Origin of the sequence: Corynebacterium sp. KPL4035, from assembly GCF_037908325.1 — a bacterium.
Lineage (GTDB): Bacteria > Actinomycetota > Actinomycetes > Mycobacteriales > Mycobacteriaceae > Corynebacterium > Corynebacterium kefirresidentii.
In genome coordinates this window covers 112,901-339,939 of the sequence record NZ_JBBMGF010000002.1, presented here as the reverse complement: position 1 = coordinate 339,939, position 227,039 = coordinate 112,901, and the positions used below count along the sequence as shown (strand labels likewise).

The following is a 227,039-nucleotide window of genomic DNA, read 5'->3' as shown; positions in this document are numbered from 1 at the left end:
GCTGCTTAACACCCGCCCCAACGCTCCCGGGGGTACACCCCCACCACGGGAAGGTCGCGCACGGAAGCTTTAGCCAAGCTCCTTAGCCTTGTCGGAGCAGGCCTCTGCCGCGCGGTAGAACGCTCCGCGCAGGCCGGACTCCTCCAGCTCGCGAACAGCGGCCGCGGTGGTGCCGCCCGGCGAGGTCACTCCGGCACGCAGCTGGGTGGCCGAGCGGCCAGAGCTGGCCAACATCTCGCCGGAGCCGACCGCGGCCTGAGCGGCAAGCTTCTCAGCGACGTCGCGGGGAAGGCCGAGCTGCACGCCGGCGTCGACAAGCGCCTCTGCCACGAGGAAAAAGTATGCCGGGGAGGAGCCCGCCAGCGCGGTGGCGGCGTCGATATTCTTCTCTGGGATAACCGCAACCTCGCCAACGGCTTCGAGCAGCTCGCGCACGCCGTCCATCTGGGCATCGCTCACATGCTCGCCGGCCGCGCAGGTGCACATGCCGCGGCGCACCAACATGGGGGTATTGGGCATGACGCGCACCACCGGCTGGCCTTCGCCCACCGCACCCTGCAGCTGCTCTAGCGTTAGGCCTGCGGCCATGGAAACGACCACGGCGTCCTTCGCCGGCGACAGGCCTTCGAGCAGTTCCAGGATGGCGTAGGGCTTCACGCACGCGAAGATATAGTCCGCGCCGTCTACCGCGGCCGCATTATCGCTGGTGGTATTCACGCCATAGGTCTGTTCGAGTTCTTGGCTGCGCGATTCGGTGCGATTGGTAACCGTGATATCCGAGCCCGCAAAGCCCGATGCCACGAGTCCCGAGGTCAAAGCCTCACCGATTTGTCCGCCGCCTAAAATTGCAATTTTTGTCATAGTCTCCACCATGCCAAAAATGTGGAACCCCGGCTACCACGTGGGGTAACCGGGGCATCGACAAGCGCGGGGTTAAAGCATAACCAATAGCAGCGGGCCGAAGGTAAGGACGAGGCCGGTAAAGCCGGCCAGGAACATGGAGAAACCATCGCGTGCGGTGCGCAGCGCGTGGGTCACACCGACCATAATCGCGGTGACGCACAGCGCTAGGACAGCCACGACCAGGCGTGGGAAGTTATCCCACAGAATCTCAAAGCCCTTGAAAATGACAATCGCCAGCAGGATGCCCGCGACAATCATCAGCAGGATGGATACCGGATTGAGCTTCTCGTGCTCTTCTTCCACCCAATCCTCGTTGTCTTCGACCTTGGGTAGGTTGCCGGTTTCCTCTGCGCTCTTGGCGACGCCCGCCTTCTTCGACGTCGGCACCGCCGCCGCGGCCGCTCCAGCACCTGCCGCTCCAGCGCCCGCTGCCGCAGCTCCTGCTCCGGCTGCCTTCGCGCGCTTGTCGTCCTTAGGCTTTTCAGCAGCAGGCTTCGCTGTGCCCTGCTTTTCAGCACGGGCCTTGTCTGCGGCTGGCTTCTTTGCCGCTGGTGTGTCCGCAGCAGACTTTGCCGCAGCAGGTTTAGCCTCGCCCGCCTTATCCACCCGCTGGATTACGGCGGTGTCATCGGCTGAAGGCTGGTTCTTCTTCGCCGCGTCCTGTGCCGCGCCGGTGGCAGCAGGCTTCTGTGCGGCCGGAGCAGCGGCAGCCGGAGTAGCGGACGAAGCAGCTGCAGTCTTTGTGGTGGGCTTTGCGGCAGGCTTGGTAGTCTGCGCCGCCTTAGCTGCGGGCTGTGCCGCGCGCTTTGCCGCCGGCTTTGCGGCTGGGTCCGCGGCGGGCTTCTTCGCGGAATCGGCACCGGCCTGTTCGGCTGACTTGGGGGAACGGATGACGGGGGCGTCTTCGTCGATAGAGACGGAGGTGTGCTTGGCCTCAGCAGGAGAAGCCTTGACCTTTTTGAGGTTGCCGGTCAGCTCGGCAACGGAAATGCCGCCTTCATCCAGGCTGCGGCGGTGGCGACGAGAACGGTTGTCTTTCTTGCTTTCCTTCTCGCCGCGGGCTTTGTTATTGCGAGCCAGCAGCTCTGCCACGGTCAACTTATTCTGGTCAGCCATGATCTCTTCCTATTCCAATCCCTTGTCGGTCCGGCGCAAAATGACGCCCTCACGCAGCGCCCATGGGCAGATTTCCAGCTTCTCGATTTCCAAGGCTCGCATGGATGCCTCGGCCACCAGAGCGCCGGCAACGATTTGGTGCGATCGGTTAGAACTTACACCTTCTAGGTCCGCTCTGTCTGCCGCAGTCATGCGGGAGATGAAGGAAATCAACTGACGCAGACCCGGTGCAGTCAGCGTGCGCTTGACGTATGGGCCGGCAGACGAGGGCGCAGAACCGGTAAGTCGTGCAAGCGTACGGAAGGTTTTAGAGGTGCCCACGGCGAGGCCGGCGGGACCCATCGCCTTCATCTGTGCGGCAACGTCCTCAAGCTCCGCATCAATAAAATCGCGCAGCGCACTTACCTTCTTCTTCTCTGGTGGGTCGGTATCGAACCAATTATGGGTCAACCGGCCGGCACCTAGGTCGAGGGAGAAAGCAAGGTCGGGGTGCTCATCAGTACCGGTGGAAAGTTCCAGCGAGCCGCCGCCGATATCCAGGTTAGTGATACGGCCAGCGGACCAGCCATACCAGCGACGAGCGGAGAGGAAGGTCAGCTGGGCTTCTTCCACGCCGGAGAGGATTTGCAGGCGCACGCCAGTATGCTTTTCCACCTCATCGAGAACCTCCTCCGAATTGGGCGCGGAGCGCACCGCCGAGGTAGCAAAGGCAATGAATTCAGCGCAGCCCAGCTTTTCACCCAGCTCGCTAGCTTCAGCTACGGCACTGACCAGCTTCTTTACACCCTTTTCATGGATGTTTCCCTTCTTATCCAGCTGTTCTACCAGCCGGAGCGGGGTCTTCCAATCACTCATCGGAGTCGGTCGTCCGCCCGTCGCGGCATCGACCGCAACAAGGTGGACAGTATTGCTTCCGACGTCTAATACACCTAATCGCACACTAATAGCGTAGTAGGTCTACCGTGGTTAGGTGTGAATCGCCCAAAATCTGACACGGTATATCTAGGTTTTCCCGCGAGCTCGCCCGCGGCGGCGTCGATAAGAGCAGGCCGCGAAGAGGCCCCCGATTTCCCGCGGGAGTGGTTTGAATTTACCAATCCTAACGACCCGCACCACGTCTTTTCCATCGACCTGACATGGGTGGAATCGCACTACAGCTGCCAGTTTGGTACTTCGGCATGCCGGGGCATCGACAAGCGCCAGCCCGAAGTGGGCTGCTGCGTGCATGGAGCTTATATGGCCGATGAGGAAGACCGCGACCAGCTTTATGACGCCGTCGCGCGCATGCCCGCCGAATATTGGCAGCTGCGCCCAGCGGGGGTAGATGAATTCCTCGCGCAAGACGATACGGATGAATTAGAGCCGTGGCTGGAATGGGACGAGCTCGACGGCGAGGACGGGGAACCGGAGCCGGCCCTTAAGACGCCGATTGTGGATGGCGCGTGCATTTTTGCCAACCGCACCGGTTGGGCAACGGGCACGGGCTGCGCGCTGCACCAGTGGGCGGTGGATGCTGGCGAAGAGCTCACGGTGGTCAAGCCGGAGGTGTGCTGGCAGCTGCCGCTGCGCCGGTACGAGGATTATGAAGAACGCCCGGATGGGCAGGAGATTTTACGCACCCAGATAGGCGAGTATGACCGTCGCGGTTGGGGCAATGGCGGCGAAGATTTTGATTGGTATTGCTCAGCCGATTCCGCCTGTCACGCCAACCCGCTGCCGATGTGGCAGTCGCACGAGGACGAGCTGGTAGCACTAATGGGCCGCGAGTCTTATGAAATTTTGGCCGCGCACTGCAAGGCCCGAGCGGCGGCGGCCGAACACGGCGTTCAGCTCACGCAGCACCCGGCCAGTGTGAAGGCTGAGAGCCTGCAGGCGGAAGATTAGAGCTCGAATTTATAGCCCAGACCGCGCACCGTAACCAAGTGCTTCGGGCGGGAGGGCTGTTCCTCAATCTTGGAGCGGAGACGCTTGACGTGGACGTCGAGCGTCTTGGTATCGCCGACATAATCAGCGCCCCAAATGCGGTCAATGAGCTGACCGCGGGTGAGCACGCGGCCGGCGTTGCGCAATAGGTACTCCAGGAGGTCGAATTCCTTGAGAGGCATGGATACCGGCTCATCGGCAACGGTAACGGTGTGGCGCTCCACGTCCATCTTGACGCGGCCGCCTTCGAGGATCTGCTCGGCAACCTCTTCCTCGGCCTCGGCCTCGGCACCGGCTCCAGAATCATGGCCACGGCGCAGTACCGCACGGATGCGGGCGATAAGCTCGCGGGAAGAATAAGGCTTGGTGACGTAGTCATCGGCGCCCAGCTCGAGGCCGACGACCTTATCAATCTCGGAGTCGCGCGCGGTGACCATGATGACGGGCACGGACGAAGTAGTGCGCAGTTGTTTGCATACCTCGGTGCCGGACATGCCGGGCAGCATGAGGTCCAAAAGGACGATATCGATGTCGTTTGCGGCAAACTTTTCCAGCGCGGTAGGGCCATCATGCGCGATGATGGGTTCAAAACCTTCCTTGCGGAGGAGGAATGCCAGCGGATCTGCCAGCGACTCTTCATCTTCAACGATGAGGATGGTGGTCATTGTGCTTTATCCTTTCGACGTGCTGCAACGCGTGCCACTGCACGCGGGAGCCCAGGCGCCGCCGCGTCGACGGCATCCCTTTTCTCATTATCCTTCATGCCAGCTTCCTGCGCTGGCTTTTCTTCCCTGTAGATGGGCAATTCAATGGTGAATGTAGAACCCGTACCCGGCCGGGACCATAGTTTGATATTGCCACCATGGTTGGCCACCACGTGTTTAACAATTGCTAATCCTAGGCCAGTGCCTCCGGTCTGCCGCGACCGGGCTTGGTCTACACGGAAGAAGCGTTCAAAAACACGTTTCTGGTCATCCGGTGCGATGCCAATGCCACGGTCCGTGACGCGGATGAGTACGACCCCACCATCCACCACCTTTTGGGAGACGGACACCGGCATTTTCTCCGGCGAGTAGTTAATCGCATTGGAGACCAGGTTGGATAGTGCTGTTACCAGCAGGGATCGATCGCCTTTAACCTGCACGCCCACAGAGGCGCCGCGGTTGAGCTCGATGGAACGGGCCTCGGCAGCAAGGTGGTTGCGCGAGAGGGCTTCATCGATGAGATCATCTACGGCCAGCGGTTCCATCTCCGGCAGGGCCTCGGCGCCTTGCAGCTTGGACAGGGAGATAAGTTCGCTGACCATATCGGCCATGCGGTTGGCTTCCTTATAGACCTTATTGCCAAAGTACTCCACGGTCTCTTGGTCACCGGGATCTTGTAGCAGGGCCTCTGCCAGCAAGGCAATGCCGCCGACGGGTGTCTTGAGCTCGTGGGAGACGTTCGCCACGAAGTCACGGCGGGCGGACTCCATGCGGACATTTTCGCTTTCATCGGTGCCGTAGACGATGACAAAGCGGCCGTCATTAAGAGTCAGTGGCTTAATCACCGCCCTGACCTGCGTGACGCGGTGTCCCGTGCGCCGCTTGGGAATAGCTATGTCAACGGTGCGGGTCTCCTTGTCTTCGAAGACCTCCTGCGCGGTCTCCCATACCTCTGGGTTAACGGCGCGGTCATGCACCAAGGACATCTCATGCGCGGCCGGATTAGACATGACGATTTCCTGGCTGCGGTCCAGCACCGTCAGCGCCGTCGGCGAGCCTTGCACGGCCAAGTGCAGCACCTGGCTAACCGTCGTAACCTGATTGGCCCCGACATCGGTAGCCTGGCGGTAGCGCGCAATGCGCCCGCGCGCCCAGGACATCGCCGGCAGCGCCAACCCGCAGGCCACCACGCCGGCGGCAAAGGAAAGAATCAATTCCACGTGTCTAGCCTATCCATCACAAAGTCCCCAGGGAATACTCCCCGGGGACTTTAGCGCAGTTACTTACTTACCGCCCTGCGCAGCAACGTCGGCGGCACCGGCAGCAGCAGCTTCCGGATCCAGGTAGGTACCGCCTGGGTTTGCTACCGAGCCGTCCTCGGTAATCTCATAAACCAGCGGGATGCCGGTGGGGATATTCAATCCGGCAATATCATCATCAGAAATATTGTCCAGGTGCTTGACCAGTGCGCGCAGGGAGTTGCCGTGAGCGGCGATGAGCACGGTCTCGCCCTTCTTGGCGCGCGGGAGGATTTCCTCTTCAAAGTACGGCACAAAGCGGGCGACAACATCCTTGAGGCACTCGGTCTGCGGGACCTTATCTAGGTCTGCGTAGCGCGGGTCATTGGCCTGCGAGTATTCGGAGTCATCGGCCAGCTCTGGCGGGCGCGTGTCATAGGAGCGGCGCCATGCCATGAACTTTTCCTCGCCGTACTCTTCCTTGGTCTCAGCCTTATTCAGGCCTTGCAGGGCGCCGTAGTGGCGCTCGTTGAGACGCCAATCGCGCACTACTGGGATCCAGTGACGATCGGCGGCATTGAGCGCGATATTTGCGGTGCGGATGGCGCGGCGCAGAAGAGAGGTATAAAGGACGTCCGGCAGAATGCCTTCCTGCGCGAGCAGCTCGCCGCCGCGCTTGGCTTCCGCCTCACCCTTTTCGGTCAGGTCTACATCGACCCAGCCAGTGAACTGGTTGGACTCGTTCCACTTGGATTGGCCATGGCGAAGGAGAATTAGCTTTCCGTTAGTCATGTTTCCAGCATGCCACGAAATAGCTTCCGGCGTAGGAGGTTTAATCTCCACTTGCCCGCCGTTGATGGCAGTCTGGAACCTCGATATGGCTGGCCTCGTCATAGATTTCCGCGAGCGCTGCGGCGGAGCTGGCCCAGCTAAAACGCGCGGCGTGGGCGACGGCGGCTTCGCCCATGGCGATGCGCATGGGGTCGTCGTCAAGCAGGCGGGCCAAGGCATCAGCCCAATCCTCCGGATCGTGCGAGTGCACCAGCAAGCCAGTTTCCCCGTCAGCCACGGCAATGGGCAGCCCGCCGACGGCGGCAGCAACCACCGGCGTGCCAGAGGCTTGGGCCTCCAGAGACACCAGGCCGAAGGACTCGTTATAGCTGGGCACCGCCACAATATCAGCCGCGCGGTAGACCCCCACCAGTTCCTCCGGCGGGCGGGCGCCCAAAAAGCGCACCCGCTTATCGACGCCCAACTCACGCGCCAACTCCCTATATGCCTCCGGCGCTGTATTGGCCCCCGACGGGCCACCGCAGATAACCACCCGCAGGTTGCGGGCCGGCTCGCGGCGGAAGAGCTCGGCCGTGGCGCGGATGAGTACCTCCGGGCCTTTGAATTTTTGTAAGCGGCCGACAAAGGCCACCACCTTGGTGTGCAGCGGAATGCCCAACTCGCGGCGGGAGCGCTCGGTATTGCGGTCCGTGCCAGGGGTAAAAAGCTCTACGTCGGCGCCGGGCGAGACCACGCGAATATTGGCTCTCTCGGCATCATAATGTTCGGCCAAGTCGCGGGCTTCTTGCTCGGTATTGACCACCAGCAAGTCCGCGTTATCCACCAATTGCTGTTCGCAGATGCGGCGGGCTTCGGACTCCAAGGTGTCATCCGCCGTCCGCGAGGCGTTTTTCACCGCGGCCAAGGTATGCGCTGTGTGAATAAGCGGGATACCCCAGAGATCCCGCAACAGCCAGCCCACCTGGCCAGAAAGCCAGTAGTGGGAGTGAATAAGGTCATATTTTTTACCCTGCCATTTGGCAAATTGCACCATGCCGCCGGCGAAAGCGGCCAGCTGGGTAGGGAGATCCTCTTTATCTAGCCCCTCGTACGGGCCCGCGACGATATTGATAACGCGCAGGCTAGGCTCAACCGCAATGATTTCGCCTTGGCTGGGCCGGGTGGCGCGGGTATAGACGTCTACCTCGATTCCCCGGCGGGCCAATTGGCGGGCAATATTGAGGACGTAGACGTTCATTCCACCCGCATCCCCTGAGCCAGGCTGCTCGATAGGGGATGTATGCATAGAAATCATGGCGATGCGCATGGCGCTCCATTCTAGCGGCGCTATACTGGCCCCTGCCAGAAACCTACGCTACCGAAAGGTCACGTTTTGTCCGCATACGAATCACAGGCTTGGCTCCAGTATTACCCGGAATGGACACCGCACCACCTTGAGTACGGCGATACCACGCTGCTGGATATCTACGACAACAATCTTGAGGTCAACGCCGATAAACCAGCCACCTACTTCTTCGGACGCACCCAAACGTATGCTGAGCTAGACCGCCAGGTTCGCGCAGCGGCCGCGGGCCTGAAGGCCTTCGGCGTGCGGCCAGGTGACCGCGTAGCGATCGTCGCGCCCAACTCGCCGCAGTACATCGCAGCGTTTTATGCCATTCTGAAGCTCGGTGCGCAGGTGGTACTGCATAACCCGCTCTACACCGCCCATGAGTTGGAAGGACTCTTCCAAGATCACGGCGCGCGCATCGCCATCGCTTGGGACAAGGCCGCGCCCACGCTGGAGAAGCTGCGGGCAACCACCAATCTGGAAACGGTCGTGTCCATCAACATGATCAACGCCATGCCCACCCTGCAGCGCGCCGCTTTGCGCCTGCCTATTCCGCCGCTCAAGTCCAAGCGCGAGCAGCTATCTTCCCCGGCGCCAAATACCGTGCCGTGGGAAACTTTGGTGGGCAACGCAATCGGTGGCGACGGCAGCGATATCACCACGCCGGAAGACGTGGACAAGGACACCATCGCGCTCATCATGTACACCTCTGGTACCACCGGCGCCCCGAAGGGGGCCATGCTCTCCCATGGAAACCTGTTTTCCAACCTCCTGCAGGGCAAGGCGTGGGTACCGGGCTTGGGCGATAAGCCCGAGCGCATGCTCGCCGCCCTCCCCTTCTTCCATGCTTATGGCCTGACCATGAACGTGACCCTGGCGCAGTTTATCGGCGGCGAGCTGGTTATCCTGCCTAAGCCAGATATGTCGCTCATTATGCAGCTGATGAAAAAGCACACCCCGACCTGGGTGCCGGGTGTGCCGACGCTCTACGAGCGAATCGTCAAAGCCGCCGACGAGCAGCAGATTCCTATCAAGGGCGTGCGCGCAGCCTTCTCCGGGGCTTCTACCTTGCCTTCGGACACGGTCAAGAAGTGGGAGAACTATACCGGTGGCCTCTTAGTGGAAGGCTATGGCCTGACCGAATGCTCGCCCATCATCGTGGGCAACCCTATGAGCACCGACCGCCGCCCTGGTTACGTCGGCATCCCCTTCCCGGATACCGAGGTGCGCATCGCCAACCCAGATAACCTCGATGAAACCCAGCCCGATGGCACCGAAGGCGAAGTTTTGGCGCGGGGACCACAGATTTTCAAGGGGTACCTCAATAACGAGGAGGCCACCGAGGCCGCATTCCACGGCGAGTGGTTCCGCACCGGTGACATGGGCGTCATGGAAGAAGATGGCTTCATCCGCCTGGTTAGCCGCATCAAGGAGATCATCATCACCGGCGGCTTCAACGTATATCCGGGCGAGGTGGAAGAAATCTTGCGCGAGCACCCGAGCATTGATGACGTCGCCGTGGTAGGCCGACCGCGCGAAGATGGCTCCGAGGACGTCGTGGCCTGCCTCGACCTCGCCGATGGCGCCGCCCTGGACCCGGAGGGACTCAAGGACTACTGCCGCGAGCGCCTGACCCGCTACAAGGTCCCGCGCACCTTCTACCACTTTGAGGAGCTGGCCAAGGACCAGATGGGCAAGATCCGCCGCCGCGAGGTCCAGGCAGACCTCATCCGCCGCCTCGAGACCGAAAAGAACTAGCATGTTCCGCCTAATCGATAGCCCCCTCGGACCCCTGCGTTTGCAGGCGAGCCCGCGGGGGGTTTCCCGCGTCGAATTCACCGCGGCCAGCACCCTGCAGGAAGCGGTGGGCGGTGTAGAGGAAGGGGGCATCGAAAAGCGCAGCGCGGACGTGCTCGACGCCGCCCAGGCACAGCTCGCGGAGTATTTCGCCGGCCAGCGCCGCGCCTTCGAGCTGCCCCTCGACCCGCCTGCGACGACCGACTTTAGCGCCGCAGTGCATGCGCAACTGGCCGAGATTGGCTATGGGGAGACGGTCACCTACCGCGACGTCGCCAAGCTGCTGGGCCGGCCCGGCGCGACGCGGGCCGTGGGCAGTGCGTGCGGTGCCAATCCCCTGCTCATCGTGCGGCCATGCCACCGGGTGCTGCGCAGCGACGGCGGGCTCGGCGGCTATGCGGGCGGTCTGGAAGCCAAACGTTTTTTGCTGACACTGGAAGAAAACTAGAGGGCTTCTTCACGTTTTCTCTATACTGATTTTTTAAAACTAATTATTTACCCAAACGAAAGGTTTTTGCGTGTCCGCTTCCACCTCCCGAGCTTGGCTCGATCACTACAGCGAATGGACCCCTCACACGCTGGACTACGGTAATAAAACCATCGTCGACTATTACCGCGATAACCTGCGGGTCAACGCCAATAAACCCGCCACCTATTTCTTCGGCCGCACGCAGACCTACGCGGAGCTCGACGCCCAAGTGCGCGCCGCCGCGGCCGGGCTCAAGGCTTTTGGTATTCGCCCAGGCGACAAGGTGGCCATCGTGCTGCCCAACTGCCCTCAGCACGTCGCGGCCTTCTATGCGGTGCAGCTACTTGGTGCCACCGTGGTCGAGCACAACCCACTTTATACCGCCCACGAATTGGAAGGCCTTTTCCGAGATCATGGTGCCCGCGTAGCAATCTCTTGGGATAAAACCGCCTCCACGCTGGAAAAGCTGCGCTCGACTACCCCGCTAGAGACCATCGTCTCCGTCAACATGGTCGATGCCATGCCACCACTCAAGCGCCTCGCGCTCCGCCTGCCTATCCCACCGCTAGCTGCTAAACGCGAGCAGCTCACCGAGCATGCACCAAACACAGTAGCGTGGTCTACCCTGATCGGCTCAGCTATTGGCGGCGACGGCAGCGCCCTAGAAATGCCACGCATCAGCCAGGCTGACGTCGCGCTCATCCTTTACACTTCCGGCACCACCGGAAAACCCAAAGGCGGAATGCTCTCGCACGGTAATCTCATAGCTAATTGCGTCCAAGGCCAAGCTTGGGTTCCAGAAATGGGAAAGCACAAAGAGCGCTTCCTCGCCGCATTACCGATGTTTCACGCCTACGGCATGACCACACTGTGCATTTTTAGCGTGTACATGGGCGCCGAGCTTATCTTGCTTCCTTCCCCACAAATGCCGCTCATCCTGGACATCGTGAAAAAGCGCACGCCTACCTGGCTGCCAGGGGTTCCCACCCTCTATCAGAAGATCATGGACGCAGCCGAAGACAAAGACGTGGACTTAAGCGGCATCCGCAACGCTTTTTCCGGTGCCGCTACACTGCCCGTAGAAATCGTGGAACGGTGGGAGTCCATGACCGGCGGACGACTCGTAGAAGGCTTTGGCATGACCGAGTGCTCCCCCGTGTTAATTGGCAACCCAATGAACGGAAAGAATCGCCCTGGCTATGTGGGGCTCCCATTCCCAGATGCCGAGGTACGCATTGCCAATCCGAAGAATCTGGATGAAACCCAGCCTGATGGCCAGCCAGGCGAGTTGCTCGCGCGTGGTCCGCAAATTTTCCAAGGCTATTTTGGCAACCAAGAAGCAACAGAGGAGTCCTTCCATAACGGCTGGTTCCGCACCGGAGACATGGCAGTCATGGAAGAAGACGGCTGGGTCCGCCTAGTCAGCCGCATTAAGGAAATCATCATCACCGGCGGCTTCAACGTCTACCCCGCAGAGGTAGAAGAGGCAATTGCAGAGCACCCCGACGTGGTGGATGTCGCCGCCGTGGGCCGCCCGCGCCAGGATGGCTCCGAGGATGTCGTCGGCTGCGTTACCCTGCGCGATGGTGCCGTGCTCGATCCCGAGGGCTTGAAGGAATTCTGCCGCGAGCGCCTCACCCGCTATAAGGTGCCGCGCACCTTCTATCACTTCGAAGATCTAGCGCGCGACCACCTGGGCAAAATCCGCCGCCACCAGGTGCGCAAGGACCTACTCGAGCTGTTGGAGGCAAAGGCCTAAACTTATCGGCTATGGCAGAAATTCACTATGGCGCTACCTTGACGGATTTCCTCGCGGCGGCCGTCGCGAGGTTTCCGCAGCGCCCCGCCACCTACTTCGCCGGCCAGACACTGACCTATGGCGAGCTCGATGCCCAGGTGGCAGCCGCGGCTGGGGCCCTGCGCGAGATGGGCGTGCAGCCCGGCGACCGCGTGGCGCTCCTGCTGCCCAATTGCCCGCAGCATGTAGTGGCATTCTTCGCCATCCTGCGCGTGGGCGCGGTGGTGGTGGAGCATAACCCGCGCTATACCGCGCACGAGCTCACTCCGCTGCTCGCCCACCATGGCGCCCGCGTGGCTATCGCCTGGGAGGACATCGCCCCCACCGTCTCCGCGCAGGTAGAGACCACCATCTCCGTCTCCCTTAGCGCACCGCTTCCGCTAAACGGCACCCCCGTGGAGGCGCACCCAGCCACGCTTGCCGACGCCGCCCTTATCCTCTACACCTCCGGCACCACCGCCCGCCCCAAGGGCGTGGTCTTAACCCACGGCAACCTCGCTGCCAACTGCTTGCAGCTAGAAACCCAGGCCCCGCTGCGCCGCGGTAATGAGCGCTTCCTGGCCGCGTTGCCCATGTTCCATTCCTATGGCCTGACGATGAGCGTGCTGCTTGCGGTGCGCTGCGCGGCCGAGATTATCCTGCTTGCCGCTCCACACACCGACGCAGTGACGGAAGCGCTTGCCACCCGCCGCCCCACCTGGATGCCGGGCGTGCCGACCATCTACGAGCGCGCCATGAACTACGCTGCCACTGCCGCTGATTCCGAGTCTCCCTCGGATCTCGGCGGGGTGCGCTATTCCATCTCGGGCGCGGCCTCGCTGCCCTCGCGCATCATCGACCCGTGGGAGGCACGCACCGGTGGCATGTTGGTGGAAGGTTATGGGCTTACAGAAACCTCTCCTGTGCTGACCATCAATCCCCTTGATGACACCCGGCGCGCCGGCACCATCGGCCTGCCTTTGCCGGACACACAGCTGCGCATCGGCGATCCTGCCGATCTCAGCCGTACCCAACCGGATGGCGTGGCCGGCGAGATCCTCGCCCGCGGCCCGCAGGTTTTTGGCGGTTACCTTGCCGACGCCCCCGCTACCGCAGCCGCCTTCCATGAAGGTTGGTTCCGCACCGGAGACATGGGCGTGCGCGAGCCCGATGGCCATATCCGGTTGGTGGGCCGCATTAAAGAAATCATCATTACCGGCGGATTCAATGTTTATCCCGGGGAGGTGGAGGAGGCTTTAACATCCCACCCCGATATCGCCCAAGCCGCCGTCGTAGGCACTCCCCGCTCCGATGGTTCTGAGGACGTCGCTGCCTGCGTGGTCCTGTCTCCTGGTGTCCGGCTCGACGAAGCCGCCTTGCGCGAGCACTGCCGCGGGCTGCTGGCGCGTTATAAGGTACCGCAAAGATTCTTTGCCATGGATAAGCTTGCCGGTGATCAGCTAGGCAAGCTGCGCCGCCGCGATGTCCGGCGCGATCTCCTTGCCCGCCTTCACCGCGACTAGTCTGCGTCGTTTTCTGCTTTGCGCACCGCTTGTTTGTAGATGCGCTCGGACCGCTCTTCCAGGTCATGTTGGGCACGGGCTTGGGATTTGGCGGCGGCATCGGAACGCGGCGGGGCCTGAATATGCCGCGCGGCGTGCAGACCCAGTTGCAATTCTTTGGCGCGCAAGACCTCCGCATCGATTTTGATGCCCAAAATGAGCATCGTATTAGATAGCCACACGGCCATGAATACGGCCATGATGAGGCTGAAGGCTCCGTAGACGCTGGCCCCAGCAAAGCGCTGGGTATACAGCGCGAAGGCTCCCCACACCACGACATTGGTGCTAAGCGCCACCACGGAACCGAGAGTTATCCAGCGGAAGCGCGCCGGCCGCACATTCGGGGAAAAGTGGTACAGGATGGCAATCAACGTCAGCACAACCACCACGGTGAGTGGGAAGCGCAGCCAATTCCACACCGGCATAAAGATGCCGCCCAAAAAGTCCGCGGTGCCTTGCATCTCTAGCTTGCCAGCCAGCGGTTCGACCACACCGCTGACAATGGTATCGCGCAGCAGGTTAGCAAAAAGCACGATAACCGCGCCGATGACCAGGACGATAGTAAGCCCCCACATGAGTGCCCAGGTGCGGATAATCCCGCGGCCCTCTACCCGCCCGTAGACGGTATTGGCGGTGCGCGAGAAGGCACGCACATAGGCCGAGGCGGCAAAAAGAGAAACCAGTACGGATACCACCAGCGCGAAGGTGCCCTGGGCTGTGGAGCCAATGATGGAGCCCACGAGGTGCTCGGCCTGCTCCGTCATCGAACTCGGCACGTAATCCGCAATGAACTGCGAGGTTAATTCATGTACCTCGGCGCGCCGAGAGGAAAAGATGAGCGTGGCTATCGAATAGGCCGCGAGCACCGTAGGAGCAAAGGCCATGAGCGTGAAATACGTCATCGTGGCGGCGCGATCCATCAAGGCATCGTGGAAGAAGTCCGCCCACACGCGGCGGAGCACCAGCCCCCAGCTTTCCTTGCGCAAGCGGTTACCGCGGGCCAGCGGGTCCACATTTTCGGTGTGGCCTTCGATCTTGACCACGGTGGGCGCGGTACTCGGCACGATTTTATCCGCGCCCTCATAGACGGATTCTCTTACCGGAGTGGCTGAAGCGCTCGGCCGTGCAGTGGCGGACGGGTCGCCAGCAGACAGATCGTCGGCCGCCATGTTCGCGGCGCCAGGAACCTCGGCGGAATCGTCCAGTGTGCTCATATTATCCCAGCGTATGCGGTAAAGAATCTATTTCAGGAAGTGACACTCAGCTGTGATTACACTGGAGAAGCATGACTGAACAGAATGATAAGAAGCTCAACGTGAAGTCCTTCGAACTCGACCACCGCCTCGTCAGCGCACCGTATATTCGCGTGGCCGACCGCACGGATTTGGGTGGCGGCGTCGAAATCATTAAGTACGACTTGCGCTTCTGCCAGCCTAATCAGGATCACCTTGATACCAAGGCGCTGCATTCGGTAGAGCACATGATGGCCAACTTCATGCGCAATTACACCGATAAGCTCATCGGTTTTGCCCCAATGGGCTGCCGTACCGGCTCCTACGCCATCACTAATGGCATGGAACAAGACGAGCTGCTGCGCGCGGTAGAAGGCGCGCTCAACGATATTCTTAACGCCACCGAGGTACCCGCGGCCAACGAAGAGCAGTGCGGTTGGGGTGCGCACCACAGCCTGGAGGGTGCGCAGGAGGCGGCCCGCGCATTCTTGGGTGCTAAGGATGAGTGGCTTCAGGTCATGGCGGTCTAATCCAGAAACCTTCGCGGCGCGACAAACGCGACAGGCGCCACGCCCGCAAAGCGGCCACGATAGACCCGAAAACCGTGTGGTTTAGGGTGCTATCGTGGCCGCTTTATAGGTTTTAGGCCCCGGTGTGAAGGGACAACCTCGCGCTACTCGTCGAGGGCGAGGCCAATCCAGACGGGTTCGGGCACGAGCTCCACGCCGAAAGCATCGCGGACGCCATCGCGGATGGTGCGGGCAAGGTCCACGATATCGGCGGCCGTAGCCTCGCCGCGGTTGGTAAGCGCCAGCGTGTGCTTTGTCGAAAGCGTAGCCCGGCCAGAGCCTGGGTAGCCCTTGGCAAACCCGGCGCGATCGATGAGCCAGGCCGCGGAAAGCTTTTCCCGGTCGGCCTCGGAGGAGGGGTGGCGAGGCATGGAGTCTGCGGTGGCGTCGCCAAGCGAGGCACGAACCTTGGCCTGCACGGCGTCAGCAAGAGCGGAGTCCACCACCGGGTTGGTGAAGAAGGAGCCGGCAGACCAGGTGTCATGATCGGTGGGGTCGAGCACCATGCCCTTGCCGCGGCGCAGCTTTAAGACCTCCTCGCGGACCTCGGCCACGGGGCGGCGCTCGCCCGGGTTCTGAGTAAGTTGGCCAAAGCGCAACGGGCGGGATAGGCCATCGTTGTTGAGTTGGAGTTCTACCTCGAGCACGACGGCGCGGCCGGTGAATTTCAGGTTGGAATAGCGATAGGCCAGCTCCAGATCGGAGGCAGGGACCCACTCATCGGTATCGGTGCGGCGATTATAAAGGCGCACGCGGGTAAGCACCTCGGAGATTTCCGCGCCATAAGCACCCACGTTTTGCACCGGAACCGCGCCCACCGTGCCGGGGATGCCGGACAGGCACTCGATGCCACCCAGGCCAAGCTGAACGGAGCGAGCCACCACATCATCCCAGTTGGCACCCGCCTGCGCGTGCACCAGACCGGATTCGGGGTCCATGGACACCTCATCAGAGTCGAGGATGACGGCGACGACATCCACGGAGCCATCGGCCACCAAGAGGTTGGAGCCGCCGCCAACGACTATGAACTTCACCGCAGCGCGATCCAGGGCGCGGACAACGGACACTGCGGCATCCGGCTGCGAGCAGCGCAGTGCGGCCTGCGGTTTTCCACCCACACGCAGCGTAGTCAGATCCGCGAAGGTGGTGGTGGAGTCCAGTTCCACGCCGTCGATCGCTGTGAGCTGTTGCGTCAAAGATTTATCAAGCACGCCTACCAAGGTAGTCTGTTAAGCATGTCAACCCGTAGTGAAAACACCGTAACCATCAATCAGCCCATCGAAAAGGTGCACAAGGCGCTGCTCACCAAGGAATACTGGGAGTACATCGTGGCCAACCTCTCCCCTGAGGCGGGTCAGGTGCATGACTTCAGCGATAACGTTGCTACCCTTTTCGAGGTTCTGCCGACCACCCTGCTGCCAGAGGCAGTGCGCGCCATGGTTTCCCAGGACCTCAAGGTCAAGCGCGTGGTCACCGTAGGCGAGCTCAACGGTGAAGCCGCTGATGTTAACTACACCGCAGATGTCAAGGGCACCCCGGTGGACTTCAAGGGCGATATCTCCCTGGCTGGCGAGGGCGAGATGACCAAGCTGTCCTATGTCAACGAGATTTCCGTAAATATCCCGATGATGGGCGCCGCCATCGAGCCGAAGGTGGGCGAATCCCTGGCTGAGCTCTTCGATAACGAAGGAAAGCTCACCGAGCAGTGGATTTCTGAGAACGCCTAAGTTCTACAGCACCGAAATTTATGGCCGACCACGCACATAATCTGCGCGCTAGCGCAGCTGCGGGTCGGCCTTTTGGCGTTATTACCCGCGGCACCACCAATCACAATCGCCTGCGCCGCTGCGATAGATGGATGCTCGCGCACCCGGAGATTTCCACGCTGCTGCGGCACGTGGAAAAGCCGCTCGCGCTCGACGTAGGCTACGGGGCCTCGCACGCCACCACCGTGGAATGGGCAGGGTGGCTGCGCCGGGCGAATCCGCAGGTAGACGTCCGCGGGCTCGAAATCCACCCGGACCGGGTCCTGCCACCGCGCGACGGCGTGCGCTTCGAGCTTGGCGGCTTTGAACTGGCCGGCTACCGGCCACAGCTGGTGCGCGCATTCAATGTGCTACGCCAATACGACGTGGACCAGGTCCAGGAGGCCTGGCAGACGGTGTGTTCTCGGCTTGCCCCCGGTGGCTTCTTTGTGGAAGGCACCTGCGATGAGCTGGGCCGGCGCGCGGCCTGGTTGCTGCTGGATGCCCACGGCCCACGGACTCTCACCCTGGCGTGGGACCCGTTCGATGTGGCGCGGCCCTCAGACATCGCCGAGCGCCTGCCCAAAATCCTCATTCACCGCAACGTTCCCGGCGAGCCCATCCACGAGCTGCTTAAGGCCGCCGACGAGGCCTGGGACCACGCGGCGGGGTGGGCGCCCTACGGCCCGCGCGTGCGTTGGCGCATGGCACGAGCCGCGCTTGCCGACGCCCCCTTTACTATCCACCCCATCCGCCGGCGCCTGCGCGATAATGTGCTGACCGTGGACTGGGAGTCCGTCGCGCCACGGGACTAACCGCGCCGCGCGGTGATGACAGCTGGGGCAGCTGTGAAGTGCCTAGCAATGTGCCCGAGAACTCCCGCAAACTTTGCTCCGCGCCGTCTCATGCGCCACACTGGTACGCATGGCTTCGAAGAAATCGGCAGGTTCACTCGCCTGGAAAATCATCATTGGCATCCTCGTAGCACTACTCGTGCTCATCCTCTTGGCCGAATTCGGCCTGCGCTGGTTCATTGGTCACCAGATGACCTCGCAATTTAACCAGGCTGCCGAAGAAGAAGGTATCCAGGTCAAAGAAGATCCCTCCGTCAGCTTTGGCGGCAGCCCACTGCTCGTAGGGCTGTTTAAGGGCTCCATTTCTCAGATGGATATGACCACGCCGTCCACCCTGCAAATCGACGGCACTGATATCAAGGGCCAACCTGCCTCAGAGATCCACGTAGAAGATATGAGCACCGACCAGGAGAATCCGGTGGCCGGCAAGCTGCGCGCTTCTACCACCGTGCCGGATGACTACCTGCTGGCGTCTTTCCAGAAGGGCATTTCCGAGCAGGCCGGCAGCGAGAAGGTGGGCAATATGGTGGTTACGGAGATCACCGCCAATGAGCAAGACCACGTGCTGGACGTGAAGTTTGCCGGCGGCCTTGCCAACCTCTCGCTAGAGCCCACCGCCCACGATGGCAAGCTCGATATCCGCGCCACCGAGGCCTCCATCTTTGGCCTCGAGCTGCCGGATCAGGCCACCGAAGCCATCTCCTCCGCCCTGCAAAATGGCATGTCGGATCAGTTCGTGGGTTCTGACATGAACGTCGATTCCGTAGAGGTGCTCGATGGCGAGCTCAAGCTCACCATCACCGGCACCGATGTTCCGATGAAGGACATGGATAAGTTCGCCGGCGGTGGTGACTCCGCGGGCCAGGGCGGCGCCACGGGCAATGGCGCGCCGCAGCAGGACGCGCAGGAGAAAGCCGCCTAAACCGCGGGAGCGGGAAACTCGAGGACCGGAAGTGTGGCAGCGGCCAACTCCGGTCCTTTTTTCTTGCCTTCTTCACCGGCCGCGGATTCCGCGTAATCCGCGGCCTTGCGGCTGCGCACAATGAGGCGCTGGTAGCCGGCTTGATGGGCGGCTTTAAGGGTGGCGTCGGCAAGCGGGGCGTCTGGCACAATGAGGCCCAAGCGGGCCGGATCCGGGCAGGCCTCGCGGATGGCAATGAGCTCGGAGAGCACAGCATTGGCATCCGTTAAGGTCTCATCGAGGCTGACCCATACCTCGCTGGCGCCCGATTGGATGGCCAGGCGCGCCTCGGAGGCCTTGATAAGAGTGTGGTGGCGGCCGGTAGGATACCCCGCGACAGAAATAATATCGGCCGCACCTGCGCCTGCGGCAAGGGAAACATGGTGCGGGGAGACAAGGACGGTGTTATCGGCGGCGCGCTCCTTGACCGTCGCGGCCGGGGCGTCAAGCAAATTAAGCATTAGTAGCTGTAGTCGCCGTTGATAATGGCCTTGAGCTGCGGGCGCACATCAAACCAGTACACGCCGGTAATGACCGCGCCGATCCAAGACAGGAAAGGCATGCCGGTGGCCATCGCTACCGCCGAGCCCGCCAGCAGGCCTACCCACACCCACTTACCTTGACGGTCGCCGGCTCGGAAGGCATCCTCGCGCGTGGTGGCAGCGAGGATCGCGCCGATGATGGCGGTCAGGGCGAGGACCTGGAAGAGGTAGCTGTCTAGATGCAAGGCAAGATCATAAAGAAAATACATGTAGTTTAATTCTGTGGATCGTCAGTCTCGATTACTTCGCCATCGATAATATTATCGCCCTGCGAAGGAGCCGAATCCTGGCCAGGGCGCGCCGCATTCTTCTTTTCCGCGCGGCGGGCCTGAGCGGAATTATAGGCATCCATGACACCCTCGCGGGTCTCGTTATAGGCGGTGGAGAACTTGCCCTTAGCGGCGTCGAAAGCAGCGGACTCACGGGTGCCATCGGCGGCCTTCTTCACAGTGGCACCGAGCTCCTTCGCGGTGGCAGTGGCCTTATCCACCAAGCCCTCCTTGCCGGAGGCGCCATAGGGGCTTTTGGCCTCGGCGCCATGAGCGTGCTGGGCGCGCTCCTCCTGCAGGCGACCGCCGAAGTCCTTGGCTACGTCAAAGGCAGCGCTGCCAGCATCCTTCAGGGAATCAAAAATCTTCTTATTATCGCTCATTGTTCATTACTCCTTTTTTCTAAGCGCCAAAGATAAGGTGATTGACCGCGAATATCACCAATCCTGCCAGGGAACCGACGACGGTGCCGTTCAAACGAATAAATTGCAGGTCCTTGCCCACCATGAGCTCGATATTTTGGGAGGCTTCCTCCGCATCCCAGCGCTTGATGGTCTCGGGGATAATCGCAATGATTTCCGGGGCGAATTTCTCCACGGCGTAGCGCGCGGCCTTGTCCACCAGGGCATTGGCCTGGGCTAAAAATTCGGAGTCCTCGAGCAGGCGGTGCGCCAGCTCCTTGACCTTGGCCGTAATTTTTTGGCGCAGGAAGGACTCCGAGTCATTGAGCTGGTCAATGAGCGTGGTGGAGACCGTACGCCACATGGCGGCTGGCGCCTGCTGTGCTTGGTCAGAGGCGAGCATCTCCTGCTTGATGCCCTCGATGCGCCCGCGCATGTCCTCGTCCCACTGCAGATCGGAGGCAAGCTTGGACAAGTTGCGGCGAATGGCCAGGCGGGCCTCGTGGTTGCCATTGCGGCGGACCTCATCGGCGAATTCTACGAGCTCAGTATAGACCTTCTCCCCCACCATCTCGCGGGCAAAGCGCGGCGCCCAGCCGGGCATGCGCTCATCGATGGCGGTGACCACGGTGGACTCCATGCTGAGAATCTTGCCGTGTGCCCAGTCGATGAGGTCATCCTCCAAGGGGCGTGCCTTGCCATCTGCAATATAGCCCTCCAGCAACCTGCCCAGCGGCGGGCCCCATTCCGGCTCGGCTAGGCGGTCCATGACCTGGGTGCGAATAAACTGCTCCGCCTCTTCCGCATCCAAATCCGACACCACGCTGGCCGCACGCTCACCAATCCACGCGGAGACCTCCTCCGCCTTGCCGGGCTTTACCCCCTGGCGCGCCAGCCACAAGGGCAGCTCCGCCTCGCGCACCTTGGCGCTCAGCGCATCCGCGGTGAGGAAGTTTTCCTCCACAAAGTCACTCAGGGCATCGCCCACTCGGTCCTTATTATTCGGAATCAGCGCGGTGTGGGGAATGGGCAGTCCCAAGGGTCGGCGAAAGAGCGCAGTCACCGCAAACCAGTCCGCAAGGCCACCCACCATGCCGGCTTCGGCCGCTGCACGCACGTAGCCCACCCACACAGGTGCCCCGCTTTCCGACGCCTGCCACCACGAACATCCCAAAAAGATCACCGCCGCACCAATCAGGAACGACAGCGCAATCGCCTTCCACCGCCGCAAGTCCGCCCGCCGGGCCTCCTGGTTACCAGCCTGCGGCACGGGAGCAGCACCCGACGATGCCAACTCCGGTGCCGACGCCGATGCGGCTGCCGATTCGAGGCCTTCGTCCGCGCGGTGGGTCATGAGTTCTCCTTGGGGTTGTGAAGGTGCTTTCGAGCTTCATTCTCTAACACTAGTGCCAGCAACGAACATGCTCGGTGGCAGTCGTCGTTGCAATGATGTCCTGAATCGCCGGCTGGTCCATCTGACATTGCCACTTGGGTACTGAGAGATCACGCAACCCCCGCCTCCTTGCATGGATTGCATGCTGTGGAGACGGGGGTGACGTCGAGTCAGTACAGAAACTTAGGCATTGCCTGGTACAGCAAGCGCCTTAGTTAGCTCGGCCAGTTTCCTTGCGGTACTTGCGGTAGTAGCGGCGGCCATAGTGGACGGTGCTGAAGGCGGCGATAGCCACAACGGCTAGAGCGATGATGCCGATGATGGTGGTCAGGGTGTAGTCACCCTCGCCGGCGGTGCCCAGCGGGGTATCCCACACGCCGAGGCCCCAGATGAGGATTCCGGCAGCCGGGAGGCAAGACAGGATCAGACCCATGCCCACCCAGGTGGAGGTGCGAATGAGGGAAGAATGAGGAGCACCGAAGGAAACTGGGTCGTAGCCTTCAATGTAGGTGTCCTGAATCTTTCCGGAGAACTCCGGGTAAGTCTCGCTGGTGTAGTCAGCGACTGCGTGGGTGTTATCGCTCATGGCGGAGTCTTTCTGTCTTTCTCTCGTTCCTTGTATTCCTACGGAATAACCTTAGCTTAGTCGTCCTTGCCACGGAAAGCAGCACGTGCACGTTCGCGGGTAACCGCGGATACTGCGGTCAGGGGAACGCCGGCCGGGCAAACATCAGCGCACTCACCGTAGAGGGAGCAGTGGCCGAAGTTGGCTTCCAGGTCATCGACCATGTTGCGGGCACGGCGGCCACGCTCTTCCTTACCCAGCGGCATGAGGGACAGGTGCACCAGCTTCGCACCGGTAAACAGGTGTGCAGCACCATTCGGGCAAGCAGCAACGCAGGCGCCGCAGCCGATGCAGGCAGCGTGGTCCAGCGAGTACTCGGAAGTCTCATGGTTGACGTGCAGGGTATCCGCATCCGGAGCGGTACCAGCATCCATGGAGACGTAGCCGCCCTGCTCCATCACGTGATCCAGTGCCGCACGGTCGACGATCATGTCCTTGATAACCGGGTAGGCAGCGGAACGGAATGGCTCCAGCTTGATGGTCTGTCCTTCGGTGAAGTTGAACAGGCGCTGCTGGCAGGCCGGGGTGTTCTGTCCAGGGCCGTGTGGACGGCCGTTGACGGTCAGACCACAGGTACCACAAATGCCCTCACGGCAGTCAGAGGCGAAGGCGAAGGGCTCCTCGCCGCGCTCAATGTAGCCCTCGTTGACGTGGTCCAGCAGCTCCAGGATGGACATCTGCTCAGAGGCATCGTCCACCTGGACGGTCTCGAAGTGGCCTTCTTGGGTCGGTCCGGCTTGACGCCAGATCTCAAGTGTCAGTTTCATTACTTGTAGTTCCTTGTCATCAGCGGGATCGAATCAAAGTACAGCGGCTCAGCGTGGCGGATGAACTCGTTCTTATTAGCGCCCGGCTCCCAGGCGGAAACGAAGCACCAGTTCTCGTCGTCGCGTTCTGCCTCGCCGTCCTCGGTGAGGTGGTCCTCGCGGAAGTGGGCGCCACAGGACTCGTCGCGGTCCAGAGCGTCAACACACATGAGCTCGCCCAGGTCCAGGTAGTCGGCAACGCGCAGGCCGTATTCCAGCACCTGGTTCATGTCGTTGGCCTCGCCCGGGATGCGGACATTAGCCCAGAAGTCCTCGCGCAGCTCACGGATCTTGGTGATGGCTTCCTTGAGGTCTTCCACGTTACGGGACACACCGCAGCCGTGGTACAGGATGTCGCCTAGCTGGCGGTGGTAGTAGGAAGGACCGTGCGGGTTCTCGCCGCGCACGCCCATGAGGCGGTCGATGCGCTCTTGGGACTGGGCCAGGGTTGCCTGTGCCTCTGGGGAATCCTCCGCCAGCTTCTCCTCATTGAGGTGGTCAGCCAAGTAGTTCGGGATGGTAAACGGCAAGGTGAACCAGCCGTCAACGGAAGCCGAAAGCAGGGAGTTAGCACCCAGGCGGTTAGCACCGTGGTAGGTCCAGGAGCACTCACCGGCAGCAAAGAGGCCGTCGATGGAGGTCATCTCGTTGAAGTCGGTCCACAGGCCACCCATCGTAAAGTGGCAGGTCGGAGCGATGCGCATCGGAGTCTCGTAGGCGGACTCGCCAATGGCCTCTTCGTACATCTCGATGAGGTTGGAGTAGCGCTCGCGGATCTTGTCCTTGCCCAGGCGCTCGATGGCGTCGCGGAAGTCCAGGTACACCGAGTTGTGCAGCGGGCCAACGCCCAAGCCAGCGTTAATCTGCTGGGAGATGGCGCGGGAAGCAACGTCACGCGGAACCAGGTTGCCGAATGCCGGGTAGCGGCGCTCCAGGAAGTAGTCGCGCTCTTCCTCCGGAATGGTATTCGGGTCGCGGTCGTCGCCCTCCTTCTTCGGGGACCAAATGCGGCCGTCGTTACGCAGGGACTCCGACATCAGGATGGTCTTGGACTGCCAATCGGAGTTGACCGGTAGGCCCGTCGGGTGGAACTGCACGAAGGCTGGGGAAGCCAGGTAAGCACCGCTGTCGTACGCACGCATCATGGCGCTGGCGTTGGAGTTCTTAGCCAGGGTGGACATGTGGTAGACGTTGCCGTAGCCGCCGGTACCCAGCACGACTGCGTGGCCGGTGAAGGCCTTGAGCTCACCGGTGATCAGGTTGCGGGTAACGATGCCGCCAGCGCGCTTCTTGCCATTGTCGTTGTAGACGATGATGTCCTGCAGGTCGTTGTGAGCGAAGAGCTCCACGTTGCCCAGGCCAATCTGGCGGTAGAGCGCCGAGGTGGTGGACAGCTGCAGCTGCTGGCCTGTTTGGCCACGGGTGTAGTAGGTACGGGAGACCTGCACACCACCGAAGGAACGGGTAGCCAGGGTGCCGCCGTATTCGCGAGCGAATGGTGCACCGATGGCATTCATGTGGTCAATAACGCGAACGGATTCGTTGGCCAAGCGCCAGCAGTCGGACTCGCGGCAGCGGTAGTCGCCACCCTTGACGGTGTCCTTGGTGTGGCGGTAGGCGGAGTCATTGTCCACCTTCTTGGCACGGGAAGCGTTGACACCACCCTGCGCGGCGATGGAGTGCGCGCGGCGCGGGGAGTCGTGGTAGGTAAATACCTTTACCTTGTAGCCCAGCTCGCCCAGTGCGGCCGCAGCGGCGCCGGCGGACAGGCCGGTACCAACCACGAGGACCTCAAACTTGCGGCGGTTCAGCGGGGAAACCAACTGCATGTGGTCCTTTTGGTGGGACCACATATCCTTCATTGGCACGCCGTGCGGCTCATTGGATTCCAGAATGTTGCCGGCAGATACGCCCGGAACGATGGACTGCGGATGCGAGAACTTGGGGTGCTCGCGCTTGAGTTCAGTATTAGTCATGGGTTTCTAACTCCTTTAGCTGACCAAGCCCAGGGCAACGGACAAAGGCATAACGATGTTGCCGATGCAGACAACGGCCGGGATGACGTACGCCAGGATCAGGAAGGTCTGACGCCACTTCGCACCGGTAATACCCAGGTCAGAAGCGGCGAGGCGAATGCCGTGGGTGAGGTGCAGGAACAGGAAGCACATGGCGATCACATACACGATGGTGACCGGCCAGCGGCTAAAGGTTGCGATCATATTGGCCTTCACCGCACCCTCCACAAAGTCACCTGGGGCGATGGGCTGTACGCCCAAGGTCAGGTCCAGCAAGTGGAAGATGATGAACAGCAGCAAAACGATGCCGGTAACCAGCATGGACTTGGTGGCGAAGGAATCAAGGCCGCCCATCAGGTTGCTACGGCGGAACTTGCCGCGGGACGCCTTGGAACGTGCGGTGAGAGCAAACGCGCCATAGATGTGGGCGATGATGGCAACCAGCAGGACTGCTCGGATGATCCACAACGCACCCTCATGCGGGAACAGTGGCTCGCCCATGGAGCGCAGGAATGCACCATATTCATCAAGAGCCTCGTCGCCATCCTCAGCCGGCAAGTACAGCTTCAGGTTGCCGGCCATGTGGCCGACGACGAAAAGTGCAAATAGCAGGCCGGTGACGGCCATGATGAGCTTCAGAACCCAGGAGGGCACTCCCGGCTTCTGGCGGATTGGTTCGTTAGTAATGTGGCCGTGAGCTACTGCCTCACGGTCGGGATTTCTTAAAGTCATGACACCTCCATTGTCGTCCTCACCTTAACTGGGCTTAACCGCTGGTTACCAGTCAATTCCGGCGGCGTTTCATCTAACGGTACGGCGGTACGGTTAAACTCAGAATTCTTTTAGGTAAGGGTTGCCTTAGGTGGCCGGATTCAAAACGTCACTACCTTGGCTGCTCGCAATTTCGCAATATTGACGTTGCGTAAATCTTCCTCCAGTTGTGAACTTGGTCACCCAGTGTTACGGGAGTGATCCCCTTACCCCTTTATGTGTCAAACTTTCGCATGAAACCCACATATCCCCCACAGGAGGGTGAATATTCTTCACAAGATCTTTGCGATTAAGGTGCACACGCGCAGGCCACCCAGTAACCTTTCCGGCATGAGTAAGACGTATGTGGGATCCCGCCTTCGCCAACTTCGCCGTGAGCGCGATCTCAGCCAGGCTTCCTTAGCCGCCACGCTGGGCCTTTCGGCCAGCTACGTCAACCAGATCGAGCACGACGTTCGGCCACTTACCGTTCCGGTCCTCCTTCGCATCACCGAAGTCTTCGGAGTTGACGCCACCTTCTTCTCCCGCGACGATGACTCGCGCCTCCTCGCGGAGATCCAGGACGTCATCCAGGACAAGGAGCTGTGCCCCTCCCCCGTCGAGCTGCAGGAGCTCTCCGAGCTGGTCTATAACCACCCCACCGTCGCCCGCACGCTGGTGGATGTCCACCGCCGCTACCGCAATGTGCGCGATAAGCTCTCACTCGCCACCGATACCCGCCGCACCACCGAGGCCACCCAGGCACTGTCCATGCCGCACGATGAGGTGCGCGATTTCTTCTATGCCCGCCAGAACTACTTGGACGGCCTGGACCACCATGCGGAGCAGCTTGCCGACGCCCTCTCGGTCACCCAATTCGGCATCCGCGACACCGAACATGCCCTAGCCCAGCGCCTGCGCGATCTCCACAACGTAGACATTCACATCACCTCACAGATGGATGGCACGCTGCACAGCTTCGACCGCGAGACCGGCGAATTTCGGCTCGCCTCGCGCTTAAGCGAAGGGCAACGCGCCTTCCGCATGGCCGCGGAGCTGAGCTTCCTCGAGGCTGGCGAGGAGATCGTATCTTTGGTAAAAAATGAGCCGTTTACCTCGGATGCCTCGCGTAACCTAGCGCAACGCGGATTGGCCAGCTACTTCGCCGCCGCCACCGTGATGCCCTATACCCTGCTACATTCTGAGGCTGAACGCTCCGGCTACGACGTGGAATACCTCTGCCAGGTCTTCGGAGTGGGCTATGAATCCGTCGCCTCTCGGCTGTCCACCCTGCAGCGCGATAACCTGCGCGGCATTCCTTTTACCTTCGTCCGCGTCGACCGCGCCGGAAACATGTCCAAGCGACAATCTGCCACCGGCGTGCACTTTTCCAATAATGGCGGCACCTGCCCGCTGTGGAATGTCTACGAGACCTTCACCCAGCCGGGCATTATTTCCCGTCAGTTGGCCCAGATGCCCGATGGCCGCAATTACCTGTGGATCTCCCGCGCGGTACAGCACCATCAAGGCCGCTTTGGCGATACCAATAAGCTTTTCGCCATTGGCCTGGGCTGCGAGGCTCGCCACGCCGACCGCACCGTCTACGCAGAAGGTCTCGACCTCAAAGATCTCTCTTCTGCTACCCCTATCGGCTCCGGTTGCCGCACCTGCCCGCGCGAGAATTGTGCGCAGCGCGCCTTCCCACCCATTAACGAGGTCATCAGCATCGATGCCCACCGCTCAGCGGTGGCACCGTACTAGTTACACATCACCACGACGAGCCTTTTCGGGGGCGTAGACATACAAAACGGCACCGCGGTCCCTTTGCCCGGTGGGCGGGGGACGGCGCGGTGCCGTGGGTGTTGCGCTCAAGGCGACGTCGCCAAGCGCCCCTGCTTAGAGGTTAATCATGTGGCCGCCGATGCCCTCGGCAGCTTCCTTCATGGCCTCAGAGAGGGTCGGGTGGGTGTGAACGTTGCGGCCGATTTCCTCAGCGGTGAGGTCGAAGCGCTGCGCCAAGGTCAGCTCCGGCAGCAGCTCGGAGACATTGGAGCCCACCATGTGGCCGCCGATGAGCTCGCCATACTCGCCATCCGCAATGAGCTTGACAAAGCCCGCGGTCTCGTTGAGACCGGCAGCCTTGCCGTTGGCGGAGAATGGGAAGGTAGCGACCTTGATATCGCGGTCCGCGAACTTCTCCTTGGCAGCCTCTTCGGTGTAGCCGAAGGAAGCGACCTGCGGGTTGCAGAAGGTAGCGCGCGGCATGTTCATGTAGTCACCCAGAAGCTGGGTCTCCACGCCGGCGATGGTCTCTGCGGCGACAACGCCCTGTGCCTCAGCAACGTGTGCCAGCTGCAGCTTCGCGGTGACGTCACCGATGGCGTAGATGTGGTCCACGTTGGTGCGCATGGTGTCATCGATGGCAATGGCGCCACGCTCGGTGAGCTCAACGCCGGTGTTCTCCAGGCCGAAGCCCTCGGTACGGGGGGCGAAGCCGATGGAAATCATGGCGCGGTCCACGGTGAGGGTGTCCTGCTTGGAGCCATCCTTGGACTCGACCTCAACGGTGACATTATCGCCGTTGTCCTTCACGGAGGTGGTCTTGTAGCCGGTCAGGAGCTTTACGCCAAGCTTCTTGTACTCCTTAGCAATGGCCTTGGAGACGTCCTTGTCCTCGTTCGGCAGCACGCGGTCCATGAACTCCACGATGGTGACGTCCACGCCGTAGTTGGACAGAACATAAGCAAATTCCATGCCGATGGCGCCAGCGCCGACGATAACCATGGACTTCGGGGCCTCATCGTTGAGGATCTGCTCCTCGTAGGACACGATGTTGCCGCCGAGCTCTACGCCCGGCAGGGACTTGACCACGGAGCCGGTAGCGATGATGCAGTCATCGAAGGTGACGGTCTTGCCCTTGTCATCGCCGTCAGTGATTTCAATAGTCTTCTCATCTTTGAAGGAGCCAAGGCCGTTGATCTCGGTGATCTTGTTCTTCTTCATCAGGTAATGAACGCCCTTGACGATGCCCGCGGAAACCTTGCGGGAACGCTTGTGGGCTACACCGAAGTCGAAGGAAACATCGCCGGAGATGCCGAAGTCCTTTGCTTCATGGTTGAAGGTGTGGGCAACCTCAGCGTTCTTCAGCAGTGCCTTGGAAGGGATGCAGCCTACGTTGAGGCAGACACCACCCCAGTACTGCTTCTCGATTACGGCAACTTTCTTACCAAGCTGAGCTGCACGGATGGCGGCCACGTAGCCGCCAGGGCCCGCGCCGAGTACTACTACGTCATAATGTTCATTAGTCACGCCCTACAGGATACGTAACTTTCCCCTCCATGTCGCGCATTGGGTCACACTCTTTTGCCCGTGTACCCCACGCTTCGGGGGTAAAACGCACAAAGGCCCTGCACGGTGGCGTCGGCAAGCGCGCGACGCCGTGCAGGGCTATGGGCTCGGTGTTTTAGAACAGGCCGAGAGCCAGGGCAGCGTTGGAGGACATGGAGGAGCCCATGTGCAGGAACTGGCCCAGAACTTCGTTGATGGATACGAGGATGGAATCGAAAACGTTCATTTTTCTTCTTTCTGTTTTTGCCTAGAGCGAGGGATGGGCCCGCGGATGGGACCGCACTATTCACACGTTTAGAACTAACGGGAATTGTAGCGCCGCCGTTACATACGCGCTGCGTTCAGAATTATGACACACAAACCACATGCGTCACAGGTTTTGCTACATTAAAAGGGCTATTAAGGCATAGAGTCTTGCTAACACTCCCGCTATGCGGAACGATACCTACTGAGGAAATTCTCTTAACTCGAGGAAGCTAAAAATATGCATACTTTGCGCTCTATCGGCTCCAGCGTCGCAGGCATCGCCATCGCGGCAGGAGTCCTCTCCGCCCCTATCGCCTCCGCCGTCGAGCCGGCCAAGATTCAGGGGGACGCCACCCCATCCACCATCCGCGAGGTAAACCTCACTGACTCGGCAGATCCGGAAAATATCAACTACGCCATCACCACCGAGGGCGAAAACCGCGTGGTAGATATTGCCGGACTAAAGGACAAGGACAAGTGGAAGGGTTATGCCTTCGGCCACAAGAGCGCCCAGGGCAACCACTACGGCAACCACGTCAAGGTCATGACGGCTACCTCCGCCGCCATGGGTGGCCGCGAGGTCCCGCTTGCGGTCATCTCCCCAGACGGCAACTTTGAAAAGAAGCGCCCCACCCTGTACCTACTCAACGGCGCGGGCGGCGCTGAGCAGGGCATGGACTGGATCACCGCCACCGCGAAGCGCGACGTCAACCCAGAGCAAGAGGGCGTGCAGGACATGGTGGATTTCTACACGTCCAAGGACGTCAATGTGGTCATCCCACAGGCCGGTGCCTTCTCCTACTACACTGACTGGGTTTCTACGCCGGATGCCGGCTACCTCAAGGGCCCACAGAAGTGGGAGACCTTCCTGACCAAGGAGCTGCCAGGCGCTCTAGAGGATCATATCGGAGGCAATGGCAAGCGCGGCATCGCTGGCATGTCCATGGCCGCTACCTCCTCCCTGCTGCTGGCGGAGCACAACCCGGGCTTCTACAACGCGGTGGGCTCCTTCTCCGGCTGCGCGGCTACCTCTCGCCCGCTGCCGCGCCTGTACACCCAGCTGACTGTCAACCGCGGCGGCGGCTCGGCCGATCAGATGTGGGGCGCTATGGGCAGTGAGTACAACGTGTACAACGACGCATTGGTCAATGCCACCCCGAAGAATTTGGGCCCATCCGAGACCTACGTCTCCGTGAATAGCGGTTTGGGCGGTGCCAATGACTGGGGCGCTAAGGGATCGTCCACCCTCATCGTGGAGGGCGGCGTCATCGAGGCTGCTATGAGCTCCTGCACCCACGATCTCAAGGCCAAGATGGATTCCCAGGGCATGAAGGCGGATTGGAACTTCCGCAATACCGGCACCCACTCCTGGCCGGGCTGGCGCGATGACATCTTCTCCTCGTGGAAGACCTTCGAGCGTGGCTTTAACAAGGACGCCGCAGAAGCTCCGGCCGAGCCGGAAGTAAAGCCCAACGAGCTTTCCATCGATGCGCCGCAGGCTCAGGAAAATGCGCAGATCAAGGACGCCCCGAGTGCCGCTGACCAGTCCCCTGATAAGGACTTCGTCGAGGGCAAGGAAGCCGAAGCTCCAGAGGCTGCCGGCGCTGCGGAATAAGTAGCGCAGAAGTATAATCAACGAGTTCATTAACTACAGGAAAGAAGCACAATGAAGCGTCTTAGCTCCATCCTGGCCGCCACCGCAGTGTGCGCAGGCTTGGCTAGCGCCCCGATGGCGGGCGCCGCACAGCTCACCCCGCAGCAGGTAGCAGGCAACGCCGCCCAGTCCACCCTGGCCCCACTGGAGGTCACCCCGGAATTGGAGCAGCAGACCTGGTACCAGAAGTACAAGGACGATCCGCGCGTCGATAAGCTGCAGGCCACCTCCCCGGCCATGAACGGCCGCAAGATTCCGCTGGCTGTCATTCGCGCGACGGATGAGAACCGCCCGACCATCTACCTGCTCAATGGCGCAGGCGGCGCGGAGCAGGACATGGACTGGCTGAAGCTTTCCGATGCCGTGGATTTCTACCACTCCAAGAATGTCAACGTGGTTATCCCGCAGGCTGGCGCCTTCTCCTACTACACCGACTGGGTATCCGACCCGAACTCCCAGTATCTTAAGGGCCCACAGAAGTGGGAAACCTTCCTCACCAAGGAACTGCCGGGCGCTATCGAGGGACACATCAAGGCCGATAGCCACCGCGCCATCGCGGGTATGTCCATGTCCGCTACCTCCTCCCTGCTGCTGGCAGAGCACAACCAAGGCTTCTATGACGCCGTTGGTTCCTACGCCGGCTGTGCGGCTACCGCCTACCCGGTAGAGCACAAGGCCGTTGAGCTCACCGTTAACCGCGGTGGCGCTTCCGCAGAGCAGATGTGGGGCCCCTTCGGCTCCGCCACCAACCGCTATAACGATGCGATGATGAACCACGAGAAGCTGCGTGGCACGGATCTGTACATCTCCTCCGGTTCCGGTCTGGCCGGCAAGGAGGATACCTTCTCCTATAACGTGGCTAAGGGCTACAACCCTGCCGCCGCTGCTTTGGGCTCCGCTAAGCTGCAGGTGGAAGGCGGCGCCATCGAGGCTGGCGTGAACTACTGCACCCACAACTTCAAGGCCAAGCTGGACCAGGCTGGTATCCCGGCAACCTACAACTTCCGCAATACCGGCACCCACTCCTGGCCGCACTGGATTGCGGACCTCAAGGATTCTTGGCCGGTCTTCGAGCGCGCTTTCAATAAATAAGCTCGTTTCTTTCCGCGGCTAAAAGGGCGGTAGGCTTGCAGCATTATGAAGTTGCTTCCTACCGCCCTTTCGCGTTCCCATACCGATCCTTATACCGGCGTGGATTTTAACCTCGGATTTGAGGTGTCCCACTACACGCTGGATCTGACCTACCGCGTGGAGCCCAACTTGCTCCACGGCGAGGCCGTTTTAGCAATCCGAGCGACCGCCGATTTAACGTCTTTGACCTTGGATTTGGGCGGGGCGATGGTGGCCCGTCGCGTGACCGCGAAGGGTGCACCGCGGGTGGCAAAGTTCCGCCAGTCTTCCGGTAAGTTGCGTCTTCGTTTCGCTGCAGAAATCGCCGCCGGTACGGAGTTTGAGCTGGTTATTCGCTATGGCGGTAGCCCTCGCCCCATCCGCACCACCTGGGGCGAGATTGGTTGGGAAGAAACCGAGTCCGGCTCGCTGGTAGCCAGCCAGCCCAATGGCGCGCCGAGCTGGTTCCCCTGCGACGATACACCGTCTGAAAAGGCGCTCTATGACATCATCATTACGGCCGATGATCCCTTTATCGTTGTGTCTAATGGCGACCTCGTCTCCCGCAGGGCGGGCGGCTCCACCACGCGCTGGCATTACCGTACCCGCCAGCCCATGGCCACCTACCTGGCTACGGTGCAGGTAGGTGAGTTTTCTAGCTTTGCCTTGGGCCCTTCCACTCGGGCTTGGGCTCCAGCCACGCTGCGCGAGCGGGTGCTGAATGAATTTGCCCAGCAGCAGGAGATGGTGGACTTCTTTACCTCCATTTATGGCCCCTACCCGTTTGCGGATTACCAGGTGGTCATCACGGAAGATGAGTTGGAGATTCCGCTCGAAGCGCAGGGGCTTTCTATCTTTGGATCCAACCATGTGAAGGGAGACCACGCCTTCGAGCGCCTTATCGCGCATGAGCTTTCCCACCAGTGGTTTGGCAATTCCGTGGGCCTAGGCGAGTGGAAGGATATCTGGCTCAATGAGGGCTTTGCCTGCTACAGCGAGTGGTTATGGGCCGAGCACAAGGGCGAGACCACCGCGCGCGAGGCAGCACGGTCCCACTACAACGTCCTAGGCCGCAAGGCGCAGAACCTCACCGTTTCCGATCCGGGTGCGCGCGATATGTTCGATGACCGCGTGTATAAGCGCGGTGCTTTGACCGTGCACGCCATTCACCGCCTGCTTGGCGACGCCTTCTTTAGCACCCTCCGCAGCTACCTCACCGAGCACCAGCATTCGGTGGTGGAGCCTTCCATGTTGCTAAATTCCTTCCGCGCCGCCGCTCCTGATGCCGCGCTTTTCGACGCCACCGTAGACGCTTGGCTCAACCACACGGCCCTTCCTTCATTCCCGAGTTAGTGGTTTTGGCCCTGCGTTTGTTTGGGGATTGTCTAATCTATTGACCAATCCCTTCTTTCCTGTTGACGGGGTGTTTTATCTAGGTAGAATAGAACATGTAAACGAACAGGAGGGGAGGGATTATGCAGACCACCAAGCACGCGGAGATAGACTCCGCCATCGCCCAAGTTGCCGCCGGGTTAACCCAACTGCGCGGCCTCATGCAGGATCCCTCCGACCTCTCTTTCGAGCTTCTTCACCCTCATTTCGAGCACTTGGAAAGGGCGCTGGGCAACAAGGCCGCTATTGACGCTGCCTTCGCCTTCATCGCGGAGCGCGATGACGCCGGCCGCCGCGTGGGCTCCTCCAAAGCCAAGGACTACCTGACCGCCCGCCTAGGTCTTAGCGAGTCCGAAGCCGCCGCCCGTCTGCGCAATGGGCGCAACCTATTTGCCCCTATCCCCGAACCGGAGCCCACTCCCCCACCTGCTGATCCCGATGCTGATGACGCCACACGCGCACAGGCCGAGGAAGAAGCCCGCCGCCGCGCCGACCGCGAGCGCCGCGAAGAGGAAAAGCGCCGCAAGAAGCTTTTCGAAGAAGAGCCTATCCCTGAGCGCATCCTTAACCTCATCGAGAATGAGCTGCGCAGCCTCAGCAAGTACGCCATCCCCGGCCCAAGCGAGCTGCGCAACCAGGCCCTCGAGCAGGCCAAGCGCCGCTCCTTCGATTCCTTACGCGAGTGGCTGCGTAAGGCAGTTCGCAAGGCGAATAAGCACGCCCTCAATCCTGCCGGCGAGCCCGATCCGCACGCCGCTACCCGCAAGCGGCGCTTTAGCATCTCCCGCCAAGATGCTGACGGCGGTGTGCATATCTCCGGATACCTCGACGCCTCCGCGGCCGCCATCCTTGCCAGTGCCTTTGCTCCCGCCAAAAATAAAGGCAGCGCCGATCTCAGCGCCGAGGATGATACCCGCACTTATGCCCAGCGCATGGCGGACCAATTGACCGCTGCCTTGTCGAGCTACCTTTCTGCCATCCAAAAGGACTCAGCGGGCCTTGGTTCTTTCTTCGTCGCCACCACCTTGGAAGAACTGGAGGCGATGGGCGGCGATACCCGCTTCGCCACCAGCACCGGCATCGAGCTTTCTCCGCTCGATCTCCTCCGCTTGGGTGCCGCGCAGCACGATTTCTTCTGTGCGGTGGATGAGAAGGGCTTTCCCCTCGAACTTGGCCGCACCAAACGCACCGCTTCCCTCTGGCAGAAGCTCGCCCTCGCGGCCTCCGAGCTTGTCTGCACCCACCCCGAGTGCCACCGCCCCTGGCAGGACTGCGATGTCCACCATCTGCAGGCTTGGTCTCACGGTGGCGCCACCGACCTCAAGAACCTCACGCTGCTGTGCCGGCGCCACCACGTAGACAATAACGACTACCGCGATGGCCGCAACGGAATGGGTCACGCCGAGCGAGACCCCGCCACCGGCCGGGTAGGCTACCGGGCCGCGCACGCGAGCGGGCTATCGCCCACAGTAGAGGTCAACGACCACCCCGCCGCGGAACAAGCCCCGGGACGCAGGCTCACGGATCCGCCCTCGCCACCACCGTCTCCGCCGGGCGCGGCCTGACCTCTTGCGCGCGGGCCCGCGGCCTGCCACAGCAGCCCGTCCGACTGCCCTACACTGGATAACCATGCAAACGATGCTCGTCACTGGCGGCGCCGGTTTTATCGGCGCCAATTTCGTGCGCCTCATGCGCCAGGCGCGCCCCGATACCCGCGTTACGGTGCTTGATAAGCTCACTTACGCCGGAAACCGCGCCAACCTCGCCGATCTGGATATTGACTTCGTCGAGGGTGATATCGCCGATTCTGCGACGGTAGAACCGCTCGTCGCTGCCGCCGATGTAGTAGTTCACTTCGCCGCCGAATCCCATAACGACAATTCTTTGCGTGACCCCTCCCCCTTCCTCCACACGAATATCGTGGGCACGTTCACGCTGTTGGAGGCGTGCCGGAAGCACGATACCCGCTTCCACCATGTCTCCACCGACGAGGTTTTCGGTGATCTCGAGATTGGGGCAGAAACCAAGTTTGACGAGAACACCACCTACGCCCCCTCCAGCCCGTACTCCGCCACCAAGGCAGGTTCTGACCACCTCGTGCGCGCATGGGTGCGTTCTTTTGGGCTGCGCGCCACCATCTCGAATTGCTCCAATAATTATGGGCCGTATCAGCACATCGAGAAGTTCATTCCCCGCCAGATCACCAATATTCTCTCCGGCCGCACACCCAAGCTTTATGGGACGGGCGAGCAGGTCCGCGATTGGATTCATGTCGATGACCACAACGAGGCAGTGCTCGCCATCCTAGAGCGCGGCCGGATTGGAGAGACCTACACTATCGGCGCGGATCAGCCGGATATCAGCAATAAGCAGGTCATCGAGCTTATCTGCGAAATTATGGGCCACACCCGCGATGGGCGCGCCCTCTATGAGCACGTGGCGGACCGCCCCGGCCATGATCAGCGCTATGCCATGGATGCCACCAAGCTTCGCCGCGAGCTGGGCTGGGCCCCGCGGTTTACGGATATCCGCGCCGGCCTCGAAGACACCATCGCGTGGTACCGCGATAACGAAGACTGGTGGAAGCCCGAGAAAGAAGACGTAGAGACCCGCTACAAGCAGCAAGGACAGTAGACATGCGCATAACTGAAACCGCCATCCCGGGACTACTCATCATCGACCTCGACGTGCACGGGGACAATCGCGGCTGGTTCAAAGAAAATTGGCAGCGGGAAAAGCTCACCGGTCTCGCGCCCGAACTCGCGAGCTTTCAGCCGGTGCAGAACAATATTTCCTTCAACCACGCCGGCGCTACCCGTGGGCTGCACGCCGAGCCTTGGGACAAGCTCATCTCGGTGGCGCAGGGCAAGATTTTTGGTGCGTGGTGCGACCTGCGCGAGGGGTCGGAGAGCTTCGGCGAGGTTATTACCCACGAGATTGGGCCGGAGACTGCGGTGTTTGTGCCGCGAGGCGTCGCCAATGGCTTTCAAGCGCTGGAGGATACCTCTTATAGTTACCTGGTCAACGAGCACTGGTCGTCCGAAGCGCGCTATGCCGCGGTGAACCTCGACATCGTGGACTGGCCGATGGTGCCCACCGAGGTTTCTGAGAAAGACAAGCAGCACCCCAGCCTCGAAGAGGTGAGCCCGATGCCCGCCCGGCGCATCCTCGTCACGGGTGCGAATGGGCAGTTGGGGAGGGCGCTGAAGCGCCTGCTTGGCGACGCCGAATTCTGCTCCCACGCCGACTTCGACATCACCAATCCGCCGGAGCGAAATTGGAAGCAGTACTCGACCATCATTAGTTGCGCGGCGTACAACGACGTCAACGGCGCCGAAAACGACCGCGCCGCTGCCTGGGCCGTCAACGCGGAAGGGCCGGCAAAGCTGGCACGCATCGCCGCAGAAAACCAGATCACGCTGGTGCATGTCTCGAGCGACTATATCTTCGATGGGGCGAACGAGGTCCACACCGAGGCGGAGTTGCCGTCGCCGCTCAGTGCGTACGGGGCGTCGAAAGCCGCGGGTGATACCGCAGCACAGACCGCGCCGCAGCACTACGTCATTCGCACCTCGTGGGTCTTTGGCGATGGGGAAAATTTCATGTCCACCATGCGCCGGCTGGCTAATAAGGGCGTGGAGCCGAAGGTCATCCATGACCAGCGTGGCCGCCCCACGTTTGCCGAGGACCTAGCCAAGGGCATCGTGCACCTGCTCAAGTCCGGCGCGGACTACGGCGTGTATAACCTGTCCAATTCGGGCGATACCGTGGGCCGCGATGAGATTGCCATGGCGGTATTCATCGGGCTCGGCCACGATCCGTCCGAGGTCACGCCAGTGACGACCGAGCAGTACCGTGAGATCGCGGGGCCCGAGGCGCCGCGACCTAAGGAATCGACGTTTGCGCTGGATAAAATCGAGGCCACCGGTTTCAAGCCGCAGAATTGGCGCGCCGCGCTGGCCCTGTACCTGGCGCTCTACCCGGAGGATTAAATGAAGGGCATCATCCTAGCCGGCGGTTCCGGCACGCGGCTCTACCCGATTACCAAGGGCATCTCGAAACAACTCATGCCCATCTATGACAAGCCGATGATTTACTATCCGCTGACCACGCTCATCCAGGCGGGTATTCGGGAAATCCTCATCATCACCACCCCGGAGGATGCGGGGGCCTTCCAACGCCTCTTTGGTGATGGCTCCCAGCTCGGCCTCATGATCGATTATGCGGTCCAGCCGCGGCCGGAGGGGCTCGCGCAGGCCTTTTTGATTGGCGAGGATTTCATTGGCGATGACAGCGTCGCACTCGTGCTCGGCGATAATATCTTCCACGGCTTCGGCGGCGAGCTCACCCACTGCCAGGATCCGGAGGGTGGCATCATCTTCGCCTACGAGGTCTCGGATCCGCAGCGCTACGGCGTGGTGGAATTCGATGCTGCGGGGCATGCGCTCAGCATCGAAGAGAAGCCGGAGGTCCCGCGCTCAAACCACGCGGTGGTGGGCTTGTATTTCTATGACAACTCCGTCGTGGAGATTGCCAAGGGCATCGAGCCCAGCGGCCGCGGCGAGCTGGAAATCACGGCGGTTAACGAGGAATACCTGCGCCGCGGCGAGCTGAATGTCCAGCGCCTGCACCGCGGTAGCGTCTGGCTCGATACCGGCACGGTGGACTCCATGAGCGAGGCTTCTGCCTATGTTGAGGTGATGCAAAAGCGCACCGGGATCGTTATCGGATCGCCCGAGGTTGCTGCCTATGAGGCGGGCTTTATCGACCGCGCCCAGCTAGAAGCACTCGCCGAGCCGCTGCTTAAGTCCGGCTACGGCGAGTACCTGCGGGCGTACTAACAGCTAGTAACCGCGCTCGATGTATTCGTCGAGGCGTGCGGCCTCGGCACCCACCGTGGTGGCGTCGCCATGCCCCGGCAGGACCTTGGTGTCCTCCGGCAGGGTGAAGACCACGTTCTTCAGCGACTCGATGATCACATCGAAGTCGGAGTACTTGCGGCCAGTGGCACCAGGGCCGCCATTGAAGAGCGTATCGCCCGACAGAAGCGTCTCGCCCACGTGCAGCACCACGCAGCCCGGCGAGTGGCCTGGGGTGTGGTAGACCGTGATTTTCTCGCCGCCGATATCGAATTGACCGCGATCAGCCAGCGGCGTATATGGGGCATCGCCGTTGGATTCCTGCCACAGCATGTCATCGTCCGGGTGCAGGTAAACCTCGGTATCGAAGCGCTTGGCGGCCTCGGGGGCGAGCTCGCAGTGGTCATTGTGCGCGTGGGTGAGCAGGATGCCTTCCACGTGGCGATCGCCTACCAGCTCCGCTACGGCATCGAGATCGTGAGAGGGATCCACCACATAAACATTGGAGTCATCGCCCACGACGTAGACGTTATTATCCACGTCCCACTCGCCGCCGTCGAGGCGGAACTTGCCAGAAGTAACCGTGCTATCGATGCGCATTAGAACTCCACCACCGAACGCAGGACCTTGCCGGACTTCATGGTGGCGAAGGCCTGCTCGACGTCGTCAAGCGCAATGCGCTCGGAAACGAACTTTTCTAGCGGGAAGTTGCCGGCCTTGGATAGCGCTACATAAGCGGGGAAATCGCGCTCCGGGAGGCAATCGCCGTACCACGCTGGCTTGATGGAACCGCCGCGGCCGTAGAGGTCGATGGCGGGAATGTCCACGTGGTCGGTGAGGTTTGGCACGCCCACCATGACCATGCGGCCGGCGTGGTCGCGGGAGTAGAAGGCCTGGCGCCAGGTGGGCTGGATACCCACGGCGTCGATGGAAACGTCGGTGCCGAAGCCGCCGGTGAGCTCGCGGACGGCGTCGATGACTTCCTGTTCCGACAGGTCCTTGGAGCAGATAGTATCGGTCGCGCCGAATTCGCGGGCGGTTTCCAGCTTGGATTCGTCAATGTCCACGGCGATGATCTTTGCCGCGGCTGCCAGCTTGGCACCCGCAATGGCGGCCATTCCGACGCCGCCGCAGCCGAAGACGGCTACGGACTCGCCGAGCTGGATGTCACCGGTATTCACGGCTGCGCCGAGGCCCGCCATGATGCCGCAGCCCAACAAGCCTGCAGCGGCTGGGTCAGTGTCTTCCACCTTGGTGCACTGGCCCTCGTGGACCAGGGTCTTTTCCGCGAAGGAACCGATGCCCAGCGCAGGAGTGAGCTCGGTGCCGTCCTCGAGGGTCATCTTCTTCGAGGCGTTGTGGGTATTGAAGCAGTACTTTGGCTCGCCCTTCTTGCAAGCGCGGCACTCGCCGCATACGGCGCGCCAATTCAAAATGACGAAGTCGCCCTCCTCCACGTGGGTGACCGCAGAACCTACGGTCTCCACCACGCCTGCGGCCTCGTGGCCGAGCAGGAACGGGAAGGCGTCTTCAATATCGCCATCGCGGTAAGCAAGGTCGGTGTGGCATACGCCGCAGGCCTGCACGCGCACGATGACGTCATTAGGGCCGGGGTCGGGGACAACAATATTGACGGTTTCGACTTCCGCGCCCTTGGAACGGGCAATAACAGCTTTTACAGTCATGCGCCCGAGCGTACCGATATTTTCAAAATCGGCACATTAATGAAAATATTTTTTAAGAGCGGGTAATGACATTGGCCGCATGCTCGTGGCCGCGCTGGTTCATGTGGATGGGCAGGTTGCCGTCGCCTGCGCTAAAGTCCACTAGACCAGCCCACATGCGCTGGTTTGCATCGGCGCACATGCCGTTATTGCGGGTGGAAGGTTTCATGTCCAGGAATTGCACGCCGGTACGTGCCGCCAGGTCCACCTGCATCCACTGTGCCTTATTCTCAAAGTCTTGAATGCCGGGCAGGAAGGTGGAATCAGCCGGGCGCGGACCGAAGTGGAAGAGGCAATAGTACGGGCCAGAACCGATGGTGGGGTAGCCAACGATCTGCACGCGCGCATTCGGAGCCGCACGCTTGATGCGCTCAATCTGCGGTGCAGTGTGGTCCGCAAACTGCTTGCGAATCTGCGGCAGGTTGAGCTCGCGGTGGTTATAGGTGTCATTGAAACCGGTAGTGATTACCACACGGTTGGTAGCCGGAGTCAGCGCGCCGCTACGAATGGCCGCATCCACCTGCTGGGAAACCTGCGGGCCGCGAGACATGGACACGGCACCGGAGCAGGAGAAATCACGCACCGGAAGGCGCAGCTTGGCACCGGCACGCTTGGCGTAGTTATTGGAGGTAGGGCAATCCACGCCCACCCCCTTAGAGGGATCGAAACGGTGAGCAAAGTAGGAGCCGGCATCTGGATCCGCGAGGACAGAATCGCCGAAGGCTACTAGGTTGCGCTCCGCGGCGGTGGCCTGCGGCGCGACTGCCACGCCTACGACGGCCAGCGCGGAAGCCACCACGGAGAGGACTTTGAGCTGCAGAGATTTCATGAGATCCTTTTCTAGAAACACCAGTAACTTCAGGTAACTGTAGTCACTTCTGTAACATATTTCGAGTTGGCGGCTACACCGCGCGCCTCTCTCACGATATCGTCCATGGTTACCTTTTTGTTATCTTCGCTTTTTGGAGCTACCCCAACCGTGAATTTTTCTGATTTCACATTCCACGCTGCAGCCCTCGGCCGGTTCGTGCCGGCACTTTATAACGCCGGACTCATCAGCCACCAAGGCGGCGCGAAGGCCCAGCTCAGTTTGTTACCTAACCTGGCCCGCTACCGCTTCACCACCGCGCGTGAAATTGAGCAGGGATACCTCACCTGCCCGGAGCGCCTAGCGCTTATCGACGACGACGGCACCCTCACCTACCGTTAGCTGCGCACCCACGCCTAGGGCTTCGCCTGCTACCTCCGCTCGCTGAACCTGCCCGAAATCCGCCTTGGCGTAATGGCGCGCAACGGCCGCGGCATTATCATCCCGCTCGGCGCCAAGGGCTATGCGGGCGCTTCCATTTACCTGCTCAACGTGGGCTCCTCGCCGGAGCAGTTGGCTGGATGTATCGAAGAAAACGGCATCAACGTGCTCGTGGTAGACGATGAGTTCATCGACCGCGTGGATACCGATATCCCCGTCATCATCGCGCACGATACCGGGGCAAGCGAGCTGCCGAAGCTAGACAAGATTGTGAAGAATCCACCGGCCGTGGAGCTAACGCGCTTCCCCAAGCACGGCTCCATCGTGCTCATGTCCTCCGGTACCACGGGTATTCCGAAGGGAATTGTCCGGCCGGAGCCGACCCTGCCGGTGGTGCTGGCCTCCATCGTGGATACGATTCCGTGGCGCGCCGACCAGCGCCTGCAGCTGACCGCCTCTATCTTCCACACCTGGGGTTGGGCCTGCATCAATATTGCTCTCGGCCTGCGCAATACCATCGTCACCCGCCGCGTATTCGACGCGGAGCAGGTGCCTGACGATGTCCAGCGCTACCGCCTCGATGGTATGATCTCCTCCCCTATCTTCTTTAAGCGCTTGGTAGAGCGGGATCCGGCCGGTGAGTTCGATGCCTCGAGCCTGAAATTCATCGCCTCGGCCGGCAATGCGCTGACCCCGGAGGTGGTCAAGGAGACCAATGCGCGCTTCGGCGCCATCCTATGCAACGTATACGGATCCACTGAGCTCGCGCTCGCGACGACCTCCACCATGGATCAGGTGGCCGCCAACCCCACCATCGCCGGGCGCGTGGCCTCGGGCACGAAGCTGCGCATCCTCGATAAGGAGGGCCACCCGGTTCCGCGCGGCGAGGTGGGAGAGATCTACCTGACCAACTCCACTGCGATGACCGGCTATACCAACCCGAACCTGCGGCTCAATAAGGTGGACGGGCTCATTTCCATCGGCGATTTGGGCTACATCGATGAGCACGACTTCCTGCACGTGGTCGGCCGCGCCGATGACATGATCATTGTCGGCGGCGAAAACGTCCACCCGCAGTCCGTCACCGAGGTCCTCGAGGCCATGCCCGGCATCCACGAGGTCCATGCCGGTGGCGTGGAAGATAGCGAGACCTTCCAGCGCATCGCCGTGTGGGCGGTGCCTACTGCCGACGCCACCGGAAAGGCCCTCACGGCCGACGCCATCCGCGAGTGGGTCCGCACCAAGCTCGCCGTTCACTCCGTGCCGCGCGATGTGCACTTCCTATCCCAGCTGCCGCGCAACGCCACCGGCAAGGTGGTCCCGCGCCTACTGCACAACCACGGCGAGGCTTAACGCTCTGCACCCACTGCCGTGCCCACAACGGCGAAAGGCCGCAGGCTAGATAACCTGCGGCCACTGTGGAGCCGCCTGCGAGAATCGAACTCGCGACCTTTTCATTACGAGTGAAATGCTCTACCGACTGAGCTAAGGCGGCACGCTGCTTGGCATATGCCAGTGCAGCAAGAGAAAGTTTAACCTAGGGGCGCCGCGGAATAGAAATCGGCCCCCGACTACGCACCCGCTTATAGGCACGCGCGACGCAGCCGGCCCACCAACCCGTCGAAGGCAATCTGCGTGCCGACGTTTTGTGTGAGCTGCTCGCGGCACAACGTGATGGCGGCCTGGCAGTCCAGCAGACCTTCCTCACTCACGCGTTGCGCTAGCTCGCCAGAAAGACCGGCGAAGTCCGGGTGGGTCAGGTCCACCTGCGCGCCAACTTTCTGCATGAGCGCATCGCGGTACACACCGGAGAGATCGATAAGAACTAAGTCCAAGTTGTCGATAACTCGGCGTTTCGCTCGCTTCTTGTGTTGGTCCTGCAGATCCTTAATGGCGGATCGGGCATCGCGCTGCGCTTTAGCCGCGCCTTTGCCCTTCGCACCTACGCCGAGGGTCTGCTCCAGCTTCGCCAGTTCGGCTTCTTCTTGTTCCTTATGCGATTCCTTCGCTTCCGAATCGACCAATTTCAGCAGCGAGGTGACCGCCTGGAAGCCTTGGGAGCCGTGGAATACCTCTTCTGCCAGGTTGATGGCCACCGCGCGACGCTTTTGCACCGCCGGGTCGTTGACGAGGCGCCGCGCCCTGCCGACGTGGCGGAGGGAGGTGAGGGCAGCCAAGTGGGCGTCGTGATCCGAGGCGCCCTCGCTGACCAGCTGGGCGGTAATGCTCTCCACCGACGGGGAGGGAATGTAGAGGTGGCGGCAGCGCGAGCGGAGGGTCTGGGAGAAGTCCTCGGGGGCGTCGGAAGGAGCGCACATGATGATCACTGTGCGCGCCGGCGGTTCTTCCACGGTCTTGAGCAGGGCATTCGCGCCGTTGTTATTGAGGCGGTCGGCATTGTTGAAGATCACTACGCGCCAGGGCGCCACCGTGGGCAGGCTCGCGGCGCGGCCGATGACCTCGCGCACCGTATCCACCGGAATGTTGACTTCCTGCGGGTCCACCAGCACCAAGTCAGTATGCTGCTTCGCATCCAGCACCGCCTGGCAGGCCTCGCACCGGCCGCAGCCCGGCTCTTCCGGGTCCGTGCACATGAGTGCGGCCGCAAAATCGAGGGCGGCCAGGGAACGGCCGGAGCCCGGCGGGCCGGTAAATAGCCAGGAATGGCTCATTGCCCGCGGGTCTGCTCCCGGCATCCCCCGAGCTGCCCGAGCGGCATCCAGGATGGTGCGGGCCACGCCTGGGGTATCTGCCAATCTTTGCGCAACGCTTCCGGTATTCACTCGCCCTAGCCTACTGGTCTTACTAAAGTATGAAGACATGAACAGACTACTGCGCGGCGCACGATGGCTCATGGGAACCCAATGGCCGGTCTACGCTGCCTTAGTCCTCGGTGCGAACCTCATCGGCGCCATCGCGATCATGACATTCGTCCTCTATTTCCTTCCCATGCCGGAAATCGAGGACTTTGCCGCCGAGCTGCCGAGCTTGATGGGTGTCGCCGCGGTGTACCTCATCTTCGCCGTGATTATCGGAATTGCCGTTACCCTGCTGCTCTTCCGCCCGGTGCTGGACTGGCAGCGCAACCCAGACGAACACGATCCGAATATGGTGCGCAACCTCGTGCTGCGCATCCCCGTCTACCAATCCGCAGTAGCGGCCGCGGTATGGCTCATCGGCATCATTTTGGCCGTGGTCATTTCCGCGCGGGAGTCCGGCAGATTGGGGCTTGTCGTAGGCGTATCCGCTACCCTGGCTGGCTTGGTGGTTATCATCCTGACCTACCTGCAGGCAGAGCGCCTCGTGCGCCCGGTTGCCGCCCAGGCGGTGGCACGGCGCTTTGAGGATTCCACGCTCGAGCCACCCATCAAATACCGCCTGATATCCACCTGGCTGATGACTTCCGGCGTGCCGCTCATCGGCATCCTCCTGGTATTGATTGCCCAGCTGACCGGGCTTTTCCCGGGATCCGCCGGCGCTCTTGTTCCCGCCATCACCGCCCTGGCGCTTACCGCCCTGGCTACCGGTTTTATCGGCACCAGTTTTGCGGTGATGAGCGTCGTGGACCCGATTGTGGAGCTACAAAACGCTATCAATCGGGTGCGCCGCGGTGAGACCAATGCCGAGGTCGATATCTATGACGGATCCGAGCTAGGCGTGCTGCAGGCCGGTTTTAATGAAATGATGCGTGGCCTGCGGGAGCGCAACCGCGTGCGCGATATTTTCGGCCGCTACGTCGGCAGCGAGGTGGCCCAACGTGCGTTGGAGGAGCGCCCAGAATTAGGCGGCGAGGATCGCAAAGTGGCGGTGCTTTTTATTGACGTTATTGGATCCACCACCTTCGCCGTTAACCACTCCCCCGAAGAAGTTGTGGAGGAGCTCAATAAGTTCTTCGAGCACGTCGTCAAGGTGGTGCACCGCAATAAAGGAATTATTAATAAATTCCAGGGCGATGCAGCCCTCGCTGTTTTTGGCGCTCCCCTCAACGTTTATGATTCCACCTCCATGGCCCTGCAGGCCGCCCGCGAGCTGCGCAGTGAATTGCGCGGACTCGAGTTGCAAGCCGGCATCGGCGTGGCCGCGGGGCACGTTGTCGCCGGGCACATCGGCGGCGCCGATCGCTTTGAATATACCGTCATCGGTGATGCCGTCAACGAGGCCGCGCGCCTGACCGAGCTGGCCAAGGACACCCCGGGCCAAGTATTGACCAACGCCGCCACGCTCAAAACCGCTAACGAAGCTGAGCAGGCCCGCTGGACTATGATGAAATCCATTGAGCTGCGCGGCCGTCACCGCATGACCCAGCTGGCTCGCCCTATCCGCGCTACCCTGGCAGAACGTTCCGAGGTATAACGAGGTTTTTTAAGTGAGCTCAGCTCCCCGGCCCCGCATGATCGTGCCCGATGTGGCGCGCGGCATGGCCCTTCTAGGCATCGCCATGGCCAATATGACCACGGCGTGGATCATCACCACCGACCGGCCAGCAAGTTATTTCGGCGGCATCATCGATGGCAGCGTGTGGGATAAGGCGGCCGTCGTCTTCGCCGCCTTCTTTGTCCACAACCGCGGCCTGCCCATGTTTTCCACCCTGCTGGGTTTTGGCGTGGGGCTCATCGCGCTGAGTCTGTGGCGGCGCGGGTTTCCGGTGCAGGGGGCGCGCAGGGTCATCGCCAAGCGCTATGCCTTCTTGGCAGTGATGGGAGCGGCGCACATGGTGCTGCTGTTTTGGGGCGACATCATGTTCTTCTATGGCGTGGCCGGAATCGTGATTGCATTCCTGCTGCGCAAGCGGGATTCCTCCCTCATGCGCGTGGCCTATATTCTATTCGCACTATGCGCGCTGGGCGGGATTGTGGCCTTCATTTCCGGCGCGCTGGATCCCCTCGGCGTGGTGGCCACGGAGGGCATCGGCACCATCGAGTCCTACCCCGATTTGCTGCTCAGCCAGCTTGTCACCCTAGGCAGCCAGGCCTTGGCCACGCCGATCATTTTATTGATGTACCTGCCCGTCATGCTGGTGGGCTTTGTGTGGGCGCGCCAAGGCGTGCTTGCCGACGTCCCCTCTCACCGCCCCACCCTCCTGCGCTGGGTGGCCGTCGCGGTGGTCATTACCGTGGTTATCGGTACCTTGTGGTCTTTGAGCACGCTTGGGGTCATCGAGCAGCGCTGGGCGAATGCAGCCAATAATGCCAACTCTTTCCTCGGCGTCTTCACTGGCCCCGGTATCCTGGCCGGACTCGCGTTGGTGCTGCAGCCAGCACAGGAGCGACTTTCGGCCGGCGCACCGCTGCCCGCAGTATTATGGCCCTTTGCGGCGCTGGGCAAGCGCTCCATGAGCGGCTATGTGGGGCAGTCCATCCTCTTTTTCTGCCTCGTGCACCCGTTTATGCTGAACTTCGGTCACGAGCTGGGCGCCTTCGGCCAAGCGGCGATGGCCTTCGCGGTGTGGTTGGCCACTCTCATCTTCGCCTGCGTGCTGGAGGCCTGCGGCCGCCGCGGCCCCTTCGAGGCGGTGCACCGCCGCCTTTCCTATGGTCCGACGATGCAGCCGCAGTTACCGCGCTCGGGTGCGGCTAAGGCCGTCAATCAGCAGCAGATGGCCGATAACTAGGGCGCCGGCTTCGGCCGCGCGCACTAGCCGCGCCTTGTGTTTGCGCTGCTTCAGCGCCACACGCAAGGCGGTTAGCCCCTCGGCCGCGACGAGCACATTAGCGCCGTGACTCATGCCCTTGCCGGCGTCGGTGCGCAGCACTGGATCGCCCGCCAATGCCGAGGTGGCAAGCACGGCCGCGCCACCCACCGCGACTGCGGCGGACGTCGGCTGGCTACGGGTAGCGGCAACGCTCGCACCCCATGCGGCCGCGCGCAGGCCCCAACCTAAGGCATCGTTGCGCGCGCCGCGGCGATATAGGCCCCATGCATAGGCGGCGTGGTTCGCCGTTAAAGCCGCCACGCCCAGCACCGAAGGATGGGTCAGGGTGCGGGCCTTTTCCACTTGGGCAATGATCCCGGCTAGGACACCTGCGCCAACGGCGGGGTCTTCGCGGACCGAGGCGATAAGCTGCGGCTGTGCGCTGATATCGGATACGGCGCGCCGCAGGGCCGCAGCGCCTTCCTGGGTGCGGGCAAGGAAATCGTTCATGTCCGCTACCTTACGCGGTTATTTCTTGCGCGAGCCGGCCTTTACCACGTTCTTCGTGCCGGGCGATGGTTTCTTGGTTGCCTTCTTGCCGGCCTTCTTCGTGGACTTTTTGGTGGCCTTCTTAGTCGCCTTCTTCTTGGTCGTCTTCTTAGAGGACTTCTTGGTGGACTTCTTCTTGGTTTCGCCGGATGCTTCCTTGGCGCGGCGCTCGGAGAGGAGCTCGTTCGCGCGGGCGTCGGTAAGCTGCTCCGGGTCATCACCGCGGCGCAGGGAGGCATTGGTAGTGCCGTCGGTGACATACGGGCCGAAGCGGCCATCCTTGACGGTCATGGGCTTGCCGGAGACGTCATTATCGCCTAGCTGCTTGATCGGCGGCTGGGCCGCGGCGCGGCCGCGACGCTTCGGCTCGGCATAGATGCGGCGGGCCTCGTCCAAGGTGATGGTGAAGATCTGCTCTTCCTTGGCCAAAGAGCGCGAATCGGTCCCCTTCTTCAAGTACGGGCCGTAGCGGCCATTTTGGGCGGTGATCATCACGCCGTCATCCTCGCCCACCTCGCGCGGCAGGGACAGCAGCTGGAGGGCTTCTTCGAGAGTCACCGTAGAGGGTTCCATCGAGCTAAACAGTGAGGCCGTACCCGGCTTCAGCTTATTCTCGATGTACTCCTTGACGCGCTTTTCCTTCTGCTTTGCGGCCGTCTTGGTCTCCCAATTCTTGGCGCGCTTGCCCTCCTCGGCGCGTTGCTTATCCTCCTCGGCCCGCTCTTTGGCGACGATCTCTTCGGCCTCGCCCTCGGCCTTCTCCCGCTCATCATCGCGGACCACCTCGGTGACATACGGGCCGAAGCGGCCCTCCTTAGCCACAATCATGCGCCCATTTGCCGGGTTTTCACCCAGTTCGCGGCCGCCCTGTGGGGTGGCAAAGAGTTTTTCCGCCAGCTCCTCGTTCAAGCCGTCCGGAGTGACGGTTTCAGAGAGGTTAGCGCGCTGGTACTCGATGCTGCCGTCGTCATTGGTGCCGACGGCGCGCTCGATATACGGGCCATAGCGGCCCACACGGACGAAGACATCGCGGCCCTCGGTATCGGTGTAAAGGCGCAGGGAGTTGACCTTGCGGGCATCGATGGCTTCTAGGTTGACGTCGATAAGCGATTTCAAGCCACCGTGGCGGGCAATGGAGGCCGCCTTTTGCTCGTTGGCCTCGGCGTTGCCGAAATAAAAGCCATTGAGCCAGGCGGTGCCGTCCTCGATACCGGTAGCAATCTGGTCCAGCTCATCCTCCATAGAAGAGGTGAAGTCATAGTCGACCAGCTCGGTAAAGTTCTCCTCCAACAGTCCCACGACGGCAAAGGCAACCCACGATGGCACCAGCGCATTGCCGCGCGAGACCACATAGCCGCGGTCCTGGATGGTCTTGATAATGGACGCATACGTGGACGGGCGGCCGATACCCAAGTCCTCCATTTTCTTGACCAAGCTGGCCTCGGTATAGCGCGCCGGCGGGTTGGTGGAGTGGCCCTCGGCGGAGACCTCCTTGGCGTTCAGGGCGCGACCCTCTTCCAAATGTGGCAGGTGGGTCTCGCCCTTCTTGTCACCCTTGGCGTCATCTGCGCCATAGGCCTTCAGGAAGCCCGGGAAGGTAATGGTGCGGCCGGTGGCGGAGAATTCCACGTCATAGCTGCCATTATCCGTGGTGGCGGTGCCGGCCACGGTGACCTTCATGGAGGTTCCCTTGACATCGGCCATCTGGGAGGCGACGGTGCGCTTCCAAATCAGGTCATAGAGCTTAAACTCCTCCGCGTCCAATTGACCGGAGAGCTGGCCCGGGGTGGCGAAGGACTCGCCGGCTGGGCGAATCGCCTCGTGAGCCTCCTGGGAGTTTTTCACCTTGCGGTCATAAACACGCGGGGAATCAGAAACGTACTCTGCGCCATAGATGCCGGTGGCGGAGTTGCGCGCAGCTGATAGGCCCTGCTTGGACAGCGAAGTGGAGTCAGTACGCATATAAGTAATGTGGCCGTTTTCGTACAGGCGCTGCGCAATGCGCATGGTGCGCTCGGAGGTAAAGTGCAGGCGGCGGCCGGCCTCCTGCTGCAGCGTAGAGGTCATAAACGGCGCATAAGGCTTGCGCGTATAAGGCTTGTGCTCGACGCCAGCGACCTGCATGTCCGCGCCGCTCAGTGCGGTTTCTAGCGCCTTGGCCTGCGGCTCGGTGATGACGATGACGTCCTTGCTCTTCACGTTTCCGCGGTCATCAAAGTCGCGGCCCAGGGCCACGCGCTTGCTATTGACGGCCGTGAGGCGGGCGTCGAATGTAGCGGGATTATCCGCATCCGCAGCACCGGTATCTAGCGTGGCGGCCAGATCCCAGTAATCCGCGGGGATAAACGCCATACGCTCGCGCTCGCGCTCGACGATGACGCGGGTAGCCACCGACTGCACGCGGCCGGCAGAAAGCCGCGGCATGACCTTCTTCCACAGCACCGGGGAGACCTCATAGCCGTAGAGGCGGTCGAGGATGCGGCGGGTTTCCTGGGCGTCGATAAGGTTGTAATCCAGATCGCGCGTATTGTCCGCCGCCTCCAGGATGGCCGATTTGGTGATCTCGTTGAACACCATGCGGCGTACCGGAACCTTGGGCTTTAAGACCTCAAGCAGGTGCCAGGCGATGGCCTCGCCCTCGCGGTCGGGGTCTGTCGCGAGGTAGAGCTGATCGCACTGCTTCAGCTTGGACTTTAGGTCCGCGACTTTCTTCTTCTTATCGGGGCTCACCACATATAGCGGGGCGAAGTCGTCCTCTGGGTTCACGCCAAGGCGCGCCCAGGATTCCTTCTTATACTTAGCCGGTACGTCCGCAGCGCCGCGGGGAAGATCGCGGATGTGGCCTACGGAGGCCTCCACGATGTACTTATCTCCGAGGTAAGGCTGAATCTTCTTCGCCTTCGTCGCCGACTCGACGATCACCAAGGTCTTTCCCGGCCCGGCTGCTTCTGCCACTTCGACTTCATCCCTTTCGATGATGCGAACAATAAGGTATGCACGCTTTCAGCAATCGCCCCTAGCGTACACAGTTGATCTGTGTTTCCTTTCTCGCACCATATACGCGGTTCTGCCAAAAGGTCGTTTTCAGGGGCACTATGTACCCCCACGGAACGGGTCTATACTGGCCTACTTAGAATGCCCAGTAACTGTGAAAGCATTGTGGGGCACGATAGCACACCTAAGCCGACACCCGGGGAGGATTCATGGTCGACACAATCACTATGTGGATCGAAACCGTCATGTCCACAGAGTGGATCTACCCGCTGGTCGCCGCGCTGATCTTTGGTGACTGCTTCTTCCCCGTCCTGCCGTCAGAAATCCCGCTCAATATGGCCGGCGCCTGGTCCGGCTCGCAGGGCTTCCCCCACCTGCCCACCATGTTCTTCGTGGCGCTCATCGCCGCCATGATGGGCGATAATCTCTGTTTCCTGCTAGGCACGCGGTTTATGCCCTTGCTTAAGCGCGTGCCAAAGGGATCTAAGGCCTACGAAGGGCTGAACTGGGTCAAGCGAAATATGCGCCGCGGCGGAGGGGCCGCCATTATTATCGCCCGCTTCATCCCTTCAGCACGCTTGTTTATGACCATCCTGCTGGGGTCCATGAGGTTCCCGTGGATCGTCTTTGTTTTCTTCGACACCATCGGCGTCGCCCTCTGGGCTGGCGAGGCGCTGGCCATTGGTTATCTCGGCGGCATGGCCTTTTCTAATTCGCCAGTACTCGCCGTGGTGGTCAGCATCGTCGCCGCCATCATCATCGGCGTAGGCCTGCAGAAGCTGCAGAATAAGTTCACCGAGTGGTGGGATACCCGCCGCGGCTACGCCGAGACGCCGTAGCGGGGAGAACAGGCCGCCTAGATGACGGACACGGACTGAGCCTGATCGCCCTTCGGCCCGGTACCCACCTCGAAGGTAACCTGCTGGTTTTCCTCTAGGGTGCGAAAACCGCTGCCCTGAATCTCGGAGTAGTGGACGAAGATATCGCCGGCGCCATCCGCGCGCTCGATAAAGCCGTAGCCCTTTTCAGAGTTAAACCACTTAACGGTTCCCTGTGCCATGGTGTGCAGTCCTTTTCTTGCTTATCGGTGCAGCGATTCCGCACCAAGGGGGTTCGGTAAATGCGTCCTTTAGCAGTACCTTAAAGTGTAAACACCGCACCAAGACATCATTGGCCTTATATCAGTGTGACACGTTCCACGCCAAAGCGATAGACCAAACCCACGAGGGGGTAAAAATTGTCTCACCCGGAAACAGATAATCCCCTGGGAACAGAGCTCCTCGAATTCATCCAGCGCCGCCTCGATGAGTCCACTCTCACCTTTCACACCACCCTGCCCCCTAAGCGCGCCCAGTATGCGCAGTGGCCGGAATGGGTATTGCCGCAGTTGCGGAAGAAGCTGGTAGAAGGGGGCGTCGGCAAGCTGTATCGGCACCAGGCTGAACTCGCACAGGCCGCCTGGGAGGGCGAGGATGCGGTGATTTCTACCGGTACCTCCTCGGGCAAATCCCTGGGCTACCAGCTGCCTATTTTGAGCCGGTTGGCACAGGAACCGACCGCCTGTGCGCTCTATATCACCCCCACCAAGGCGCTGGGCTCGGATCAGCTGCAGGCGGTGCTGGAGCTGTGCCAGGGGATTCCGGCGCTCAAGACCGTGGTGCCCGCGCCCTATGACGGCGATACGCCGCAGGAATCCCGCGCGGGCGTACGCGATCATTCGCGGTTCATTTTTTCCAACCCGGATATGGTGCATATGTCCCTGCTGGCGGCGCATGCCCGGTGGGCGCGACTGCTGCGGCACCTGGAATTCATCGTCATCGATGAATGCCATTCCTACCGGGGCGTATTCGGCGCCAATGTGGCGCTCGTGTTGCGGCGGCTGCTGCGCTTGTGCGCGCACTATGGCTCGCGGCCGACGGTTATCTATGCCTCGGCCACCATGAAGGACCCGGGCCGGCATGCACAGCGCCTCACCGGCCGGCCGGCCCGCGCAATTACGGAGGACACCGCCCCCACCGGTGCGCGCACCGTAGCCCTGTGGGAGCCAGGCTTCATCGAGGGCGCCGAGGGTGAGCACGGGGCGCCGGTGCGCCGCGCCGCCACCACCGAAGCTGCCGAGATGATGGCCTCTTTCATCGCCGAGGGTGCGCGCACCATGACCTTCGTGCGTTCGCGCCGCTCGGCCGAGGTGGTGGCCATGCGTGCGGCCGAGGTGCTCTCCGGTAGTTTGGGCCGGCCCGATTTTGCCCAGCGCATCGCCGCCTACCGCGCGGGTTACCTGGCCGAGGACCGCCGTGCATTAGAGCGCGCGCTTGACGACGCCTCCTTGCTCGGCGTCGCCACCACCTCCGCGCTCGAGCTGGGCATCGACGTCGGTGGGCTCGATGCCGTGGTCACGGCCGGCTTCCCGGGGACCGTCGCCAGTTTTTGGCAGCAGGCCGGGCGCGCCGGCCGCCGCGGGCAGGGCTCGCTCGTAGTACTCATCGCCCGCGATGAGCCGATGGATACCTATCTGGTCCACCATCCCGAGGCGCTGCTGGGCAAGCCGGTGGAGGCCAGCGTATTCAACCCCGCCAATCCCTATATCCTTTTCGGCCATGTCTACTGCGCTGCGGTAGAAAAACCACTGGATGATGCCACGATTGCTGCCTGGGGAGCCCAGGACGTGGTCCATCAGCTGGCCGAGTCTGGCCTGCTGCGCCGCCGCGAGCGAGGCTGGTTCGCCGTACCCATTCCTGCCCACTCGCCGGAGGAGCTCTCCCCGGAGACGGCGCATACCGCCGTTTCCTTGCGCGGCGGGTCAGGCGAGGAAGTGATGATCGTGGATTCTTCCGACGGCCGCCTGCTCGGCACCATCGATGCCGCTCGCGCCACCAGTCAGGTGCACCCCGGCGCGGTGTACCTGCACCAAGGCGAAAGTTTTGTCATCGAGGAACTCATCCTCAGCGATTACCTGGCGCTGGCCCGCCCCGAGGCCCCGGATTATTCGACGACCCCGCGCTCCACCACGGATATCCGCATCCTGCGCGAGGCCGATAACCTGGTCAATTATTCCCCGGGCCTGTGGGTAGCCGACGTGGAGGTAGAGGTCACCGATCGCGTCACCGGTTACCAAGTGCGGCTTGCCGATGGCACCATTGGTGACGACATCCCCCTCGATCTCCCCGAACAGCGCCTGGTTACCCGAGCCGTGGCCTATACCATCGATCCGCTGGCACTTTCCGCCATGGGCGTGACGGCCTCCGATACGCCCGGCACCCTACACGCGGCCGAGCACGCCGCCATCGGCTTACTGCCGCTTATCGCCACCTGCGACCGCTGGGATATCGGCGGCGTATCCACCGCACTGCACCCCGATACGCAGCTGCCCACCGTTTTTGTCTATGACGGCCATCCGGGCGGTGCCGGCTTTGCTGAAGAAGGCTTCCGCCGCTTCCCCGAATGGATAGAGGCCACCTTCGAGGCGGTGCGCTCGTGTCCTTGCGAATCCGGTTGCCCGTCGTGCGTGCAATCACCGAAGTGCGGCAACGGAAATAATCCGCTCAGCAAAGATGGTGCTATCAAGCTACTCGGCGCGCTGGTCACCATGACGCAGGGCTAGCCGCGCTGCCTCCTTCCGCTGGCTCACACCGGCCCGGCCTTGGCCTGGGTAGAGCGGCCGCGCACTGCCGCGGTGACGATGACGTCGCGACCGGATTCGGTGCAGGTTTCTAGGGTGGCGCCATTCAGGGCGGCGGTATCGCCCGCGGCGGTGCAGGCATCCTCGCCAGTAGCAAGTGCCCAGGCGCCAGCGACCGCAGCGAGGTCGGCGGCCACTTGCGCCTCGTGGCGTGCGGCTACGCGCGAGCCCACCGCCGCCACGATAAGCAGCAGGCTCACGATGGCGACAATGATGCCGGCCGCAGCGATGGTGGCATAGCCTTCCTCGTCCCAGCGTTGCGGCTTACTCATTTCCGCCCACCTCGGCGGGAAAGACTGCCTCGGAGCGCATGGTGCCGATGGGGGCTTCCACGCTTACCGACGCCTTCACCAGCCCACCACTTTCCTCCACGCTGACTTGGGCATCTTCGCGCGCGGGGTGGTATTCGACGCCGATGGCATGCGCACGCGCGGCCGCGCCCGCCATGTCCACAGCGGCGATATAGGATGCCAGCGTGGCAATAGCACCCACGATTCCCGCCGCGACCAAGACTAGGGAGCTTAAAGCTAAGGCGGCCTCGATGGTCACGGAGCCATCGTCATCAAATACCTTGTGCATTATTCCTCCTTTCTGCCGGCGGGAATGGTCCCGCCGGCTGGGGTTAGGTAGAGCTGCTAGCTGGGGGTATTAGAGAGGGCGTCGGTTATGATGCCTTCGATGGCATCCACCACGCCGCCGCCGTTGATGACCATGTAGAGCACCCCGGCAAGCGCCGCTGCTGCTAGAGAGCCCATGGCATATTCGATGGTGCTCATCCCCTCGTCATTGCGGATGAGCTGGGGATACTTAGTAAGTGCGTGCATGATTAGTGTCCTTTCAAGTGAGGTTTAGAGAAGTTGCGCGCCCAGGCTGATTACTACGGGCGCAAGGCCTAGAACGATGAATGCCGGCAGGAAGCACACCGCCAGCGGGAGGGCAATGAATACTCCTGCGCGCTCCGCCTGTGCTGTGGCGTGGGCGGATGCTTCCGCGCGCAAAGAAGTACAGATTCGATGACATCCGGCCGCAATGGTGGCGCCGGATTGGCCCGACATGATGACAAGCTGTGCTAAGTCCTCCAGCCCCGCCTGGCCCTTCATATGGCCCCACGCGGACTGCGTGGAAACTCCAACGCCTAGCAGCGCGGAGACGGTCTCCCACAGGTCCTGCGTCTGAGCGTCCGCGGTGCGAGCGACCGCGGTGGCGGCTCCGTGCACGGACAGCCCTGCGGCCAGGCACGCTGCGAAGAGTTCGACGTCACCTGCTACTACCAGCGGGTCCAGCGGTGCTGCGGGCTTGAGCTTGCTTATCAGTCCCCCACGCGCTTTCGGGCCATCGCGCGGGGTCTTGGCGGTGGTCTCAGTCGCACTGGTAACTGCCAGCCGGCCAGTGTGCGGTGGGAGGCCAACGAGGGCGGCCAAGGCCACAAAGATGAGCGGGGTCATGCAGCCGCCTTCCGAATAATGACGCGCGACCAAGCGAAGCCGCCGCAGGCCAGCGCCACGCCTACCACGAGAAGGACACCGCCCAGCCCGCCGCCGAAAAGAAAGCCGAGCGAGTTAGCGCCCATGGCCCCGCCCATGGCGATGCCGGCTATTGGCAAGCACGCGAGCACCGTGGCGGTCGCTTGGGGGCCTTGCAGACTAGCGGAGGTGGATTGCTGGTGGCGTCGAGAAGCATCGAGGCGGCTTTGGGCTTGGTCGAGCAAGCTGGCCACCGCAATACCGTGGTAAGTGGAAAGCTCCAGCAGGTGGCCTAAGCGGGAAAGCTCCGGCAGGGCCTTTGTATCCTCCGCATCCGTGAGCGCCATGTGGGGCGGCGCGCCACGCGCAGCGAGGGCGGCCGTTGCTTCCAGTGCGGCGGATACCTCCCGCGGGGTAGTTCCCGGCAGGGCCTCCACCCCGCGGGCAAGTGCCCCAGCCAGGGTCGCCCCTGCCCGCAGGTCCGCGGTGACCACTCCCAAATAGGCGGCGAGCCCTTCGCGGCCGCGCCGCTGCGTACGCGCGGCCACCATGTCTTTGGTGTACCAGGACACGCACCAGGCGATTATGGCGGCGGCGATAGCGATGCTGATGCGACCCACCGAGTAGAAGACCAAGCTGCCGCAAAACACCGCCCCCAGGATGACCACGGAGCTGGCCTGTACCTGGCGCGTGGCCGATGCCAAGCGGCCTGCAATCGAGGGCGCGGGCAGGAGCAGCGCGGCGGCGAGCAAGAGGAAACTAAGCATGGCTGGCCTTCCCGGCGCGCTCGCCCAGAAGTTGTGCGGAAAATTCCGCAAAGCCATCCGCCGGTCCGTCTTCGGCACTCCAGATGATGCGCGGGGTAACCGGGTTTCCCTCGAGCACGCCAATATGGGCAAGGCGGCGGCCCTGCGGGGTGCGTTCCATGGTCAGCACCATGTGTACGGCCGCTGCCAGTTGTGAGTGCAGTGCCACGCGGTCCAGGCCGCCAAGGGCGGCGAGGGCCTCCATGCGGGCGGGGACTTCAAAGAGCGAATTGGCATGGAGCGTACCGGCGCCGCCGTCGTGTCCGGTGTTGAGGGCGGCGAGGAGATCGACCACCTCGCGGCCGCGGATCTCGCCTACCACGATGCGGTCTGGGCGCATGCGCAGCGCTTGTCGGAGTAATTGTGACATCGTGACCTCGCCGCTTCCCTCCGCGTTGGCCCGGCGCGAGACCACGCTAACGCAGTGTGGGTGGTGCGGGGAGAGCTCGGCGGTGTCTTCGATGACGAGGATGCGTTCGCGCTCGGAGACGGTTCCCAAAAGTGCGGATAGCAAGGTGGTTTTGCCGGAGCCGGTTCCACCTATAACCAGGAATGAGACTCGCTTGTCCACCACAGCGCGCAGCAGCGTAGCGATATCTTCTGGCAGCGTGCCGTTGTCTACTAGTTGGGGCAGGGTGGTCTGGGCTTGGCGCAGTACGCGCAGGCTCAGGCAGGTTCCGGCCACCGCAGGCGGGCTCAGCAAGGCATGGACGCGCAGGACGACGCCATCAGGGCGGCTAACGCGGCCATCGGCATAAGGTTGAGCATCATCGAGGCGCGTGCCGGAGGCTGCCGCCAGCCGGCTGGCCAGTTGGCGGACTTCGCCATCATCGCAGAAGGTGATGTCAGTGCGTTCGAGGCCCTCGCCGCGGTCCATGAATACCGCATGCGGCCCGTTAACAACGACATCGGTAACCCCCTCTCGCCCCAGCAATGCATCAAGCGGGCCCATTCCGGTGGCGTCCTGGCGCAGGCGGCGTAGTAGGTCGAGTACCGCGACGTCACTAATCACGCCGGCTTCTGCACGGATGCGCCGAGCCAGGGCTGCCGCATCATGCACCAAGTCGGGCTCGGCGGCGATGATACGCTGCATCTTTTCCAGCGTTTCCTGTGCTACTTTCTGCTCACTCACGCGCCTACCTCCTCGAGGACCGCGTGTGCAGCCTTGCGCAAGGGTGCCGGGAGGCGCTGCGGGAGGCCGCCTATTTCCACCGCGCGCGTAAGGCCCCGGGCCGTTGGCAGTTCTGCCAACACCGTGCTGTGGATGATGCTTTCTACTTCCGCCGCGCTTAACGATGCCCACTGGCGTTGCCGCAGCACCACCACACAGCTGCGCCGCGCGGCTCCGAAGCGCGCAATTAGTTGCGCGGCCGATGCAGCCGAGCGCACTTCTGCGGCCACCACTATGACCACGTGGGTACACGCATCCGGAACGGTCTCCGGGGTGCAATCCACCACGCATAGCCCTTCGCCCGCGTGGGCCGCGCCCACTACTCGCGCGAGCAGGTCCTTTTCCAGGCGGAAGGGATCCGCGACGGTACTGCGCGCGGTCGAAAGCACCGCTACCCCATCCGGCGTGGTCGGCAGCGCGCGGTAGAGATCGGTGGCATCGATACTGCCATCGCCTACGGTAAGCTCCGGCCAGCGCGCCCCCGCTTCGGCCTCTACGCCAAGCAGGAGGTCGAGGCCACCGGAGTATGCGTGGGCGTCGATAAGCAGGGCGCGCCCATCCGCAGCGCACTGGGTGCGGGCCAAGGCGGCCGCGAAGGTAGAAGCCCCCACCCCGCCGCTCGCCCCAACCACGGCGATGGTGGCGCTACCCGGTCGCGTGTCCTGCGGGGTGCCCGCGGCCGCAATGCCCGCGAGCAGCTCCTTAACCTGGGCGGGAATGATAAAGGCGCTCTCCGCGTGACAGGCTAATGCCGCTTCATAGTCAATCGGTCCAGGGTCCGCGGCAAGGAATAGTACTGGCACAGGCGCGGTGTGGGGGCGTTGCGCTGCCGCCACCACGCGGGCCATGAGGGAATCAACCAGGACCGCAAAGGCGCCTGGCAGACTGCGTGGGACGTCGCGGGGATCGGTTACGGTAAGCACATCGTGGCTGGTAGCAGCCGCGGCATGGATAGCCTCGGCGCGCAGTGCTTCGTCACCGACGGCAACGACGATGGCAGCGGAATCAGGATGTAATGCGTTCATGCCTCATAGCCTGAAGCATCCGTGCAACCGCAGCGAGGGCTCTCCGGTGGCACTGTGGATAACCCGCGATAAGTCACCGTGTGGTCCTGATTTGGTTGCCACTTCAACTAAAAACCTGTGGATAACCTCGTATCACATGGCACTAAATATAGGTGACGGCCCGTGCATCGGGGGGTGTGCGCACGGGCCGTCAGTAACCCGGCCTCGGGGGGGTGAGCCGGGGCAGGCCGCACAGTATATCGGGGCCTTGCACGCATTATTATGACATGTTCGCCACCCAACCACAACAGCTAACAGCAGTTTTTCAACGGCCATGGCGCTGACCTGCACCGAATGCGTGTTCACTACTTTATCCCCCGCACGGGCTGCCAATCCCACATTATTGACTCGCCAACCACCATTAACTGCAGCCACTTCTACACCACTAAGCGCGAAGGGCAGCTACACTCGGCAGCACACCATGACGAATTCCCGCGAATCCTTTCCTCCCCGCCCCGCTAGCACGAGTTGCGCCGGCGGCGAGCACACACGCACCGCGGCGTTTTTCGATCTCGATAAAACCATCATCGCCACCTCCTCGGCCTATGCCTTTGGCCGCGAATTTTTGCACAACGGGCTCATCTCCCCGGCCGAAGCACTGCAGCTCTCCCTGGCGAAAGCCAGCTATATGTTTTCCGGCCTCTCCAGCGAAGGCATGGACGCTAGCCGCGATCAGCTCACCGCAATGGTCACGGGGTGGTCCGTGGAGGAAGTGCGCTCCATCGCCCGAGACACCATGCACCACGTGGTCACTCCCTCCATCTATGCCGAGGCCCGGGAACTTATCCGTGCCCACCGCGCCGCGGGCGACCACGTGGTCATTGTCTCTGCCTCCGCTGCCGTGCTGGTAGACATCATCGCGGAGGAGCTCGGCGTCGAGCACGTCATCGCCACCGAATTGGCAGAAAAAGACGGACGCTTTACCGGCGAGGTGCTCTTTTATTGCAAGGGCCCACATAAGGCGGAGGCACTAGAGCGCACTGCCGCCGCAGCAAACATTGATCTTAATGCCAGCTATGCCTATTCGGATTCCGCTACGGATATCCCGATGCTGGAGAAGGTTGGCCACCCCGTCGCGGTCAACCCGGACAAGCAATTAAAGCGCCACGCCATCAGCCATGAGTGGGATATTCGATCCTTTAAGGACCCAGTGCCGCTCCTGCCTGCGCCAACCGCTAAAGAAATCGGAATCGGCGCCTCCGTGCTGGCGGGTACCGTGGCGGCTATCGGCGCCGGGCTGTGGCTTGCCCAGCACCCTGACCGCCCCAGCTTCCCCAAGCGCGGGCCACGGCATACCTCTTAAGCGGCTCGCGCAATCGCGTCGGCCTCTGCACCACCGGCTGCCCAGGCAGCGAGGTGGGTAAGGAGGGCGTCGGCAAGCGCGGTGCGGTAATTATCCACCGCATCGGCATACTCAGCGCGGTGGCGGGTGTAGTAGACCTCGGGTACGGCGAAACCACGCGGGTCAAACCCCGTATGCACAGCGGCAAGGCGAGAAGCAACGCGGGCGACGAGACCGCTGCGAGGGCCGAAAAACTGCCCTGCGGCTATCTCGGCATGGACCACGCTCGGTAGAAGGAGATCAAAGGCGGGACCATTACCCTGGGCGATAAGCCGGCCCAGCCCTTGCAGCCGCGCGCTTTCACCGGTGGGGATACCGGTGCCACCGGCCGCGACGTCAATGCGCGCTAGAACCTGCAGCGGCGCTCGGGCAAAGGAGCGCACCGTGGTGTCCAAGAGCTCCGGCGCGGCCACAGAGTAGGCGCTTACGGCGCTGGCCAACGGCCCTTCTTCCACATTCTCTGGGCCCGGATGTGGGGGGATGGCGTAGCCATCAAGCGCCACGCTAGAACGGGCGCCGCGAATAAGGGACTCGGCGGAAATGACCTCAAACTTTCGCAATCCTGCAGGTCGGCGGTGTGCACGGGCAATGGCAGCGGCGGCTTTTTCTGCACTTTCTTTCACCCCCGGCAGGCGAAACAGCGGGGATAACGCGTCAATTTCTGACATATACATTAGGATAGCCGTGGAAGTCCCTACGTATGCGTGGCACCATGGGAGAATAGTGATTCCATTATTATTAGGGACATTACAAGGTTTAGATAAACGCGAGGAGAATTAATCGTGAGCAACGATGGACTGTATACCGACGGTACTGATCAATTTGCACCGAAGGTGAACTCGATCCCATTGAGTGACGTGGATACGTCCTCGTCCGAGATCTCGGTAGGCCAGCTGGTCTCCAACGCCACCGAGCAGATGTCCCAGCTCGTACGCTCCGAGGTGGAGCTGGCTAAGACCGAACTGGCAGAGTCCGCAAAGAAGGGTGGAATTGGTGCTGGTCTCTTCGGCGGCGCTGGCACCATCGCGCTGTATAGCTCTTTCTTCTTTTTCTTCTTCTTGGCAGAGCTCCTCGCCATCTGGCTGGACCGTTGGGCAGCGTTCCTGATCGTCTTCTTGATCATGATCGTCCTCGCCGGCATCTTGGCCTTTGTTGGTCTGAAGAACGTCAAGCAGGTGAAGGCGCCGCAAAAGACCATTGACTCCACCAAGGAGCTCAAGAACCTGGTTCCGGGCAAGGCACAAAAGTCTCTGGACCGAAAGACCACCCACGGCCTCTACACCTAAACCGGCAGGCGCCACGCACACGCAGCACGCCACGCACACGCAGCACGCCACGCAGTCGTGCTCCCCTCTATCCGCCCTAGCTAGCCTGGGGCGGATTTTGTGTACTTTCCCCTATCCTCTACCGTTTCTGCCCCAACTATAGAAAGGCGGCACCATGGCCTTTGCACCCCTGCCTCCCTCAACGGTGGAGCTGGAGGGACCTTATGCGCATGACTTCGTCCATACCCGCGGCATCCGCCTGCACGTGGCCACGGCGGGAGAGAGCACGCAGCCACTAGTGGTACTCATCCACAGCGCCTTTGGTGGGTGGTTCGACTATCAAGACGTCATTGCGCCGCTTGCACAGCGCGGCTTCCACGTCGCGGCGGTAGATATGCGCGGCTTTGGCATGTCCGATAAGCCACCTATTGATGCGGGGCAAGATATTCGTACCTTGGTGGGCGATATCAGCGGGCTCATCCAGGCCTTGGGCCATGACGACGCCTTTGTGGTCGGTGCCGATACCGGCGGCGCGGTGGCTTGGTGCTTAGCCGCTGAGCGCCCCGAGCGGGTGCGCGGCTTGGCTTCCATCTCCGCCGCCCACCCGGTGGATCTGCGCCGAGCGATTGCCGCCCGGCCGTGGGATTTTGGGTGGATTAACCTGCGCTCGCTGCTGTGCCGCCTACCCCGCGTTACCCGCGCCCAGAACCTGCTACTTAGTCCGCGCGCCTACCGCAAGGAGTTGGAGCTGGATACGGGGCCTTCGCTTAACGGAGCCACCTTTGACCGCATCCTCGATCTACGCCTGCGCGCCTCCCGGATCGGCAGCGTTCGGCGCGGAATCTTGTGGAACCACCGTATGCGCACCGCCGTTGTCCCCCTGAACTGGGTGGAACTGACAGTGGAACGACCCGTCCTTTTCATCCACGCCCAACAACGGCTGTGGAATCCCGTGGTCCGTCGCGCCGCCTTGCGCGCCCGCCACAGATTTACCGCCACGACCGTGCCCGGTGCGAAGAACCTACCGCACGTGGAAGCACCGGCGGAGTTCGTCTCTACGCTGGGGGCGTGGCTCCAAGAAAATACCTAGTGGGCCACGCACTCACCGGTATCGACTGGGTGGGTAAGCTGCGCGACGTCCCCGATCTGACTGTTGACTTCATCAGCGGTGAGCGCATAGCCCGTTTCAGAGTCATCCACCGAGGCGCCAAAGACCACGCCTAGGACCTCGCCAGCCGTATTGACCAGTGGGCCGCCGGAATTTCCTTGCTGGATATTGCCGCGAACGGTGTAGGAATCGCGCTCCACATGCCCGTGAGAGTAAATATCCGGACCAGAAATGGTGATGCGATCGCGCACGCGCGCCATCTCGGTGTCGAAAGGCCCAGAATGTGGGAAGCCCATCACCATGGCATCATCGCCCGTCTGCGCTGGGGTTTGGGCCCATGGCAGCGGATCGATGCCTAAGTCTCGCGAATGCAACACCGCCACGTCCACGTCTGGGTTGTAATAGACCACGGTCGCATCCTTAAGCCCCAGCTTGGTATCAAGGCGCACGGTCTGCGTGCCGGCCACCACGTGGGCATTGGTGATCACGTAGTCATCGGCTACCACGAAGCCGGAACCCATGAGGCGGCGGGAGCACTCTTCGGCGTCGCCAAGCACGTGAATGATGGAGGGCCGCATGCGGCGCACCAGCTCCGGATCCTGCACGTCTGGGTCCGGCTCTTTTACTTCCTCATTGCTAATGGAGTTTTGCCAGGGCGAAACCAACGGCGGCAGGCCGGACTCATTAAGCATTGCCGCCACGCCATTGGGCAGCGCCGCTACCCGCGCCGGCGCGGCCGAGTTGAGGTTGCCCAAGATACGCGAATCGCGCAGGCCCTGACCGGCCGCACCACCCAAGTTGGTGGCCACAGGGATAGAAATCAGCCAAATAACCACCAAGGCGGCAAAGGCTTGGAATACCGCACCCACCGCAGAATCGAGGCGCTGTGTCTTGCGCGCCTTCATGCGGTCGCGCACGCTGCCGCCCAGAGAGGAGCCGATGAGCTGCCCGATGCCCACGAATAGCACCAAAATTCCTACCAAGAGCAGCAAGCGCAACGAGGGCTGATCCACCAGGCGCAATGCGGCAGGTGCCACGGCAATGCCCAGCACTACCCCAGCACCCACTCCGATGGAGGCCAAAACTGCCGCGAGGGCACCATTGCGCCACCCACTAAGTAGCGCCAACAGGACGGCGACCACAATCAGGCCGTCAACGATAAGCGCAGGAGTCATGGCTATGGATTCTTTCTATTTGGGGGTTAAGACGTACACGTACCGCGGCACAAGCGGTTAGGACATCTTCTCATTATTGCGGGAGTTTTTGAGGGAGTCACGCAGGTCCATGACTGAATTGTTATCCCAAGGAACGCTCCACCCAGAGTGCTGCAAGAGAGCCGAAAGCACGCCGGCGGTAAACCCCCAGATGACATAGCCATTGGCATGAAATGCTGGTCCTTGCCATTTTCTAAAGCCCACCACGAAGCGATTGCGTGGATCGACCAATTCCCGGATGGGAACGAGAAAGACATCATCGGTTTCATCAGGGCTGGCGGGATAGACCTCCCCCGGCTGGTTCCAATGCGCCAGGATCGGGCTCACGGGATTGCCGGTGGCACGGATATGCAGTTGGCTCCACTGCTCTAATGGGGTCACGGAATTACGCTGCAGGTCCGTTTCTTCCCAGGCTTCCCGCAGCGCAGTATCCACTAGCGAGGTATCACCGGGATCTCGGCGGCCGCCCGGGAAAGCAATTTGTCCGGAGTGAGAACGCATGGACGGCGAGCGGTGTGTGAGCAAAATGCTGCCCTCCTCCGCGCTTTCGCCGCTAAGTAGCATAAGCACAGCCGCCTCCCGTTTGACCGGCACCTGCGCAGTAGTGCCATTGAGGGACGAAGCCTGCCGGTTGCCTATGAGCTCTTGCACCTGGCTCGGATCTACCCCCAACGCTGGCTTGAGCCATTCTGGTGTGCACTCGGGACGAAGTTGGCTCATGCCGCAATCGCCTCTTTCACGGCCCGTTCAATCTCCGCTGCGGAGCTAAAGGGCTGCGCAAATTGCTTGCGCACTTCGCCGTCCTTGAGCACCACTGTCACCGGAACTACGCCTGGCAGGCTCAACTGACCGGCAAATTTATTATCCGCATCCTGGAAGCTCGGCAGATCCACTCCCACGTCATTCAAGAAAGCTGCACCGTTTCCCGCGTTCTTATCCGCGTGCACACCCACGACCTGCCAGTCTGGGTGCGTCTCCGCCACCTTTTGCAGATAGGGAAGCTCCGCGCGGCACGGCTCGCACCACCACGCCCACACGTTGACCACGCTCACACCTTCATCGGCACGCTTTCCGGTGGCCTTACCGCCCAAGCAATCCAGCTCTACCCCAGCTACGGTGCCGGCTGGACAGTCTGGACGCTGCGGGACTTCTTGCGGAGCAGCCTCGGTTGGCACTGCCTTCTCGGCTTCGTCCCCACCCCGCAATTGCGAGACCCCCACTACCGCGATAACGGCGATGAGGATCGCGGCAATCACCGTGCCAAGGACGTAGTTCTTCATGCCTTAAGCCTAGCGCCCACTAGCCGCTGGACACATATCCCGCAGCACGCATGCACCGCACTCCGGCGTGCGCGCATGGCATACCTGGCGCCCATGAAAGATGACGCGGTGAGAAAACATTGTCCACTCTTCTTCTGGCAGGAGCTTGGCGATGTCCCGCTCAATCTTTAGCGGCGTCGTCTCCCCTGTGAGTCCGAGCCGCTGCATAAGGCGGCCGAAGTGCGTATCCACCGTCAGCCCCGGAATCCCAAAGGCATTTCCAAGCACCACCAGCGCGGTCTTACGCCCCACGCCGGGCAGGCTGGTGAGCTCCTTAACCGTGCGGGGAACCTCGCCTTGAAAATCTGCCACCAGCTTCTCCCCTATGCCCAAAAGGTGTCCCGCCTTAGCTCGTTGAAAACCCAACGGGCGCAGGATGCGCTCCAGTTCCGACCGCTGCGCTGCTGCATAATCCGCGGCCTCGGGGTAGCGGGAAAAGAGTTCAGGGGTCACCGAGTTCACGCGCTCATCCGTGCACTGGGCAGAAAGCACCGTGGCTATCAAAAGCTGCAGCGGGGAGTCATAATCCAAGGCACAACGCGCATCTGGATACTCCTGTGCCAAACGCCTATTTATCTCCGGTGCCCGTAGCTCCGGCGCGCTGGCCGCTGACAGTGCTGAATTCATGGCATAAAGCTTAGTAGACTAGGAAAACATGATTTCACTTGTGATTCTGGTACCGCTTGCGATCGCCCTTTTCGCCCTCCTGATGGAAAAGCTCGAGGCAGTTGTTTTCGCTGACTAAGCCGCAAACTCGCTGGCCGGAGTTGTGCCTCTAGCACGATCAGAGTTTCTATAGTGTGACAAAAATTCACTGAAGTACCAAAAGTGACCAATTACACTGTAAGATGAAACGCGTTACACAGTGACCCCGCTTGTTCCGCATTGTCGAGTGCATGAAAGACCGCACCCAGATGTGGCGCAGGCGCATCTATGGACTTTCGTAGTCGACATCCAAGGAGTAAAACGTGGAAGGCGTACAGGACATCCTCTCCCGCGCCGGAATCTTCCAAGGCGTTGATCCCGTTGCAGTGCAGCACCTCATCGAGCAGATGGAGACCGTGCGCTATCCGCGCGGAACCACCATCTTCGACGAGGGCGAACCTGGTGACCGCTTGTACATCATCACCTCGGGCAAGATTAAGCTCGCTCGCCACGCCCCGGACGGCCGCGAAAACCTCCTGACCGTCATGGGCCCATCCGATATGTTCGGCGAGCTGTCCATCTTCGACCCGGGCCCGCGCACCTCTTCCGCAGTATGCGTGACCGAAGTTCAGGCGGCCACCATGAACTCCGAGCTGCTCAAGAAGTGGGTTGGTGACCACCCCGAAATCGCACAGCAGCTGCTACGCGTCTTGGCACGCCGCCTGCGTCGCACCAACGCCAACTTGGCCGACCTCATCTTCACGGATGTTCCCGGCCGCGTGGCAAAGACTTTGCTGCAGCTGGCCAATCGCTTCGGCGTCCAGGAAGGCAGCGCCCTGCGCGTAAACCACGATCTCACCCAGGAAGAGATTGCCCAACTGGTCGGCGCCTCTCGTGAGACCGTCAACAAGGCGCTCGCCACCTTTGCCCACCGCGGTTGGATCCGCCTCGAGGGCAAGTCCGTGCTCATTGTCGATACCGAGCACCTCGCCCGCCGCGCTCGCTAAGTAAGCGCGAGCTCGCCACACCCCCGCTTAAAGCGGGGGTTTCGCTGGTTTTCGCCCCCTTGCCCAGCATTACGTGAAGGCCAGCCCCACTTCCCTGGTGCACCAGCGCAGGGGCTAAAACAATTAAGCCCCTTTTCCTACTAGGAGGAAAAAGGGGCACATAGGAGATACGGCTTATTTAGTCTTGCCGTCCAAATACTTCAGCGCGGTGCGAGTGGACTGCTCCGCAGCGTGGCGCAGTACCGGATCCACATCATCGTACATCTCGTTGACCAGGGTATTCAGATCTACATCCTCACCCAAGCGGGAGCGGATCTCCTTAATCTGATCAAGGCGGTAGTGGCGGCGGTCGATATACTTGCGAGCTACCTGGGACGTGTCATCCAAATCTGGGCCGTGCCCTGGGAACAACGCGATATCCTTACCGCGCTCCTCTAGGGTATCCAAGGTGTGCAGATAGTCGGCCAAGTTTCCGTCCGTCTCCGAAAGCAAAACGGTGTGACGGCCTGCGATGGTGTCACCGGAAATAATGCCTTCGAGACGGGAGTTTCCTACTTCACCGCTCCACACAAAAAAGCAGGTGGAGTCCGCGGTATGGCCAGGGGTGTGAACAACCTCGAGGCGAGGGGTGATGCCGTCGAGGGAGATATGCTCACCATCCTGCAGCGCCTCGGCACCGTTGCAGTAACTCGGATCGAATGCGCGGATGGGGGCGCCGGTCATCTGCCGCAGGCGCTGCGCGCCAGATGCGTGATCATCGTGGCGGTGAGTAATCAAAATCAATGCCACCTCACCTGCGTTGCGGTGCACAACGTTGAGATGGCCTTCATCCTCTGGACCCGGGTCTACGACGATCGCCCGGGAGTCTTCAGCGGCGCGAATAATCCACGTATTCGTACCCTCAAGGGCGGTGTAGCTGGGGTTATCACAAAGGACTACGCCAACGGATTGGCTGACGGGACGCAATTGACTATATGCAGGGTGCTCCATAGTTACTAGCCTATCCGATCAAGCAGCAATTTCTACGATTAGTTCGATCTCTACCGGCGCGTTTTTAGGCAACGCAGCCACACCAACGGCGGAGCGAGCATGCGTTCCGGCATCCCCAAAGACTTCACCAATGAAATCCGAGGCGCCATTGATAACTGCTGGCTGATCTGCATAGCCCGGATCAGAAGCCACGAACCCCACAATCTTTAGCACGCGGGAGATATTATCTAGGCCCACCTCAGCATCGATGGCGGCGAGCGCATTGAGCGCCGCGATACGGGCCTGTTCTTGGGCTTGTTCCGTAGTGATTTCGGCACCAACCTTGCCGGTCAGCGGCAAGGTTCCCTCCACGAGGGGAAGCTGACCGGAGGTCCAGACCTGATTTCCTACGCGCACGGCCGGCACATAGGAAGCTAGCGGCTTGGCGACGCCCGGTAGCTCGTACCCCAGCTCCCGCAAGCGAGCATGAAAGCCCATTTACTCTGCCACCTCGCGCTTGAAGTAGGCCACGACGTTTTCTGGGTTCGGGCCAGGGGTGACGGTAACCAGTTCCCAGCCGTCTTCACCCCAAGAATCGAGGATCTGCTTCGTAGCGTGGGTAAGAACAGGTGCGGTTGCGTATTCCCATTTAGTCATGGGTCCCATTCTAACTATTAAATACGCCCCACGCCGTCAAAATTCTTAAATCCCGACGAGTTCGCCGCCCTCAGCCAAGTAGTGCGCCCAATCCGTGATGTGAGGGTTCTTGCGCAGCAATGCACGGCGCTGACGCTCGGTCAGCCCGCCCCAAACACCAAACTCGACGCGGTTATCCAAAGCATCGGCACGGCATTCGGTCAACACCGGGCAGTGGCGGCAGATGACCGCCGCCTTGCGCTGTTCTGCACCGCGCACAAAGAGGGCATCCGGGTCACCCTTACGGCATTTAGCCTGGGTAACCCACTCACCACGCTCGGGATTTCGGGCTGTATTAGACATTCCAGCAGTCTTCACACGAACGGTCATGGGTGAGTGTGCTCCTTCCCAGACGGAATACTATGTAACGCGCCTAAGTCTATTCACCCAGGTAGAAGATTGTCTAACACGTCACACTTTAGGGGGTGCGAGTGATCTTCCACCCACCGAGGGCGACCACGTAGTGTATGGGGCGTGACTGTCATCAAATCTTTGGCCAAGATAGCCCTGTCTACGGTCTTGGTAGGCGCGCTGATCGCCCTGGCCCTTGCCCCCTTCGCGGGCATTTCCGGGGTAGCGATTGCCCGTACTAACGAAACCATGCAATCTGACCTGCAAGATCTGACGGCCGGAAATATCCCTGGCGTCACCACCATTAAAGATGCCAAGGGCAAGGACATGGCCTATGTCTTCAGCCAGCGCCGCCACCCAGTGGAGGGCAAGAAGATTTCTAAAGCCATGAAAAACGCCATCGTCTCCATTGAGGACGAGCGCTTTTATGATCACGAAGGCGTAGACTTCCAGGGCAATTTCCGCGCACTGTGGACCAACCTGACCTCGGGTGGTGTCTCCCAGGGTGCTTCTACCATCGATCAGCAGTACGTAAAGAACTACTTGCTGTTGGTTTCTGCTACCACCGATGAAGAGCGTGCCGCGGCCACCGAGCAATCCATAACCCGCAAGCTGCGCGAGATGCGCATGGCTACCAAGATGGATGAGGAGTTAGATAAGGATGACATCCTCACCAACTATCTCAACCTGGTGTCTTTTGGTAACCATGCCTATGGCGTCGAGGCCGCAGCCCGCACCTATTATGGCACCCACGCCTCTGAGCTCACGGTGCCACAAGCAGCAATGCTGGCGGGCATGGTCCAATCCTCTGAGCGTCTCAACCCCTATACCAACGCCGGCGAAGTAACCGAAAGGCGCAATCTCGTCCTGCAATCCATGGCGGATAACGGCTATATCAAGCAGCAGGAAGCGGATAAGTATAAGGGGGAAAAGCTGGGCGTCGGCAAGAAGCCCCAAACGCTAGCCAATGGCTGCATCGGCGCGGGTGACCGCGGTTTCTACTGTGATTATGTCCTGAAGTACCTGGATAAGAAGGGCATTAGCGAAGAACAGCTGGCGCGCGGTGGCTACACCATCAAAACCACGCTGGATCCAACGGTGCAAAATAAGGCCCTTCAGGCCGTGCAAAGCCACACCAACCCGGACGCCCCAGGCGTGGCGGAAGTCATGGACGTCATCAAACCCGGTAAATCGGATCGCAAGGTGCTGGCCATGGTCTCCTCCCGTGACTATGGCTTGGACTTGGACAAGAATGAAACCATCCTGCCGCAGCCCTATTCCCTGGTAGGCAACGGCGCCGGCTCCGTGTTTAAGGTCTTTACCGCCGCGGCCGCGCTTGAGGCAGGCTATGGCATTAAAAACACCGTGGATGTGCCCACCCGCTACGAGGCGGAAGGCCTTGGTCACGGCGGCGCCGCCGGCTGCCCGGCGGACCGCTACTGCGTGGAAAACGCTGGCGCCTATAAGGCCACCATGACGCTGCAGGAAGCACTGGCCCACTCGCCCAATACGCCATTTATCAAGCTCACCGAGCAGGTAGGCGTAGCCCCCATCGTTGATATGGCCGTGCGCTTGGGCCTGCGCTCCTACGATGACAAGGGCAGCTTTGATAAGGACACCTCGATTGCCCAGCACACCAAGGAAGCCAATTCGGGTTCCTTTACCCTGGGCCCAGACCAGGTCAACCCGCTGGAGCTAGCCAATGTGGGTGCCACGCTGGCCTCGGATGGCAAATGGTGTGAACCCAACCCCATCGCCCAGATCACCGATAAGGAAGGCAACGAGGTCTACCTTAAAGAAACCCCGTGTGAGCAGGCGGTGGATAAGGACGTGGCCCGCGCCATGAGCAATGCTTTGTCCGAAGATGCCAAGCAGGGCACGGCCAAAGATGCCGCCCAGGCGGCCGGCTATTCCAGCCCTATCGCGGCAAAGACCGGCACCACCGAGTCCAACCAATCCTCTGCTTTCTTGGGATTCAATGAGGGCATTTCCGCCGCTCCTTATATTTATAACGACGGCACCTCCACCGTCCCGCTGTGTACTGGCCCGGTGCGCCAGTGTGCGGGTTGGGGCAACCTCTACGGCGGCTTGGAGCCGGCGCAGACCTTCTTCAGCATGGCCTCCCAGCTGCCGATAGCAACCAAGGCTGGTCTGCCGAACTACAATAAGAAGTACGATAACGGCACCACGGCCGATAAGACCCTAGATGGCCTGCGCGGCAAGTCCGAAGCCGAGGCGCGCCAGGCCTTGGAAGCTAAGGGCTATGTGGTCAAGACTTCCCGCGTCATCGGCGGCGATGTGCCTTATGGCCGCGTAGTTCGCGCCATTACCGGCAAGGATGGCAAGAAGAAGGGGGCAGAAATTACGCTGCAGCTTTCCGACGGCGCCGGGGCCTCCCAATCTCCCTCCTCCGGCGTGGCCGATGCTAACTCCACCGGCACACAAAACAGCACCGGCGGCGCTAATACCGACGGTGCTACTAGCCCGGGCCGCTCGACTGGCGGCACAGGCGGTGACGGTGGAGGGGGCGGATTCTCGCCGGAAGACTTTGGCATCCGCCAAGAGGACATCGATAACTTTGCCAACGATATCCGCAGCCTGCTTGGCCGCTAGGCTCCGCCGCCCAGTGTGGTCTCGCCCGCTCTAGCTCAGCTGGGCTTTGACCTCAGCGGACAGGCGCTTGCCGTCCGCTTGGCCGGCGGCCTTGGCATTGGCCACCTTCATTACGGCACCCATCTGCTTCATGGTGGGTGCTTCGCCGTTTTCGGCTTCGACCTCGGCGATGGATTCCTTCACCAAGGCCTGCAGCTCGGACTCGTCTAGCTGGCGGGGCTGGTAGGCCTCGAAGAAGGGGACATCAGCAAGCTCGGCTTCAGCCAACTCCGGACGCCCATTTTCCTCATAGACCTCGGCGGACTCGCGGCGCTTTTTGATTTCGCGCGCAATTACCTTAAGGATATCGGCGTCCTCCAGCTCGTGCCGGGAGCCGTTAGTCTCCTCGGCCTGGATGGCGGCCAGCAAGGCACGGATGGCGCTGGTGCGCTGCTTCTCCTTCGCCTTCATTGCGGTTTTCAGATCTGCACGGATGGTTTGTTTTAGCTCGCTCATGCCTATCAATGTACGCCAGGTAGGGTGGTAGCCGTGAAACTTTTACGTATTCTTGGCGGCCTCACCGCTGCGGGCCTGGGCGCCGCAGCATGGGGCTATAGCGAACTGACCAAATTCGAGCTCAAGGAATATACGCTCCCTCTCCTGCCCAAGGGCACTCTGCGTGGCAAGCCGGAATTTCGGTTGCTCCACCTTTCTGATCTGCACATGATCCCGGGCCAGGAGACCAAAATTGCCTGGGTCTCTGCTCTCGACGCCTTGGAGCCGGACCTCGTAGTCAACACCGGCGATAATCTCTCCGATCAGCAGGCCGTACCCGATACGCTGCGCGCTCTCGGTCCGCTGCTGGCCCGCCCCGGCCTCTTTGTCTTTGGCACCAATGACTACTGGGCCCCGCGTCCGGTCAATCCCTTCAAGTATCTGCTGGGCAAAAAGCGGGAGCCTTCCTATGTGGATCTGCCCTGGCGCGGTATGCGCGCCGCCTTTATGGAGCACGGATGGCGCGATGCCAACCAGGCTCGGCATGAGTTTAAGGTGGGCAACGTCCGTCTTGCCGCCGCCGGCGTGGACGATCCACACCACGATCTGGATGATTACTCCGAAATCGCGGGTCCTCCCAACGAGGATGCTGATTTGTCCCTGGCCCTCCTCCACGCTCCCGAACCCCGCGTGCTGGAGAAGTTCGCGGCCGACGGCTACCAACTCTCGCTCTCTGGTCACACCCACGGCGGCCAAATTTGCCTGCCGGGATCCCGTGCACTGGTAACCAATTGCGGCGTCGACCGCGACCGCGTGCAGGGGCTCCACGATTTCGGCCCGATGAAAATGCATGTCTCCAATGGCTTGGGCACCTCCAAATTTGCCCCCGTACGCATCTTCTGCCGGCCCTCCGCCACGCTGCTAAAAATCACTGAGGTGGACTAAACGCAACCACCTGCCGTTTTGTTGATTGCGCTTAGCTTGCGTTAAAGTATCGAGGTACCGCTTTTCAAGGCGGAACGCCGGGATATGGCGCAGGTTGGTAGCGCGCTTCGTTCGGGACGAAGAGGTCGCAGGTTCAAATCCTGTTATCCCGACCATGAGCCCGCAGCTGTGCTGCGGGCCTTTCCTTTACTAGGCCAACATTCCCATAAACAGCGCCGCGGCCACCAAGATGGCGGAAAATAGCCACGCAATGGGGAAAGCCAGCTTGAGATATTTACCCATCTGGCCTTCCGCTAGCCCCAACGCCAACCATAATGCGGGTGAGAACGGCGAGACGAAGGTGCCCACCACGTTACCAATGATGAGCGCGCAAGCCGCACCCATACCGCTGACCCCAAAGCTTTCCACGGTTCCCTGAACAATAGGAAGAACTGAGAAGTAATAGGCATCCGTCGAGGTCAACAAGTCAAGCGGTACACCAAAGAAGCCCACAATAACGTGGAGATGCGGCGCGACACCCTCCGGCAAGACGTTAACTAGCGTCAGGGCGATTTCTTCAAGCATCTTCGTTTCATTGAGAACGCCCAAGAACATGGCCGCGGCAAGAATGACGCCCGCCATGGCCAATGCATCAAGCGCATGGCGCCGTAGGGCCTCGCCTTGTTCCATGGAACCGCTGAAATTAATGGCGAGCGTGATAGTAGTGGCCACGAGGAAGGCTGGGGCGGGCGGAACTACGCCCGATAGCAGAGCCACTAAGACCGCAAGGGCTACGACAACGTTGACCACGGTAACCCAGCGTCCCGTGCGGAAGTGGTAGCCCAATTTATGTTGTTCACGTACCTGTGCAGCAGCGAATTCATCGGCCAATTCATTCACGTCTACTGCCGTGCCGCCTGCTATTTCGCCGCTTTCGCGCAAACCCGCTATGCGGCGCTTTTCCCGCCACCCCAAAAGCGCAGCCAAAACGAAGACCAGCACAATCGCTACGCCCTGAATGGGCAAAAGTTGCACCCAGATGGCATTGGGCTCTTGATCGACTACGGCGCCGGCCCGGCCAAGCGGGCCGCCCCAAGGAACCATATTCATTATGGAGGCGGCCATCGCCACAATGGTGATAAGCACGTAGCGCGACATATTCAGCGCACGATAGAGCGGGAGTAGCGCGGGGATGGTGATAAGGAAGGTGGTAGAACCAGATCCATCGAGGTGCGCTACTACGCCGATCGCCGCAGTGCCCAACGTTACGGCCATGATTTTTCCGCGGGTAGCCTTGATGAGCGCGCGGATAACCGGAGTAAATAGGCCAACATCTTGCAATATGCCAAAGAAGATGATGGCAAAGATAAACATCACCACAACGTTGATGACGGAACTTAAGCCTTCACTGAAAAAGTCAGATATTTCGCCTAGACCAAATCCACATACTAGGGCACCAACTACAGGCACCAATGTCATGGGAATGATGGGGTTTACCCGGCCGCGAATTAAAATTCCCACCGTCACGAAAATGACCAAAAGGCCTACGGTCGTAAGGCCGAGCGGGGTCTGCATAGTGCTCCTTTACAAGTTGACGTCCCGCCGTGCCGCACGTGACACAGATAGACGGGGTGTGACTCAGATTAAACCCTGGCCACCGGCAGCACTACCACTACCTCAAAAAAATTCACACCACTTTGAATTGAATTGTCTATAGATGAGTGTCGTCAAAAAGGTATGCAAAGCGTGAAAACTACCCCACCCCGATAAAACGGCGGCCGTTGTGCACGGATTCTTGCGCAGAAAATGCAGATAAATACCCCATATATGGGAAACGACGCGGTGCCCCTACAGCGCCGCGTCGTCCCTATTCCCTATCACTCACAACGGATTGGAGAAACCGTTTGCCTACCCCCTAAGTAGGCTTTGTGAGCAAGACCAACTGTAGCATTCACACAATGCAAACGGTAGCGGACACCAAGATTCCCAGTTTCCACCAATATTTTTTATTCTTAGGTCTGCATTTTCAGACCTAATTGACCGAATCTTTAGTTTTTACTGTGGACAAGGCCCACCATTTTGCACTTAACCCAACGAGAGTGACAGCCAACAATACCGCAATCCCAGCCCAGAGGACGGCTTGTTCGCCTTCGTTGCCCGCCACCGTGACAGCCGCGGTAGTCCAATTCAGCGGCAAAAGATTAGAAATAACTTGCCATACCTTAGAAACCCCGGCAATTGCGGCGGATTTCCACAACCAGCCCACCAGCGCGGTCTGGCCGATGCCAAAGAGTGTCGCAAGAATACTGCCGGCAGTAATACCGCACAGGCCTAGCAGGCCACGCGTAATGGCCGTCATAGACAGCGCGCCCAGGAGAAGCGCCACCCCAGCCCAGGCCGCCGCCACGGGAGTAATACCAGTGGCAAGCACGAAGAGGAGGATTTCCCCGATGGCCACCGCAGCCAGCGTTCCGCCAGCCACCATTAGCCAAGGGCGGAACCCTACGTGCCAGGCCACGCCAGCTGCCGCACCTGCGAGCAAGACCAAGGCGGAGATCAGCAGCGCCACAATAGGACTCAGCAAATGCGTCGGTCCTTGGGATGCAGTATGCACCGGCGGCAGAGCACGCTGAATATCGCCCACATTCGTCTGATTTTGGGCCGCCATGCCGGAGAGCTTGCCGGCGCCGTCGTCAAGCTTGTCCACGCCTTCCTGCGCCTCACCGACGCGCTTGCTAAGCTCCGCTATACCCTCATTGAGCTCTTGCGCGCCCGATACCGCCTGATTCACGCCATCGTGATAGGCGTAGCCATTGACTGCCAACTGATTGGACAGATCGCGCGAGCCGTCCTTGAGCTTCTTGAGCTGGCCAGTTACCGAATTATCCAGGCGGAAATTATTCACCTGCGCGCGGAGATCACCCAGCTGCGCGCGAATATCCTTCGCTTCTTTGGATTTATTGCCTTCTAGATCGTGCATCGTGTCATCGATGGCCTGCAGGATCTGCCCCTGGACGACCCCGAGGCCGACCACCTGGTCCACAGCGCCACCTACGCCATTGGCCAGCTCCGTGGCGCCGCCACCGAGCGTATTGGTTCCAGACTGCAGCTGATTGAGGCCGGATACCAGTTCTTGGGAGCCCGTCGCCAGCTTGTCGACGCCCCCTCCAAGCTCATCCGCCCCCTTGTTGAGCTCCCCCGTGCCGTCGTCAAGCTGCTTGGCGCCCGATTTAAGCATGCTTGCCTGTGCCTGGGCGCGGCTGGCTGCTTCGGCGGCTTCTTTCACCTCTGGAGAGGAAGAATTTTCCCGTGGCGCGCCAAACGGCTGCGCGGCGCTAGACCAAGCATGGGCAGGTTCCCACTGCGCGAGGCCCGCCACCGTAGCTCCGATAACCAACGGCAGGGCAAGCAAGAAGATCAAGAGGACGCTGCGCCACCGGGAGGGAGACGCAGCGTCTGGGGAAGCAAGGCGTGAGGTCATGGTAATGAACCTATCCTTGCAGGTCACTCCCCTGCTGCAGGCGCGCCGAGCACCCCACATTGCCGATTACTCTAGAATATATGGCATGCCCCACATTTATTCCCTAGCTCCTTCCCGTTACCTTGCCACCGCGGCCTTCGTGCCGCTGTGCTTTGGCCTTGTTGCCTGCTCCAACGACGCCGATACGTCCGCAGAACCCGAGTTTTCCGATGCCACTGCTCTTAGCTCCTCCGCCGAGGAGACCTCCTCCGAAGAAGCCACGAGTGAGGCCACCACGTCGGCAGCCGCAGAGACCACCGCCGAGGCTGAACCTACTTCCGTAGAAGCAGCTCCCTCCTCATCCCCCGCAGAAGCAAGCGATAAAGAGAGCGAAGACCAAGCCGCCGCGCCCGCCGATACAGGCCAGGGCGATTGCTCCCCAGAAGCGCTACAACCCACGGCCCCCAGCATGACAAATATCCGAGTCAGTGACTGCGATGGCCAATGGGCGCACTTCGGCAAGGACAGCACGGACTGGACGGCTTGGGCGCGCTACGACAATGGCCAGTGGGTAGCCATTGAGCCCATTGGCGAAGCCACCTCCGGCATGACCGCCCCGTGCTACGACGTAGACAAGTGGGCCGCCGAGGGGGCGCCCGCTTTCCTTACCGAAAATATGCGCCGCTGCGACTAGCCGCACAGCATAACTTCGCCCCCCCGTACCGCGCTTTATAACTGCGCGATACGGGGGCGGAGTTTTTAGTGCGGAGGGACTGCCGCGGAAGGATTACTTCTTCTCGGCGTAGACCTCACGCACGCGCTGGCCAAGGGCTGGGTGCACCTTAGTCCAGTAGTCGTAAACGCGCTCCTCGGTTTCCTCAGATACACCTGCCATAGCATTGGTGATATTGGTAACCAAGCGCTCCTTGGCGGCGTCATCATAGACGTTTTCGTACAAGTCGCGCGCCTGCACGAAATCATCATCTTCGGAGTGGCGAACGTACGGTGCACGCACCAGATCGCCGCCGTAGGACTCCGGATTGATATAAAGCTCCGCCGCGGTGGTGGTCTCGAGCTGGGAGCGGTCATTCACAGCGGCGTCGTCAAGCACGCCAGTGCCCTTTTCATAGCGGTTCGGCGAGTACACCGGATCCTCCGGGGCATTGAAAAGGAACTGCATGCTGCCCTCGTGCTGATAAGTATTGACCTCATCCACATTCTGCGGCTGGTTGACCGGCAACTGCTGGTAGTTCGGGCCAATGCGGTAGCGCTGCTGGTCAGCGTAGGCGAAAACGCGTGCCTGCAGCATCTTATCTGGGGAGAGGCCAACACCCGGCACGATATTGGATGGATCGAGCGCCACCTGCTCAATCTGCGCAAAGAAATTGCGTGGGTTGCGGTTGAGCACGAAGTAGCCCACATCGTGCAGCGGGTAATCCTTCTTGGACCAGACCTTGGTTAGGTCGAAAGGATTAAAGCGATAGTTCTCCGCCTCATCCAGCGGCATGATCTGTACCTTGACGTCCCAGACTGGGTAATTGCCCTCCTCGATGGCGTTGTAGAGGTCCTCGCGGTGGCAATCCGGGTTCTGGCCGGCGGTCGTGGTGGCCTCCTCGTCGGTGAAGTTCTCTACGCCCTGGCGGGTCTTAAAGTGGTACTTCACCCAGAAAGCCTCGCCTTCTTCGTTGACCCACTGGAAGGTGTGGGAGCCGTAACCATTTTGGTGGCGGGTCGACTTCGGCGTGCCGCGGTCACCCATGAGGTAGGTGACCTGGTGGGCAGACTCCGGGTTGCGGGTCCAGAAATCCCACTGCATATCCGCATCGCGCAAACCATTGGTGCCCAGACGCTTCTGGGAGTGGATGAAGTCAGGGAACTTCTGGCCATCGCGAACGAAGAAGACTGGGGTGTTATTGCCCACGATGTCCAGGTTGCCTTCCTCGGTATAAAAACGCAGCGCAAAGCCGTGTACATCGCGCCAGGTATCCGGGGATCCCTGCTCACCGGCGACGGTGGAAAAGCGGCCCATCATCGGGGTGACGGTGCCCTTCTGGAAGACCTTGGCCTTGGTATAGGCGGATACATCTTCCGTAATGTGCAGCTCACCGAAGGCTCCGTGGCCCTTAGCGTGCGGGGTGCGCTCCGGCACGCGCTCGCGGTTGAAGTGGGCAAGCTTTTCAATGAGGTGGATGTCATTGAGCACCACTGGTCCCTGCTGGCCAGCAGTCACCGAGGTGTTCTCGGAAGGAACTGGTTGGCCAGACGGGCGGGTGGTATTGCCCTTGCCAGCGGGGCGCTGGCCCTTGTTCAGGATGTCATCAGCGGTGAAATCAGTCATTTTGCCTCCTGGCAATCAGTGGATATGTACCACCAGTGTGGCAAAAGAATCACCGGTTGTCAGGGGTCTAAAAGGAGTGTAGGGGCTACTGGTAGATTCATTCAGGTGACTCACCACTCCGCAGCAGATGACGCCCGCGTCACCGACCTTGCCCTTCGGGCCGGTCGCGGTGACCGTGCGGCGCTGACGGAGTTTATTAGGGCTACCCAGGATGATGTGTGGCGTTTGCTAGCGCATTTAGGCGGGCCGGAAGGCGCCGACGATCTCACCCAAGAGACCTATCTGCGCGTGATCAGCGCCCTGCCACGCTTTGCGGCCCGGTCCTCGGCACGCACGTGGTTGCTGTCTTTAGCCCGGCGGGTGTGGGTGGATAATATTCGCCACGATATGGCCCGGCCGCGCAAATCTGCCACCGAATACGAAGACGCCATGGGTGCGGCACCAGAAGAGTCCACGGCATGGAGTGAATGGATAGATGCCCGCGCGCTTATCGACGCCCTCCCGGCCGACCGCCGCGAAGCCCTCATTCTCACCCAGGTGCTGGGCTACACGTACGAGGAGGCGGCCAAGATTGCTGGCGTGCGGGTAGGTACTATCCGCTCCCGCGTCGCGCGCGCCCGCAAGGATCTGATCGCAGGGACAGGTTAATACCCCCATACCGGCCCCCTTGAGGCGGCGAGATAATTTCACCTGCAAATTGTTACGCTCTGGTTACCTTGCACCCCAAGAGCCCCAATTTTTGGCATTTAGCTGCAGATTGAGCACCAGATGCTGGGTGAAGGAGGCCACAATTAGGGCGATTCTTGCCCGAAATATTTCTCCGATGTGTGGTTTATTAGATGTGTACACACGTGATAAATCGACCGTCGATCCGGGCCTGCGCGATCCCAATGCCGGGCCCGGCGCGTGTGAGTAAGAGAGTTTCTCCCTTTCATGTTAAAACGCGCAATCGGAATTTCCATGGCGTTTATCGGCGTCGTCGTGGGCGCGGGTTTCGCTTCTGGCCAAGAAGCTATGCAGTTCTTCGTGGCCTTTGGCAAGTGGGGCTTGTGGGGCATCGCCCTAGCCGCTGGCTTGATGATGATCACCGGCGTGTCCATCCTGCAGCTCGGCTCGTATTTCCAGGCCGAGGAACATACCGCTGTCTACGACAAGGTCGCATCGCCGTTTACCGCCAAGATTTTGGACTGGTCCACCCTGGTGACCCTGTTCGCCATCGGCTTCGTCATGTTCGCCGGCGGTGGTTCGAATATCAATCAGCAGTTCCCGTCCATTCCTGTATGGGTAGGCGCCACCGCGATGCTGATTCTGGTGCTGCTCGTCGGCCTGATGGATGTTGACCGCGTGACCGCAGTCATCGGTACCATCACCCCGTTCATCATCATCTTCGTGGTGCTTGCCACCGGCTATACCATTGTGAACGCGGACGTAGACTTCTCCGCCATGAATGACTGGGCGGTTAATAATGTAGATACCTCGCTGCCCAACTGGTGGCTATCCGCACTGAACTACACCGGCCTAAACGTGATGACGGCTGTGTCCATGTCCATCGTCATTGGCGGTAACTTCCTGGATAACCGTGCAGTGGGCATTGGTGGCCTTATCGGTGGCCTGCTCTACCTCATCCTATTGGCCCTGCTGGTCTTCGCCCTGTTCTTCGAAGCTAAGGACGTCAACGGTCAGGATATGCCAGTGCTGAGCCTGATTACCGGCATCCACCCGGTACTCGGTGTGCTCATGACCTTTGTTATTTACGGCATGGTCTTTAATACCGCCATCGGCATGTTCTACGCGCTGGGTAAGCGCTTGACCCGCAATAATCCTAAGCGCTTCTACCCTGTCTACGCTGTTTGCTGCATCGTCGGCTTCGTCCTGTCCTTCGTGGGCTTCCAGACGCTGGTCAGCAATGTCTACCCAATCCTGGGTTACTTGGGCCTGCTGATGATCGCGGTGATGGTCTTCAACCGCATCAAGAACGGCAGCAAGCTAGCCGATGAGTCCGACCGCCGCATGCGCGCACACGAGCTGGTTTCCCGCCGCCTGGACCCACGCAAGCGCTTTACCAAGAAGAATGAGCGCGAGCTGCGCAAGCTGGCTGCGGCATCCAATATGGAAACCACCGAGTTCGTCACCAATATCGCAGAAGAGATCCACGAAGAGCTCGAAAACGATGACGATATCGATTACGACCGTGAAGATCCGGAGCCATCCGTGACCTACGTGCAGCACACCAAGCCGGAGGTTCCGTCCTCCGATAGCGACCTTGACTTTGGCAAGAAGGATGCTGCCGCTGATAGCGGCAAGGCTACTGGCACCGCCAAGCCAGTCTCTGAGGACTAGCCTTCTCGCCCACGTCAATCAAGATAAAAGCTCGGCGCCCTCCTTATCCCGTAACGAGGAAGGAGGGCGCCGAGCTTTTGTGTAACCTGCGACGAAGCGGCACCTGCTTAGACGAGTAGCTCCGCGATCTGAATGGTGTTGAGCGCGGCACCCTTGCGCAGATTATCGCCGGCGACAACGAGCACGAGGCCCTTGTTATCGTCCACCGTCTGGTCCTGACGGATGCGGCCTACCAAGGATTCGTCGATGCCGGTGGCAGCGAGCGGGGTGGGGACGTCGGCAAGCTTAACGCCCGGGGCACCGCTCAAAAGCTCGGTGGCTTGCTCGGGGGTGATTGCCTTGTCGAACTCGGCGTGGATGGTCAGGGTGTGGCCGGTAAAGACCGGGATGCGCACGCAGGTACCTGCAACCTTCAGCTCCGGAATGTCTAGGATCTTGCGGGATTCGTTGCGCAGCTTTTGCTCCTCATCGGTCTCTAGGGAGCCATCATCCACGAGGTTGCCGGCCATCGGCAGCGCGTTATAGGCAATGGGCGCCACATAAGGGCCAAAGTCCTCGTCATTGAGTGCAGAGCCATCGTGGACCAAACCCACATTGTGCTCGCCAACGGAATAGACCTGCGCGGCCAGCGCCTGCACGCCGGCCAGGCCGGAGCCGGAGACCGCCTGGTAAGAGGACACATGCAACTTGTTCAGGCCCGCGGCATCGTGCAAGACCTTCAGCACCGGCATAGCGGCCATGGTGGTGCAGTTCGGGTTCGCGATGATGCCTTTGGGGGTGTTCTTGGCTTCCTGCGGGTTGACCTCGGAGACGATGAGGGGAACCTCTGGATCCTTGCGGTAGGCCGAAGAGTTATCCACCACGGTCGCACCGGCCGCGGCGAACACTGGAGCCCATTGCTTGGAGGTAGAACCACCGGCAGAGAACAAGGCGATATCAACGTCGGCGACGGATTGCTCGGTAACCTCGGCGAGGTCCTCAACGGTAATCTGCTCGCCGCGGAATTCGAGCTCGGTGCCGGCGGAGCGGGAAGAGGCGAAAAAGCGCACCTTATCGGCCGGGAAATTGCGTTCTTCCAAGATGGAGCGCATAACGCGGCCGACCTGGCCGGTAGCGCCTACTACTGCAACAGTGGTCATGACTATAAATCCTCTGTAGTTGCTGTGGGTGTTTAACGTCCGGTTCCAGCATAAACCGTGGCTTCTTCTTCGCCACCAAGCTGGAATTTCTCGTGCAGTGCACGGGCGGCCTTTTCCAGGTCAGCCTCGCGGGTGAGCACGGAGATGCGGATTTCAGAAGTGGAGATGAGCTCCATATTGACGTTGACGTCGCGCAGGGCCTCGGTGAACTCTGCGGTAACGCCCGGATGGGACTTCATGCCGGCGCCAACGAGGGAGACCTTCCCCACTTGGTCGTCATACAGCACATTGGCCCAGCCTCCTTCAGATTTCAGCTTGCTCAGCAGCTCCATGGCACGCGGGCCGTCGGCACGCGGGCAGGTGAAGGTGATATCGGTGGTGCCGTCCTCCAGGGAGGAGACATTTTGCAAGACCATATCGATATTGATCTCTGCATCGGCAATGACGCGAAAGACCTTCGCAGCCTCCCCCGGGCGATCCGGGATGCCCAGGACGGTGACCTTTGCCTCGGACTTATCGGTTGCTACACCAGTTAGTACTGCTTCTTCCACGGGGATATCCTCCATCGATCCGGTAACTAGGGTGCCGGGGTCATTTGAATAAGACGAGCGAACTCGCAAGGGTACATTGAATGCGCGGGCGTACTCCACGCTGCGCAGGACCAAAATCTTGGAACCTACCGCGGCCATCTCCAACATCTCCTCAAAGGAGAGCTTGTCTAGCTTCTGCGCGTCTGGGACGATGCGCGGGTCTGCGGTATAGACGCCATCAACATCGGAGTAAATCTCACACACGTCCGCGTTTAGCGCGGCAGCAAGTGCCACCGCGGTGGTGTCGGAGCCACCGCGACCCAAGGTGGTGACATCGCGCGATTCCTTATTAACTCCCTGGAAGCCGGCGACGATACAAATCTTGCCTTCGTCCAAAGCCTCGGTCAGGCGGCCCGGGGTGACGTCCACGATGCGGGCATTGCCGTGGCGCTCGGTGGTGAGCACTCCGGCTTGGGAGCCGGTAAAGGACTGGGCGTGGGCACCAAGCGATTCCACTGCCATGGCCACCAGAGCATTAGAGATTCGCTCGCCGGCGGTAAGCAACATATCCATCTCTCGCTGCGGCGGGACGGGATTGACCTGGGCGGCAAGGTCGAGCAGCTCATCGGTGGTATCGCCCATGGCGGAACACACCACGACAACGTCGTTGCCCTGCTTCTTGGTGGCCACGATGCGCTCCGCAACGGCGCGGATGCGGTCTGCGGATTCGAGGGATGAGCCGCCATACTTTTGCACGATCAGGGCCACGGTAAGGATGCCGCCTTTCGTCGTTCAAGGCATCCCTGGCGTGTGTGTACACGCCCGGAAATACCTGTCGTTCATTAGTCAAAGACCCATGCTACCCCGCAGGGTCTTTGCCCTCATCATAATTCCTAGACAATGCTTAATTTTTATTCACACGCCCCCAACGTTAAGCGCACCACACGCTCGCTTCCTTAGCGCAGAAAACGCGCGCCATCCAGGGAAGAATATGCATATAGCAGGATTTTTTACTACCGTTGAGCGGGTGTTAAGCAACCTCCTCGCCATCTTTTTCGCGCTCGCATCCGCGCTGACGGTTGCTTGGGGCACGGTCATCCGCCACCGCATTGCCCTCGACGCCGATGATTCGGTCATGCGCGCCGCCATGTCCAACCCCTTGTGGTGGGTGGGCACCGCGGCCGCCATTGGCGCCTATGGCCTGCAGGTCATCGCCCTCGGCTTTGGCACCCTGCTGGTGGTCCAGCCCATCTTGGTGCTGTCCTTAATGTTTACCCTCCCACTTTCGGCGTGGTATTCCGGCCGCAAAATGCCTTTCCACGAGGTCTTTTGGTCCATTGCATTGACCATCGCGGTGGGCATCATGGTCGTCTACGGCCGTCCGGTCGCAGGAAACCCTCGCCCGGAATGGAGCGATTGGTGGCCAGCACTCCTCGTGGGGTTGGTCACCCTCGCAATCTTGGGCGCGGCAGCCACGAAGCTGCCAGAGCAGCGGCCTTTAGCCTTGGGCACGGCCTGCGGCGTCATCTACGGCTTCGTCGCCCTGCTATCAAAGGCCGTGGTGGACATTTTCACCCACGAAGGCCTTAGCACGCTCCTGGCAAGCTGGCAGTTCTACGGCCTCATCGGTCTCGCGCTCACCGGCACCGTAGTGCAGCAATATTCCTTTAATGCCGGCCCCCTAGCCCATTCCCTGCCGGCCATGACCATCTTTGAACCCATCGTGGCCTTCGGCTTGGGCTACATGGTGCTGGGAGAGAAATTCCTCATCGATACGGCCGTCGGCTGGGCAATTATGCTCATCGCCCTTACCGTCATGGTGCTCTCCACCATCGTGCTCTCCCGCAGCCCGGTAAGCCAGCGCGGCTAAATGGCCCACTCAAATACGCCGAGCATATAGGCCGAAAACCACGCCCCGAACAGGGCCCAGGCGCCAACCGCCACGCTTGCCGACGTCCCCTTTTTCACCCACGGCAACAACACAATCACCGCCGGCAGGAGCAGCCGGGGCCGCGAGTGCATAATGCCATCAGAAAGCAGCACGTTCGCCATCAGCACCGCAGAGAATAGCCAGGCCGCTAACGGCAGGCGGCGCCATGCCAACACAAGGAAAACCGGGGCAGCGATCATCACGCCGGCGCTGAGCAGATATCCACCGTTAGTAGCCCCGCTAAGCGTCTCCCAAAGCCAGATAACCGTGGCTTTGCCGCCATCAAAGCTGGAGTTCCAATGTTCTTTCTGGATCCCAAAATAACCGCCAACTTCCTTGAGATGGCTGCTCGACCACCACAAATACCCCACCAGCGGCACGACCGAAAACACCACCGCGGCCCAGGCCCGCCAGTTCTTTCGCGCCCGCAGCAGCACCATGAACGCAAAGACCGCAACGAGATCCACCGCGGTAAGACGCACGAGTCCGGCTACAAAAATTAGTGCCGCGGCAGCCCACCATCGCTCCTCTACGAGCGCCACCACCGCCCATATGGCCAGGGCCCCAAAAAGCGCCTCGGTATACGGCATGGAAAACACGATGGACATCGGCGCACTGGTCACCACGACGGCACTGAGCACCTGGGCCCACTTCCCCATGCCCATGCGCGCAGCCAAGGCCATCACACCGGCAGCCAGCGCGATGCTAAAGAGCACATTAAGCGCAATGGCCGTGCCCGCTTCGTCGGTACCAAAAATGCTGCTTAACCCACGCACGAGGAAGGGGAATCCCGGGAAGAAGGCCATGGTCGTCTCATGGACCGGCCCATCCGTAGAAATATCCGCACCAAAGTACCCGCCGCGGGCGATTTCTACGTAGTGCTTAGCATCCCACTTATTGAGCAGACCCCACAGCTTATCGTCCTGCGCGGCGGCCACCGCTGCGAGTACGCCTACGCGCAATGCGGCTCCAATGAGTGCAACGAGTGCGGCAGGCGCCCACAAGGAACGCAATATGGATGATGTTTGGGGCTTGGCATGGCGGGGATTAGACACGAAAGGCATGGTACCCCACCACCACCGTGTCTCATTGAATGAAATCTCTTGCCGCACAGTGAGAAAGCCTGTAGTGTGACCGATATGACACAGCGGAATGACCTACTCCTTATCTGCCGCGGCGGGATTTCGGCCTAAGCACTGGCCAGCGCCCCGTCGCGGAGTCCGGCTGCCCAAGCCCAGCTGGCCGTCTTTCCCCATAGACACCAGAAAAGGAAACCCGCACCCCATGTCCCCCACCGACTCTTTTATCAGCGCCCCGCGCGACATCACCACCCCCACCGGCCCACGCCGCGAAGGACAACCCGCGTGGAATAAGCAGCGCGGCTCCGCCATGCCCCACGAGCGCTATCAACCCTTCGCCGTCGAGGTAGAAGACATCGACCTGCCAGACCGCACATGGCCCAGCCAGAAAATCACCCACGCTCCCCAGTGGTGTGCGGTGGATCTGCGCGATGGCAATCAAGCGCTGATTGATCCCATGAGCCCAGAGCGCAAGCACCGCATGTTCGACCTGCTGGTCAAGATGGGCTACAAAGAAATCGAGGTGGGCTTCCCCTCTGCCTCCCAAACCGATTTCAACTTTGTCCGCGAAATCATCGAGGGCAATAAAATTCCCGATGACGTCACCATTCAGGTCCTGGTACAGGCCCGCGATCACCTGATCCGCCGCACCTTTGAAGCTTGCGAGGGCGCCAAGAACGTCATCGTGCACTTTTATAACTCCACCTCGAAGCTGCAGCGCCGCGTAGTCTTCCGCAAAGACAAACCTGCCATTAAGAAGCTGGCCACCGATGCTGCCACACTCATTAAGTCCATCGCCGCCGACTACCCAGATACCACGTGGCGCTGGGAATACTCCCCAGAATCCTTCACCGGTACCGAGCTGGACTTCGCCCGCGAGGTCTGCGATGAGGTGGTAGACATCATGGATCCGTCCCCAGAGAATCCAATGATCATCAACCTGCCATCCACCGTGGAGATGATTTCGCCCAATATCTACGCCGATTCCATCGAATGGATGCACCGCAATCTTGCCCGCCGCGAGGACGTCGTGCTCTCACTGCACCCGCATAATGACCGCGGCGAGGGAATCGCCGCCGCCGAACTCGGCTTTATGGCGGGCGCGGACCGCATCGAAGGCTGCCTGTTTGGCAACGGCGAGCGGACCGGCAACGTCGATCTCGTCACTTTGGGCCTGAATATGCTCACCCAGGGTGTGGACCCGCAGATTGATTTCTCCGATCTGCCGCAGATTCGCGAAACCGTTGAATATTGCAACCAGCTGCGCGTGCCGGAGCGCCACCCCTATGGCGGCGAATTGGTCTTTACTGCGTTCTCCGGTTCCCACCAGGACGCAATTAATAAGGGCTTGGACGCGCTGGCAGCCACCATCCGCCCCGGCGCGAATAATACCGAGGTCTCGTGGGAAGAAATGCGCGAGGCCATCTGGGAGGTTCCTTACCTGCCCATCGATCCGAAGGACGTGGGCCGCGACTACCAGGCGGTCATCCGCGTCAACTCCCAGTCTGGCAAGGGTGGCGTTGCCTACATCATGAAGACCGATCACGGCATCAATATGCCGCGCGCCATGCAAGCGGAATTTTCCACCGTGGTCCAGGAAATCACCGACTCCGAAGGCGGCGAGGTCAATTCCAAAAACATGTGGGATATCTTCGCCACCGAATTCCTGGACCGCGAGACTCCGCTGGCCTTGGAGTCTTTCCATATGGACAATGCCCCAACAGAAGACGGGGATGCCTCCGTCACGGCCACCGTGGTTTTCCATGGGGAGAAGTCCACCGTCTCGGGCAGCGGTAACGGACCCATTGCGGCGTATGCCAACGCCCTGGAATCCCTGGGCATCGACTTCGAGGTCATGGAATACTCCCAGCAGTCTCGTTCCGCCGGTGACGACGCCGAGGCCGCCTGCTATATCGCCGCCGACGTCAACCAGAACAAGGTCTGGGGAGCGGGCATCGCCGGGTCCACCACGCGGGCTTCCATCAACGCGATTAACTCCGCCGTCAACCGCGCCCTGGCCTAGGCCTGCTCGCCGGCGCCGCGGCCCGGCGTGGTAGAAGGGTGGGTATGCCTTCTTCTACCTACCTCATACCGCACCGTGGCTTGGGCGCCGTGCAGGCCCTGCCCATCTACGATGCGCAGACGAAGGAAAACCGAGAGTTCACCGTCACCTTGGCACCCCGCCCGGACGGCGGGTTGGAGGTGCGTACCGACTCCACCATCGGGCAAATCACCAGCGCCGACCGCGCGGAGTATCCCGAAATAGATCTACTATTTCGCGCCGGGCTGACCCCTGCAGCCACCGCCGCGCCGGGGCCCGATGGCTCTCTGTCGCTGCTGCTGCCCCGGCCGGGCCTTTGCCTGCCGGCGAATAATCCGCCAGCGGGCCCGTGGACAATGCTGGGCTATGCCCCACCCATCGACATCACCGATCTTCCCGCGGATCTGGACATTCCCGCCCACGCCCGCATGCACGTATTGGTTACGCTCTCGCCCAGCACCACCGGTTCCGGCACCGATGCTTATTTGGGCCCGCAGTTTGTGGGGCGGTTGGAAGGGGTGGACGTCGCCAAGCAGGGCATAACCCTGGCCCACGCCTACCATGCGCCGCGCAGCACTGGCCGCGTGTTCAGCATCTATGCGGGGGCGCCGCTGCCGGATTCGAAGGAAGCCTCGCTTGCCGACGCCGCCCCTACCTCCCCCGCCGCCACCGAAACCTTCGAAACCACGAGCTTCCGCGCCATAAGCACCGATGACCACACACCCCGCCGCCGGTGGTGTCCCGCCGTCGTGGCCCTACTAGTGATTGCAGCGCTCATCGCCGTGCTCATTTTTATTCTGTAAAACTTTCGGGCAGGATAACACCCTTGTTCACCGGCCGGGGAAATTGGAAATGGCCCACGGCAGTGCCTAAAATACAGTGTTACTATTACCCCCTATCGAAAGGCCCCAATGACTTCGCTGGATTCCGCCACCTACGTGGTCCCTGACCACGGTTTTGGCGTGATCCATAATCTGCCCATCGAGGATGTTTCGCCAGAAGTTTTCAGCGAACTGCTCGAGTCCACCGCCGCAGAAGGCGGTTACCTCTCTGCGGAGCTCGGCCGCCGCACCGCCCAGGACGGCTTCGCGGTGTGGATCGGCGATTCTCTCCTTGGCCGTCTCAGCGCCGCCGATTCCCAGGCCTACGCACTCTTTGACTGGGTTCTCAGCGCCGGCCTACGCCCACGCGCCACCGCCCACGTGAGCATGACAGATGCCTCCGGCGAAGAGTGGCCCACGCTCAACCTGCTCCTGCCGGCACCGCACCTGTGCATCCCCGCCAATAACCCGCCGGCGCAGCGCTGGACCATGCTGCCGGGCGAGGCTGCCGCCACATTGACGGAGTTTTCCAAGGACGTCACTGGCTTTCCGCATACCGACGAGCACTACCTCGTCTCCTTGCGCACCCGTGGTTTCCTGCGGCGAAATACCGTTGATGTCTATGTCAATAGCATCTTCTTAGGCTCCCTCCCGCGCGATGCCGCCCGCGAGATTGCCCCCGCCGTGCTCGACTGCACCAAATCCGGCCGCCTCGCCATTGCCCACGGCTACTTCCACTACGACGCCGATGACCGCCCCGCGCTGACCATCTACGCGCACAACGCTGCCAATAGGCACCACGCCGGCCTAGTTCTGGGCGTTGTCGCCGGTGGCGCCGCCGTCATGTCCGCGGCCACCGCAGCCCGCGCACAGGCCGCAACCAGCGTTCCCAGCGGCCCCACTGCCGGAATCTCTGCCGCTGGCACCTCCTCCACAAGTGGTTTTGCCATCACCTCTGCCGCCAATGCCGCCGGCGTTTCTGGGGCCGTGACCTCGAATCTGCTGGCCGCAGCCGGTGTCGCCGTGCTAGTTGGTGGCGGCACCACCGTGGCTACCCACATGCTTAGTGAGGACGAAGCTCTTTCGGACACCCACTCGCATTCCACCGACGATTCTTCCCATTTCGATGGCATTGGTCCCAAGCGCCCCGCGCACCCCGCCACGCCCCGCATCCACGATGCTGGCCCCACCAGCGGTGTCGCCGCGCCATCCCGCGCGGATTCCCCGACCCAGCACCCGCTTGCCGACGCCCCCTCTGAGACACCACCGCAGCACCGCCACGCCCCCGCGCCCCAACCGTCTAAGCAGGCGCGGCCGACGCACACCCCTCAGACTGACCGTGCCACGACCCCTGCCGCCGGCCACCACGACAAGCACCGTGGCGAGCACCAGGGCCATGATTCCCAGGCAATTTCCCGCGCCGCCTCCGCCGCAGCCGCTGCCGCCGCCGCTGCGGCTAATAACGTCGAATCGACCCCGGCTTCGACTCCGGCCGCGGCGCCATCTTCCAGCTCTGAGCCGGCGCCGCAGCTAGCGGCGAAGGAGCCGACTGCAACCTCCACGTCTTCGTCATCGGCCGAGCCTTCCCAGACAACGCAGACCACGGAGCCCGCGCAAACCACGGCATCTACGGATTCTGCAACTTCGACGTCACCATCGAAGGCCACGACGTCGACGGAGGCTACCGCACCTGCCGAGCCGTCCGACCTACCTACTTCAAATACGCCTACTTCGGAAAAGACTTCGGCTGAAACGACCACAACTGAAGACGGCGCCACCACCTCGACGGATAAGCAGACGCCACTGCCCGCACCAGAGTCCTCAGAGCCAACGCCTGCGGAGCCGACTGCGCCTACAACGACATCTTCGTTATTGACCTCGGAGCCCCAGGCTGAGCCGACACCGGATACCACCGTGCCAAGCACCACTATCCCAGGTTCCGAACTCGAGCCAACGCCAGAGCCGGAAACTACTGTCCCAACGACGACGATCCCTGGCTCGGAAATCGTGCCCACCCCGGAGCCAGAACCAGAGGTCGAACCGGAACTGCCCACGGGAGACCGCGGCGCGCCGGACGGCTCGGATGAGCCCCTCGTACCGCTCGAACCAGAAGAACCGACAGAGCCGGAAGAGCCGAAAGAGCCGGCTGAACCGCAGCAGCCAGAGACACCGGGGCACCCTGAAGAACCTGAGGAACAAACAACCCCGCCGAAGGTCATTGTCGTCGTTGTAGAAGATTAAGCGGCGCGCCCTGTCCCCCTGCACGAAATGCGGGATACTACACTGAGTTTAATGAACAACACACCTGGCCCCTCCCCGCAGCACCCGTCGGCGTCGGCCCCAGCGCCGTCGCCCGCGACGGTAGCTTCGCGCCACGCGGCCAGGTCCACAGCGCCCAAACCAGGCATGGAACAGCGCCGCACTAAGCCCCGCCGTGCGGTCCGTGCCTCCGGTGAGCCAGACGCCCCGAAACCCAAGCCGAAACCGAAACCGCACCCACCGGCCCAGCAACAGCCGCAGCAGGCCGACTCGCCCAACGACGCAGCGGACTTTCCCTATGTGGCGCTGACCATCCAGACCACCGGCATCCATCCCAGCACCGGGCGCATCGTTACTATCGACGCCATTGCGTTCAACGACACCAGCGAGCAGGGCCAGCAATTCCACGCCGTCCTCAAGCCCGATATCGATGCCGGGCCGCGCCACCTCCACGGGCTGAGCACCACCGATATTGAGCAGGCGCCAGCTTTTGGCAAGATCCTCAAATCGCTGGACAAGCTTATTGACGGCCGCACACTCATCGTCCACGATCTCCCCTATACCTGGGGTTTTCTCGTCGCCGAAGCCCGCCGCGCCATGATGGCCGCCGCCCGCCAAAATCGCGCGCGCAACCGCGGCCGCAACAAGGGCCGCCGGCGCCGCCAGAAGGTCGGACACGTCCCCACCCCCGTTCGCATCATCGATACTTTGGCCACCTCCTATGCGCAGCAGGTGCGGTCGAATGATGTGCGTTTAGGGGGCGTCGCTAAGCAGAGCGGCTTGGACGCTTCGCCACAGGCCTCGGTAGAGCGCGCCAAGCGGCCCGAACCCGAGACTTCGCGCGAACAAACCGAACTACTCATCGCGCTCTACCGCAAGCAACGAGGCGGCACAGTGCGCAGCTATGCGCCCGAGGACGTGCGCGCCGACCGCTTCGGCCTGCAACGCTCCCACGTGCGAGTCGACGCTGCCGAAGCCCCCGTCCAACACCACAACCCCGGCAAATACGAGCCGGGCAAGGAACTGCGCCGCGGCATGGAAATCGTAGTCGCTCCGGAAATCCTCGAGGACCCGGACACCATCATCGCCGCGCTCATGCGTGAGAAGCTCAATTATTCTGAGAAGCTCACCCGCGAATCCTCGCTGGTCGTGTGCAACGTGACCACTGACTTGGTGGGAAAACCCATGCACGCCCACCGCAAGGGCATTCCGCTGATGTCCGATACCGCGTTTCTTGACGCCCTCACCCGCATCGAAGACGCCGTCCCGGAACCCGAATCCGGCAAACCCACGCCCCGGCCCCAACGCTCTTCCCACAACAACAAAAAAGGCGGCGCTAAGAACCAAAAGCGCCGCCGTCGCCGGGGCGGCCGCGGTGGTCGCGGCAGGGGCCGACGAAATTCTGGCGGCTCGGCGGGGAAAAAGAACGACTAAGCCGCCCGCGCGACTACCCTAGGGGACATGAGTTTTAGAGTCCCGGGTGCGCTGAGGAAGTTGCGCACCACCACCGCCACTACCGCCGCGAAGCTGGCTACCACCGCTTCCCGCGCCACCGGCCGTGGCGCCGGCGGAATGATCGGTGGTCTAATCGCCAATGCCATTGACCCTTCCATCATGACCAACCTGGGTGGTGGGCGCCCGGCCGTGCTGGTGACCGGCACCAACGGCAAGTCCACCACCACCCGCATGCTGGCCGCCGCAGTCCGCGCCGAGCACACCGTAGCCACCAACGACGGCGGTGACAACATGGATGCCGGCATCATCTCCGCACTCATGGCCGGCAAGGACGCCTCCCACCTGGTACTCGAGGTGGACGAGCTCCACGTGCCCCACGTAGCCGATAACCTGAACCCGCAGGCGCTGGTTCTGCTCAACCTCACCCGCGACCAGCTCGACCGCGTGGGCGAGATTAATAAGATCGAGCGGGCCCTGCGCGGCGCCGTAGAGGCCCACCCGGACATGCTCGTCATCGCCAACTGCGATGACGTTTTGATGACCTCCGTGGCCTATGACGCCAAGAATGTCATCTGGGTTTCGGCCGGCGCCGGCTGGCTCGGCGATTCCGTTACCTGCCCGCGCACCGGCGGGCACGTCGTGCGCACCGAGGATGACTGGTACGCCGTCAAGCCGCTTGCCGACGGCCGCGAATTCCGCCGGCCGCAGCCAACGTGGGGCGTCGATAAGCATGGCATTATCACCCCCACCGCTAAACGCCCCCTGAACCTGGCACTGCCTGGCCGTGCTAACCGGGGCAACGCGGCCCAAGCCATCGCTGCCGCCGTCGCAGGCTTCGGCGTGGACCTCGACAAAGCCATTGCGGCCGCCGAAAGCATCGATGATGTGGCCGGTCGCTACTCCACCATTCACTGGCGCGGCCGCGAGATTCGCTTGCTGCTGGCCAAGAACCCGGCCGGCTGGCAAGAAGCGCTGTCCATGGTGGACCGCAGCGCCGATGGCTTGATCATCGCCACCAACGGCCAGGTGGCCGATGGCATTGACATGTCCTGGCTGTGGGACGTGAAATTCGAAGGCTTCAATGGCCTCAGCGTGAAGGCCGCCGGCGAGCGCGGCACCGACCTGGCGGTGCGCCTGGTCTACGCCGATATCTCCCACGAGCTCATCCCGGATCCGCTCGATGCGCTCGCCGCCTGCCCGGAGGGTCGCATCGAGGTCCTCGCCAACTACACCGCCTTCCGCGATTTGAAGAAGGCGCTTTCCAAGGAGGCCACCAATGCTTAATATCGGCCTAGTGCTTCCCGACGTCCTCGGTACCTACGGCGACGACGGCAACGCCCTCGTCCTGCGCCAGCGCGCCCGCATGCGCGGCTTCGAAGCGGAGATTCACCCGATCCGCTTGGGCGAGCCCGTGCCCGAGATGCTGGATATCTACACCCTCGGCGGCGGCGAAGATACCGCGCAGATCCTGGCCGCGGACCACCTGATTTCCGATGGTGGCCTGAGCCGCGCCGCCAACGCCGGCCGCCCGGTCTTTGCCATTTGTGCTGGCCTGCAGGTCCTGGGTGAGTCCTTCCGCGCCTCCGGTCGCATCATCGACGGCGTCGGCCTGCTCGATGCCACCACGGCCGGCATGCAGGACCGTGCCATCGGCGAGGTGGCTTCCGAACCCACCCGCGCTGGCGTTACCGCGGACCTCACAGAGCCGCTCACGGGCTTTGAAAACCACTTGGGCGCTACCATCCTTGGCCCCTCCGCGCAGCCCCTCGGCACGCTCACCCGTGGCAATGGCAATGCAGACCAGGCCGCCACCGCCGACCTTGCCGATGGCTCCACCCAGCGCACCTACGAAGGCGCCGTCCAAGGCAGCGTCATCGCCACCTATATGCACGGCCCGGCGCTGGCCCGAAACCCGCAGCTGGCCGATCTCCTCCTCGCCCAAGCGATGGGCGTGACCCTCGCGGATCTTGAGCCGCTTGAAATTCCGGCCGTTGACCGCCTGCGCGTCGAACGTTTCAACGCCTCCGAGCCCCCGCGCTCCCAAAGATAGGCCCATAACTGTGGATAACTGCGCCCGACGGCCCTGAAACCCCGAGTTATCCACAGGCCCGGCCGCTGCCCCTTGTAGCCGCGCATCCCACGCCAATAGGCTGCGGGGCATGACGTTATTGGAGCAGCTGGGCGACATCGCTAAGCGCGGCGTGGATCTTCTCGAAGAGGTCCACGCCGCCTCCAGCCTGCCCCTGCCCGCGGACCAAGCGCGCACCCTGCGCCGGACCGCCGCGGCCTTTCTCTCGCCCACCAGCCATTCGCGCTACCAAGCCCGCGCACTGGCCGCCGCGCGCCGCAATCACCACTGCCTAGAGACCCTCGCGCTCATCGCCCGTCGCTCGCGCAGCATTAGCGACCCCACCAAGCGCTGGCAATTCCGCGAGCAGCTCTGCGCCACCGCCGGCACCACCGCGCACGTCTCGCGCGCGGCTACCCGTCTGCTGCGCGAATTCAACCCTCCGCCCGAGCGCGAAGACGGCGGACGCCGGATTATGCACGGGGAGAAAACCACCCTGAGTTTCACCGGCCCCGCCGCACAAATGGCCGATATCTGGGCCGCCGCTAAATCCGACCCGCTGGCCTGGCTTAACGGCTCCCGCGCCACCGCGCCCGCTACCGTGACCACCAATGTCATCATCGAGCTGCCGGAGTATCTGAAAATCCTCGCTGGAAACGGCGAGGATATCCGCCTCGCTATGACCAACGGCGCCACCATCACCGGCGCCGAACTAGTCCGCCGCACCCTAGCCGGCGCGGGACTCTTCACGCTCATCCATCCCGAGCGCGGCCCGGTCAACCTCTACCGCACCCGGCAGGCCTCCGCCAAGCAACGCCGCATGCTCGAGGCCGAAGGCGCCCGCTGCGCCTGGCCCGCTTGCCGACGCCCCGCCTCCGAATGCCAAGCCCACCACCTCATCGAATACTCCCGCGGCGGCCACACCCATCCTGAGAACATGACGCTATTGTGCCCGTACCACAACTCCATCAACGGGCTGCCGGGCCGCGGCCGGATGGCGCGCATTCGGGGCCGGATCGCCTGGCTCCCGCCCGCTAGCCAGGACAGGCATACACACATAGGGCACAGCAACGAACCCGACAACAGGCGCAGCGGGCGCAGCAGCAGATGCAGCACGACGACAAAGGAGGCGCACGGCCCGCCGGTATTCACCGGCCGAGCGCGAACCGGGCCTACGGCCGCCGTGCCCTAGCCGCTGTAGCTCCGCATTCGCCCAGTACTGGCCAGGGCGCTCAACGTGCTATATGGTCAGGCGGCCGGAAAGCGCGCGAGACAAGGTGAGCTCGTCCACAAACTCCAAATCGCCTCCGAGCGGCATGCCGGAGGCCAACCTGGTGATCTTCAAATCAGGGAAGTCGCGCAGCAAGCGCACCAGGTATGCGGCGGTCGCCTCGCCCTCCGTATTGGGGTCGGTGGCGAGGATGACTTCGTGGATGGTGGGGGTGGCGTCGTAAAGCGGGGTTTCGGGGGTGGAGTCTGCAAGCTCTCGGTCCGGCAACACGCCGCCTAGGCGCTGCAGCAGTGTGGAGATATTCAAATCACGCGGACCCACATTCGCCAGCGGGTCCAACGCGCCGCCCAAAACGTGATAGCGGCCCTCATACTCGCCGGTGCGCTCAATAACCTGGATATCCTTAGGCTCCTCGACCACGCAGATAGTAGAGGCGTCGCGCTGCGAGTTAATGCAGATGCGGCAGACATCCTCACGCGAAATATTGCAGCAAATGCGGCAGAAGGTCACGCCGTCGCGCACCGCGCCCAGCGCGTTTTGCAGCCGCTCGATGTCCTCGGGTTCCATGTGCAAAACGTGAAACGCGATGCGCTGCGCCGACTTCGGGCCGATTCCCGGCAGGCGCGAAAACTCGTCGATGAGGTCTTGCAGAGGTCCTTCAAACATCAATTACTCCCAAAATCGGCAAAAGCCGCCGCCCCACCCCGGGGCAACGGCCTTATATCGTATCGCGCGGGCTACTGGTTGCCGCCGAAGACATCCTCAAAAGACGGGCCACCCTGGCCACCCATGCCCTGGGACAGCGGGCCAATCTTTTCCTGTGCCAGGCGTCCGGCCGCAGCGTGGGCCTCCTTGAACGCACCCATAACCAGGTCCTGCAGCGTATCGACGTCCTCTGGATCCACGATGGACTTATCAATCTGCAAGTCCACGAGCTCGGCGCCGCCAGTCATGGTCACCTTGACTAGGCCATTGCCTGCCTGGCCCTCGACGTTGGTAGCGAGGATTTCTTCTTGCGCCTTCTGCAAATCCGCCTGCACCTGCGCGGCCTGCGCGATGAGGTCGTTCATGTCATTTGCCTGCTGCATTGGGTCTTGGTCAGCCATGGTGTTTCCTTTCTAAATCAACTTTAAATTTCGCTACCGCCCGAGTGTACCGTGCTCGCCGCCTAGGCACGCCGCGCGCCTAGTTCCCGCTCCAGCAATTCCATAGCTACCTCGGTAGCGCTGCGATGATCCATTTCACCGGTGGACTGCGCGGCCTCCATCATGTCGCGTTCTTCGTCATCGCGGGTATAGGCCGGCGGTTCCTCGGGCGGTACCTCATCGGGCTCCGGCTCGGGTTCGGGCGGCAGCGGCACGCCGTTGCTGAACTGCGATTCATCGCGCTGCTTGGCGGCCTGCGTCGCCCGTGCGATGCGCGAGCGCCAGCCCGGCGTGTTTTCCTGCTTACTCTCCGCCTCCTGGTCGTCGGCAGGCTCGCGCGCGGGCTGATTCGGTGTCCACGCCTCCTTGCGCTGCGCCGGCCGTGGGGCATTGAAACCGGCGGTCTTCGGGTCAGTGCCTACCACGCAGGTCACGGCCACATCGCGCTGGAACTCCTCCTTGAGTACCCCCACGATAACGGCGTTATTGGCGGGCGCATTGATTCGCTCGGCAAGGGCACCGGTGGTGTGTCCCAGCGTTAGCGTGCCATCGCGGAAGCCAAGCACGCGGGCTTCGGCAAGCATAATTTCCGCTACCTTATTCCGCTTTCCGACGCTCCCCCTCAACGCCACCCATTTCTCCCTCACGGCTTCCGCAAAGTCGCCTTCCGGCTCTTGCGTTGCCTGCGGTTGCGCCGTTTCCGACACTCTTTCCGACGCCGTCTCCGCAGCGGGCTGGCCCCCAGATCGCGCCGTTGCTTCCTGGGCGGATTCCTCCGCGCGGGCCGGTACGGGTTTCTCCAATGGCTCGCGCTGCTCCTGCCGCCCCTGCTGGGCCGGCGCCGACTGCGGTATGCGCCGTTCGCGCTGCCACGGATCCTGGGACTCTTGCGGCTCCGGCTCCGACTGCGGCTGCGGCTCTACCTGCGGCTGCTGTTGTTGCTGCGGGGTTTGCTGCTCGGTGGACGATTGTGCGGTCTTAGCCGGGGGCTGGGTTTGCGTTTGCGGCTGAGGGGCGGGCTCAGAGCCAGCGGAGTGCTGCTCCTGGGACTTGGCGCGACGGCGCGCGATAATGGCGGCCGCAGCGGACTGGGGGTCTTGGGCACCTGCGACAGCTGAGGTTGCCGCGGCGGCACCGCCCGGGGTCGCAGGGCCGGCAGGCACGGGCGCTCCGGGTGCGGCCGCGGGGACGGTGGCGCCGGTGGCCGCGGGGCCGGTGGACCCGATAAGCAGGTGCGCGCACATGATTTCCAGCAGCAAGCGCGGCGAGGTCGCACCGGTGAGATCGCTGATGCGGTCGTTGACCGTGGATGCCAAGTAGGTCAGCTGCGGGCCGGAAAAACGCTGCGCCTGGGCGGTAAGCACAGAAGCGCGGTCGGTGGGCGCGGAGACGAGGCCGGCCTCGATAGCGCCGGGCACGGCCTGCAGGATCATCAGATCGCGCAGGCGGTCGAGCAAATCGATAGCGAAGCGACGCGGGTCGTGGCCGGCCTCGATGACATGGTCCACCATCGCGAAGAGGCCGGGTTTGTCTTGGTTGGCGAGGGTGTCGATGGCGTCGTCAAGCAGCGAAACATCAGTGACACCCAAAAGCGGCCGGGCGAGGTCATAGGTCAGGCCATCGGGCCCGGCACCGGCCAGCAGCTGGTCCAGCAAGGACAACGTATCGCGCGGGGAACCACCGCCCGCCTCAATGACCATGGGGTATACGGCGTCCTCGACATGCACGCCCTCGGCCGCGACGGTGCGCTGCAGCAAGCCCTTCATGGCCGGCGGGGTCAGCAAGCGGAAGGGATAGTGGTGGGTACGCGAGCGAATGGTGCCGATAATTTTCTCCGGCTCCGTGGTCGCGAAGATGAAAATGACGTGCTCCGGCGGCTCCTCCACTACCTTGAGCAGCGCGTTAGCGCCGGAGGGCGAAATCATATGCGCCTCGTCGATGATGAAGATGCGGTAGCGCGATTCGGCCGGCGCGTAGTAGGCGCGATCGCGCAGCTCCCGCATGTCTTCCACGCCATTATGCGAGGCGGCGTCAAGCTCCGTCACGTCCAAGTTTCCGGGGCCGCCGGGGGCTAGGGAGACGCAGGAATCGCACTTGCCACACGGCGTCGAGGTCGGCCCGTGCTCGCAGTTGAGCGAACGGGCCATAATTCGCGCCGAGGAGGTCTTGCCGCAGCCGCGCGGGCCGGAAAAGAGATAGGCGTGGTTGATGCGCCCTGCATCGAGGGCGGCGGATAGCGGCGTAGTGACCTGCTCTTGGCCCACGACCTCCGCGAACGTTGCTGGACGGTATTTCCGGTATAAAGCCACGGTTAGCCAGTTTACCGGCTAACCCTCGCGCGACCAGTCCAGCAGGTCAATGCCCTGCTCGGCCACTGCCCCCTGCAGCTTGCCGACGCCCTCTTCTACCCCAAACGCATATTCCGAATCCGTCAGCATGACCAGCTGCAGGATGAGGGTCAGGCGGCCCTCTTCGCGAAATTGCGGGGTCTGCCCGCCCCACAGGTACGGCGCGATGAAGAGTCCGTGGTGCACGGTAATTCCCGGCGCGTCGAGGATGGACGGCAGCATCACGCCCGGCTGCGCCGGAAGCAGACCGTCGGCCTTCTCGAAAGTATCGGCCGCGGCATTTACGGCGGCAGCCACCTCGGGCTGCCCGGTACGCGCCACCGTCAACAGCTCGCAGCGCACATCGGTGCCGTCGTCCTGGCTCTGCAAGCCGGTGTCGGTGTTGTTGAAGGTGGTGGTGAGGGCGAGCGATTGGGCGTCGGCAAGCGCGGCGAGGCCTAGCCGGCGCTCATCGACGTAGCGGAACTCCAGTGGCGCCGGGATAATCTCGCTCAGCCACAGGGCAGACTCGTCGGCGTTGATTTTAGGCCCCCAGCTTCTCCACGGCGGCAAGCAGCACACAGGTAGCGACGCCGTCCATCGCGGTCTCGACCTCTTCCTGCGGCGGCAGGGTTGGGGCGAGGCGGATATTGCGGTCATTGTCGTCCTGGCCATAAGGGAAGGCCGAGCCCGCCTGGGTAAGCAGGATGCCGGCGTCGCGCGCAAGCTCCCAGACGCGGTTGGCGGTGCCGTCGACAACGTCGAGGGAGATGAAGTAGCCACCCTTCGGGTTGGTCCACTGCGCCACCTCGTACTCGCCCAGGCGCTTTTCCAGGATGCGCAGCACCGCATCGAACTTCGGCTTAATCAGCGCGGCGTGGCGGCGCATCACCGCGCGCACCCCTTCTGCGGAGCCGAAGAACTCGTGGTGCGCCAGCTGGTTAATCTTATTCGGGCCGATGCCGCGAATGCCGGCATGCTCTAGGTACCACTCGAGGTTATCCTCCGAGGTGCCGAAGAAACCCACTCCCGCGCCCGCGAAGGTGATCTTCGAAGTGGACGACATGGCCCAGAAGCGGTTCGGGTGGCCTTCTTCCGCGGCGATATCCAGAATCGGCAGAATTTCCGGGAACTCTTCAGTCAAGGTATGCACGGCGTAGGCGTTATCCCACACGATGCGGAAATCCGGTGCGCCGGCCTGCATGCGGGCGAGGCGGCGGGCCTTGTCCTCAGAAATCACGGCGCCGGTGGGGTTGGCGAACATCGGCACCACCCACATGCCCTTGACTGTCGGGTCCGCCACCAGCTTTTCGACGGCCTCTACATCCGGCCCGTCTTCTTCCATCGGCACCGTCACCAGCTCGAAGCCAAATTGCTCCGTGATGGCAAAGTGGCGGTCATAGCCCGGCACTGGGCAGATCCACTTGAGTTTTTCTTCCTTGCTCCACGGCTGCGCGGAATCATTGGTGCCGAAGAGGAACGCCCAAGAAATCAGGTCAAACATGATGTTCAGGGAGGAAGAATCTGCGGCCACGAGCAGCTCGGGGTCCATGTTGGTCAGCTTGCCCCAGATGTCGCGCAGTTCCTTGATGCCCTTTTGGTTGCCGTAGTTACGCAGGTCGTTTCCGGCCGCGTCGGTGTAATGGCCCTGGCCTGGCAGGGCGAGGAGATCGTTGGAGAGGTCTAGCTGCGCCTTCGCTGGCTTGCCGCGGGTCAAATCCAGTTTCAGGCCCTTAGCTTTAAGGTCCTCGTAGTCCTTACGGACCTGAGCGGCGAGCTCAGTTAGTTCGGACGATTCCAAAGTAAGAAGCGACATGCGTATGTCTACCTTCCATGTATAGGGCGACTTTTAGCCCCCAATAGTAACGCACGCCATACAAAAAGGGGACCCCGCGCACCCGTCAGAGCCTCCTGACCCTTGCTGCATTCCTGCCCTGGGGGAGTTCAGAGGATGGACGCCACGCGGAATCCTGCCCCACACTTTAACGCCCGAGCGCCGGTTTAGCCAAATGGGACTCCGGCCGCGCAGCCCTCCGCCGCTCGCGGGTACCGCTCTCGATACCTAGCCACCACACAACGGTTAAAATTCCCCGAAAACACGCCCTGACCTGGCGATTGGTAAAATAATTGCCACGACTGCTAATGTTTCTTCTCGGAGGATTCGACTAGCGGCCTATGTCACACGCCTGGAACGCGTGCGGGGTTCACGCCCCTCGTGGGTTCAAATCCCACATCCTCCGCCACAGGAAATCCCGGTTCCTGCTGCATAGCAACGGAGCCGGGATTTTTGTTATACCTGCGCTCGGCCGCGCTAGCCGACGCCGCGCTAGCCGCTAATCGATGACCGGCGGTTCGTAGCCGTCTTCTTTTAGCCACGCAATATGCGGCGGGGTGTTCATGCCCCACTCAGTGCGCGCCCAGAGGAAGGCCTGGGCGACCTCGGCCTCGGGATAGCCTCCGTCGCGCAGGTACTGCCGGAAGCCGTTCGGGCCTGAGTCTTTGATCCACAGCCAGACGTAGTCGTCGAGGGAGTCGTCGGCAAGCAAGCCTTCCATCCCTTCTGGAACGTATTCACGCTCGGTGCGCACGCGGTCCGCTAGGTCCTGGTCAAGGAAGTCGTAGAGGTAATCCAGCGCGTCCTCAAGCTGCGCATAGTCGAAGGCATTCATGCCGCCCAGCCTAGTGGCGCTTGGTGCCTAGGACCATGCGGTCGATTTCTTCCAGCACCTCGTCCACGATGGCCGGGTTATAGGCGCGGTAGCCGCGCATGCGCAGCAGCTCCTCCTGTGCCGCCGTCAGAGCGGTCCGGCGGGCCTCCAGAGCTACGTGGCGGAACTGCCAGGCGCGTTGCTTGCGGGAGTCTTCGGAAACATCCTCGCCATCACCAATCCGGTCTTCCAGCCATTGGATAACGTTGGCGGAAATTTCCGGATCCACCTTTTCGGCGTCGGGTGCGATATGCCCATCCGGCCGGAAGTTCGACAGTGCCTCGATGCTGGCCGCACGCGCACGGCCAACCACGGCAGCGCGCATCTTATCGCTGGCAATCTGGGAGGCTTCCGTGAGGTCGAGTCGCTCCATCAACCACGGCAAGAGCAGGCCGGGCACCACCATCGTGGCCAGCAAGACCGTCAACGCGATGACGGCGAGCTCATGGTGGAAACTAAACACGCCCGCCGGGATGGACAAAACCAGCGCCAAAGTGACAAGTCCACGCATGCCGGACCACGTCATCAGCAGTACCTCTTGCAGGCGCAGCGGCGCAACCCGTGGGCGGCCGCGGGAGACGTTGATGCGGTAATAGGCATACATCCACACCAAACGGACAACAAAGGCCACGAGGGACAAGATGACGCCCACGACCACCGAATGCCACAGGTCCGAGCCCACTTCGCCGATGGCGGTATTGACCGTCAGGCCAATGAGTCCGAAGGCCACGCCAGTAAAGAGCAGTTCGATGGTCTCCCAGAAGGACTGACCGGATAGGCGGTCCTCGGCCTGGATATCGGCCCGGGAATTAAGTTCTACGGCCGCGATGACCACGGCGATAACGCCGGAGGCACCGAGTTCCTCCGCGATGAGGTAGACGGCAAACGGCGTCACCCAGGTCAGCGCGTTGCGCGCGGTGACGTCGTGGACGTGGGTGATAAACAGTGCCACCAGCCGGCCGACGATCCACCCCAGGCCGCCCGCGACGAATGCAGAGTAGAAGAAGTTCAGCACGCCGCCGCCAAAGGAGAGCTCATCGCCTTGGGTTACGGCCGTCAAGGCAAGATTGAAGGCGACGATAGAGGCGGCATCGTTAAACAGGCCTTCGGTCTGCAAGGTGGTGATGATGCGCCGCGGGATGCCGGCGGGCTCGGCCACGGCATCGACTGCGACGGGGTCCGGTGGGGCGATGGCCGCACCGATGAGGATGGCCGCAGCCAGGCTGATACCGGGCAGGAAGGCATAGGCCGTGAAGCCAACGGCCAGCGTGGTGGCGACCACCAAAAGCACGGATAGGCTCAAGATAGTCACCCATTGTTCACGGATAACGCCCCACGAGGTGCGCCGGGCCAGCGCCCACAGCAGCGGCGGCAGGAAAATCGGCAGGATGAGCTCGGTGGGCGGCTCAAACCTGGGTAGCCCCGGCACGAAGACGGCGCAGGCAGTAATGATCGTCAGCAACGCCGGCCACGGCAGCCCAATCTTGTCACCGATGGCGACGACGAATACGGTCAGCAGCATGAGCCCAATGAGCACCAGAAGAACGTCCATGGGCCCAGATTTTACCCGCGCCAGATATAGGGATCAGGGCTTAAGCGGTCGGGCGCGAATTGCGCGAGCAGCTCTGCGGCGCTGCCGGCTTCATACCCCAGCGAGGCCGCCAGCTGCTTGACGACGTCCCCCACGTCCCCCATTTCCCGCATGGTCACCGCACTATCGCGCTTGGCTAGGCGTTCACCGGATTCATTGAGCACGAGCGGGACGTGGATATATTCCGGCGGCTCGATACCGAGCAATGAGGCGAGGTAGGCCTGGCGCGGCGCCGAGGAGAGCAAGTCATCGCCGCGGACTACCTGGTCGATGCCCTGGAAGGCATCGTCGACGACGACGGCCAAGTTATACGCCCAACCGGTGTCCTGGCCGCCGCGGCGCAGGATGAAGTCATCGACGTCGCCGGTATAGGTTCCGTGGAGGGCGTCGTGGATGGTGAATGTGGGGACGTCGGCAAGCAGGCGAAGGGCGGGCTGGCGATTCTGGGCCGCCAGCTCGGCGCGCTTGGCCGCGCGCTGGTCTTCGGTGAGGTTGCGGCAGGTGCCCGGGTACTGGCCGGGGATGGCGTGCGGGGCCCGGGAGGCCTCGCGAATGTCCTTACGCGAGCAATAGCATTCGTAGGTGGGCAGCTGGGCCAAGGCTTGCTCATAGGCAGCGTCGCGATCGTGCTGGTAGATGACCTCGCCGTCCCAGTCCAGTCCGAGCGCGCGCAGGTCCGCCAGCTGGCGCTCGGCCGATTCCTGGGAGGAGCGCTGCTTATCGATGTCCTCCACGCGCACCACAAAGCGCCGCCCCGTCGAGCGGGCAAAAAGCCACGCCAGAAGCGCCGTGCGGAGGTTGCCGAAGTGCAGATCCCCCGAGGGGCTCGGCGCGTAGCGGCCGGCGCCGGTGGTCGCAGAATTCATGCCCACAGTCTACGGGCTGGCACAATGGCGGGCATGGAAAAAACGAACGGCGCTGAAGTGCGCTTCATTCCCGTCCGCTCTACTCTCTACCCTTGGCTGGTCACCGTGTTTGTGGTGACCTTCCTGATTTCCAATATCAACGCCACCAAGGGCGTCCAGCTCGGCCCGCTGGTGACCGACGGTGCCTTCTTTCTATTCCCGCTGGCCTATATCGTCGGCGACGTGCTCTCCGAGTGCTATGGCTTTAAATCCACGCGCCGCGCGGTCTACATCGGCTTCGCGATGGCCATCTTGGCGGCCGTGTGCTTCTATATCGCCATTTGGCTGCCGGCGGCCGATTTCTATGAGGGCCAGGAAGCCTTCGCGGCCACGCTTGGCCTGATGCCGCAGATTCTGGCCGCCTCGCTAGCCGGCTATCTCGTGGGCCAGCTACTCAATGCCTGGACGCTGACTGCGATGAAGAAGCGCTCGGGCGAAAAGGGGCTTTTCGCGCGCCTTATCGCCTCTACCGTGGTGGGCGAATTCGGCGATACGCTGCTGTTTTGCGCCATCGCCGCGCCGGTAATCGGCGTGGATACGGTGGGTGGTTTCATCAACTACGTCATCGTGGGATTCGTGTGGAAGACCCTGATGGAGGCCGTCATGCTGCCGGTGACGGCCATGGTTATCTCGTGGGTTAAAAAGCGCGAGGACTACTTGCCGGCGTAGTAGCGGCCTAGGAATTCATCGCGGTAGGCCTCGTAGTAGCCGCCGTCGATGGCGGCGCGGATATTATCCACCAGGCGAATCATGAACTCCACGTTGTGGATGGTGCACAGCGTGCCTGCGAGGAATTCCTTCGCCTTGAGCAAGTGGTGCAGGTAGGCGCGGGAGTAATTCTCAGATACGTAGCCGCCGAATTCCTCGTCGACCCCAGCGAAATCGCGCTTAAAGCGCGCATTGGTGAGGTTCATGCGGCCGTCGAGGGTGTAAACGCCGCCGCGACGCGCCAAGCGGGTCGGCGCCACGCAGTCAAAGGTATCGGCACCGGCCTCGACGGCAGTGAAGATATCATCCGGCTCGGAGATGCCGAGCAGGTGGCGCGGCTTGTACTCGGGTAGCTCATCGCAGACCCAGCCAACGATGGTGCCCAGGTTTTCCTTCTCCAGCGCGCCGCCGATGCCAAAACCGCCAAAGCCGCGCTTGCCTTCCTCGCGGGCGGTGCGATCGAGGTCGAGCAGGCCGCGAGTGGCCTGGCGGCGCAGGTCCTCATACTGCGCGCCCTGAACGACGCCCCACAGGGACTGCTTCGGCCGGTGGGTGCGCTCGCGGGTGAGGCGGTCGTGCTCATCCAGGCAGCGCTTGGCCCAGCGGTGCGTGCGGGCGACGGATTCTTCCTGGTAGGTACGCGTATCAACGAGCGTGGTCAGCTCGTCGAAGGCGAACATGATGTCTGCGCCCAGCCCGTGCTGGATCTGCATGGACTTCTCAGGGGTGAAACGGTGCTTGGAGCCGTCGATAACGGATTTGAAATCCACGCCGTCCTCGTCCACCTGCGCCATGCGCTCTTTCTTTGCCGCGCGGATGTCCTTATCGCTAAGTTCCGCGATATCCATCGCAAGGACCTTCTTGAAACCTACGCCCAGCGACATCACCTGGAAGCCGCCGGAGTCGGTGTAGGTCGGTCCGTGCCAGTTTTCGAACTCCGCCACGCCGCCGGCCTCGTCCACGATGTCGTGGCCTGGCTGCAGGTAAAGGTGGTACGCATTCGACAAAATGGCTTGCGCGCCGGTGGAGCGAATCTGCTCCGGAGTCAGGGTCTTTACCGTGGCTTTAGTGGCCACCGGGATGAAGGCCGGGGTCTGAATATCGCCGTGTGGGGTGTGGATGACACCGCTGCGGCCGTGCTTGCCGGGACCTTCGGGCAGGCGCTTGCCGATGTCGAAGCTCAAGTCCATTTCTATTCTTCTTCCTTGTCTGCAGGGATAGGGGCTGGGGTGGCGTGTTTAGCTTCCCATTCTTCTTCCAGGGCGGTGCCTTCGATGTCCAGGGTGGGCAGAATCTTGGCCAGCCACTTTGGCATCCACCACGTCGCGCGGCCCATAAGGAACATGGTGGCGGGGACGAGGGTCATGCGGATAAAGAAGGCGTCGAAAAGCACGCCGGCGGCCAAGGCAAAGCCGAAGATCTGGATAAATGGCAGCGGCTGGTTAATAAACGCCACGAAGACCGAAATCATAATGATGGCTGCGGCCGTTACCACGCGGGCGCCTTGGGTAAAGCCGGTGATGGTGGCCTCGTCGACGGCGCTATAACGCCCGCCGGTGCCCTCCGGGTGGCGAGAAATGTGCTCGCGCATGCGGGTGACCAGGAAGACCTGGTAGTCCATCGCGAGGCCAAAGGTCACGCCGATGAGGAAGATGGGCATGAAGGAAATCAGCGGGCCCGGCGCGGGCACCAGGTTCCACAGGCCTTCCTGCCAGACCAGGACGGTCAGGCCGAAGGCGCCGCCGACGGACAACAGGAAGCCCAAGCCCGCAACCAGCGGCACCAAGATGGAGCGGAAGACCAACAGCAGCAGCACAATGGCCAGACCCACGACGATGGCCAGGTACGGCACCATGGCTTCCTCGAGGCGCTCGGTGATATCGAGCTGCACGGCCGTTAGGCCAGTCAGGCCAATGTCGGTACCGGTGGCGTCCTCGATCTCGCCGGTGGCCGAGCGCAGCGCGTGCGCAACGTTCACCGTTGCAGCGTCCGTGGGCGCGGTTTCAGGGGTAACCATGATCTGTGCGGCGCGCTTGTCCTGGCTCAGGCCGACAATCTGCGCGTGCTTCACCCCGCCCAAGCCCTTGAGCTGGTCCGCGGTGTAGAGGAAGGACGCAAGCGCGGCCTTGTCCTCCGGGGAGGCAGCGTCGGCCGCATCTGCGGAGGTGTCTACCACCTCAGCGGCCGGGGTGATCTCCGGCTCGGCCGCGGGCTGGTCCCCCTGCGGCTGCTCAGGCATCTCCTCTTCGGGGGCAGCATTCTCGGCCGCATCCTGCTCGGGAGCGGGGGCTGGTTCGGGTTGGGACTGGGCGTCGACAAGCGGGGCCAAGGCGCCGGATTCCGCGTTGACCGTGTGGGCATCGACCACGGCGAGGAAAGGACCGTTGACGCCGGGGCCAAAGCCCTCGGACATGATGTCGGCGGCCTTGCGCTGGGTGGTATCGGGGTTCGACGTGGTATCGGCCGGAAGGGCAAGCTCCATCTGGAGTACCGGCGCGGTCATAGCCCCCAAGGAGAGCACGACCAGCGCCATAGCCAGGCCGGGCACCTTCTGGACTAAACGCACCCACCGGTTGCCCATGGTGGGCCCGCGGCGGCGCTTGCCCTTGCGGGTCGGGTTGCCGGCCACGCCGGGGATTCGGCCATGGAAGGCCTTATCGCCCAGCAAGCCCAGCATCGCAGGGATGAGCGTGAGCGAGACCAAGACGGCGATCGCGACGGTGCCGGCGGCGGCCAAGCCCATGGCCGTGAGGAAGCCAATGCGCGCAATGATGAGCGCGAAGAGCGCGGTAAAGACCGTCGCGCCGGCAAAGACCACGGAGGAGCCGGCCGTACCCACCGCCATGCCTGCGGCATCGGGCCCATCCATGCGGCGGCGCTCGGCGCGGTAGCGCGAAAGAATAAACAGCGCATAGTCGATGCCCACAGCCAGGCCGATCATGATGGCCAGAACCGGGGTCATATTATTGAGCTCAATCCAGTGGGTGGCAATAAACATGCCCAGCGCGCCGAGTCCCACGCCAATGACGGCGGAAACCAATGGCATCCCCGAGGCCACCAGCGAGCCGAAGGTAAAAATGAGCACGAGGAAAGCGACGCCCAGCCCGATGATCTCGGAGGTGGAGTTGACCGCGATCTCATCGCCAAAGCCGGCGCCATTGCCTTCGACGGTAAGGCCGCGGTCGCGGGCGATATTCATCGCCTCCGTGACGGTGTCTTTATCTGCTTGCTCCACGCTATAAGGCGACTCGGCGTCAAAATTGAAGGTGGTATACGCAATGGTCTCGTCATCGTTGACCATGGCGAGGTTATCCGCATCAGCGCGGGCAGATGCTTCCGGCAGCCCCATATCCGTGAATTGGTGGATGACCTGATCTTGCAGACGGGGCGAGACCTCAAGCGGGTTGCCAAAGCGCGTGGTATCGCCCATCTTCAGGTTGTCTTCGAGGTAGGAGATGGTGGCGTCGATGGCCTCGCGGTTTGCTGGATCAGAAAGCTTCTGGCCATCTGGGGCCTTGAAGACCACGTTGACCGAGGGTGAATTGGCAGGGTTGCCGCCCTCTGGGAAGAGGTCCATGGTCTTATAGGTGGCGTCGATAGATGGGGTTCCCTTGATGGAGAACTCGCTCGTCATCGGTTTCATCAGCAAAGCGGCGGCACCGCCAACGGCGGCGAGCAGCAGCAGCCATGCCACGATGACCTTCCACTTATGGAGGAAAGACCAGCGCCCAAGACGATAAAGCAATGTAGCCACGGGTAGATGTACCTTCGCATTCACGTGGGGGACGGGGTGAACTTCGCCCTAGTGTAGTGGCCGCACCCTATAATCCCCTATCGCGAAGCCACCTGCGTCCCAGTTTTCACAGCTGGCGGCCAGCCGGGCCCCTCCCCCGCGCCCCGCGGCCTAGCCGGGAAAAAGAAAATCCCGGCCTGCGCAAACAGACCGGGATCTCGGTGCGGTGGCGGCGGGATTTGAACCCGCGGTTGGGGGTTACCCAACAATCGCTTTCGAGGCGATCACCTTCGGCCGCTCGGACACGCCACCGCGTTCCAGATTACGGGAGTGCGCCCGAGCGACAAAATCGCTGCGCCAGCGGGGTGCCAGCGCAGCGATATGCAGAAATACGGATGAGGATTAGTCGTCCTTCAGGCCGCCGATAACCTCGTTGGCCTTGTCCTTGATGCCGTCGGCAGCGTCGGACAGCTTGTCCTTAGCCTCGGAGGTGACCTGGTCGGCCTTGCCCTCGTTAGCTACGTCCTCGTTGCCGGTAGCTTCGCCGTAGGCTTCCTTTGCCTTGCCTACGAGGCCGTCCTTCTTGTTTTCCAAATCGCCCATAATCACTCCTTTGATTAGACGGATAATGTATGGGCACCAGTGTACGCACTTTCAACGCAGGTCGTCGAAAAAGTTTCTGAGCAACGCGGCGCACTCTTCTTCGAGAACGCCGCCGCGAACCTGCGGGGTAAAGGGCGCAGTGGGGGCACGAAGGACATCGATTAGCGAGCCGCACGCGCCGGTCTTGGGTTCAAAAGCGCCGAAGACTACCGAACCCACACACGCCGCCTGCAAGGCTCCGGCGCACATGGCGCAAGGCTCCAAGGTGACGACAAGCTCGCAGCCGGAAAGGCGCCAACCGTCTCCATAGACGCGCACTGCTTGCCGGATGGCCTCTACCTCGGCGTGGGCTGTGGGATCGGCGCGTTGCTCGCGACGGTTTACTCCGGTGGCGAGTTCTTTTCCGGCGGCATCAAAAAGCACCGCACCCACCGGCACATCGCCTGCCGGGGTGCACTTGGCGACGTCCAGGGCGCGGCGCATGCGGGCCTCTGCGCGCAGGAGGGGCTCAGGCGTTATCAATGACGTCTTCCAGTTCATCGCCGAAGCCGAGCTCGCCGGCGATGCGCAGCAACATATCAGAAGGCCAGTCTTCGTCATTGTCGATGATGTAGCCCACCTGATCCTCGGATAGGCCGAGATCGGCGAAGATATCGAAATCGCCCTCACCATAAGGGTCGGCCTCTTCAGGGTCCACATCCGGGATTTCATGGTCGTTGATATCCATGAAATCGGCCGCAAAGTCATCATCAACGCCATAGGTGGCATCCGAAATGAGCATCTTCACCCCGCCCGGCACGGGGCGCACGGCAATGAAATAGGCATCCTCCACACACAGCAGCGCGAACGCAGCGCCCTCAGAGCGCAGGCTGCGCACCGCATTAATGGAGGTCTGCGGATCCTCGAAGTCATCGTTGAAGCTGCGCACCAGCCACTGGCCCGCAGTGCGGGCGACGGTTACCGCGAAGGAGTAATTTTCGTTGCTCATACCTCGTGAGATTAGTCGTGTTGTGCCACAATTGTCACCGTGAGTTCTCAAGATGTTCAACGCCCTATCTGCATTATTGGCCTCGGCCTCATCGGCGGCTCTCTGCTGCGCGATCTAGCCGGATATAAACACCCCGTTTTTGGATATAACCACTCCACTTCTGGCGCCCGCACTGCAGTAAAGCAGGGCTTTGACGTCACCGATGATCTTCCCGCTATTTTGACCCGCGCGGAAGCGGAAAACGCGCTCATTGTGATTGCTGTTCCCATGACCGCAGTGGGCGAGGTCCTCGATGCCATCCAGGAGCACGCGCCTAGCTGCGGCATTACAGATGTGGTTTCCGTGAAGACCGCGGTACGCCAGCAGGTCCTCGAACGCGGCATGGAATCGCGCTATGTGGGCGGCCACCCGATGGCGGGCACCTCCAAGTCCGGTTGGGATAACTCCCAGCGGGACCTCTTCCGCCGTGCGGCGTGGGGCATTACTTATGACTATGCCGCAGAGTGCGAGGCGCGTGGGGAAAAGATTCCTAAGCAGTGGATTGAGACCTTTACCGAGGTTGTACGCATGACGCAGATGGTGCACGCGGAGGCGGTTCCTATTCGCGTAGCTAACCACGATGCTGCGGTGGCGCGCATTTCCCACCTGCCGCATGTCTTCGCCGAAATTCTCGCCGTGGTGGGCGATAACGGCGGAATCTTGGCGCAGTCCCTGTCTGCCGGTTCCTTCAAGGACGCCACGCGCGTGGCCGGTACGCACCCGGAGCTAGTGCAGCAGATGTGCGAAACCAATGCCCCGGCGTTGGTGGAGGCTTTGGACGAGGCCTTGGATTTGCTTCGCGACGCCCGCGAGAAGCTCGACTCCCCCGAGCCTTCCATCGCCGAGCTTTCCGACGCCGGTTATCGCGCCCGCACCCGTATCGATGCCCGTTCTGGCGCGCGCAAGGAATCGGTTTCCCCGATCAAGATTTCTTCCCGCCCGGTGCTGCGCCTGCACCCAGGCGGCCCGAACTGGGTGGCGCAGCTGCGCCAGTCCGAGTCCCTGGGCGGGCGCATCGAGATTTTCTAGCGCTTGCGACCCCGCAGGCCAGGAATCCGGGATACTACCGCGGCGGCAATAAGACCTAGCACTGCTATTCCGGCATAAAACCAAGCGTGGTCGGCGCTGGTCTGCGGGGTTTTCGGCGGTTCGGGAGTGGTTTCCGCGGTGAGAATCGCTTCCTTATCGCGTCCGCTCACTACTCCCTCGATCCACTCCTTGGTGCCGGCCAGCGTGGTAATAGCCGCACTAGGTGAAGGCAAGTCTGGGTCCCCGTTCGCGGTGCCCGCCGTGGCGAGTCCGGCGAGCTTACCGTCTACAAAGAAGGGGCCGCCGGAGTCACCACCCTGCATGCCGGCTCGGCCGGTGGAGTGTACGTCGAGGATGGCGCTTTCAATGAGTGGCATCGGGCCATCTGGCGCCCCACCCGGCATCGCCTCGCTGGCTGGCACGCTTTCTGTACCCTCCGGCATTTTAAGTCCCGGCATGGCCTCGGCCGCGGGAACGCTTTCTCCGCCATCGGCATCCGCACCGGCGCTCGCGGCAGCGTCCGCGCCAGCAGGTTCGGCGGGGCTACCGCCGAGGAGCTCGGCTACTTCCATTTCCGCTTGGGGCAGCTGACCGCGGCGCGCCATAGAAGAACTACTGCTCCAGCCGTAGAGTGTGCCGCGTTTGCCCGGTTCCGGAACTTGGGTGGAAATCTCTGCGGGCTTTGTATCGGTGACAGGGGCGGTGAGGTGGAGAAGGGCGGCGTCGGAAAGCGGGGACAGTGCCCAGGAATCAGTGTCGTAGGTGGTTCCGTTGATGCGGGCCTGGGTGCCCGTGTTATTCACGGACTCGAGGCAGTGACGTGCGGTGAGCACCCATTGGGCGGCCACGCGAGTACCGGTACAATCACCGAAACTACCCACGCGTCCTATCTTGAGTTGGGCGACAGTCTGGGCCTCCGGGGAGTCCGTAGCTGGATCGCCGTGTTCGAGAGCAGTGGCCGGGGCGGCAGTCAGTGCCACGATGCTGGCGGCGAGCAAGGCGGGGAAAATTTTGTGCTGCATGATTAGTCCTTCTTTCCGGCAGGAACGGCGATGGCAATGGCTTTGGCGACGGCCCATTCGGCCGGCCCCTTCCCTATCAGGCGGCGCCACAGGGTTGCGATAACGAGGAAGAGGGCAATGAAGGCACAGGCCCAGGCGGTGTTGTGCAGGGCGATGTGGCTTTGCCAGTAGTAGGCGGTGAGCACCTGCAAGATGTAGATGCTCAGCGACATCGCACCCAGCGCAGCAAAGGGATAGACCAGCTTGGACGCAGCTCGACCAGCAAGCAGGCAGAGATGTAGGACGACTGCAGCGACGGCAATGGACAGCACGATCTCACCCACGACACCGGTGTGGCCGGTAAAACGTAGCCAGCCAGGAATGTCCGTAGTAAAGCGGAAGTAAAAACCGATAGCGGCAACGATGCCGGCTATAGCAGTGGAAGCCCACTGCGCAGCTGCGCGTTGCTTGCGAATATAGATTTCATAGAGCAGCATGCCGGCGAAGAAATAAGCGATATAGGCCAGCAGTGGGTAGACCTGCGGTAGGGTCAGCGGAGCGTATTTCACGGTCGCGGCTACGGTGGCCGCAGCGAAAAGGATTAGCTTCCAGGCCCAGTGCAACGGGGGAACCCAGCACAGCAACATCATGGTGATGCCAATTACTACTAGGACGACCTGAATCTCTCCTCCAAGGGGCAGTAGAGCAAGGCCGATGAGTGTAATTATGCAGCCTCGGGCGAGGATGCGCAGAAGCGTCGTCACCGTGAAATTGCGGGCAATGATCATCAATGTGATGCCCGCCAAAATGGCAAAAAGCGCGGCGGGCAGGCCGTTGAGAATGACTTTGGTATGCCACACGAGGGAGGCCATGTGCAGGACTACCATGCCAATAATGGCAAGTGAGCGGGCTATATCAAGCCCAACGATGCGCGAAGATGCGGACACCGGGCGTTCTCCTTCAAGACAGAGGGGAGCGCGTTGCCGCAGTCCCCTTATTAATAAAGACTTTCTTTTTCTACTAAGTCTGTCTGGGAGGTTGCTGTGAACGTTTTATACGTGTCCTGCATTTTATAAAGGGGGTACATATGACTTATTGCGGCAGTGAAAATCCGCCTAATCGCGGAAGTTATCATCGCGATATTTGCGCGACCGAGAGGGATCAGCAGCAAGCTTGAGAAGCGGGGCGCATATTAGACCAAGCACAACTCCGCCCAGAAGGAGCCACAGGCTCCCAGAACCGAGCCATAGTGCGAGGCCAAGGACAATGCCGGCAATGAGACCCGGCAGCAATGAGGAAGACTTCATAGACGGGCACCTGCGAAATAGATTAGATACAAGAAAAGCCGCCCGAAGGCGGCTCATTTTGTGCGCCCGGAGGGATTCGAACCCCCAACCTTCTGATCCGTAGTCAGATGCTCTATCCGTTGAGCTACGGGCGCAGACCGTTGGTAAGCAGTGCGTGCGCTCTGCTGTGCAACGAGAAATAACTATACCCACGGTCTGGGAAACTACCAAATCCCCAGTTCACTTGGCGTTTACCCACGAGAAGTGGGAAGGCTTTAGGAAGGAATGAGGGCGGCAACTTCGGCGTCGGAAAGCAGGGCATCCCGGAAAGCCTGCAGGGTGGCCTCGTGGTCGAAGTCAATGCCGATGAGAACAATTTCAGCACCAGGGGTCACACCATTGGCCGCCCAGAGGGACGCGGGCATGATCTGGAGGTTCGGGCCGGCTTGCTGCCAGGCGTGCGCAACGCGCAGATCGGTATCGATCCAGCAGTACCCCTTGGAACGCACCAGACCGGTGCTGGCCCGCAGGGCGGCAAGTAAGCGCTCGCGATTAAAGGGCCGATCCGCACGAAAGACCACCGAGGAGATGCCATATTCCTCGGTCTCGGGGGTATGCGGGTTGGCCAGTTCTTCGGCGTAGCCGTGATAGGTGGCAGCGGTAGCGATGTCATACAAGTGGGCATCGAGGACGAGTCGCGGGTCGATGACACCGTTGGTAACAATCACGACGCGGGCGCGGGGGTTCATGGCGCGCACGGTAGCGATGACCCGTTCGGCTTCGGCAGCATCAACCACGTCGGTCTTGGTGATGAGGATAAGGTCGGCGAACTCAACTTGGTCCACTAGGAGGTCAGCCACGGTGCGGTCATCGCCGGGCGTGGCTTCGATGCTTTGGGACGCAAGGCTCTTGCCACGGCGCAACTGGTCAAGAAAGGTGGAAGCGTCCACGAGGGAGACCATGGTGTCGATGGGGGCGACGTCGGCAAGCGTCGTGCCATCCTCAAACTCCCACTCAAAGGTGGCCGCAACGGGCATGGGTTCGGAAATGCCGGTGGATTCGATGACGATCTGGTCGAAGCGGCCGGAGCGGGCGAGCTTGCCCACGGATTCAATAAGGTCTTCGCGCAGGGTGCAGCAAATGCAGCCATTAGAGAGCTCGACAAAGCGATCCTCCCCGCGCTCAAGGTGGCCCTCGCCGGCAACGAGAGCGGCGTCAATATTGACCTCGGAGAAGTCATTGACAATGACGGCCAGCTTGCGCCCCTCGCGGTTAGCAAGCAGATGGTTTAAGAGCGTAGTTTTTCCGCTGCCTAAAAATCCGGACAGCACGGTAACGGGTGTAGCCATTCCCTAATGATAACGTTTTTCATTAGGGAATGGCTAAGTCACCTAGATTGAGAGGCCGAAGATAGGCACCGCCAGCAGGTACACCGTAAGGGTAATGAGGAAGATGCCGATGATATTGAGTCCGAGACCGCCCTTGATCATCTCGCCAATCTTGACGTAGCCAGAACCATAGGCAATGGCGTTCGGCGGGGTAGCCACGGGGAGCATAAATGCACAGGTTGCCGCGAGCGCCACTGGGATGGTGAGCAGAAGAACGTTGATATCTCCCTCCGCGGTCAGGCCAACCCCCACGGCAACGCCGCCCATGATTGGAATGAAGGTGGCAGCCGTTGCGGTATTAGAGGTGATCTCAGTCAGGAAGAGCACCAGTGCGGCTACGGCGGCGACGATAAGGACAACTGGGAGGACGCTCAGTCCCTTAGCCATCTCACCAATCCACAGGGACAGTCCGGAAGAATTAAAGACCGAGGACAGCGACAGGCCGCCGCCGAAGAGCAAGAGAACGTCCCACGGCATCTCATTGGCAGTCTTCCAGTCGAGCAGTCGAGTGCGACGCTGATTATCCGCCGGAAGAATAAAGAGCACGATGCCGGCAGCGATACCCACGATGGCATCGTCATAGTTCTCAAATTCCTTAAGCACCAGCGGCAGGATTACCCACGCTGCGGCGGCCAGAACAAAGATGATGCCGGTCATAATCTGAGGGCGGGTCCAAGGGCCGAGGGCCTTAATCTCATCGTCGATAAGCTCACGGCCGCCCGGAATATCCTTCATCTCTGGCTTGAAAATGGTGATAAGTAGTGCCCAAGCAATCAGCAGGAAGATCACGGCGAGCGGCACACCGACCGCCATCCATCGACCAAAGCCAAGGGTAACGCCCCAGGTATCGGCCATATACGCGTTCAGGAAGGCATTCGGCGGGGTGCCAATGAGCGTACCCAGCGAACCAATGGACGCGGAATAGGCAATGCCCAGCATGAGGGCCGTGGCAAATTTCTTTTGCTTCTCCCAGCCACCTACGGTCTCTGCGGTCAGCGCGAGCACCGAGGTACCAATAGGCAACATGACCACGGCCGTAGCCGTATTAGAAACCCACATGGACAAAAATCCGGTGGCCAGCATAAAGCCCAAGATAAGGCGCTTGGGAGAGGTACCAATCACCTTCACCACATAAAGGGCCAAGCGGCGGTGCAGGTTCCAGCGCTGCAGGGACAGCGCGATGAGGAAGCCACCCATGAACAAGAAAATGGTGGCGGAGGCATACGGGGCGCCTACTTCCTTGATTGATCCGACGCCAGCTAGAGGGAAAATAACCAACGGAAGCAGCGCGGTGGCAGCGAGCGGAATAGCTTCAGTCATCCACCACACGCCCATAAGGATCGTCACCGCTGCAACAGCGCGGATGGCACCAAGCGTGTACTCGGCTTCCGGATCTGCGCCAGAGGAGCCTTGGACTGTCTCAATGGCATTGGAGGGGAAAATAAAGAAGACAAGTACCGCCAATGCCAAGCCCGCGAAGAGGCCAATAAACTGCCGGCGCCATTCGCCGCGTGGGACTTTAGGGGCTTCGTCACCTTCGGTGTGGGCGGTGGATTCGTGAGTATGCGGGGTGGTCATACCGCGCGCTCCTTCACTAAGAGAGGACTGTGCTGAGGGATATGCTCCGTACTTCCCAGGTTATTAGCTGGCCTAGACAGCAAATAGAAAGTTATCTAATTCACTGCGAAGCATGCACTGACCATACAAAACATGTGACGCAGAAACCATATCCCGTCACAATAAACCACCCCCGCACCCCCGAATAGCACACACCACACCTGCCTAAAACCAGAAATGGCTCCACCACTCCTCCACCCCCCGATCGATCAAGGGTGGGTTAAATGCCCAGCACGGTCTTAGCAATCAGGAAGTAGATAATGAGGCCCGTGGCATCGCAGAAGGTAGAGATAAACGGGTTGGAAAAGACCGCCGGATCGGCACCGATGGTCTTAGCCACGATGGGCATCAGCCCGCCTACGGTCGCAGAAATCGAGCAAATCAAAAACAGCGTCGAACCGATGACCAAGCCGATGCTCATGCCATAGACCAGCGTAGCCAGGCCCAGTCCCGCCAAGCCGAGCACGGCGCCTAACGACATGCCGACGCGTAGCTCGCGCCACAAAACGGCAACGAGGTCGCGGGTGCGGACATCGCCCAGCGCCAAAGCACGAGTCACAGTGGTGGCAGCCTGATTGCCGGTATTGCCACCGGTGCCGGTCAGCAGCGGGATAAATAGTGAGAGAACCACGGCCTTGGCCAGCGTGCCTTCAAAGGAGTCCAATACTTGCACAGTCAACAGCGCAGAAACTGCCAGCACGAGCAGCCATACGATGCGCGAGCGCACCAGCTTGAGCAAAGGCGTGGATAGGTACGGCTGTTGAAGGGCCTCGGTACCGCCAGCACGAGCGGAGTCCTCGCTATCTTCTTCCTCCACAATGTCCGTAGCATCGTCCCACGTCAGCAGACCAACCAAGCGGTGCGAATCATCCACGATTGGCAGCGCAAGAATGTCCAATGGGAGGAACCAACGCGCGGTTTCTTCCGCATCAGCACTAGCACGGGCAAAAATGGGGTCGTGCATAATATCGGCCATGGTCAGCGCGGCATCAGCGGTGAAGATTTCGCGCAGGCTCACCACCCCCACAAGACGCCTATCCTCGCGGGTAATGGGCACGGTGTAGATAGTTTCCAGCTCATGTGCGGTCTCCCGCAGTTTAAACAGCGCGTCCCTAACGCTCATGTCCGGGTGGATTCCAGGCACCTCGGGTGACATTCGGCGCCCCACCGAACCCTTGACATAGCCCAACACCACGCCCGTGACATCGCGCTTGGATTGAGTCAGTGAGCGCAGCAGCCGGTCCGCAATCTCCGCGGGCAGCTCATCCAGCAAAGCCACGCGGTCTTCCGGGTCAAGCTCGTCGAAGAACTCATAGACATCAGCATTGCCCAGCTCATCGATGATATCGGCCTGATGCTTTGCATCGAGGGCATCAAAGACGACGATTGATTTCTGGCGCGGCAGCAAGCGCAGGGCCAAGGCCGACCGGACGGCATTTTGCCGCTCGACGACGGCGATGAGTTCCTGCAGGGGCACCCTCTCCAGGAGTTCCTGGAGGCGCGGGGCCTTGGTGGGGTCAATGGCGTCTTCTTGTTTGAGCCATGCCTCGACAATATCGCTAGCCCGCTCGGTGGTCTCCTCCATGGCCTACCCGCCTTTCCAGCCCCAGGTTATTGACTTCAGCCTTCTTAGACTACGTCATTTGCCCAGAAAATCCGCCAGAGATCCTCCCTGGCCGCATGACGACGCCCAGAAGCCACCTCAATGACGACACCGGGATGACTACAGGAATAGACCCCACAGGGCGAAGGCTGCCAGCAAAGACACCAGACCGGCGGTACTGGCCAAAATGATTGCATGCGGAAGGGGAGCCTGGGAAGACAGGGCGACGTCGACAAGCGAAGCACGTTGCCACACCGCCAAGACCAGCGCCAGCACCCCGGCGGCAAGGAGGACGAGCGGCAAGAAGACGTGCACACTCACCGCCCGCATCACGCCTAGCAACACTAAGGAAAGCGCCAAAAGGGTGCGCTGCCAAGACAGGCGCGTGCGCTCTGGTTGCAGACCAGGATCAAAGGGCTGGTTAGACAAGGAACTCGCCTACCAAAAGCGCACCAGCCACCACCACGATTACAGCAACAAGGACCGGAAGGCCGAAACTAAACGGTAGCGATCGATTCTCTCGCATTGCGCGCTCTGATTGCTTCCAATGCCCCCACGCCACCACGGGCAAGATTATGGCGACTATCAGCATGAAGACCGATACCGCGGCACGCAGGGTGCCTGGCAGCGGAACGTCAAAGGCCTCAAGTGCTACTCCGCCAGCAATCAACGCCAGGGAAGTGCGAATCCACGCCAGGAACGTGCGCTCATTAGCGAGCGTGAAACGCGGATCAGGGTCGGTGCCAACTGCAAACACCGAACGGGGAAACCTCGAGTCACTCATGGGCACCACTTTATATTCATTTGTCTCTTGCGTCGCGACAAGCCCACGCAACGCTTCGCCTTTCCGTAGCCTCATAGGCACAGGCCAGCCCCCTGAGCAAAGGAGCATCCATCCCCTATGAACCTGCGCTTGTGCAACTACGTGCCATCCTCCCCGAACGAGGACGAGTTTTTCAGCAAAGAGAACATCAAGCGCGTTAGCACCCCAAATACCCGCCCCGATGCCACCGGCTTGCGCGAGGCCGTTATTAATAACGGCCCTTGCCCGTCCAAGAACCATACGAAATTCGATTTCCTCTTCCAGCTCTTCCATATGGGTAGCATCGTAATTCTGGGACTCTTCCCCTTTGCTCTTACCGGACTCGATTTCCGCATCGCCTTGCTCATCAGCCTGCCTATCATCGCATTCGGCATTTCCAAGCCCGTTCGCTGGCTGGCCTCGACCCACAATGAGCGCACTCTGCTCCGCACAGCGTGGGCCAATAACTGGCTCGAGTTTTATCCCGTACTGGTGGGAAACTTCTACCACTTTGATACCAAGGAAGAAAAGAACCCTGTAGGCGATGACCACTATTACTTCCACCAGGCGCGCATCATGGTGTTCTTTCCTGATGGCTCCACAGAAGTACTACCAGAGCTCGCAACCGTGAAAGCTGTCGACTATCCGCCCGAATTGATGAGGTCAGATGGCACCGCCATTGCGGACAACCCCGACGAGCTGCGTGTGAGCCCCAGCGTTAATAATGGCTGGGCACTACTGGCCGTACTCGCCGGTGCCCCGGTATCCACAGGCACTCCCAATATCGGCTTGGATGCGCAGCAGATAGAAGCAGCGCTTGCCCAAGTGGAGCGCGAGTGGGCACCCGGCATTCTGAATTAACCCGCTGCAGCGAGTTATAGTCGGGCCCATGATTGAAGTTGCCGCCGTAGTTTTCCGTAATTCCTTTGGCCATGTCCTCACCGTGCGCAAAAATTCTTCCACCAAGTTCCAGTTACCTGGCGGCAAGCTTGAGGCTGGCGAAACCCCCACACAGGCCGCAGCCCGCGAGGTCGCAGAAGAAATCGGTGTGGAGGTCCGCCTCCCGGAGCTTTCCCCGCTCGGCATCTTCGACGCACCAGCCGCCAATGAACCCGGCGAAACCGTGCGCGGCCACATCTTTACCTACCCACGCCCAGTCCTTGCCCGCGCAGCCGCAGAGATTGCCGAAGTCGCATGGGTAGACCCCACCAACCCAAAGCGGGAGCTCGCCCACCTGCTGTGCGACGAGGTCTTTCCTGCCCTAGAATCCTAAGGCCCTGCTTGATCCCTTAAGAATTTCCTATTGCAGCTCCTGGGAGGGCAACCTAGAGTTATTTTCATCAGAATTGAGTGATGAAAGGACTGACCCCCCATGCCGCAGCAATCCACACCGGGACCTATCGTGACGATTACTTTCCTCGTCCTAGGAGTCATTAGCTCTGTTATCGCCATTCTCATGGTGCCTGCCCTCTTCCACGAGGTCACTTCCCTGCGCGCTGCGGCTTTTACCGGAAGCTTCATCTTCGGCGTTGGCATGCTCACGCTCTTCCGCCGCTGCGCCAAGTACCAGAACTAGGGGCAGAGTTCTCAACGGTGCGGCACTTGAGCTCAAAAGCTCGCTGCAATTCTTTCTCTTTAGAAACTTCTATTTCGCCTGAGCTAGTCTGCCCGTTAATTGGTTATTTGAGCTGGTTGTTGCGGTTGCGCTGGTCGTAGCTTAGTGCAGACCTGCCCCCTGTGAGAGCCTTCCTAATGTGCAGTGTATGACCGCAAAAGAAGAATATATACATCTCAAAATTCGCCATCCCACAATGCGACACTGCGTGGCACATGACGGAAATAGAACACTGTCCAGCGCCTATACAAGCACACGCACTGAAATCAACCTTCATTGCTTCCAGGCACGACAAGGCCACCTTCATACGCTGTAATTACTAGTTGAGCACGGTCATGCGCGTGCAACTTAGACATAATCCGATTGACATGTGTCTTAACCGTAAGCGGTGAGATAAAAAAGTGATCCGCTATTTCTTGATTTGAGAGGCCCTTCCCAACAGCCTGAAGGACTTCCTGCTCTCTGCCAGTGAGATGGTGAAGACTGTTGACGATTTCTTTATTCAAATGTGTGGAGGAATTCGAATCAAGGTAGCTCTCAATGAGGGATTGAGTTGCTTTGGCAGAAAGCAAAGCGTCCCCTTTGTGAACTGAGAAGATTGCTTCCGCTATGTCTTCGGGCTCGGTGCCTTTGCCGATGAAGCCGCTCGCGCCGGCACGTAATGCGGCAAAAACAAACTCATCCTCTTCAAAGGTGGTAAGGATAAGTACTTTAGTAGATGGCATGCCAGAGCATATCCGCTTGGTGGCTTCGATTCCATCTAATCGTGGCATCCGAATGTCCATGAGGACTACGTCGGGATTGCTTTCCTGGGCCAAGTCGATAGCCTCATAGCCGTCTTTCGCCTGTCCAACGACCTCAATCTCGTCATTGAGGTCAAGAATTCCGACGACAGCTTGTCTAATAAGCGCTTGGTCGTCCGCTACTACTACCCGAACCACGTCTAAGCCTCCAGCCCTGTCGGGATTATTGCCCGTATTGAAAAAGTCCCCTCACTTATACTTTGTTGGAATTCCCCGCCAATCGCATTGATTCGCTCACGAAGTCCAAGAAGTCCCATCTTTCCGCTGGGAGCACTCGGTTGATTTTTCCGCGCTGACGATATGGGGTTAGAGATATCCACGGTGGTTTCCTGGGGACGCTGCTCAAATTTCACATGAACGTAGTTATCAGAGCCATGCTTATGGGCATTAGTTAGCCCCTCTTGGACAAACCGAAATACTACTGCACCTACAGTCTCATTGCAGGCGCCTAGATCACCTAATGTTTCATAATCGACGGTCATGCCCAGTTTCCTATAGCCCTCAATAACTTCAGGAATCTTGGCAATCGTCGGTTGCGGGAGACGTGAGGAGGCTTCCCCTTCGGTATTCCTTAAGTATCGAAGGAGAACCCCGATGTCATTCAGCACTTCCCTAGAAGCTTCCCGTATCAAAACTAAGGCTTCCTTAGATTGTTCTGGTTTCCGCTCGAGTGCCGTTGATGCAACGCCAGCATTCAAGCTGATTATGGAGATACGGTGAGCGACAGTGTCGTGCAGATCTTGAGCAATTCTGAGGCGTTCTTCCGCAACGCGTCGAGCTGCTTCTTGCTCGCGAGTTTGCTCGGCGCGTTCCGCGCGTTCCTTCATTGCAGCGGCGTATTCCCTTCGTGAACGGTTGCTGTCTCCTAGAGCTGTCCCTAACGCAATGCCTATAGCAAAAATGAATACTTGCGAATCTACAGCAGAGTTCTTTGCAACTATCACGCTTGTGAGAGCAACAATCACCGTGCTTAAAGTCCCTAGGATCCAAGCGAGTTTCGTGGAGAGATTATCGGCCATAGTGAAAGCAACGATAATTAGCGCTACCCCTACTCCAAGGCTCGGCATGTGGGCGAATGTAGCCACGAGGTACAGCACAAGTGCGCTGACAAATGAGGGAACTGGCCACCGGTGCCGCACAAGCATTACGAATACAGCGAATATTGGCACAATCGGTATGGGCCACGCTAGATGGTGGTTAGGCACATCCCGCGGAGGAAAAGGCAGGGCCGGTCCTGGAAGGAAAGTAAGAATCACGACAATAGCTGCGAAGACTAGCTCTCCAAACCAGTGGGGAAAGCGGTTGAAGGATTCTCTTCGTATCATGAGGGCGCTCATTTCATCATTATCGCGTCATCCGGCTGAATCTGCTAAGTCTTCTGATGCCGTCGGCACCGGAATTCGCTTAGGATGCCCCGAGGAACCGCCAACCAGCTTCCATCGCCTTGGCACACTTTGAGTTACGGCTGGGCTCTTTTGCTCAAACGTCTTAGCAGATTGAGTCGATTGCTTAGGTTCTATGGTTTGCGCTCCCTCATCCTTATGAGCAGGACCTGCGGGTTGAACAGCTTCAGATGATTGCTCCCACGCTTCTTGGAGAAGTGACCTGGGATTGTACCGTTGGATCTGTTCATTCCAATCAGCAGTGTCGATGGGAAATCCAGTCGTCTCTCCAATTTCACTCTTAATGCGGCTCGAGAAGCCTCTGAAGGCTCTCACTGCTTCCCTAAGTCGCATGGCGTACACAGGTAGTTGTTCGGGTCCGATAAGAAAAGCGGCAATAATTCCTATGATGACAATTTTTTCTATTCCTAAACCAAACATTAGTTGCACGCTCCTCGGAGAGTCTTTCTGTGGTCGTGAAACCACGCGATAACCATTGCGGTACCGAACAGAAGCGCCAGAAGTCCGCTGATAATAAGCATCGACACGAGGTCCGCTGAAGGGGTAACAAGGGCTGAGAAGAGGCAAATAATCAAAACCAGAAACTTCCAATTTTTCAATAGGACAGATGCTGGCAAAAGGCCCAAAAAGTTGCACATAACCATTAGAACTGGGACCACAAACGCAATTCCTGTCGTGACAACGATGTTGAGTACAAACGTGAAATAGTACGAAGCTTGCAACAGTGTGGTTTCCTCTGGTGAGGCAAAGCCGGCAAGCAGCTCTACCATTTGAGGGAAAATGTAGGCTCCCGTTACAGCACCAAGAATAAATAATGGAAATGCAGTAGCGATAAAGCCAAGCAGGTATTTCTTTTCCTTAGCATGTAGTCCTGGAGTTACAAAGGCTACTGCCTGATAGAGCCACATGGGGCTAGACAGGACAATACTGAGGTAGAGGGTAATTCTTAGCTTCAGTTCGAAAGCGCCGGTTATGCTGTCATAATTTATAGACGCGCTTCGTGTTTGGGCTATCTCTGTGATCGGCCAGCGCAGGAAATCAAGCACACTATTCGACAAAAGGTAGGCAATTACTGCAGCTGCCACCCACGCTAAAGCAACCCACATAAAACGGTTGCGAAACTCACGCAGATGGCTAGCAGCAGTCATATGGGACCGGTCCGCCTGAGACGTGGCCCCATCTACTGTGCTAGTCACTACCGGGTTCGCGTTTCCTCAATACGCGTCACTCGGGAGGGCGTTTGTCCGGTGGTTGCTGAGCTTATTTCTTCAGTAGTGGTGCTGGGGAGAGCCTCTACAGAAGCAGAGCCTTCACTCGACGTTTCCTCCTTAAGGATTTTAATAGACTGCCCCAAGCTTTTGGCAAGGGCAGGAAGCTTCGCGGCTCCAAAGAGGAAAAGGATGATGACAAGAATGACCACGGCATGCACGCCGGTGAGGTTAGATAACATAAAGGATTCTCCTTAATAGGAATGGTTAATGTGAAACTGAAAGGCGCGGGGTCGGTACTTGTCCGCTACGCAGTTGGCTGTTGCGACGATCCAGGATTAGACATCGGCGGCTGACCACCGGGCGCGCCGCCACTCGGAGCACCGGCGCCTCCTGGTCCGCCTGGCCCGCCACCCTGCATCTCCGGCTCTGTGGTGGTATCAACGCGCACGGTCAGTTCAGCGGTGTCGCCGCTGTTTACGTCTCCAGTGACAGTGGCCAACTGAAGCTCGCCCTCGTCTTCACCGAACACATTGTCAGTGGCAAGGGTCATTTGGGAAAGGTTTTCCGCCGATCCTTTATAGGTGTCGAGTTCGTAGACGGGAGTAACCGAGTCTTCTGGTAGCGCCAGCTGGGAGACAGAAATTGCGTTCTCTGAATCGTCGGTCTCGTCCAGGTTTTCATAAACCTCGAAGTGGATATGTGGCCACCGACCGGAATAACAAGCTGGCATGATTGATTTGAAGGTAACTTTACCGTCAGCATCAGCGACTTGGACGCCGCGTAGCCAGGTTTCGTCCTCAGCGCCTTCGGAATACATTGAATACTCACCAAGAGCATTGCAGTGCCAAGCGTAAACCGCTACCCCTTCGAAGGGCGCATCATCATTGTTCATATCGAGGATACTGAGCGTAAATTCCAATGGAACGCCTTCTACCTGTTCAGTTGCACCGATGCTGGTCCGAATATCACTGCGAACGATTCCGGATTCCTGCAATACATCAGGACCATTTGAACCATCACCTGGATATGGTCCTGCCGTTTCATCTGGAATTTCGCCAGATGGCAAAGCGCTAGTCGAAGCTTGTGAGGTGGTGCTCGATGTTGCCGAGGACGAAGTTGAAGCCGCCTGGGCATTCGAATCGTTGCTAGAGCCTGAGGAACATGCAACAAGGGCTAGTGAACCGAAGCCGGCTACACCCGCGCCAATGAAGAGGCGACGACTCATCAGTGTGTCAAGGTCAAACTTGATGCCTTGGTCAACGACTTCATCCGCAGGGCGGTCCAGGACTCGCCCCTCATAGGTGGGGCCGTTAGCAGTATTGACTGGTTCTGGAACGTTGGTTGCCATGGTGAATCTCCTTTGAAGAAATGCTGCGTCAAGCGTCTTTCGCTTAACCGAACAACATTCATTCAACTCATTGTTCAAGCATGTTGAATCCCCCTGAGGCAGTCATTTGAGTACTCCCTATGCAGTAGCCGTCGCTACACCATGGGACGGAAACCATCTACGCGTTAAAGAAGCCCTCACTCTGTGGAGTGTGCTGGTGTTTCAGCACTCACTGCATGCGCCTTAGCAACGAACCTCTATCTCCTACCGTCTCCGCAAAATGTGTCATTGCACGAAGTAGGACGGGACCTGGGAAGGCATCTATCGTCCATCCAGTATGAGGTACGCAGGAACTGCCGCATGAGGGTCCGCTCCGTGCCGAAATTGCACGGTTGAAGCTATGTGCGCCTAAGTTGCTACCGAAAATGGCGGAGCTGCTGGTTGCCTAAAAGCTATGGGACAGTCAAAGTATGTGTAAAGGTGCAGGCGCAATAGTCGCCTGAAGAATTTTTCATTGCCGTCCCAGCACCTTTTCGCTGGAGAGCATCTGACGGCATAGATCTGCTTGAAGGCCAGTCCGACGAGGCGTGAGAGCTCTTCCTTAGCCAATAAAAGCCGAAATCATCTTCGGCAAGCAGAACCAATCCTCTGTGAACACAGCAGTAAAACGCGATAGCCGCGCTATCTACGCCCGACTTCAAGTATCGCTGCGGAAAAGGCATCGACGGAAAGCAACGGCGGGGTTAGGAGAAACGTACCGAAAATGCACCCAACTGGCGTATCCCTCCGCCGTCATGACCGACGCCCTGGCATAAACCGGTAGCATCAAACCAGAGTAGCCACCATCGTTGCAATGACTCCTAGAATCCAAGCCATTGACGGAAACAAGAAAAATCCCGAGCGCGCACGCTCGGGATTGAATGGCGGAGATGAGAGGATTCGAACCTCCGGACCCCAGAAGGGTCAACTCCTTAGCAGGGAGCCCCATTCGGCCGCTCTGGCACATCTCCACGGTTCACAAGGAACCTCGTTTGAGAATACCTGCCTGCCCCGCCGCTGCCAAACTAGCCCCCTGCTTTCGCTCCCGCAACAAAGGCGCAGGCCCTACAGTGGTAGGCATGATTCGCCCCGATCTGAAAGCCATCCCTGCCTATGTCGCTGGTGCGCGCAACGATGACGCACTCAAGCTCTCCTCTAACGAGGCGGCTCACCCGCCCCTGCCAGAAGCGGCCGCGGCCATGGCGGAGGCAGCCGCACAGGCTAATCGCTACCCGGATATTGCGGCCACCGCACTGCGCGAGGACCTAGCCGCGCACCTGGGCGTGGATCAGCAGCAGGTAGCAGTGGGCACCGGCTCCTCCGCATTGTGCCAACAGCTGGTAGAAATTGCCGCCACCCCTGGCGAAGAAATCCTCTTCCCATGGCGCTCCTTCGAGGCCTACCCCATCTTCGCCCAAGTCGTGGGTGTCCACCCTATCCCGGTTCCGCTCAGTACAGATCAGCGCGTGGATCTTCCTGCCATGGCGAAGAAAATCACGGATAAAACCAGGCTCATCTTCGTGTGCAATCCCAATAACCCATCGGGCACCACGATTACCAAGGCCGAGTTCGCCGCATTCATGGATGCCGTGCCTGCCGACGTCCTCGTAGCCCTCGACGAGGCCTATATCGAATACAACCGCGCCACCGACACCCCGCTGGGCACGGAACTGGTGGGTACCTATCCCAACCTGGTGTGCCTGCGCACCTTCTCTAAGGCTTATGGCCTGGCCGGGGTCCGCATCGGTTATGCCTTCGGCCCGGAAAATATCATTGAAGCCCTCAATAAGGTGGCTATCCCCTTCTCCGCCAGCACCGTGGCACAGGTTGGCGCCCGCGCGGCACTGGCGGCGCAGGATTCGCTGCGGGAGCGTACCGAGGAGACCGTCGTCCAGCGCGAGCGCCTAGAAGCAGCCCTGAAGGACTGGGGCGTGCCGCATTCCGAGGCGAATCACGTGTGGCTGCCGGCTAAGAATCTTGCCAGTCTGGGCACTCCACAGGAGATAGCCGCCCACCTAGCTGAACGCGGCGTGCTCGTTCGTGCCTTTAGCGAGGGCATTCGTATTACCGTTACCACCAGGGAAGAAACCGACGCCTTACTGCAGGCGTGGAACGCAACCATAGGAGGCTAAATGCGATCGCTCATTAACTTCGCCCTGAATGTCTTTGCCATCGCGGTGGCGCTGTGGGCCGTGGTCACTGTCATTCCCGGAATCTCCATCACTCCGGCTGAAACCGGAAATTTCATCGCCATTGCCATCGTCTTCATCATCATTAATGCCGTAGTCACGCCGGTGCTGCGCATCCTCGGCGCACCGCTGACGTGCCTGACACTCGGGCTTTTCTCCCTCGTCATAAACGGCGCAGCGCTCATCATCGTGGAGTGGGCGCTCAATACGCTTGACCTCGGAATTGGCCACCTTGTCATCGACTCTTGGGGCGCCGCGATTATCGGCGCCATCGTGCTTTCCATTGTCAGCAGCGTCATCAATTTCTTTACCAGTCCGCTGCGCCAGCGCGATTAGCCGCCCGCAAAAGGCGGCAGGACGTCCACGCGGGTCACGCCGGCCAGGGGGGAATCCATGACGGTGTTCCCAGCGCCGTCGATAAGAAAGCTACAGCGCCCCAGCACTTCTTTCAGGCTCATGCCGGCCGCAGTGGTGCCGGTATGGTCCTTGCCCAGCTGCACTACCAAATCACCCAAGGTAGCGGGAGCGTCTACCTGCTCAGAAGCCACCCCCGCGGCGGCGCGTGCGGCAGCGAAATAGTGAACGGTCAACATGCCTTCTACTATGCCTACGCACCCCTGCCGTGTCGAGACCGTGGGTAAACTAACCGTCATGCGCACACCTGAAACCCACGCGCGCGAGGTCGCCGCGGCCCTGCCCGTACGTCACGTGACCACCGTGGCCCTCAATCAGGCACAGGATATGGTCTTAGCTGCGGATATCCGCGCTGATTTCCCTTCCCCGCGCTTTGATAATTCACAAATGGATGGCTACGCCCTTCCCCAGTGTGCGGCCGGGACTTACCAGGTAGGCCCCACCATCGCCGCCGGCACAGAGCCCGCCCAAGTGCTCCACGGCTCACTCAACGCGGCCTGCCCCATCATGACCGGCGCCAAAGTTCCGGAAGCAACTGCAGCCATCGTGCCTATTGAGCACTGCGAACCACAAGAATTCCTCGCCCCGGGTGACCGTGTCACCGTGCCGGAGACCTCACCTGGGCAATTCATCCGCCGCGCCGGCTCGGACTTAGAAGAAGGCGCCCTCCTGGCAGCCCAAGGCGATAAGCTCACACCGGTCCGCTTGGCCGCCCTTGCTTCCCAAGGCATCGCCGAGGTGGAGGTCTACCGCCCCGCCCGCCTCCTCATCTGCACCGGCGGCGCTGAAATCGGCCACGGCAGCGCCGCCATTCCGGATGCCAATGCGCCACTCTTAACGGCAATGGCCGGCCGCGCCGGCATCGACGTCGCGGGCTATATCACTACCGACGATGACCCACAGGCCCTAGAGCGCGCTTTCACGGAAGCCATCGCGCAACACCACCCGGACGCCATCATTACCTCGGGCGGAATTTCCGCCGGGAAATTTGAAGTAGTCCGCCAGGTACTCGATGGATGGTTCGGCCATGTGGACCAGCAACCCGGTGGCCCGCAGGGCATCGCCGCATTCCGCGGCACGCCGGCCATCTGCCTGCCGGGAAACCCCATTTCCACGTTGGTAAGTTTCCGCCTCTTCGTTGCCCCTGCGCTCGGTTGGGCTCCGCAGCCTTTCCGCGTCCCCCTTGCCGTGGGTATTGACGGCCTCCCGCACAAGGACCAATTTCGCCGCGGGCGCGTCGATTCCCGCGCCCATATCCTCGGTGGTGCCAGCTCCCACCTGCTCGCCCAAGCGGCAGACGCCACCCATCTCATCCGTATCCCTGCCGGCCAACGCATCGAAGCAGGCCAGGAAGTGGAGGTCTACCCATTATGAGCCCACAGCGCACTGCCATCGTCATCGTCGCCTCTACCCGTGCCGCCGCGGGCATCTACGAAGATCGCTCCGGCCCCATCGCGGTGGACTTCTTGCGCCGCAAAGGCTTTGACTGCCCCGCTGCACGCATCGTCCCCGATGCCGATATTGCCGCCGCCGTTGCCGCCGCCGTTGCGGAAAAGCCCGCGGTCATCCTGACTTCTGGCGGCACCGGGCTAACGCACGATGACCAGACGGTAGAAGCCGTAGCACCACATATCACCCGCGAGCTGCCCGGCATCGCGGTGGCCTTCTGGCAGAAGGGATTGGAAACCGTGCCCACCGCGGTGGCTTCTCGCGCCGTTGCCGGCGTCAATGATTCCACCTTTGCCATGACGCTTCCCGGTTCTACCGGCGGGGTTAAAGACGGCTGCGCGGTTTTGGAAGAATTGATCGTTCCGATCGTCGATATGTTAGAAGGAAAACATGAGCACTGATCCCTCCTACGTAGCCGAGCAAACCGGCTGCACCATTGGCACGCTACTGAGCGATCAACCCCTAGAATCCCTCCTTGCCGCTGCCAAGGAAGAGGCCGCCACGGCCGCCATGGGTGCCGTCGTCACCTTTGAGGGCATTGTCCGCGATCACGATGGCGGCCGGCCCAATGTGACTTTGCTTTCCTATAGCGCCCACCCATCCGCGCCAGAGAAGCTGCAAGACGTCACCGATTCCGTCGCGGCCAACCACCCCGTGCGCCTGTGGGCCGCCCACCGCACGGGGGATCTCAAGGTTGGCGACCTCGCCTTTGCCGTAGTAGCGGCCGCGGCGCACCGCGGCGATGCCTTCCGGGCCGCCGAGGAATGCGCCGATCGCGTCAAGGCGGAGGTCCCCATCTGGAAGGAACAAAGCCACGGCGATGGCTCCACCAATTGGGTGGGTCTGGAATGAGCATCCGCTATGCCCGCCAAGAAGCGCTCTGGGGCGAGGAGGGACAGCGCAAGCTCGCTCAAGCCCACGTAGCGGTTATCGGGGCCGGCGGCTTGGGTTCCCCCGCCCTGCTTTACCTAGCTGGCGCGGGCGTAGGCCGCATTTCGCTTTTCGACGACGACGTGGTCTCCCCCTCTAACCTTCACCGCCAAGTCATCCACACCACCGCGGCCATCGGCACACCGAAGACGGATTCTGCCGCGGCCGCTCTCCGCGCGCTCAATCCTGAGGTAGAAATCAGCTGCCACGGCCGCCTCGAAACGGCCACCGCCCTCGAGCAATTGCGCGGCTGCGACGTGCTCCTCGATGGCACGGATAATTTCGACGCCCGCTACCTGTGCTCATGGGCCGCCCATAGCTTGGGCATTCCGCACATTTGGGCCTCTATCTTGGGATTCGATGCGCAAATGAGCGTCTTTTGGTCGGGCAAGGGCCCCGTGTACGAGGATGTCTTTCCCACTGCCCCTGCCCCAGGCGAGGTTCCTTCGTGCTCCCAGGCCGGCGTTCTGGGGCCGATCGTCGGCGTGGTGGGATCCGCGATGGCCTTGGAAGCCTTAAAAATCATTACCGGCGTCGGCACCCCGCTTATGGGCACGCTCGGCTACTACGAGGCCCTTTCTGGTACGTGGGAGTATATCCCCATCCGTTCCACCGGGGCGGAGCCTACCCAGCCGGACGATGCCCCCGAGGTCCGCGAGATCCCTGCTCACGCCATGCTTATCGATGTCCGCACCGACCCCGAGCGCGCCCGGTCCACCATTCCTAATTCAGCGCATCTTCCCCTCAACCGCATCCTCGCCGGTGAAAACCCCGATATCGCACGGGACGAGGTAGCCGTTATATATTGCGCCAGCGGCATCCGCTCCGCCCAAGCCGTCCACGCTCTGCGCGAGCGCGGATACTCACAGGTGGTTTCCCTGCGTGGCGGCATTAACGCGTGGTTGGAACAACAAGGAGCGTGTTAACGCGCCCCCACTGCGAGCCGTCTAGACCCTTCTATTCTTGTCTTCTTTTCCGCGAACAAAGAGGAACCAGATCAGCGGTCCTAAGAAGGGCAGTGTGAAGGTAGCGACGATAAAGAGCACCTTCGCCGCAAGCGTGTACCCAGAAAAAATGATAGAAATTAAGGCCGCTATCCAGAACGCGACGAGCAAAAGGATGGGAAGGAACCCGAGGAACCACCACGTATCGTTAGGGTTAGTAGATTCCGCTGCTGCTAGGTAAAACTCCGAAGTGCTCATGGTGTCCTTTCGACGAGTAATTTTTATCTTCGCTACAGAGCTTGATCACAATCACATCTCACTTGCCCTGTACATTTCCAAGATTAAGTCTGCGCCGCACCAGGCGCATCATCCCCCGGTATGAAACGCCGCAGCACCACAATAAGCAGGTTTTTACCCCAAGCCGTTTTCCGGTGCCCCGCCATGACCAAGTTCGGGTTAACACCATCCAGGGTGAGGCTTCCCGGGATATCCGCACATAAGTAAAACGAGAAAACGGTAACTCCTAGCGTGAGCCAGAAGCTACCGAGGTATCGCCGAGCCATAAATTATGACGTTGGCGGAGACGGCGGGATTTGAACCCGCGGAGGTATTACCTCGCCGGTTTTCAAGACCGGTGCATTCGGCCGCTCTGCCACGTCTCCAAGTTGCGTATCGAAGGCAATCTCCTTGCCCAAGAAGCAACTTGGTCAGTCTACTAAATAGATGGCCCTGTTTCCCAAAAGGCCACCGTCAGCGCTCAAAATGATTACTCCCCACGAGGTCATTCGTGGCGCAGGACACATGAACTCCGTTAGATTGGGCCCTATGACTACAACAAAGATGAAGGCAATCGTGCAGACCGATCCCCAGGAGCGTCGCTCCTTGGAACTCCAAGAGGTCGACGTTCCGCAACTGCAATCAGGCGAAGTGCTCGTCAAGGTGCAGGCAGCGGGCGTTAACCGCGGCGATATCCTGCAAACGATGGGAGCTTATCCGCCACCACCAGGGGCGTCAGAAATCCTGGGCTTGGAAGCAGCGGGCACCATCGCCGATGCCGGGGATACGAACTGGGAGGTAGGCACCAAGGTGGGCTGCCTGCTCGCGGGTGGTGGCTACGCCGAATACGTCGCGGTTCCGCAGGGCCAGCTGCTTCCCGTGCCCGAGGGGTTCAGCGTTGAGGAAACTGCAGCAGTGGTTGAGGTCGCGTGCACCGTGTGGTCCAACCTAGGCATTGAGGCGGGCCTTCACGAGGGCCAACGCGTCCTCATACATGGCGGAGGCGGCGGCGTTGGCACTTTTGCCATCCAGGTAGCCAAGGCGTTGGGCGCAGAGGTAGCGGTGACGGCCGGGTCACAGGAGAAGTTGGATCGTTGCCGCGAGCTGGGCGCCGATATTCTCATCAACTATAAGGAGCACGACTTCGTAGAAGAGTTGAAGGGAAGCTGCGACGTCATTTTGGACATCATCGGCGCGAAATATCTGGAAAAGAATATGAAATGCCTGGCTAAGGACGGCAAGCTCATCATCATTGGCATGCAGGGCGGTACTAAGGCGGAAATCAACTTGGGCGCCATGCTGCCCAAGCGCCTGACCATCCAGGGTACGACGGTGCGCGCCCGCGACTTAGAAGACAAGGCACGGATTGTGGCGGGCACGGTAGAAAATGTGTGGCCCATGCTGGAAGACGGCCGCGTAAAGCACGCGCTGCACGCTACTTACCCGCTTGCCGACGCCGCCCAAGCCCACACTGCCCTAGACAGCGGCGAGGTCACCGGCACCCTGGTGCTTACCGCTTAAGCCAGTGAGGCTACAACACGGGTGAGGTGTTCGACGTCGTGATAAGTGTTGAAGGGGCCAAGCGCAACGGTAACGGCGCCGCCGATTTCCTCCACGCCCATCTCCGTTAGCAACGGGGTCTGCGGGGCAAGCGTGGTGACCAGACCATTATCAAAGAGACGCTTGTACACGGTCTCCGCTGGAACACCCCTCACGGCAAAGGTAAGGCGCGGCAGGCGATCATCGGATGCGCCTGCGGCCGCCTCTCCCGTCACTCCGAGGATGTGTACGGCAGGCAGGGTGCTCAAGAAGGAATAAAGGTCCCCGCGCAGGTCCTCGAGGTAGGCGCTAAGCGCATCCATAGAGGTGCGCAGGCGCTTGCGACGGGAGCCATTCTCCCCACCGGCGAGGGCGGCAAGATGGTCCACGAGTGGTCCGACACCGCCGGCCAGGCCAGAGGAAATTGGCGTTTCCAGCTTGCGAGCGCCCTTGCTGGCATGCACCGGATCGAGGGCATCGAGGCGGCGGAACATACGGGTATCGCGGAATACCAAGGCCGCTAGCTGCGGGCCGCCCAGCAGACCAAGGTCGAGACCCAAGATATCGGCACCGAGCTCATCGAAGTTGATGGGGCGGTAGGGGGCGATCGCAGAGACGTCGAGAAGCGTCCAGGCGCGAGAGCGTTCATGCACGGTGTCTATGATCTCAGCCGTCGGGGAGACCGTACCCAAAAGCTCGTGGGCGGCAGAGAAAGCGACAAGTCGCGTGGAGCCGTCGACAAGCTCGGCGAATTGGAACCCCGGCAACTCACCCGTGCCTAAGTCCGGCTGGGCCCAACGGGTTTCTGCTTTGACCTCAGAAAATGCTGAATACAGGGAAGGCGGGTCCAGCTTTGAGAGCACTAGTGAGGAATTGCTGCCGAGCAGCGGGCGCGCCGCATGCGCCAAGGACTGGTAAAGAACCGGCAGGGAGGGGCCGAGCACCACGCGATCTGCTTTGGAACCGGTCAGATCCGCTACGGCCATGCGCGCAGCGGTGTAATTCCCATCTCCTTCCAAGCGCCCCGGCGCGGGTGTGGCAGAGTGGGCGCCACCCGGCCCTTCCTGGGGCGCCACCGCAGTAGACATACGGAAAGAGCGGGCCACGCCGGAGGCTACTCGCTCAGAAATCTGGGGAACCGCGTGCGCGTTAAGGTAGGTCCAACCATCAGATAGCCCGGTGTATAAACCGCGCACACTGAATACGTCATAGTGCGCCGAAGCTCCTGCTGGCATTTCGGTCCCTTCTTTTTCGCGCTAGGCATCGCCACTCAGTGGCGGTCGATTCCCTACTGTATACGCGTTTGGCCCAAGTTTCCCAAATCTGGATTTTCGCTGAATACGGCCGTTTTCGCAGGCTAGCGGCGTGTAGTTCCCGTTTGCCCAGCCCGCGCGCTAGGGTGTTGAGCGTGCAAGATAACAATCAACTGCGCGCTGATATCGCCCGCATGACCTCCCAGCCAGACGGCGAGGCCACCCCAGCGTCCCAGTCCGAGACCCTCAAGGCCGCCTTCGCGGACCTTGCGCAGGGTGCACAGCAGCGCGAGCTGTGGTTCAAACTGGGTATTCAAGATATTAAGCAGCGCTACCGCCGCTCTGTCCTGGGCCCGTTTTGGATCACCATCGCCACCGGCGTGATGGCCCTCGCCTTGGGCCTTTTGTACTCCATGCTCTTCCAGATTCCCGTCGCGGAGTTCCTCCCCCACGTCACCGTGGGCCTTATTATGTGGACCTTCATTTCGGGCTGTATCAAGGAAGGCTCCACCGTCTTCATTGATAATGAGGGCTTGATTAAACAGCTTCCCGCCCCTCTTTCGGTGCACGTCTACCGCCTGGTGTGGCGCCAAACATTATTTTTGGGCCATAACCTCATCATCTGGCTGTTGCTTATCCTCATCTTCCCGCGCAGCCTGGGTTGGGAGTTCTTCCTCTTTATCCCAGGCTTGGCGTTGTTGTTGGTCAACGGCGTGTGGGTCACGATGTTCTTTGGCATCATTGCCACCCGCTTCCGTGACGTAGCCCCGCTGCTGGAGGCTTTAACCCAGCTCTTGTTCTACGTCACCCCGATTGTGTGGATGACTAATACCCTGAAGGATCAGGGCGGTGCTGTGGCCGGGCGAGCCCGCATCGCGGAGATCAACCCGCTCTATCACTACCTAGAAATCGTCCGCGCACCCATGATCGGTGAGCCGGTAGCCGCCTACCACTGGTGGATCGTTATCGGCTGCACCGTGCTCGGCCTGCTCATCGCCGGCTTGGTCATGCGCAAGTGGCGCTTCCGCGTCAGCTACTGGGTCTAAGCCCACGCCCTGTACTTGTGGAGATTCCTCGAAAGGATACTGACTGATGGTCTCGATTGATACGTATAACGCGTGCGTGGACTTTCCCATCTTTGATGCCAAATCTCGCTCACTGAAGAAGGCCATGCTCTCTTCTGCCGGTGGCGCCATTGGCAAAAATGCCCAAAACACCGTCGTGGTGGAAGCCCTGAAGGACGTTAACCTGCACCTGCGCGAGGGCGATCGCGTGGGTTTGGTGGGCCATAACGGCGCCGGCAAATCCACCTTACTGCGCCTCTTGTCTGGGATTTATGAGCCCACCCGCGGTTCTGCCGATGTGCGCGGCCGGGTGGCCCCCGTTTTTGATTTGGGCGTAGGCATGGACCCGGAAGTTTCTGGCTACGACAACATCATTATCCGCGGCCTGTTTTTGGGCCAGTCCATCAAGCAGATGAAAAAGAAGATGGATGAGATTGCGGAGTTTTCTGAGCTCGGCGATTATCTCTCCATGCCGCTGCGCACCTATTCCACCGGTATGCGAGTGCGCTTGGCACTCGGCGTGGTGACCTCCATTGAGCCGGAAATCCTGTTGTTGGATGAGGGCATTGGTGCGGTCGACGCCGCCTTCATGGCCAAGGCACGCGTACGCCTGCAGGAGCTGGTGAAGCGCTCCGGCATCCTGGTCTTTGCCTCCCACTCCAATGACTTTTTGGCCCAGCTATGCAATACCGCCTTGTGGATCGACCACGGTGAGATCCGCTCGGTAGGCGAGGTTTCCGAGGTCGTCGGTGAGTACGAAGGACCTGAGGTGGGCGACTACGTCCGCGACCTGCGCGAGCGTTTTGAAAATGAGGACACCAGCGGCAACTAGCTGAGCATATGCAGCAGCGGGTCCCCCACACCCGTCACGTCCACCTGCACCCCTTCCGGCCGGTGATAGTCCGCAGCGCTTAGGCGCGCGCTGACCACCGGCCGGTTAATTTTTCCTGGGCCCGCAGGCTCTTCCTTTTCCTCGGTGCTAACGCGGTAGCCCAACTTTTCACTCACCCGGGCTGAGGCGCGGTTGGGTTTTATCCAACTGGTGCACAGCGAACCCGCATCGAGGTGCAAGAAGGAAAACGCCGCCATAGCCTGACGGATAAGCGTGCCATAGCCTTGGCCTTGAAAGCGGTGCAGCACCCATGATGCAGTTTCTATTTCCCGTGCGGCCGCAAAATTTTCTGCCGACAGGTCCACCACGCCTACTAATTCTTGGGTTTCTACCTGGCGAGCGATGAAATCCAAGGTCCACTTCTGGGGACACAGCTTCGCTCGGTGCTCCCATCGGTGCTGGGCCATGGCGGCGGGGGTATTCGTCTTCTCATCAAAAAGCCAGGGAAATGCATGTTCTGGAATGTCGTCGCCATAGATATCTTCCGCACACACCTGCGCTACCTGTGCGATGTCCTCATCGCGCATGACACCCAGGTCAACCCCGCGGCCCGTATCATCGCAGGCCCGAATGGTCACCGCAAAAGGCGGCCAGAAGTTTTCCATAGGCTTCACAGTATCCGCAAAGCTGCGCCTATATCCACTTTTCGCTCCACCAATGCGGAGTGTTTCTGCGCTGGTCCCCCACCCCGGTGGCAAGATGGAACCCATGACTGCCACCCTGACTTCTACCGGTTCTACCGCCGCCGTCATTGTTACCCATCAGCGCGCCGAACTGCTGCGGGCATCGCTCGAACAGGTGGTACACCAAACCCACCCCGTGCAGTGGGTGATCGTGGTGGATAATGGTGCGGAAAATGCAGTGCGTGAACTTGTCGAGTCCATGGCGGGAGACCGCGGCGTCTACGTGCCTTCGGAGACCAACCTGGGCGGAGCTGGTGGCTTTGCGCTGGGCTTTCTCACCGCCCTTTCTTTGGGGGCGGATGCCGTGTGGTGTGCCGATGACGATGGCCGCCCCGCCGATAACACTGTCCTTGCGGAGCTGTATCGGGTGGCCGAGGCCAACCGTTTGCATGAGGTCTCGCCAGCGGTATGCAATATCAACGATCCCGACCAGCTCGCCTTCCCCCTGCGCCAAGGCCTAGTGTGGCGCCGACGAATGGATGAGCTGGAGGGCGATTTCCTGCCTGGCATCGCATCGCTATTTAACGGCGCGCTGATTTCCGCAGCGGCCATGGAAATCATTGGTGTACCGGACTATCGGCTCTTCATCCGCGGCGATGAGGTGGAATACCACCGCCGGCTGGTCAATTCCGGGCTTTCTTTCGGCACGGCGCTGACCACAAGCTACCTGCACCCAGATGGATCGGATGAGTTTAAGCCCATTTTGGGCGGCAAGATGCACACCCAGTTTCCAGAGGGTGAGTTCAAGCGGTTTTTCACTTACCGCAATCGCGGCTACCTGCTGTGGCAACGCGGCATGCGCAAGCTACTGCCACAGGAATTCGCCCGCTTTGGCTGGTTCTTCCTGATCCAGCGCCACGATCCGGCCGGCTTTATCGAATGGCTCAAGCTTCACAACCGCGGGCGCAGGGAAGATTTCCGACGCCCTAGCTAGGCCGAAGCCGAACTGCAGGGGCTGGGCAAGGGGGGCATCGATAAGCGCGGCACATACCCGCCACCACCGAGAGCTTGACACCCCGCGCGCAGATTGGTCGGGCTCGATTCCCGTGGTGAGGTTATTTTTCTTTAAAAATGAAGGCCCTCTGAATGGCAAAATTGGTCACTGTGGCCACGCCCTGGGCGATGACAAAGGCGATGGTGTCTTTAAGCACGCCTTCTAAGCCAAGGGATAAAAGCGGCTCATTGAGCACCCAGTATAGGAAGTTTTGAACCGCGAAAGTGGAGGCGTACAAGATCCCGACGGTGACGGCCGTACGGCCGGAGACCTTGGCCCCAAAGGTCCACCGTGCATTAGCCAGGTAGGCGGCAATGGTGCCAAAGACCCAACCGATGGCCTTGGCGGCGGAACGGTGCAGTCCCAAGTACGTCAATAAAAGCGTCAGGCCATAGTCAATGGCGGCGGCACCTACACCCACGGAAATAAATCGCACCAGTTGGGTGTGCAGCGAGGTGGACGAAGGTTTTACTTCTACGGCGTCATCAGCGGAGTTAGTCACGAGTGAGTAGCCTACCCGCGCAAGAGCGCTCGGTACATGTCCAACCGATCCACCGGCGCGGCGGATTCGGCACCATAGGCGCCTATCCCCGCCAATTGCTGCAACGATGCCGCACATAACTCCCGCACTTCAGCCCCGGTCAGCGCCGAGCCATCGTCATTGACCCAGCCGAGGGCATCCATGGTGGTCTCCACGACGGAATCGGTCAGCTCCGCGCCCCCCATGCACGATAGGGCTAGCGCCATGGACCAAAAGGCGTCTTTGCCTTCATGGGTAACCTCGCGCGGCAGGCTGGCGAGCACGCGGGCAGTTTGCGGTGACAATTCGGTACCCCTGCTCAGGTCCATCGCCTGCAGCAGCGGAACAAAGTCATAGAGCTTGGTGCGCTCAATCAAATCACGCACAGGGGACGCTACCGCGGAAAGGACCTCGTCGGTGACTTCTTGCCCGGTCAATTCCCGGTTGACGCTGGTTAATTCAAAGGGTGCAAAGAGCGAGCCCGAACCGCCTACGCATAGCGCTTCCGGGGTGCCATTATCGCGCGGATAAATTTCAGCTACCACCAGCTCGAAGTCCCATAGCCCCCAGGCGAAGTCGATTTGATCGCCTTCGCGCCAGAGGAATTCGGAGGCCTGACGTTCCGGATCGATGCGCGGGCCACGCGCCTCGGTGTGTTCATAAAAGTGCCAGGGGGATTCCTCCTCCGGCAGGCCAAAGCAAATGCGCAGCACACGGTGCAACTCGGTGAAGGTCAGGGCATCGCTAAAGCCAATCTGGCGGTGCACCTCGCCATCGGCGCGGATATTCGCAGCTTGGCAAATGATTGTTAGGGGCTCGCGTTTGAGGGATACCACGCTATTGGCGCGTTTGGCCCGCGCCTGTGCGATATCGGTGACCCCTGCGTTCATGAGCCCCACCATACGCAAGTTTTAGGCTGCTAGTTTTGCGATATCGCGCGCTTCCAACTCACTAATTAGGAACGTCAGTGCCGCACCAACGGCGCCCAACAGGGTCCAGGGCCGCTTGGCACCGCGCTTGCGCAGGAACTTTACCATTCGGCGCGAAAATGCAACGTTCATCCAGCCGCCTAGGATGAGCAGCAGCACCACTGCGGCAAAAATGGCCCAAGGTTTGAGGCCCTGATCGGATGCATCCTGCGGGGAGCGCGGCTCATCACCATCCTGTTCCGCGTGCGCGTTGGTATAGGCCACCAGGGCACCAAAACCAAAGAAAGACAAGGTATAGGCAGTAATCAAACCGCCTTTGGATGTGATCCAATCCGGATAAGAGGTCGCGATACCCACGGCAGCGGCTTGGGTAATGCGGCCCGCCAGGGTGTCATCGAGGGCGTAGTTGTCTTGGCGCTGATCTTGCGTCTCGTGGTTGTTGGTCATAGCGACCACTTTAAGCGGCGGTAAGCTAATGCGCATGTACTCGGATAAGACAGAGCACATGACGCCAGCGCAGCAGGCGGCTCAGGATGTGCGTACGGAAGACGATAAGCGCAACGGCCACTTCGAGGCCACGGAACACACCGATGTGCCGTTGAGTCCTTTCATGACTCGCCTGATGGCAGAGGAATTGCCCATGCTGGATTCCTCCTCGCGCGCTCGTGTCTATGACCTTTTGCGGGAGTACGATGGCCCGATTATTGAATCTCAGGAAGAACTGCCGGAGGAAATCCGCGCGCTTATGGATCTATAAACGGACACATTCGGGCAGTACAAGCGTCCGTTTTGTTCTGAATATCACTCGCGTCACTCCGTCTACCCTCGTGTGAGCTAGGCAGGCTAGGGAGGCGACACAAATCCGTCGAGCAAAGAGTAAGAGATGGAATTACATACCACTGAAAAGTCCCTGCACGGCTGGGGCCGCACCGCCCCGACGACCGCCCATGTTCTCGCCACCGAAGACGTGGACGTGATCAAGAAGGCCGTGGCCCAGGTTGCAGAAGATAACTCGGATAAGCCCGCCCACCTGCGCCGTGGCGTCATTGCCCGCGGTATGGGCCGCTCCTACGGTGACCCCGCCCAAAATGGCGGCGGCCTGGTCATCGACATGCAAAAGCTCAATAAGATCCACTCCATCGACCCGGAGTCCGCTCTGGTGGACGTCGATGGTGGTGTCACCCTAGACCAGCTGATGAAGGCTGCCCTGCCTTATGGCCTGTGGGTTCCAGTTCTGCCGGGTACCCGCCAGGTCACCATCGGTGGCGCAATCGGCCCGGATATTCACGGCAAGAACCACCACTCCGCCGGCTCCTTTGGTAACCACGTGGTCTCCATGGAGCTGCTCGTGGCCGATGGCCGCGTGCTGCACCTGACCCCGGAGGGCTCCGAGGACGACCCGAACGGCGACCTCTTCTGGGCCACCGTTGGCGGCATGGGTCTGACCGGCATCATTCTGCGCGCCACCATCCGCATGACCAAGACGGAAACCGCTTATTTCATCGCAGATACGGACCGCACCGATAACTTGGATGAAACCATCGCTTTCCACTCCGATGGTTCCGAGCACAACTACACTTATTCTTCCGCCTGGTTCGATGTCATTTCGCCAGAACCAAAGCTGGGTCGCTCCACCATTTCCCGCGGTTCGCTGGCCACCTTGGCACAGCTGGAAGAGCTAGCCCCGAAGCTGGCTAAGGATCCGTTGAAGTTCAATGCGCCGCAGCTGATGACGGTGCCGGACATCTTCCCGTCCTGGACCATGAATAAGCTTTCCCTCTCCGCTGTGGGGTTGGCCTACTACACCATGGGTGCACCGGCCAAGAACCAGGTCAAGAACCTGACGCAGTTCTACCAGCCGTTGGATCTCATCGGTGAGTGGAACCGCGGCTACGGTTCCAAGGGCTTCTTGCAGTACCAGTTCGTGGTACCGACCGAGGCCGTGGAGCCGTTCAAGGAGATCATCCGCGATATGCAACGCTCCGGCCACTACTCGGCCCTCAACGTGTTCAAGCTCTTCGGTGAAGGCAACCGCGCGCCGCTGTCCTATCCAATGCCGGGTTGGAACGTCTGCGTGGACTTCCCCATCCGTCCGGGCCTGGGCAAGTTCTTGGATGACTTGGACCGCCGCGTGATGGAATTCGGCGGCCGCCTCTACTTGGCCAAGGAGTCCCGCACTTCCGCGGAGAACTTCCACAAGATGTACCCGGGCATGGAGGGCTGGCTGAAGACCCGCAATGAAATCGACCCGACCGGCGTCTTCGCCTCCGATATGTCCCGCCGCCTCGAGCTGCACTAATCACTGGAAATAACACCTTTAAGGAGATTTACTGACCATGCTTAATGCAGTAGGCCAAGCACAACACATCCTGCTTCTGGGCGGCACCTCTGAGATCGGCCTCGGCGTCGTCTCCGAATTCCTGCAGCGCGGCCCCGCCAAGGTCACCCTGGCTGCCCGCCCGGAGTCCCCGCGCATCGCCCAGGCCAAGGCAGACTTGGAATCTCGCGGCGCTGACGTAGAGGTTCTAGACTTCGACGCCACTGACTTTGACTCCCACCCAGAGGTAATCAATAAAGCCTGGGCACGTGGCGACGTAGACGTGGCCATCGTTGCCTTCGGCACCCTGGGTGACCAGGAGGAGCTGTGGCAAAACCACGACAAGGCCGTCGCCTCCGCGCAGACCAACTACACCGCCCCGGTTTCCGTGGGCGTGCTTCTGGGCGAAAAGCTCAAGCACCAGGGCCACGGCACCATCGTCGCCATGTCCTCCGTGGCTGGCATGCGCGTGCGCCGTTCCAACTTTGTCTACGGTGCTTCCAAGGCAGGCGTGGACGGTTTCTACATCAACCTGGGTGAGGCCCTGCGCGGCACCGGCGCCAAGGTGCTGGTTGTCCGCCCGGGCCAGGTTCGCACCAAGATGTCCGCCGAGGCTGGCGACGCCCCGTTGACCGTCAACGTCTCCGATGTTGCCGAAGCCACCGTGAAGGCCGTGCTCGATGGCAAGCAGTCCATCTTCGTGCACCCGCTGTTTGAATACGTTTCTTTGGCATTCAAGTTCATTCCGCAGGCCATTTTCCGCAAGCTGCCGTTCTAAATCACCGCGGTTTCTGCACTGGCGCCTGCCAGCCGCCTCGCCCCCGCCCCTCCCCGCCGCGCGCCCGCGGCGGGGAGGGGCGGGGGCGGTGGTGTATAAGGGGGCGTCGGAAAGCAAGTGTTTTCCTGCCCGCGCCAAATCTGGGTTGTAGCGCTTGGGTATGCGAAACTAATGGGCATGACAAGCACAGCTATACCCACCCAGTCAACGCCCGTGAGCGAAAATCCGCGCACCGAGGCCTACCGCGCCGATGCGCTGACTCATCGGGCGACCCTGCTGGGTATTGTGTTGACCGCCCTAGCCAGTGGTGTGGTCACGCTGCTGGGCTGGTTTGCCTTCAAGACGGTATCTCTGCCTTCTTTTAATACCTCCATGGTCACCCGCGCGCTGAGCACAGTGGGTGTGGTGGTCACGCTGGCTCTAGCCGGCGGGCTGTGCGTGTGGTGGCTTTATGACCACTACAAGGATTCCTTTACACGGCCGCGCTGGCGGGTCTGGCTGACCTACGCGGTCACCTATCTCTCCCCCGCGCTATTGACCTTGGCTGCCGTGGGCCTGCCGTTGTCCGCCTCCCGTTTGTGGCTCGACGGCGTGCAGGTGGACCAGGCTTTCCGCACCCAGTTCCTCACCCGCTCGGTGGATGAGATGGGCTATGCGGATATGAACTACCAGGATATGCCGTCCTTTTACCCCATTGGCTGGTTCTGGCTGGGCGGCCGCTTGGGCGCGCTATTGGGCATTCCGGGCTGGGAGGTCTACCAGCCCTGGGCGCTTATCTCCATCGCTGTAGCCGGCTGCATTTTGGTGCCCCTCTGGCAGCGCCTCACCAGCTCCCTACCGGTCGCCACCGCCATCGCCCTAGTCACCACCGCGATTACGCTCACCATCGCGGCCGAGGAGCCCTACTCCGCAGTCATCGCCATGGGCTTGCCCACCGTCGCGGTGCTCAGCGCCCGCGCCTTCCGCGGCTCTTGGCTCTCCACCCTGGGTGTAACACTCTACCTGGGCATTTCCGCCACCTTCTACACGCTTTTCACCGGTGCGGCCGCGCTCACCGTGGTCAGCCTCATCGCGCTCTTTACCGCGCTATATGAGCATACGTGGCGACCCATCGTGCGACTGGCGGTAATGGCGGCAGGCTCCATTGCCATCGCGCTCATCGCCTGGGGACCCTATGTATGGGCGGTCATGCACTCGCCAGTACCGCTGCAGACCACCGCGCAGCACTACCTGCCGGAGGAAGGCACCCAGATTCCAGTGCCATTTTTGTCCTTTAGCATTGTGGGCTTCCTCTGCCTCATGGGACTTATCTACATGGTCATTCGTCTCAATGACCAAGAGGTGCGCGCGCTGGGAATCTCCCTCATCGGCAGCTATCTATGGATCGTTGTGTCTATGGTGGCAACGCTGGCCGGCACCACGCTGCTGAGCTTCCGCCTCGAAATCATCGTGGTACTCCTTTTTGCTACCGCCGGTGTCCTAGCCTTAGCCGAGGTTCGCCTCTTGGGCGTACACCGCCTCTACCCGGCGCGCTTCTCCCACACCACCAATAAGCAAATCACCGCGGTCTTGGGCATTATCCTCGCCCTGGCCGGCGTCTTCTATGCGCAGCAGATTCCGGAGGCCAACGAGGACGCCATCGACCACGCTTATAGCGATACCGATGGCTATGGCGAGCGCGCCGACCGCTTCACTAGCGATTCTGCTCATTACTACCTGGATATCCACAACTTCATCCAGGACCAGGGCTATACGCCGGATGGCACGGTGGTGCTTACTGATGAAAAGATCTTCATGTCTTACTACCCTTATTGGGGTTTCAACGCCTTTACCAGCCACTATGCCAATCCACTGGGTGAGTTCAGCACCCGCAATGAGCAGATTGAAACCTGGGCCAACGATTCCTGGGACATGAAGCCGGATGAGTTCCGCAAGGCCCTGGATTCCGCTGCGTGGCGCAGCCCGGATGTCATGATCTTCCGCGGTGATTTGGAAAATAAGGACGATGGTTTCAAGCTGCATTTGGCAGAAGATATCTACCCCAATCAGCCGAATATTCGCTATCGCGCGGTCTTCTTCAACGCCGATGTCTTTGACAAGGGCTGGAAGCTAAAGCAGACCGGCCCCTTCGTAACAGCCGTTCGTACCAAGTAAGTTCACCCACACTTCCCGCCCGTGGCAGGGTGTGCCCGCGGGCGGAGAGGGGTATCTGACGTAGACTAATCGCCGTGTCAGATAGCCTCACTACGAATACCACCCAAGCGCGACCTGCTAGCTCCCGCTTCGCCGCCGCCCCCGCGGGCCTGCGGTGGACCGCGATCATTGCCGGACTGATTGGTTTCCTGTGTTTTGTAGCCACCCCGCTACTGCCGGTGACCCAAACTCAGTCCTCTTATGACTGGCCGCAGCATGATTCCGTGCAGTCCATCAACGCGCCACTCATTTCCGTGGCGCCAGAGGATCTTCAGGCCACCATCCCTATCTCCGCAGTCGATGAGCTGCGTGAGGGACAGTCCATGGTCTACGGCACCGTCCCTCCGGAGTCCAAGAAATCCTCCAACCGCGGCCTTTTTGTCCGCGCGAATGAGGAGGGCCTTTCCGTTGTCTCCTTGGATGAGGTTCTGCTTACCCTCAACTCCAAAGAGGTAGCCAAGCTCCCCAAGGACGCCAAGATTGAGATTTCTGCTACGGGCGATGGCACCAGCGTGCGCGTGGGGGATCATGAAAAGACCACCGAGGAGGATCTGCGCCCGCAGGTCACCGGTGTCTATACCGAAATCGACGATAAAGCGGACGTACAGGCCCTGCTTGACGACGGCCTCAATGTGCACGTCGATATCAACTCCCGCTTCACCTCCTCCCCGACGGTGCTCAAGACCATCGCCATGTGGCTGGGCACCGCCATGGTGGTCGTATCCCTGTTCTGCCTATGGCGCATCGACCGCCTCGATGGCCGCCGCTTTGGCTTCATGCCTAAGACGTGGAAGAAGGTGCGCCCGCTCGATGGCGTGGTGGCCGCCGTCTTGGGATTTTGGTATATCTTCGGCGCCAATACCTCCGATGATGGCTTCATCTTCTCCATGAGCCGCGTCTTCGATCACGCGACCTACATGGCCAACTACTACCGCTGGTACGGCGTGCCAGAGGCGCCCTTCGGCGCCCCCTATTATGACCTGGTTGCCGTTCTCTCCCAGATTTCTACCGCCTCGGTCTTCGTGCGCTTGCCCGGCCTGATTTCTGGGCTCATCATCTGGTTTATCCTCTCCCGCGAGATACTCCCGCGCTTTGGCCAGCTTGTCGACGGCCGCCGGGTCGCTCACTGGACCGCGGCGCTTATGTTCTTGGCCTTCTGGCTGCCCTATAACAACGGCACCCGCCCCGAGCCCATCGTGGCGCTTGGCGTGATGTTTACTTGGGCCTCCTTTGAGCGTGCCATTTCCACCCACCGCCTGCTTCCGGCGGCCGTGGGCACCATCGCCGCAACCATCACCCTGGCCGCCGGCCCCACCGGCCTCTTTGCCGTGGGCGTTTTCCTGGTCAGCCTGCCGCACCTCTTCCGCGCCATGGCCGAGCGCGTGCCGTCCATGGGCGGTGGCACCTTGGGCTGGCTCGCGCTCATTGCGCCATTCCTTAGCGCTGGCACCGCCATCATGGTTGCCGCCTTTGGTGACCAGACGCTATCGACCGTGCTGGAGTCCACCCGCGTGCGCTCCGAGGTTGGCCCCTCCCTGCCGTGGTACGCGGAGTACGCGCGCTACTCCACCCTCTTCCAGGAATCGGTGGATGGCTCGCTCACCCGCCGCTTCGCGGTCTTCACCATGCTCTTCTGCCTAGTGCTCATCGTGGCGGCCTTCATCAAGGACCGCCGTGTCGTCGGTGCTGCCGTTGGCCCGACCCAGCGCCTGCTCATTATCGTGGCGCTGTCCATGTTCTTCCTCATGTTCACCCCCACCAAGTGGACCCATCACTTTGGCATTTACGCCGGCGTGGCCGGTGTCATCGCGGCGCTCGGTGCCGTGGTGCTCTCCCAATTCGCACTGCGCTCGCCGCGCGCTCGCACCTTCGCTATCGCCGCGGTGGTTTTCTTGCTGGCCATTTCCTTCGCCGGCTGGAACGCCTGGTGGTACGTTTCCTCCTTTGGCATCCCGTGGTGGGATCGTACGGTGCAATTCAAGGCCATCGAGGCCAATAAGGTGCTCCTCACCATCGCGCTGGTCATCTTCGCCATCGGCATAGTGCAGTCCCTGCGCCATAGCTACCGCAAGTCCCAAGCAGAAGAGGCCGGCACCCTGGCGGAATTTGAGAAAAATGCCGCCGCTAAGGTTTCGCGCTCCGCCGGTATCATGTCCGCGCCCATCGCCTTGGCCTGTGCCATCGTGGTAGCGCTATCGTGTGCTTCCTTTGCCAAGGCCACCGTCTCGCAGGCGGATTCCTACTCCGTGGGCAAGGGCAACGTGGCCTCCCTGCGCGGCAATACCTGCGCTCTGGCGGATCAGACCATGGTGGAGACCAACACCAATGATTCCTTCCTGACCCCGGTTGAAGGCGACTTGGGCGATTCCCTGGTGGACCAGGACGAGCCCCACAAGGGCTTCGATCCAAACTTCATCCCTGAATCCATCGAGCCGGAAAACCAGAATTCCGCCTCCGTAGGTGCCATCGCGGATGGCTCCAGCGACTCCTCCTCCGATAGCGCGGAGACCGCTACCTCGGGCGCGGATACCGAATCCGGCGGTAGCAGCGATTCCGCTGATTCCCAGGAGACAAAGAATAAGCAAGACAAAAAGGACAAAAAGTCCAAGGAAACTACCAATACCTCGGAGGGTGGAGTACGCGGCACTGAGGGTGTCAATGGCTCTACCATGCACCTGCCGTTCAACCTGGATTACACCAAGGTCCCGGTGCTCGGCTCCTATTCCGAGGCGCAAGACTCCACCTCTGAGGTGACCACCAAGTGGTACAACCTGCCAGAGGCCAAGGACAATACTCCCGTGCTCGCCGTATCTGCAGCCGGCAATATCTACCACCACGACGTCAACGGGGTAGAGCAGGAAGGCATGAAGCTTAGCCTCGAATACGGCACCATCGATGGCTCCGGAAAGGTCACCAATACTGGCGAGGAAGAACTCTCCGCCGTCGGTGCCACGCCAAAGTGGCGCAACCTGCGCCTGCCGCTGGATAAGTTGCCAAAGGATGCCAACGTGGTGCGCCTGGTAGCAACGGATGATTCCACCGATGAGGATGACTGGCTGGCCTTTACCCCGCCGCGCGTGCCGGAGCTGGACACCATCAATAACCAGTTCTCCAAGGACACCCCGGCACTATTGGACTGGGCCGTAGCCCTACAGTTTCCGTGCCAGCGCACCTTTGACCACTTCGCCGGCGTCACGGAAATCCCGGAGTATCGCATCCTGCCGGATTCCTCGGCCCAGACCTCGCTGACGGACTTCCAGTCCTTCTCTGGTGGTGGCGCCATGTCCACCGCGGAGGCGGTCAACTACTCCTATGAGATCCCGAGCTACCTCAATAATGATTGGGCACGCGACTGGGGTGCCATTGAAAAGTACGAGCTGCGTACCGATTCACAGGGCAATGCCCCAGTCCCAGCCGAGATTGATTATGAGGACGTTACCCGTTCCGGACTGTGGAAAGACTCCGAGATGAAGATTCGCCCCGAGGGCGAGGAGTAACCTCCCCAGCGGCCGCGCCCCGATCCCGCTTCGGGGCGCGCAGGCGCCGTACGATCCAATCACCTACGAAAAAGAGCAACAGCGAAGCGCCAAAGAGCGGCGCGATGAGTGAGTAGGCCACCGCCCCCGCCAGCACGGCGGGGGTAATTTTTAGCTCGGGCAGGCTGCGGCGCGGTTTCTTCCACCACATCCACAGGCCCGCAATGCTCACCACGAGCAGGCCGAGGGCGAGTACCGCCAATGCAACCTGGCTATAGATTCCAAAAAGCGTCCCCATGTGCAGCTGGATGAGCCACGAAGTAAGCTGCGCGGCAAGTGGCCAATCGGCGGAATTGATGCGGTCGATGACCTCGCCGTTCGGAGTAACCGCTACGGCGTCGCTGCGTAACTTGAAGGCCGCACGAGCCTCCCGCACGCCCCACGCATCGCCGGACTTTTCCGGCGGAGTCATTTCCAGCACCCCGGTCAAACCCTGGCTACGGGCGGTCGATTCTGCAGTTTGGGCTCCGGCGAGTTCTGCAGCATCGTGGTGTCCCGTATGCCCGGCGTGACCCGCGTGCCCGGCGTGGTTGGCATGCTCCCCTGTCCCAGTGCTAGCCCCCGCTTCTGCAACGGAGGTGGCCACGGACGGTTCCTTCCAATTAAGTTCCTCACGCACCTTGCCACTACTTGTGCCCGCTACCAGCGACCATGTCAGGCCGGTAACCGTAAGAAAGAGGAAGCCCGGCAACAACCAGGCACCCACGCGGGCGTGCAGCGCCAGTACTTTAGAGGGCTGCTTCTTATTCCTTTGTTTACGCTTGAGCCACAGGTAGAGACCGAGGATGCTCAGCGCGCCGAGCCACGAGGCCGCAAGTTCGGCATAGAGGCGGCCAGGCTCGCCCAACCATAGGGTGCGGTGGCCATTAGAGGCCCACGTACGGAAGGGCAGCGCCCGCGAGCCGCCATATTGTTGTAGTTCGCCAGTGATGTGCAGGTCCACCGGGTCTACAAAGACAGCGTGAGTATAGCTGGAACTGGGGGCGGTGGGGACGTCGAAAAGCACGCGGGTGGTCTCCTGCGGATCTTCGGAAGGCTCGACTCGAACCACGGTCCCATCCGGGTGCTGGCGCTGGGCGGCGGCAATCTGTTCATCAAGGCTGCGCGGGCTGCCTTGCGCGGTGGCTGTCACCTCATCGTGGTAAATCCACGGTTCAAAGGTGGGCGCCAAGGCATAGAGAAACCCGCTTAACGCTGCGACGATGAGAAAGGGCGCAATGATTACGCCGGCGAATTTATGCAGGCGCGATAGCGCGCCATGAGTGGATATGGTCATGCGGAACTAGTCGCGATCCTATTGAAACTAGTTCCCTTTTAGCATGGAACCGCCAGGGAATTGTTATTTTTCCAACTCGCCTGCCAGAAACGCGGCCGCATCCCGCACGCGCTGACGGGCAACTGCCGGGGTAGACACGCGGTGGGTAGAGACATAATCGCGCGCCACGGCGCCGGGCACAGAAACACGCGGAGCAATCTCATCCTCGGTCGCGGTCTGCACGAAAGTCACCGGGCAGAGATTAGAAAGGTCCGCCGGGATTGCATAGCCGGCACGGAGGTCCTCAGGCAGATTCGCCAAGGCACCGAAATCGGGGAAGGTGAGCAGGAGGGCGTCGGCAGGCGCAAGCGCCGCCAGTGCTCCGCCGGAAGAATATCCCCAAGTGGTGACGTTGGAAGCACCCTGCTTGCGGGCATAGTCGATGGCGTGCTGCACGGCAGTGACCATCTCCGCCACGGTGTGCGCGGGTGCAAGCGGATAGTCCACATCGATGATGGTGGTGCCAGATAGCTGCGCGGCGGCTGCTACCTCAGGGCGCCATTGCATCTCTAGTGCTTGGCCAGCACCGCGCCACCAGCCGCCGGAATGGAGCGACACCGCCCAGCGGCCGGTGGGCTTTGTGGGCCGAAAAATGGTTCCCACCTCAGATTCTTCCACGCTGATGCCCTCCGTATAGGCGGTTCCCGGCAGCGCATGATCCACCGCAGTGCCGAGCACCATCATTGCCGCATGCGTAATGCGATCCGGCAAGAGCGCGCAATATTGATCCGCCTCAGGAAAGCCGCCCCCAGCCCACGGTGGGCGGAAATCCGGGGTGTCATAGTGGGCATCGATATAGGCAACGAGCTGCTCAAGCTGCTCCTTGTCGTCCATCTGACGGTCCTGGCCGCCGATGTGCCACTCCTGTCCCGGCTCCAGCGGGCGGTGCGGATCCTGGTTAGCATCTGCGTTAGTCATGCCACCGAGCCTACGCGCACCGCCTACCGGCGGAAAGGGCTACCAAATGGTGACGCGATCCTCCGGCGCAATGTACATGGCGGAATCCTCTGCCACGTCAAAGGCCTGGTAGAACTCCGCAATATTGGCCGCAATGAGGTTGCAGCGGAACTCCGCCGGCGAGTGCGGGTCAATGGCTAGGTACTGCGTGGCCATCTCCGGACGGATGGCGGTGCGCCATACGCGGGCCCAGGACAGGAAGAAGCGCTGCAGGCCATTGTAGGTGTGCTCAGCCAGCTCTGGCTCGGCACCGTCTACCTCGAACTTTTCCTCCTTGCCCTGCAGGTCGATGCCCTTATCGGCACAGTAGTTCTTAAAAGCCACCACGGCGATACCCAAGCCACCCAGGTCACCGATATTCTCGCCCAGGGTAAAGCTGCCGTTCACCCCAGTAGATTCGATGCCGGCCTCCTTGAGCACCGTCGGTACCTGGCCATTGAACTGCTCCACCAGCTTGGCGGTGAGCTTTTCAAAGGCGGCGCGATCCTCATCGGACCACCAGGAGTTCAGGTTGCCCTGACCATCAAACTGCGAACCCTGGTCATCGAAGCCGTGGCCGATCTCGTGGCCAATGACGGCACCGATGGCGCCGAAGTTTTCTGCGGCATCGGCCTCCGGGTTATAGAACGGCGGGCGCAGGATTGCCGCCGGGAAGGTGATGTCATTGACCACTGGGTTATAAAAGGCGTTAACCGTTTGCGGGGTAGTCACCCATTCATCGCGATCGGCCGGCTTGCCAATCTTGGCCAGCTCGAAGTCGTGAGAAAAGGCAGAGCCGGCACGCGTATTAGCCAACAGGTCCGCGCCCTTGCCGGAGACCTCGAGGCCGGAATAATCGCGCCAGGAATCCGGGAAGCCAATCTTGGCCTTGAACTGGGAAAGTTTCTCCAAGGCACGCTCGCGGGTGGTCGGGGTCATCCACTCCAGCTGAGAGATGCGCTCGCGGTAGGCAGCAATGAGGTAGGCCACCAGCTCATCCATCTCGCGCTTGGAGGAAGCCGGGAAGTGCTTATCCACGAATACCTGGCCAATCTCTTCGCCCACGAGGGACTCAGCCAGGCCTACCGCGCGCTTCCACCGGTCGCGCTGCTGGGTGGCGCCGGAGAGCTTGGTGCCGTAGAACTCAAAGTTCTTCGCGCCGACTTCCTCCGGCAGCATGGCCGCGCGGGAGCGCAGGATGTGCCAGGTAGCCCATAGCTGCCAATCGGCCATGCGCTCGGAGGTAAAAAGGTCCTCGAAGTGCTCGAGGTAGGACGGCATCATATTGACTACGCGGTGCTCCGGCAGGTTGCCGCCGGAGAGCACGGCGCGAGCCATGGTGGGCAGCTCACCAAACTCACACGGGTTATAGGTTTTCACCGCATCGCGAGTGGAGACCACATCCCAATGGCCAGCGGCAAGTTCCTTTTCCAGGCCCACGATGCGCTGGGCGGCTACCTCGGCACCTAGGCCGAAAAGGCGCGCTGGGTCGAGGAACTCCAGCATCTCTGCCACATGCTTTTCATAGGCGGCCAGCGTTTCGGCGTGGGCTTCCTCGCGGTAATAAGCCTCATCCGGCAGGCCCAGGCCGGATTGAATGACATAGGCAATGGCGTCCTCGGAACCAGAGTCCTTGGATACCCAAAAGGTCACCGGGGAGCCGACACCGGTGCGCTCGAGTTCACCCAGGCGTTTCGCTAATTCCTCTGGGTCGGCCGCGCTCAGGCGGTCCAGATCCGCATCCAATGGAGCCATGCCGGCCGCATTAACCCCTTCGGCATCCATAAAGGAGGCATAGAGCTTGCCCGGTCGGCCGGTGTCCTTTTCCACGATTTCGTGGACGAGTTCTTCAGCTTCGTCGCGCAGCGCGTGAAAGGTGCCGTCCACGCCGCGATCATCGGGAATAACGTGGCTTTCCAGCCAGGGTCCATTGACTAGTTGATAAAGATCTTTCATGCTTGCCACTCTAGGGCAAAGCGACAAGATAAGGTGTGGTCCATGAATTTTTATCGCTTTCCTCCAGCGCATCCGCGGCGCCTTTTCTGCGCCGTCATTGCGTTCGTGGCGGTGGTTCTTGCCCTGCCCATGATCGTGCAGGCGGCGCTGGGGGATTCTTCCGCAGACGTCGAGCAGGTCAGCCTAGCCGAGCCCAGCCAGGACTGGGAGATTGACGTTCCCGATCTTTATTGCGAGCGCGACTATGAATCCCTCGCCAGCATCGGCTGGAACTGCGGCGATGTCAGCGTACAAGCCACCCTTACCGAAGATGCCAAAGACGATGCCACCACCTTGCGCCGCATGGTCCGCGCCCTAGCCATGGCGCCTTTGCCGGCCGATGCCCCTACCTTCGACGGCACCAACGGAGCGCTCCTGCTTGCCGACGCCCCCTCCTCCACCGCCGCCCTCTCCCTCGACGGCACCGGCGAGGACGAAAACAAGGATTGGGTGGTCACCGTGACCGGCAAGGGTGAGCAGGCCCGCGCCACCGCCTCTCGCATTTGGCATGCCTTCGGCCAAAAGGATCTACCCGCCGATGCCGATTCAGAATTCGCTGACTTCTCCGGGGAGTTGATGTTCTAGATGTCTAAGCTCTTTCGCACCACGCTGTGGATCTTATCCGCCATTGGACTCATCGCCTTCTTTTTCCAGACGCTAAGCACATTTTTGATTTCTCCCCTGATGGGCCTGCTCAGCCTGCTCATCGCCGCCATACTCGTGGCGCTGGTCATCTACCTTCTGCAGCGCAGCCCCATGTGGGCCCGCCCGGCGCGCCTATGGGCCACGCTGGCTTTCCTTTGGGGCGGCGGAGTAGCCGTTGCCTTGGCGCTTATCAGCGCTGGGCCGGTCATGCAGCTCGCCATTGGCTCCGGCTGGGTCGACGCCATGATGTCGTGGAGCGGTGCCTATCCGGAAGAAATTTCTAAGGCCACCGGCGTAATCTTCGTGCTCATGTCCTTCCGCCAGCTCAACCGCCCATGGCATGGCTGGATGGTGGGCGCAGTGGTGGGCCTTGACTTCGAGGCCTGCGAAAATATCCTCTACGGCGCCATGGGCGCCACCATGCATCCTGATAGCGATATCCAGGGGCTTTTTGAAATGTGGGGCCTGCGCCTTATCGCCGGTCCTGGCCTACACGTATTGCTCACCGCGCTGGCCGGCTGGGGCATCGGCTGGGCACTCTATGCCGCCGCCAAACCCGGATGGTGGCGCATCGGAGTCTTTCTCGGCGCCCTAGCCGCCTCATTCACCCTGCATTTTTGTTGGAACTACCTGCACGATTCCGAGGTGGCCTCGATCATCCAAGCCGTTGTCGTGGCGCTTATTCTTTACCCGCTGAGCATCTGGCTGGTGCTGCGCGGTAATAAGCTTGCCAAAACCGACGAGAGCTACAGCCACAGCACCGCCGAAGACGCCCTCGCCTTCATCCGCTAAAGCCGCCTGCGCCATCCAACCCCAGCACGCTTTGTATCTCTGTCGATCTCCGCAAGTCCTAGTTGCACACACGCATCGGCGTTACCTGCGCCAATGCCTGGTTCGCGCTCGCGCAGGCTTGACGCTCGTAGCTCGCTGCCGTGCGGGTGGCATCGCGGACGGCCTGTCGCGCGGGGCCTTGTAGATTCAAATCGCGTTCGATGCGCGCGCCAATAGCTTGGCTAGAACCGCCCGCTGCGGGTAGTGCGCCTGGGTCATTATGTACGGCCCGGGTGACATCTGCGGTATGAGTGCCCGCGTCACCGTAGGTATTGGCGGCTACGGTAAATCCAGGGGCGGTGGATACCGAGGCATGGATGCGGCGATTATCGGACCAGCCAAACTTGGTACCGATAACGCCCGGAATTCGTGAGGTACCAAAATCTTGGCGGTAGCCATCGGCAGCCACAGGGGCGGCGTTAGCCATGCCGGTCATGATGGGTGCGGCAATGGGATCGTGCTGAATACGCGAGGTAAAACGCGCTACGTCCTCGGTGGACGTAGTGGTCGTTCCCCAATACCCGGTGTAGTGCGTTTCGCGCAGTCCAAACTCGTGGATGGTGCTGGGGATGGCTTGCGGGTAGCGGCGATCCAAGTCGGTAGCCACGTTGTCATCGCTGACGCGGATCATGTGCTCCACGCGGGCTTTGTCGGCCGGCGCACCGTATTTTAGGACCCAATAGCCCAAGTAGAGCTTGCTCAAAGACAGTGCGGGGCGAGACTCATGGGCGTTAGCGGTGGAGACAGTCGCGCCAGAATCATGCTGGACGGTGATCTGGGTGCGCGCGGGCACGGCGTGCGGATCGAGGGTGACAGCCTGGGCGGCAGGGGCGATTGCGAGGGAGAGTGCGGTAACCAGGGAACCTACCGCCAGCTTTTTCATCATGAAAATATAATAGCGCCCCTGCAGGTGCTACGCACCAGCTTCTACCAGCAGCACTCCTCCGACGATCAGAACCACGCCGAGGGATTTTAGCCAGGTGAATGGCTCCTTGAATAGGAGATATGAGGCGACGGCGGTAAGCGCGACACCAGTGGCAGCCCAGATGCCATAAGCCACGCCCAGGTCCATACCGGCCTTAAGCACGAGCGCCAAAAACCCATAGGCACTGACATAACACAGGGCGACGAGCACAACCCAGAAACGACGACCGGTCACCGCGGACATGCGCAGGCACAGCGTGCCGGTGACCTCAATGGCGGTAGCGAGGAAAAGCAGAAACCAGATCATTGCGGTGCCACCTCCACCGTGCGGTCTTCATCCTCGTCTGGTTTAGCGCCCATTTCCACGCAGAATACGCCGGCCATAATGAGCGCGATGCCAGCGAGTTTTACTGCTCCGAGCGACTCACCAAATAGCGCGGCGGAAAGCAGCGCGGTGGAAATTACTCCGCCGGATGCCCAGAGGCCGTAGGCTACACCCACGTTGACGCCTTCTTGCATGACGCGGTGCAGGAGCACGAAGGCAAGAATGAAGCAGAGGGCTGCTACACCGTAGATCCAGAAATTGTCCACGGCGTATTTCAGCGCGATGGTACCCACGACTTCGCTCGCAATCGCGAGAAAAAGGATGACCCAGGCCCTCACTCCATCAACTCCTGTAATTCGCGGGCGTCGATTCCGTGCTCGTGCATCTTAACGCGGCCGCCAGCGTGGGCGATTGCCTCCCGGTCCCAGTAGTCCTTCGCACGGACGGGATCATGAGAGGTGCCATCGGCGCGGACCACGCGCCACCAGGCAGTACCGGCACCGTGGCGCTTTAACACGGTACCGACATTGCGCGCGCCGCAACCGGCCACCTTAGCCACCTCACCATAGGAGGTGACGTTGCCGGGTGGAATCACGGCCACGACCGCCAATACGCGCTTGACCAGTGGCGACTCACTCATCGCGATTACTGCGGGTCGAGCCCCAGCACGTCATCCGCTTCGGTCGGCTCCTCTTCAGGGGCGTCGTCGACCTCGGTGAGGGTGATGGTCGCACCGGTGGAATCGGCCAATAGGCACATGCGGCCAAAGGGCGAATCCCATGGTTCGCGGATGACCTCGCCGCCTAGTTCCACGGCCTTCTTCGCAGCGGCGTCGATATCGCGCACGCCCAAGTAGGTCTGCCAGAAGCTCGGCACCTGGGGCGGGAACTGGCCCTCGGCGTTCCACAGGCCAGCAAAGGGCGCACCGTCTTCTTCCGCGGTGGCGTAAATGAAGTTCTCATCCTCGGACTGCATGGCGCGAATTTCCCAATTGAAAAGCTCTCCATAAAAGTCCATTGCGCGCTGGAAACCCGAGGTTGCGGTGAGCTCGTGCCATACCGGGGTGCCGGGCTCGCCGGCAGCGACAAAGTGTTCTGGGCCGGCGGGCTGGATGAGGCCGAACATGCCGCCGGCGGCGTCGGCAAGCAAGGCCATATGACCTAGCTGCACTTGCTGCGGCTGCACCAGGATGCGCCCGCCTAGGCTCTCGGCGCGCTGGCAATCGCCCGCAATGTCCTTGGAGAGGAAGTAGGTCACCCAGGTATCCGGCATGGGTGCCTCTTCCGGCTGCGGGATAAGCCCGGCGATGGGCAGGCCCTGCAGACGCGCCATCTGATAGGGCTTTTCCTCCGCGGACTCGGCGGAAATCTCCCACCCCAGGACTTCCTCGTAGAAGCGCGCGGACTTGCGCGGATCCGAGGTGGTCAGGTCAATCCAGTAGGGCATGCCCACTTCAGCTTCGAATGCTGGCATCTACATATTCCTCCACTTTTCCGGATCAAAGTCATCATCGGCCGTGGCCTCGTCAAAGTAATCATCGTCATCGTCCGGCTCGCCCACCCGTGCGCAGGCATCCTCGATGCACACTTCGTCACCCGGGTGGAGCGTGACGCCCCGGCGCGTTTCGGGCTCGCCATTGACCGTAACCACGCCTTCCGCGATGAGTTCCTTGGCCTCGCCGCCGGTAGCCACCAAGCTGGCCAGCTTGATGAACTGACCCAATTTGATGGAATCGCCGTTGATAGGAATGTCTAGCATGCCGCCCAGCTTACCCAGCCCGCGCGCTGCGCTGACTACGGGTGGGCAATATGGAAGAATTCCAGCACCGTATCGGTGGTCCATTCTGCCTTGACTAGGCCGGAATGGTCCGTGGCCCCACCGTTCCACGTGTGCGTGCCGCCGTGGATGGTGTACTGCTCGGTGCGTGCATCACATACCCGCCAGGTAAAGTGCTCCACTGCTTCTTTCCGACGCCTCTTTGGAAACGGATTGCACCCATTCTCTTTCGCAATCCCGCGTAGTGATTTTTTGACCGAGTGGTAGTGCGCACCGTGCTGGCGCCCACCGCCATATTTCATCAGCACATCCTCGGTGCCGTGGATATCTAGGTAATCGGTGGGTTCGCTGGCGCAGTCTTTCTCCACGCGGTCATATTTTGCCGCCGAGACCGTGGCCACCGCATCGAATAGGCCCGGCCGCTTGCACGTCACCGCGCGGGCGAATCCGCCGCCATTGGAAAAGCCCACGCCATAGGTGGTGTCCGTGGCGGGATAATGGCGGCGGACGAAATCAATCGTGTCATCCACGTATTTGAGATCTTCTTCCAAGCTGGTCACCGCATAGGGCGCCGGTGCCCACGCCTTGCCCGCACCTTGGACAAAGACGGTAATGGCATCGCCCTGGGATAATTCGGTTCCTTTGAACATATTGCCGGCGTCCATCTCATAGCCGTGCATCGCCACGACCACGGGCAGGCGGTGGTGCTTATCCGCATTAAACGGTACGTGGACCACAAAGCTGCGGTTATTTTGCAGGTTAATGATCTGGTATCGGCCATTAGCCGTTGTGCCCTGGTCCGGCAGCGTGGTGATATAGCCATCGGCCGCGCCTTGCGATTCATTCGGCACGCTGCCCGGCAACGGCGGTTCTTCCTCGCACCCCGCCATGAGTCCGGCTGCCGCGCATAACCCAGCGCACAGGGCCAGTGTTTTCTTGCCGATTTTAATCACGAGCGCGCAGCTTCACCGCCGTGCCGGTGGCCGTGACCATCAGCATGTCATTCGACGTCCCCATGGGCGAATAATCGAAGGCGATGCCCACCACACCATCGGCCCCGAGCTCCTGACCGCGACGCCACAATTCATCGAGTGCCGCCTCGCGTGCCTTGATGGCCTCGCTCTCGTACCCGGCGGAGCGCCCACCGGTGATATTGCGGATGGATGCCCCGAAATCCTTCAGCATATTAATACCGATGACGGTTTCCCCGGCGATAATGCGGATATAGTCCGTAATCTCATAACCATCAACGGTATTGGTAGTGGTAAAAATCATGGCCCCAGATTACATGGCTATAAGTCCACGCACGCCCTCAAAAAGGATGATGACACCGAGCAAGAGGAAGACCACGCCGCTGACAATATCCACCCAGGCGGAGTTCTTAGCCATCCACTTCGAAACCGCGCGGGTACTTAAAGCCACGCCGACAAAAAGCACGAGGCTTTCCAGAATCAGTACGGCACCCACCATGAGATTGGCGCCGATGCCCATGCCGGGATCAATGAAATTGGCAAAGATGGCGCCAAAGAAGATGACCACCTTGGGGTTCGAAAGATCGCAGATAAATCCCATGCGATAGGCAGTGCCCGCCTTGATGATGCCGTCCGGTGTAAACCCGCGCGGCTGCGGGGCGCGGGTTTCGGTGCCCACGACGGTTGCGGGCGCGCGACGCTCCTTGATGCCACCGGTAATGGCGGTATAGGCCATCCACAGCAGGTAACAGCCACCGAGAACCTGCAGCACCACGAGGATCCCAGGGTGCGCAGAAATCAGCGCGGACAACCCCGCCAAGGAGGCCACGGTCCAAATGGTAAGGCCGGTGGTACTACCAAGCGCCGCCCATACGGCTGCGCGCGTAGAACGCGCACCTAAGCGAATGATTTGCACTACGTCTGGGCCCGGCGAGGCCATCGCCGCGAACCACACGCCCATCAGGGTCACGAGGGCGCTAATAGCCACCTAACACCTCCATACTCGCATGCCATTGGATCAACGCATGCCACTATAAGGACGCTCTCACCTGCAGCGAAACAGGTAAGTCCTGTGATTTAGGTAGCTCCTATATCAACTCTTTTATAGAAATCCGCCACCTGCACTAACCAAAGAGCTCGATGATGCCCTCCACCGCCATAACGAGTCCCAGCACCGCAAAGATAAGACCCGAAACGATATCGATGGCCGCGGAATGATGCGCAATCCAACGCGATGCCGCGCGCACAATGAAAGCGATGGTAGAAAACCACGTCAAGGACATCGCCAAGAGGATCACCGCCACCGCAACGGTCCACGTGGGCGACATATCGGGGCGAATAAACTGCGCGAAAACCGCACCAAAGAATACGAGCGCTTTCGGATTGGACAGGTTCGTAACCACCCCGAGCTTATAGGCGCGCCACCCAGTCATGTCATTAATGCTGCCGGCCGCGATGGCCTGCTCCGTATACTCCTCAGTGCCCACCACCACCGTAGGTGCGCGGCGGGAGGCGAAACCGGAACGAACCGAAGATACACCCATATAAATAAGGAATAGCCCGCCAATGAGTTGCAGCGCGCCCAACACGCTCGGCCGCGCGGCAATCACCGCCGAAAGGCCAGCCAATGAAGCAGTCACCCACACGACGGTGCCGCTGCACACTCCTAAGGCACACATCACCCCGGCGCGGGTAGACCTCGGGGCCACACGGATGACCTGCACCAAATCAGGCCCGGGCACGACCAATACGGCAACCCACACGCCCATGAGTGTTGGCAAGGCGGAAGCGGACATTTGTGGATACGGGCTCCTTCTACAATCGAGCAATTGAAAAGTATTTGTTCTCGGCAGCAATAACTGCAGTACCGAAAACTGATCAGGCTTTTGCCAAGAACGGGATATTAGCCGATCAGCTCATGGCCCTCTAACGAAGGTTCACCTTCTATACAGAAACGAACATTGCCCTGAGTACACCAATTCTTAGTACGCCATGCAGTGCCCTGGGTTTTGTTCTTTGGCCTTTGCCATAGTGCCTTATCCTTCCGAAGAAAAAATGGGAGCCAATCCTGGAACACTTCAAAACTGCGGTGAGAGTGAAATACTAATACTTATGGTGACGCAGGTTTTAGAGCGGTCTTTCGCTGCTTCCAGCCAATGGCAGATACAAGATTCGATTCTTTCGCTCGAGTTGGCAGCAGGTCTTACTCCACATGGGCTGGACCTATCCCCTAATTTCTTTGATGGATTTATTACACACCCCCGCAGTTTCAGCTTGGCATTGCAGACCGTAATGGAGCTGGTGACTTCAGATGTTGATGTCTCGACACCTCCGTCGTTGCGGGATCCAATATTCAGCGCTCATAACGATTGCCTGCGTATTGAAGGATTTTCTGGGGGAGTAAGCACAGGTGTAGAACTCGTTGTTCCAGAACGTTGTACTGATGGAGCAGAAATTGGGTTAGGAACCACGAATGTCGACCTAAATCCCGCAGTGGTTGCGCTGCTAAGCAAGGCAGACACGCATAATCCTTTGCGAGTTGAAGCTCGTAGCAGCGGTGTACAACTCAGTACGAAGACACACAACCACAGCGAGCGAAAGGTTTCACTTCCCAACCGCTGGGTCAATGCACTGGGAAATATGGCAGTTGTGCGCCAACGTATGGACATTGTTTGCGATTTAAAGGGTACTGCAGCTCAGAGGGGTGCTAGCACTCTTATTTCTTCGAGCGCACCTGTAGCGTGGTTATCGCTTGCTCCGAGTGGGATTGAATTGTCTAAGGTTCCCAAGAGAGCAGGGACGAAGCTCACAGCGCTTCGTCGACTGTATCCCCTTCGTCGTCTATTAGGACAGATCGAAACTTTTCGGATTTATGCAGACGAAGATGGGGCATTCAGCGTAGAACTCGGTCTCCCTTGTGGATGGCTAGTCGTCTCTCTAACACAACGAATGATGCGGAGCTGGGCATCGAGGGGCGCATACCTTGATGACGTATCACAATCTTTGAACCATCAACAGCTGGGCTTTCGCACTGGGTTCCAGCCTACCGAGTCATTAAATCACCTAGCAGCGCACGGAGTGATGGGGTTCGATCTGCGCACCCGCACCTACTTTCATCGAGAATTGCCAATGGATTCGAAATCACTTCAGGTCCGCAATCCGCGATTGCGCGGACTAGGACAAGACATGCACGTAGAGTGGTCGAGCCCAGCTCTAGCTCTTGTCGAATCTGCTGGAGAGGCTGGTGTGATATACCGAGTCAATGTTGAAAGCGATACCTGCACTTGCGCATGGTTTGTCCACACCACCGGCAAACAAGGACCGTGTAAGCATATTCTTGTTGCGAAGCGAGCCGCGAAGGGGGACGAATAATGCTTCACGCCAATGCGACACAAGAAATGGCGCTGGCATGCCTACGGCAGCTGGGCTGGTTTGATAGCCCATTCGAGGACTTGTTTACTCTTGATACTGGGGATTCTCAGCTTCATGAGTTGGTCGACAACAGCTTCGGCTATGGGGACAAGGCTCTAAGCCTTGCCGACTGTCATGTCATCGAAGGACAAGTGTGGGCACCCTCTGAACGGATGGAGAACAACCACGGTGAGGCACTGGATTTTCTCAATCCCCGAGACGCTTTCTCTCTGTGGGTATTCATGCTTCGAGCCGGGATACCTAAACAGCCATTTTCTTGCGCCCCAAGTGTGCGCCATGAATGGTTCGCAGTGCCATTATCTTTATGCCCATCTGGGTACGAGAATTCTCTGATCGACAACCTCGCAGACCTCATCGTCGCGGGAGAGATTGAATGGCTGCGAATCGCTGATCCTTTGGTCATGCTCGCCTTGCTGTCCCGCGGCTGCGATCCAGCAAAAATACTCAACGGAGGCGAGGTTGCCCCGTTGGCCGAGATGTATCGGGAATCAACCCTAGAGCTGTGGGCAGCGGAATACTTTCGCCGTCACGGCGTTGCTACTTCTCCAGTGAGTCGGATCCGTCGTGTGGGACATGCTGATTGTCGAGTTTTGCCTGAAATTTCCGATTCTCTCTTCTTTTTTCGAGAGAGTGAACTCATGGCGTCATCTCTGCACCACGCACGGCGGGCCTTCCAAGAAATGTCCACACCCGAATCCCGCACCTTCCTTCGAGAAGCGTTCCCAGAGACTAGGTCGGCCGAGCTAACAAAGACCATTCACACTCACTGCGCAGCTTCAAAGAGCGACGAAGTAAAGGAATCTGCAAAGTTTCTCATTGACGTTTTGGGTATCCAAGATGAAGAATTGGACAAATGGAGCGCTGAATTAATTCCTGCGCTATTCCGTAAGAACCCACATTTGGCCAAGCGTTGCCTTATTCACTATGTAGAGACAGTAGAAGAGGGAAAGCTCGCGGAACTAGTGCTCCAAGGAATGCTGTTTAATTCGAGAGCCCTCAAAATCGCAACGTGCCGCGCATTAGCAAAGCGCTCTTTAAGCACACAGACCCAAAAGGAGTGTCTTTCCGCTGTCGATATTGCAGGCGAAGCAGACGATCATCCACAATTGCACGCTGAAACCGAGAAACTTCGATCTGCCTGGGGAATCGATCACTCCACCGGTGCTAACTACGGTGAATCTGGAATGTTAACCTGGATTGCCGCACCACAGTTGTGGAAAATTGCGTCATATTCTCCCACCGGTACCTCGCCAGAACGCCTAACCCAGCTCGCGGCAAAAATAGTACGGCGGGATCTAGATGACGGCCTACTCTTTGACAAGCTTTATGCAGAAACCCTCGAACTAGCGTCACATAATATTAAGGAGGCGTGCCTTGCGCTGGTAGGTGCCAGTGAACCTATTGCGCATTACGGGCTAGAGGGTGCGTACCAATTTTCTCGTGGCGAAGATATAGGAGTTCGTAGAACGCCACAGGGAATGGTTTTCCAGAGAGCAGGTAAGGTCTCGAGGCTCTTATCTACGCCTGATCGCGTCGACGGCACTGTATCGTATTCGCTTCTTGAAGCAAGAATCGACGAGTTCAAGAAAGCTGGAATAGCGCTCGATTTATATGACCTAGAAGCGGCAGTCCGCCGTCTTAGGGATGACACCCCGAACTGCTCCGCAAATTGCTCCACAATGCAGCGCCGGTTGTCCCTGCCAATGCGAGCACTAATGATGCCGAATATTTCCTTCCCCTGGCGGAGGAATTGGGTGAGAAACGGATAGAGAATCTTTGCAAATGGGCAGAACCTTGTTCTCTGGAAAGAGATAAGCAGATCGTGACTCACTGGCCGGAGCACGCATTCACGAATACGGAGGATCCAAACGACATTCATGACTTGCGCCCAGGAACGTTCGATTTCGAGCCCAAGGCTCGTGAGAGTAAGTGGTGGGTTCCGCAATGGCCATCCGAAAGGTTATGGCTGTTGGCTTCACAAGCGAAACCACTTGGTCCAGCACGAGCCATGGAACTACTGACTGAACCAGTGTTTGCGCATCCAGACAACCTGGAAAACTGCTGGAATGCACTTGATGCAGCTTGGAGAAGGGGCCTCCTAATTCCAGGCACACCGCGCGCACGCAGCAGCAGGTGGGCACTTTCGGGGATCAGGATCGGTGCGCAAGCCACATTCCTTGAGTCACTGGCAGAAGAAGGAAAACTCTCATTGGTGTGGCCTTTACTACTCGACTATGCAAAGTTCGTTGCGGAGAAGGCGGAGGAAACCAACCGTTTGCCCTCCGGTTCCCTAGAAATCCTTCGAGCTTTGCACAAGCTCGCGCCGAATGTGCCGACTGAGGAACTTAACATCTCAGATTTCACTGGTGTCCGAGCGATTGCGGATAGACCCGGAGCAGCGCGCACTGTGACGCTCGCGCGAACGCTGCTCCAAGACGTCGAACCCGTGGCTAAGTAAAACTAACTAGTAGTTAAACAACTAACTCTTTTCGCCGGCAGCTGGGCATGATGCGTCTTCGAAGTCGGCAGTGCTGGCTGCTCTGCGTACAAAGCATTGGCACTGATGCCCGGAGAGCACTTTGCTCCACGAAGCCATAGCCTTAAGCTACATCGCGGGAAAATTGCGTTTCACGCTCGGTATAGGCTTTTCGCAGTCGCATAATTCGAGACTCATTCACCGTCTGCTCGGCCACCCACGCACTTAACACGGTGCGTCGTCGTCTTCTTGCGAAGCGAGCAGCTCCTTTAGGTGCCTATCTATGTCATCGAGCTTTTTGATAACGGCTAAGACAGAAATGACCATCGCGATAAGAATTAGCATCCACAGGCTCCTTTTCTCTGACGCTTCGATTCACTGGGGCAATCGCTTGCCAGGGTATTAAACCATGGCTCTTACCTAGACGTTAGGGAGACGGTGGGAACAAGGGGACGTCGGCAAGCAAAAGCGCCGCGCCCCAAGAATGGGAAACGCGGCGCTAGAGCAATCGGGCGGGAGGCTGCTTAGTGGTCAGCGCCCTGGATGGAGTGCTTGTGATCGCGGACTGCTTCGCCCTCAGCGTAGAGCGGCATATCGTGCTTAGCCTTGTACCACTCGGCGTAGTTTGGCTCCAGCGGGGTGCGGCCGGCGATGAGGTCGGCAGCCTTCTCGCCCACCATCATGGTTGGGGCGTAGATATTGCCGTTGGTCACGGATGGGAAGACGGAGGCATCCGCAATGTAGAGGCCTTCGACGCCCCATACACCCATGGTGTCTGGGTTAACCACGGCCATCGGGTCAGACTCCGCACCCATCTTGGCGGTGCAGGATGGGTGCAGCGCGGTCTCCCCATCGTTGCGGACCCACTCCAAGATCTCCTCGTCGGTCTGGACATCCGGGCCCGGGCTGAACTCGCGGGCACCTACCTCTTCCATGGCCTTGGTATCCAGCAGGGAGCGGGCAACGCGTACGGCCTCAACCCACTCGCGGCGGTCCTGGTCGGTCTTCAGGTAGTTGAAGAGGATGGATGGCTTGTCGTGGATATCGGCGCTCTTGATGTGAACGTGGCCCTTGGTATCGGAGAACATCGGGCCAACGTGCCACTGGAAGCCGTGCTTGACGTCCGCCTTCTGGCCGTCATAACGCACGGCCATCGGCAGGAAGTGGAACATGAGGTTCGGGTAGTCCTCGTTCTCATTGGAGCGCACGAAGCCGCCTCCTTCGAAGTGGGAGGTAGCAACCGGGCCCTTGTGGGTCAGCAGCCACTGCAGACCCATGAACGGCCAGCGCCACTTATCCAGGTAAGGCTGGGAGGATGCGGTGGACTTGGTGGTCTCATACTGGATGTAGACCTCGAGGTGGTCCTGCAGGTTCTCGCCCACACCTGGCAGGTGCTTGACGACGTCGATGCCGTGCTTCTCCAGAATCTCACGGTCACCAATGCCGGAAATTTCCAGCAGCTGCGGGGTGTTAATGGCACCGGCGGACAGCACGATCTTCTCGGCGTAGACGCGGTGAACGCCGCCCTGCCACTCATACTCGACGCCGACGGCCTTCTGGCCCTCGAAGAGGATCTTGGTGGTGAAAGCGCGGGTGCGGATCTCGAGGTTCTCGCGATCCATGTTGGGGTACAGGTAGGCGCGGGCAGCGGACCAACGCTTGCCGTTCTTAATATTGCGATCGAACGGAGCGAAGCCTTCCTGGCGGTAACCATTGACGTCATTGGTCAGGTTGTAGCCGGCTTCCTGCACAGACTTGAACAGGGCCTGGAAGAGCTCGGAGGTAGCCGGACCGCGGGAGAGGTACAGCGGGCCATCGTGGCCACGGCGCGGATCGTTTGGCTCAGCCGCAGCGGCGGTTTCCATGCGGTTGAAGTACGGCAGGCAGTGGGCGAAGTCCCAGTTCTCCATGCCCGGGTTCTGGCCCCACTTCTCGTAGTCCATCGGGTTACCGCGCTGGTAGATCATGCCGTTGATGGAGGAAGATCCGCCAAGGACCTTGCCGCGAGCATGGTAGACACGGCGGCCGTTCATCTCTGGCTCTGGATCGGACTCATACATCCAGTCATAGTTCTTTGCGCCGATTGGGAAAGAGAAGCCGGATGGCATGTGAATGAACAGATCCCACAAGGAATCTGGGCGGCCAGCCTCAAGGACCAGCACGCGGGTGTTCTTGTCTTCGGTCAGGCGTGCGGCGATGACGGAGCCTGCGGAGCCACCGCCAACGACGACTACGTCGCTTACTTCATCGGTGACCTTTTTAGCGGAACGCTTCTTGGTCAGCTTGTCCATAAAACCCATAAATCCCCTTCTTTCTGTGAAATATTTCACACGTCAAGATTGCCCCACCGGAAGTGAAAATATTGTAATTTATACAAAAGTCTGTGATTATTCACATCGCCTTATGTGCGGGCACTGCCTCCAGAGTACACATCCCGCTAGAAGTTTGCCCATCTTAATGTATATTTACCTTGTCCGGATGGATTTCTCTGGAGATGAAATCCGCAGTCTTTGCGCATAGTTCGCCCGAATATGATTCATTTCACTCACCTATCTCTCCCTGCGATCTTGTGAGCATTTTGGGGCACTCGTGCGAAAGATTCGGCCCAAAACAACCAGCAATAGGAGAAGTAGATGGCTAACTTTGATCCTCACAATCCTGAGGAGTCTCTCACTTCACATAAAGACCCCCAAGAAGGGGGTAAAAACACCTCTCTCGCAACCCCCTCTGGAGAGCCCAAGAAGCGCAGCCCGCGCTACCAAGTCCGCGCCCTCGTCGGCAGCTACAAGGCCGAAACCGGCGATGCCGTAGGCGCGGATCAGGTCCCTGCTCCCAAGACAAACTGGCCGGTATTTATCATCTCTGGCGTCCTCATTATTGCCATGGCGCTCTATGCCGGGCTCGGCCGCGATTCCGCGGCAGAAACCCTCGCCAGTGTGACCGGCTGGATCGGCCACAACCTTGGCTGGTTCTACGTTCTCACCGCCACCATCGCCGTGGTCTTCGTGCTCTATATTGCCTTTTCCAATGCCGGCAATATCCGCCTCGGACCGGACCACTCGCGGCCGAAATTTAATACCTTCTCCTGGGCGTCCATGCTCTTTGCCGCTGGCATCGGCGTGGACCTCATGTTCTTCGCCGTGGCCGAGCCGGTCACCATGTACATGCAGCCACCGGTCGGTGACGGCGAAACCATGGAGGCCGCCAAGGAAGCCGTGGTCTATGCCATGTTCCACTATGGCCTCACCGGCTGGGCGCTTTATGCACTTATGGGCATGGCCTTTGGCTACTTTGCCTACCGCCTGAACATGCCGCTGGCTATCCGCTCCGCGCTCTACCCGCTCATCGTCAAGCGCGTGCACGGTCCTATCGGCTCCGCGGTAGACATCGCCGCCATGTTGGGCACCGTCTTCGGTGTGACCGCCTCCCTGGGCATCGGCGTGGTGCAGCTGTCCTATGGCTTCCACCTCATCTTCGGCATCGAGCAGGGCCTTGGCTTGCAGTCCGCCCTCATCATTATTGCGGTGGCCATTGCCACGCTGTCGGCTGTATCCGGCGTCGATAAGGGCATTCGCTTCCTCTCCGAGCTCAACGTCTATTTGGCCATCGCGCTGATGGTCTACGTCGTGGTCTTTGGCAAGACCGCCTACCTCTTCGATGCCATCGTGACCAATATCGGTGACTACGTCGCAAAATTCCCATCTTGGACCATGGAGACCTTCGCCTTCGCCGAAGACCAAGCCAACGTAGATACCTGGATGCAGTCCTGGACCCTCTTCTTCTGGGCATGGTGGATCGCCTGGGCGACCTTCGTCGGCCTCTTCCTGGCCCGCATCTCCCGCGGCCGCACCCTGCGCCAGTTCATCTTCGGCACCCTGACCTTCCCATTCCTATTCATCCTGATGTGGATGTCCTTCTTTGGTAACACTGCCTTGGACATGGTCCGCTCCGGTGACTACCCCGAATTCGCCGAGAACGCGATTAACGTGCCAGAGCAAGGCTTCTACGACATGCTGCATGAGTTCCCCGGATCTAGCATCGTCATCTTCTTGACCACCTTTATTGGCCTGCTGCTCTACATCACTTCGGCCGACTCCGGCGCGCTGGTGATGTCCAACTTCACCTCTCGCATCACCGATAACCGCCAGGATGGCGCACGCTGGCTGCGCATCTTCTGGTCCGTAACCGTGGGTGCGCTGACCCTGGCGCTGCTGCAGATCGATGGCATCGCCACCGTGCAGTCCGCGACCGTCGTGATGGGCCTGCCCTTTGCCTTCGTGGTCTACCTCATCATGTTCTCCCTGTGGAAGTCGCTACGCCTTGAAAACGTGCAGCGCGAGGCCCGCACCACCGCTATGCATGGCGTGATTTCCTCCCGTACCGAGCGCGAGCCTTCGGATTCCAACCTGTGGAAGAACCGCCTCGACCGCGCCAATACCTTCCCTTCCAAGAAGGAGATGGATACTTACCTGCGCGATACCGCCACCTACGCCTTGGAGCAGGTTGCTACCCACATGCGTACCCGCGGCTACGATGCCATCTTGCTCACCAGCGAGCTTCCCGACGTCGAACTGCCCCAGCTCGACCTAGAAGTAAAGCTGCACAATGAGCGCATGTTCCGCTACCAGCTCTTCCCGGTCGCGGCCGAGCGCCCCGATTTCAGCGCGGGCGAGGGCGACGAGTACTACCGCCTCGAGGTCTACGATATGACCGGTTCGCTGGGCTATGACGTCTACGGCTATTCCGAGAACCAAATCATTAACAATGTGCTGGATCTTTATGAGCGCCACTTGGCCTTCCTCTATATGCAGCAGACCCAGCCGGGCGACTCCGATGTCTCCGATGGTGCCGAGCCCGAGCGCACCTGGCGCGAAGATAGCTAAGCTGGCCACTACAACTACCTCTATGAGAGAAAGGTTGCTTTTCACTTGAGCACCCAGAACACTTTGTTCGACCCCACCCAGTCCGAGCTGCTGAAGGGCGTGCATGCTGATGGCGCCCCGAAGTCCCTGTTCATCAACGGTAAGTGGGAAGCCGCCCAGAGCGGCGAAACCCGCACCATCATCTGCCCGGCCGATGGTTCCACCGTCGGTCTAGTCTCCGAGGCATCCGACGAGGACACCGAGCGCGCCATCAAGGTTGCCCGTGAAACCTTCGATAACGGCGAATGGGCCAATACCCCGTCCGCCGAGCGCGGCAAGCTGGTTATCCGCGTGGCCGATTTCATCCGTGAGCACAAGGAGCTTTTCGCGCAGGCCGAGTCCGCCGATACCGGCAAGCGCTACGAGGAATCTCTGGGCGATATGGATGACATCGCCAACGCCTTCGAGTACTTCGGCACCCTGGCCCAGCACCAAGCCGGTCGCGTAGTCGACCCGCAGGATCCCAACCTGCGCTCCCGCATCGATGCCGAGCCCGTCGGCGTCTGCGGCCTGATTACCCCATGGAACTACCCGCTGCTGCAAGTCTCCTGGAAGGTCGGACCGGCCCTGGCCGCCGGCAATACCTTCGTCCTCAAGCAGGCAGAGCTCACCCCACACACCGCGATGCTGCTCATGGCCGCCCTCAAGGAGTGCGGTCTGCCGGACGGCGTGGGCAACCTCATCACCGGTGCGGGCGCTAACTGCGGCAACCCGCTCTCCCAGCACCCGGACGTGGACATGGTCTCCTTCACCGGTGGCCTGGTCACCGGCAAGATCATCGCCAAGAATGCGGCGGAGACCGTCAAGCGCACCGCGCTCGAGCTCGGCGGCAAGAACCCGAACGTCATTTTCGCCGATGCCGATTTCGACGTCGCCGTGGACAACGCCCTCAATGGCGCCTTCTTCCACTCCGGCCAGGTCTGCTCCGCAGGCTCCCGCATCGTCGTAGAAGAGTCCCTGCATGATAAGTTCGTCGATGCCCTGGTAGAGCGCGCCAATAAGATCAAGATCGGTGGCCCGACCGATGACAAGGCCGAAACCGGCCCGCTCATCTCCGCTGAACACCGCGAGAAGGTCGCCGCCTACGTGGACAAGGCTCGCGAGCAGGGCGCCAAGATCCTCACCGGCGGCCGCGCCGCCACCAGCGAGGACACCAATGGCCAGCACGGCACCGGCACCACCGACTTGGGCGCTGGTGTCTACTACCTGCCGACCATCATTGATGGTGCTACCCGCGAGATGGACTGTGTCCACGACGAGGCCTTCGGCCCGACCGTGACCATCGAGACCTTCACCACCGAGGAGGAGGCCATCGAGATCGCCAACGACACCGAATATGGTCTGGCAGGCGCCGTCTACACTTCCGACGCCGGCCGCGCCGAGCGCGTAGCCCGTGCCCTGCGTCATGGCACCATCTGGATCAACGACTTCCACCCGTACCTGCCGCAGGCAGAGTGGGGCGGCTTCAAGCAGTCCGGCAACGGCCGCGAGCTTGGCCCCACCGGCTTGGCCGAGTACCAGGAGCACAAGCACGTGTACCAGAACCTCTCCCCTGCCGCTTGGGATCAATTTGGCCTGCAGTAACTAAGCCGGCCATATAAAAGTCAGCCCCCGCTGCTCAGAAAGAGCGCGGGGGCTGGTTTTTGTATGCGGCCAACGCGAACTGATTATGCGGAAACGGCGTCTTCCAGCTCGGCCAGCAAGGAATTGGTGCGTTCCACCTTGGCATCCACGGGGCGGAATTCGCCGTCGGCCCAGTCAGTAAAGAAGCCGAAGTCGAGCTGATTGCGCAGCTGCGGCATGGAGAAGTTGACCACGATGGTGCGCCATGCTTCCACGCCGCGGATTGCGCCCGCTGGACCGTAACCGGCGAACGCGACTGACTTACCGGTCCACTCCCCGGCCAAGCAGTCGAAGGCATTCTTGAATGGACCCGGCACGGAGCGGTTGTACTCCGGGGTAACAAATACGAAACCATCGCAGGCATCCACTGCATCAGACCACGCCTGCACCTTTTCATCTGCATACTGCTTATTGGCGGTGGCAGGAATGACGTCAGTAGTCAGCAGTGGAACATCAAACTCCTTGAGGTCCAGCAGGGTGTACTCCACCCCGTCCTGGCGCCCCTGGGCAAGATCATAAAGCCACTCACCTACTACCTTGCCGGCCGAGTTATCGCGGGTGGTACCGATGATGATACCGATACGAGACATAAGAGAACCTTCTTTCCTTCAAGCTTTATGTAACATCCCTAGCTTACCGCCCGTGCAGATACTTGTCTGATGGTGATGTTGATACGTCCCTCACTCAACCCGCACCCCTCCGGCAATGTGCCGTCATTAACGCGCACTACCCCGTGGTAGGCAAAGCGCTTTAGCCCACCAAAGACCACCAAATCCCCAGAGCACAGCGTGATATCATCCCACGGCCGCGTGCGCGATTCGGTATGGCCCATGCGGAAAAGCGCCTCATCCCCAATGGATAGCGAAATCACCGGGGCGGGTGACTCCTCCGAATCATCCACGTGCATGCCCATGGCCGAGCCCGGCGGATAGTAATTAACTAGCGCCATCTCCGGCACAAACGAATCCACCCATGGCTCTAGTTCAGGTGCTACCTCCGCCGCGGCGCGCAGTGCCCCCGGAGCAATCCGCCGCAGGCTCTCCGGCACCGGCGGAACCCGCGTGCCGTCCATATTGTCCACGTACCGATAGCTGGGATAATGCCAATACCGGCCCAGATGCAGCTGAAAAACGCTCATTTGCCCGCCGGATTTCAACCGCGGCCGCACCATCGCCATCGGCGTACCCGCATACTCGCGCGCAATGCCGCGCATCTCTTCTACCAAGGCCTTCTGCTTATCGACGCCCACCCATCCCGGCACATGCCCCACCCCCGGAGCCACACGCACGCTCGGCCGCGGCAGCGAATCAAAAAGCATGACCTCACCCTAATCCCAGCACCCCAATAAATCGATCCAGAAATTTCCTTCAACAAGGGTAAGAATCGTTTCAAGACAAATCGGCCCCAACCCTGGACACTTCAAATAACGTGGGAATTTGTTGCCCTCCGCCGCTTTCCTTAAGCTTCAATGCTGGACGAAAAAGATGCGGATATCGCCTTGAAGATGAAGTTTGATTCCTTTTACCAATTTGTGGCGGCCTTTAATTTAGAAGCCAACATAAATGAAACAAGTGATAATGCGAATTATGAATCGGGAATAGCCAAGTTGGGAGCTAAAACCTGGCATGTTCGCACAGCACGCACCACGCCTTCTAAGCCGGGAGCCTTCGTAGCATTCTGGCAACGCGACCATGAAGGGGAATCCGTGCCTTTTGAAGATTCTTCCTGCGGCGACGGTCTCCTAGTCTTTGTGATTCAAGGAGATCACCGAGGCGTGTTTCAATTTAGCAATCAAGATTTACAACGTCTCGGTATCACCTCCGGAACAGCCCCAGGAAAGAGAGGGTTTAGAGTATATCCACCATGGTGTGAGGGGCTGAACTCCAACGCTTTAAAGACTCAAAAGCAGCAACAGGCATCGTTTACAGAATTCTGATTTGTGCGTACACAAGCAAATCGATCACAATCTGCACACCCAGCACGCAGTAGGGTAGTAAACGCGCAACTTACGCACTAACGCGGTCTTCGGCGGCTCCACCCACCTGTTAAAGCGCAAAGTAAGAGGACTGCTTCTGTCATTGCTGCGGCGCATCGCTTATTCCGACTGCCGTCCTGCATTCTCTGCCCACATGCACGCTCCCACAGAAACAGTAGTCATAGCAATCATGAGGACCGCTATTAAGCCCAGCTATTTTGATGCATCCCAGAAACCCCGATCTTCCCAGTCTCTGTCTTCACATAGATAAAGCGCGTTGGCAATCATTACCCTTAAAGAGTGATTACCAGCGAACTTCGAAATTCACTGGCCAAAGCAACCACCTACGCACAGCGTTTTCAAGACGGAGAAGACCACACTGTAGCCGCAGCACTCCTTACCAAATCAGGCAAACACGTACTCGGTTTGAACGCGCACCACTTCCTCGGTGGTCCTTGCGGGGAAGTCTCAGCTTTAGCCAACCATGCTGCTAGTTATCCAAAGGATCCAATCCAAGCAGTAGTCGCCGTATACGGACCGACTGGTCAAGTTATTCCTCCCCGCGGTAAATGCCGGCAGGTGCTTTTTGATGTTGATCCGTCCATTCGATGTATCGTGCGCGGAAGCAATGGACTTGAAGCACCTACCGTAGAAGAACTCTTGCCATTCGCATTCAACTGGCGAGGTATGGAACAAAAGCAGCGCATCTACATGCGGGAAGGCTACGAGGAATCAATTCGTAGCGGAGAAAAGCAACAGACAATTCGGGTAGATGATCCTTTCCATGAAGGAAATGCCCAAATAGTCTTCGAGAAAGAATCCGGAGAGGTCGTCACCATTCCTGCACAGGTCACGGCCGTTTCCTCTATCCAGCGAAGTAAATTATCGGAAAAGCAAGCTCGAAATGACGGCTTTGGCTCTCTCGCCGAGCTTCAGAAAGCGCTAGATGCTCACTATCCCGGATTAGCTGCCGATGATGAAGTAGAAGTCGTCGAGTTCAAACTGCGGTAATCCATCCAGACCGAAAGGTGGAATAGACTTCATCCATAACGTCATACTTGCGGTGTGAAAATTGCGGCAGCTAGCGCTGAGGGTCTTCTAATTCCCTTATCCAGAAGTTCATCATCTCACCGATAGGATCCGAGGAGGAAAACACTTCGCTCGCTATTTCCCTAGGAGACCAAGTATCCGGAAGGTCTTGAAATCCTGCGCCGACCTTTCCAAGCGTCACTGCTGAGGAGTTTTTGACTGCGCTAAGGATGGTAACGACATCGTCATACGTAGCATAAAACGAGTTTTTCCCATTCGCCCCAGTTGCATCAGCAATACAGATCCAGTCATTGAGTTCCGCCATATCGCTCAAAATATTATCGACGATTTTTCTTGAATCTGTTTCCATATGCTCACTCATTGTGCTTGGCCTTCTACTAACACTCAAGCTTAACTCTGGGAATCAGCAACCGCTTTGCCAATGTCGTCTACAGATTTTATCGAGCCAGCAAAAGCGGCCTGTGAGTTTGTGATTTACCGGAACCTAAGTGATTTCCGCAGATACTTATTAAGCACCACCCACCCTCTACAATGACACCCATGGATGCACAGGAGCGGCAGGACTTGGAACGCTACGGCTCATGGCAGCGGATGACCGGTGGGGAGTGGTTCTTGCCGAGCATGCCGGAGGCGAGGGAAGAGCACCAGCGCACTTTTCGCTTGGTTAAGCAGCTCAACGAACTACAGAATACGGACCAAGAGCGTGCCAAAGGCATCCTGCGCGAGATACTGCCGGAGGAATCTGCGGTGCCGGGCCTGCACGTGCCGCTCAACCTGGAGTATGGCTGCAATCTCGTATGCGGCGAGCGCGTCTTCATTAACTTTGGCGCTACCATTTTGGCCCAAGCCCAGGTGACGCTCGGCAATGGTGTCATGGTGGGTCCCAATTGCTCCCTGATTACGGTGGGGCATCCGGTAAACGATCATGAGATGCGCGCCGGCGGCTGGGAGATAGCCAAGCCCATCACCATCGGTGATAATACGTGGCTCGGTGCTAATGTCACCGTGCTGCCGGGCATCACGATTGGAAAGAACTGCGTTATAGGCGCAGGCACGCTTATTACCACCGATATCCCGGATAATTCGCTGGTCCTGGGATCACCCGGCCGCGTGGTGCGCAAGCTGGAAGACAATGAGGAGGCCTGGGAGCGCCAGGATCTCAATGGCCCCGTCGAGGGTTTTGGAGCCGCCAACTAAATGTTTGATCTCGCTCGCATCGGCGCGGGACTTCCCGTAGCCGAGACCATCGATTCGCTACCTAGCACCGGAAACGTCGTCATCCAGGCCCCGCCCGGCACAGGTAAAACCACACTCGTGCCACCGGCGCTGGCCAATCACGCGGCAGGGCGCGGCAAGGTCATCGTCACCGCCCCGCGACGTGTGGCCGTGCGCGCGGCCGCGCAGCGTTTAAGCACCCTCAGCGGTAGCCCGGACAAGGTCGGTTTCGCCATCCGGGGCGAGTCCCGCAGGGGCAGCGACGTCGAGTTCGTCACGCCGGGCGTGCTGCTGCGCCGTCTGCTTAAGGATCCGGAACTCGAGGGCGTAGCCGCCGTCGCCATCGATGAGGTTCACGAGCGTCATCTCGATACAGACCTCGTGCTAGGCATGTGCCTGGAGCTGGCCGAATTGCGTGCGGACTTTCGCGTCATCGCCATGTCTGCAACCGTGGATGCGCAACGTTTTTCCCAGCTTATGGATGCGCCCGTCCACGTGACCGAGGCGGTCACCCATCCGCTCGACATCCACTACGCCCCTATGCCGGGCAGGGCGGCGGGAACGAGGGAGTTTTACGGGGACGTCGCCAAGCAGGCAGCTCGCCAGCAGGAATCCACGCTGGTCTTTGTGCCCGGCGTGCGCGAAGTCAACCTCGTGTGCGATGCGCTGGAAGACCACAATGTTTTCCCGCTGCATGGCAAGCAGACCACCGCGGAGCAAGATGCCGCGCTGTATACCGATGAACAGCGCATCGTCGTGGCTACCTCTATCGCGGAGTCCTCGCTTACCGTGCCGGGCGTGCGCGTGGTGGTAGATGCCGGGCTCTCCCGCGTTCCCCGGCGCGACGCCCAACGCGGCATGTCCGGGCTAGTGACGGTTTCTACCTCAAAGTCGAGTGCTGATCAGCGCGCTGGTCGTGCCGGCCGTGAGGCGCCAGGCACCGTTATTCGCTGCTATTCGCAGGATGATTACCAGCACTTTTCCCCACACACCACCCCGGAGATCCTCTCCGCAGACCTCACCCAGGCCGCGCTGTTTCTGGACTGCTGGGGCGCAGGCCCGGACTTCCCGCTGCTCGATCCGCCCCCGGCCCAAGCTCTGGCATCCGCGCAGGCAACCCTCAAGCGCATTGGCGCCACACAGGAACTCGCCCTCCTACCCACCGATCCGCGCCTCGGCGCCTCCTTGCTCCGCCACGGTAGCCAAGCCGCGCCCATTATCGCCTCGCTTGCCGACGCCCCCTTAACCCCCAATCTCACCCGTCACCGCCCACCCCAAAAAGAAGTCAAGCGGCTCGCCCGACTGGTAGACGATCTCGGCCCTGCTGATCCCGGCGAGGTTGTCGCCACCGCCTTTCCCGAGCAGGTGGCCAAGCGCATGGGCGAGGATTACTTGCTAGCCAGCGGCACTCGCGCCCGCCTGCTCGATAACTCAGGTTTGGCCGGAGCGCCGTGGCTTGCCATCGCGGAGGTGTCCTTGTCCAATGCGGGCAATGCCATCATTCGCTCGGCCGCCCGCATCGAGGAATCGGCTGCCCTGGCGGCCATCGGCGTCACCGAGGAAACCCGCGCCTTCCTGCGCGATGGCCGCGTGCGCGGCGTCAAGGTCAGGGCCGCGGACGCCATCACCCTTTCTGAGACCCCGGTTAAAGTCACGGGCCCCGCAGCCGAGGAGGCGCTTGCCGCCGGCATCCGTGAAGAAGGCCTAGGACTCTTTACCTTCAGCGAGAAGGCCCAAAGATTAAAAGACCGCCTGCACCACCTGCACTCCCACTTTGGCGAGCCGTGGCCCGACGTCGATTCCGCGGATCCCGCCGAGTGGCTCGGGCCCGAATTACACCGCATCGCCGAGGGCACTCCCGCCGCCAAACTAGACATGTACCCCGCGCTGCAACGCCTACTTCCCTGGCCGGAAGCCACCCACCTCGACGAGCTTGCCCCCGAGCGCCTACCGGTTCCCTCCGGCCGCGATGCCATAATCGACTGGTCCGGCGACCGCCCCGTAGTCCACATCAAGCTGCAAGAATGCTTTGGACTGGCCGAATCCCCCGAATATTGCGGCCACCGCGTGCAATTCCACCTGCTCTCCCCCGCTGGCCGCCCGCTCGCGGTCACCGATGACCTCGCCAGCTTCTGGTCCGGGCCTTATGCTGGCGTGCGCGCCGATATGCGCGGGCGCTACCCCAAGCACCCGTGGCCGGAGGACCCGTGGAATGCGATTGCTACCGCGCGCACCAAAAATCGAATGTAGTTAGCCCCATTGCTGCCAGCCCAGGTAGCAGCTCATGACCACGACCAGGGTAAGCAAGGCGTAGCGGATGAATTTGGCACCGCCGCCGAGTACGGTACGAGCGCCGAGAAGTGCGCCGGCGATATTGGCTACGCCGAGCACGATGCCAAGCGTCCACCACACGTGCCCGCCAATAATAAATACGATGAGCGCGCCGAAGTTGGTAGCGGTATTGACCACCTTGGCCATGGCCGCAGAGGTCAGAAAGTTCTGCGCAAAAATAGAGGTGAAGGCCATGATCAAAAACATTCCGGTACCCGGGCCGAAGATGCCATCATAAAAGGAAATGATGCCGGAGAGTAACAGGACCACGACGGTCCGCCAACCGCCACGGGTACCGGCCGAATCGCTACTGCCAAAATCTGGTTTGAAGGCAACAAAGATGCCCACGGCCACCATGAGCACGATAATGATGGGGCGCATGACGTCTTTATCGAGGCTCGAGGCCACGCTGGCCCCCAACCCAGAACAGACCAGCGCGATGAGGATGAACCGCGCCATTTCTGCCTTGTCCAGCTTCACCTTGCGCGCAAGGGTCACAGCAGCGGATCCGGTGCCAGTCACCGCAGCAAGCTTGCTAGTGCCCAAAGCGGCGGCCGGAGCAAGGCCCGGCAGGACCGCCAGCAGCATCGGGATCAGGATCAATCCGCCACCGCCGATGACCGCATCGACCCACCCCGCGGCCGCGGTACCAAAGAAGAGAATTATCCACTGCACCACATCGATTTCCATGCCCCCGATCATAAATCTTGAATGATGTAAGGTGATAACCCGCCTACCGGCCTCCCCATAGTGGAGTAAAAGAAGGCATTATACTTTTGTCGCAGCAGAACGAGGAGGCTCGCATGGCCGCACAGCAGGAAGGCACCGGGCTTAGTGCCCATACCGTGGCACGGTGGGCCATTGTCGTTCCGGCATCGGTCGTATTGGGCTGGCTGTTTAGCATGTGGCACGTACCTGCGGCCTGGATCTTGGCAGCGATCCTCTCCTCCGGCGCCATGGCGCTTTGTACTGGGGAAGATCTGCGTGTGAACCGGATTTTTTATAGCATGTCGCGTGGTTTTATCGGCATGATGGCTGCCATTCCGCTGACCGTGGTGCCGGTGGGCCAATTGCTTGGCTTCCTGCCTGCCGCCCTGACAATCTCCTTTGTCACACTGATGGTAGGCGTTATCGGCGGCCAACTCTTACACCGCGCGCAGCCAGACGATGTCTCCTCAGAAACCGGCATTTTATCCATGCTGCCGGGCGGTGCGTCCCTCATGCCCGCGCTTGCCGACGAACTCGGTGCCGACTTCCGCTACGTCGCCCTCACTCAATACCTGCGCCTCTTAGTAGTCTCGGTATCGCTACCGGCCGTGGTCGCCTTATTGGACACGCCTGCCGGCAAGGGAGCGGATCTTTCGGTCGACGGCGAAACTACCTGGTGGATAGTTGCCCTAGTGATTGCCATTGCCTGCATAGGAGAAAAGGTAGGCAAGTTCCTCCATCTCCCCGCCGCCGCGGTGCTCGGCCCATTGCTGCTGACGGTTCTAGCCTCTTTCGTGTTGCCGGAGGGCCACACGCTCGAACCGCTCTATGCCTTTAAGGTGATGGCCTTTTTGTCCATTGGTTGGGTCTGCGGCGGTGGGCTTTCGCTGCCGGCGCTCAAGGCCTTTGCCAAGCAATTGCCCGCCACGGTTCTTTTCATCGTGGTCATCATCGGTATCTGCGCGGCCACCGCCTGGCCGCTAACCAAGTGGCTGCACATCACTTACTTCGAGGCCTACCTGGCTACCAGCCCCGGCGCGCTAGAGACGGTACTCGCACTCTCGGCGGAGGGCGGGGCCGGCCCAGCGGTCATCGCAGTCCAGCTCACCCGCCTCATCGCGGTACTGGTCGTAGCGGGCTACTTGCCACAGCTGCTACGCCTGGCCCAGCGACTGCTGCGCCGCTAGTTATCCAGAACGGCCTCGCGCAGCACGGACATCGGCACGGAACCAAGGGCGAGGGCCTCGGAGTGGAACTCGCGCGCACTCATCCCCTGCTTCTCGGCCGCGGCGCGGGTCTCCTGCCACAAGCGCTGGCCCAAAGCATAGGACGGCGCCTGGCCCGGCCAGCCGAGGTAGCGATTGACCTCAAAATTGAGGTTCGCATCATCCATGGCGGTGTTTTCACGCATGAAGGTCTTCACGTGCGCCTTGTCCCACACGCCGGACGTCGAGCAATCCGGCAACTGCTTGCCCAAGTGCAATCCGATGTCCACGACCACGCGGGCAGCGCGCAGGCGCTGCGCATCCAACATGCCCATGCGGAAGCCCGGATCGTCCATGTAACCCAGCTCGGCCATGAGTTGTTCGGCGTAGAGAGCCCAGCCCTCGCCATGACCAGAGTTCCACGTCACCGCGCGGCGCCACAGGTTGAGATCCTCCTGCACCAGTGCGGAACCTAGCTGCAGGTGGTGGCCCGGCACGCCCTCGTGATGAACGGTGGTCAGCTCTTGCCACGTGTGGAAGGTGTCTTGTCCTTCTGGCACGGACCACCACATGCGGCCCGGGCGGGAGAAGTCATCGCTCGGCGGGGTATAGAAGATGCCGCCGGTACCGGCCGGATCGATGCAGCACTCGATCTCTTCTACTTCTTCCGGAATATCAAACTCTTTGCCGTTGAGCTCTGCGATAACGCCATCGGCGGTAGATTGCATCCACTCCACCAAGGCATCGGTGCCACGCAGGGTATAGCGCTCCTCGTGGTTGAGCTTGCGCATCGCCGCGCGTACCGAGCAATCGGAACCATAGAGCTCGTGGGCGATCTTTTCCTGCTCCGCTCGCAGGGTGCGCACCTGATCAAGGCCCCATTCATAGGCCTCATCGAGGTTGACGGCATCGCCTACAAAGAGCTTGGAAAAGCGTTCGTAGCGCTCGCGGCCCACGGCATCCTTCGCGGGCGCTTGAGGCTGCAGGTCATTGGACAGCCAATCGGAGAACTCGCCAAAGGCTTCCTTGGCCTGCTCCACCTCAGCGGAGTCGGTGTCGAGGCCGAGGGACTCGAGCATCGAGTCGGCGTCGGCAAGCCGCTCGCACTGCACAATGACCTCGGAGATCTGGCGGTGCGGTGCCACCATGCCGTGGGAGGCCGCTTCCTCCAAGGAGCTGCGGTATCCGGCCAAGGAGGTCTTCACCTTGGACAGGCGGGAGCGAATAGCATCGCGGTCCTCGTCCGTATCCTGCGGCATGAGCAGCAGGGTATCGCGGATGGTCTGGACCGGTGAGGCGATATTGTTTAGGCAGCGCACATCCTCGCTGTGGTGGTGCAGATCTAGATCGAGGCACAGGCGATCACGCAAAACGGCCGCGGTGACGTAGTCCACCTCATCAAAGTCATCCTCATCATCGGATTCATCGGTGGTGTCATCCAAGGCATCCAAGTCCGCGACCATCTCACGGGTGCGATCCGCGATGGCGGTGAAGTATTCGGGGGAGAAATCCTGCAATTCGCCCTCGAAGCCATCAATGCCCCACGCGGTGGCATCGGTGGGGGAAAGCTCGGCTAGGTCGTGAACGAAGTTATCGCACGAAGCGTCCAGTAGAGAGGGCTGGCGCTTAGCGGTCTGCTCAGAACTCATAACGAGGAAGTCTATCCCTAAGTATCAGCTATAGGCCACCCGGGGAGGATGAAGTTGCGAACTTGTTAGCTAATCGTTGTCCCACTTTGTGCCGGGATAGTTCCAGTGGCTGAATTCATCCAGGATGTCCTGCGGTTTCTCTTTCATTACCAGCGCGTCTACAAAGCGCGGCAAGATAAAGCCGGATTCGGCCATGGCGGCGTACATGGCGTAGAAGGGGCGCCAAAAGTCCGCGGTATTAACTAGGCCTACTGGGCCGCGGATGTGGCCCAGCTGCTGCAAGGTGAGTACCTCAGTAAGTTCTTCAAGGGTGCCAACGCCGCCGGGGAGGCAAATATAGGCATCGGCAAGCTGCTCCATGCGGGTCTTGCGCTCAGCCATGGAGCCCACGACCTCTAGGGTGGTCAGGCCGGGGTGGGAAATCTCTAGATCCACCAGTGACTGCGGCATCACGCCGGTGACGGTGCCGCCGGCGGCTAAGCAGGCTTGCGCCACCTCGCGCATCAAGCCGATATTGCCGCCGCCATACACCAAGTTCAGGCCGCGTCGGGCCAGTTCGGTGCCCAATTCCTGTGCCGCCTGAGTATAGGCCGGGGAATTTCCTGTTGCTGAACCACAATAAACCGCTACTGACTGCATGCTCTCCAGCATAGATATCTGCGCCCCCACCACCACCCTTAGACTATTCGGTACATGAGACTTTTATCAGGTTAGACAAAGCAGTCTGGGATGCTTATACTCCTTTTTATGATCAAATCTGGCCCAGTGTTCACGCGGCCCCGCACGCCGGCCGCAAAGTGCCTCCATTTGGTGCGCCTGAACCCGATCATCACCCGGAGCGAGTTGGTGGAAGCCACCGGACTTTCCCAGCCCACCATCACGCGCGCTACTACTTCCCTACTCAACGCGGGCCTCATCCAGGAACGCACCGACCTCACCCAGTCCCGTGGGCGCGGCCGGCCAACTGTGCCGCTTGAGGCGGCCGATAATGACTGGGCGCTCGGCGGCATCTCCGTGGGCACTAAGCAGACCTACATCGGCCTCTATGACATCAAGGGCCGCACCTTAAGCGAAGAAGAGTTGGCCACGCCGGTAGCAAACCTCAGCGAGGATGACTTCCTCGAGCACATCATGGCCGGCATCAATCGCATGATGACCAACCTGAACCACCGCTTGGTCTCCCTCGGCGTGACCACCTCCGGCACCGTGGATGACAACGGCTTGGTCACCGCAGAAAACCTCAACTGGCACGGCGTGGACATCGCCGAACGCCTGCGCTTCCAGTTCGGCGTACCCGTAGTAGTCTCCTCCGCGATCCCCGCTATTTTGGGTTCCGAAACCCAGGCGGCCGAGATTGGCACCAGCGAGCGAGTTCTGGTGCTCTTTGCGGATGATTCCATCGGCTCGGCACTCTCCATCGAGGACGAGGTCAGCCCCATTATTCCCGTGCCGCAAACGCACTCTGATCTGCTTGGTCACGGCGCCTCCGAGCGCCTGCTGGCCACCCAGCACGTCCTAGAGAAGGTGCGTCACGAGGGCGTGGAGGCAGCCACGCTTGCCGACGCCGCCCAGGTAGCCGACTCCCACCCCACCATCCGCGCCATTCTGGACGAGCGCGCCCGCCAATTGGGCGCCATCGCTACGGAACTGGTCAAGGCTCACTCCCCGGCCACCGTGGTCATCGCCGGCGGCGCGTTTACCGACGACCCGAAGGCCCCCAAGCAATTCGCCGCCACCGTCCGCGCCTCCGTAGGCGATGAGTTGCAGCTGCGCATGATCCCCAGCCATAAGGAGATTGTGCGCGCGGTAGCCCGCACCGTGGCCACCGATCAGCTGCTGCGCCAACCGCTGGAGCTGGGCCGCTCACTCCAGTGTGCTTAGCACCTCGCGTACCGAGTCGATACCGCGAAAGAGGTGGGCATTGAGCCCGCAGTAGCTAGCCCCCTCCACGTAATCGATGCGGTCATCAAAAAAGTGCGTATCCTTCGGCTGCGCAGAAAGCGCATCCACGGCCACGCGGTAGGCCTCTGGGTGCGGCTTGGCCACGCCAATATCGCAGCTGAAGGTCACCGCCGCACAGTCCTCCAGCCAGGTATGCTTCTCGCGCACCTGCCCCGCCAGCGTGGTGGGAATATTGGACAAAATGCCCACGCTATAGCCTTCCCCGATAAGCCCCTTGACCAAAGCGACCATCCCCTGGTCGGCCTCCAGCAAACCGCGGTTTTCACACGCTACCGCCTCCGCGACGGGTATCTCCCCCAACCCTGCGCGGGCCGCTACCTCATTCCAAAAGTGGCTATCACTAAAGATGCCGGCATCATAGTCCGGGCGATAAAACCCGTAGGCCTCCCACATCGCCTCGGCATCGGATGGCGCGAGGAGGCGCTCCAAGGCTGCATGACTTTCTGGGGTAGCCGGGCGCATGAGCACGCCATACATATCAAAAAGGAGTTTGGGCATAACGAGAGCCAGTTTATGCGCGTTTCGGCGCTTGGGTCAGCACGGCTACGATTCCCACACCGGCGCCGGCCACAAAAACGGGCAGCATCGCGGAGACCTGTTCCATAGACAAGGCGAAAATGCCGCCGATCGCACCGATGAGCAGCATGCCACCAAGGCTATACAGCGAGCGAGTAACCAAGCCGCGCTTTCCCGCGGCACCGTACACCAGCAGCGCGAGCCCGGCGAATGGACCGAGCATGAGCGCCGCAGTGGTCAGGAATACCCCCAAGGCCACGTGGGTGGACATAATCGCCGCTCCCACGATGAGAAAAAGCGCCAGGATCAAAAGCGTCATGGCACAGAAAGCCTTGCGTTGTGTTGACATAGAAGCAATCCTCCCACGGCACTGCAGTGCCGTGGGAGGATTGCTCTAAATCTTGATGGGTTTGTTATTCACCCAGGCGCGCTTAGGCAGCGCCACCTTCGGTGCGACCAGCCAAGCGCTCATCGATGCGTAGCAGGCCAGAGCCGTCATTTCCTACCAGCTTGATCTGATCCAGAATCTCAGAAACGGTGGCTTCTTCTTCCACCTGCTCGCTCAAGAACCAATCAACAAGCTGGCGAGATTCCAGGTCCTGTGCGTCCAGCGCCGCGCGAGCGATGGTGCGGATTTCCTCGGAGACCTTCTGCTCGTGCTCCAGGGAAGCCTGGAAAGCATCTTGCGGATTAGCAGCCTTCACGGAGCCGACCGGGATGTCGTTGAGTTCTACGCGGTAACCGCGGGAGAGCAAGTGGTCCGCAATCTTCTCGGCATGCACGCGCTCTTCAGCGGCCTGGCCCATGAACCAATCGCGCATACCCGGGAAGGAAAGATTATCCATCTCGAAGGCCAACTGGGTATAGACCATGGAAGCGCCGTACTCGCTAATGACCTGGTTGTTCAGGAGGGTTTGCAGTTTCTCGTCCATTGTAAAAACCTTTCTGTGCGGGAAAATTAATTAGTGCTAAGCACCACACTACCGAAGATTCTCCCGCAATCCAGCAAGGCCTACTTAAGTAAACTTGCACGTCATTACGCTTTTTTAGATTGGATAACCTAAGTTAGCCAAGACAAAGCTAGCCACCGCGCGCAGGCAAAGTTCCCCTAAGAATGCGAGGTCATCGCGGATACTCTGCTTTTATGCCGACGCGATTCCGCGGCCAATTCGGCATTCACTGCTTAAACCCTCGCACCCTAGGCTATAAATGTGACTTTAGTCACCTAAGCGGCCGCTAAGGCGATTAAGGCGCTGTGCACTGGCTCCCTCCAGGCCGCGAAACTCTACTTCGATGCCCCGATCGGCGTACTTCTTCTGCACCGCATCCAGCGTCGCCACGGTGGAGGCATCCCATACCTCGGCCTCGGCCATGTCTACCACCACGCGCTGGGTGTCCAGCGTGTAATCGAAGGCGTAGACCAAGTCATTGGAAGAGGCGAAGAAAAGCTGGCCGCGCACTGCATACTCGGCATCGCCTACTTGTTGTACCTCCACCAGGTGAGCCACGCGGCGAGCAAAGCCAATGGATGCGGTCACCACGCCGAGCACCACACCGACCGCCAAGTTATGCGTAGCCAGCGTGCCTACGACCGTCACCAGCATCACCAGCGTTTCTGATAGCGGCATGAGCTTAAGCGTGCGCGGGTGAACCGAGTGCCAATCCACCGTAGTTGCGGCCACGATGATCATCACCGCCACCAGGGCGGCCATCGGAATGCGGCCGACGGTCTCGCCAAGAAGAAGGCACAGGATAAGGAGGAAGGCGCCTGCGAGAAACGTCGACAAGCGCGTGCGCGCCTGCGATGCCTTCACGCCGATCATGGTCTGGCCAATCATGGCACACACGCCCATACCGCCAATGGCCGCGGCGAGGATGTTGCCCACGCCCTGGCCAAAGGACTCGCGCGTTTTATCGGAGTGGGTATCCGTAATATCATCCACCAGCTTGGCCGTTAGCAGCGATTCCATCAGCCCCACCAAGGCCATGCCAAAGGCATAGGGCGCAATCAGCTGCAAGGTATCCAGGTTCCACGGAATATCCGGCACGAAAAGCCCCGGCAGCGAGGTAGGCAGCTCGCCTTGGTCCGCCACATCGGGGACCTTCCACCCGGCCGCGACCGCAATGATGCTGACCACCACAATGGTAACGAGCGGGGCGGGAATCACCGTGGTCAGCCGCGGTAGCCCCAACATAATTGCCAAGCCAATGGCCACCAGCACATAGACCATCCACGGCACATCACTAAGGTGCGGCAGCTGCGTAGTAAACATCATGATTCCCAGCGCATTCACAAACCCCGTCATCACCGAGCGCGGGATAAAGCGCATGAGCTTGGCGACGCCCACCGCAGCCAAGACCACCTGCATGATTCCCGCCAAGAGCACCGCGGCGACCACGTAGTCATGCCCATGTTCATGCGCGAGCGGTGAGACAACGAGCGCCACCGCGCCGGCCGCCGCGGAAATCATCGCCGGCCGGCCGCCGGTAAAGGCAATGGACATTGCCATCACGACGGAGGAAAACAATCCCACGCGCGGGTCCAAGCCCGCAAGGATGGAAAAGCTTAAGACCTCCGGGATCAAAGCAAGCGCCACCGCCAGACCGCCGAATACCTCTTTGCGCAGCCGCGCGGGCGAGGAAAATGCATAACGGAAACTGGCGATGACGCCGGTTGGGGCAGGCTGTTCTTTAATCACGCCTGCACATACTAGTGGACTTTAGGAGCCTTCCTTAAAGGAGCCATCTGCAGTGATAACTGGCAGCACAGACCAGGCGAAGTTGATCCACTGATCGGTCTTCTTCCACGAAAAGTCCGGTTCAAAAATGGTCTTCGGTTTGGTGTAAATGACGGCCGAGCGCACCTCGTCTGCGGTTTCCTTAAGCAGATTAACCACCAGATCCAGGGTCTTGCCGGAATCTGCAACGTCATCTACTACCAATACCTTCTTGCCCTTCAGCGAATCCGTATCCAACTGCGGCGACAAGATGATCGGCTCTTCCAAGGTCTGTCCGATATCGGTGTAGAACTCCACATTGATAGCGCCCATGGCCTTCACACCGATGGCATAACCGATAGCACCGGCTGGAATGAGGCCGCCGCGGGCGACGCCCACGATGAGGTCAGGGAACCAACCAGATTCCACAATCTGTTCCGACAGGTTACGGCTCGCCTCGCCGAAGACCTCCCAGGTGAGGTTTTCCCGGTCCGGGTGGATCCAATTTTCAGTCACGATTGTGTGGCTCCTTTTGCGTCATGGGATTTCTTTGTAGTTTAACGAGCATTGCCTGCCAAAGAAAAGGCACCTACCGGAATGGAACCTCGCCCAAAGTCCGGCGTAGCTTGCGCGTGCGCAGGCGCTCCGGATTTTCGGCTAGATGCTCCATCGCACGCACCGCGCACATTACGTGAGCTTCCTTCGAGTTGGAGTAGAAGGCCTGCGCCTGGGCCGGCAGCTTCGGCACCGCGTGTAGCGGCAGGTCAGAGACCGAAAGGAGAGTTCCATAAGGAACGCGGTAGCGGTAACCATTGGCCGCGAGCGTGCACGATTCCATATCTACGGCCACCGCGGTGGAGGTACGCAGCCACTCCCACAAATCCCGGTTAGTGCGCCACTCCCAATTGCGATCATCGGTGGAGAGCACCGTGCCCGTTCGCATGAGCGAATTATCGTCGCCGTACACCGCCTTCACCGCAGACTCGAGCATGCGCTGTACCTCCGGAATCGCCGGGATGGGAGAGGTCGCCGCGACCTTTTGATCCAAGATGTGGTCATTGCGTTGATAGGCATTACCCAAGATGAGGTCACCGATGCGCATGCGTCCGTCCATGCCAGCGCAGTGGCCGATCATGATCCAGGCCTCTGGCCGCAGCACCGCCAAGCAATCCGTAATGGTCTTGGCGTTGGAGGGCCCTACACCGATATTGATCATCGTGATGCCATCACCACCGGCAGTGATCAGATCAAAGCGCGGCATTTGATAGCGAGAGGTCAAGGTCAGACCGTCCACATCGAGGTCCACCGCATCGTTGGGATGAATGGTCTCCCCATTGGGCAGCACCAAGGCGGTATAACGCGAGTCTTCCCTGGTCAACTCGTGCAAACCGAATTTCACAAACTCGGTGGTGTGCATCGCGTAGTTAGTAAACAAAATGTATTTTTGCACCGTATCGACCTCGATGCCGGTGTAATGCTCAATGCGTGCACACGCGATATCAAAGCGCTGGGCGCCAAAATGAAAAAGCGGCTTTTCCGCACCGTGGAAGGCCTCCCATTCGCCATCAATGATTGCATCATTGACCTCATCCAGCGTCGGACGCGGAATAGGCCCGCGTTCCTGCGGTGCTTTCCTTGTGTCCTTGATGTACTCCGGTGGAATGCGCTGGTCGGATTGGCCAACAAAGATATCGCACGGATAATTCCCCGCCAGGCGAGTCAGCTGCTCGTGCAGGTAGTCCCTAATAATGTGCGGCTTGGAGATTACCGCCGAGTACTTGCCGGCCTCGTTAACGTAGCCGAAGGGCTCGGAACGATCGATCGGCTGCCATTTGCGGATATCCACCGTGACCTTGGGATAAACCACATAGCGATAGTCATCAAGGTTTCCTGATTCCAAAGTCTTGCGCGCAAGCTCGCAGGAATTCTCGTAAATCTCGATCAGACGGTTTACCGCCTCATCAACGGAGTGGACATGCTGCAGATCGGTCATAAGCGCGAGTGTAGCGGGGACTTCGCAGCGCGGCAGCGGTCCGCGCATTTCATTATTCTTTTCCGCGGTAGCTTCAGTGATACCACTACTGACATGATTTACTGCGAGAAAACCAAAGGCCTAGGATAAGTCCTTTTAGCTGCTAAGAGTGTCAAAGCAAAGGTCTCAAAGGGAATGCGACGAAGAGCTCGACTATGTCAATTCGGGCATCGTCCCATCAATCCGAAGTATTCCTAATTCACATTGTCCCCAGTATGAGAGCGAGAAGAGGCACTAGCCCCAATACTGCAGACGATTCCTACTAGGACTGCACCTAATGCTCCTAACAGGATTCCCGTGGAGGAGGGCAACAGTAATCCACCCGCTGCGGAGCCGACTGCCGAGCCAAGGTAGTTCGCAGATGCATTAGCAGCAACAGCAGTCGCCCCTTCATCAGGGTTTGCACTGAGCATCGAATGCTGCTGCGGTGCCATAGACGACCACCCCAAAAGCCCCCAAGCAAAAAGACACACCACTGCCACCACGTGGCTCGAAGGGAAGAGCAGCAGTAGAGCGAAATCAGTCACGAGTAATGCAATGATAGTGACCGTTAGTTTGCGTGAACTATTAACCTTGTCAAGCACCCTCCCAATCCCAAAAGCACCCACTGCCCCGCCGATACCCCAGACCCACATGCCAGCAATGGTGTCTACCTGCACACGATCAAGCACTACAGGAATATAGGTGTACAACCCCAGCGAACCCACTCCCACAAAGAAAGTAACTAAGGTCGTCAGGAAGTTATCCACTCGGCCGATGACTCGGAGTCGCTGCCCCAACGAGGAGGAGGGCACAGCTGGTACCACACTCGCTTTGCGCAACGCTAGACCCGCTAACGCCACTATTCCAATGGCCGAGACCAAACCGATGGTAGCCCTCCAGCCTAGCTGTTTAGCTACCCCCAATCCCACCGGTACGCCCACGACAGTTCCCACCGCTAAGCCAGCCAGCACCATTGACAGTGCGCGCCCGCGATACTTTGCTGGGACAGACATCCCCGCTACGGCTGAGGACAACGGCGAATAAATTCCCGCTGCTGCACCTGCGATTAAGCGCGACACTAGAAAAACGCTCACTGTAGGCGAAACTGCAGTCACGACATTCGCCAAAGAAAACACAGCAACAGCTCCAAGCAGACCACTCCGCGGATCTTTGCCTGCCCTACCCGAGAACAGCGGACCAGATATTGCGTACGCGCCGGTAAAGGCGGTAACGCCCAAGCCGATCACACTGCCACTTGTACCCAAGTCGTTTGCAATCTGTGATAGCAGCCCAGCGATAACATATGCGTCCAATCCGAGCGCTACACTGCCCAAAACTAACGGCCACAGCTGTTTAAGCATTCGAAATCACCATATCGAGCAAACCAGGGAACCGTTCGTCTAGATCGCCTCTGCGCAAAGAGATAACACAAGTTCGTCCCTGGCTTCTTGTCCACGTCACACCGGCTTCACGCAGCTGCCGAGTGTGGTAGGTCAGGGTAGATCGAGGCAGGTCATCAGCGAGCGTCAAACTATCGTGCTCCTGACCGTCTGCCAGGCGCCTAACCATCTCTAACCGGATGGGATCACTTACCGCAGCCAGAACACGGACGAATTCAAGGTCCTCGGTGGCCGGATGCTCATACTTTCGTGGGCTCATCACAACTCCAATCGTGCAAGAATTCCTGAACGATTGACCACAGTAAGCTACCCGAGAGATTCGTGCAAGATTTCTTGCACGAATGCAGGTGCGCAGATAAAGCCCCACCCAGACAGCGACAAATGAACACCGGAGTCTTGAGGAGCTCTATTTTTAGATACCAAGCTTTCAACCCCAGACGTCTCTAATTCATAACCTTCAACGTTGGCACAATAAATCGAGCCAAGTTTATGAAAGTAGAGAGCCCTATTCCTTCTTCTAACGGTGCGTACAACGTAGCTTGATTTAATAGACCCTTCTACCCAAAAATATGCTCGAAGGTTCTTTGGTCAGGAAAGCATGACAGACACCGTCACCCCTTCAGGGAAAAGCAACTAATCTGCAGCACCAGAAATGATTTAGAGAACGAACAATCGCTGGTGACCAGTTGAAATGTTTAGTTCTCACGCGCTTGCAGTTGGTTAAATGCGCAGGGCACACCGAAGCCCTCGACGCATAAGCGTTATGGATACCAACTCGCACCCCTCCACTGCACAGAATTGCCACTGCAAGAGTAGTTCCCTGCAGAAAATGGCGTCAGCTACTCCTAGACTCCTGGGGAGGTAACAAAGCGGTATCCCAATCCAGGTTCAGTAAGCAGATATTGGGGATCAGAGGGATCGGTTTCCAGTTTGCGGCGCAGCTGCGAGGTATAGATGCGCAGGTAGTGGCTTTGCCCTTCGAATCCCGGGCCCCAAATCTCTGCGAGGAGGTCTTCTTTGCGCACCAAACCGCCGTGGGCACGCAGCAGCGTTGTAAGCACGCCCCACTCAGTAGGGGTCAGGTGAAGGGGCTTTCCTGCCTTGGTGATGGAGTGTCGAGGGACGTCGATCAGCACATCGCCCGCCCGCACCATCGTGGCTTCCCGCTGAGCAGATGGATGCTGGGGACTGCCATGCCGCAAAGCCACGCGCACGCGGGCCAAGAGCTCTTCCATAGAAAAGGGTTTGGTCACATAATCATCAGCACCGCGATCTAGGGCCGAGGCACTAAATAGGGGATCGGACCGGGCCGTAAGAATCAGAACGGGAATTGCTGACCACCCTCGAATCCCATCGAGGACCTCCCGCCCATCCATATCCGGCAGACCCATATCCAAAATCACCACATCGGGCTGATGCTGGGAGACCACCTGCAGACCCTCCGCCCCGGTGCTGGCTGAATACACCTCATACCCACGCGCTTTAAAATTAATGCTCAAGGTTGTGAGCAAACGCGGATCATCATCCACAATGACAATCGTGGCCTTCTTATCAGTCATGGCTTTTCTCCTCCCGCAGCGGGAAACTCAGGATAAAGGTCGCTCCTGGAGTGGTCTCTACGGTGATAGTACCGTCCATGGCCTCCACAAATCCGCGTACAACGGAGAGGCCTAAACCTACCCCGTTGTCATTGCTGGTATCGCCCAAGCGCTGAAAAGCTTGGAAAAGCTCCTGCTGCTTTTCTGGTGAAATTCCCGGCCCTTCATCGCTCACACTCAGCTCCACACGTTCATCCTTAACCTGCGCATCAACGTTGACTGGTCCGCTCGGCGCATAGCGCAAAGCGTTATCGAATAGGTTCGCCAGCACGCGTTCCAGCAAAACGCTATCCGCGCAACAGGTGCGGCCACGGAGTCCAGAACAAATATGAATGCGACCAAGTTGGTCCTTGCTATGTCCAAAGGCACAGGAAGCAATAGCCCGATTGGCTACCTCATATAACTCCACAGTATCCCGGCGTGCAGTTACCGCTCCTGCACTCAAGCGCGAGTGATCCAATAGGTTGGTCACGAGCAGCGTGAGTTGATCGATGCTAGCTGCGGTTTCCGCCAGCAGTATTTCTTGATCCTCTGGGCTGAATTCGATTTCGGAATTCCGCAAAGAGGACACAGCCAGCTTGGCCGTTGCTAGGGGCGTGCGCAGATCGTGGCTCACGCTCGATAGCAGTGCACGACGCAATTCATCAGCGGCAGCAATGGCATCGGCACGTGCGGCTTCAGCCGAAAGCTTGTCGCGGCGCACTATGCCGGCTAAGTAACCTGCCACAACCGCCACCAAAGCACGGTCGCGGGCGGATAACGCTGGGCCTTCCATCACAATCTGGACCGTAGTGTCCTCGCTGGAGACCAACGTTTCTACCTCACGTTTATGAGTCTTTGCGGGGATATGCAGGTGTCTACTTTGCCGGGGCGAGGCCGCCGAAGCGTGCCAGGTAGAGAGTATGTCCCCGGAGGCGTCAAGAAGCACGGCCTTATGGCAGCCGAAGGTCTCTCCTACCTTGCGAAGCACTGCGTCGATGGGAGATACGTCCGCACGGCGGTTGAGGGCTGCGCGGGAAAAGACCGTCAAGAGCTCAGCATCGCGCGTGGCAATGGCCGCATTATGGTGCTCTATTTTGGTGCGCCGCACTTGTAGGCCCACGGCCAGGGCAATGGCTACCATGACCACGAGGATGACAGCGTTAGCTGGCTCAGCAATATCGAACGTGTACAGGGGCTCGGTAAAGAACCAATTGACCGCCAAGCCCGAGGCAAACGCAATAATTACCGCCGGCCACAGGCCAGCGAGCGTGCTCACGAGGAGGATCAGCGCAAAGTAAAAAGCAGAACACGTGCCTGTTCCCAATGCTGAGCCGTCGATGCCTTGCAACAGTGCGGTCAAGGCGATGAAAGCGACAGCTGCGCCTACCCAAGACACCGCCCGGCGCGGGAGGGAATGCAATGGTCGCAGCAGTGGTGAAAGAGGCGAGGGTTTATCGGACGGAAGATTAACAATGTGACAATCAATCTTGCCTGAATCCCGCAACACGGCCTCAGCAACGGTGCCGCGCCAGTGCAGGCCTAAGCGACGCCGTGGTGAAACCCCCAGGACCAACTGGGTGGCGTTGACGCTGCGGGCAAAATTAAGCAGCGCTTTTGGCACCGAGTCACCGGTGACCTGATGCAAACGGGCACCCACGTCCTGAGCCAAGGATTGTAATTTGGCCAGTTGTTGAGCGGAACCTGCAACGGAAGATTCACCGGAAGAAAAGGAGTCCCCAAAAATTACGTGGACTACATGTAGCTCGGCTGAGGATTTGGATGCGATGCGGCGCCCGCGGCGAATGAGCAGTTCTGCGTGCGCGACGTTCTGAATGGCCACAACCACCCGTTCCCGCGCCTCCCAGGTATCAGTAATGTCTTGCTCAGAACGGTAGGATGCGAGAGCCTCATCAACCTGGTCCGCCAACCACAGTAGGGCTAGCTCCCGCAATGCAGTCAGATTCCCAACCCTAAAATAATTATTCAAGGCTGGGGCAATGCGCGCTTCTTTATAGACTTGGCCATCCCTCAAGCGGGTGCGCAAGAGCTGCGGGGATACATCCACCAACTCGATCTCATTCGCCGCACGCACCACCTCGTCTGGCACCGTCTCCTGCGGGGAAATACCGGTGATCTGGTTTATTACGTCATTAAGGCTTTCAAGGTGCTGGATGTTCAGGGTAGAAATCACATCGATTCCTGCGACTAGGAGTTCCTCTACGTCCTCCCAGCGCTTAGCGTGTTCCTCACCGCGCGGATTGGAATGGGCAAATTCATCGACCAGAACGGTTTCCGGCTGGCGCGAGATGATGGCTGCAGTATCGAGTTCTCCGGTGGATAGCCCGGCGGCGTAGCGCCGCGGGATGGTCTCAAGGCCATCACACAGCGCCCGAGTGAATTCGCGCCCATGATCTTCCACGATGCCAATGACCACATCGCGGCCGGCCAGCACAAGGCCGTGCGCCTCGTTGAGCATTGCACAGGTCTTACCAGACCCAGGCGCCGCGCCGAGGTAGATCTTCAAAGCGCCACGCTTGGTGCGCGCCGGAACTTTCTTGTCGTTCATATGGCACTCATCTTATGAGCAGGACGGGGGATTGGGCAGCGCTCGGTTGAGAGTAGTGACGTTAACTGCGTCTTCGCCCAGGAACCCGAGGCTGGCATGCTCCGTGTTGTCCTCGATGAGGCTTCGCACCTCTTCGGTGCTCATCCCCTGCTCTCGTGCGACACGCGGAGCCTGTAGTTCAGCGTACGCAGGGCTAATGCCAGAGTCGACACCAGAGCCGGAACCGGTTACCGCATCGGTGGGAACATCTTCTGGAGCGGCGCCTTCGCGCTTGGCGATGTCCCCGCGCCGTTGCTGCACGGCTTTTTCTAGCTCGGAGCTACTAGCGCCGTAATTGCTCATGCCTTCGGAACGGGGGAAGAAGTACGGGCCTTCGGTCTGGCCATCTTGGAGCTGGGTCGAGCCAGCTAGGCACTCACCTTGGTAAATGAGGTTGCCCTCGGCGGAGTCCGGCTTGATGCGGGAGATTCCCCACACGGCAGCGGGATAGATCATTCCTAGTGCGATAACGCACAATAGTACGGCTACGAATCCAGCGGCGAGGTTACGAAAATAGACACGCATTTTTGGTCCTTCTTTTTCTATATACCTGGAAGCAGGTTGACTACCTGGTCAATGAGCCAGATGCCTAGGAATGGGGTGATCACGCCGCCCAGGCCCCAAATGCCCAGGTTACGGCGTAGCAGGGACGAGGCGGAGGCCGGCTTATAAGCCACGCCCTTGAGCGCCAATGGGATAAGAGCAACGATGATGAGCGCGTTGAATACGACTGCAGACACAATGGCGGATTGCGGCGAGTGCAGGTGCATCACGTTGAGGCGCTCGAGGTGCGGAAGCTGGGTAGAAAACAGGGCCGGCAAAATGGCGAAGTACTTCGCTAAGTCATTAGCCAAAGAGAAGGTGGTAAGCGCCCCACGGGTGATGAGCAACTGCTTGCCAATGCGCACGACATCGATAAGCTTGGTCGGATCAGAATCCAAGTCCACCATATTGGCGGCTTCCTTCGCTGCAGAGGTACCAGTATTCATGGCCACACCCACGTCCGCCTGCGCCAGCGCCGGCGCATCGTTGGTACCGTCACCGGTCATAGCGACCATGCGGCCGTGCGCCTGTTCCTCGCGGATCCTGGCCAGCTTGTCTTCCGGGGTGGCCTCCGCGATGTAATCATCGACGCCTGCCTCTTTCGCAATGGCCGCTGCCGTCAACGGGTTATCGCCGGTCACCATGATGGTTTTGATGCCCATCTGGCGCAGTTCGGCGAAGCGCTCCGCCATGCCCGGCTTGACGACGTCACTGAGCTGCACCACCGCAATAACCCTGCGGGTGCCGTCGGATTCTTCCACGGCAACGGGCAGCGGGGTTCCACCACCTTCAGCAATCTGGGTCACGGAGTCTTCAATTTCTTGTGGCCAGTCGCCACCTGCTTCAGTTACCCACCGGCGCACGGCGTCGCCGGCACCCTTACGCAGCTTTCGGTCTCTCAGGTCAAGCCCAGACATGCGGGTAGAAGCGCTAAATGGAATGACCTCAGCGGTCTTTTCTTCCTCTCCTGCTTCGGTAGAAAGGTGATAGTTTTCGGTCAACCACAACACGATGGAGCGACCCTCCGGGGTCTCATCGGCAACCGAAGCAACGCGGGCTATCTCCGCAGCTTCCTGCTCATCGACACCGCGCGCAACGATAAGCCCGGTAGCCTGCCGGTTGCCATAGGTGATGGTGCCGGTTTTATCCATGAGTAGGGTCGCTACGTCTCCCGCCGCCTCCACCGCGCGTCCGGACGTAGCCAGAACATTGTGGTGCACGAGGCGGTTCATTCCCGCGATTCCCACTGCGGATAGCAGGGCAGCGATGGTGGTTGGGATGAGGCAGACCAACAGGGCCACCAGCGAGAGCGGGGAGAGCTCCGCGCCGGTAAACAACCCCATTGGGGCCAGTGCGGTAACCGCAATGAGGAAGAGAATAGTCAGGGTAGACAGGAGGATGCTCAGCGCGATCTCATTCGGGGTCTTGCGGCGCTCCGCTCCCTCCACCAAGGCAATCATCGTATCGACGAAGGTCGATCCCGGCTCCGAGGTGATCCGTACCAGGATGGAATCAGACAAGACCACGGTACCGCCGGTTACAGCACAGCGATCGCCGCCGGCCTCGCGAACCACGGGAGCAGACTCGCCGGTAATGGCAGATTCATCGACGGTTGCCGCGCCTTCAATGACGTCGCCGTCGCCCGGGATCGTCTCTCCGGCCTCCACGCGCACGATAGCGCCCTTGGTGAGCTCAGAAGCGGCAATGACCTCGATGCCGCCATCGGTGACCAGGTTAGCGGTGGCGTCATCACGCACGGCGCGCAAGCTATCCGCTTGGGCTTTACCGCGGCCTTCGGCATATGCCTCAGCAAATGCGGCGAACGCAATGGTAAACCACAACCATACGGTTACCACCCAGCCATAAACGCTGGGGCTAAAGATGGACCACAGGGTAGTCAGCGCGGCACCTACCCACACCACGAACATGACGGGGTTGCGGGCTTGGGCGAGCGGGGACATCTTGTGCGGCAACGACTTTAACGCTGCCGCAGCCAACCCACTGTTTTTGGTGGCAGAGCGCTGAGGAGTGCGTTGCTCAGTGGTCATAGTTGGTGTTGTCATGAGAGTGCCTCCGAAATGGGACCCAAGGTAAGAACGGGGAAGAAGGTAAGGGCGGCGACCAACACAATGACGCCGATGGTAAGCAGCGCGAAGGTCACACCGGACGTCGGCAAGCTGCCGGCGGTAGTGGCCTGCCGGCGTTGACCGGCTAAGCTGCCCGCCAAATACAGGGTGAAAACGATGGGGAGGAAGCGGCCCAACAGCATGGCGATTCCGAGCGTGACCTGCCACCAGGGCTCGGTTACCGTCAGGCCGGCGAAGGCCGAGCCGTTATTATTCGAGGCCGAGGTAAAGGCATAGAGCACCTCGGAGAGACCGTGCGCGTTATCCGGGGTTCCAGGCGCGCCGTAGTTGGTCGCCGAAAGCTCCACCAGCTTGCGCTGAGCCACCGATGCGCCCACGCCTACCAGGACGAGGACCGGCATGGTGAGGATGTACAGGCTCACCGCGGAGATTTCCTTGCGGCCGACCTTATTGCCCATGAACTCCGGTGTGCGCCCAACGAGCAGGCCGCCGATAAATACGGCGAGGATTGCTACCATCAGCAGACCGTAGAGACCCGTGCCCACGCCGCCTGGTGCAATTTCGCCCAGGAGCATATTGAGGATCAACAAGCCGCCACCCAATGGTGAATAGCTATCGTGCATCGAATCGACCGCACCGGTAGAAGTGCCCGTGGTAGACACCGCAAAGAGTGCGGAAGCGTCAATACCTAGGCGCTGTTCGATGCCCTCCAAGTTGCCGCCCGCAGCCTGAGCTGCCGCACCGGTGGTAGTGTGCTGTGCCCATACCACCAAGGCAACCATAACGGTCCAAATGCCGCCGATGACGCCAAGCAGGGTCCAGGCATGTTTTTGCGATTTCAGCATTACCCCATAGGCACGGATAAAGCAGAAAGAGATAACCAGCAAAGAAAAGATTTCCACGAGGTTGGTAAAACCAGTGGGGTTCTCAAAAGGGTGCGCCGAGTTGGCGCCGAAGATGCCACCACCATTGGTTCCCAGCAATTTAATTGCCTCCTGGCTAGCTACCGGAGCGCGCGGAATATCCACGCCCGCGGAGCTCACCAGGTTGGACCCGAAGGTTTGCATGGTTCCGCCCAAGATGAGGACGAAGGAAATCAATAGAGAAAGCGGCAAAAGAATGCGCACCAAACCGCGGGTGAGGTCAACCCAGAAATTTCCGATGAGGTGCTGTCCGCTCTCAGAGCCCAGCTTGTCACGACCATATCCCAAGTGACCGATACCGCGAATGAGCGCAACCGCCACACACATGCCGACAGCCGCGGAGGCAAAGTTCTGGACGGTCAGGCCAAGCATCTGCGCACCATTGCTCAGGGTTTCTTCGCCCGAATAGGACTGCCAGTTGGTATTGGACACGAATGACGCCGCCGTATTGAACGCCATCCACGGTTCCACCGCTGCGGAGCGGGAATTGCCAAAGCTAGGCACAACGGTTTGTAGGCGCTGCACCGCGTAAAGAACGAGTACGGATGCCAAGCTGAAACCAAGCAATGCACGGCTGTAATTCTTGCTGTTATGCCCGCGGTTTGGGTCAACGCGCAGGACCTTATACACCGCACGCTCTATCGCCCAGTCCTTGTCAGAGGTGTAGCTGCGTGCGATCCAGTTGCCCAAAGGAACATATGCCGCCGCGAGCAAGACGACGAGGGCGAGGAACTGCGGTAACACCGCCCCAACGCCGGCGATCATGCGAAACGCTCCGGATCAACTAAGGAAATGATGAGGTAGGTCACCAACGCCACAACAATGACGAGGCCAATGACCGCTGTAATGGTGTTCATGGTTATGCATCACCGTCCAGAAGCTCGTTGAGGACGGAGGGACAGCCAACCGTCAGGATGGCTATCAGGATTGCCACGATGTCTAACATGTGGGAAACCCCCTTGTGCGAGTGAAACTTTCCTGTGCCTGACAGGTATGCCTGCCAGGTGCCGGTACCAAGGCAGCACCTGCTACGCACAAACGTTAGGACCACACCCCCGCTGCCCTAGGCAATCTTTGCGCTATCTTTACGCCTCCCGCTCGCAATTTTTATATTTCCTTTACACCCCCTTTGCACCGCCTTTTCTTCCGGCCAGGAACCGCCCCTTATCCACAACGAAGGCCCGCCGACAGCACATCGGCGGGCCTTCTCCCCATGACTAATCTCTCGGTACCCAAGGAGGGAGTGGAGCGCACCCTCCTGCAAGCACCGCCCGTGATTAGGCAAGCCTAAGTTTATAAACCTTTAGTAGGATGGTCAAGGGTTTGCCCATAAATTTCTTAATTCCTACCAAAAACACAGTTAACCTGCAATAACGAGTACAATCCGGAACCCTGGCTGAGTTGAAATCCACTATTTCCGAACAACTCCGCAAATTCTGGCGTGCCAGCGAGAAGGAATTGACCGATTCCCCGCGTCACGGCATCGCCTCCCCTGCCGAAGCCACGGCACTGCGCGAGGAGGTCGCGGCCGAGATTGCGGACCTCATCAAAGCGCAGAAGGTCAAGACCAGCCCGGGCGATACTGCCCTCGACGCCGATGCGGCCGCCACCCTCCCGCTAGGTGCACGCATGAAGCCACGTGGGATCTTCGAAGACGACTGGGGCGCACGCCCCAGCGCGCAGCGCCCCTGGCCGGTCATCCTCATCCACGGCACCTGCGATACCAAGGGCGTATGGCAAATCCTCGGCAATGAGCTGCGCCAAGACGGCTGGGCGGTCTTCGCCCCTGACTACGGCCGTCGCGCCACCCAACCCCTCGCAGAATCCGCCCAGCAACTCGATGCTTATATCCACACCGTGCGCATGGCCACCGGCGCGGATAAGGTCATCCTCATCGGCCACTCACAGGGCGGGCTGCTCGCCCGCTATTGGATGCGCATGATTGGCGGCGCCGAGCATGTCCTCCATCTGATGTGCATCAGCGCGCCAAACCACGGAACTACTTACGGCGGCATCGTCAGCCGCCTCATTCGCACCCCGCGCCAAGAGGCGGTAATGCGCTCCGTCATCGATGGCTGGTTTGGGCCGGCGGGAATGGACCAAATTGTCGGCAGCGAAGCGCTACGCGAGGCCAATCGCGATGGCGACTTGGAATCTGGCGTGAGCTATACCTGCATTGCCACACGGTCTGATGCCGTCGTGGTCCCGCCCGAGACCTGCTTCCTTGATCCCCGCGGCGTCGCAGAGGGCACCGTGCGAAATATTTATGTCCAAGACTTCGACCGCCGAGCAGTGGTCATGCACGAGGATATGCCCATGGATAAGCGCGTCCATGCCATCGTGCGCACCATCTTGGAATTAGTAGAGACTATCCCCCGCTAGTTAGAGCTCCAGCTCATCAAGGACCGCGTCAAAGGCTGGGCCCACCTGCGTGCGCCACAGCGTATCCACCTTCTGATCACCCCGGCCGGGGCCGCCATTGATGACGGCTACGCGCTTGCCCTGCTTCTTTGCCTCCAGCACAAAGCGATACCCACTCATCACCGCAAGAGAGGACCCAGCCACCAGCAGCGAGCGCGCCTGTCCCAACACGGCAAAGGCGGCATCGCGGCGCTCAGCCGGCACGGGCTCGCCAAAGTAGACGACGTCCGGTTTCAATAATTCCGATCCACACCGCTCGCATCCGGCCATGCGAAACGCCGCCACATCGGATTCATCCAGGGTCACGTCACCATCCGGATTCACTTGGTCCGCCTCCACCACTAGGCGCTCCAAGTACCCCGGGTTCGCAGCGGCCAAGCGCGCATCGAAATGCGTCCGCGCCTCCCGATATCCGCACATCAGGCACACGACGGTTTCCATATCGCCATGCAGCGCCACCAAGTTCGCGGTCCCGGCCTGTTTATGCAGTCCATCAACGTTTTGGGTAACCACGCCATTAACCAGCCCGGCGCGTTCCAGTTCCACGAGCGCGTAGTGCGTGCGATTCGGCGCCGCGGAATCCATGACTCGCCACCCCACAAAGCTGCGGGCCCAATACCTATGGCTCGCGGCCGGGTCGTGGCGAAATTCCTGATAGGTCATCGGCCGGTGCCTACTCAGCGAGCCGCGCGGCCCTCGATAATCCGGCACGCCCGACTCCGTCGACACCCCAGCCCCCGTCAGCACCATCACTGGGCCCTCACGCAGCTGCTTGACGACGCCCCCCAAAGCCCTCCCCGGCTCCGTATGCGGCGCCGATTCCTCTACCACTCGGGCGATCGAGCGCAGCGCGGACTGATGAGCAAGGGAGACGGCAGGATCCATGCTCCCGATGCTAGCTTTCGGGCAAGTGCTCTACGTATAGCCACTCCGAATCCAGCTCCCCGTGGCGCGAGCACTTGGTATGCCAGCCATCGGGGCGCACCTGGGCCACCATGCGGCGACCACAGATTTGGCAATAGCGCGGCACATCGAGGCCAGCTGCGGCTGCAGGGTGCAGCGTAAAGACCTCCTCGATCGGCTTACCGGTATTCGGATGGAAAATCGGCTCGTCCCCAGCTAGGACGGCAGCGGCCAATTCGGAAGTCGGCTCGGATAAACCAGCCACTACAGGGCCTTAATCGGCAGATCGATGCGGTTCAACATGTCCACATCCTTTTCAATCTGCTGGCCCAAGGTGGTCAGGTAGTTACCGGCAATGATGGCGTTGATGCCGCCGAGGAGGCCGCGCTCCGTGCCGTCGTCGCCAAGCGAAAGCTCGCGGCCACCAGCAAAGCGCAAGGTGGTAGACGGCATAGCCAAGCGGAATGCCGCCACGGCGCGCAGGCCTTCACCCAGCGGAACCAGCGGGCGATCCGCAAATGGGGTGCCCGGGCGCGGATCCAGGAAGTTCATCGGCACCTCGCACGGGTCAATCTCTGCCAGCTGCGCGGCGAACTCGGCGCGCTGTTCCAAGGACTCGCCCATGCCGATGATGCCGCCGCAGCAGACCTCCATACCTACCTCGCGCACATAGTCGAGGGTCTGCTTGCGCTCCTCCCAAGTGTGGGTGGTGACCACATTGGGGAAGAAGGAACGGGACGTCTCCAGGTTGTGGTTATAACGCTGCGCGCCCATATCCTTTAGGCGCTGGGCCTGCTCGCGGGTCAGAGTGCCCAGGGAGCAGGAAATCTCAATATCGACGGCATCATTAATCGCGGCAATCGCCTCACCTACCTGGTCCAGCAAGCGATCATCCGGGGACTTCACCGCAGCGACGATGCAGAACTCAGTAGCACCGGTCTTGGCGGTCTTCTGCGCCGCCTCCACCAACTCCGGGATGTTGAGGCGCACGGCGCGCACTGGGGACTCGAAGAGGCCGGACTGAGAACAGAAGTGGCAATCTTCTGGGCAGCCGCCAGTTTTAATGGAGATAATGCCTTCCACCGATACGTCTGGACCACACCACTTCAGGCGGGTCTGGTGAGCGATATCGGCGATTTCCTCCAATTGGGAATCCGGGACCTGTAGTACTTGCAGTAGTTCTTCCTGGTTCAGGCCTTTGCCTTGCTTCAGCGCTTTTTCACGGGCGATGTCAATAATGCTCATGGTGTGAACCATACTTGAACAGCGTTCAGCTTTGGTTAAAATCACATAAAATTTTTCCCAGCGTTAGGCTCGGTAGCATGACGCTTTATGATGACACCCTCTCCCTCCTCCAAGAACTTATCCGCAATGCCTGCGTAAACGACCTCACGCCGGACTCCGGTCACGAGGTACGCAATGCGGATAGTTTAGAAAAATTCTTCGCGGGCGAAGACGTGCAGATTGAGCGCTTCGAGTCCCACCCAGGCCGCGTTTCCATCGTCGTGACCGTCCCCGGCGATCCGGACAAAGAACCGCTCACCCTCATGGGGCATACAGACGTCGTCCCCGTCGACGAACCTAAATGGACCAAGCCTCCCTTCGAGGCGCTCATCGAGGACGGCAAGCTCTACGGCCGCGGTTCCGTAGACATGCTATTTATTACCGCCACCATGGCCGCCGTCACGCGCGAGGTCGCCCGCACCGGCAATACGGGCGGCACCCTTGCCTTCGTCGGCATGGCCGATGAAGAGGCCCGCGGCGGTCTCGGCGTGCGCTTTATGTCCGAAAACCACCCCGATGCCTTTTCCTGGAAGAACTGCTTATCTGAAACCGGCGGCAGCCACCTGCCCGGCGCGGTGGGTTTCAACGTGGGTGAAAAGGGCGCCGGCCAGCGCCGCCTGCACGTACATGGCGATGCCGGCCATGGCTCCACCCCTTATGGCAAGGACTTTGCCATCGTAAAGATCGGTGAGGTGGCCCGCCGCATCGCCGCCGCTGAGCCGCCCACGGCTTCCAATGAGATCTGGGAGGGCTTCGTGCGCACCTTCAAATTTGACCCCCAGACCGAGCAGGAGCTTATCGACGGCACCGGTGACTACTCCAAGTTCGGCAACCTCGACGCCTACGCGCATGCCTTTAGCCATACCACCATCGCCGAGACCGTCCTGCGCGCCGGCGGCGCCATTAACGTGCTGCCTTCACATGCCTACCTGGAAATGGATGTGCGCCCCTTCCCCGGCCAGACCCAAGAGGATCTGGATGACTTCCTGCGCAGCGCGCTTGGAGACATGGCCGATGAGGTAGAAATCGAACACCTCATTACTGAAGATGCCACGCAATCCTCCACCGATACCGAGCTGTGGCGCGCCATTGAGTCCACCTCCAAGGAATTCTTCCCCGATAAGGACGTCGTCCCAGTTCACGCCACCGGCGGCTCGGATCTACGCTTTGCTCGCCGCAAGGGCGGCAACGCCTATGGCTTTGCCATGCACGCCGAGGGCCGCGATATGGCCAGCGCCAATTCACAGCTGCACAGCCACGACGAGCATCTCTACTTGGAGGATCTGAAGCTCACCGTGCGCGCTTACCGCAGCCTGGTTAATCGCTTCCTTGGCCTGTCACAGGCATAACAAGTGTGGCAAGATAGCTGGCATGAGCTTTGCACGTAAGTCCGCGCTGCTATCTGCAGCTACCGCCCTGACCGTAACCCTCGCCGCCCCTGCCGCTGCCCATGCCGACGCCGTTGATAACCTCCTAGCCAAGATGCCTGCCGGCCAGATTTCCTGCTCCCAGGCGAAGCAATACTGGACCAACTCCGCTGACTACAACCAGAAGAAGTCCCAGGCCCTCGCCGTTGCCACCGTGCACCCACGCGGCAACGAGGTTCGCGACGCCATCGGCCGCATGGACGAGGCTATTGCCCGCTGCGGCCTAAACGGCACCACTGGCCAGGGCAAGCCGGTCAACACTGGCGGCCAGCGCGGCAATGCTCCCGCACCAAAGCCGGCTCCGGCTCCGTCCCCGGCGCCAGCCAAGAACGCCAAGGTCATCGAGCTGGGCACCATCCCTGGCCAGCCGACTGTCGACGTCCCGTTCTTGGGCCAGACCTTCCGCATCCCGGATGCAGCCAAGATTGCCCAGAACGCTGTATCCCAGCTCCAGCTGCCGCAGATTCCGCAAATCCAGCAGCTACAGCAACTGTCTTCTTTCTAGCGGTCTAGCTGAAAATAGATCCCGGCATGCGCGCTGCAGCCGGGATTAAATTTATGCCCACAGTGGGGACAGGCAGGCACGGCGGCATAAGCGTGGTAGTTCATCTCGGTGCGGCAGGCGCCGCAGAGGACTGAGGGGGCGTCGGCAAGCATGGGCCCAAACTCATGGTCAGTGAGCTCGGCGTGGCACAGCGCGCAAGCAAAATACTCCCCGCAGGTGGCGCACTTATTTGCCACCACGTCCAGCGGGGAATGCCAATGCCTGCACCGGCCTTCCGCATCAATCGCGCCGTGAATCTTCATGGCCGTCAGCATACGCGCCACCCTGCTGCCACTGCTGCTTCTTTTCTTCAGACTTCTTGGCATTGCGCACTGCCTGAATACCCACCACAATGGCAATGATGATCGGCACCCACACCTTGCTGTAATCCATCAAGAATACGAGCCAATCGGGCGGATCGATGTCAATATTGAAGTCAATATTCGGCACGGGCAGCTCAATCTGCGGCAACTCCGGCACTGGGAGCGCGATATCCGGCAGGTCGATATCCGGCAGCTCCCAATCCGGCAACAACCGAGACAAGATGCGGCTGATTATCGGGCCAAGCACGATCACGCCTATGGCCCAGCCGGACTTTCCCAAGCCGCCCAGGAGCGGATACAACACCCGCTTAAAGGAGCTTTCCTCCATGGCCGTGCGGCGCTTTTCTCCTAGTGAGTCGGCCGGTGGATCGAGGGCAACTGCCTCCTCACCATTGCGGTAGTAGACGTCTAAGAGCTCGCCAAAGGGGGAGGCTTGGATATCTAGGTAAGGCTTGGTTCGCGGGGCGGAGTTCTCAAAAAGGGTGAGGTCTTTTTCGATCTTCTTCTTTAGCGAATAGCGGCCCGCACGCGGCCGATCGTGGCGGCTGCGTACCTGACCGTTCACCACAATCTGCAGGCGTGGGCTCGGGTTCTTCCGCCAGAGCCGGAGGCGTTCCGGCAGGGTTGCATCGCCTGGAACCGGGGTGAAGTCCTTCGCTTTCTTAGGCCACTGGCCCATCTCCGCGAATTCGGCATCGTATCCGCGCTGCACCTCGATAGTGCCCACCTCGGGGTGCTCTAGGCGCCAGGTCTCCATTAGCTCTTCCCTGCCTTGGAGCCCACCACGGCACCTAGCTTGCTCGCAGCCCATGCCAAGAAAACAAACACTGGGAGGTAAATCCACGTTCCCTCATTGAAATACAGGGACATGGCGGCAAAATAGGCCAGCCCAGCCACACAGAAGATGGTCCAAGAGGCGCGGAAAGTGGCGCCGTCGACAAGAGCAATGATCACCGTCAGCACGGCCATGAGGATGAGCAGGATAAGGCCGGAAACAAGGTGGTAGACGGCGGGCGGAACAACGATGAAAACCGCGACCATGGCGATGGGTGCCCACCATTGCCACCAGGCGCGGCTGGGCTCGTCTTTCGTTTCCGCTTCTTCTAGCTCCTCAAACACTCACCCAACCTATCACAGGGCTTGGCAGAACTTATGGAGGAGAAATCCTCCCTACGTCCGGCTTAATCCTCCCCGCGGAGGATACCGCGATGAGCAGGGCATACTTAGCGTTGAGTACATGAAAAGCACACCACTCATCCTCGCGGCAGGCGTGATTTTTGGTGCCATCTACGGCACCAATGCACTCCTGCCAGATATATACGACAACCCCACCTCTGAGGTGCAGGCCGGCCAGGCCCGCATCCCCGAATTATCCTGCACGGAAGAAGATGGCTCCACCAGCAGTGAACCACGCTGGGACTGTGACGGCACCCAGATCCGCGCTAAAGAAGTCGGCGTACAGGACAAAGACCAAGCCACCCGCCGGTACCTCCGGGCAATGAGGGAAGGTACGGCCATGCCGGAAGGAGACATCGACCGCGACGGGGATAAGCGCACGCTTAGCGATGGCGACCTCGTAGCCATCAGCATTGAGGGCGATGGCCCCACCACGTTCCTCTCCTTGCACGGACCTCGCGCTGCAGAACTTGCCCAGGAGGTAGAAAAGGCATGAAGAATCTGTACTGGCTATCTATCGCTTTCGGCCTGGTAGTTTCCGGCTTTTTCTTTGTTGATCGCCGTTTTACCGAGGTGGGGCTCATCGGTGCGCTCATCTGCGCTGGCTTGACGCTTGGACTGGGATTCTGGTGGTTTAGGCCGCGGCCGATGTGGCAGGGCATCCTATGGGGTGCGCTCGCCCAGCCGGTGGTGGTGAGCCTCAACGATCAGATGGTGGGGATCTCGGACAAGCTGGGGCTCACCCACCTATACGCGGCCTTCTACTCGCCGCTTCCGGAAGAAACCATCAAGCTCCTCGGCGTCGTTATTATTATTGCGGCTTTTGGAAACGTGAAGCATCCCTACCAAGCCGCCGCGATCGGCATGGCGGTAGGCCTTGGTTTTGATGCCATGGAAAATGTGCCGTTCATCCTCAACGCGGCCATCGATGACTTGGACGGCGACCTCTGGGGCGTCATCATTACCGGTATCGGACGATTCTTCACTGGCGCCTTTAGCCATGCGCTGTATACGGGGGTTGCGGCATGGGGCGTCGGCAAGCTCTATGCGGGGGCACGCCACGGATACCGGCAGGTGGCCGGATTCTGGCTGTCCGCCATCGCCCTGCATACCCTATTCAATGCCTCGACCATCATTGCGGGTGATTGGCCGGTGACCATTCTCCTTATCGCCCTCATCACGTGGACACTGGTCATTTGGGGCCTGCGTTTCATACGCAAGCAAGATAGGAAAAATGCGGCACAAAGAAGCGAAATTACTCTGCCCACCAAGGATCCAGAATATAGCTCTTGAGCTGCAAAAATACGAAGAAAAAGGCTCGTGTCCGAGGGGTGTTATAAGGTGTGAATCGTACGCAAGTTCACACGATAATTTAGGTACGATGCGCCATGGAAGAACCCTACTTTTCCACGACCAACACCACCGACCCCACCACACGCTCAGCCTTTGAAATGCGAAAGGCGGAATACGAGTTCTGGGTGAACCAAATCCCAGAACTCGATTCTGATTTCGCATTAGTTACCCGATCCCTCTACCGCACCACCGGCGTTAATGAAGGCCGGATTGGCCATATCCTCATGGCGCTGCACCGTTTGGAGGAGCTACCCGAGCTCCAAGCGCTGCAGCACCGCCTCTATCACTTAGACCTCGACCGGATTATTGCCATCAACAAGTCCCTCAACCGCTTGGGCAATCCGACGCCAGAGGTGGTGGCGCGCATCGATGAGCAGCTCACCGCTTACCTCACCCCTACCCGGCCCAACCAGACCATGCGCACGCAGGCACAGATCAAGCGCAAGCTCAATGAGCTCATCAATCTCGCCGATGACACGCTGGCCGTCACCCAGGGCCCTACACAGCCGCGCTACACCATGGAAAATTGGGGCGATAACACCTCGGCGGTGACCTTGAGTGCGGACCCGGCGGTTATCGCGAGCGTCGATAAGTGCGTCCGGCAGACCGCGCTAGAGCTAGATTGCTCGCTTGCCGACGCCACCATTGCGCTCCTCACCGGCCGCACCCAAGCCCCCGAGATCATCCTCAACGCCTACAAGGCCACCGACGTGCCCAATTCCCCGGCGTTCATTGAGTCCGTGGGCTGGCTCGACCCGGCGCGCTCCAATGCGCTGCCCTACACCAAAATCCGGGAGATGGACCCTAACCACGAGGTCAAGGGCTACGCCACTCCCGCCGCCATGGCTGCGTACCTGGAAGGTTTCGACGGCACCTGCCGCTACCCCGGCTGCAACCGCCCGGCATCTGCTTGCCAGAAGGATCACCGCATCAACCATGCGGACGGCGGGCCGACCACCCCGGCAAACCTCGCCTGCTTATGCCAGCACCACCACAATGTGAAGACCGATGGTCGTGCTTTCTACGTCATGGACCCACATACGCGCGACATCATCTGGCTTTTTGAAGATGGAACCTGGACCGCTACGGAGCCGTCTGGACCACTAGCGCCCAAGAACAAGAATTGGGTCCAGACCTTTGCGCAAACAATGACCACCCACCGCGCCCGAGCTTATGAGGAGGCGCAAGAACTCATGCGCCAGCAGAAAACCACCCCTAGGGAGGAAGAATAAATCCGCAATCTGCCTTAAAGTGGCTGGCATGACGCACAATTTGTTCACGCTAGATGAGCTCGTAATTACCCAGACCAAGTCCTTCCTCAATGATCAGTTCATGATCACCGATCTAGACGGCACTCCTGTGGGCACCATCCTTCAGTCCACCAGCCTAAAAGACATGGTGCTGAAATCCTCCCGCAGCTTGGAGGTTGCCATCACGGATGCCGAGGGAAACCCCCTCCAAACGGTCATGACGATTTCGGACCCGCCGAATTTTCTGCGGGATACCTATGAGGTGCACTTGCCGGGAATCGAAAAGCCCATGGCCGTCATTACCAAGCGTTTCTCCATGCTCAAGACAAAGTTGGACTTGACCATGGAGGGCTTTGCCGATGTCGAAATTCACGGCGACTTCTGGGATTGGAACCTCTCCATCACTTCAGAAGATCGCCTGCTTGCTGACGTCTCTAATGAATGGACTGGCATGGGCAATTTCTTCATGGGCAAAAACACGTACCGTCTGCGCATCACGCCGGGCCTCAATGAGCAACATCACGCCGCCATCATCGGAGCCGTGATGAGCATGGATATGCTGCGCACTAAGGAAAAGAATAGCGACTAGGAAAATAAAAAGGTGTTGTTGCAAAGTTGGGCGGAGAGCAGCGAAGACTCAGTTTCTCATTCCCTGATGGCCGCTGCGTGTGGGCGTTGTTAGGCCGTCTCGAAGACCTGGTTGACGATCACCGCGTCCGGGTTCGGTTGCCCGTAGGCAAACATCGCGCCTTGCCCTTTCCACAATGAGTGCATCGCCTCCATCCCTTTCAACGTCCGATATACAGATGTCCGGTTCTTAAACGCGCCTTTCGGCCCGAGGATCCGCTTCAGCCGACCATGGTCGCCTTCCAGGATGTTGTTGAGGTATTTCACCTACCGGTGTTCCACTGTTGGCGGGCAGATTCCCTCTGACTTCAACTCGGCGATTGCCCTGGCAAGGGAGGGTGCTTTATCGGCGTTGATCACTCTGAGATACCCGGCTGACGCATTGGATCTGACGGCCTTGGCCAGGAAACGCTTCGCTGCGGCCACGTTTCGCTTCGGAGAGAGGTAAAAGTCCAGGGTCTGGCCACCGGCGGTGATCGCCCGATAGAGGCAGCACCACCTGCCGCCGACCCGGATATAGGTCCCATCCGCCCGCCAAGAACTGGCCTGCCAGTCAGGTACCTGCCGGTACCACCGTGTTTGCTGGTCCAGCTCAGGGGCGTATTTCTGGACCCAGCGGTAGATCGTGGTGTGATCGACCGGCACGCCCCGCTCGGTCATCATTTCCTCCAGAGCGCGGTAGCTCACCCCGTAGCGGCAGTACCACCGCACTGCCCATAGAATGATGCCACGGGAAAATGACAACCGGAGAAGATACCCATGGCTGTGATTATTTCACGTCGCCGTTCCTACTGCCCCAACTTTGCAACAACACCTTTCAGGGTCATATGGGGGCAGTGGAGAGAAGTGGTGGATCAGTGGACGGCGGTGGATGCCGGAGTAGGCGTGGTGTGTTCCTCTTTCGACTCGGTCGGAGCCAGGCGAGCCGGATCCAGATCAATGCGGCGCAGCAGCTGGGCGTTCAGGGCCACCACGATGGTCGAGGCAGACATCAAGATCGCGCCCACGGCCGGGGACAGCACGAACCCGATCGAGGCGAGCACTCCGGCAGCCAACGGCACGGCGAGGATGTTGTAGCCAGAGGCCCAGATCAGGTTCTGGATCATCTTGCGGTAGCTGGCCTGGGACAGCTCAATCATCGACAGCACTGCCCGTGGGTCATCACTGGCTAGGACCACCCCGGCAGATTCCATGGCCACATCCGTGCCGGCACCGATGGCGATACCGACGTCCGCGCGGGTCAGAGCGGGGGCGTCATTGACACCGTCACCGACCATGGCCACGCTCAAACCCCGGTCCTGCAGCTGCGTGACCTTGGTGTCTTTGTCCTGGGGCAGGACCTCAGCGAAGACCTCATCAATGCCTAGGTCCTGACCAACCGCCTGGGCCACCTGCTGCGCGTCGCCGGTGATCATCGCGACCTTCACCCCGCGGTCCTGCAGGGCTTTCACGGCGGCGCGGGATTCGGGGCGGATCTTGTCCTCGACGGCCACCGCACCGATGATCTGACCGTCGCGGACAATATGGAGCACACCGGCCCCACGCTCGGTCCAGGCGCTTGTGGTGTCGGTGAGCTCGGCCGGGGTGGTGAGGTTGAACTCGCGCAGCATGTTCGGCCCGCCCACGAGGATCTCAGCGCCATCGACAGTGGCCCGAACCCCCCGGCCGGAGGCGGCGCTGAAACCAGTTGCACGGATTTGCCGACGGGAGGCCTCGGGATGGGCGGCCGTGGCCGCCACGATGGCGCGGGCCACGGGGTGCTCGCTGTCGGCCTCCGCGGCGGCGGCCAGGGCCAGCAGCTCGCCCTCGGTGACGCCGACAGCTGCCGCGACACCGGTGACCGCGTGCGCACCCTCGGTCAGGGTGCCGGTTTTGTCGAAGAGCACCACGTCGATGGTGCGCATCCGCTCGAGCGCCATCCGGTCCTTGATGAGCACCCCGGATTTCGCGGCCCGCTCGCTGGAGATCGCAATGACCAGCGGAATCGCCAGGCCCAGGGCATGCGGGCAGGCGATGACCAGCACCGTGACCGTGCGCACCACGGCATCGTCCGGGCTGCCGATAATGGTCCACACCACCGCGGTGATCAGAGCGGAGATCAGCGCGAACCAGAACAACAACGCCGCCGCCCGATCCGCCAGGGCCTGGGCCCGGGAGGAGGACTCCTGGGCGTCGGCAACCATGCGTTGGATCCCGGCCAAGGCGGTGTCCCCGCCGGTAGCCTCCACCCGGATGCGGACGGTGTTGTCGGTGGCCACGGTACCGGCGACCACCTTGTCACCGGTGTCGCGGAAGATGGGACGAGATTCGCCGGTGATCATCGCCTCATCGAATTCGGCGGCTCCGTCGAGGATGGTTCCGTCGGCCGGCACCCGGGCACCGGCCCTCACCAGCACGACGTCGTCGACGACCAGCTCGGAGATGGCCACGGTGCGGGTGGTCCCGTCGATGACTTTCTCGGCCTCATCCGGCAGCAGGGCAGCCAGCGCATCAAGCGCGGAGGACGCGGCCCCGAGAGCGGACATCTCCAGCCAGTGGCCCAGCAGCATGATGGTCACCAGCAGGGCCAGCTCCCACCAGAAGTCCAGCTCAAAACCGCCCAGCCCCAGGGTGGTGACCCAGGAGGCGACAAACGCCACGGTGATGGCCATGGCGATCAGGAGCATCATCCCGGGTTGGCGGGATTTCAGTTCTTTCCATCCGCCCTTGAGGAAAGGCGTTCCGCCGTAGACGAAAATGATCGTGCCCAGCACCGGGGGGATCCAGGTGGATCCGGGGAATGCCGGGAGGTGGTAGCCGAGCAGGTGGGCGACCATGGGGCTGAAAATAACGACGGGAATGGACAGAATCAGCGACCACCAGAAGCGGTCCCGAAACATTGCGGTGCTGTGTCCGGCGTGTTCGCCGTGACCATGAACGTGGTGGTCTTCGTCCAGGGCGGAGTGCGGGTGATCGTGGGGCATCGCCCGGCCGTGGGTGTCGGCATCCACGTGGTGTTCGTGGCCGGCATGATCCGGGTGGTGGGTGTGGTCTGTTTCCGGAGCGAAGTGATCACCATGGTGATCACCGGAATGGTGGGGAGTGCTCATGACGTTCCTTTCGCTCAACCCGGTCGGGGTCGAGATGATGGGTAAAATTGATCAGGATAAGACGATGTAGCCGGCCTCCTCGATGGCCCGGCGAACCATCTCCGGAGGTACGACACCGGTGACCGTGACGGTGGAAACACCACCAGCAGCGAGATCAATCTGGACGTCGTCGACCTGAGGGAGGGTCTGAAGGGCCTGGGTCACGCTTTTCGCGCAGTGCCCGCAGGTCAGGCCGGCGACCTGGAAGCTAGAGGAGGACCCTCCTGCTGACGAGTCGCTGGCGGCAGGGATGGAGGCAGTGTCTGCACGTGAGGCAGGTCCGCAACAGCTGCAACCGTGGGAGGCCATCGGCAAAAGGCGGGGCGGGGAGGTGATCATGGGAAAGCTCCTTCGGTTCGGTGGGGTGCGGAGATGCCGCCCTCTAGCGTATACCCCCAGGGGGTATATTTTCAGCATACCCCCCGGGGTATATTTTCAAGGGTGGAGGGCGCGGCCCTCACGCGGGGCAGGGTGTGGTCACCGAGCAACCTCCTCACTGTCGGAAGGGGACAGCGGGAGGTGGAGGGCAAACACCGCTCCGCGACCGGGTCCGGGGGAGGTGGCTGTGAGAGTGCCGCCGTGGGCCTCGATCAATGCCTTGGAGATGGTCAGACCGATACCGGCCCCGGCGGCGTCCCGGCTGCGGGCGGCATCCCCCCGGTAGAAGCGTTCGAAGATGTGTCCGAGCTGGTCAGATGGGATGCCCTCGCCGTCATCGGCGACGTGGATGAGCGCGGTGGACGCCCCCTGTCGGTGGACGCTGATCCGGACCTGTCCGCCGGCCGGGGTGTGCCGTAGCGCGTTCGACAGGAGATTGCTCATCACCTGGCCGAAGCGTTGCCGGTCCACGAGCACCCGGGCGGTGTCTGTAATGGTCTCGACCTGTAAATCGACGCCTTTGTCAGCATAAGCTTCCCCCGCGGCAGCAGCGGCGGTATGGAGCAGATTCCCGAGCCCTTCCTCCGCCAGGTCCAAATCGATCCGGTGTTCCTGGGCCCGGGAGACATCGTCAATGTCTTCCATCAACCGGGTCAGGCGGGTGAGTTGGTCAGCCACGATCGTGTGGGTGGCATTATTCCAGTCCACGACCCCGTCCTGGAGACCATCGAGGTAGACCGTGAGCACCGATAAGGGGGTGCCCATTTCGTGGGCCAGATCAGAGAGCATCTGGCGGCGGACCTGTTCGGTGTGTTCCAACCGGTCGGCCATGGTGTTGAAGGCATGCGCCAGGGTGGTGACCTCGGGGCCTGCTTTTCCGGCGGGCACGCGGATACGGGAGTTGCCGGCCGTCAGGCTGGTAGCGGCGCGGGTGAGATCCTGCAGGGGGGTGCGCAGACGACGCGATAACCACAGGCTGGCCAGCAGGGCGCAGATCAAGGCGGTGGGCAGGGCGACGACCAGGGTGATCAGGTTAGCGCCCCGGTAGGCCTGCTCGGCATGGAACAGCTCCAGCGAGGGGTCCTCCCGGCCGGTCATCAACATATGATCATGGAACAGGGTCGGGCCCACCATCGTGGCCACGGCCGCGGCCACTAGCAGGCTAATCACCACGACCAACACCTGGGCGGCCAGGAAGCGGAAGGTCAGGCCGGGTCCGTGATTCATGGCTGCCCCACCCGGTAGCCCACGCCACGCACGGTGTCGATAAACCCCCGGCCCTGGGTGTCGGTGCCGAGCTTGCGACGCAAGTTGCCGATGTGGACATCGACGATACGGTCATCACCGACCCAGGTGGTGTCCCAGACCTCGGTGACCAGGTCGTGGCGGGTCAGCACCTGGCCGGGGCGCAGGGCCAGGGCAACCAGCAGTTCGAACTCCGTGCGGGTGAGCTCCACAGTCGTCTCCCCCACCCGCACCTGATGGGCGACGGGGTCAAGAATGAGGTCACCAACGATCAAGGGGGTGGTCACCTGCGGTGGGGTGGTGCTGGTGCGCGGGCGGCGCAGCACCGCATGCACCCGGGTCACCAGTTCCCGGATGCTAAAAGGTTTGGTGATGTAGTCATCCGCCCCCAGGGTCAAACCGCTGATCTTGTCGTCCTCGCTGCCACGCGCGGTGAGCATGAGGATGTAGCAGTCCGAGAAGGTGCGGATCCGTCGGCACACCTCCAGGCCGTCGAGTTCGGGCAGCCCCAGATCCAGCACCACAACATCGGGGGAAAAGCGACGGGTCTCGTCCACGGCCTGGGTGCCGGTGTGCGCCTGGCGGGTATCGAAACCGGCCCGGATGAGGTAGGAGGCCACCATCTGAGCCAGGGGTTGTTCATCATCGACGACCAGCACCCGCCCCGGGGGCGTGGTGGTGGTCGGTGTGCGGTCAGCCATAGACCCCAGTATCGCTCCGGTCAGGGGGGAATACCACCCTCGCTCAGTGCCCGGCGGGGAAATCTTCATCAAATCTTCAAACATCACCCTTCGACCGCCGTCGCCCCTGTGCCCCACCCCGGGCCAGCAGCATCGCCTCCCCTGGTCGGTTCAGCAGGAGCCACCAGGGATTTCACTGCCTGCACCGCATACCCGGGGCGAGTAGAAGGACATCGCCCACGGCTGTGGGGTGGTGTCCCGGTGGTGACCCAGCCCACCGAATTCACCCTCTTTTCGCCCTGTTATAAAGCTGTGAGCAGGGTTTTTGATTTCTAGTCCGTCAGGCACCCGTGCTAGATAAAGGTATGGCATCGACCTTGAGGCGGTGCCTTCTCACGGTCTTACCACGATCCAAGGAGATTGACGTGAAACGAGCAGCGATCGCAGCCGCCGCCCTCGCCCTCACGGGGTGTTCGGCCGCGGACCCGGAACCCACCGCCGACGGGACGGTGTCCCAGGATACATTCCTGACTACCCATGGCCTGACCGCCATGGACGCGGTGGAGATCATTGATCACCTCGACCGGCAGAAGGTCACTGAGCGTCCCACGGATCTGATCGCCTCAGTGCGTGCCGATGAACTGCTGCTCTCGAGCGATGACCAGGAAGTCGTGGTCGATCTTCCCGACAATCAGACGTATGTCTCGATCGCACCCTATCTCACCTCCACCCACGACTGCTTCTACCACAGCCTCACGACCTGCCTGGGGGAACTCGACAATGAGGATATCCAGGTCACGATCACCGATGAGGCGACCGGTGAGGTGCTGGTGGACGAGGCGACAACCACCTTCGACAACGGGTTTATTGGCTTCTGGCTTCCCGATGATGCCACCGGCCTGATTGAGGTCAGCTACCAAGGGCGCACCGGCACCGCGGAGTTTTCCACCGCCGACGACGGTGCCACCTGTGTCACAGACCTGCACCTGACGTGATGGCTCAGCAGGGTCCTCACCTGCGCCTGTCTCCCGTGTCACTGAAATCTAACACCAAGGAAGGTTAAATCATGATGAACGGATTTTCCCGACGACAGTTTCTGCTCGGCGGGCTCGTCCTTGCCGGCACCGGGGCCGTGGCCGCCTGCACCAGCGACCCTGGACCCGCTGCCTCGGCACCAGGTTCCTCTCTTCGCCCCACTCCCACCCCCACTGCGCTCGGTGAGCCGACGGTGCGCCGGACACTGACCGCCCGGCCCCTCTCTCTGGATATCGGCGGCATCGAAGCCAAGACGTGGGGATACGTCTCTGACACCGGGGATGCGGCCATTGAGGCCACCGCCGGCGACGTCCTCCAGGTCGATATCACCAATGAACTGCCTGAGAGCACCTCCATCCACTGGCATGGCATCGCACTCCACAACGCAGCCGACGGTGTGCCCGGCATGACCCAGGACCCCATTGAACCTGGCGAGTCTTTCTCCTATGTTTTTGAAGTCCCCCACGGTGGCACCTACTTCTACCATTCCCACTCCGGCCTGCAGCTTGATCGCGGCCTACACGCCCCACTGATCGTCCGTGACCCGCAAGACGCTGAGGACCAGGACGTCGAGTGGACCATCGTGCTCGACGACTGGGTCGATGGCATTCAGGGCACTCCCGACGATGAGCTCGACAAGCTCACCGGAATGGGTTCGGGCGACCATAACGGGAAGAAGGGGATGGGAGGTCACGGCCAGATGATGCACGGCACCCCGGACCGGGTACTGGGCGGGGATGCCGGCGATGTGATGTATCCGCACTACCTCATCAACGGACGTATCCCCCGTGCTCACCGGACCTTCGAGGCTCGCCCGGGCGACAAGGCCCGCCTACGGTTTATCAACTCCGGCGGTGACACCATCTTCAAGGTGGCCCTCGGTGGTCACCGCATGACCGTCACCCACACCGACGGCTTCCCTGTCCAGCCCCGGGAGACCGAATCGATCTACCTGTCGATGGGCGAGCGTGTCGACGTCGAGGTCATCCTCGGCGACGGCATCTTCCCGCTCACGGCTTTGGCGGTGGGTAAGGACGACCGCGCCTTCGCCGTCATCCGCACCGCCGGCGGCCAGGCCCCCCACCCCGATGTCGACTTCCCCGAGTTGTCGTCCACCGGACTGCTTCTGTCCTCCCTGAAGCCAGCAGACCGTGCACTCCTACCCGAGGACACACCAGACCGAGAAGTCAGCATCGACCTGGGCGGGCAGATGATGCCGTATGAATGGAGCATTCTCACCGACGGCCAATCCTCCTCCGCGACCGTGCAGGAGGGCCAGCGCCTGCGGATGGTCATGCGCAACAGGACCATGATGCCCCATCCCATGCACATCCACGGCCACACGTGGGCGCTGCCCGGCAGCGGCGGGCTACGCAAGGACACCGTCCTTCTCCGCCACGGTGAAACCATGATCGCCGACCTAATCGCTGACAACCCCGGTGAGTGGGCATTTCACTGCCATAACGCCTATCACATGGAAGCCGGGATGCTCAGCTCGCTTCGCTACGAGTAACCACCACAGCAGGGTTGAGTGCCGAGGTGGGCGGGGGTGTCCCCCGAGTAGTGAACACGGCGTTGGTGTCAGGGGTGAGCAATGTGTGCCAGGAGTCAACGGGATTGAAGTATGCGTCAGCGCGCACGGCAGCAAGTTCAATGATGCGGTCGTAGCGCTTGTTAAAGCCGGTGGTTTCGGTATCAATGACCGCAAAGACCGGCTTGCCCGGTGTGCGCGGGGCGTAGCGGTTCAGGAGGTTTTCTAAAAAGCCCATGCCCTCAAGCCTAGAGGCCCATACCGACATGCCCGCCTAAACGCTATCGAACAGGTGCTGTTGCAAAGTTGGGGCAGTAGGAACGGCGACGTGAAATAATCACAGCCATGGGTATCTTCTCCGGTTGTCATTTCCCCGTGACATCATTCTATGGGCAGTGCGGTGGTACTGCCGCTACGGGGTGCGCTACCGCGATCTGGAGGAAATGATGACTTCAGCGGGGCGTGCCGGTCGATCACACCACGATCTACCGCTGGGTCCAGAAATACGCCCCTGAGCTGGACCAGCAAACACGGTGGTACCGGCAGGTACCTGACTGGCAAGCTAGTTCCTGGCGGGTGGATGAGACCTATATCCGGGTCGGCGGCAGGTGGTGCTGCCTCTATCGGGCGATCACCGCCGGTGGTCAGACCCTGGACTTTTACCTCTCTTCGAAGCGAAACGTGGCCGCAGCGAAGCGTTTCCTGGCCAAGGCCGTCAGATCAAGACAAGACAACAAGCAAGATGAGTTGTTGACACCATCGAAAACAAAAGTACGAAAGCCGAGAGCGGGAGTTAGGATGTAAATCCCCACACTTACAATCCTCGACCGGAAAAGTTCAGAAAAAGAAATAAACCGGAGGTCACGAACCCTTTCGAGTTTGTTACCTCCGGTGTCGCAGTTTGTACAACTGCTCATGGTGCCCGGGGCGGGACTTGAACCCGCACGTCCTTATCGAACACTGGCACCTGAAGCCAGCGCGTCTGCCAATTCCGCCACCCGGGCAGGGTGTGGATGTCTTAGCGACTTGATAAAGATACCACGAATGCTGCTCAGAACTACAAATCGGCAGGAAAAATAAACTATTTCGGGGAAGGAGCAGCGAAATTTCTGGGAACTTTCGCGTCGCCATCTACGTTTCGAGGGGGTGAACAAACTATACTGATCGCTACTGATCGCTACTGATCGCTGCATGGTGGAAAGGAGAATGGCTCGTGGCGTTTTCAGAAAAGCTGGCGAAGCTGGACTCCGCCATGCAACGCGGCCTTGATAACGGCATGGCCCTTGTCTTCGGCGGCAAGGTCGTTCCCGCGGAAATTGATGAGCTTTTAAAGCAAGAAGCTCAGGACAATCTCGCGCGCGGCGACGATGACAACCTTTATAGTCCGAACGTAATGACTGTGGGTGTCTCCTCCAAGGATTTGGAGAACTTGTCGCAGGATCGCAATGTGCCGGCCGATTGTGCAGACCAGTTGACGCGCTTTATTCGCAATAGCGGATGGTCCCTCGCGGGCCCCGTGATTGTGCGAGTGGCCGAAGAATCTGGTTTGCGCACGGGTCAGCTTCGCGTGTCCTCGTTTATTGATCACGAGCCCACGGAAGAGACCGGATTTGAGGCTATTTTCCACGACTTTGATGGTCAGGAGGACCAGATGACCGAGCAACACGAGAATACGGCTGATGACGCGGTAACTACCGCTTTCATTGCTCCAGATAGTCAACCCGCTCCGCAGCCACAGGGCCCCGCAGTCAACCTGATGCTGCAGGATGGCTCCTCGCGCGTCTATCACGTGCAAGAAGGCTCCAATATTATCGGCCGCAGCAACGACGCCGACCTGCGGCTTCCGGATACGGGCGTATCCCGTCAGCACGCGGAAATCACCTGGAACGGCCAGGATGCGGTTCTGGTGGATTTGCAGTCCACCAACGGCACCACCGTGAATGAAACGCCGATTGATAATTGGCTGCTTGCCGATGGCGACGTGATCACCATGGGCCATTCCCACATCGAGGTCCGCATCACGGGCCTTGATTCGCACAGCTACTAAGTTCAGTTAAGGAAGGGAGGTCGCCATGGATGCAGTCATCATGCTGGCGCTTCGCATCGGCTTGTTGGCTCTGCTCTGGATTTTTATCCTGGTGGCCTTGAACGCCATGCGCCGCGATACCAATAAGTCCGCCGGTGCTATCCGCCAACAGTCGAAGAAGGTGGGGGCACCGCGGCGTCGGGAAGCGATTAAGCAGCTGTCCATCGTTGAGGGGCCGTTGCAAGGCTCCCACATGGAATTGGGCACACTAGAGGATTGCACGCTGGGCCGAGCCTCTGATTGCGATTTTGTCACGGGCGATGATTATTCTTCTGGCCACCATGCCCGGCTATTCCGCCGCGGTAGCGAATGGGTAGTAGAAGATTTGGAATCTCGCAATGGCACTTTTGTCAATGGCGTGCGCATCGACCAACCCGAGGTAGTCGGCGCGGACTCCGAAATTAAGCTGGGCCGCACTACCGTGAGGTTGAACGCATGACACTGAAGCTGAACTTCTTTGCTAAGTCCGATCGCGGCCTCATTCGCGATAATAACGAGGACTCAGGCTACGCCGGTCCTCACCTTTTGATCTTGGCCGATGGCATGGGTGGCCACGCGGCGGGCGAGGTTGCCTCCGAGCTGATGGTCAACCACCTAGAAATCTTGGACCAAGATCCGGGCCAGGAAGACACTAAAGCACTGCTGGAAGCGGCCGCTGACCAGGCCAATGAGGCCATCAGTGATCACGTCAAGGCCCATCCAGAAACCGAAGGCATGGGCACCACGCTATCCACCATGCTCTTCAACGGCACGGATTTCGGCGTCTGCCATGTGGGTGATTCCCGCGGATACCTGCTGCGCGACGGCAAACTCGAGCAGATCACCAAGGATGATACCTACGTGCAATCCCTGGTGGATAAGGGCGAACTGGACCCAGGCGACGTCTCGTCGCACCCGCAGAAGTCCCTCATTCTAAAGGCCTATACGGGCCGCCCGGTCGAAGCAACGCTATTTACTCTCGGCGCCAAGCCCGGCGACCGTATCCTGTTGTGCTCCGATGGGCTTTCGGATCCGGTAACCGCCTCCACTATTGAGACCGCACTGGGGCAAGGCAGCATTGAGCAGGCCGGCTCCACCCTAGTGGACCTAGCCATCCGTTCCGGAGGCCCGGATAATGTCACCGTGGTTATCGGTGAAGTAACCGAGGAAAGCCCCCAGGAGCACGAACCATTCCGCGTCGGCGCCCTCGCGGGCCCTACGGAAGACCCAACCCATCCGGATTCTTCCGCCTCGCGGGCGGCACAACTCTCCCGCAAGCCTCAGGTAATTCCGCCGGCCGTCATGGCGGATGGCAAAAACGAGCGCCCAGAGCCTAATGATGACGAAGCGGAGGAGGAAACTTCCGGCCGAAAGACCGGCTGGAAGGTCCTCCTCGCCTTGCTCATCGTCCTCGCGCTGGTCATCGGTGCCGGACTGTGGGCAAAGAACTTCTTGTCCAATAATTATTACGTAGCTACCAACGAGGCACAGGAAATCACCATCCAACAGGGTGCTGATTACTCCGTCTTTGGCAAGGAACTACACTCCACGAACCAATACGTGTGCATCAATGACAGCAATTCGCTCCTCTTTTCCGGCGAGCCATGCAAGGGCGACTTTGGACCGCTAAAGGTTACGGACCTACCGGAATCTGAACGCAGCGCCGTCGACCATCTCTCCACTGGTGATCTGGGTGAGGTGCAGCAGCAAGTCAATGATTTGGGCGATAAGGCGCTCAAGCCATGTATTACTGCGCCGAGCCAAAAAGATAAGAAGGATGCCAAGAAAAACAAGCCTGGCGTCACCTGCCGGGAGGTGTAGGTTGTGAAAAAGTTTTTTAGCCGAGGGACCGAACTCGGCCTGCTCATCCTAGCCGCCATTGTCTTCGCTATTACCCTGGTCAGCCTGGAGCTTTCCCAGGACAACGCTCTGACCATGGACCTGGTTTATCTCATTGGCGGTTTCATTGGCGTCTTTACCGTCGCCCATCTGGTGATGTGCTTCTTAGCACCTTATGCCGATCAGATCATGCTGCCCATCGTGGCGATCCTCAATGGCATTGGGCTCATCATGCTGGCCCGCCTGGATTTGGTGAATGAAAGCGGGCTCGCGGTGCGTCAGGTCATGTGGACCATCGTCGGACTCGTGCTCTTCGTGCTGGTCTTGGCCATTTTGAAGGATCACCGCTCGCTGACGCGCTACTCCTATATCTTGGGTGCCGCAGGCCTTGTCCTGCTGGCCCTGCCGCTGGTATGGCCGCAGCCTCCAGGCGTGGAGGCACGCATCTGGCTAAACTTGGGTCCCTTTTCCATCCAGCCCGGCGAGTTCTCCAAGATCTTGCTGATCTTGTTCTTTGCCATGCTGCTGACGCAGAAGCGCTCCCTATTTACCGTGGCGGGATACCGAGTACTGGGTATCTCCCTGCCGCGCTTGCGCGACCTCGCACCCATCCTGATCATTTGGGCCATCGCGATCGTCATCATGGGTATCTCCAATGACTTCGGCCCAGCGCTGCTGCTGTTTAGCACCGTCCTTGGCATGCTATTCATGGCCACCGGCCGCGTGAGCTGGCTGCTTATCGGCGTGGTCCTCGTCGGAGTGGGCGGTTTTGGTATTTATCAGATCTCCGCGAAAATCCAGCAACGCTTTTCTAACTTCTTAGACCCGCTGGGCAATTATGACGTCACGGGTTTCCAGCTCTCCCAGTCGCTATTCGGCTTGTCTTCCGGCGGCATCTCTGGCAGCGGCTTGGGCGAGGGGCATCCAGAACTCGTTCCGGTGGCCCACTCGGATTACATCCTTGCCGCAATAGGTGAGGAGTTCGGCCTCATTGGCCTTGCCGGCGTACTGGTGCTTTTCGGTATGCTGGCCATCCGCGGCTTTGGCACTGCGCTGCGCACCCGCGATACCTATGGCAAGCTGGTGGCTTCCGGTCTTTCTCTTACCTTGGCAGTCCAGGTCTTTGTGGTCACCGGCGGCATTTCCGCCCTGCTGCCGATGACCGGTTTGACCACGCCGTTCATGTCTGCCGGTGGTTCCTCTCTCATGGCTAACTATGTGTTATTGGCGATCTTGCTGCGGATCTCTAACGCGGCTCGTCGCCCCATGCAGGAGACCTCGAGCAATGCGCCGAGCGATACCTCCATGTTCCCGTCGGTCCAGGAGGCTCACCGATGAATAGATCCATCCGTCTAGTGTCCTTATTCGCCATCATTTTGACGGCCATCTTGCTGGTCAACTTGACGGTGATTCAGGCTTTTTCTGAAGATAAATACGCCCATAATCCGCGGAATATGCGCGGCTTCATGGAAATGCAGACCACCCCGCGCGGACAGATCTTCGCGGGCAATACCGTATTGGCACAGTCGACGCAGAATCCAGACGAGACCTACTCGCGCTCCTACCCCATTGATTCACCGGCCTTTGGCAACTTGACCGGCTACCTGTCGAGCCAATTTGGTGCCTCGGAACTAGAGTCCTCCCAAAATGACATCCTCAATGGCACCGATGATTCATTGATGAAGCAAAACTGGCTCGATGCTCTGGCCGATAAGCCGAAGCAGGGCGCAAATGTAGAGGTCACCATCGATCCTGCACTCCAGCAGGCTGCCTATGATCAGCTTGTGGGCCCGGGTTACGAGGGCTCTGCGGTTGCCATTCAGCCTTCCACCGGCAAGATTCTGGCTATGGCCTCCAACCCTGGCTATAACCCGAATGATCTGATGGGCGATTCCGCTGAAGATGTTTGGGCCAGCCTGCAAGAGCAGGAGGGGCAGCCGCTGGTCAACCACGCCGGTGCAGAAACGCTACCTCCCGGTTCAATTTTCAAGATCATCACCGCCGCGGCCGGTCTGAACAACGGTTTTAATCCTTCCTCCACCTTGACCGGTTCCAATGTCATTACCTTGCCAGACACGGTGACGGAGCTGACTAACTATGCCAACCAAAAGTGCAACGGCCAAGATGCGGTAACCCTGCAGACCGCCTTTGCACTGTCGTGCAATACCGCTTTTGTGGAGATGTCGGAGCAGCTCGGCGCAGATGAGTTGCGCAAGTATGCCAAGGCCTTTGGCGTGGGAGAAAACTATGACCTGGGCGTCTCCACCTCCGCCGGTACCTTGGGCGATTTGCCGGATGGGGCGGCCACGGCGCAGTCCGCCATTGGTCAGCGCGATGTCACCATGACCGCGCTGCAAGCAGCTGTTATGGCGGGCACCGTGGCCAATAAGGGCACCCGCATGCAGCCTTACCTGGTCAATCGCATTACCGACTCCCAGATGAAGGACATCCGCACCACCAAACCAAAGAAGGCGGACCAGGCGGTTAACGAGGAAACTGCGGCTACGCTTACTGATTTGATGTATGCCTCGGAGCGTTCCTCCGCTGGATATGATGGCAATGGCTTTGCTTCCAAGACCGGTACCGCTGAGCATGGCGAGGGCCTAGCCCCGCACGTGTGGTACGTTGCCTTCGATCCGGAGCGGGATATCGCAGTGGGCGTCGTGGTAAAAAATGGTGGTAACTTAGGTGAGTCCGCGACGGGCGGCAAGGTTTCCGGCCCAATTGGCCGCGCTATCCTGCGCGCATACCAGGGGGAGCAGTAATGAATAGCGCCGAGAATAAGGAACATCTCCAGGCACTGATTGGCAGCGACTACGAGCTGCAGTGGGTAATCGGCCACGGCGGAATGTCCACCGTGTGGTTGGCCGATGACACCCGCAATGATCGGGAGGTCGCGCTCAAGGTTCTACGCCCGGAGTTTTCCGATAACCAAGAGTTCCTCTCGCGTTTCCGCAACGAAGCAAAATCGGCCGAATCTATTCAGTCCGAGAACGTGGTAGCCACCTATGATTACCGCGAGTTGGAAGACAACGGCCGCAAATTCTGTTTCATGGCCTTGGAATACGTCCGTGGCGAATCCCTTGCAGACCTGCTGGCGCGCGAAAATACGCTGCAGGAGGAGCTGGCTCTCGACGTCCTCGAGCAGGCTGCGCATGGCCTGTCCATCATCCACCGCATGGAGCTCGTGCACCGCGATATTAAGCCCGGCAACTTGCTCATTACGCAAAATGGCCAGGTCAAGATCACGGACTTTGGCATTGCCAAGGCAGCCGCAGCCGTGCCGCTGACTCGCACCGGCATGGTGGTAGGCACCGCACAGTATGTGTCTCCCGAGCAAGCACAGGGAAAGGATGTGACGCCGGCTTCCGACGTCTATTCACTCGGCGTCGTTGGCTATGAAATGCTCGCCGGCAAGCGTCCCTTTACCGGAGATTCCTCCGTGTCCATCGCCCTGGCGCATATCAATCAGGAGCCGGATCCGCTATCGACAAATATCAGCGCCCCGGCGCGCGAGCTCATTCGCATTGCGTTGCGCAAGGATCCGGCCACCCGCTACGCCGATGGCAACGAGTTCACTCTAGCCATCTCCGCAGTCCGCTTGGGCAAGCGCCCGCCGCAGCCCAAGTCTGCTCCACTAACGCAGCGCGCACCAGAACCATCGCCGTCCGCCTCGACGGAGATGCTGGGCAACGTCGCCCAACCCACCACGATCCATCCGGCAGCGGGAACCGCTCCAGTTAAGGAATCGAAGGGTGGCTCCTCCTTTCTGAAGGGCCTGGGCATCACCTTGCTCCTCGCGGCCTTGGCCGGCGGTGGTTACCTTGCCTACCAGCAGCTAAGCGATAGCGAGGGAACGAGCGCACCCTCCAGCACGCCGGAAACCTCGGTGGTTACGGAGTACCGCGATCCCACCACCACCCACCAAGACACCCCGGACGAAGATACGGAAGAGGCCCCAGCACCGGTGACGGTGACAGAGACCGAGCCGCAGGAGACGGAGCAAGAAGAGACTCCGCGTACTACTCACCGTGAGACACCCACGCGCCACTCGCCCACCCACCAACAGCAGCCCCCGGCCCTACCGACGCAACAGAATCCGCAGGATACGCACGTTGAAAACACACCTGAGCTGGATACTCCAGTAAACTCGCAGGCTAATGAGCTCCCCGGAGACTTGGCTGATTTACTGACACAGGAGGGTGACTAAGCGATGGTCAATGACCGCTATCGGAGAGGCGAGATCATCGGCGCCGGCGGCATGTCTGAGGTCTATGCTGCCGAAGACACTGTCCTAGGCCGCCAGGTTGCGGTAAAGATGCTCCGCCCGGAAATGGCGCGCGACGTCAATTTCCGGGAGCGTTTTTACCGCGAGGCCCAGAACTCGGGCAAGTTGAATCACCCCAATATCGTGGCGGTTTATGACACCGGGGAAACCGAGCTGGATGGCATGACCATCCCGTATATCGTCATGGAGCGGGTCAATGGACGCACCCTGCGCGATATCATTCGCGAGGATGGAGCACTATCCGCCCAGGAAGCGGCGGATATCCTCAAACCGGTAGCGGATGCACTGCAAGCCTCGCACGAAGCCGGCATTATCCACCGCGATATCAAGCCGGCAAATATTATGCTCACCAACACCGGCCAGGTGAAGGTGATGGACTTCGGCATCGCTCGCGCCTTGGATGATTCCACCTCGGCGATGACGCAAACCTCCGCCGTTATCGGCACCGCCCAATATCTTTCTCCCGAGCAAGCCCGCGGTAAGAACGCGGATGCCCGCTCGGACGTCTATGCACTGGGCTGCGTGCTCTACGAGGCCCTTACCGGTCAGACCCCATTTGAGGGCGAAACCCCGTTTGCGGTTGCTTATCAACACGTACAGGAAGAGCCGACACCACCGTCGGAGCTCATCGCGGATCCTTCACTAACCCCCACCCAACGCGTCAATATCGATGCGGTGGTGCTTACCGCAATGGCGAAGCACCCTGCGGATCGTTATCAATCCGCCTGGGAGATGGCCGGCGATTTGGAACGCCTGCGCAATGGACAGGTCACCGCGGCAGCGCGCATGCATGTTAATGAGGACGAGGTCGAGCAGCCTACCGAGATGGTGGGTGCCGCTGCGGCCCCCGCGGCAGCGCACCGCGCACCGATTCAATCCACCCGCCCCTCCGAAGAGGATGAGAAGCAGGGCGGCGGCTGGATGAAGTGGTTGGCTGCCTTCTTGGCCGCCCTCTTGGTAGCTATCGTGGGCTACTTCGCATGGGACTTCTTCTCCAATGACAAGAAGGATCCCGAAAAGCCACGCCAGACCCAATCTGCCCCGCACGACAAGATCATCGTGCCAGAGGTGGAAAACCGCCCACGCAATGAGGTGGTTAAGGAACTCGAAGACATGGGCCTGCAGGTTACCGTCAACGAGGAAGCCAACCCGGATATCCCTCGCAATAATGTCATCCGCATCAACCCCGCCCCGGGTTCCGAGCTGCAAAAGAATGCCTCGGTAACGTTGACTGTGTCCTCCGGTAAGGAAATTACTGATGTCCCGGACATCACCGGCATGACCTTGGACGAGGCCTCCCAGGCCCTCGAAGAGGCCGGCTTGGCACTCAACTCCGACGTTTCGGAGGAAAACGATGAAGCACCAGCCGGCCAAATCATCAAGCAGGATCCTGCCGGCGGCACCCAACTATCCAAGGGATCGAAGGTACGGGTGACGGTGTCTAAGGGCGTCGAAAAGAAGCGCGTACCCGATGTTTCCGGCATGAATGTAGAAGATGCCCAAAGCCGCCTCGAATCCAATGACTTTGATGTAGACGTGCGCGAGGTCGATTCTTTGGAGCCGAAGGGCACGGTGCTGAGCGTATCCAATGAGGGCGCGGAGCTGGAAAAGGGCAAGCCGGTCACCGTTGAGGTCTCCAATGGCATGCTCTTTAAGGCTCCTGACCTGGTAAGACAGAGTCAGAAGCAGGCCGAAGATGAACTCCGCGCGGCTGGCTGGACTGGCCAGCTAGTGCCGGGTGAGCCCGTGCCTACCGGCGCACTGGTGGATAGCAATAAGATTGGCTGGGCCTCTGTGAATCCAGGCGATACCATGCGTAAGGATCAAAACATTGAGGTTCGCCTGTGGAATTTCGACCCCGCTGCACTTCTGCCGCAGCCATAGCTGCTGGTATCCTAAGGTCTCAGTACGAACTTAGATAAGAACTTAAATCTAGAAAAGGTATCTTATGCCGAAGTCAAAGATTTCTCAGAGCTCCTCCGTCCCTACCTCGAGCTCTGCTACCAACCGCACCCCCGTCAAGATCAATTCGGAGGGCACCCCGAAGTGGTACGTAGCCATCATGCTGGGCCTGATGGTCATCGGCTTGCTGTGGCTCGTGGTCAATTACCTCGCTGGCCAGGACATCCCATTCATGGCGGACCTCGGCGCTTGGAATTATGGCATCGGTTTTGGCTTGGCCATCATCGGCCTGCTGATGACCATGGGGTGGCGCTAAGCTAGACCTCCCAGCCTGTTCCCTCGCTCCCTGCTTCCTGTAGGTGGCGAGGGTTTTTTCATATCTAGGAGCCACATGTCTCGCCACATTCTTGCTGCTGGCCTCATCATTTCGGTGGCCTACGCGGCCGTGCACATCGCGTTTGCCGACCCCACCCTACTCACCGGCGCCGCTCCCCTCCGGCTTTCCGTGCGCAACTACCTAGGCAACGTCCTGGGCTCGGGCATGGTGTGGGGAATCTTTAGCTACCTCATAGGCAAGAAATTCTCGGGCCGGTGGCTAAAGGCTCTCCTGGCCGGTACGGGAATTATCGTCTTGATGCTGGCCGTGCACTACGCCTTGCTCGTGGTCTTCGGTGTGTACAACTGGCGCGAGGCATTTGAGTACAACGCCCAGTGGTTTATCCTGGCTCTCCTCTCTGGACCAGTATTGGGGCTGGCCGGCGCGGCCTCGGCCCAGTTCCGGTGGTTCGACTATCTCGCCGTCCTAGGCTTCCTCCTCGAGCCTGTCATAGCAGGACTCGTCCCAGGCAGTTCCTACTTGCCCCGCACCACGACCATCCCTGGGTACT

The 227,039-nt window shown here is 60.3% G+C and carries 216 protein-coding genes, 8 tRNA genes, 1 other RNA gene and 3 pseudogenes (1 of these 228 cut by a window edge); 93 read left to right on the top strand and 135 right to left on the bottom strand.

The features are described 5' to 3' along the window. Window positions 1-69: 69 nt before the first annotated feature. From proC to WMP96_RS03460, 3 genes are all read right to left on the bottom strand, one after another. Window positions 70-861, bottom strand: coding sequence for a pyrroline-5-carboxylate reductase (gene proC, locus WMP96_RS03470; protein WP_239208703.1), 792 nt, complete (start codon window positions 859-861; stop codon window positions 70-72). Between the two features lie 72 nt (window positions 862-933). Next, the gene (locus WMP96_RS03465) at window positions 934-2,019 is read right to left on the bottom strand and encodes a tripartite tricarboxylate transporter TctB family protein (protein ID WP_301732884.1); all 1,086 of its coding nucleotides are present in this window, start codon (window positions 2,017-2,019) and stop codon (window positions 934-936) included. Window positions 2,020-2,028: 9 nt separating this feature from the next. Next, window positions 2,029-2,958 (bottom strand): Ppx/GppA phosphatase family protein, encoded by a 930-nt coding sequence (locus WMP96_RS03460; RefSeq protein ID WP_080971159.1) that lies wholly within the window; start codon window positions 2,956-2,958, stop codon window positions 2,029-2,031. A gap of 33 nt (window positions 2,959-2,991) precedes the next feature. Between WMP96_RS03460 and WMP96_RS03455 the strand changes: the two genes are divergently transcribed. Further along, a complete protein-coding gene (locus WMP96_RS03455; RefSeq protein WP_340432165.1) occupies window positions 2,992-3,903 on the top strand; it encodes a hypothetical protein in 912 nt (303 codons plus the stop codon). Here the strand turns inward: WMP96_RS03455 and WMP96_RS03450 are convergent. The 4 genes from WMP96_RS03450 to mshA form a co-directional block, all read right to left on the bottom strand. Beyond that, window positions 3,900-4,607: a response regulator transcription factor gene (locus WMP96_RS03450; protein WP_049358745.1), complete on the bottom strand. Its 708-nt coding sequence runs from the start codon at window positions 4,605-4,607 to the stop codon at window positions 3,900-3,902. The two genes, WMP96_RS03455 and WMP96_RS03450, sit on opposite strands and share 4 nt — an antisense overlap. Then, window positions 4,604-5,866: a sensor histidine kinase gene (locus WMP96_RS03445; RefSeq protein ID WP_200288320.1), complete on the bottom strand. Its 1,263-nt coding sequence runs from the start codon at window positions 5,864-5,866 to the stop codon at window positions 4,604-4,606. Before WMP96_RS03445 ends, WMP96_RS03450 begins: the two co-directional genes overlap by 4 nt. 63 nt (window positions 5,867-5,929) lie before the next feature. Beyond that, complete coding sequence (locus WMP96_RS03440) at window positions 5,930-6,676, bottom strand: phosphoglyceromutase (RefSeq protein ID WP_340432164.1); 747 nt, start codon at window positions 6,674-6,676, stop codon at window positions 5,930-5,932. Window positions 6,677-6,716: 40 nt separating this feature from the next. After that, window positions 6,717-7,982, bottom strand: coding sequence for a D-inositol-3-phosphate glycosyltransferase (gene mshA / locus WMP96_RS03435; RefSeq protein ID WP_340432163.1), 1,266 nt, complete (start codon window positions 7,980-7,982; stop codon window positions 6,717-6,719). 66 nt (window positions 7,983-8,048) lie between these two features. On the opposite strand from mshA, the gene WMP96_RS03430 reads away from it, so the two are divergent. From WMP96_RS03430 to WMP96_RS03415, 4 genes are all read left to right on the top strand, one after another. Continuing rightward, the gene (locus WMP96_RS03430) at window positions 8,049-9,764 is read left to right on the top strand and encodes a long-chain-fatty-acid--CoA ligase (RefSeq protein ID WP_340432162.1); all 1,716 of its coding nucleotides are present in this window, start codon (window positions 8,049-8,051) and stop codon (window positions 9,762-9,764) included. Window position 9,765: 1 nt separating this feature from the next. After that, the gene (locus WMP96_RS03425) at window positions 9,766-10,251 is read left to right on the top strand and encodes a methylated-DNA--[protein]-cysteine S-methyltransferase (protein WP_340432161.1); all 486 of its coding nucleotides are present in this window, start codon (window positions 9,766-9,768) and stop codon (window positions 10,249-10,251) included. A 70-nt stretch (window positions 10,252-10,321) separates the two neighbouring features. After that, the gene (locus WMP96_RS03420) at window positions 10,322-12,031 is read left to right on the top strand and encodes a long-chain-fatty-acid--CoA ligase (RefSeq protein ID WP_023020465.1); all 1,710 of its coding nucleotides are present in this window, start codon (window positions 10,322-10,324) and stop codon (window positions 12,029-12,031) included. A gap of 11 nt (window positions 12,032-12,042) precedes the next feature. Beyond that, window positions 12,043-13,572, top strand: a complete 1,530-nt coding sequence (locus WMP96_RS03415) for an AMP-binding protein (RefSeq protein WP_340432160.1) — start codon at window positions 12,043-12,045, stop codon at window positions 13,570-13,572. Here WMP96_RS03415 and WMP96_RS03410 read toward each other — a convergent pair. After that, a complete protein-coding gene (locus WMP96_RS03410; RefSeq protein WP_239204769.1) occupies window positions 13,569-14,825 on the bottom strand; it encodes a YihY/virulence factor BrkB family protein in 1,257 nt (418 codons plus the stop codon). The genes WMP96_RS03415 and WMP96_RS03410 overlap by 4 nt on opposite strands. Window positions 14,826-14,896: 71 nt before the next feature. On the opposite strand from WMP96_RS03410, the gene WMP96_RS03405 reads away from it, so the two are divergent. Further along, window positions 14,897-15,373, top strand: coding sequence for an S-ribosylhomocysteine lyase (locus WMP96_RS03405; RefSeq protein ID WP_340432159.1), 477 nt, complete (start codon window positions 14,897-14,899; stop codon window positions 15,371-15,373). A gap of 143 nt (window positions 15,374-15,516) precedes the next feature. Here WMP96_RS03405 and WMP96_RS03400 read toward each other — a convergent pair whose 3' ends face one another. Then, complete coding sequence (locus WMP96_RS03400) at window positions 15,517-16,623, bottom strand: UDP-N-acetylmuramate dehydrogenase (RefSeq protein WP_340432158.1); 1,107 nt, start codon at window positions 16,621-16,623, stop codon at window positions 15,517-15,519. Window positions 16,624-16,647: 24 nt separating this feature from the next. Between WMP96_RS03400 and WMP96_RS03395 the strand changes: the two genes are divergently transcribed. From WMP96_RS03395 to WMP96_RS03385, 3 genes are all read left to right on the top strand, one after another. Further along, window positions 16,648-17,139 carry a DUF2505 domain-containing protein gene (locus WMP96_RS03395; protein WP_005327201.1) on the top strand — a complete coding sequence of 164 codons (492 nt, stop codon included), beginning with the start codon at window positions 16,648-16,650 and terminating at the stop codon, window positions 17,137-17,139. A gap of 20 nt (window positions 17,140-17,159) precedes the next feature. Continuing rightward, window positions 17,160-17,972 carry a class I SAM-dependent methyltransferase gene (locus WMP96_RS03390; RefSeq protein ID WP_308767053.1) on the top strand — a complete coding sequence of 271 codons (813 nt, stop codon included), beginning with the start codon at window positions 17,160-17,162 and terminating at the stop codon, window positions 17,970-17,972. Window positions 17,973-18,081: 109 nt separating this feature from the next. Then, window positions 18,082-18,933, top strand: a complete 852-nt coding sequence (locus WMP96_RS03385) for an LmeA family phospholipid-binding protein (protein ID WP_340432157.1) — start codon at window positions 18,082-18,084, stop codon at window positions 18,931-18,933. Here the strand turns inward: WMP96_RS03385 and WMP96_RS03380 are convergent. From WMP96_RS03380 to WMP96_RS03345, 8 genes are all read right to left on the bottom strand, one after another. After that, on the bottom strand, window positions 18,930-19,433 hold the full coding sequence (locus tag WMP96_RS03380) for a hypothetical protein (protein ID WP_023020457.1): 504 nt from the start codon (window positions 19,431-19,433) through the stop codon (window positions 18,930-18,932). The genes WMP96_RS03385 and WMP96_RS03380 overlap by 4 nt on opposite strands. Further along, window positions 19,433-19,723 carry a DUF2516 family protein gene (locus WMP96_RS03375; RefSeq protein WP_308767051.1) on the bottom strand — a complete coding sequence of 97 codons (291 nt, stop codon included), beginning with the start codon at window positions 19,721-19,723 and terminating at the stop codon, window positions 19,433-19,435. Before WMP96_RS03375 ends, WMP96_RS03380 begins: the two co-directional genes overlap by 1 nt. 5 nt (window positions 19,724-19,728) lie before the next feature. After that, window positions 19,729-20,166, bottom strand: a complete 438-nt coding sequence (locus WMP96_RS03370) for a CGLAU_01105 family protein (RefSeq protein WP_316327937.1) — start codon at window positions 20,164-20,166, stop codon at window positions 19,729-19,731. A 19-nt stretch (window positions 20,167-20,185) separates the two neighbouring features. Then, window positions 20,186-21,538 (bottom strand): DUF445 domain-containing protein, encoded by a 1,353-nt coding sequence (locus WMP96_RS03365; RefSeq protein ID WP_340432156.1) that lies wholly within the window; start codon window positions 21,536-21,538, stop codon window positions 20,186-20,188. A gap of 250 nt (window positions 21,539-21,788) precedes the next feature. Then, the gene (locus WMP96_RS03360; RefSeq protein WP_023020453.1) at window positions 21,789-22,163 is read right to left on the bottom strand and encodes a hypothetical protein; all 375 of its coding nucleotides are present in this window, start codon (window positions 22,161-22,163) and stop codon (window positions 21,789-21,791) included. Between the two features lie 56 nt (window positions 22,164-22,219). Next, the gene (locus tag WMP96_RS03355; RefSeq protein ID WP_023020452.1) at window positions 22,220-22,969 is read right to left on the bottom strand and encodes a succinate dehydrogenase/fumarate reductase iron-sulfur subunit; all 750 of its coding nucleotides are present in this window, start codon (window positions 22,967-22,969) and stop codon (window positions 22,220-22,222) included. Beyond that, window positions 22,969-24,984 carry a fumarate reductase/succinate dehydrogenase flavoprotein subunit gene (locus tag WMP96_RS03350; protein ID WP_200288333.1) on the bottom strand — a complete coding sequence of 672 codons (2,016 nt, stop codon included), beginning with the start codon at window positions 24,982-24,984 and terminating at the stop codon, window positions 22,969-22,971. The genes WMP96_RS03355 and WMP96_RS03350 overlap by 1 nt, the downstream gene beginning before the upstream one ends. A gap of 15 nt (window positions 24,985-24,999) precedes the next feature. Continuing rightward, entirely contained in the window at window positions 25,000-25,755 is a 756-nt protein-coding gene (locus tag WMP96_RS03345) for a succinate dehydrogenase cytochrome b subunit (RefSeq protein ID WP_284835610.1), read from the bottom strand. Window positions 25,756-26,124: 369 nt separating this feature from the next. Between WMP96_RS03345 and ramB the strand changes: the two genes are divergently transcribed. After that, a complete protein-coding gene (gene ramB, locus WMP96_RS03340) occupies window positions 26,125-27,534 on the top strand; it encodes an acetate metabolism transcriptional regulator RamB (protein ID WP_340432155.1) in 1,410 nt (469 codons plus the stop codon). 135 nt (window positions 27,535-27,669) lie between these two features. On the opposite strand, the gene lpdA is transcribed toward ramB, so the two are convergent. After that, window positions 27,670-29,082: a dihydrolipoyl dehydrogenase gene (gene lpdA, locus WMP96_RS03335; RefSeq protein WP_023027802.1), complete on the bottom strand. Its 1,413-nt coding sequence runs from the start codon at window positions 29,080-29,082 to the stop codon at window positions 27,670-27,672. Window positions 29,083-29,605: 523 nt separating this feature from the next. Here lpdA and WMP96_RS03330 point away from each other — a divergent pair. From WMP96_RS03330 to rfbA, 7 genes are all read left to right on the top strand, one after another. Continuing rightward, on the top strand, window positions 29,606-30,982 hold the full coding sequence (locus tag WMP96_RS03330) for an alpha/beta hydrolase (protein WP_023020446.1): 1,377 nt from the start codon (window positions 29,606-29,608) through the stop codon (window positions 30,980-30,982). A gap of 51 nt (window positions 30,983-31,033) precedes the next feature. Beyond that, the gene (locus tag WMP96_RS03325; RefSeq protein ID WP_340432154.1) at window positions 31,034-32,113 is read left to right on the top strand and encodes an alpha/beta hydrolase; all 1,080 of its coding nucleotides are present in this window, start codon (window positions 31,034-31,036) and stop codon (window positions 32,111-32,113) included. Between the two features lie 45 nt (window positions 32,114-32,158). Next, window positions 32,159-33,484: a M1 family metallopeptidase gene (locus WMP96_RS03320; RefSeq protein WP_340432153.1), complete on the top strand. Its 1,326-nt coding sequence runs from the start codon at window positions 32,159-32,161 to the stop codon at window positions 33,482-33,484. Window positions 33,485-33,606: 122 nt separating this feature from the next. Continuing rightward, window positions 33,607-35,088 (top strand): HNH endonuclease signature motif containing protein, encoded by a 1,482-nt coding sequence (locus tag WMP96_RS03315; RefSeq protein WP_340432152.1) that lies wholly within the window; start codon window positions 33,607-33,609, stop codon window positions 35,086-35,088. A 73-nt stretch (window positions 35,089-35,161) separates the two neighbouring features. Next, window positions 35,162-36,157: a dTDP-glucose 4,6-dehydratase gene (rfbB, locus tag WMP96_RS03310; protein ID WP_340432174.1), complete on the top strand. Its 996-nt coding sequence runs from the start codon at window positions 35,162-35,164 to the stop codon at window positions 36,155-36,157. 2 nt (window positions 36,158-36,159) lie between these two features. After that, a complete protein-coding gene (locus tag WMP96_RS03305) occupies window positions 36,160-37,515 on the top strand; it encodes a sugar nucleotide-binding protein (protein WP_340432151.1) in 1,356 nt (451 codons plus the stop codon). Then, window positions 37,516-38,364 (top strand): glucose-1-phosphate thymidylyltransferase RfbA, encoded by an 849-nt coding sequence (gene rfbA / locus WMP96_RS03300; RefSeq protein ID WP_316330957.1) that lies wholly within the window; start codon window positions 37,516-37,518, stop codon window positions 38,362-38,364. It begins immediately after the preceding gene. A gap of 3 nt (window positions 38,365-38,367) precedes the next feature. On the opposite strand, the gene WMP96_RS03295 is transcribed toward rfbA, so the two are convergent. From WMP96_RS03295 to WMP96_RS03285, 3 genes are read right to left on the bottom strand one after another with little or no spacing between them, the layout of a single operon-like run. After that, window positions 38,368-38,982 carry an MBL fold metallo-hydrolase gene (locus WMP96_RS03295; protein ID WP_023020439.1) on the bottom strand — a complete coding sequence of 205 codons (615 nt, stop codon included), beginning with the start codon at window positions 38,980-38,982 and terminating at the stop codon, window positions 38,368-38,370. Continuing rightward, on the bottom strand, window positions 38,982-40,067 hold the full coding sequence (locus tag WMP96_RS03290; RefSeq protein ID WP_023020438.1) for an S-(hydroxymethyl)mycothiol dehydrogenase: 1,086 nt from the start codon (window positions 40,065-40,067) through the stop codon (window positions 38,982-38,984). Before WMP96_RS03290 ends, WMP96_RS03295 begins: the two co-directional genes overlap by 1 nt. Before the next feature lie 52 nt (window positions 40,068-40,119). After that, complete coding sequence (locus WMP96_RS03285; protein WP_340432150.1) at window positions 40,120-40,935, bottom strand: GDSL-type esterase/lipase family protein; 816 nt, start codon at window positions 40,933-40,935, stop codon at window positions 40,120-40,122. Between the two features lie 105 nt (window positions 40,936-41,040). Between WMP96_RS03285 and WMP96_RS03280 the strand changes: the two are divergent. Then, a pseudogene (locus WMP96_RS03280) lies at window positions 41,041-42,708 on the top strand (AMP-binding protein). A gap of 66 nt (window positions 42,709-42,774) precedes the next feature. Here WMP96_RS03280 and WMP96_RS03275 read toward each other — a convergent pair. Together WMP96_RS03275 and WMP96_RS03270 are read right to left on the bottom strand one after the other, a co-directional pair. Further along, window positions 42,775-42,850 (bottom strand) — tRNA-Thr (locus WMP96_RS03275). Between the two features lie 88 nt (window positions 42,851-42,938). Next, the gene (locus WMP96_RS03270) at window positions 42,939-44,138 is read right to left on the bottom strand and encodes a DNA polymerase III subunit delta' (protein ID WP_445292940.1); all 1,200 of its coding nucleotides are present in this window, start codon (window positions 44,136-44,138) and stop codon (window positions 42,939-42,941) included. A 37-nt stretch (window positions 44,139-44,175) separates the two neighbouring features. Between WMP96_RS03270 and WMP96_RS03265 the strand changes: the two genes are divergently transcribed. Together WMP96_RS03265 and WMP96_RS03260 are read left to right on the top strand one after the other, a co-directional pair. After that, on the top strand, window positions 44,176-45,708 hold the full coding sequence (locus tag WMP96_RS03265) for an adenylate/guanylate cyclase domain-containing protein (protein WP_340432148.1): 1,533 nt from the start codon (window positions 44,176-44,178) through the stop codon (window positions 45,706-45,708). Between the two features lie 37 nt (window positions 45,709-45,745). Further along, complete coding sequence (locus WMP96_RS03260) at window positions 45,746-46,966, top strand: DUF418 domain-containing protein (RefSeq protein ID WP_445292941.1); 1,221 nt, start codon at window positions 45,746-45,748, stop codon at window positions 46,964-46,966. Here WMP96_RS03260 and WMP96_RS03255 read toward each other — a convergent pair. Both WMP96_RS03255 and topA read right to left on the bottom strand, forming a co-directional pair. After that, window positions 46,910-47,497, bottom strand: a complete 588-nt coding sequence (locus WMP96_RS03255; RefSeq protein ID WP_340432146.1) for a hypothetical protein — start codon at window positions 47,495-47,497, stop codon at window positions 46,910-46,912. The two genes, WMP96_RS03260 and WMP96_RS03255, sit on opposite strands and share 57 nt — an antisense overlap. Before the next feature lie 18 nt (window positions 47,498-47,515). Beyond that, complete coding sequence (topA, locus tag WMP96_RS03250) at window positions 47,516-50,491, bottom strand: type I DNA topoisomerase (RefSeq protein WP_340432145.1); 2,976 nt, start codon at window positions 50,489-50,491, stop codon at window positions 47,516-47,518. A 248-nt stretch (window positions 50,492-50,739) separates the two neighbouring features. Between topA and WMP96_RS03245 the strand changes: the two genes are divergently transcribed. Continuing rightward, window positions 50,740-51,369: a DedA family protein gene (locus WMP96_RS03245; protein WP_086588725.1), complete on the top strand. Its 630-nt coding sequence runs from the start codon at window positions 50,740-50,742 to the stop codon at window positions 51,367-51,369. A 17-nt stretch (window positions 51,370-51,386) separates the two neighbouring features. On the opposite strand, the gene WMP96_RS03240 is transcribed toward WMP96_RS03245, so the two are convergent. Further along, a complete protein-coding gene (locus WMP96_RS03240; RefSeq protein WP_086588724.1) occupies window positions 51,387-51,590 on the bottom strand; it encodes a cold-shock protein in 204 nt (67 codons plus the stop codon). 177 nt (window positions 51,591-51,767) lie between these two features. Here WMP96_RS03240 and WMP96_RS03235 point away from each other — a divergent pair, with 177 nt between their 5' ends. Continuing rightward, window positions 51,768-54,131 carry a DEAD/DEAH box helicase gene (locus WMP96_RS03235; RefSeq protein WP_340432144.1) on the top strand — a complete coding sequence of 788 codons (2,364 nt, stop codon included), beginning with the start codon at window positions 51,768-51,770 and terminating at the stop codon, window positions 54,129-54,131. A 23-nt stretch (window positions 54,132-54,154) separates the two neighbouring features. Here WMP96_RS03235 and WMP96_RS03230 read toward each other — a convergent pair whose 3' ends face one another. From WMP96_RS03230 to ssd, 7 genes are read right to left on the bottom strand one after another with little or no spacing between them, the layout of a single operon-like run. Next, the gene (locus WMP96_RS03230) at window positions 54,155-54,481 is read right to left on the bottom strand and encodes an Rv3654c family TadE-like protein (RefSeq protein ID WP_340432143.1); all 327 of its coding nucleotides are present in this window, start codon (window positions 54,479-54,481) and stop codon (window positions 54,155-54,157) included. Beyond that, the gene (locus WMP96_RS03225) at window positions 54,474-54,788 is read right to left on the bottom strand and encodes a hypothetical protein (protein ID WP_023020426.1); all 315 of its coding nucleotides are present in this window, start codon (window positions 54,786-54,788) and stop codon (window positions 54,474-54,476) included. Before WMP96_RS03225 ends, WMP96_RS03230 begins: the two co-directional genes overlap by 8 nt. A gap of 56 nt (window positions 54,789-54,844) precedes the next feature. Next, the gene (locus WMP96_RS03220; RefSeq protein ID WP_023020425.1) at window positions 54,845-55,033 is read right to left on the bottom strand and encodes a DUF4244 domain-containing protein; all 189 of its coding nucleotides are present in this window, start codon (window positions 55,031-55,033) and stop codon (window positions 54,845-54,847) included. A gap of 24 nt (window positions 55,034-55,057) precedes the next feature. Beyond that, window positions 55,058-55,654, bottom strand: a complete 597-nt coding sequence (locus tag WMP96_RS03215; protein ID WP_239204817.1) for a type II secretion system F family protein — start codon at window positions 55,652-55,654, stop codon at window positions 55,058-55,060. Beyond that, complete coding sequence (locus WMP96_RS03210; RefSeq protein WP_340432142.1) at window positions 55,651-56,439, bottom strand: type II secretion protein F; 789 nt, start codon at window positions 56,437-56,439, stop codon at window positions 55,651-55,653. Before WMP96_RS03210 ends, WMP96_RS03215 begins: the two co-directional genes overlap by 4 nt. Continuing rightward, window positions 56,432-57,610 (bottom strand): TadA family conjugal transfer-associated ATPase, encoded by a 1,179-nt coding sequence (locus tag WMP96_RS03205; protein WP_340432141.1) that lies wholly within the window; start codon window positions 57,608-57,610, stop codon window positions 56,432-56,434. The genes WMP96_RS03210 and WMP96_RS03205 overlap by 8 nt, the downstream gene beginning before the upstream one ends. Then, on the bottom strand, window positions 57,607-58,674 hold the full coding sequence (gene ssd, locus WMP96_RS03200; RefSeq protein WP_340432140.1) for a septum site-determining protein Ssd: 1,068 nt from the start codon (window positions 58,672-58,674) through the stop codon (window positions 57,607-57,609). The genes WMP96_RS03205 and ssd overlap by 4 nt, the downstream gene beginning before the upstream one ends. 460 nt (window positions 58,675-59,134) lie before the next feature. Here ssd and WMP96_RS03195 point away from each other — a divergent pair, with 460 nt between their 5' ends. Beyond that, on the top strand, window positions 59,135-60,016 hold the full coding sequence (locus tag WMP96_RS03195; RefSeq protein ID WP_340432139.1) for an HAD family hydrolase: 882 nt from the start codon (window positions 59,135-59,137) through the stop codon (window positions 60,014-60,016). Here WMP96_RS03195 and WMP96_RS03190 read toward each other — a convergent pair. Then, the gene (locus WMP96_RS03190; protein WP_023020418.1) at window positions 60,013-60,729 is read right to left on the bottom strand and encodes a hypothetical protein; all 717 of its coding nucleotides are present in this window, start codon (window positions 60,727-60,729) and stop codon (window positions 60,013-60,015) included. The two genes, WMP96_RS03195 and WMP96_RS03190, sit on opposite strands and share 4 nt — an antisense overlap. Window positions 60,730-60,837: 108 nt before the next feature. Between WMP96_RS03190 and WMP96_RS03185 the strand changes: the two genes are divergently transcribed. Both WMP96_RS03185 and WMP96_RS03180 read left to right on the top strand, forming a co-directional pair. Next, the gene (locus WMP96_RS03185; RefSeq protein ID WP_445292939.1) at window positions 60,838-61,341 is read left to right on the top strand and encodes a phage holin family protein; all 504 of its coding nucleotides are present in this window, start codon (window positions 60,838-60,840) and stop codon (window positions 61,339-61,341) included. Between the two features lie 154 nt (window positions 61,342-61,495). Next, a complete protein-coding gene (locus WMP96_RS03180) occupies window positions 61,496-62,410 on the top strand; it encodes an alpha/beta fold hydrolase (RefSeq protein ID WP_340432138.1) in 915 nt (304 codons plus the stop codon). Here WMP96_RS03180 and WMP96_RS03175 read toward each other — a convergent pair. From WMP96_RS03175 to nth, 4 genes are read right to left on the bottom strand one after another with little or no spacing between them, the layout of a single operon-like run. Beyond that, window positions 62,407-63,603, bottom strand: coding sequence for a MarP family serine protease (locus WMP96_RS03175; RefSeq protein ID WP_340432137.1), 1,197 nt, complete (start codon window positions 63,601-63,603; stop codon window positions 62,407-62,409). The two genes, WMP96_RS03180 and WMP96_RS03175, sit on opposite strands and share 4 nt — an antisense overlap. Window positions 63,604-63,660: 57 nt before the next feature. Beyond that, on the bottom strand, window positions 63,661-64,362 hold the full coding sequence (locus tag WMP96_RS03170) for an NUDIX hydrolase (RefSeq protein ID WP_023020414.1): 702 nt from the start codon (window positions 64,360-64,362) through the stop codon (window positions 63,661-63,663). Beyond that, window positions 64,359-64,922 (bottom strand): TlpA family protein disulfide reductase, encoded by a 564-nt coding sequence (locus WMP96_RS03165; protein WP_340432136.1) that lies wholly within the window; start codon window positions 64,920-64,922, stop codon window positions 64,359-64,361. Before WMP96_RS03165 ends, WMP96_RS03170 begins: the two co-directional genes overlap by 4 nt. 9 nt (window positions 64,923-64,931) lie before the next feature. Further along, on the bottom strand, window positions 64,932-65,588 hold the full coding sequence (nth, locus tag WMP96_RS03160; RefSeq protein ID WP_301732914.1) for an endonuclease III: 657 nt from the start codon (window positions 65,586-65,588) through the stop codon (window positions 64,932-64,934). Window positions 65,589-65,929: 341 nt separating this feature from the next. On the opposite strand from nth, the gene glxR reads away from it, so the two are divergent. Next, window positions 65,930-66,613 (top strand): CRP-like cAMP-activated global transcriptional regulator GlxR, encoded by a 684-nt coding sequence (gene glxR, locus WMP96_RS03155; RefSeq protein ID WP_005323128.1) that lies wholly within the window; start codon window positions 65,930-65,932, stop codon window positions 66,611-66,613. A gap of 174 nt (window positions 66,614-66,787) precedes the next feature. Here the strand turns inward: glxR and WMP96_RS03150 are convergent, their stop codons facing one another. From WMP96_RS03150 to WMP96_RS03135, 4 genes are read right to left on the bottom strand one after another with little or no spacing between them, the layout of a single operon-like run. Next, complete coding sequence (locus tag WMP96_RS03150; protein ID WP_248099244.1) at window positions 66,788-67,603, bottom strand: MBL fold metallo-hydrolase; 816 nt, start codon at window positions 67,601-67,603, stop codon at window positions 66,788-66,790. An 18-nt stretch (window positions 67,604-67,621) separates the two neighbouring features. Continuing rightward, window positions 67,622-68,080: a RidA family protein gene (locus WMP96_RS03145; RefSeq protein WP_023020409.1), complete on the bottom strand. Its 459-nt coding sequence runs from the start codon at window positions 68,078-68,080 to the stop codon at window positions 67,622-67,624. After that, a complete protein-coding gene (locus WMP96_RS03140; RefSeq protein ID WP_005323131.1) occupies window positions 68,081-68,239 on the bottom strand; it encodes a DUF4177 domain-containing protein in 159 nt (52 codons plus the stop codon). A 45-nt stretch (window positions 68,240-68,284) separates the two neighbouring features. After that, window positions 68,285-68,608, bottom strand: coding sequence for a WhiB family transcriptional regulator (locus WMP96_RS03135; protein ID WP_023020408.1), 324 nt, complete (start codon window positions 68,606-68,608; stop codon window positions 68,285-68,287). 144 nt (window positions 68,609-68,752) lie between these two features. Between WMP96_RS03135 and WMP96_RS03130 the strand changes: the two genes are divergently transcribed. After that, the gene (locus tag WMP96_RS03130; protein WP_239207841.1) at window positions 68,753-71,242 is read left to right on the top strand and encodes a transglycosylase domain-containing protein; all 2,490 of its coding nucleotides are present in this window, start codon (window positions 68,753-68,755) and stop codon (window positions 71,240-71,242) included. Between the two features lie 30 nt (window positions 71,243-71,272). On the opposite strand, the gene WMP96_RS03125 is transcribed toward WMP96_RS03130, so the two are convergent. Next, window positions 71,273-71,737 carry a GatB/YqeY domain-containing protein gene (locus WMP96_RS03125; RefSeq protein ID WP_023020406.1) on the bottom strand — a complete coding sequence of 155 codons (465 nt, stop codon included), beginning with the start codon at window positions 71,735-71,737 and terminating at the stop codon, window positions 71,273-71,275. Between the two features lie 33 nt (window positions 71,738-71,770). Between WMP96_RS03125 and WMP96_RS03120 the strand changes: the two genes are divergently transcribed. Together WMP96_RS03120 and WMP96_RS03115 are read left to right on the top strand one after the other, a co-directional pair. Beyond that, a complete protein-coding gene (locus WMP96_RS03120) occupies window positions 71,771-72,661 on the top strand; it encodes a metallophosphoesterase (RefSeq protein ID WP_301732917.1) in 891 nt (296 codons plus the stop codon). A 78-nt stretch (window positions 72,662-72,739) separates the two neighbouring features. Continuing rightward, window positions 72,740-72,816, top strand: a tRNA-Pro gene (locus WMP96_RS03115). A gap of 34 nt (window positions 72,817-72,850) precedes the next feature. Here WMP96_RS03115 and WMP96_RS03110 read toward each other — a convergent pair. Together WMP96_RS03110 and WMP96_RS03105 are read right to left on the bottom strand one after the other, a co-directional pair. After that, on the bottom strand, window positions 72,851-74,215 hold the full coding sequence (locus tag WMP96_RS03110; protein ID WP_340432135.1) for a CitMHS family transporter: 1,365 nt from the start codon (window positions 74,213-74,215) through the stop codon (window positions 72,851-72,853). 457 nt (window positions 74,216-74,672) lie between these two features. Further along, window positions 74,673-76,121, bottom strand: coding sequence for a hypothetical protein (locus WMP96_RS03105; RefSeq protein WP_340432134.1), 1,449 nt, complete (start codon window positions 76,119-76,121; stop codon window positions 74,673-74,675). 85 nt (window positions 76,122-76,206) lie between these two features. Between WMP96_RS03105 and WMP96_RS03100 the strand changes: the two genes are divergently transcribed. Continuing rightward, on the top strand, window positions 76,207-76,794 hold the full coding sequence (locus WMP96_RS03100) for a hypothetical protein (protein ID WP_301715848.1): 588 nt from the start codon (window positions 76,207-76,209) through the stop codon (window positions 76,792-76,794). Window positions 76,795-76,887: 93 nt separating this feature from the next. On the opposite strand, the gene WMP96_RS03095 is transcribed toward WMP96_RS03100, so the two are convergent. Next, complete coding sequence (locus WMP96_RS03095) at window positions 76,888-78,438, bottom strand: catalase (protein ID WP_200288362.1); 1,551 nt, start codon at window positions 78,436-78,438, stop codon at window positions 76,888-76,890. Window positions 78,439-78,543: 105 nt separating this feature from the next. On the opposite strand from WMP96_RS03095, the gene WMP96_RS03090 reads away from it, so the two are divergent. Next, a complete protein-coding gene (locus WMP96_RS03090) occupies window positions 78,544-79,086 on the top strand; it encodes an RNA polymerase sigma factor (RefSeq protein WP_200288363.1) in 543 nt (180 codons plus the stop codon). Window positions 79,087-79,371: 285 nt separating this feature from the next. Then, window positions 79,372-80,778 carry a YkvI family membrane protein gene (locus tag WMP96_RS03085; RefSeq protein ID WP_086588697.1) on the top strand — a complete coding sequence of 469 codons (1,407 nt, stop codon included), beginning with the start codon at window positions 79,372-79,374 and terminating at the stop codon, window positions 80,776-80,778. A gap of 107 nt (window positions 80,779-80,885) precedes the next feature. Here the strand turns inward: WMP96_RS03085 and WMP96_RS03080 are convergent, their stop codons facing one another. Further along, entirely contained in the window at window positions 80,886-81,917 is a 1,032-nt protein-coding gene (locus tag WMP96_RS03080; RefSeq protein ID WP_086588696.1) for an aspartate-semialdehyde dehydrogenase, read from the bottom strand. A 32-nt stretch (window positions 81,918-81,949) separates the two neighbouring features. Further along, window positions 81,950-83,215 carry an aspartate kinase gene (locus tag WMP96_RS03075; protein ID WP_200288366.1) on the bottom strand — a complete coding sequence of 422 codons (1,266 nt, stop codon included), beginning with the start codon at window positions 83,213-83,215 and terminating at the stop codon, window positions 81,950-81,952. Window positions 83,216-83,438: 223 nt separating this feature from the next. Here WMP96_RS03075 and WMP96_RS03070 point away from each other — a divergent pair, with 223 nt between their 5' ends. Beyond that, the gene (locus tag WMP96_RS03070; protein WP_023020396.1) at window positions 83,439-84,317 is read left to right on the top strand and encodes a DMT family transporter; all 879 of its coding nucleotides are present in this window, start codon (window positions 83,439-83,441) and stop codon (window positions 84,315-84,317) included. Here WMP96_RS03070 and WMP96_RS03065 read toward each other — a convergent pair. Next, the gene (locus tag WMP96_RS03065) at window positions 84,314-85,441 is read right to left on the bottom strand and encodes a mannosyltransferase family protein (protein ID WP_034656182.1); all 1,128 of its coding nucleotides are present in this window, start codon (window positions 85,439-85,441) and stop codon (window positions 84,314-84,316) included. The genes WMP96_RS03070 and WMP96_RS03065 overlap by 4 nt on opposite strands. Before the next feature lie 220 nt (window positions 85,442-85,661). Between WMP96_RS03065 and leuA the strand changes: the two genes are divergently transcribed. The 7 genes from leuA (at window position 85,662) to WMP96_RS03030 (ending at window position 95,292) form a co-directional block, all read left to right on the top strand. Next, on the top strand, window positions 85,662-87,479 hold the full coding sequence (gene leuA / locus WMP96_RS03060) for a 2-isopropylmalate synthase (RefSeq protein ID WP_301715852.1): 1,818 nt from the start codon (window positions 85,662-85,664) through the stop codon (window positions 87,477-87,479). Between the two features lie 44 nt (window positions 87,480-87,523). Then, complete coding sequence (locus WMP96_RS03055; RefSeq protein ID WP_340432133.1) at window positions 87,524-88,300, top strand: hypothetical protein; 777 nt, start codon at window positions 87,524-87,526, stop codon at window positions 88,298-88,300. 108 nt (window positions 88,301-88,408) lie between these two features. Next, complete coding sequence (locus WMP96_RS03050; protein ID WP_301715854.1) at window positions 88,409-90,559, top strand: hypothetical protein; 2,151 nt, start codon at window positions 88,409-88,411, stop codon at window positions 90,557-90,559. 51 nt (window positions 90,560-90,610) lie between these two features. Further along, window positions 90,611-92,011, top strand: a complete 1,401-nt coding sequence (locus tag WMP96_RS03045) for a DNA polymerase III subunit epsilon (RefSeq protein WP_301715855.1) — start codon at window positions 90,611-90,613, stop codon at window positions 92,009-92,011. A 27-nt stretch (window positions 92,012-92,038) separates the two neighbouring features. Continuing rightward, window positions 92,039-93,316 (top strand): Mur ligase family protein, encoded by a 1,278-nt coding sequence (locus WMP96_RS03040; RefSeq protein WP_239207834.1) that lies wholly within the window; start codon window positions 92,039-92,041, stop codon window positions 93,314-93,316. Further along, on the top strand, window positions 93,309-94,082 hold the full coding sequence (locus WMP96_RS03035; RefSeq protein ID WP_239207833.1) for a type 1 glutamine amidotransferase: 774 nt from the start codon (window positions 93,309-93,311) through the stop codon (window positions 94,080-94,082). Before WMP96_RS03040 ends, WMP96_RS03035 begins: the two co-directional genes overlap by 8 nt. Before the next feature lie 109 nt (window positions 94,083-94,191). Next, complete coding sequence (locus WMP96_RS03030; RefSeq protein WP_301715856.1) at window positions 94,192-95,292, top strand: HNH endonuclease signature motif containing protein; 1,101 nt, start codon at window positions 94,192-94,194, stop codon at window positions 95,290-95,292. A gap of 48 nt (window positions 95,293-95,340) precedes the next feature. Here WMP96_RS03030 and recR read toward each other — a convergent pair whose 3' ends face one another. The 6 genes from recR to ffs all read right to left on the bottom strand — a co-directional run bounded on the left by recR (window position 95,341) and on the right by ffs (window position 100,778). Beyond that, window positions 95,341-95,997 carry a recombination mediator RecR gene (recR, locus tag WMP96_RS03025; RefSeq protein ID WP_023020387.1) on the bottom strand — a complete coding sequence of 219 codons (657 nt, stop codon included), beginning with the start codon at window positions 95,995-95,997 and terminating at the stop codon, window positions 95,341-95,343. A 71-nt stretch (window positions 95,998-96,068) separates the two neighbouring features. Beyond that, window positions 96,069-96,437, bottom strand: a complete 369-nt coding sequence (locus WMP96_RS03020; protein ID WP_023020386.1) for a YbaB/EbfC family nucleoid-associated protein — start codon at window positions 96,435-96,437, stop codon at window positions 96,069-96,071. 62 nt (window positions 96,438-96,499) lie between these two features. Beyond that, a complete protein-coding gene (locus tag WMP96_RS03015) occupies window positions 96,500-98,785 on the bottom strand; it encodes a DNA polymerase III subunit gamma and tau (RefSeq protein WP_340432132.1) in 2,286 nt (761 codons plus the stop codon). An 18-nt stretch (window positions 98,786-98,803) separates the two neighbouring features. Continuing rightward, the gene (locus WMP96_RS03010) at window positions 98,804-99,385 is read right to left on the bottom strand and encodes a hypothetical protein (protein WP_239207830.1); all 582 of its coding nucleotides are present in this window, start codon (window positions 99,383-99,385) and stop codon (window positions 98,804-98,806) included. Beyond that, window positions 99,348-100,619 (bottom strand): aminotransferase class I/II-fold pyridoxal phosphate-dependent enzyme, encoded by a 1,272-nt coding sequence (locus WMP96_RS03005; RefSeq protein ID WP_239204869.1) that lies wholly within the window; start codon window positions 100,617-100,619, stop codon window positions 99,348-99,350. The genes WMP96_RS03010 and WMP96_RS03005 overlap by 38 nt, the downstream gene beginning before the upstream one ends. A 60-nt stretch (window positions 100,620-100,679) precedes the next feature. Continuing rightward, an RNA gene (gene ffs / locus WMP96_RS03000) (signal recognition particle sRNA small type) lies at window positions 100,680-100,778 on the bottom strand. A 179-nt stretch (window positions 100,779-100,957) separates the two neighbouring features. Here ffs and WMP96_RS02995 point away from each other — a divergent pair. Beyond that, window positions 100,958-101,046 (top strand) — tRNA-Ser (locus WMP96_RS02995). 90 nt (window positions 101,047-101,136) lie between these two features. On the opposite strand, the gene WMP96_RS02990 is transcribed toward WMP96_RS02995, so the two are convergent. From WMP96_RS02990 to gluQRS, 3 genes are read right to left on the bottom strand one after another with little or no spacing between them, the layout of a single operon-like run. Beyond that, window positions 101,137-101,472, bottom strand: a complete 336-nt coding sequence (locus tag WMP96_RS02990; protein WP_023020382.1) for a hypothetical protein — start codon at window positions 101,470-101,472, stop codon at window positions 101,137-101,139. A gap of 10 nt (window positions 101,473-101,482) precedes the next feature. Further along, entirely contained in the window at window positions 101,483-103,063 is a 1,581-nt protein-coding gene (locus tag WMP96_RS02985) for a cation:proton antiporter (RefSeq protein WP_023020381.1), read from the bottom strand. An 11-nt stretch (window positions 103,064-103,074) separates the two neighbouring features. Further along, window positions 103,075-103,968 (bottom strand): tRNA glutamyl-Q(34) synthetase GluQRS, encoded by an 894-nt coding sequence (gene gluQRS / locus WMP96_RS02980; protein WP_239204873.1) that lies wholly within the window; start codon window positions 103,966-103,968, stop codon window positions 103,075-103,077. Between the two features lie 33 nt (window positions 103,969-104,001). Between gluQRS and WMP96_RS02975 the strand changes: the two genes are divergently transcribed. Next, a complete protein-coding gene (locus tag WMP96_RS02975) occupies window positions 104,002-104,676 on the top strand; it encodes a queuosine precursor transporter (protein WP_369707467.1) in 675 nt (224 codons plus the stop codon). Here the strand turns inward: WMP96_RS02975 and tgt are convergent. From tgt to WMP96_RS02945, 6 genes are all read right to left on the bottom strand, one after another. Beyond that, entirely contained in the window at window positions 104,661-105,905 is a 1,245-nt protein-coding gene (gene tgt / locus WMP96_RS02970; protein ID WP_301715858.1) for a tRNA guanosine(34) transglycosylase Tgt, read from the bottom strand. The genes WMP96_RS02975 and tgt overlap by 16 nt on opposite strands. Before the next feature lie 2 nt (window positions 105,906-105,907). Next, complete coding sequence (locus tag WMP96_RS02965; RefSeq protein WP_301715859.1) at window positions 105,908-108,469, bottom strand: MMPL family transporter; 2,562 nt, start codon at window positions 108,467-108,469, stop codon at window positions 105,908-105,910. Between the two features lie 203 nt (window positions 108,470-108,672). Further along, a tRNA-Ser gene (locus tag WMP96_RS02960) sits at window positions 108,673-108,760 on the bottom strand. 90 nt (window positions 108,761-108,850) lie between these two features. After that, entirely contained in the window at window positions 108,851-109,051 is a 201-nt protein-coding gene (locus WMP96_RS02955) for a CsbD family protein (RefSeq protein WP_250413150.1), read from the bottom strand. A gap of 51 nt (window positions 109,052-109,102) precedes the next feature. Further along, window positions 109,103-109,534, bottom strand: coding sequence for a nucleoside deaminase (locus WMP96_RS02950; RefSeq protein ID WP_340432172.1), 432 nt, complete (start codon window positions 109,532-109,534; stop codon window positions 109,103-109,105). Window positions 109,535-109,559: 25 nt separating this feature from the next. Next, window positions 109,560-110,039, bottom strand: a complete 480-nt coding sequence (locus tag WMP96_RS02945; protein ID WP_023020373.1) for a tRNA adenosine deaminase-associated protein — start codon at window positions 110,037-110,039, stop codon at window positions 109,560-109,562. A 39-nt stretch (window positions 110,040-110,078) separates the two neighbouring features. Between WMP96_RS02945 and WMP96_RS02940 the strand changes: the two genes are divergently transcribed. Beyond that, the gene (locus tag WMP96_RS02940; protein WP_301715860.1) at window positions 110,079-111,107 is read left to right on the top strand and encodes a prephenate dehydrogenase; all 1,029 of its coding nucleotides are present in this window, start codon (window positions 110,079-110,081) and stop codon (window positions 111,105-111,107) included. Here WMP96_RS02940 and WMP96_RS02935 read toward each other — a convergent pair. From WMP96_RS02935 to WMP96_RS02895, 9 genes are all read right to left on the bottom strand, one after another. Then, window positions 111,104-112,129, bottom strand: coding sequence for a trypsin-like serine protease (locus tag WMP96_RS02935; protein WP_340432131.1), 1,026 nt, complete (start codon window positions 112,127-112,129; stop codon window positions 111,104-111,106). The two genes, WMP96_RS02940 and WMP96_RS02935, sit on opposite strands and share 4 nt — an antisense overlap. Window positions 112,130-112,131: 2 nt before the next feature. Next, a complete protein-coding gene (locus tag WMP96_RS02930) occupies window positions 112,132-113,055 on the bottom strand; it encodes a DUF418 domain-containing protein (protein WP_340432130.1) in 924 nt (307 codons plus the stop codon). 168 nt (window positions 113,056-113,223) lie between these two features. After that, entirely contained in the window at window positions 113,224-113,415 is a 192-nt protein-coding gene (locus WMP96_RS02925) for a hypothetical protein (RefSeq protein ID WP_086588618.1), read from the bottom strand. A gap of 61 nt (window positions 113,416-113,476) precedes the next feature. Beyond that, window positions 113,477-113,549, bottom strand: a tRNA-Arg gene (locus tag WMP96_RS02920). Between the two features lie 120 nt (window positions 113,550-113,669). Continuing rightward, a complete protein-coding gene (locus tag WMP96_RS02915; RefSeq protein ID WP_340432129.1) occupies window positions 113,670-114,743 on the bottom strand; it encodes a GTP-binding protein in 1,074 nt (357 codons plus the stop codon). 42 nt (window positions 114,744-114,785) lie between these two features. Then, window positions 114,786-116,360: an SLC13 family permease gene (locus WMP96_RS02910; RefSeq protein ID WP_200288385.1), complete on the bottom strand. Its 1,575-nt coding sequence runs from the start codon at window positions 116,358-116,360 to the stop codon at window positions 114,786-114,788. A 259-nt stretch (window positions 116,361-116,619) separates the two neighbouring features. Further along, entirely contained in the window at window positions 116,620-117,984 is a 1,365-nt protein-coding gene (gene mgtE / locus WMP96_RS02905) for a magnesium transporter (RefSeq protein ID WP_301715864.1), read from the bottom strand. Between the two features lie 138 nt (window positions 117,985-118,122). Further along, on the bottom strand, window positions 118,123-118,431 hold the full coding sequence (locus tag WMP96_RS02900; RefSeq protein ID WP_200288386.1) for a DUF202 domain-containing protein: 309 nt from the start codon (window positions 118,429-118,431) through the stop codon (window positions 118,123-118,125). Next, complete coding sequence (locus WMP96_RS02895) at window positions 118,424-118,786, bottom strand: YidH family protein (RefSeq protein ID WP_049359000.1); 363 nt, start codon at window positions 118,784-118,786, stop codon at window positions 118,424-118,426. Before WMP96_RS02895 ends, WMP96_RS02900 begins: the two co-directional genes overlap by 8 nt. Window positions 118,787-118,903: 117 nt before the next feature. Here WMP96_RS02895 and WMP96_RS02890 point away from each other — a divergent pair, with 117 nt between their 5' ends. The 3 genes from WMP96_RS02890 to WMP96_RS02880 all read left to right on the top strand — a co-directional run bounded on the left by WMP96_RS02890 (window position 118,904) and on the right by WMP96_RS02880 (window position 120,380). After that, window positions 118,904-119,665, top strand: coding sequence for a hypothetical protein (locus WMP96_RS02890; RefSeq protein WP_340432128.1), 762 nt, complete (start codon window positions 118,904-118,906; stop codon window positions 119,663-119,665). A gap of 28 nt (window positions 119,666-119,693) precedes the next feature. Continuing rightward, on the top strand, window positions 119,694-120,077 hold the full coding sequence (locus tag WMP96_RS02885; RefSeq protein WP_301715866.1) for an NUDIX hydrolase: 384 nt from the start codon (window positions 119,694-119,696) through the stop codon (window positions 120,075-120,077). Window positions 120,078-120,176: 99 nt separating this feature from the next. Beyond that, window positions 120,177-120,380: a hemolysin III family channel protein gene (locus tag WMP96_RS02880; RefSeq protein ID WP_301715867.1), complete on the top strand. Its 204-nt coding sequence runs from the start codon at window positions 120,177-120,179 to the stop codon at window positions 120,378-120,380. Between the two features lie 305 nt (window positions 120,381-120,685). Here the strand turns inward: WMP96_RS02880 and WMP96_RS02875 are convergent, their stop codons facing one another. From WMP96_RS02875 to WMP96_RS02845, 7 genes are all read right to left on the bottom strand, one after another. Further along, window positions 120,686-121,360 carry a response regulator transcription factor gene (locus WMP96_RS02875; RefSeq protein ID WP_301715868.1) on the bottom strand — a complete coding sequence of 225 codons (675 nt, stop codon included), beginning with the start codon at window positions 121,358-121,360 and terminating at the stop codon, window positions 120,686-120,688. Between the two features lie 2 nt (window positions 121,361-121,362). Further along, window positions 121,363-122,241, bottom strand: coding sequence for a sensor histidine kinase (locus WMP96_RS02870; RefSeq protein ID WP_340432127.1), 879 nt, complete (start codon window positions 122,239-122,241; stop codon window positions 121,363-121,365). 333 nt (window positions 122,242-122,574) lie between these two features. Next, window positions 122,575-123,045: a preprotein translocase gene (locus tag WMP96_RS02865; protein WP_301715870.1), complete on the bottom strand. Its 471-nt coding sequence runs from the start codon at window positions 123,043-123,045 to the stop codon at window positions 122,575-122,577. After that, window positions 123,045-123,773, bottom strand: a complete 729-nt coding sequence (gene tatC / locus WMP96_RS02860) for a twin-arginine translocase subunit TatC (RefSeq protein ID WP_301715871.1) — start codon at window positions 123,771-123,773, stop codon at window positions 123,045-123,047. Before tatC ends, WMP96_RS02865 begins: the two co-directional genes overlap by 1 nt. Before the next feature lie 47 nt (window positions 123,774-123,820). Continuing rightward, complete coding sequence (locus WMP96_RS02855; protein WP_301715872.1) at window positions 123,821-124,075, bottom strand: twin-arginine translocase TatA/TatE family subunit; 255 nt, start codon at window positions 124,073-124,075, stop codon at window positions 123,821-123,823. 65 nt (window positions 124,076-124,140) lie between these two features. After that, window positions 124,141-125,184, bottom strand: a complete 1,044-nt coding sequence (locus WMP96_RS02850) for an intradiol ring-cleavage dioxygenase (RefSeq protein ID WP_340432126.1) — start codon at window positions 125,182-125,184, stop codon at window positions 124,141-124,143. Window positions 125,185-126,084: 900 nt separating this feature from the next. Next, window positions 126,085-126,173: transfer RNA gene (locus WMP96_RS02845), tRNA-Ser, on the bottom strand. Between the two features lie 108 nt (window positions 126,174-126,281). Here WMP96_RS02845 and hisC point away from each other — a divergent pair. Together hisC and WMP96_RS02835 are read left to right on the top strand one after the other, a co-directional pair. After that, the gene (gene hisC, locus WMP96_RS02840; RefSeq protein WP_301715874.1) at window positions 126,282-127,334 is read left to right on the top strand and encodes a histidinol-phosphate transaminase; all 1,053 of its coding nucleotides are present in this window, start codon (window positions 126,282-126,284) and stop codon (window positions 127,332-127,334) included. Then, a complete protein-coding gene (locus tag WMP96_RS02835; RefSeq protein ID WP_023020361.1) occupies window positions 127,335-127,727 on the top strand; it encodes a phage holin family protein in 393 nt (130 codons plus the stop codon). It begins immediately after the preceding gene. Here WMP96_RS02835 and WMP96_RS02830 read toward each other — a convergent pair. Continuing rightward, window positions 127,724-127,984 carry a MoaD/ThiS family protein gene (locus WMP96_RS02830; protein WP_023027795.1) on the bottom strand — a complete coding sequence of 87 codons (261 nt, stop codon included), beginning with the start codon at window positions 127,982-127,984 and terminating at the stop codon, window positions 127,724-127,726. The genes WMP96_RS02835 and WMP96_RS02830 overlap by 4 nt on opposite strands. Before the next feature lie 58 nt (window positions 127,985-128,042). Between WMP96_RS02830 and WMP96_RS02825 the strand changes: the two genes are divergently transcribed. From WMP96_RS02825 to WMP96_RS02810, 4 genes are read left to right on the top strand one after another with little or no spacing between them, the layout of a single operon-like run. Continuing rightward, entirely contained in the window at window positions 128,043-129,179 is a 1,137-nt protein-coding gene (locus tag WMP96_RS02825; RefSeq protein ID WP_301715875.1) for a molybdopterin molybdotransferase MoeA, read from the top strand. Next, window positions 129,176-129,655 carry a MogA/MoaB family molybdenum cofactor biosynthesis protein gene (locus WMP96_RS02820; protein ID WP_301715876.1) on the top strand — a complete coding sequence of 160 codons (480 nt, stop codon included), beginning with the start codon at window positions 129,176-129,178 and terminating at the stop codon, window positions 129,653-129,655. Before WMP96_RS02825 ends, WMP96_RS02820 begins: the two co-directional genes overlap by 4 nt. Continuing rightward, complete coding sequence (locus WMP96_RS02815) at window positions 129,645-130,106, top strand: molybdenum cofactor biosynthesis protein MoaE (protein ID WP_301715877.1); 462 nt, start codon at window positions 129,645-129,647, stop codon at window positions 130,104-130,106. Before WMP96_RS02820 ends, WMP96_RS02815 begins: the two co-directional genes overlap by 11 nt. Then, window positions 130,103-131,110, top strand: a complete 1,008-nt coding sequence (locus tag WMP96_RS02810; protein WP_301715878.1) for a ThiF family adenylyltransferase — start codon at window positions 130,103-130,105, stop codon at window positions 131,108-131,110. The genes WMP96_RS02815 and WMP96_RS02810 overlap by 4 nt, the downstream gene beginning before the upstream one ends. A gap of 21 nt (window positions 131,111-131,131) precedes the next feature. Here WMP96_RS02810 and WMP96_RS02805 read toward each other — a convergent pair whose 3' ends face one another. Beyond that, on the bottom strand, window positions 131,132-131,386 hold the full coding sequence (locus WMP96_RS02805) for a PLD nuclease N-terminal domain-containing protein (RefSeq protein WP_023020355.1): 255 nt from the start codon (window positions 131,384-131,386) through the stop codon (window positions 131,132-131,134). Window positions 131,387-131,703: 317 nt separating this feature from the next. Next, window positions 131,704-131,790: transfer RNA gene (locus tag WMP96_RS02800), tRNA-Ser, on the bottom strand. Between the two features lie 178 nt (window positions 131,791-131,968). On the opposite strand from WMP96_RS02800, the gene WMP96_RS02795 reads away from it, so the two are divergent. After that, a complete protein-coding gene (locus WMP96_RS02795; RefSeq protein ID WP_301715929.1) occupies window positions 131,969-132,925 on the top strand; it encodes an NAD(P)H-quinone oxidoreductase in 957 nt (318 codons plus the stop codon). Here WMP96_RS02795 and WMP96_RS02790 read toward each other — a convergent pair. Next, window positions 132,922-134,178 (bottom strand): aminotransferase class V-fold PLP-dependent enzyme, encoded by a 1,257-nt coding sequence (locus WMP96_RS02790; protein ID WP_340432125.1) that lies wholly within the window; start codon window positions 134,176-134,178, stop codon window positions 132,922-132,924. The genes WMP96_RS02795 and WMP96_RS02790 overlap by 4 nt on opposite strands. Window positions 134,179-134,390: 212 nt before the next feature. On the opposite strand from WMP96_RS02790, the gene wzm reads away from it, so the two are divergent. Together wzm and wzt are read left to right on the top strand one after the other, a co-directional pair. Further along, window positions 134,391-135,242, top strand: coding sequence for a galactan export ABC transporter permease subunit Wzm/RfbD (wzm, locus tag WMP96_RS02785; RefSeq protein WP_051138321.1), 852 nt, complete (start codon window positions 134,391-134,393; stop codon window positions 135,240-135,242). 46 nt (window positions 135,243-135,288) lie between these two features. Further along, complete coding sequence (wzt, locus tag WMP96_RS02780; RefSeq protein ID WP_023020351.1) at window positions 135,289-136,092, top strand: galactan export ABC transporter ATP-binding subunit Wzt/RfbE; 804 nt, start codon at window positions 135,289-135,291, stop codon at window positions 136,090-136,092. Here wzt and WMP96_RS02775 read toward each other — a convergent pair. Further along, on the bottom strand, window positions 136,089-136,757 hold the full coding sequence (locus WMP96_RS02775; RefSeq protein WP_301715880.1) for a GNAT family N-acetyltransferase: 669 nt from the start codon (window positions 136,755-136,757) through the stop codon (window positions 136,089-136,091). The genes wzt and WMP96_RS02775 overlap by 4 nt on opposite strands. 94 nt (window positions 136,758-136,851) lie before the next feature. Between WMP96_RS02775 and glfT1 the strand changes: the two genes are divergently transcribed. Then, window positions 136,852-137,769, top strand: coding sequence for a galactofuranosyltransferase GlfT1 (glfT1, locus tag WMP96_RS02770; protein ID WP_198010451.1), 918 nt, complete (start codon window positions 136,852-136,854; stop codon window positions 137,767-137,769). Window positions 137,770-137,890: 121 nt separating this feature from the next. On the opposite strand, the gene WMP96_RS02765 is transcribed toward glfT1, so the two are convergent. The 3 genes from WMP96_RS02765 to WMP96_RS02755 are packed head-to-tail and all read right to left on the bottom strand — an operon-like array spanning window position 137,891 to window position 139,725. Continuing rightward, entirely contained in the window at window positions 137,891-138,331 is a 441-nt protein-coding gene (locus tag WMP96_RS02765; protein WP_208612471.1) for a GtrA family protein, read from the bottom strand. 11 nt (window positions 138,332-138,342) lie between these two features. Next, on the bottom strand, window positions 138,343-139,251 hold the full coding sequence (locus tag WMP96_RS02760) for a plasmid pRiA4b ORF-3 family protein (protein WP_239206303.1): 909 nt from the start codon (window positions 139,249-139,251) through the stop codon (window positions 138,343-138,345). Between the two features lie 9 nt (window positions 139,252-139,260). Beyond that, window positions 139,261-139,725, bottom strand: a complete 465-nt coding sequence (locus WMP96_RS02755) for a hypothetical protein (RefSeq protein WP_023020346.1) — start codon at window positions 139,723-139,725, stop codon at window positions 139,261-139,263. A gap of 34 nt (window positions 139,726-139,759) precedes the next feature. On the opposite strand from WMP96_RS02755, the gene WMP96_RS02750 reads away from it, so the two are divergent. The 5 genes from WMP96_RS02750 to WMP96_RS02730 all read left to right on the top strand — a co-directional run bounded on the left by WMP96_RS02750 (window position 139,760) and on the right by WMP96_RS02730 (window position 148,063). After that, the gene (locus tag WMP96_RS02750; protein WP_301715881.1) at window positions 139,760-140,035 is read left to right on the top strand and encodes a hypothetical protein; all 276 of its coding nucleotides are present in this window, start codon (window positions 139,760-139,762) and stop codon (window positions 140,033-140,035) included. A gap of 126 nt (window positions 140,036-140,161) precedes the next feature. Further along, complete coding sequence (locus WMP96_RS02745; RefSeq protein ID WP_023020344.1) at window positions 140,162-141,577, top strand: FAD-binding oxidoreductase; 1,416 nt, start codon at window positions 140,162-140,164, stop codon at window positions 141,575-141,577. A 37-nt stretch (window positions 141,578-141,614) separates the two neighbouring features. After that, complete coding sequence (locus WMP96_RS02740) at window positions 141,615-142,373, top strand: decaprenylphospho-beta-D-erythro-pentofuranosid-2-ulose 2-reductase (protein WP_340432124.1); 759 nt, start codon at window positions 141,615-141,617, stop codon at window positions 142,371-142,373. 177 nt (window positions 142,374-142,550) lie between these two features. Beyond that, window positions 142,551-144,527: a galactan 5-O-arabinofuranosyltransferase gene (locus WMP96_RS02735; protein WP_034656153.1), complete on the top strand. Its 1,977-nt coding sequence runs from the start codon at window positions 142,551-142,553 to the stop codon at window positions 144,525-144,527. 74 nt (window positions 144,528-144,601) lie between these two features. Then, a complete protein-coding gene (locus WMP96_RS02730; protein ID WP_340432123.1) occupies window positions 144,602-148,063 on the top strand; it encodes an arabinosyltransferase domain-containing protein in 3,462 nt (1,153 codons plus the stop codon). On the opposite strand, the gene WMP96_RS02725 is transcribed toward WMP96_RS02730, so the two are convergent. From WMP96_RS02725 to WMP96_RS02715, 3 genes are all read right to left on the bottom strand, one after another. Beyond that, the gene (locus tag WMP96_RS02725) at window positions 148,002-149,378 is read right to left on the bottom strand and encodes a PepSY-associated TM helix domain-containing protein (protein ID WP_301715884.1); all 1,377 of its coding nucleotides are present in this window, start codon (window positions 149,376-149,378) and stop codon (window positions 148,002-148,004) included. The genes WMP96_RS02730 and WMP96_RS02725 overlap by 62 nt on opposite strands. Before the next feature lie 63 nt (window positions 149,379-149,441). Then, complete coding sequence (locus tag WMP96_RS02720; protein ID WP_340432122.1) at window positions 149,442-150,335, bottom strand: alpha/beta hydrolase; 894 nt, start codon at window positions 150,333-150,335, stop codon at window positions 149,442-149,444. Between the two features lie 39 nt (window positions 150,336-150,374). Further along, window positions 150,375-152,309, bottom strand: a complete 1,935-nt coding sequence (locus WMP96_RS02715) for a M13 family metallopeptidase (protein WP_340432121.1) — start codon at window positions 152,307-152,309, stop codon at window positions 150,375-150,377. Window positions 152,310-152,351: 42 nt separating this feature from the next. Here WMP96_RS02715 and WMP96_RS02710 point away from each other — a divergent pair, with 42 nt between their 5' ends. Further along, window positions 152,352-152,933 (top strand): hypothetical protein, encoded by a 582-nt coding sequence (locus WMP96_RS02710; RefSeq protein ID WP_301715887.1) that lies wholly within the window; start codon window positions 152,352-152,354, stop codon window positions 152,931-152,933. Further along, complete coding sequence (locus tag WMP96_RS02705; RefSeq protein ID WP_340432120.1) at window positions 152,934-153,785, top strand: PrsW family intramembrane metalloprotease; 852 nt, start codon at window positions 152,934-152,936, stop codon at window positions 153,783-153,785. A 58-nt stretch (window positions 153,786-153,843) separates the two neighbouring features. On the opposite strand, the gene WMP96_RS02700 is transcribed toward WMP96_RS02705, so the two are convergent. From WMP96_RS02700 to WMP96_RS02655, 10 genes are all read right to left on the bottom strand, one after another. Then, complete coding sequence (locus WMP96_RS02700; RefSeq protein ID WP_239207794.1) at window positions 153,844-154,710, bottom strand: hypothetical protein; 867 nt, start codon at window positions 154,708-154,710, stop codon at window positions 153,844-153,846. A gap of 27 nt (window positions 154,711-154,737) precedes the next feature. Then, window positions 154,738-155,055 carry a DMT family transporter gene (locus WMP96_RS02695; RefSeq protein ID WP_023027792.1) on the bottom strand — a complete coding sequence of 106 codons (318 nt, stop codon included), beginning with the start codon at window positions 155,053-155,055 and terminating at the stop codon, window positions 154,738-154,740. Next, a complete protein-coding gene (locus WMP96_RS02690) occupies window positions 155,052-155,411 on the bottom strand; it encodes a DMT family transporter (protein WP_301715889.1) in 360 nt (119 codons plus the stop codon). The genes WMP96_RS02695 and WMP96_RS02690 overlap by 4 nt, the downstream gene beginning before the upstream one ends. Further along, on the bottom strand, window positions 155,408-155,713 hold the full coding sequence (locus tag WMP96_RS02685) for an MGMT family protein (protein ID WP_301715890.1): 306 nt from the start codon (window positions 155,711-155,713) through the stop codon (window positions 155,408-155,410). The genes WMP96_RS02690 and WMP96_RS02685 overlap by 4 nt, the downstream gene beginning before the upstream one ends. Window positions 155,714-155,718: 5 nt before the next feature. Continuing rightward, window positions 155,719-156,546, bottom strand: a complete 828-nt coding sequence (locus WMP96_RS02680) for a VOC family protein (protein WP_301715891.1) — start codon at window positions 156,544-156,546, stop codon at window positions 155,719-155,721. Continuing rightward, complete coding sequence (locus tag WMP96_RS02675; protein WP_301715892.1) at window positions 156,547-156,831, bottom strand: RNA-binding S4 domain-containing protein; 285 nt, start codon at window positions 156,829-156,831, stop codon at window positions 156,547-156,549. Between the two features lie 35 nt (window positions 156,832-156,866). Next, window positions 156,867-157,802 carry an alpha/beta hydrolase family esterase gene (locus WMP96_RS02670; protein ID WP_340432119.1) on the bottom strand — a complete coding sequence of 312 codons (936 nt, stop codon included), beginning with the start codon at window positions 157,800-157,802 and terminating at the stop codon, window positions 156,867-156,869. Beyond that, window positions 157,795-158,124, bottom strand: coding sequence for a YbjQ family protein (locus tag WMP96_RS02665; RefSeq protein ID WP_049358954.1), 330 nt, complete (start codon window positions 158,122-158,124; stop codon window positions 157,795-157,797). The genes WMP96_RS02670 and WMP96_RS02665 overlap by 8 nt, the downstream gene beginning before the upstream one ends. Before the next feature lie 9 nt (window positions 158,125-158,133). Continuing rightward, on the bottom strand, window positions 158,134-158,808 hold the full coding sequence (locus WMP96_RS02660; RefSeq protein ID WP_023020320.1) for a LysE family translocator: 675 nt from the start codon (window positions 158,806-158,808) through the stop codon (window positions 158,134-158,136). Window positions 158,809-158,944: 136 nt separating this feature from the next. After that, window positions 158,945-159,616 carry a LysE family translocator gene (locus WMP96_RS02655; RefSeq protein ID WP_301715894.1) on the bottom strand — a complete coding sequence of 224 codons (672 nt, stop codon included), beginning with the start codon at window positions 159,614-159,616 and terminating at the stop codon, window positions 158,945-158,947. A gap of 316 nt (window positions 159,617-159,932) precedes the next feature. On the opposite strand from WMP96_RS02655, the gene WMP96_RS02650 reads away from it, so the two are divergent. The 3 genes from WMP96_RS02650 to WMP96_RS02640 all read left to right on the top strand — a co-directional run bounded on the left by WMP96_RS02650 (window position 159,933) and on the right by WMP96_RS02640 (window position 163,710). Continuing rightward, on the top strand, window positions 159,933-161,192 hold the full coding sequence (locus tag WMP96_RS02650) for an SWIM zinc finger family protein (RefSeq protein ID WP_301715895.1): 1,260 nt from the start codon (window positions 159,933-159,935) through the stop codon (window positions 161,190-161,192). Then, window positions 161,192-163,021, top strand: a complete 1,830-nt coding sequence (locus WMP96_RS02645; RefSeq protein WP_340432118.1) for a hypothetical protein — start codon at window positions 161,192-161,194, stop codon at window positions 163,019-163,021. Before WMP96_RS02650 ends, WMP96_RS02645 begins: the two co-directional genes overlap by 1 nt. 443 nt (window positions 163,022-163,464) lie before the next feature. Continuing rightward, on the top strand, window positions 163,465-163,710 hold the full coding sequence (locus WMP96_RS02640; protein ID WP_340432117.1) for a hypothetical protein: 246 nt from the start codon (window positions 163,465-163,467) through the stop codon (window positions 163,708-163,710). 243 nt (window positions 163,711-163,953) lie between these two features. Here WMP96_RS02640 and WMP96_RS02635 read toward each other — a convergent pair whose 3' ends face one another. Together WMP96_RS02635 and betA are read right to left on the bottom strand one after the other, a co-directional pair. Then, a complete protein-coding gene (locus tag WMP96_RS02635) occupies window positions 163,954-164,073 on the bottom strand; it encodes a chemotaxis protein (protein WP_301715897.1) in 120 nt (39 codons plus the stop codon). A gap of 179 nt (window positions 164,074-164,252) precedes the next feature. Next, window positions 164,253-166,028: a choline dehydrogenase gene (gene betA, locus WMP96_RS02630; RefSeq protein WP_248099306.1), complete on the bottom strand. Its 1,776-nt coding sequence runs from the start codon at window positions 166,026-166,028 to the stop codon at window positions 164,253-164,255. Between the two features lie 333 nt (window positions 166,029-166,361). Between betA and betT the strand changes: the two genes are divergently transcribed. Together betT and WMP96_RS02620 are read left to right on the top strand one after the other, a co-directional pair. Further along, a complete protein-coding gene (betT, locus tag WMP96_RS02625) occupies window positions 166,362-168,611 on the top strand; it encodes a choline BCCT transporter BetT (RefSeq protein ID WP_340432116.1) in 2,250 nt (749 codons plus the stop codon). A 45-nt stretch (window positions 168,612-168,656) separates the two neighbouring features. Next, window positions 168,657-170,234 carry an aldehyde dehydrogenase family protein gene (locus WMP96_RS02620; RefSeq protein ID WP_301715899.1) on the top strand — a complete coding sequence of 526 codons (1,578 nt, stop codon included), beginning with the start codon at window positions 168,657-168,659 and terminating at the stop codon, window positions 170,232-170,234. An 83-nt stretch (window positions 170,235-170,317) separates the two neighbouring features. On the opposite strand, the gene WMP96_RS02615 is transcribed toward WMP96_RS02620, so the two are convergent. After that, window positions 170,318-170,863, bottom strand: coding sequence for an NADPH-dependent FMN reductase (locus WMP96_RS02615; RefSeq protein ID WP_301715900.1), 546 nt, complete (start codon window positions 170,861-170,863; stop codon window positions 170,318-170,320). A 38-nt stretch (window positions 170,864-170,901) separates the two neighbouring features. Next, window positions 170,902-171,591 (bottom strand): alpha-ketoglutarate-dependent dioxygenase AlkB family protein, encoded by a 690-nt coding sequence (locus tag WMP96_RS02610; protein WP_301715901.1) that lies wholly within the window; start codon window positions 171,589-171,591, stop codon window positions 170,902-170,904. Window positions 171,592-171,741: 150 nt separating this feature from the next. On the opposite strand from WMP96_RS02610, the gene WMP96_RS02605 reads away from it, so the two are divergent. Then, window positions 171,742-172,209: a MepB family protein gene (locus WMP96_RS02605; protein WP_301715902.1), complete on the top strand. Its 468-nt coding sequence runs from the start codon at window positions 171,742-171,744 to the stop codon at window positions 172,207-172,209. Between the two features lie 339 nt (window positions 172,210-172,548). Next, complete coding sequence (locus WMP96_RS02600; protein ID WP_301715903.1) at window positions 172,549-173,259, top strand: ASCH domain-containing protein; 711 nt, start codon at window positions 172,549-172,551, stop codon at window positions 173,257-173,259. A 70-nt stretch (window positions 173,260-173,329) separates the two neighbouring features. On the opposite strand, the gene WMP96_RS02595 is transcribed toward WMP96_RS02600, so the two are convergent. Continuing rightward, window positions 173,330-173,659 carry a hypothetical protein gene (locus WMP96_RS02595; protein ID WP_239206745.1) on the bottom strand — a complete coding sequence of 110 codons (330 nt, stop codon included), beginning with the start codon at window positions 173,657-173,659 and terminating at the stop codon, window positions 173,330-173,332. A 170-nt stretch (window positions 173,660-173,829) separates the two neighbouring features. On the opposite strand from WMP96_RS02595, the gene WMP96_RS02590 reads away from it, so the two are divergent. Together WMP96_RS02590 and WMP96_RS02585 are read left to right on the top strand one after the other, a co-directional pair. Next, entirely contained in the window at window positions 173,830-174,495 is a 666-nt protein-coding gene (locus tag WMP96_RS02590) for a sugar O-acetyltransferase (RefSeq protein WP_301715904.1), read from the top strand. After that, window positions 174,496-176,763: an ATP-dependent RNA helicase gene (locus tag WMP96_RS02585; protein ID WP_301715905.1), complete on the top strand. Its 2,268-nt coding sequence runs from the start codon at window positions 174,496-174,498 to the stop codon at window positions 176,761-176,763. It abuts the gene before it with no gap. On the opposite strand, the gene WMP96_RS02580 is transcribed toward WMP96_RS02585, so the two are convergent. Beyond that, window positions 176,764-177,534, bottom strand: a complete 771-nt coding sequence (locus WMP96_RS02580; protein WP_301715906.1) for a TSUP family transporter — start codon at window positions 177,532-177,534, stop codon at window positions 176,764-176,766. A gap of 113 nt (window positions 177,535-177,647) precedes the next feature. Between WMP96_RS02580 and WMP96_RS02575 the strand changes: the two genes are divergently transcribed. Continuing rightward, entirely contained in the window at window positions 177,648-178,739 is a 1,092-nt protein-coding gene (locus WMP96_RS02575) for an AbrB family transcriptional regulator (protein WP_301715930.1), read from the top strand. On the opposite strand, the gene WMP96_RS02570 is transcribed toward WMP96_RS02575, so the two are convergent. Then, window positions 178,736-180,406 carry a DUF885 domain-containing protein gene (locus tag WMP96_RS02570; protein ID WP_340432115.1) on the bottom strand — a complete coding sequence of 557 codons (1,671 nt, stop codon included), beginning with the start codon at window positions 180,404-180,406 and terminating at the stop codon, window positions 178,736-178,738. The two genes, WMP96_RS02575 and WMP96_RS02570, sit on opposite strands and share 4 nt — an antisense overlap. Window positions 180,407-180,475: 69 nt before the next feature. Further along, window positions 180,476-181,045, bottom strand: a complete 570-nt coding sequence (locus WMP96_RS02565; protein ID WP_301715908.1) for an LOG family protein — start codon at window positions 181,043-181,045, stop codon at window positions 180,476-180,478. Window positions 181,046-181,153: 108 nt separating this feature from the next. On the opposite strand from WMP96_RS02565, the gene WMP96_RS02560 reads away from it, so the two are divergent. Further along, window positions 181,154-182,287 carry an ROK family transcriptional regulator gene (locus WMP96_RS02560; protein ID WP_340432114.1) on the top strand — a complete coding sequence of 378 codons (1,134 nt, stop codon included), beginning with the start codon at window positions 181,154-181,156 and terminating at the stop codon, window positions 182,285-182,287. Here the strand turns inward: WMP96_RS02560 and WMP96_RS02555 are convergent. From WMP96_RS02555 to kdpF, 13 genes are all read right to left on the bottom strand, one after another. Then, window positions 182,270-182,866, bottom strand: a complete 597-nt coding sequence (locus WMP96_RS02555) for an HAD-IA family hydrolase (protein ID WP_340432113.1) — start codon at window positions 182,864-182,866, stop codon at window positions 182,270-182,272. The genes WMP96_RS02560 and WMP96_RS02555 overlap by 18 nt on opposite strands. Window positions 182,867-182,879: 13 nt before the next feature. After that, entirely contained in the window at window positions 182,880-183,233 is a 354-nt protein-coding gene (locus tag WMP96_RS02550; RefSeq protein WP_200288422.1) for a hypothetical protein, read from the bottom strand. 82 nt (window positions 183,234-183,315) lie between these two features. Beyond that, window positions 183,316-183,816, bottom strand: coding sequence for a ferritin (locus WMP96_RS02545; protein WP_023020290.1), 501 nt, complete (start codon window positions 183,814-183,816; stop codon window positions 183,316-183,318). 285 nt (window positions 183,817-184,101) lie between these two features. After that, a complete protein-coding gene (locus WMP96_RS02540) occupies window positions 184,102-185,583 on the bottom strand; it encodes a SulP family inorganic anion transporter (RefSeq protein ID WP_301715911.1) in 1,482 nt (493 codons plus the stop codon). A 21-nt stretch (window positions 185,584-185,604) separates the two neighbouring features. Next, on the bottom strand, window positions 185,605-186,117 hold the full coding sequence (locus WMP96_RS02535; protein ID WP_005326355.1) for a phosphoribosyltransferase: 513 nt from the start codon (window positions 186,115-186,117) through the stop codon (window positions 185,605-185,607). A 73-nt stretch (window positions 186,118-186,190) separates the two neighbouring features. Then, window positions 186,191-187,594: an AMP nucleosidase gene (gene amn / locus WMP96_RS02530; RefSeq protein WP_301715912.1), complete on the bottom strand. Its 1,404-nt coding sequence runs from the start codon at window positions 187,592-187,594 to the stop codon at window positions 186,191-186,193. 233 nt (window positions 187,595-187,827) lie between these two features. Further along, window positions 187,828-188,976: an MFS transporter gene (locus WMP96_RS02525; RefSeq protein ID WP_301715913.1), complete on the bottom strand. Its 1,149-nt coding sequence runs from the start codon at window positions 188,974-188,976 to the stop codon at window positions 187,828-187,830. An 884-nt stretch (window positions 188,977-189,860) separates the two neighbouring features. Beyond that, the gene (locus WMP96_RS02520; RefSeq protein WP_239206736.1) at window positions 189,861-190,574 is read right to left on the bottom strand and encodes a response regulator; all 714 of its coding nucleotides are present in this window, start codon (window positions 190,572-190,574) and stop codon (window positions 189,861-189,863) included. After that, window positions 190,567-193,161, bottom strand: coding sequence for an ATP-binding protein (locus WMP96_RS02515; RefSeq protein ID WP_301715914.1), 2,595 nt, complete (start codon window positions 193,159-193,161; stop codon window positions 190,567-190,569). The genes WMP96_RS02520 and WMP96_RS02515 overlap by 8 nt, the downstream gene beginning before the upstream one ends. A 12-nt stretch (window positions 193,162-193,173) precedes the next feature. Next, window positions 193,174-193,725, bottom strand: a complete 552-nt coding sequence (locus WMP96_RS02510) for a potassium-transporting ATPase subunit C (RefSeq protein WP_301715915.1) — start codon at window positions 193,723-193,725, stop codon at window positions 193,174-193,176. Window positions 193,726-193,742: 17 nt separating this feature from the next. After that, window positions 193,743-195,806 carry a potassium-transporting ATPase subunit KdpB gene (kdpB, locus tag WMP96_RS02505; RefSeq protein ID WP_340432112.1) on the bottom strand — a complete coding sequence of 688 codons (2,064 nt, stop codon included), beginning with the start codon at window positions 195,804-195,806 and terminating at the stop codon, window positions 193,743-193,745. Next, window positions 195,803-197,518: a potassium-transporting ATPase subunit KdpA gene (gene kdpA, locus WMP96_RS02500; RefSeq protein WP_301715917.1), complete on the bottom strand. Its 1,716-nt coding sequence runs from the start codon at window positions 197,516-197,518 to the stop codon at window positions 195,803-195,805. The genes kdpB and kdpA overlap by 4 nt, the downstream gene beginning before the upstream one ends. Then, window positions 197,515-197,610: a K(+)-transporting ATPase subunit F gene (kdpF, locus tag WMP96_RS02495; protein ID WP_005328272.1), complete on the bottom strand. Its 96-nt coding sequence runs from the start codon at window positions 197,608-197,610 to the stop codon at window positions 197,515-197,517. Before kdpF ends, kdpA begins: the two co-directional genes overlap by 4 nt. A gap of 535 nt (window positions 197,611-198,145) precedes the next feature. On the opposite strand from kdpF, the gene WMP96_RS02490 reads away from it, so the two are divergent. Beyond that, entirely contained in the window at window positions 198,146-199,135 is a 990-nt protein-coding gene (locus WMP96_RS02490) for a lipase family alpha/beta hydrolase (RefSeq protein WP_301715918.1), read from the top strand. Here WMP96_RS02490 and WMP96_RS02485 read toward each other — a convergent pair whose 3' ends face one another. Genes WMP96_RS02485 through bioB form a run of 3 tightly spaced genes read right to left on the bottom strand, consistent with a single transcriptional unit; the run spans window position 199,136 to window position 201,322 of the window. Then, window positions 199,136-200,059 carry a Sir2 family NAD-dependent protein deacetylase gene (locus WMP96_RS02485; protein ID WP_340432111.1) on the bottom strand — a complete coding sequence of 308 codons (924 nt, stop codon included), beginning with the start codon at window positions 200,057-200,059 and terminating at the stop codon, window positions 199,136-199,138. A 10-nt stretch (window positions 200,060-200,069) separates the two neighbouring features. Continuing rightward, the gene (gene bsaP / locus WMP96_RS02480; RefSeq protein WP_023020278.1) at window positions 200,070-200,342 is read right to left on the bottom strand and encodes a biotin synthase auxiliary protein BsaP; all 273 of its coding nucleotides are present in this window, start codon (window positions 200,340-200,342) and stop codon (window positions 200,070-200,072) included. Further along, a complete protein-coding gene (gene bioB / locus WMP96_RS02475; protein ID WP_301715919.1) occupies window positions 200,342-201,322 on the bottom strand; it encodes a biotin synthase BioB in 981 nt (326 codons plus the stop codon). The genes bsaP and bioB overlap by 1 nt, the downstream gene beginning before the upstream one ends. A 77-nt stretch (window positions 201,323-201,399) precedes the next feature. On the opposite strand from bioB, the gene WMP96_RS02470 reads away from it, so the two are divergent. Beyond that, a complete protein-coding gene (locus tag WMP96_RS02470) occupies window positions 201,400-202,710 on the top strand; it encodes a M20/M25/M40 family metallo-hydrolase (protein ID WP_301715920.1) in 1,311 nt (436 codons plus the stop codon). A gap of 22 nt (window positions 202,711-202,732) precedes the next feature. Further along, complete coding sequence (locus tag WMP96_RS02465) at window positions 202,733-203,293, top strand: hypothetical protein (protein ID WP_239206200.1); 561 nt, start codon at window positions 202,733-202,735, stop codon at window positions 203,291-203,293. On the opposite strand, the gene WMP96_RS02460 is transcribed toward WMP96_RS02465, so the two are convergent. Genes WMP96_RS02460 through WMP96_RS02450 form a run of 3 tightly spaced genes read right to left on the bottom strand, consistent with a single transcriptional unit; the run spans window position 203,290 to window position 204,774 of the window. Then, window positions 203,290-203,595, bottom strand: coding sequence for a CHY zinc finger protein (locus WMP96_RS02460; RefSeq protein WP_301715921.1), 306 nt, complete (start codon window positions 203,593-203,595; stop codon window positions 203,290-203,292). The two genes, WMP96_RS02465 and WMP96_RS02460, sit on opposite strands and share 4 nt — an antisense overlap. Further along, window positions 203,573-204,412 carry a hypothetical protein gene (locus WMP96_RS02455; protein ID WP_239206196.1) on the bottom strand — a complete coding sequence of 280 codons (840 nt, stop codon included), beginning with the start codon at window positions 204,410-204,412 and terminating at the stop codon, window positions 203,573-203,575. Before WMP96_RS02455 ends, WMP96_RS02460 begins: the two co-directional genes overlap by 23 nt. Further along, complete coding sequence (locus WMP96_RS02450) at window positions 204,412-204,774, bottom strand: heme transporter (protein ID WP_239206194.1); 363 nt, start codon at window positions 204,772-204,774, stop codon at window positions 204,412-204,414. Before WMP96_RS02450 ends, WMP96_RS02455 begins: the two co-directional genes overlap by 1 nt. Before the next feature lie 118 nt (window positions 204,775-204,892). Between WMP96_RS02450 and WMP96_RS02445 the strand changes: the two genes are divergently transcribed. From WMP96_RS02445 to WMP96_RS02430, 4 genes are all read left to right on the top strand, one after another. After that, complete coding sequence (locus WMP96_RS02445) at window positions 204,893-205,327, top strand: hypothetical protein (RefSeq protein ID WP_301715922.1); 435 nt, start codon at window positions 204,893-204,895, stop codon at window positions 205,325-205,327. Then, window positions 205,324-206,124 (top strand): PrsW family intramembrane metalloprotease, encoded by an 801-nt coding sequence (locus WMP96_RS02440; RefSeq protein WP_340432110.1) that lies wholly within the window; start codon window positions 205,324-205,326, stop codon window positions 206,122-206,124. Before WMP96_RS02445 ends, WMP96_RS02440 begins: the two co-directional genes overlap by 4 nt. 95 nt (window positions 206,125-206,219) lie before the next feature. Next, on the top strand, window positions 206,220-207,416 hold the full coding sequence (locus WMP96_RS02435; RefSeq protein WP_340432109.1) for an HNH endonuclease signature motif containing protein: 1,197 nt from the start codon (window positions 206,220-206,222) through the stop codon (window positions 207,414-207,416). Between the two features lie 28 nt (window positions 207,417-207,444). Next, entirely contained in the window at window positions 207,445-208,023 is a 579-nt protein-coding gene (locus WMP96_RS02430; protein WP_301715925.1) for an LURP-one-related/scramblase family protein, read from the top strand. An 89-nt stretch (window positions 208,024-208,112) separates the two neighbouring features. On the opposite strand, the pseudogene WMP96_RS02425 reads toward WMP96_RS02430, so the two are convergent. The 5 genes and pseudogenes from WMP96_RS02425 to WMP96_RS02405 form a co-directional block, all read right to left on the bottom strand. Further along, a pseudogene (locus WMP96_RS02425) lies at window positions 208,113-208,822 on the bottom strand (IS6 family transposase). A gap of 93 nt (window positions 208,823-208,915) precedes the next feature. Then, on the bottom strand, window positions 208,916-211,150 hold the full coding sequence (locus tag WMP96_RS02420; protein ID WP_340432108.1) for a copper-translocating P-type ATPase: 2,235 nt from the start codon (window positions 211,148-211,150) through the stop codon (window positions 208,916-208,918). Window positions 211,151-211,201: 51 nt separating this feature from the next. Next, window positions 211,202-211,528, bottom strand: coding sequence for a heavy-metal-associated domain-containing protein (locus WMP96_RS02415; RefSeq protein ID WP_323461091.1), 327 nt, complete (start codon window positions 211,526-211,528; stop codon window positions 211,202-211,204). A gap of 138 nt (window positions 211,529-211,666) precedes the next feature. Next, window positions 211,667-212,794, bottom strand: coding sequence for a sensor histidine kinase (locus WMP96_RS02410; RefSeq protein ID WP_301716458.1), 1,128 nt, complete (start codon window positions 212,792-212,794; stop codon window positions 211,667-211,669). After that, complete coding sequence (locus tag WMP96_RS02405; RefSeq protein ID WP_034656116.1) at window positions 212,791-213,513, bottom strand: response regulator transcription factor; 723 nt, start codon at window positions 213,511-213,513, stop codon at window positions 212,791-212,793. The genes WMP96_RS02410 and WMP96_RS02405 overlap by 4 nt, the downstream gene beginning before the upstream one ends. A gap of 404 nt (window positions 213,514-213,917) precedes the next feature. Here WMP96_RS02405 and WMP96_RS02400 point away from each other — a divergent pair, with 404 nt between their 5' ends. After that, on the top strand, window positions 213,918-214,487 hold the full coding sequence (locus WMP96_RS02400) for a CueP family metal-binding protein (protein ID WP_340432104.1): 570 nt from the start codon (window positions 213,918-213,920) through the stop codon (window positions 214,485-214,487). A gap of 71 nt (window positions 214,488-214,558) precedes the next feature. Then, window positions 214,559-216,040, top strand: coding sequence for a multicopper oxidase family protein (locus WMP96_RS02395; protein ID WP_301716457.1), 1,482 nt, complete (start codon window positions 214,559-214,561; stop codon window positions 216,038-216,040). On the opposite strand, the gene WMP96_RS02390 is transcribed toward WMP96_RS02395, so the two are convergent. Then, window positions 216,018-216,296: an exonuclease domain-containing protein gene (locus WMP96_RS02390; RefSeq protein WP_232212570.1), complete on the bottom strand. Its 279-nt coding sequence runs from the start codon at window positions 216,294-216,296 to the stop codon at window positions 216,018-216,020. The genes WMP96_RS02395 and WMP96_RS02390 overlap by 23 nt on opposite strands. Window positions 216,297-216,403: 107 nt before the next feature. Between WMP96_RS02390 and WMP96_RS02385 the strand changes: the two are divergent. Further along, window positions 216,404-216,823 (top strand): annotated as a pseudogene (locus tag WMP96_RS02385) (IS6 family transposase); the annotation flags it as partial. Window positions 216,824-216,974: 151 nt separating this feature from the next. On the opposite strand, the gene WMP96_RS02380 reads toward WMP96_RS02385, so the two are convergent. Then, window positions 216,975-217,062: transfer RNA gene (locus tag WMP96_RS02380), tRNA-Leu, on the bottom strand. Window positions 217,063-217,271: 209 nt separating this feature from the next. Here WMP96_RS02380 and WMP96_RS02375 point away from each other — a divergent pair. From WMP96_RS02375 to WMP96_RS02335, 9 genes are all read left to right on the top strand, one after another. After that, window positions 217,272-218,105, top strand: a complete 834-nt coding sequence (locus WMP96_RS02375) for a DUF3662 and FHA domain-containing protein (protein ID WP_301716446.1) — start codon at window positions 217,272-217,274, stop codon at window positions 218,103-218,105. 25 nt (window positions 218,106-218,130) lie between these two features. Next, window positions 218,131-218,583: an FHA domain-containing protein FhaB/FipA gene (locus WMP96_RS02370; protein WP_005329668.1), complete on the top strand. Its 453-nt coding sequence runs from the start codon at window positions 218,131-218,133 to the stop codon at window positions 218,581-218,583. Then, window positions 218,580-219,944 carry a PP2C family protein-serine/threonine phosphatase gene (locus WMP96_RS02365; RefSeq protein ID WP_301716445.1) on the top strand — a complete coding sequence of 455 codons (1,365 nt, stop codon included), beginning with the start codon at window positions 218,580-218,582 and terminating at the stop codon, window positions 219,942-219,944. The genes WMP96_RS02370 and WMP96_RS02365 overlap by 4 nt, the downstream gene beginning before the upstream one ends. Before the next feature lie 3 nt (window positions 219,945-219,947). Next, a complete protein-coding gene (locus tag WMP96_RS02360) occupies window positions 219,948-221,300 on the top strand; it encodes an FtsW/RodA/SpoVE family cell cycle protein (protein ID WP_301716444.1) in 1,353 nt (450 codons plus the stop codon). Further along, entirely contained in the window at window positions 221,297-222,727 is a 1,431-nt protein-coding gene (locus tag WMP96_RS02355; protein WP_248099356.1) for a penicillin-binding transpeptidase domain-containing protein, read from the top strand. The genes WMP96_RS02360 and WMP96_RS02355 overlap by 4 nt, the downstream gene beginning before the upstream one ends. Next, window positions 222,727-224,172, top strand: a complete 1,446-nt coding sequence (locus WMP96_RS02350; RefSeq protein WP_248099357.1) for a serine/threonine-protein kinase — start codon at window positions 222,727-222,729, stop codon at window positions 224,170-224,172. Before WMP96_RS02355 ends, WMP96_RS02350 begins: the two co-directional genes overlap by 1 nt. Window positions 224,173-224,175: 3 nt before the next feature. Beyond that, entirely contained in the window at window positions 224,176-226,134 is a 1,959-nt protein-coding gene (pknB, locus tag WMP96_RS02345; RefSeq protein ID WP_301716443.1) for a Stk1 family PASTA domain-containing Ser/Thr kinase, read from the top strand. A gap of 64 nt (window positions 226,135-226,198) precedes the next feature. Continuing rightward, window positions 226,199-226,468, top strand: a complete 270-nt coding sequence (crgA, locus tag WMP96_RS02340) for a cell division protein CrgA (RefSeq protein ID WP_005326260.1) — start codon at window positions 226,199-226,201, stop codon at window positions 226,466-226,468. 75 nt (window positions 226,469-226,543) lie between these two features. Beyond that, on the top strand, window positions 226,544-227,039 hold the 5' portion of the coding sequence (locus tag WMP96_RS02335) for a hypothetical protein (RefSeq protein WP_340432097.1). Its footprint extends 83 nt past the window's final position; only the first 496 of its 579 coding nucleotides appear in the window; it begins with the start codon at window positions 226,544-226,546; the stop codon falls past the right edge of the window.

What these genes read in the sequence shown, in the direction of transcription:
- WMP96_RS03020 (WP_023020386.1), bottom strand. Translation starts at nt 96,437, where the DNA reads ATGGCTGACCAAGACCCAATGCAGCAGGCAAATGACATGAACGACCTC.
- kdpA (WP_301715917.1), bottom strand. Translation starts at nt 197,518, where the DNA reads ATGATCGCCGGCGTTGGGGCGGTGTTACCGCAGTTCCTCGCCCTCGTC.
- WMP96_RS02680 (WP_301715891.1), bottom strand. Translation starts at nt 156,546, where the DNA reads ATGCCAGCATTCGAAGCTGAAGTGGGCATGCCCTACTGGATTGACCTG.
- WMP96_RS03150 (WP_248099244.1), bottom strand. Translation starts at nt 67,603, where the DNA reads ATGGAGCACCCTGCATATAGTCAATTGCGTCCCGTCAGCCAATCCGTT.
- ramB (WP_340432155.1), top strand. Translation starts at nt 26,125, where the DNA reads ATGAGTAAGACGTATGTGGGATCCCGCCTTCGCCAACTTCGCCGTGAG.
- ssd (WP_340432140.1), bottom strand. Translation starts at nt 58,674, where the DNA reads ATGAACGCATTACATCCTGATTCCGCTGCCATCGTCGTTGCCGTCGGT.
- pknB (WP_301716443.1), top strand. Translation starts at nt 224,176, where the DNA reads ATGGTCAATGACCGCTATCGGAGAGGCGAGATCATCGGCGCCGGCGGC.
- WMP96_RS02715 (WP_340432121.1), bottom strand. Translation starts at nt 152,309, where the DNA reads ATGAAAGATCTTTATCAACTAGTCAATGGACCCTGGCTGGAAAGCCAC.
- WMP96_RS02650 (WP_301715895.1), top strand. Translation starts at nt 159,933, where the DNA reads ATGGTGACGCAGGTTTTAGAGCGGTCTTTCGCTGCTTCCAGCCAATGG.
- WMP96_RS02990 (WP_023020382.1), bottom strand. Translation starts at nt 101,472, where the DNA reads ATGAATGCCTTCGACTATGCGCAGCTTGAGGACGCGCTGGATTACCTC.
- WMP96_RS02805 (WP_023020355.1), bottom strand. Translation starts at nt 131,386, where the DNA reads ATGAGCACTTCGGAGTTTTACCTAGCAGCAGCGGAATCTACTAACCCT.
- rfbB (WP_340432174.1), top strand. Translation starts at nt 35,162, where the DNA reads ATGCTCGTCACTGGCGGCGCCGGTTTTATCGGCGCCAATTTCGTGCGC.
- WMP96_RS02895 (WP_049359000.1), bottom strand. Translation starts at nt 118,786, where the DNA reads ATGAGTGACTCGAGGTTTCCCCGTTCGGTGTTTGCAGTTGGCACCGAC.
- WMP96_RS02550 (WP_200288422.1), bottom strand. Translation starts at nt 183,233, where the DNA reads ATGTCAACACAACGCAAGGCTTTCTGTGCCATGACGCTTTTGATCCTG.
- WMP96_RS03245 (WP_086588725.1), top strand. Translation starts at nt 50,740, where the DNA reads ATGGTCGACACAATCACTATGTGGATCGAAACCGTCATGTCCACAGAG.
- WMP96_RS02655 (WP_301715894.1), bottom strand. Translation starts at nt 159,616, where the DNA reads ATGTCCGCTTCCGCCTTGCCAACACTCATGGGCGTGTGGGTTGCCGTA.
- WMP96_RS02580 (WP_301715906.1), bottom strand. Translation starts at nt 177,534, where the DNA reads ATGGAAATCGATGTGGTGCAGTGGATAATTCTCTTCTTTGGTACCGCG.
- WMP96_RS03085 (WP_086588697.1), top strand. Translation starts at nt 79,372, where the DNA reads ATGTTAAAACGCGCAATCGGAATTTCCATGGCGTTTATCGGCGTCGTC.
- WMP96_RS02985 (WP_023020381.1), bottom strand. Translation starts at nt 103,063, where the DNA reads ATGGACGTTCTTCTGGTGCTCATTGGGCTCATGCTGCTGACCGTATTC.
- mshA (WP_340432163.1), bottom strand. Translation starts at nt 7,982, where the DNA reads ATGCGCATCGCCATGATTTCTATGCATACATCCCCTATCGAGCAGCCT.
- WMP96_RS02605 (WP_301715902.1), top strand. Translation starts at nt 171,742, where the DNA reads ATGCTGGACGAAAAAGATGCGGATATCGCCTTGAAGATGAAGTTTGAT.
- WMP96_RS03055 (WP_340432133.1), top strand. Translation starts at nt 87,524, where the DNA reads ATGCCTTCTTCTACCTACCTCATACCGCACCGTGGCTTGGGCGCCGTG.
- WMP96_RS03440 (WP_340432164.1), bottom strand. Translation starts at nt 6,676, where the DNA reads ATGACTAACGGAAAGCTAATTCTCCTTCGCCATGGCCAATCCAAGTGG.
- WMP96_RS03415 (WP_340432160.1), top strand. Translation starts at nt 12,043, where the DNA reads ATGGCAGAAATTCACTATGGCGCTACCTTGACGGATTTCCTCGCGGCG.
- WMP96_RS03260 (WP_445292941.1), top strand. Translation starts at nt 45,746, where the DNA reads ATGATCGTGCCCGATGTGGCGCGCGGCATGGCCCTTCTAGGCATCGCC.
- WMP96_RS03350 (WP_200288333.1), bottom strand. Translation starts at nt 24,984, where the DNA reads ATGACTAATACTGAACTCAAGCGCGAGCACCCCAAGTTCTCGCATCCG.
- kdpF (WP_005328272.1), bottom strand. Translation starts at nt 197,610, where the DNA reads ATGAACACCATTACAGCGGTCATTGGCCTCGTCATTGTTGTGGCGTTG.
- WMP96_RS03225 (WP_023020426.1), bottom strand. Translation starts at nt 54,788, where the DNA reads ATGCACAAGGTATTTGATGACGATGGCTCCGTGACCATCGAGGCCGCC.
- WMP96_RS02915 (WP_340432129.1), bottom strand. Translation starts at nt 114,743, where the DNA reads ATGGCTACACCCGTTACCGTGCTGTCCGGATTTTTAGGCAGCGGAAAA.
- WMP96_RS02665 (WP_049358954.1), bottom strand. Translation starts at nt 158,124, where the DNA reads ATGATTTTTACCACTACCAATACCGTTGATGGTTATGAGATTACGGAC.
- WMP96_RS03035 (WP_239207833.1), top strand. Translation starts at nt 93,309, where the DNA reads ATGCTTAATATCGGCCTAGTGCTTCCCGACGTCCTCGGTACCTACGGC.
- WMP96_RS03330 (WP_023020446.1), top strand. Translation starts at nt 29,606, where the DNA reads ATGCATACTTTGCGCTCTATCGGCTCCAGCGTCGCAGGCATCGCCATC.
- WMP96_RS03365 (WP_340432156.1), bottom strand. Translation starts at nt 21,538, where the DNA reads ATGACCCACCGCGCGGACGAAGGCCTCGAATCGGCAGCCGCATCGGCG.
- tatC (WP_301715871.1), bottom strand. Translation starts at nt 123,773, where the DNA reads ATGACTGCTGCTAGCCATCTGCGTGAGTTTCGCAACCGTTTTATGTGG.
- WMP96_RS02610 (WP_301715901.1), bottom strand. Translation starts at nt 171,591, where the DNA reads ATGCTTTTTGATTCGCTGCCGCGGCCGAGCGTGCGTGTGGCTCCGGGG.
- WMP96_RS02390 (WP_232212570.1), bottom strand. Translation starts at nt 216,296, where the DNA reads ATGGGCTTTTTAGAAAACCTCCTGAACCGCTACGCCCCGCGCACACCG.
- WMP96_RS02615 (WP_301715900.1), bottom strand. Translation starts at nt 170,863, where the DNA reads ATGTCTCGTATCGGTATCATCATCGGTACCACCCGCGATAACTCGGCC.
- WMP96_RS02795 (WP_301715929.1), top strand. Translation starts at nt 131,969, where the DNA reads ATGAAGGCAATCGTGCAGACCGATCCCCAGGAGCGTCGCTCCTTGGAA.
- WMP96_RS03190 (WP_023020418.1), bottom strand. Translation starts at nt 60,729, where the DNA reads ATGTATATGTCAGAAATTGACGCGTTATCCCCGCTGTTTCGCCTGCCG.
- WMP96_RS03230 (WP_340432143.1), bottom strand. Translation starts at nt 54,481, where the DNA reads ATGAGTAAGCCGCAACGCTGGGACGAGGAAGGCTATGCCACCATCGCT.
- wzt (WP_023020351.1), top strand. Translation starts at nt 135,289, where the DNA reads ATGGTCTCGATTGATACGTATAACGCGTGCGTGGACTTTCCCATCTTT.
- WMP96_RS02430 (WP_301715925.1), top strand. Translation starts at nt 207,445, where the DNA reads ATGACGCACAATTTGTTCACGCTAGATGAGCTCGTAATTACCCAGACC.
- WMP96_RS02420 (WP_340432108.1), bottom strand. Translation starts at nt 211,150, where the DNA reads ATGAGCACTCCCCACCATTCCGGTGATCACCATGGTGATCACTTCGCT.
- WMP96_RS03140 (WP_005323131.1), bottom strand. Translation starts at nt 68,239, where the DNA reads ATGACTAAATGGGAATACGCAACCGCACCTGTTCTTACCCACGCTACG.
- WMP96_RS02520 (WP_239206736.1), bottom strand. Translation starts at nt 190,574, where the DNA reads ATGACTGATAAGAAGGCCACGATTGTCATTGTGGATGATGATCCGCGT.
- WMP96_RS03165 (WP_340432136.1), bottom strand. Translation starts at nt 64,922, where the DNA reads ATGAAGAACTACGTCCTTGGCACGGTGATTGCCGCGATCCTCATCGCC.
- WMP96_RS03040 (WP_239207834.1), top strand. Translation starts at nt 92,039, where the DNA reads ATGAGTTTTAGAGTCCCGGGTGCGCTGAGGAAGTTGCGCACCACCACC.
- WMP96_RS03390 (WP_308767053.1), top strand. Translation starts at nt 17,160, where the DNA reads ATGGCCGACCACGCACATAATCTGCGCGCTAGCGCAGCTGCGGGTCGG.
- rfbA (WP_316330957.1), top strand. Translation starts at nt 37,516, where the DNA reads ATGAAGGGCATCATCCTAGCCGGCGGTTCCGGCACGCGGCTCTACCCG.
- WMP96_RS03045 (WP_301715855.1), top strand. Translation starts at nt 90,611, where the DNA reads ATGAACAACACACCTGGCCCCTCCCCGCAGCACCCGTCGGCGTCGGCC.
- WMP96_RS03450 (WP_049358745.1), bottom strand. Translation starts at nt 4,607, where the DNA reads ATGACCACCATCCTCATCGTTGAAGATGAAGAGTCGCTGGCAGATCCG.
- WMP96_RS03355 (WP_023020452.1), bottom strand. Translation starts at nt 22,969, where the DNA reads ATGAAACTGACACTTGAGATCTGGCGTCAAGCCGGACCGACCCAAGAA.
- nth (WP_301732914.1), bottom strand. Translation starts at nt 65,588, where the DNA reads ATGAATTCAGCACTGTCAGCGGCCAGCGCGCCGGAGCTACGGGCACCG.
- WMP96_RS03405 (WP_340432159.1), top strand. Translation starts at nt 14,897, where the DNA reads ATGACTGAACAGAATGATAAGAAGCTCAACGTGAAGTCCTTCGAACTC.
- WMP96_RS03080 (WP_086588696.1), bottom strand. Translation starts at nt 81,917, where the DNA reads ATGACCACTGTTGCAGTAGTAGGCGCTACCGGCCAGGTCGGCCGCGTT.
- WMP96_RS03255 (WP_340432146.1), bottom strand. Translation starts at nt 47,497, where the DNA reads ATGAACGATTTCCTTGCCCGCACCCAGGAAGGCGCTGCGGCCCTGCGG.
- WMP96_RS02355 (WP_248099356.1), top strand. Translation starts at nt 221,297, where the DNA reads ATGAATAGATCCATCCGTCTAGTGTCCTTATTCGCCATCATTTTGACG.
- WMP96_RS02590 (WP_301715904.1), top strand. Translation starts at nt 173,830, where the DNA reads ATGACACCCATGGATGCACAGGAGCGGCAGGACTTGGAACGCTACGGC.
- WMP96_RS03305 (WP_340432151.1), top strand. Translation starts at nt 36,160, where the DNA reads ATGCGCATAACTGAAACCGCCATCCCGGGACTACTCATCATCGACCTC.
- WMP96_RS03110 (WP_340432135.1), bottom strand. Translation starts at nt 74,215, where the DNA reads ATGCAGACCCCGCTCGGCCTTACGACCGTAGGCCTTTTGGTCATTTTC.
- WMP96_RS02485 (WP_340432111.1), bottom strand. Translation starts at nt 200,059, where the DNA reads ATGGATCCTGCCGTCTCCCTTGCTCATCAGTCCGCGCTGCGCTCGATC.
- WMP96_RS02635 (WP_301715897.1), bottom strand. Translation starts at nt 164,073, where the DNA reads ATGCTAATTCTTATCGCGATGGTCATTTCTGTCTTAGCCGTTATCAAA.
- WMP96_RS03195 (WP_340432139.1), top strand. Translation starts at nt 59,135, where the DNA reads ATGACGAATTCCCGCGAATCCTTTCCTCCCCGCCCCGCTAGCACGAGT.
- WMP96_RS02880 (WP_301715867.1), top strand. Translation starts at nt 120,177, where the DNA reads ATGCCGCAGCAATCCACACCGGGACCTATCGTGACGATTACTTTCCTC.
- betT (WP_340432116.1), top strand. Translation starts at nt 166,362, where the DNA reads ATGGCTAACTTTGATCCTCACAATCCTGAGGAGTCTCTCACTTCACAT.
- WMP96_RS02395 (WP_301716457.1), top strand. Translation starts at nt 214,559, where the DNA reads ATGATGAACGGATTTTCCCGACGACAGTTTCTGCTCGGCGGGCTCGTC.
- WMP96_RS02700 (WP_239207794.1), bottom strand. Translation starts at nt 154,710, where the DNA reads ATGATGAAAAAGCTGGCGGTAGGTTCCCTGGTTACCGCACTCTCCCTC.
- WMP96_RS02815 (WP_301715877.1), top strand. Translation starts at nt 129,645, where the DNA reads ATGAGCACTGATCCCTCCTACGTAGCCGAGCAAACCGGCTGCACCATT.
- WMP96_RS02445 (WP_301715922.1), top strand. Translation starts at nt 204,893, where the DNA reads ATGAAAAGCACACCACTCATCCTCGCGGCAGGCGTGATTTTTGGTGCC.
- WMP96_RS03465 (WP_301732884.1), bottom strand. Translation starts at nt 2,019, where the DNA reads ATGGCTGACCAGAATAAGTTGACCGTGGCAGAGCTGCTGGCTCGCAAT.
- WMP96_RS02750 (WP_301715881.1), top strand. Translation starts at nt 139,760, where the DNA reads ATGTACTCGGATAAGACAGAGCACATGACGCCAGCGCAGCAGGCGGCT.
- WMP96_RS02645 (WP_340432118.1), top strand. Translation starts at nt 161,192, where the DNA reads ATGCTTCACGCCAATGCGACACAAGAAATGGCGCTGGCATGCCTACGG.
- WMP96_RS02720 (WP_340432122.1), bottom strand. Translation starts at nt 150,335, where the DNA reads ATGACTAACGCAGATGCTAACCAGGATCCGCACCGCCCGCTGGAGCCG.
- bioB (WP_301715919.1), bottom strand. Translation starts at nt 201,322, where the DNA reads ATGAGCATTATTGACATCGCCCGTGAAAAAGCGCTGAAGCAAGGCAAA.
- WMP96_RS02405 (WP_034656116.1), bottom strand. Translation starts at nt 213,513, where the DNA reads ATGGCTGACCGCACACCGACCACCACCACGCCCCCGGGGCGGGTGCTG.
- wzm (WP_051138321.1), top strand. Translation starts at nt 134,391, where the DNA reads ATGACCTCCCAGCCAGACGGCGAGGCCACCCCAGCGTCCCAGTCCGAG.
- WMP96_RS02515 (WP_301715914.1), bottom strand. Translation starts at nt 193,161, where the DNA reads ATGAACGACAAGAAAGTTCCGGCGCGCACCAAGCGTGGCGCTTTGAAG.
- betA (WP_248099306.1), bottom strand. Translation starts at nt 166,028, where the DNA reads ATGGGTTTTATGGACAAGCTGACCAAGAAGCGTTCCGCTAAAAAGGTC.
- WMP96_RS02835 (WP_023020361.1), top strand. Translation starts at nt 127,335, where the DNA reads ATGCGATCGCTCATTAACTTCGCCCTGAATGTCTTTGCCATCGCGGTG.
- WMP96_RS02560 (WP_340432114.1), top strand. Translation starts at nt 181,154, where the DNA reads ATGATCAAATCTGGCCCAGTGTTCACGCGGCCCCGCACGCCGGCCGCA.
- WMP96_RS02415 (WP_323461091.1), bottom strand. Translation starts at nt 211,528, where the DNA reads ATGATCACCTCCCCGCCCCGCCTTTTGCCGATGGCCTCCCACGGTTGC.
- WMP96_RS02725 (WP_301715884.1), bottom strand. Translation starts at nt 149,378, where the DNA reads ATGACCATATCCACTCATGGCGCGCTATCGCGCCTGCATAAATTCGCC.
- WMP96_RS03320 (WP_340432153.1), top strand. Translation starts at nt 32,159, where the DNA reads ATGAAGTTGCTTCCTACCGCCCTTTCGCGTTCCCATACCGATCCTTAT.
- WMP96_RS02570 (WP_340432115.1), bottom strand. Translation starts at nt 180,406, where the DNA reads ATGAGTTCTGAGCAGACCGCTAAGCGCCAGCCCTCTCTACTGGACGCT.
- WMP96_RS03325 (WP_340432154.1), top strand. Translation starts at nt 31,034, where the DNA reads ATGAAGCGTCTTAGCTCCATCCTGGCCGCCACCGCAGTGTGCGCAGGC.
- WMP96_RS02760 (WP_239206303.1), bottom strand. Translation starts at nt 139,251, where the DNA reads ATGGTGGGGCTCATGAACGCAGGGGTCACCGATATCGCACAGGCGCGG.
- WMP96_RS03005 (WP_239204869.1), bottom strand. Translation starts at nt 100,619, where the DNA reads ATGTCGCTTCTTACTTTGGAATCGTCCGAACTAACTGAGCTCGCCGCT.
- WMP96_RS03220 (WP_023020425.1), bottom strand. Translation starts at nt 55,033, where the DNA reads ATGCACGCACTTACTAAGTATCCCCAGCTCATCCGCAATGACGAGGGG.
- WMP96_RS03070 (WP_023020396.1), top strand. Translation starts at nt 83,439, where the DNA reads ATGCATATAGCAGGATTTTTTACTACCGTTGAGCGGGTGTTAAGCAAC.
- WMP96_RS02850 (WP_340432126.1), bottom strand. Translation starts at nt 125,184, where the DNA reads ATGGCAACCAACGTTCCAGAACCAGTCAATACTGCTAACGGCCCCACC.
- WMP96_RS02885 (WP_301715866.1), top strand. Translation starts at nt 119,694, where the DNA reads ATGATTGAAGTTGCCGCCGTAGTTTTCCGTAATTCCTTTGGCCATGTC.
- WMP96_RS03240 (WP_086588724.1), bottom strand. Translation starts at nt 51,590, where the DNA reads ATGGCACAGGGAACCGTTAAGTGGTTTAACTCTGAAAAGGGCTACGGC.
- WMP96_RS03135 (WP_023020408.1), bottom strand. Translation starts at nt 68,608, where the DNA reads ATGACCGTTCGTGTGAAGACTGCTGGAATGTCTAATACAGCCCGAAAT.
- recR (WP_023020387.1), bottom strand. Translation starts at nt 95,997, where the DNA reads ATGTTTGAAGGACCTCTGCAAGACCTCATCGACGAGTTTTCGCGCCTG.
- proC (WP_239208703.1), bottom strand. Translation starts at nt 861, where the DNA reads ATGACAAAAATTGCAATTTTAGGCGGCGGACAAATCGGTGAGGCTTTG.
- WMP96_RS03210 (WP_340432142.1), bottom strand. Translation starts at nt 56,439, where the DNA reads ATGCTTAGTTTCCTCTTGCTCGCCGCCGCGCTGCTCCTGCCCGCGCCC.
- WMP96_RS02755 (WP_023020346.1), bottom strand. Translation starts at nt 139,725, where the DNA reads ATGACCAACAACCACGAGACGCAAGATCAGCGCCAAGACAACTACGCC.
- WMP96_RS03215 (WP_239204817.1), bottom strand. Translation starts at nt 55,654, where the DNA reads ATGACCCCGCTCATCTTTGTGGCCTTGGCCGCCCTCGTTGGCCTCCCA.
- WMP96_RS02855 (WP_301715872.1), bottom strand. Translation starts at nt 124,075, where the DNA reads ATGTTATCTAACCTCACCGGCGTGCATGCCGTGGTCATTCTTGTCATC.
- WMP96_RS02740 (WP_340432124.1), top strand. Translation starts at nt 141,615, where the DNA reads ATGCTTAATGCAGTAGGCCAAGCACAACACATCCTGCTTCTGGGCGGC.
- WMP96_RS02910 (WP_200288385.1), bottom strand. Translation starts at nt 116,360, where the DNA reads ATGACCACCCCGCATACTCACGAATCCACCGCCCACACCGAAGGTGAC.
- WMP96_RS02675 (WP_301715892.1), bottom strand. Translation starts at nt 156,831, where the DNA reads ATGCTAGACATTCCTATCAACGGCGATTCCATCAAATTGGGTCAGTTC.
- WMP96_RS03370 (WP_316327937.1), bottom strand. Translation starts at nt 20,166, where the DNA reads ATGAGCGATAATAAGAAGATTTTTGATTCCCTGAAGGATGCTGGCAGC.
- WMP96_RS03105 (WP_340432134.1), bottom strand. Translation starts at nt 76,121, where the DNA reads ATGACCTCACGCCTTGCTTCCCCAGACGCTGCGTCTCCCTCCCGGTGG.
- WMP96_RS02955 (WP_250413150.1), bottom strand. Translation starts at nt 109,051, where the DNA reads ATGGGCGATTTGGAAAACAAGAAGGACGGCCTCGTAGGCAAGGCAAAG.
- WMP96_RS02370 (WP_005329668.1), top strand. Translation starts at nt 218,131, where the DNA reads ATGGATGCAGTCATCATGCTGGCGCTTCGCATCGGCTTGTTGGCTCTG.
- WMP96_RS03030 (WP_301715856.1), top strand. Translation starts at nt 94,192, where the DNA reads ATGACGTTATTGGAGCAGCTGGGCGACATCGCTAAGCGCGGCGTGGAT.
- WMP96_RS03385 (WP_340432157.1), top strand. Translation starts at nt 18,082, where the DNA reads ATGGCTTCGAAGAAATCGGCAGGTTCACTCGCCTGGAAAATCATCATT.
- WMP96_RS02710 (WP_301715887.1), top strand. Translation starts at nt 152,352, where the DNA reads ATGAATTTTTATCGCTTTCCTCCAGCGCATCCGCGGCGCCTTTTCTGC.
- WMP96_RS03295 (WP_023020439.1), bottom strand. Translation starts at nt 38,982, where the DNA reads ATGCGCATCGATAGCACGGTTACTTCTGGCAAGTTCCGCCTCGACGGC.
- WMP96_RS02705 (WP_340432120.1), top strand. Translation starts at nt 152,934, where the DNA reads ATGTCTAAGCTCTTTCGCACCACGCTGTGGATCTTATCCGCCATTGGA.
- WMP96_RS02935 (WP_340432131.1), bottom strand. Translation starts at nt 112,129, where the DNA reads ATGCAGCACAAAATTTTCCCCGCCTTGCTCGCCGCCAGCATCGTGGCA.
- WMP96_RS03265 (WP_340432148.1), top strand. Translation starts at nt 44,176, where the DNA reads ATGAACAGACTACTGCGCGGCGCACGATGGCTCATGGGAACCCAATGG.
- WMP96_RS02410 (WP_301716458.1), bottom strand. Translation starts at nt 212,794, where the DNA reads ATGAATCACGGACCCGGCCTGACCTTCCGCTTCCTGGCCGCCCAGGTG.
- WMP96_RS02595 (WP_239206745.1), bottom strand. Translation starts at nt 173,659, where the DNA reads ATGAGTGAGCATATGGAAACAGATTCAAGAAAAATCGTCGATAATATT.
- WMP96_RS03425 (WP_340432161.1), top strand. Translation starts at nt 9,766, where the DNA reads ATGTTCCGCCTAATCGATAGCCCCCTCGGACCCCTGCGTTTGCAGGCG.
- WMP96_RS03145 (WP_023020409.1), bottom strand. Translation starts at nt 68,080, where the DNA reads ATGGGCTTTCATGCTCGCTTGCGGGAGCTGGGGTACGAGCTACCGGGC.
- kdpB (WP_340432112.1), bottom strand. Translation starts at nt 195,806, where the DNA reads ATGACAACACCAACTATGACCACTGAGCAACGCACTCCTCAGCGCTCT.
- WMP96_RS02350 (WP_248099357.1), top strand. Translation starts at nt 222,727, where the DNA reads ATGAATAGCGCCGAGAATAAGGAACATCTCCAGGCACTGATTGGCAGC.
- leuA (WP_301715852.1), top strand. Translation starts at nt 85,662, where the DNA reads ATGTCCCCCACCGACTCTTTTATCAGCGCCCCGCGCGACATCACCACC.
- WMP96_RS02470 (WP_301715920.1), top strand. Translation starts at nt 201,400, where the DNA reads ATGACGCTTTATGATGACACCCTCTCCCTCCTCCAAGAACTTATCCGC.
- WMP96_RS03375 (WP_308767051.1), bottom strand. Translation starts at nt 19,723, where the DNA reads ATGTATTTTCTTTATGATCTTGCCTTGCATCTAGACAGCTACCTCTTC.
- WMP96_RS02945 (WP_023020373.1), bottom strand. Translation starts at nt 110,039, where the DNA reads ATGAGCAACGAAAATTACTCCTTCGCGGTAACCGTCGCCCGCACTGCG.
- WMP96_RS02820 (WP_301715876.1), top strand. Translation starts at nt 129,176, where the DNA reads ATGAGCCCACAGCGCACTGCCATCGTCATCGTCGCCTCTACCCGTGCC.
- tgt (WP_301715858.1), bottom strand. Translation starts at nt 105,905, where the DNA reads ATGGACTTGAGCTTCGACATCGGCAAGCGCCTGCCCGAAGGTCCCGGC.
- hisC (WP_301715874.1), top strand. Translation starts at nt 126,282, where the DNA reads ATGATTCGCCCCGATCTGAAAGCCATCCCTGCCTATGTCGCTGGTGCG.
- WMP96_RS02435 (WP_340432109.1), top strand. Translation starts at nt 206,220, where the DNA reads ATGGAAGAACCCTACTTTTCCACGACCAACACCACCGACCCCACCACA.
- WMP96_RS02830 (WP_023027795.1), bottom strand. Translation starts at nt 127,984, where the DNA reads ATGTTGACCGTTCACTATTTCGCTGCCGCACGCGCCGCCGCGGGGGTG.
- WMP96_RS02950 (WP_340432172.1), bottom strand. Translation starts at nt 109,534, where the DNA reads ATGCGCCGCGCCCTGGACGTCGCCAAGTGCACCCCGGCAGGCGATGTG.
- WMP96_RS02555 (WP_340432113.1), bottom strand. Translation starts at nt 182,866, where the DNA reads ATGCCCAAACTCCTTTTTGATATGTATGGCGTGCTCATGCGCCCGGCT.
- WMP96_RS02745 (WP_023020344.1), top strand. Translation starts at nt 140,162, where the DNA reads ATGGAATTACATACCACTGAAAAGTCCCTGCACGGCTGGGGCCGCACC.
- gluQRS (WP_239204873.1), bottom strand. Translation starts at nt 103,968, where the DNA reads ATGAATTCTGCGACCACCGGCGCCGGCCGCTACGCGCCGAGCCCCTCG.
- WMP96_RS02975 (WP_369707467.1), top strand. Translation starts at nt 104,002, where the DNA reads ATGGAAAAAACGAACGGCGCTGAAGTGCGCTTCATTCCCGTCCGCTCT.
- WMP96_RS02890 (WP_340432128.1), top strand. Translation starts at nt 118,904, where the DNA reads ATGAACCTGCGCTTGTGCAACTACGTGCCATCCTCCCCGAACGAGGAC.
- mgtE (WP_301715864.1), bottom strand. Translation starts at nt 117,984, where the DNA reads ATGGAGGAGACCACCGAGCGGGCTAGCGATATTGTCGAGGCATGGCTC.
- WMP96_RS02525 (WP_301715913.1), bottom strand. Translation starts at nt 188,976, where the DNA reads ATGCTTAAACAGCTGTGGCCGTTAGTTTTGGGCAGTGTAGCGCTCGGA.
- WMP96_RS02455 (WP_239206196.1), bottom strand. Translation starts at nt 204,412, where the DNA reads ATGGAGACCTGGCGCCTAGAGCACCCCGAGGTGGGCACTATCGAGGTG.
- WMP96_RS03050 (WP_301715854.1), top strand. Translation starts at nt 88,409, where the DNA reads ATGACTTCGCTGGATTCCGCCACCTACGTGGTCCCTGACCACGGTTTT.
- WMP96_RS02585 (WP_301715905.1), top strand. Translation starts at nt 174,496, where the DNA reads ATGTTTGATCTCGCTCGCATCGGCGCGGGACTTCCCGTAGCCGAGACC.
- WMP96_RS02865 (WP_301715870.1), bottom strand. Translation starts at nt 123,045, where the DNA reads ATGTTTGGTTTAGGAATAGAAAAAATTGTCATCATAGGAATTATTGCC.
- WMP96_RS03065 (WP_034656182.1), bottom strand. Translation starts at nt 85,441, where the DNA reads ATGCCTTTCGTGTCTAATCCCCGCCATGCCAAGCCCCAAACATCATCC.
- WMP96_RS03285 (WP_340432150.1), bottom strand. Translation starts at nt 40,935, where the DNA reads ATGAAATCTCTGCAGCTCAAAGTCCTCTCCGTGGTGGCTTCCGCGCTG.
- WMP96_RS03395 (WP_005327201.1), top strand. Translation starts at nt 16,648, where the DNA reads ATGTCAACCCGTAGTGAAAACACCGTAACCATCAATCAGCCCATCGAA.
- WMP96_RS02790 (WP_340432125.1), bottom strand. Translation starts at nt 134,178, where the DNA reads ATGCCAGCAGGAGCTTCGGCGCACTATGACGTATTCAGTGTGCGCGGT.
- WMP96_RS03180 (WP_340432138.1), top strand. Translation starts at nt 61,496, where the DNA reads ATGGCCTTTGCACCCCTGCCTCCCTCAACGGTGGAGCTGGAGGGACCT.
- WMP96_RS02365 (WP_301716445.1), top strand. Translation starts at nt 218,580, where the DNA reads ATGACACTGAAGCTGAACTTCTTTGCTAAGTCCGATCGCGGCCTCATT.
- amn (WP_301715912.1), bottom strand. Translation starts at nt 187,594, where the DNA reads ATGACCGATCTGCAGCATGTCCACTCCGTTGATGAGGCGGTAAACCGT.
- WMP96_RS02575 (WP_301715930.1), top strand. Translation starts at nt 177,648, where the DNA reads ATGGCCGCACAGCAGGAAGGCACCGGGCTTAGTGCCCATACCGTGGCA.
- WMP96_RS03125 (WP_023020406.1), bottom strand. Translation starts at nt 71,737, where the DNA reads ATGAGCGAGCTAAAACAAACCATCCGTGCAGATCTGAAAACCGCAATG.
- WMP96_RS02685 (WP_301715890.1), bottom strand. Translation starts at nt 155,713, where the DNA reads ATGAGTGAGTCGCCACTGGTCAAGCGCGTATTGGCGGTCGTGGCCGTG.
- WMP96_RS03410 (WP_239204769.1), bottom strand. Translation starts at nt 14,825, where the DNA reads ATGAGCACACTGGACGATTCCGCCGAGGTTCCTGGCGCCGCGAACATG.
- WMP96_RS03380 (WP_023020457.1), bottom strand. Translation starts at nt 19,433, where the DNA reads ATGCTTAATTTGCTTGACGCCCCGGCCGCGACGGTCAAGGAGCGCGCC.
- WMP96_RS02825 (WP_301715875.1), top strand. Translation starts at nt 128,043, where the DNA reads ATGCGCACACCTGAAACCCACGCGCGCGAGGTCGCCGCGGCCCTGCCC.
- WMP96_RS02465 (WP_239206200.1), top strand. Translation starts at nt 202,733, where the DNA reads ATGAGCTTTGCACGTAAGTCCGCGCTGCTATCTGCAGCTACCGCCCTG.
- WMP96_RS03360 (WP_023020453.1), bottom strand. Translation starts at nt 22,163, where the DNA reads ATGAGCGATAACACCCACGCAGTCGCTGACTACACCAGCGAGACTTAC.
- WMP96_RS03345 (WP_284835610.1), bottom strand. Translation starts at nt 25,755, where the DNA reads ATGACTTTAAGAAATCCCGACCGTGAGGCAGTAGCTCACGGCCACATT.
- WMP96_RS02870 (WP_340432127.1), bottom strand. Translation starts at nt 122,241, where the DNA reads ATGGCCGATAATCTCTCCACGAAACTCGCTTGGATCCTAGGGACTTTA.
- WMP96_RS02810 (WP_301715878.1), top strand. Translation starts at nt 130,103, where the DNA reads ATGAGCATCCGCTATGCCCGCCAAGAAGCGCTCTGGGGCGAGGAGGGA.
- crgA (WP_005326260.1), top strand. Translation starts at nt 226,199, where the DNA reads ATGCCGAAGTCAAAGATTTCTCAGAGCTCCTCCGTCCCTACCTCGAGC.
- WMP96_RS02460 (WP_301715921.1), bottom strand. Translation starts at nt 203,595, where the DNA reads ATGAAGATTCACGGCGCGATTGATGCGGAAGGCCGGTGCAGGCATTGG.
- WMP96_RS02775 (WP_301715880.1), bottom strand. Translation starts at nt 136,757, where the DNA reads ATGGAAAACTTCTGGCCGCCTTTTGCGGTGACCATTCGGGCCTGCGAT.
- WMP96_RS03175 (WP_340432137.1), bottom strand. Translation starts at nt 63,603, where the DNA reads ATGACTCCTGCGCTTATCGTTGACGGCCTGATTGTGGTCGCCGTCCTG.
- WMP96_RS02695 (WP_023027792.1), bottom strand. Translation starts at nt 155,055, where the DNA reads ATGATCTGGTTTCTGCTTTTCCTCGCTACCGCCATTGAGGTCACCGGC.
- WMP96_RS02565 (WP_301715908.1), bottom strand. Translation starts at nt 181,045, where the DNA reads ATGCAGTCAGTAGCGGTTTATTGTGGTTCAGCAACAGGAAATTCCCCG.
- WMP96_RS02545 (WP_023020290.1), bottom strand. Translation starts at nt 183,816, where the DNA reads ATGGACGAGAAACTGCAAACCCTCCTGAACAACCAGGTCATTAGCGAG.
- WMP96_RS03170 (WP_023020414.1), bottom strand. Translation starts at nt 64,362, where the DNA reads ATGAGCCAACTTCGTCCCGAGTGCACACCAGAATGGCTCAAGCCAGCG.
- WMP96_RS02735 (WP_034656153.1), top strand. Translation starts at nt 142,551, where the DNA reads ATGACAAGCACAGCTATACCCACCCAGTCAACGCCCGTGAGCGAAAAT.
- WMP96_RS02510 (WP_301715915.1), bottom strand. Translation starts at nt 193,725, where the DNA reads ATGCGTGTCTATTTTCGTAACCTCGCCGCTGGATTCGTAGCCGTACTA.
- glfT1 (WP_198010451.1), top strand. Translation starts at nt 136,852, where the DNA reads ATGGAACCCATGACTGCCACCCTGACTTCTACCGGTTCTACCGCCGCC.
- WMP96_RS03100 (WP_301715848.1), top strand. Translation starts at nt 76,207, where the DNA reads ATGCCCCACATTTATTCCCTAGCTCCTTCCCGTTACCTTGCCACCGCG.
- WMP96_RS03290 (WP_023020438.1), bottom strand. Translation starts at nt 40,067, where the DNA reads ATGACTGTAAAAGCTGTTATTGCCCGTTCCAAGGGCGCGGAAGTCGAA.
- WMP96_RS02925 (WP_086588618.1), bottom strand. Translation starts at nt 113,415, where the DNA reads ATGAAGTCTTCCTCATTGCTGCCGGGTCTCATTGCCGGCATTGTCCTT.
- WMP96_RS02440 (WP_340432110.1), top strand. Translation starts at nt 205,324, where the DNA reads ATGAAGAATCTGTACTGGCTATCTATCGCTTTCGGCCTGGTAGTTTCC.
- WMP96_RS03315 (WP_340432152.1), top strand. Translation starts at nt 33,607, where the DNA reads ATGCAGACCACCAAGCACGCGGAGATAGACTCCGCCATCGCCCAAGTT.
- WMP96_RS03095 (WP_200288362.1), bottom strand. Translation starts at nt 78,438, where the DNA reads ATGACTGATTTCACCGCTGATGACATCCTGAACAAGGGCCAGCGCCCC.